Below are 221,513 nucleotides of genomic sequence, written 5' to 3' on the forward strand. Positions count from 1 at the left end.
ACCTGCCCATCGGCGCCGCCGTCCTCGCCCTGGCAGGACCCGCGCTGCCCGCGGACCGAGGTCTCGGATTGCGGGCCGGGGCCGACGCCTGGGGCGCGCTCCTGATCACCGCCGGCCTCATGGCGGCGCTGTACGGCATCGTCAACACCGCGGCCCACGGCTGGCTTTCAGCGCAGACACTGGTTCCCGCCTCCGCCGGTGCGGCGCTGATCGCGGCCTTCTTCCTGCGCCAGTCCCGGGCCCGCTCACCGCTGCTGCCCCTGCGCATGCTGCGCTCGCGCACCGTGGTCGCCGCCAATCTCGTCCAAATGCTCATGGTCGCCGCCCTCTTCGCCTTCCAAGTGCTGGTGGCGCTCTACCTGCAAGGCGTACTCCACTACGACGCCGCCCAGACCGGGCTGGCGATGCTCCCCGCCGCCCTGGCCATCGGCGCCGTCTCGCTGGGCGTCTCGGCCCGACTGATCGCCCGCCGCGGCGAGCGCGCCGTGCTGCGTGCGGCCCTCATCCCGCTGATCGGGGCCCTCGCCCTGCTCACCCGGCTGCCGGTGCACGCGAACTACGTCACCGATGTACTGCCCGTGATGCTGCTCGCGTCCGGCTTCGGTCTCGCCCTGCCCGCGCTCACCGCCCTGGGCATGTCGGGCATCGACTCCCGGGACGCCGGACTCGCGTCGGGCCTGTTCAACACCACCCAGCAGCTCGGTTCGGCGCTCGGCGTCGCGGTGCTGTCCACCGTGGCGGCCACCCGCACCGACTCCCTCATACAGCAGGGCAGGCCCCGTTCCGAAGCCCTCACCGCCGGGTACCACGTCGCCTTCGCCGCCGGCACGGGACTGCTCGTCCTGGCACTCCTGGCAGCCACCGTCCTGCTGCGGCGGCCGGCGGCGTCGAACGTAGCCACGGCGCCGGAGCCCGCGGCCGCGCAGGAGTCCGGTCAGCGGTCCGAACCGGCCGCGGTTCCGGCCGCCTGACCCGGCGCCGCCCGCACCACACCACCCCAACCCCGCGACAACCGAAAGGGAACACCATGCCCGGCCCAGGCCCTCGCGTCCTCACCGAGACCGAACTCGACACCATCCTTCGGGAGCAGCAGTTCGGAGTGCTCGCCAGCGTCCGCAAGACCGGCCACCCGCACCTCGCGACCATCCTGTACCGCTGGGACCCGGCGGAGCGGATGGTGCGGATCTCCACCACGCAGGACCGCCTCAAGCCCCGCCATCTGCGCGCCGATCCGCATGCCGCGCTGCACGTCAGCCGCGACGTGTGGGCCTACGCGGTTGCCGAGGGCGAGGTGGAGGTGTCGCCTCCGACCACCGTCCCCGGCGACGCGGTCGGCCGCGAACTGCTCGCCATGGCGGCCGCGGGCGGAGCACCGCTGGACGAGGACGCCTTTCTCGCGGAGGCCGTCGCCGAACGGCGCGTTGTCCTCCGTCTCAAGGTGTCCCGCCTCTACGGCACGGCACTGGACGTCGGCGAAGGCTCCTAGACGTTTCGCCCCTCAGGCGCCGGGGGCCTGGCCGTCCGCGCGGCAGACAGGTGTTCCGCGTCCCGCGGCAGCGGGGCCGCTGACCGTGACCACGGACCGACAGCGAAGTTGATCATGTCCGCGTCAGAGCTGCGGGTATGCTGCCCAGGTCCCCCCTACCTTGATCACCTGGACCGGAGTCCGACCATGGCCACACCCCGGCTGTCCGCAGCAGCTTCGATACTCGCAACCGCCGCTGCCGGCGCCTTGCTCGTGGGCTGCTCCTCGTCGAGCACACCGAAACTGTCCGCGGACAAGCTGGCCACCAAGGTCGCCGAGGCGCTGGCCGCCGAAAAGAACCTGCCGAAGCCGCAGATCACATGCCCCGAGGATCTCGTCGGCAAGGTCGGCACCACCACCCGGTGCACGCTCACGGCGGACGATGACAGCACCGTGGGAGTGACGGTCACCGTGAAGTCGGTCGATGGCTCCGAGGTCAACTTCACGGCCAAGGCCGATGACATCGTGACCCCGGCACCCTCATCGAGCTGACCATCCATTCGAGTCGAACCGCCGATGTGGCTCGGGCTGTCTGCGGCGGTGGCGACTCGGTGTGAGAGCAGGCCGGGGCCCGCGCCCCGGGCAAGCAGCTGGGGCGGCCGCGCCCGGGTCGTGGCCTACGCCTCCTGGCCGGCGTCGGCAGGCAGACCGGCGGCATGAGCTCAGCGTCGCGACGGGGCGAACGGTGCCTGTCGGGGGCTAGCGTGTGGCGAGCCGCTCCAGCAGGGCGGTGCTCCGTGCCAGCAACGACCGCTCCTCATCCGTGAGTTCGGCCTCGATGGCCTGCGCGAGCCAGCCGGCCCTGCGTCCGCGCTCCGCTTCGAGCGCGGCCCGGCCCGCGTCCGACAGCTCGACCAGCGACTTCCGCCCGTCCGTGGGGTGCGCCCGGCGCGTGACCAGGTTCTGTTCCATGAGCAGCCCCACCGCCCGGGCCATCGACTGGGGGCGTACGCGCTGATCGGCGGCGAGGTCGCTGGTGGTCATGGCGCCGTTGCGGTCGAGCGCACCGAGTACGGCGGCCTGGCCCAGCGGGATGCGGTCCTCGTGCTTGACGCGCCGGGTGAGCTTGCCCATCGCGGTGCGCAGTTCGGCGGCGATGGCGGCGGCTTCCGAGGTGGGCATAAGGCACTTTACCGCGTTGACCAGCAAAGCTGTGCACCTGACCTGCACAGCAATACTGCGCAGCAACACTGCACAGCAAGGCTGTACAGCAAAACTGAGCAGCATTGCTGTAGGGTTTGGTCTTGCCGGGCTCAGCGCCAGCGTTGTCGCAGCCGGGGCCACGGCACACCACAACGGGAAGGACCTCCCATGTCCGCAGCGGCAACCGGAACCGTCAACGCCGCCATCGAGACCGTCACCGCCCGCCGGATCATCGACAGCCGCGGCAACCCCACGGTCGAGGTCGACGTCGTCCTGGCGGACGGGTCCCTGGGGCGGGCGGCTGTCCCCTCCGGCGCCTCCACCGGCGCCCGGGAGGCCGTGGAACTGCGCGACAAAGACTCCGCGCGCTGGCACGGCAAGGGCGTCGACCGCGCGGTGGCCCACGTCAACGGGGAGATCGCGGCGTCCGTGCGCGGCCGGGACGCGGCGGACCAGGCGGGCCTCGACGCCGAGCTGGTCGCCCTCGACGGCACCCCCACGAAGTCTCGGCTCGGCGCAAACGCGATCCTCGGCGTCTCCCTCGCCACCGCCAAGGCCGCCGCGGCGGCCCACCGCCAGCCCCTCTACCGCTACCTCGGCGGCGCCGACGCCCACCTCCTGCCGCTGCCGATGATGAACATCGTCAACGGCGGGGCCCACGCCGACAATCCGCTGGACTTCCAGGAGTTCATGATCGCGCCCGTAGGCGCGGACACGTTCGCGGAAGCCGTCCGCATGGGCAGCGAGGTCTTCCACACCCTGCGCCGCGATCTGCTGGCCGCCGGGCACTCCACGGGCGTCGGCGACGAGGGCGGCTTCGCGCCGGCGCTGCGTACCGCCGAGGAGGCGCTCGACTTCGTGATGACCGCCATCGAGCGCACCGGCTACCGCCCCGGCACGGACATCGGCCTGGTCATGGACCCGGCGTCGTCGGAGTTCTTCCGCGACGGGGTGTACGACTACGCGGGCGAGGGGGTGCGCCGCACGCCCTCCGAGCACGCCGACTACCTGGCCAAGCTCATCGACGCCTACCCGGTCGTCTCCATCGAGGACCCGATGGCGGAGAACGACCTGGACGGCTGGCGCGAGCTGACCGCCCGCGTCGGCGACCGCTGCCAGCTCACCGGCGACGACGTGTTCTGCACCAACGAGACGCTGCTGCGCGAGGGCATCCGCACCGGCGTCGGCAACTCGGTCCTGGTCAAGGTCAATCAGATCGGCACCCTGACCGAGGCGCTGGCCGCGGTGGCCACGGCTCACCAGGCGGGCTGGACGGCTGTCATGTCGCACCGCTCGGGCGAGACGGAGGACACCACGATCGCGGATCTGGCGGTGGCGACCGGCTGCGGCCAGATCAAGACCGGCTCGCTCTCCCGCTCCGACCGCACGGCGAAGTACAACCAACTGATCCGGATCGAAGAGGAGTTGGGCGACTCGGCGCGCTTCGCGGGCCGCTCCGCACTGCGTCAGGCGTGAACAGCGGGCAGAGGTAGAGACGGCACGGGCCCCGGACCACTGGTGTGGGGCCCGTGTCTGCCTCACAGGGGTAGTCACCCACATGGGGGTGGGACTGCCGCGAGCGGCGTGGGTACCTGTGCTGCTGGGTAGAGGCACCGGCACGACGGAGGCGATCATCCCGGATCGCCGGCCAGCCCGGCCGTACCGCGTGACGAGCCACAGGAGACAACCGTGTTGACCGGTGACACCTTCAGCGACAGCATCTTCGCCATCGAACTCGGCAGGTTCCAGGTGGAGACCGTCCAGAGCGTCTCGGGCCTCCGGCTGGAGCAGGACGTGGTGGAGGTCCGCCAGGTCTCTCCGACCGGAGAATTCCTGGTCCGCAAACAGCCTGGTACCCGTACCTCGGGTGAGATCACCATCACCCGAGGCATGGACAGGAGCGCCGCCTTCAGCGACTGGATCAAAGCCACCCTCGTCAACGCCGACCTCGACGCGACACGCCAGAACCTCACGATCGCTCTGACGGACGCCAGGAAGCAGACCGTGCGCCGCATCCACCTCAGCAACGCCTGGGCATCGCGCTGGGAAGCAGCGTCGCTGGAGGTCTCGGACGCCGGGCCCGCGACAGAGAAGGTGACCATCACCTACGAGGACATCGCCGTCGAGTAGCCCCATCCCCCGGCGGGCGGATTGGCCCGGTGGTGGCTCCTGGGCCGTGCCGCCCACGGCCGGTTGGCTCATCCAGGAGACCACCGCCGACGGCGTGGCCGCTCAGCCGAACATCACGCTGTGCGGAGCGCCGCTCAAGTCCACCGATGTGTTCGGCTGCATTGTCAGTCGCGATCCCTCGCAACCGTGCTCGGCGAACACCGTCGCTTTGGTGTTCGTGTGGTTGGCAGCGCTCCTGGCCCCGCTGACCAACAAGAAGCACTCGCCGTTCTGGGGGTTGTGCAGCGTGAAGTCGTCCCCATTCACATTGACGTAGGCGAAGTCCCCGGTGGCCGCCTGGGCACGTGTGGACAACCCGGTGAACAGCACGAGAGCGGCGCTGATGGTCACGGCCGTCCGTACGACGTTCCTCAGTGAGTGCATGACAGTCCCCCCGGATGCCTGCGCGCGTGGTTCCTCTGGTCACTGCAAGAGTCGTATATGCCGACCATTTCTTGAAGAGCCGGGAAGTGCTGCCACCCAAACGGATTACCGCATGGTCGGGTCCGCGCTAAAGGTGAGGGCTGAGGCTGATCCTCGGGGCCCGGCGCCGCTGCTGGTCGGCCGGTCTGCCGAAAACGCGCGAGCGCCGTGACCTCACTCCAGGGTCAGCGCCAGCTCGTCGATCTCCTCGCCACGCGCCTGCGCGAAAATCCGGCCGCGACCGGTGATGGTGAAGCCGCACCTCTCCAGCACCCGAAGCGAGCCGGCGTTGTCCGCCGCCGCGTGGGCGTGCAGCGGCCGCGCCGGCTCCAGAGCGATGAGCTCCCTCAGCGCCGCACTGGCAACCCCGCGCCCCCAGTACGCGGAAGCGATCCAATAGGTGACCTCGCGCTCGCCGGACGGCCCGAACACCGCTGCGTGCCCGGCCACCGCCTCGTCCGCCAGCACGGTCCGCACCGTGACTCCGGAGTCGGAACGCACCTTCGCCCAATGCGCGTCGAACAGGCTCCGGTCGTAGTGGTACTTGCGCGTGACCGCGGCCATCCGCTGTGCCGTCTGTTCGCTCATGTGCGCCCAGAAGACGGCCACGTCGCTGTCCAGCACCTCGCGCAAAGTGATCTTCATGTCGCCGGTCCGCCCCTTGATCGTCGCCGCTTGCGCCGCCGAACCTACCGCTGCTCGGCGGCGCACCGCACGGCAACCGCGCGTGGACTCTCCCCGGCCCTGTCCGGGGGATCCCCATCCTCCGCCTCGCGATCTCCCCCAGCCACCGTGGTGGTCTACGCCCCGGTGGCGTAGGCGGCGGTTGGCGGGCGCCAGTCGGCGATGCCGTCCAGGGTGCGCAGTGCCAGCTCCGGCGCGAGACGGGCGTGGGCGGAGAGCACGGCGGCCCGCAGGGCGCAGGCGGGTCGGGAGCGCCAGGTGGTGAGTCGCCCGATCCGCTCGGAACGGCGCACCACCTCCCTGGTGCGCGGCAGCCGTTGCCGGGTGTATGCGGCGAGCCCAGCGGCCAGGTCGCCGCCCGAGGTGGCCTCGTGTGCCAGCACGATGGCGTCCTCGATGGCCTGGCAACCGCCCTGGCCGAGGTTGGGGGTCATGGGGTGGACGGCGTCGCCGAGCAGGGCGACGCGGCCGTGGTGGAAGGCGGGCGGGAGAGCGGCCGCGGTGTACACGTCGTTGTGGAGCACCGCAGCAGGGTCGGCGGTGGCGAGCAGCTCGGGGATCGGATCGTGCCAGCCGCCGAAGCGGCGGCGCATCTCGGCCAGTTCACCGTCGGCGGCCCGGCCGCCGGGCGGCACGGCCGCGGTGGCGTAGGCGTAGACCCGCCCGTCGTGCAGCGGCACGGTGCCCCACACTCCGCCGGGGCCCCAGGTCTCATGCGCCGCCAACCGGCCGCCGGGCGCCGGCACGACCATGCGCCAGGCGGTGAAGCCGGCGTAACGCGGTGCCGGCAGGCCGGGGAAGACCACACGGCGCACTGCCGAGTGAATGCCGTCGGCTGCGACGACCAGGTCCGCCGTCAGCTCCGCACCGTCGCCATCGTGGCTGCCCGCGTCAGCGCCGCTGCCCTCGCCGCCGGCCGCTTCCGCGATCCGTACACGCGCCAGGCGGGTCTCGGAGCGCGGGTCTCCGGCATCGACGAGCGCCGCCGTGGCTCCGGTCCGCACTGCGCCGTCGGGCAGCCGGGCGGCGAGCATGGCGACCAGCTCGGCACGGTGCGCGACGACGACCGGACCGCCGAAGCGCCGGACGGCCGCTCCATTGTCCGTACGGGCCAGCAGACGGCCGCCGGCGAGGCGGACCTCGCCACTCATCTGCCAGGCGGCCATGGCCCGTACGGCGTCACCGACATCGATGGTGTCCAGGGCCCGCTGGGCGTTGGGCGCGAGCCCGATCCCCGCGCCGACCGGCTCCAGCCCGGCGGCGCGCTCCACGACGGTCACCGACCAGCCGCGGCGATCGAGTGCCACCGCGGCGGTCAGCCCGCCGATACCGCCACCGACCACGATCGCAGTGCGCTGCCGCATGGCCCGCCTCCCGGCTCCGAGAACTGTTCCCGCACGGCTCCACTACAGATGTAGTGACGCCAGACGCCGACAGACTACACCCGTAGTGGAGCGAGTAGGCTCACCACCCATGAACGCCCGAGATCATCGAGATGATCACGCCCCGGCGGCCGCCTCCCGCCATCAACTCATCGCCGACACCGCGCTGCGCCTGCTCGCCGAGCGCGGCATGCGCGGCCTGACCCATCGGGCTGTTGACGAGGCGGCCGGACTGCCACAGGGCTCCACCTCCAATCTGGCGCGCACCCGCGCCGCCCTGCTGGAGGCGGCGGTGCGACGCCTGACCGAGCGAGAGAAGGCTGTACTGCTGCCGGACGAGCCGGCGGCACGGGCCGCGGGAGAGCTACCGGAGGCCAGGGCGGTTCGGGCAGCGGCAGAGTTGCCGGGGGCCAGGGCGGAGGCAATCGCCGACACGCTCTCCCTCTCCCTGCACCGCTACCTCACCCGGCACCGGCAGCTGCTCATCGCCCGTTACGAGCTGGCCCTGGAGGCCACCCGCAGACCCGGGCTACGGGAGATCTACGACCGGGCGGGCCGCGGATTCCGGGAACCGCTGATGGCGATGCTCACGGCGGCCGGGTCCCACGCGCCGGAACGCCACGTCCTCGACGTGGTCGCCTGGTGCGACGGTGTCCTTTTCTCCTGCACGGCCGGGCAATTCCATGCGGCCGCTCCCACTCGCGCCGAACTCCGCGCCTCCTGCGCGGAACTGCTGGCCGGGATACTCCGCGACCAGGGCAGTCAGGGGGCCTAGGTGTAGGTGTGCGGCAGGTGCGCGGGTGGCACAGCCGCTTCGCGGTGCTTGATGTTGACGACCGAAGCCCTGGCCACTGCCACCGGGTTCAAGAAGCGCAGCGGACCGATCAGGCGGGATGCGAAGAGATGCATGTGCCGCGCCACCGACTCATCGCGCGCTGCCGCCGAGAACATCAGCCGCTCCAGGGGGTTGAACGGACGGGCCTTGGCGAAGTCGGCGGCCAGGTACTGGTGACCGCGCAGCCGGCGCCGGTGTCTGCGTGCGTACACCATGAGCGACCTGTCGAGTTCCCCCCGACCGGTTGCGGCGGAAGCGACCGCCTCCGCCAACCATCGCGCGGACTGCAGAGCCCACCCGCACCCCACCCCCCAGAGGGGGTCGCCGGTCAGGGCGGCGTCTCCGATGAGCGCCAGGCCCGGCGCGGTCGGCTTGCGGCTGTGCAGCGGGTAGTTGACAGTGCCGATGATCTTCGTGACGCGCTCGGCGGAATCGATGGGCGGTGCCTCGGGCAGGGCGCGGACGAATTCGAGGAAGCTGCGCTCCAGGTCTTCCCGGAAGGCCGGCAGCCGCTTCTTGTCCGGGAGCACCGCGAGGACCGTCACCCCGTCGTCGTTCGGAAACGCGTACGCCATGTCGGGCTCGAGGAACCAGGTCTGGCCGATCCCGCCGTGCAGCGGAAGATTGCGGAAGTGCGCGAGGTAGCCGAACCGCGCGTTCTCGTACTGCCGGGCAGCCACCCCGGCGAACTTCGCCACGGCCGAGTCCTTGCCGTCGGCGCCGACCACCAGGCGAGCCCGGATCTCACGCTCGCCCTGTGGTGTCGACGCGCGCACCCCCACGGTTCGCCCGGCTTCCCGGACCAGCCCGGTCACCTGGTGGCCGAGGAGCAGATCGACGCCAGGGCTCTTTGCGGCATGCGACCTGATCAACGGGTCGAGGGTGCTGCGCCGAACGTTGTACGCGTGCGGTAGCTCGGGGCCCGCCGGCGCGGCCTTCGGCTCGATCCATCCCCAGCGGGTGTACCAGCGGGCGTCGTTGCGGACGGCCCCCGCCTTCTCGAGAGCGGGGACGAGGCCGAGTTCGTCGAGCACCGGGTAGGCGTTGGCCGTGATGGAATGGGTGCACAGCACCTTGTACGCCTCGGGGTCCGAGCGGCGTTCCAGGAGCGCGACACGAACACCGCGTCGAGCGAGCAAGATCGCCGCGGCGCTGCCGGCGAGGCCGGCTCCGCTGATGACGACGTCGTAGTCGTATCCAGCGCTCTCAGGCTTGGTCATGCGCTGATCGCCCCCTTCGAGGTGTGGTGCCGTTCGTGGGAGTGTGCAGTGCCCACTGGTGTCAGGAACATGATCAGTTGTCAAGAGTTGCGGCTCGGGTGATGTGTGATCAGCTCGCCAACAGGGCAGGGGGCGCCGCCGTGAAAAGCTGTGCGACGTGGAACACGGCGTCGCCGGGCGGTGCGGGGCCGGATCGGGTGTGAAAAAGCTGGGGCCCTGGACTCGTGGTGAGTCCAGGGCCCCAGCTGATGGAGCGCCCGGCAGGCCTTGCACCTACATTTCCCACCGGTTGGTGGGCGTCTTTCCTTGGACCACAGACGCGTGCCTCCAGCGCCGTGCGCCGGAGTTACATCCAAGATCATACAGGATCCTGCGCACCAGTGGAAGCGCAACGCCACGTCATACGGTCGGAAGAGCCGTACCCGCCTCTTGACGGCTCAACCGACGGGCGAGCACAGTGATCGGCACCCCCACACCCGACGTCTTGGGAAACAGGGGGCTGCTCAATGCTCTTCCGGCCGCGCCACGGCACCACCTCCCCCGCAGGATCACACGCCACGGTGATCGGCCTCGCCGAAGAACGCCTGCGTCGCCGGCGGGAGGCGGGCCGAGAGCTCACCGGCGCCGACTACCTTCCGCTGCTCCTGGCCCACGGCATCGACGACATGATCCTGGCCGAACAGCTGGCCCGGACCGCCAATGCCCTGCGGCGTCACCTGAATACCGGTGGCACCTGGACGCCATCCCCGCACCCGGCCCCCCGAGCACATGAGGACGGCAGCCGCCACTCCCCCCACTGACCCATCGGGTGGCCCCAACAGGTCACGGGGCTTCGGTAGGCGCACGTCAGGAGAACGAGGTGCCAGGTGCACCATGTGGGGCCGGGCGCCCTGCGCACCGAACCGGCAGGCCGAGATCAGCCGTCGACCTCCCGCGCCACACGCTCCAGTCGGCTTCGGTGGCCCTCCCACCACGCCTGATCCCCTGGTGGCAGGTTGTCCTTGCCTTGCACATGCCCGACGGATCCATCGATGAGCTCTCGCAGGATGTCGGCGTGGCCGGCATGGCGCTGGGTATCGGAGATCACTCGCACCAGGATGTGGTGCAGCGTGACCTCTCGACGTTCTTCCGGCCACCACGGGACGTGGCCGATCGCGTCAAGCGCCAGGGTCGCGATCGTGCTGTCGGAGTGCTTCCACGCCTGGCGATACAGCCCAACGATCTGTTCCTGTGATTCATCCGCAGTGGCCCACATGTCCGAGTTGGGTTCCGGCTCCTCGGTGTACCACCAGGGCGGCGGCTCCTCATCGAAGAACGGCCGTCCGAACGTGTCGCCGAAGTACGCCAGCTCCACGCCGGCGACATGCTTGACCAGCCCCAACAAGTTCGTGCCCGTGGGGGTCAGCGGACGGCGGATGTCGTACTCCGAAAGCCCATCGAGCTTCCACACCAGGGCATCGCGCGCTTCTTGCAGGTACCGGAGAAGGTCCGCTTTCAGGTTCGATTCGATCACGCCGGGCAGTTTTCCACCCGCCACTGACAGCCGGGAGGGAGCCGTCGCGAGCCGGATGCCTTGTCATGTTGTGCCGGGGGGGAGCCGTGCCGGCACGGCTCCCCCCGCAGCAGACTGGACCAGTTCCGGATCAGTGGATCAGGGTGCCGCAGCCGAGTCGGCGGACCCAGCGCCCAGCACCCCGCTCGCAGCCATCATCCGACAAGGCTGACTCCGGTGGCGGCAACGACCAGGACGCCGACGAGGGTGACCTGCGGGAAGAGATAGGCGAGGACCCCAAGGACCACACACGCCGCGGTGCCGATCCAGGCGCTGTCCCGAGGCTCCAGGCCCTGCGATTCGTGGAGTTTCCGGCGGGTTGCCAGCATGGTGGCGAAGACGTCCGCGCTGGGAACGGTGATGCATTCGCAGCGGAACTCGGCGTCCCTGGCCACGCTCATCGACATGGTCCAGTCGCCGGCTCGCGGGTCCTTGACGATCAGGCACCGGACCGAGTCGCCGGACATCTTGACGAATGTGCCGTCCTCGTCGATGTCCTTGTCATAGGCGTTCCCGTCGGGGTCCTTGAGGGTCATGACGACGCCCTCGGGGAAGTCGACCGAGTCGTCGTCCTTCGTGATCACCGAGTACAGGAAGGGCGCGTTCTCACCGACGGCCATCGTGTTCGTCAGGTTGAACCGTTCACGTTGTCCAGACCGTCCAGGGACGGAAGGGTGTGGACCAGGCAGTACATGCAGTCGTTGTCGCCCTTGGCCGCCGCGGTGAACGCGGGAACGGGGCTCGGCTCGTTGCTGACGTCGAAGATGCCCCAGAGCCCGCCGACTCCCTTGTCCTCGACTTTCGTCGGCTGGTCGAAGTACTGGCCCGCGACGAGCGCCGGGGTCCGCTTGGCGGCCTCCTTCCAGAAGACGGCGGCCGACACGATCTTGTCGGGCATGGCCTCCTTCAGCTTCCTGGCGAAGAGGGTCAGACCCCGCCCCGCGGGATGCGGCCCGTCACTCTTCGTCCGGCCGCCCTGGTCCTGCTCGCCGGGCCAGCCCCACCAGCACTCCAGGTCGAGATCGACGCCGTCCAGGCTGTTGTGGGTGACGTAGTCCACGACGTTGCGGACGGTCTGGTCGAGCTTCGGGGAGGCCGGGTCGTTCCCGATCGCCGTCATCAGGGCCAGGAACGCGTAGTCGTTCGCGCCGCCCAGCGCGATCATGGTTTTGGTCCCGTACAGGCGCGCGGCCATGAGCACGTCCGGGAGAATGGCATCCATCTCCCTGACCCACTCGGAGGCGAACGCGCCGGAATCCTTCTCGCTGAACGTCAAGAACGCGATGATGCCGTGCGTGATGTACCGATACATCTCGCCGTTGCCGTAGTCGAATCCCTCCTTCTTCCGCCAGGTAGGGATGTCGGCGATGATGTTCGCCCGCTCGGTCGGCTTGTGCGGGTTCTGGTCGTACAGCTCGTCGAATCATGAAGGGCCTTGTCGACCACAGGCTGGAATGAGCCCTTCCGGTCACGCCTGGTCCCGCCAAAAAAGGCCGATATCAAAGGCCTGGAATCGATGCCTTACGACGCTGGCACAATGAGTTGATCTCTCTGAGGGTGACATCGGTAGGTGTCCAGTCCGGTGCCGGGCCGAGTGCCGCACCAGGGCCTCGTAGCGCCCGGCGACGGCGCAAGGCGGCAGACCGGGGCGGTCACCCGACCCGGTCAGTGGCATCGTCGGATACGAAGACGGTGTCGCCCCGCATCGGGGACGGAAACCCAGGTCGTACGCCCTACCGCGGTGCTTGCGGTGCCTGGAAGCCGCCGATCTTCTGCTCGAGCAGTTCGGCCAGCCGCAGCGGGGTGCGGTCCTCGAACATCGGCCCGATGAGCTGCACTCCCACCGGCAGACCCTCGGGGGACCGGCCCGCGGGTATGGCGGTGGCGGGCAGACCGGGCATGGTGGCCAGACCGGCCCAGACAAGCTGGTCGAGGTACGGATACTCGACGCCGTCGATGTCGAGCCGGCGTTCCCTCAGATCGGGGATGTGATCGTGCGGGAACGCGGGAGTGGGGGTGATCGGACACAGCACGGCGTCGAACTCGGCGAAGAGCTGCCGCCAGCCGTGGCGGTGGAGCTCTCGACGGTTGTTCGCCTCGAGCCACTCGCGGTGGCTGAACACCATGGCGCGCAGCCGCGCCGCATCGAGACTCTGATCGTCCGCGCTCAGTCCGGCGGCCTGGGTCCGCAACTGCTCGTACGCCTCGACGGGAAAACGGACAACGGAGCCGGAAACCAGCAACTGCATGTAGAGCTTGGCGGCTTCGGCCATATCGGGCAGCAGCGGACTGTGCCGCTCGACGCGGGCACCGCCGTCGAGGAGCGCGTCGGCCACCCGGTTCACGCCCGCCAGCACAGCGGACCCGGTCGGAATGAGCGGATGCTCCTCGAGGACCAGGACCCGGAAGTCGCGGAGCCGCTCGTGGCGCGCGGGCGGCAGCTTCACGTCGTGCGCCATCCCGAACGTCAGCGGGTCGGGTCCGGCCATGACGTCGAGCAGGAGCGTGAGGTCGCGGGCAGTCCGCGCCATCGGGCCGACGACGGCGAGGTCAGCGTCGATTGGCAGGGCCGGCCCGGGCGGCGGGACCATTCCGCGGTTCGCCGCCAGCCCGAGCGTGGGCTTGTGTGCGTAGACACCGCAGAAATGTGCGGGGGTGCGCAATGAACCGGCGATATCGGATCCGATGGACAGCGCGCCGAATCCGGACGCCAGGGCCGCCGCTGATCCGCCGGAGGATCCACCCGCCGTGCGAGCGTGGTCCCACGGGTTGTTGGTGGTGCCGTAGATCTCGTTGAAGCTCTGCACATCTTGCAGCCCCAAGGGCACATTGGTCTTGCCGAGCACCACCGCGCCCGCGGCTTTCAACCGCGACACCTGCACCGCGTCCTCGGCCGGGATGTAGTTCCGGTGTTGCGGAATGCCCCAGGTCGTGGGCAGCCCGGCGATGTCGTAGGACTCTTTGACCGTCACCGGAATGCCGAGCAGCGGCCGGTCCTCACCACGGGCGCGCGCCTGGTCGGCGCCGCGCGCGGCGGCCCGCGCACGGTCGAAATCCGGCACACAGATCGCGTTGAGCGCCTTGTCGTCCCGCTCGATTCGGGCGATCGCCTCGTCGGTCACTTCCACCGATGTCACTTCACCGGCACGCAGGGCCGCCGCGAGCTCTTCGGCTGTCTGAAAATTCCACTCCATGAATCGGGACGGTATCGGCCTCTGGGATAAGCCATGAAATGCCGATTTACACAAGCGGGTTGGCGGTCCTCTCCGGAGCCCGCGGGGCACAGCCGGGTCAGTGATGAGTGGCGGCGATGGTGATGCCCAGCCCGATCAGGGCGGCCCCGCCCGCGCCGCCGATCATCGAGAGGCGGCGGTCCGAGCCGGCGAACCAGCTGCGGGCCGCGGAGGCGCCCAGGCCCCACAGGGTGTCGCAGACCAGGCCGATGGCGGCCGGGACCAGGCCGAGGATCGCCATCTGGAGCGGGATGTGGCCGGCGTCGTGGTCCACGAACTGGGGCAGGACGGCGGCGAAGAACGATGAGCGCGTTGAGCTTCTCCAACGAGGCGTAGTCGGGCTCGACGCCGAGGCCGGCGAAGCGCACGCCCCGCTCTGCCAGGCCCGGTACGGCCACCGCGCGGGTGGCGCTGACCAGGATCCCGCCAGGCCGCAGCTTCTGCACCGCACGGGCCGCGTCGTCGCCTGCGACCAGGCCGAAGAGCACGTCGACGTCTTGTACCGCCGCACCGACCCGGGTGGTGGCGTAGTCGATGATCTCGTCCGCGCCGAAGCCGCGCACGAACGCGTGCTTCGCCGCTCGCGCGGTGCCGATGACGTACGCGCCGAGCGCCGCCATCGGCAGCGCCGCGGCCTCGCAGTGCGTGAGGGGGGCCGCGGGCTTGTGGGCCAGGTGGCGGGGTGGGGCGGTGACGTACTCGGCGTAGCCGCCACCGCGCCCGCGGGCGGCAGCCGAGGTGGAGCCGGTGCGACCGGCCGGCGACCAGGAGTTGTCCGGGTGATCACGTGATCACGGCGCCAAGCCCTGGGTAATTGTCCGTGATCCGTAACGATCCGGCGTGGCTGGCGCGGAACGCTCGGCTCCGTAGGCAGACTTCCCGGGCACGTTTTCATTGACCATGCGCATCACCACGTGCGCACAACTACGGGGGATCTGTCGATGCGCGCGATGCGCAAGAGTGTGAAGCTGTACGCCCTGGGGGTGGCCGTCGCGGCGGCTCTGACCACCACGGCCTGCGAGTCCAGCGAGGGGGACGGAAAGGCCGACGGCACGACGAGCCCGTCCACGCGCGCGTCCCAGTCCACGGACGCGCCCTCGAAGCCCGCCCCGGACAAGACGGGCACGGCCACCCCGACCAAGGCCGGCGGCGGCGACTCCGGTGGCGGCAACGGCGGTTCGAGTGGCAGTGCCGAGGAGAGCGACTGGGACCACGCGGACCGCCAGACCCCGCCCGGGTCGGTCTGCGACAACGACGGTCAGGGCCCCTACGGGAAGATCGAGTCCGTCAACATGGGCGGCGAGAGCCCCTATCCGGTGATGGGCCTCGTCCTGGGCATGTACGAGTGCGGCGACATGGGCCCCAACTTCGTACCGACCAGCGCGACCGGGGCCGCGATGAACGTACTCGTCGACTCGGACCACCTCAAGGTGGTGGTGGGCGGCGAGCTCGCGAGCAAGCTGGGTACCAAGACGCCGGACGCCGATGCGTTCATCGACCAGCTCGTGCTGATGGAGGACCACGGCGAGCTCAAGGGCCCCAAGGCCCCCGAGTTCTACTTCCAGTCCGACGCCCAGAACCCGGATGCCCCGGACGGGGATGACACCAAGATCATCTACCTGCACCAGATCATCGACGGCGACTGACGCCGGGTAGGCGGACTCGGTGGGGTCGCGCAGCACCGCGGGGATCTCCGGCGCGGCGCTGCTGGCCGAGAGCCGGCAGGGCGGGCTGCTCTGCGGAGTGGTCCGCGCGGGCTGGCTCCCGGCACACCCGGTCGCAGTCAGATGGTGAAGGGCCGTTGGCCGGCGAAGCTGCCGCCGTTGGTGGTGCCCGTCCGGTACAGGTTGGGGGTCTGGTAGGGCGGCATCTGCTCGACGATGTGGCGGTAGAGGGTGTTGTACGTGCCCTGGAAGCCGCCGTTCTTCCAGGTCTTGAGCAGCGTCTCGGTGAACAGGCCATTGACGCCGCTGCCGTCGCTGGACGTCTGGTTGTCCTGGCAGCCGGAGATCAGCAGGACGTCGGCCCCGATCTCCTGCTGGTCGCCTGCGGGCAGGTCCCGCTGGATGCCGTCGTACAGCTCCTGGTCCCGTTGGTAGTTGAACAGCTGGGCTTCGCTCGGCAGGGCCCGCACTCGCAGCCGCACGTCGGCGGGCTCGCTGGTGTCGAACTCCCGTCGCAGCTCGGAGTCGTCCAGGACGAAAGGCATCTGGCGGGCAACCGTACCGCTGTGGCAGCTGTCGGACAGGACGAGGATGCGTACGCCGGCGTTGAACGACGAGTAGAGGTTGTACAGCTCGTCATCGACGAGCTGGCGGTCATACAGGACCCAGGTCTCGTCCCTGGCGTCCGGCTCGTCACCGTTCCCGTCCCGCACCTGCGAGCCGTGCCCGGCATAGGTCAGCAGCAGCATGTCCCCCGCCGTCAGGCCCCCGGCGGTCTGCCGCAGCAGACCCGTCACCTTCTCACTCGTCGCTTCCTTGCTCAGCAGGACGGACGCGACCGAGAACCCCGCTGCCTCGGCGAGCGACGCCATGGCTTTCGCGTCGTTCTCGCAGTTCTTCAGCTCGCCCTTGGTGCCGTACTTGCCCGGGTCGATCTCGTTCACACCGATATGGATGGACACGCCCTTCGGCATCCCGTGCTCCTTCAGCCGTACCACGCACCCATGGGCGCCTCGCCCCTTTCATAACTCCGAGCAGACGCCACCGCGCAGACCATCACAGCCGAGCCGGGCGCAATCACCCTCCTGAACCAGACACCTCACCGGAAAAGACGGGCAGAGCCGTCAGCGCTGCCGCGGTGGCGGGGGCTCGCCACCCGGCTGCGCCCACCAGTCCCCCGGGACGGCCGATGCCCGGGGGCACCGGAGCGCTGGTTTGGTCCGGCGCCGCGGGAGAACCCGTTCGGGTACGGAGAGCCCGAATCACGACCCGCGAGCACGCGCCCAGGAGCGTCCCATGACCGACCGCCGGCCCCCTCACCCTGGCGAGCAGTATCCACGGCCGAAGTTCCCGCAGCAGGATCAGCCGTATCCCGGGACCACCGAGCGGATGGAGCCCCGCCCCGACCACGGCGAGTCCTCCTATCGCGGCAGCGGAAGGCTGGAGGGCAGGCACACCGTGATCACGGGCGGGGACTCCGGCATCGGCCGCGCGGTGGCCCTGGCCTTCGCGCGCGAGGGGGCCGACGTCCTCTTCACCCACCTGCCGGAAGAGGACGCGGAGGCCGCGGAGACCTCACGGCTGGTCACCGACGCCGGACGGCGCGCGGTCCCGGTCGCCTGCGACATCCGCGAGGAGGACGCCTGCCGGGAGCTGATCGACCGCGCGGCCGAGGAGTTCGGCGGCATCGACGTCCTGGTCAACAACGCCGCGTACCAGATGTCTCAGCCCGCGGGTATCGAGGAGATCACCACCGAGCAGTTCGACCGGGTGATGCGCACCAACCTCTACGCCATGTTCTGGCTCTGCAAGATGGCGATCCCCCGTATACCGCCGGGCGGGTCGATCATCAACAGCACCTCCGTCCAGGCGTACCAGCCCAAGCCGCATCTGCTCGACTACGCCACCACCAAGGGTGCGATCGTCACCTTCACCAAGGGGCTCGCGGCGACGCTGCTGGACCGCGGCATCCGGGTGAACGCGGTGGCGCCGGGACCGGTGTGGACCCCGCTGATCCCGGCCACCTTGCCGGACACCGAGGAGTTCGGTGCCCAGGCGCCGGTGGGACGAGCGGCGCAGCCGGCCGAAATGGCTCCCGCCTACGTCTTCCTCGCCTCCGCCGAGGCGAGCTACATCACCGCCGAGATCCTCAACGCCACGGGTGGGTCGCCGCTGCCCTGACCAACGGCCCGGGCCCGCCGCCGGCCCCCGGCTGTCACCGCGCCGATCCGCCTGGTTCCCAGGGCGCTCCCTCGTCGGTCTCGCCGTCGGGCTCCTCTACGACATGGACCGCCGCCTCCTCGGCCGGGGCGGCGTCATCACCCGTGCCCGCTTCGGTCTCGGAGGCCTCCTGGGCGAGCCGTTCGTCCAGGCTCTCGCCCTCACGCTGCTCGGCCGGCGTGGTGCCGCGGCTGGCCACGGCGAGGGGCTGCTCCGGCGCGGAGTAGCCCTCGTCCAGCATCTGGTCGTATCCGCCGTCGTCCCCACGCTCGTCGATCATGTTCTCCGGATCGAGCGGGGCCGCGTCCTGCTGTTCCTCGTTGGTCCCCGTCGGCTGGTAGACGTCGTCACCCCTGCCGTCACCGTTCATGGCTACCTCCTCGACGCGGTGTCACCGCCGCCGACCGGGCCTTCCCCTCCCATGGTGCTCCCGGGTGCCATGGTTCGGCAGGTCGAGGCCGCCCGGGCACCACCGGGCAGTCCTAGTCGGCCTGAGGCCACTCCCAGCCGAGCTGGAAGAACAGACCCAGGCGGTCGCTGACCGCCCGGATCTCGGTGATCTTCCCGTCAGCCACGGTGAAGATCCAGATCGCCTCGTTCTCGAAGCTGCGCCCGGTCGGCTCGGGCATGCGCGGATGAGTGCCACGGTGGACACCGCGCTGGGTGACCCGGGCGACCACCCGGTCTCCCTCGCCGACCAGTTCGTCCACGTGGACGGTGAGCGGATCGAAGGCAGCCAGTTGCTGGCGCAGACCTTCGAACGCCGCTCCGGGCTCATCGGCCTCGCCATGGATGATCTTGTTGTGGTCCACGACATCCTGCGCCATGAACCGGGGCAGGTCTCCCAGTCGACGGTCGCTCACCGCCTCGAAGAAGCCCAGGACCGCCTTCTTGTTGTCGTCCACCATCGTGGCCGTCTCCCCCATCTGATCGTTCGACAGTCGGGGGGAGCCTATCCCGCACGTCATCGCCGGCCCGCGATGGTCCGGCCACGCCGGGGCGGACCTGCTCGCGTCAGGAAAGGTTCTTCTCGATGGCGGCGATGTAACGCTTGATCGAGTGGTCCCGGACCCCGTCCGAAGCGGGCGCGAAGGCGTCTGAGGTCAGCCCCTTGGCTCGGTCCGTCAGACTGCCCAGCAGGCCGATGGAGTCGTGCAGTCTGCCGCCCGAGTCGATGTACCTCACCGCCTCGACGTGGGTGTAGGCGGGCTCCGGCGGGAGCTGCGGGACGATGTCGTTGTTGTTGACGAAGCGGTACATCCGGTTTTTCAGCCCCTTGTTGCAGGCCAGTGCCAGGATGCGGTCGCAGGTCCGGGGCTGGCCGTAGGTGTAGATGCCGTCCGCCTGGAGCCGTGGCTCCTCCAGATACATCCGCGCGCCGGCGAGCATGGCGAGCGCACCGCCCAGGCTGTGGCCCGTGAACCACACGGTCTGGTTGTTGGTGCGCAGCTCGGCCAGGGTGTCCTTGATGTCCGGGAAGATCGACTGGAGTGCCTCGGCGAAGCCGTAGTGGATGTAGCCGGTCTCGGCCGGGCCCGGCCTCGGCGGAGTGGTGGCGTCGGACAGCCAGTCACGGATCTGCGCCGGCTCCGTGCCGCGGAAGGCGGTGATGATCATGTGGTCGCTGGCGACCGTGTACGCCTGGGTGTCCTCCAGCGGGAACGGCGGAGTGAACCGCGTCTGGTGGTGACGCACCTCGTCGAAGCCCCAGGAGCGGGCCTTGGACTCGATACCGGCCTCGTCCTTGTACGCCAGATCGGATGCCTGGGCCAGCCAGTAGGCCAAGGGCAGGCTGTATCCGGTGGTCGAGCGATGGTCGATCGAGGTGGGTGCGGACATGTGGCGCCTTTCCCTTGTTGCGGCGAGCGACGCCGTCCCCATGGGCACGGCCGCGTCTTCCGATACCCACGTCATACCGCGAGACCTGTCGCGGCTCCCGCATCGCCCGCCAGAGGAGCGGGGACAACCCCCCGAACGGCCGGACACCACGCCGTGGTAGCACGGCGCCGCCCGATTCCCGGCGCCTTCCGGCGAGGCGTCAGCCGTTGGCGGGAGGCGTCAGCCTCCGGCGAGGAGGCCGTCCACCAGGGCCCGGAGCCCGTCCGGGTAGGTGTCTTCGGCGGTCAGCGGCGCCCAGCGGTCCGCGATCTGGGCCAGGCGGGGCAGCTCACCCGGGTCGAGATCGGCGAAGACCTGATCCCGGTAGGTCGCACGGTCATCGTCCGAGCGCCGCCGGGCCGACGTCGTCCGGACCACGATCTCTCCGGCGGTGTAGTACCAGATCGCGCGGTAGCCGTGCACGGCCCGCTCGGGGGACAGGCCGCCTTCGACCAGGCCGTCGACGATCTGCTCGACGAACCACAGCGCGGAGGTGGACATCAGGTCGTCGGCGGTCAGTACCTCCACGATCCAGGGGCAGGCGGCGAGCGCCTCGTGGATCGCGGTGGCGGCGGCGACGACCCGCTCGCGAGGCCGGGCGGGCAGCTCCGATCGGCGCAGCGTCCGTGCGGCGTAGTCGTCCAGCAGCAGCAGAAGCAGTTCTTCCTTGTCGCGGACGTGGTGGTAGAGCGCCATCGGCGTACTGCCGACCTCGGTGGCCAGCCGCCGCATGGTCAGTCGGTCCACGCCTCCCTCGTCCACGATGCGACGGGCTGTCTCGATGATCTCCGCGCGGGAGATACGGGGAGGCCGGCCCAGGGTTTTGCGCGGTGCGGACGGTTGCGGCATGCCCCCATCATCCCCCACGCGTCGACAACGGCGTCCCTCTGAGCTACTTTTCTTACATGTATAGAAACTCTCGGGGGCGACCCGGAGTGGTGCTGGCGGCAGCCGCCGTCGCCCAGTTCGTCGTCGCGCTGGACATGTCCGTGGTCAACGTCGCTCTGCCCGCGATCCGCACCTCGCTGGGATTCGCGCCGCTCGACCTGTCCTGGGTCGTGCATGTGTACGCGCTCACGTTCGGCGGATTCCTGCTGCTGGGGGGCCGCGCCTGCGACCTCTACGGCCAACGCCGGCTGTTCGTGCTGGGACTGACCGTCTTCGGGGTGTGCTCGCTGGTGGGCGGGGTGGCCCAGGCGCCCTGGCAACTGATCGCCGCCCGCGCCGGGCAGGGCCTGGGCGCCGCCGCGGCCGCGCCTGCCGCGCTGGCCATGCTCACCACCACCTTCGCCGAGGGGCCTCAGCGCGTCCGCGCGCTCGGCGTGTGGAGCGCGGTGAACGCCGCGGGCGGGGCACTGGGGGTGCTGGCCGGTGGGCTGCTGACCGAGTACGCGGGCTGGCGCTGGGTCATGCTGATCAACCTGCCCATCGTCGCGGCGGCTCTCGCGCTGGTCCCCGCGGGGGTGCCCGCCGGAGCACCGCCCGCCCGGCGCGAGCGGCTGGACGCGCTGGGCGCCGTCCTGGCGACGGGCGGCGTCGGGCTGCTGGTGTTCGGTGTCGTCCGTACCGACGCCCTCGGCTGGGGCTCCCCCGTCACGCTGGCGACCCTCGCCTGCGCGGCCGGGCTGCTGGCCGCCTTCGTCTTCGCCGAGTCGAGGGTCACCGCGCCGCTGCTCCGCCTCGGCCTGCTGCGCAGCCGCTGGGTCGCCGGCGCGAACCTGCTCGTGTTCCTGGCCGCGGCCGGGCAGTTCACCGCGTTCTACTTCGTGTCCCTGTATATGCAGCAGGTGCTGCGCATGGGTGCCGCGGCGACCGGCCTCGCGTTCCTGCCCTTCTCCCTGGGCCTGGTCGCGGGAACGGTCGCCGCCATCCGCGTCACCGCCGCACGCACCCCCCGTGCGGCCCTGGTGCCCGGCGCCCTGCTGGCCACCGTGGGCCTGGCCTGGTTCGCCCTCATCAGCCCTGACGGCGGTTTCCTCACCGACGTGCTCGGCCCGTCCCTCGTCACCAGCGTCGGCGCGGGACTGGTCCTGGCCCCGGTCGCCGCCGCCGCGACCACCGGTGTCGCCCCGCGTGAGGCAGGCATGGCCGCCGGCCTCATGAACAGCTCCCGCCAACTCGGCGGCTGCGTCGGCCTGGCCGCCCTGGCCACCATCGCCGCGCACCGCACCGGCACGGCCTCCGACCCCGCCGCGCTCACCGACGGCTATGCCCTGGGCCTGGCCGTCACCGCCGCCCTCTTCCTGCTCGCGGCGGTCGTGGCGATCGGCGTGCTGCCGCGCCGCCGGGCCGTCACACCCGCCACACAACCCACCGCCCCCTGACACGGCGGTCGGGTCGCAGCGAGACGGCCGGGCGCAATGCGCGCCGCGCCCGGCCGTCGGGTCCGACGCCCCGTCAGGGGTGGGACGTCAGGGGCATGCGCCCGGGGGCATCAGCCCTGGCAGACGCCGCGGGCGTAGTCGTACGTGGCGGTCGCCTGCGAGTACTTCCACTGCGGGGTGAGCAGCTGCTCGTCGAGCTGCTTGGCCGCCTTCGGGCTCTCCACGATGTAGCCGAAGTCCTGCAGCCAGGAGGGGTAGAGGTTCTTGGAGCCGATGTAGAAGGCCGAGTCGTCCACGGAGACCAGCTTGTGGTGCTGCGCGTACGGCTTGCCGTCGGCCCAGGTGGCGCTGTCCGCGCTGCGGGCGGTGGCGAGCTGGAGGTTGCCGCACATCGCCGCCTTCGCCTCCCGCTGCCCCCCGGTGATCAGGTTGAGGCGGTTGCGCAGCACGTCGCTGATCTCGTTGAGCGACTTGATCTGCGAGTAGCCGCCGCTGCCGACCGCGCCGCGGTTGGCCGGGTCGCTGACCACGATGCGGACCTTCACCCCGGCGGCCAGCTTCGCCGCGAGGGCGTCGTACAGCCGGACGTCGTACCGCGGCAGCGGCGGGCAGGTGGCGTTGAGGTCCTGCTGGGAGATCTCGATGTGGCGCTCGGCGCTGGCGACCAGCGTGCGCAGCGCGCTCTCCTCGGGGTTGACCGTGTCGTAGTCGCGGTCGGCGTTGGTGTTGTCGTGCAGCCCGACCCCGCACTTGGTGTCGGACGCGGTCGGCAGCTTCGGCTGGAACGCCGAGGACGGGTCGGAGTCCTGGATGCCCACCCCGAGGCCGCCGACGGCGATCACCGGCACGTCCCCGGTCGCGGCCGCCGGGGCGTTCGCCTTCGTCAGCGACGAGACGCAGCCGGCGCCGGGGGAGGCGGCGAACCACACCTTGCTGAGACTCCCCTTGTTCTCGCAGGTCCAGCCCCACAGCCGGTCCAGGTAGCGGCTCGCGGAGCCCGCTGCCGGGCCGGTCAGCGCGAGGTCGACGTCGGCCACCGGGTGGGTGGTGTCGAGGTAGTCGTCCTTCCAGTCGTTGATGCCGCCGGTGATGACCGACCGGCCGTCGACCACCAGGAGCTTGGAGTGGTTCCAGGAGAAGGCGGTCTTGGAGGTCGTCATCGAGGCGACGTTCAGCGTGACGGAGTCGGCGGCGGGGCCGAGCTTGGCGCGCAGCTCGTCGCGGTACTTCGAGGGGAACACGGTCGAGTGGTAGACCGGCGCCGCGCCCACCATGACGCGCACCGTGAGCTTGTTGCCGGCGGCCGTCGACTTCTTCAGACCCGCCACGATCGCGTCCTGGAACGCCCCGTTGGGGAAGGGTGCCAGGGTCGATATGTCGACGGTGCTGGTGGCAGCGGCGATGTTCTCGGTCATCTTCGCCAGCAGCCGCTGAGTGCCGGGCCGTTCGGCGCAGTGCGCGTCGCCCCAGCAGCCGGGGGTCTGGAGCAGCCAGCCGGCGGGGTCGTCGGCGGAGGCGTCCAGGGCGTTGCCGGCGGTGCGCTCCCAGACCTGGCCCTGGAGGCCCGGGGAGACCTGGCGCAGGGTCCGCTCGACGGCGTCGAGGTGCGGGGTGGCGGAGGAGTCGGCAGTCGCCGGGGAGGCGGGCGAGTCGGCGGACGCCGGGGAGGCGGGCAGCAGGGCGACGGTGAGCGCGGAGACCGCAGCGGTTCCCAGGAGGCGGTGCGTGCGGCTGAGCCGGGTACGGGCCAAGGGGGTGTCCTTATCGAGATGTCATCATCGAGGTGGCATCACGCCATTGGTGCGGCATGATCACTTTGATGAAGTTACCAGCAGGTAAGTCGCCTTGGTGCACAACCCTGCCGCCCCGCCGGGCAGTTCAGCAGCCCCCCGGCCCCGGCGAGACGGAGAAGACGGGGTCGAACGGTCGGCGGGAGCAACGCGCACGCTCGTCAGGGAATCCGCAGGGTCGCCGCCGCCTTGTAGGTGCGCAGCACCGGGGCCGTCTCGATGCGCGCCACCGCCTCCCACGCCACACGCCGCGTCAGATAGGCGTGGAGCGCCTCCGCGTCCCGGCACAGCGCGTGCGCGACCAGATTCGTCGGCCCGGTCGTCGCCGCGACCACCGCCAGCTCCTCATGGCCGGCCAGCGCGGTCGCCACCGCCTCCAGGTGCGCCGGCGCGACCTGCATCCACAGCAGCGCCGACACCGTGACGCCCACCAGCGCCGGGTCCACGTCCACGTCGAAGAAGAACGCGTCACGCGCCCGCAGTTCGGCAATCCTGCGGGACACCGTCGACGCCGTCAGGCCGGTGGCCGCCGCCAGCTCCGCGTAACTGGCCCGCGCGTCCTCGCGCAACGCGCTCAGCAGCACCCGATCGGCGTCGGTCAACAGGTACGGCTCCTCCCCCGGGACCGCGGTGCCCCCTCCCCCGCCGGCCGCTTCCTGCCCGGCACGCAGCCGGGCCTGCTGGCCCTCGTCCAGGACGTTGACCCGCCCGCGCCACGCGGTCGGCCCGCCGAGGTAGGTGTGGAGCAGGTAGTGCGCGGAGACCGAGGTGATGCCGGCGGTGCGCGGGATGTCGCGCAGCAGCAGCGCGTGCGCGTCCGGACCGGACGGCGGGGTGTGGATGATCGCCACGATCTCCGTGCCGCCGGACGTCAGCCGCACCCACGAGGTGTCCGGCCGGCGCGCGAGCGCCACGGCGATGTCGTGCGCGCTTCGCGTCGCGACCGTCAGCCGCACGAACCACTGGTGCGTGCCGGAGCTGCGCGGCGTCGGAAGGGTGACCACCCGCAGCCCGGCCTGCGCGTACAGGCGTCGGTAGCGGCGGACGATGGTCTGCGTCGAGGAGCCGAGCACCTCGGCGATGAGCGTGAACGGCGCCCGCCCGTCCACCTGAAGAGCATGGATCAGGCCGCGGTCCACATCATCCAGCACGAGCATATCCATCAAACTAGCCGACCTTGATGGAAGCAATCACCCAACCACTGCGGAGAAATGGAAGCTGTCGGCGGCGGGCGGGCACGGTGGTCGCGAGCCCACCGACCCGTATCCCCGAGGGAGACCCCATGTCCCGCGCCACTGGCACACCATCCGCCACTGACACACCATCCGCCACCGGGACACCACCCGCCAGCACCACCGCGCCCGCCGTATCCGGAGCCTCCGCCGCCGGCGTGTCCGCGCCCTACCGATGGCGCTGGACCGCGCTCGCCGCGCTTCTCGCCGCCGAGGCCATGAACCTCCTCGACGCCACGATCGTGCAGGTCGCCGCCCCTGTCATCCACACCGACCTCGGCGGAGCGGACGCCACCATCCCGTGGTTCAGCGCCTCCTACACCCTCGCCTTCGCCCTCGGCCTGCTCACCGGCGCCCGCCTGGGCGACATCCACGGCCGCAAGCGCGTCTTCCGCGCCGGGGTCATCGCCTTCGCCGCGACCTCCCTGGCGTGCGCGCTCGCACCTACCGCGGCCGTCCTCATCATCGTGCGCGTCCTACAGGGCGCCGCCGCGGCCGCGATCATCCCGCAGACGTTCGGGCTGATCCGCGCCATGTTCACCGGCGCCGAACTGCCCAAAGCCCTCGGCATGATCGGGCCCGTCATGGGAGTGGCCGCGGTCGCCGGTCCCGCGCTCGGCGGCGTTCTCACCCATGCCGACCTGCTCGGCGCCTCCTGGCGTGCCGTCTTCCTCGTCAACCTCCCCCTCGCCGCCGCCGTCCTGGCCGCCACCCCCCGTCTGCGCGAGGACCGCGCCCCCCTCCGCCCGCGTCTGGACCCGGCCGGCACCGCGCTGGCCATGCTCGGCACCGCCCTGCTGGTCTGCCCGCTCGCCACCGGCCACCCCGGACCCGCCGCATGGGCGACCGCCGCGGCCGGCGCCGCCGTGCTGGCGGTGTTCGTCGTCCAGCAACGCCGCACCGCCCGCCGTGGCAAGGCCCCGTTGATCGAACCGGCCTTGCTGCGCGGCCGCTCCTTCCCCGCGGCACTGGCCACGTCCACACTGTTCTTCGCCGTCATGAACGGCGTCATGATCACCGTCGTGCTCCACCTCGAACTCGGCCTCCACGACGGGCCGCTCACCGCCGGCCTCACCCTGCTGCCCTGGTCCACGGGGATGGCACTCGCCTCCTGGGCCGCCGGAAGCCACCTCGTCCCCCGGTACGGCGCCCGTGTCATGCACGTCGGCGTCGCCGCCCTCGCCGCCGGGGTGGCCGCCGCCGCGCTCGCCTACCGCGCCGCCGCCCCCGACGCCTACCCGACGGCCCTCCCGCTCGCCCTCGCGCTGGCGGGGCTGGGCACCGGGCTGTTCACGCCGCCGTTCTTCACCACCGCGCTGGGGACCGTCGGCCCGCAGGAGACCGGTTCGGCGGCGGGACTGCTCAACGCCGTCCAGCAACTCGGCGGAACCCTCGGCGTCGCCCTCGTCGGTGGCGTCTACCTCGATGCGACCGGCGGCCCGCGCACCGCGGCCGAACACGCGCTCGGCGCGGCCACCGTGCTCCTGGCCGCCACCGCGGCGGCCGCCGCGGTGATGACGGCGCGCCGTACCCGACCGGCGGCTCCCGCCGGCGAAGCCGGGGAGGAGGCGGGCTGACCGCCGCACCGGCTGGACGGCCGCCGCATCCGCTGTGAGCTCGCCGGCGAACGCCGCCCGGCGCAGCCAGGTGACGGAAGTCTTACCTCCTCGCGTGTGGCGGACACACGGCCGTCCGGGGGCCGTAGCGTCGGCCCCATGCGAGTACTCGTCACCGGAGGCGCGGGCTTCATCGGCTCCCATATCGTCACGGCTCTCATCGAACGGGGCCATGAACCCGTGGTCCTGGACGCGCTGCTGCCCACGGCGCACCGCGGCGATCCGGCACCGGCGGTGGCAGGGATCCACGGCGATGTACGGGACGTGTCGGCCGTGCGGCGGGCGCTGCGCGGAGTTGACGCCGTCTGCCATCAGGCCGCGATGGTGGGGCTTGGCAAGGACTTCGCCGACGCCCCTGAGTACGTCAGCTGCAACGATCTGGGCACCGCGACACTGCTCGCCGCAACCGCGGAGGCGGGCGTGGCGGATGTGGTGCTGGCGGGGTCCATGGTGGTGTACGGGGAGGGGCGGTACGCGTGCCCGCTCCACGGCGAGGTGCGGCCGGGGCCGCGGGCCGTGGCCGATCTGGCGGCGGGGCGCTTCGACCCGCCGTGCCCGCGGTGCGGCTCTCCGCTGCGCCCCGGGCTGGTGGAGGAGGACGCTCCGGCTGATCCGCGCAACGTGTACGCCGCGACCAAGCTGGCCCAGGAGCACCTGACCGCCGCGTGGGCCCGTGCCACCGGCGGGCGGGCGGTGGCGCTGCGGTACCACAACGTCTACGGCCCGGGCATGCCCCGCGACACCCCCTACGCCGGTGTGGCGTCCTTCTTCCGCTCCGCGCTGGCCAGGGGCGAGGCGCCGCGTGTCTTCGAGGACGGGGCGCAGCGGCGCGACTTCGTCCATGTCCGGGACATCGCCGCGGCGAACGTCGCGGCGCTGGAGGCGATGGGTGACCGGCCGGCGGGCACGCTCACCGCCTACAACGCGGGCAGCGGCGAACCCCACACCGTGGGCGAGATGGCCATGGCTCTCGCCGAGGCGCACGGCGGGCCGCTGCCGGTGGTCACCGGGGAGTTCCGGCTCGGCGACGTACGGCACATCACCGCCGACTCGCGGCGGTTGCGCCAGGAGCTGGGGTGGCGGCCCCGGGTCGGTTTCCTCACCGGCATGGCGGAGTTCGCCCGTGCCGAACAGCGCCCACCGGGCAGGGGCATCGGGACGCCCGCCTCAGGCGTCGGGGTACCCGCCTCAGGCTCCGGGTCACGCTGAGCCCCGCGGCCCGTCACGCGGTCCCGGCGGTGGCGAGCGGAAGGGTGACCTCGAAGCGGCAGCCGCCTGCCACGTTGCACACGCCGGCCCGTCCGGCGTGTGCTTCGACGATGCCCCGGACGATGGCGAGGCCCAGACCCGCGCCGGCCGGCGGGGTACGGGCCTGGGTGCCACGCCATCCGGTGTCGAAGACCCGGTGCAGGTCGTCCTCCGGGATGCCGCCGCAGCCGTCGGTCACCGACAGCACGACGTGGTCGGCGCGGCGTTCGGCTTCGACGGCGACCGTGCCGTCGGCGGGGGTGTGGCGGATCGCGTTGACCAGGAGGTTGGCCAGGACGCGGGTGATCTCCTTGCCGTCCACCTCGACCGGGACGGGCTCGATCCGGCCGCCGACGAGCCGGACACCGTGCTCGCGGGCGAGCGGGTCGGCACCACAGAGGGCATCGTCCACCAGGTCGTACACCGAGATCCGGGCCGGGGAGAGGGCCAACGCCCCGGCATGGATGCGGGAGAGTTCGAAGAGGTCACCGACCATGGTGTTGAGCCGGTCCACCTCGGTGCGGATGCGGCGGTGATAGCGGGCGGGGTCGGCCGCCATGCCGTCCTCCAGGGCCTCGGCCATGGCGCGCAACCCGGCCAGCGGGGTGCGCAGGTCGTGCGAGATCCAGGCGACCAGTTCCCGACGTGAGGTCTCCAGGGCACGCTCACGCTCCCGGGAGGCGGCGAGTCTGGCGCTGGTGGCGGCCAGTTCGCGGGAGAGCGCGGCGAGTTCGGCGGTGGAGGCGCCGGGCGGCACGGCGAAGGCCCCCGCCTCACCGAAGTCCCGCGCCGCGAGGGTGAGGTCGCGGCTGCGGGCCACCACCCAGCGCCCCAGGAGCAGGGCGGTGGCCAGTGAGACGACGGCGGCCATGGCGGCGACCGTGGTCACCACGGTCAGGTCGTGCCGGGACAGGAACATGGCCTGCGCCACGGCCAGGGTCCCGGCGAGCATCGCCGTGACCGTGACGGCGGCGACCACCGCCAGCGAAACGGCGACCGAGCGGTGCCTGACCATCCGCAGCGCCAGCGCACCGAGCAGCCCCGCGCAGCCGGCCCCGGCGAACGCGAAGGCGGCGATCAGCAGCAGATCCCTCACGGCCGCTCCTCCTGGCCCGCGGCCACCTCGAACCGGTAGCCGACCCCCCAGACGGTCCGGATCAGCAAGGGGCGGGCAGGGTCGTCCTCGACCTTGCCGCGCAGCCGCCGCACGTGGACGGTGACGGTCGACAGGTCGCCGAACTCCCAGCCCCACACGTCCCGCATCAGCGCCTCCCTGCTGTGCGCCCGGCCGGGGTGGCGCAGGAAGTGGGCGAGCAGGTCGAACTCCCGGAGGGTGAGGGCCAGTTCCCGGCCGTCCTTGGTGACGCGCCGGGTCGCCGGGTCCAGCCGCACCCCCGCGGCCTGCACGGGCCGGTCGGCCGGGTCGGCAGCCGGGGCCGCCGCCCGACTGCGGCGCAGCACCGACTCGACGCGCAGCACGAGCTCGCGGGGGCTGAACGGCTTGGTGACGTAGTCGTCGGCGCCCACCTCCAGGCCCGTGATGCGGTCGTCCTCGTCACCGCGCGCGGTGAGCATGATCACCGGCACCGGGCCGGTCGCGCGCAACCGTCGGCACACCTCCAGCCCGTCGATACCCGGCAGCATCAGGTCCAGGACGACGAGATCGGGCCATGCCCGTCCGGCCGCGCGCATCGCGGCGGGGCCGTCGGCGGCGTGGTCGACCGTGAATCCGGACCGCTGGAGGTAGCCGGCGACGACCTCGGCGACCGTCGGGTCGTCGTCGACGACGAGGACGCGCCCCGGTACTGAGTTACCCATGGCGCCAGCGTCGCATCCGTCGTGCCCAGGCGTCCGGCCCAGGGTTCCGGCGGACGGCGACGTCCGCGTTTCGTAAGGACCTGATGCCCCATTTGTCCGCTGCTGGTTCGTACCGTGAAGCCCATGACCGTAGACGTCGTACTCCCCTGCCTGAACGAGGCCGAGGCGCTGCCCTGGGTCCTGGAACGCGTTCCCGCCGGCTGGCGCCCCATCGTCGTGGACAACGGCTCCACGGACGGGTCCGCCGACATCGCCCGGCGGCTGGGAGCCACCGTGGTGCACGAGTCGCGGCGGGGGTTCGGCGCCGCGTGCCATGCCGGGCTGTCGGCCGCCGCAGCGGACGTGGTCTGCTTCTGCGACTGCGACGCGTCCCTCGACCCCGGGCTGCTGGCCCCCTTCGCGAGCGCGGTGCTGGCCGGCGAGGCGGATCTGGTGCTGGGCCGCCGCCGTCCCCGGAGCCGGGGAGCGTGGCCCGCCCATGCCCGGGTGGGCAACATGGCGGTCGCCCGGATGCTGCGCAGCCGTACCGGGATGCGGTTGCACGACATCGGGCCGATGCGCGCCGCGCGCCGCGAGGACCTCCTGGCCCTCCGGCTGACCGACCGGCGCAGCGGCTATCCGCTGCAGATGGTGGTCCGGGCGGCCGACGCGGGCTGGCGGGTCCGCGAGGTGGACGTCCCCTATCTGCCGCGCGCGGGGAAGTCGAAGGTCACCGGGACCTGGCGGGGCACCTGGCACGCGGTGTGCGACATGCGCCGGGTGCTGGCCGAGCCGGGTGGCGGCCGGTGACCGCCTTGCTGGTGATCGCCAAGGAGCCCGTCCCCGGGCGGGTGAAGACCCGGCTCACCCCGGCGTTCAGCCCGATCGAGGCCGCGCGGCTGGCCGCGGCGGCCCTCGCCGACACCCTGGCCACCGCGCTGGCGGCCCCGGCGGACCGCCGGGTGCTGATACTCGACGGCTCCCCGGGGGACTGGCTGCCGCCCGGGTTCGAGGTGCTGCCCCAGTGCGCGGGAGGTCTCGACGAGCGGCTCGCCGCCGCGTTCGCCCTGTGCGACGGCCCCGCCCTGCTGATCGGGATGGACACGCCGCAACTCACCCCGGCGCTGCTGGCTCCCGCCCTGGCGCCGGACGCCTGGCGCGAGCGCGACGCCTGGTTCGGCCCGGCCATGGACGGCGGCTTCTGGGCGCTGGGCCTGGCCCGGCCCGAGCCGGCCCTGGTGCGCGGGGTGCCGATGTCCGTGCCCGAGACCGGCGCCGTGCAGCGCGGCCGGCTGACCGATGCGGGTCTGCGCGTCGGCGACCTGCCCCGGCTGCGCGATGTGGACACCGCCGACGACGCCCGGCTGGTGGCCGCCGAAGCGCCGACGTCCCGGTTCGCCGCTGTGCACACCCGGTTGGCCGGGGCGACCGCCCGGGCAGGCCGACCCGCCGGGGTGCCTGGCGCGGTCCGGACGGCGCGACGCGAAGGGGCGCAGGCCGACGCGGGCCACCCGGCCGCTGCGGAATGGCCCGTCGGCGAACCTCAGGCGGGAGACGGGTGACGACGACCGCCTGGCGAGCCGATCCCTACACCGAGGCGTTGCGCACCGGACACGGCCCGCTCTTCCTGCGCCGGGGCGACGGACAGCTGCTGCCCCTGGAGGTCGAGCGCTGGTGCGACGCCCCGGATGCCGCGGACGCGACCGTGCTGCGGCGGTGCCGGGGTCCGGTACTGGACATCGGCTGCGGCCCTGGACGCCTGGTCGCGGCCCTCGCCGCACAGCGCCGGCGCGTGCTGGGCATCGATGTCAGCCCGGAGGCGGTGACCCGGACGGAGCGGGCGGGAGGCACCGCGGTGTGCCAGTCGGTGTTCGACCCGCTGCCCGGTGAGGGCCGTTGGGTCACGGCTCTGCTCATCGACGGAAACATCGGCATCGGCGGCGATCCGGCCGCTCTGCTGCGGCGCGTCGCCGAGATCACCGCTTCCGGCGCCGTGCTGATAGCCGAGACCGCCGTGGAGGACGTCGACGAGCGGTACGAGGCGCGCGTCGACGACGGCAGCGGGCACCACGGGGCGCCCTTCCCCTGGGCGCGGGTGGGTGCCCGCGCACTCCGCGTCCACGCCGAGGCGGCGGGATGGTGCACGGTCCGTCAATGGACGGCCGCGGGCCGGGACTTTTCGGAGTTCACCCGAAGCACTCGGACGTGCCGAGGCTGACGCCCCGCCAGTCCCGTACCCTCAGCGGGCGCCGGCGCCGGTCGCCGGGCCCTGCCGGTCGACGGCGGCCTCGGTGCCCCGCTCCGGCGTGTCCCCTTCCATGCCGCGCCTGCGCGAGGTGCGCTCTCCCGCGGCGCCCACCACGGCCAGGACCAGGGTGAGGGCCACCCCGGCGAGCATGGCGACGGACGGCTCCGCGACGCTGAGCAGTGCTCCGGAGAGGCTCCCCGCCGCCGCGTAACCGGCGCCCACGGCCGCGTACATCACCGAGTAGCCGGCGGCGAGGGCCCCGGCCGGGAGTATCTGACGGAGCAGCAGGCTGCGGGCGAGCATCACGCCCGCCTCCAGTACTCCGGCGACCACCAGGAGCGCGGCGATCCACCACCGGGAGGGTGCGAACGCGATGCCGGCGACGCAGGCGGACACCGCCAGGAGCAGCACGAAGCTCTGTGTGGACAGCCGCCCCGGCCATGTGCCCCGCAGCCCGTAGAGGAAGGAGCCGACTCCGGAGCCGACCGAGAGCGCGACGAGCAACGGCCCGGCAACCGCCACGGCGATGCCCCGCTGCTCCAGGAGCGCGGGCAGGATCAGTTCGGCGAGCGCCAGCAGCGTCATGGACGCCGCTCCGGTGACGTACACGGGCCAGGCCCGCACCAGGACCGCCGGCATCGCGCCGCGGCTGTCGCCGTCTCCCCCGCCCGTGTCGGCGTCACCGTCCCCCTTGTCGGCGTCCCCGTCGCCGCCGGTCGACCAGCCGACGGGCAGCGCCCACAGCCCCGCGATCGCGGCCGCCATGAGGACGGCGGCGAGCAGCAGCGGCAGCGACGGGGCGACGCCGAGCGCCAGCCCGGTCGCCACGGCGGGGCTGACCGCCCAGATCGCGAAGGTGAGCATCGACTCGGTGCTGAGTGCCTGCGGCGCGGAGCGCGCCGGTACCAGCGCCGTGAGCAGCGCCCGCAGACCGCCGGGGGACGCGGCCGGTGCCCCGCCGGCCAGGAAGGCGAGGGTGCAGAGCACGGCCGGGTGGGCACCGGGCAGCGCCCCGAGCCCGGCGAAGGCGGCGGCTCCCACCGCGAGCCCGGCCGCCAGCTGCGGCCGTGCCCGCTCCGCCCGCAGCCGCATGCCGAGCACCGGTGCCCCGACGATCTCGCCGACGACGTACGTGGCCGCGAGCAGGGCGCCGAAGGTGTAGCCGCCGGGCCGCTCGCGCACCAGGAAGACCAGGGCCAGTGGTGCCAAGGCGACCGGCATGCGCGCGCCCACGGCGACGGCACCCCAGGTCAGGACAGGTCGGGTGAGGATCTCTCGGTAGCCGCGCAGTGACATGCGAGGACGGTAGCCGTGGCCCCGTGATCGACCGCAACCGAATATCTCTTCGCCCTTCGCCAGGGCCGGAGATGACGCGGGAGGCACCGCGCGAGGCGCCGGATCCGGCGGTGCGGCCTGGCTGTTCGGCCGCGCCACATCCGGATGAGGAACCACAGTGCCGAGGCGGCGAAGAACCCCGCGGTGGCCAGCAGCCAGCGCTCGAGGAAGACGCCCGCCGGCAGTCCGGTGTACGCCTCGTAGTGGTCGACCCGGTCCAGCACCAGCGGAAACCACACCAGCAGGAGCAGCCCGGAGAGAAAGACGGGCACTCGGATGAAGTTGATCCACGGGCGCCGCGACGGTGTCTCGGCCGGTTCGGCGGAACGCCCGACTCCCAGCAGCGCCTGCGCGCCGCGGTCGGCGAGGCTGTAGACCGGCAGCAGCACCAGGTCGTGCAGGACCGCGGCACCGGCGAACCACAGCACGATCCCGGCCGCGTCCCCTTCCAGCAGCCGGACCCCCGCGTACGCCGTGAGGGCGAAGGAGCTCGCCATCAGCAGCAGGTGCAGACCTGAGGCGCCGTAGCCTCGCCGGAACACGGCCGTGGCGCGCCTCCCGAAGCGCCTCGCAACGCGCCTTCCGACGCGCCCTCGTCCCGTCCTCATGCCGTCCTCACTCCGAGGCTCCGAAGGTCAGGCGGGAGACCCATTTGGTGTTGTAGACCCCCGGATTGTCGGGCACGATGATCCGCGCCGGATACCCGTGGTCGGGCGAGAGGTCCGCGCCGTTCACCCGCAGGGCCAGCAAGGACCTCGGGTCACGGACCTGGTTGTCCCGCAGCACCACCGCCCGGAAGGCGCCCCGGCGCTGCAACGACTCCACGAACACCGACGGCGGCCGGTCGCCCTCCCCCACCAGACCGGCCAGGTCGGCGAGGAGCACTCCGCTCCACTGCTGGTCGGAGGTGGACCACCCCTCCACACAGGCGATCGGCAGTGCCGCGGTGTGCTGCGGCAGCGCGAGGAGCTGGGCCCGGCTGAGGGTTACCCTTCCTCCCGCCCCCCGGACCGTCAGACGCCAGTCGGGCCCGGTGTCTCGCGCCCGGATGCCGCGGGAGGCCGCCGTCTTGTTGATCTGGAAGCCGTTGGGTCCGGGCCCCGGGTCCTGGCCGTGCGGGGCGAGGAACGCGGTGCGCCGCAGCGGTCCGCCGACGCTCTGCCCCACCGATGTCACCAGCACGGCGAGGGATCCCAGGCCCACCATGCCGAGGGCGCCGCGGCGGGAGAGGGTGGGCGCGGCCGGGCGGGGAGCGACCAGACCGGTGGCGTCGGGTGGTTCGGGGCGGGTGGCGGCTGTCGGGGTGCGCAGCTCGTCCCGCAGCCGGCGACTCCGCAGGGCGGACCTCATCCGGGGGAGCCGGACGGCCACATGGACGACGAAGGCCGCGAAGAACACCCAGGCTCCGTAGAAGTGCAGGGGGTAGAAGGAGCCGGGGAAGACGTAGTCGAGCTGGATGTTGAGTACCCCGGTGGCCGTTTCGAAGAGCACGCTGCCGACGAGCAGGAACAGCGACAGCCGGTCCAGCAGGTGGGCGACGGACCGTACCGGGGGCCACTGGAACAGTTTGGGGATGACCGACCACAGCTTGGCCAGCAGCACCGGGATGAGCACCAGGCCGAGCGTGACGTGGATGCCCTGGTTGACGCGGTAGAGCCAGTACGGGCTGGTCGGCCAGGAGAACAGGTAGAAGCCCAGCAGGCCCTTGTCGGGTGTCTTGTCGTTCCAGGGGGACAGATCCGGGTTGTAGGCGGCGTAGGACAGCAACCCGGTCACGAACACCAGCGGCAGGCCGACGAGCAGGACCGCGCCGAAGACGGAGGTCAGCCAGGGCCCGCGCAGTGGGCTGCGCCAGAAGTCCGGCCGCGCGGGCCCGGGAGGCGGACCACCGAGCGCGGACTTCAGGCGCGCCCGTGCCGGAGGGCGGTGCGCCGGCGCGGCCGGTTCCGCGTCGCCGTCCGCCCGATCGCCCTTGGGGCCGTTGCCGTGCTCGTCTTCCATGGCGGTCCTATCCACAGGCCGGGGCCGATTAGCTGCCGTGGGACGACGCTAAGGCCCGCGCCACCGGGAAGGACCGCCGACGCTGATGACGAAAGGCTGACGTCAGCCGCCTGCTGGACAGGATCTGACGGTCCGATGACGCCCTCGGCACGTTGCCTCGGATCACCGCCGGAGGCTCCTAACGTGGCGGGATGAGCCTTGGCAGTTCCTCCGCTCGGGGCAGACACCCCGCCGAGCGGCCCGGTCCGCGGCGTACCTCGGGTGACCGGGCAGGCCCCCGGCGCGACGTGCGGGCGGCGCTGCTCGGTGCGGCGTTCGTCCTCGCGGCAGCCGTGGCCGGGGCGGCCATCCAGCGTTCCGAGCACACCCTGTACGTCGACTGGCCTCCGCTGTACGCCGAATGGATGCCCCATCCGGGCCCGGGCACCCCGGCCGCGCTGGCGGTCGCCGCGGCGGTGGTGACCTGGGGGCGGCGGGTGGCGGCCGCGCTCGGGTGGCGGCGGCTGGTCCTCGCCGGCTGGCTCGCGGCCATGGCCTGGACCTGGTCGCTCGCCCTCGTCGACGGCTGGCACCGCGGGGTCGCCGAGCGGCTCACCACCGAGCACGAATACCTGCGGGCGGTGGACCGGTTCGACAACATCGGTCAAGCCCTCGGCGCGTACACCCAGCACATCCTGCTCACCCAGCCCGACCACTGGCCCGCCCACGTCTCCGGGCATCCGCCCGCTGCCGTGCTCACCTTCGTCGCGCTCGACCGCATCGGGCTGGGCGGCGGGGGCTGGGCGGGAGCCTGGTGCATCACGGTGGGAAGTTCCGCGGCCGCTGCCGTACTCATCGCGCTGCGCGCGCTCGCCGGTGAGGACCTCGCGCGCCGAGCGGCCCCGTTCCTCGTCCTGGCCCCGGCCGCGGTGTGGGCCGGCGCCTCCGCGGACGGCTACTTCGCCGCGGTCGCCGCCTGGTGCCTGACGTTCCTCATCCTGGCCGCCACCCATACGGCCCGCGCGCCCTCCCCCGGCGCGGCCGGGCCCCTGCCCACCGCTGGCGTCCACGTCGCCTGGCGCGCGGGGCTCGCGGGGCTGCTGCTGGGGCTGGCCTGCTATCTCTCCTACGGCCTGACGCTGATGGTCATCCCGGTCGGCGCGGTGCTGCTCTTCACCCGCACGGCCCGTCCGCTTCCGTACCTCCTGGCCGGCGCGGGCGTGGTGGTGGCCGCGTTCACCCTGGCGGGGTTCCGGTGGTGGGAGGGCTACGACCTGCTGGTGGAGCGTTACTACCAGGGGGTCGCCTCCACGCGCCCCTACAGCTACTGGGTCTGGGGCAACCTGGCCAACCTGGTCATCACGGCGGGCCTCGCCACACTCGCCGGCATCCGCCGGGTCCTGGCCCATGTGCCCACGGCGGTGCGCGACTGGCGGACCGGTACGCCAGGTGAGCCCGGCTCGGCCGGGCTGGTCGTCCTCGTCCTGGCCGCACTGACGATGGTCGCCGTCGCCGATCTGTCCGGCATGAGCAAAGCGGAGACCGAACGCATCTGGCTGCCCTTCACCACCTGGCTGCTGCCGGCCGCCGCGCTCCTTCCGCGCCGCTGCCACCGCGCCTGGCTGCTCGCCCAGGCCGCCCTCGCGCTGCTGGTCAACCACCTGCTCCTGACGGGGTGGTGAACCCGCTGCCTCCACAAGCCGGCGCGCGCCGGCCCTGACGGCCGTTTGCCCGGCCGGGGGCCGGGGCGTCAGCCGCTGAGGAAGGTGGCCTCGATGCCGGCCACGATCGCGCGCAGGCCCTCCTCGAAGCGCTCCTCGTAGTCGAGGAAGAGGTCCGCGCCCACGGCGGCGGTCAGCGGGTAGTCGGCGCCGATGCGCTCCGCCCGCTCGTCGACGTCGTATCCGGTGGCGCGCTCGCCGGGCATGGCCTGCACGGCCTGCTCCTCGGTGACGAAGCCGAGCGTGAAGGTGTAGGCGATGAAGGAGGCGCGGGCGGCGGCGCTGGGGGTGAAGCCCGCGTCGACCAGGACCCTCAGATGGGCCTCCATCGGGGCGGCGTGTCCGGTGTCGGTGAAGCGCGTGCCGCTGAACACCTTGGCGCCGTCGCGGTAGCCCAGCAGGGCCTGGCGCAGGGACCGCTGGGCATGGACGATCTGCTCCTGCCAGGTCTCGGCGGGAGCTGTGGGGGTGCGGCTCATGTCGCGGTGGATGGCGGTCGCCATCTCATCGAGCAGCTCGCCCTTGTTCTTGAAGTGCCAGTAGAGGGCGGGGGCCTGGACGCCCAGCTCCTTGGCGATCCGGCGCAGGGTGAGCCCTTCCAGGCCCACCTCGTTGAGCAGCCGCAGTGCGGTGTCCACCACCAGGGTTCGGTCGAGTCGGGTTCGGTCGAGTCGGGTCGTCGCCATGAGGTCATTCTCTCTGCTCAGTGGGGGCCACGCTTGACAATTTAACACCGTTAAGCGCATCCTCGGCGCATGGAATTTAACGATGTTAAGGAGCTGGGGGTCGCCGAGGTGCTGATCGTCGGCGCCGGACCGGCCGGACTCACCCTCGCCGTCGACCTGGCCAGGCGGGCCGTGCCGGCCCGGGTGGTGGAGCGCGGGGACGGGCTGTTCCCCGGGTCGCGGGGCAAGGGGCTCCAGCCGCGCACCCAGGAGGTCTTCGACGACCTCGGTGTCATTTCCGCGGTGCGGGCGGCCGGCGGCGGCTATCCGCCGATGATGGGCTGGGACGGCGACCGGCGGCTCGGCGCCTTCCAGATGATCGCCGAGGTCGAGCCCACGCCGGGCGCCCCGTACCACGAGGTGTGGATGCTGCCGCAGTGGCGCACCTCCGACATCCTCTACGCCCGCCTGCTGGAGCTGGGCGGCTCAGTGGAGTTCGGCACCACGCTGACCGGGCTCGAGCAGGACGCGGACGGGGTCCAGGCGCGGCTGACCGGGCCGGACGGCCGTGCGCACACGGTGCGGACCCGCTATCTGGTGGCGGCCGACGGCGGCCGCAGCACCGTCCGCGCCGCACTGGGCATCACCATGACCGGCGAGACCGTCGACCCGCACCCGATGCTGGTCGCCGACGTCCGGATCGAGGGACTCGACTTGGACCACTGGCACGTGTGGCAGCGCGCGGCCGGCGGCGGCGTGGCGTTCTGCCCGCTCGCCGGAACGGACCATTTCCAGATGGCGGCGCAGTACCAGGACGCCGACGCGGTGCCGGACACCTCGCCGGAGGGGGTGCGGCGGCTGATCACCCAGCGCACCGGGCTGGCCGCCTCCGCCGTCCGCGAGGTGACGTGGGCCTCCGGCTACCGGGCGCGGGCGGCGATGGCAGAACGGTTCCGCGAGGGGCGGGTGTTCCTCATCGGGGACGCGGCGCATGTGCACTCCCCGGCAGGCGGCCAGGGGCTGAACACCAGCGTGCAGGACGCCTACAACCTGGGCTGGAAGCTCGGACAGGTGCTGCGCCACGGGGCCGACCCGGCCCTGCTGCACTCCTACGAGGAGGAGCGGCTGCCGGTCGCCGCCGGGGTGCTGGGGATGAGTACCCGCCTCCACCGGGCGGCCATGGCGGGTGACGTCGAAGGGCAGCAACGCACTGCGGAGATCCATCAGCTGGGGCTCTCCTACCGCGGTGGGACCCTCGCCGCCGAGCTGCGGCAAGCGGTGCCGGACGGCGCCCCGCGCGCGGGTGACCGGGCCCCGGACGCCCCTTGCGCCCTCCCCGACGGCACCCCGTACCAGCTGTTCGACGCCTTCCGCGGGCCGCACTTCACCCTGCTGGTCCTGGAGGCGGACGAGGATTCCGCCCTGGCGCTCCCGGCGCTCGACACCTCCTCGGTCCGCGTCCGCCGCGTCGGCGGCGCCGCACCCGACCTGCTGGACGCCTTCGGCCATATCCGGGACGGGTACGGCGCCGACCGCGGAGTCTTCCTGGTACGCCCCGACGGCCACCTGGGTCTCGCGGCGGACGACGCCGACGGGCTGGCCGGCTACCTGGCCCGGCACCACGGCGTCATGGCGGGGTAGCCGAGGAGCTGACGCGGGTGGGCGAGCCGTCACACAGAGGCTCCGACGCGGGATGCCTCATACGCGCGGGACGCCTCAGGTACCCGGGACGCCTCACGTACGCGGGACGCCTCACGTACGCAGGTAGGAAGCCCCGTTGAGATCCAACACCGTGCCCGAGCTCCACTGCGCCTGCGGTGAGGCCAGCCACAGCACGGCCGCCGCCCCCTCCTCCGGCAGCGCGACCCGGCCGAAGGGGCTCTGGCCCCTGATGGCCGTGCCCTCCGCGCCGTCGAGCCGGTGCGCGACCCGGTCGGTGTCGATGAAGCCGGGCGCGACCGAGGTGACGGCGATGCCGTGCGGGGCGAGCGCCACCGCGAGTGACTGTCCCAGCGCGTGCACCGCCGCCTTGGTCGCCCCGTACGCCGGGTGGTCCGGCTCGCCCCGGAAGGCGCCGCGCGAGCCGACGTTGACGATGCGGCCGCCCGTACCCTGGTCGATCATGCGACGTGCGGCCAGCTGACTGAGGTTGGCCGTGGCGAGCAGGTTGACCGCCACCTGGCGCTGCCAGACGGCCGTCCACTCCTCGTACGGCGTGGTGGCGGGCGGATGCGCGGGCGCGGCCGCCGCGGCGTTGTTGACCAGGACGTCGACGCCGCCGAGCGCGTCCGCCGCCGCGTCCACCAGTCGTGCGGCCTCCGCCGCGTCCGACAGGTCGGCGGCCAGCAGCACATGGCCGGTACCCGTGAGCGCGGCGAGCGTGGCCTCGGCCTCTTCCCGGCGGCTGCCGTAGTGCACGGCCACCCGGTCGCCGTTGGCGGCGAACGCCTGGGCGACAGCTCGCCCCACCCCGCGGGAGGCGCCGCTGACCAGCACCCCGCGGCCCGTGGCCTGGAATCCGGCGCCGGCCTCGGCGGCCTGCGGAACCGGGGCTCCGGGGAAGGGTGTCATCGCGTTCTCCTGTCGGCGCGGCGGCGGTTGCTCGGCTCGCACATCAGTATCACTGGTGCCTCGCCGGGCTCGGCACGATGAGCCGTGCCGCGAGGTGACGGCCGCTCAGGTCCGCCGCTCGCCGCCGGCACCGGGCGGCATGCGGTAGTCGTCGGCGGGCCTGAGCGGCTCCAGCTTCCGCTTGTCCAGCGCGGCGGTCCGCGCGAAGTCCCTCCCCGCCTCCGCCGGCTTGCCCCAGGCTTCGGGGTGCAGATAGGTGCCTCGTTCCTCCTCGGGCTTCCGCTCGTCCGCCACCAACGGGTTCGCGCGGGCGAAGGCGTCCCGCCGGACGCCGCTCACCTGCCATGAGACCTTCACCTCGGGGCGGTCGGTGGCAATGGCGAAGCGGTTGTCCCGTACCTCCTCGACCACGGTCGCCTGGGCGAAGCCGCCGATGGTCGTGAGCTGGTAACGGAAGTCCTCGTTCAGGGCCTCGAAGTACTCCGGCAGTTCGATGACCGCGGCCCCGTCGGCGTCCGTCACCACCGTGCCGCTGTAGACGTTCAGCCGTTCGGCGGACTCGACGAACGAGTGCTGCAGGCAGCGGTTCTCCGGATCGAGCGGATGATCGATCAGAAACCCGCCGGCCCCCTTGGCCAGGGTGCCGGTGACCGTGACCTTGCCTTGGAAGTACCCGGCGTAGCCACTGGTGCTCCTGCCCCAGATGCCGTAGGCGATGGACCCGTTGTTCGCCTGGCCGATCACTCCGTTGCCGTCGCGCCCCCAGGCCTCTCCCAGCACGCCCGCGGCGACGGTGTTGTCCTGGAGGACGAGTCCCCTCACTCCACTGCCGGTGAAGGACTGGCCCACCACGCCCTCGTGTGTGTTGCTGACACCGGCCACCCCGGTTCCGTCGGCCGACGCCCCACGGACGCCTGTGTTGTCGCCGGAGGCGTCCGCTCCGGTGTGTCCCCCACGGGTCGAGATGCCCCAGAAATCCCCGGTGGCGGCGATGGCCAGTCCGAAGTTGCCGGTGCCGGTGACGCGCAGGGTCCCGCGTCCTTCAGCGCCATCGGAGCTCAGGTTGGTCGAGTCCGCACCGGCGTCGTTGGTCGTGCCGAATCGCATCTGTCCCACGGTCATGTGAAGCCCTCTTCTCGCGGAGTCACCGGAAGCCGATACAGGCCTGCGGCCATGGAACACCGTTCCGGCGGGCAGGGCCGGGAGGTGGCGAGAGCCTGCCGGGAAGATTCGTCGCAGACGGGTGACCGCCGGATGTCACACTCCGGCGGGCTACCGTGTCACACCTCCGGAAGCCGTTGGAAGAAGCACTCGGCCGAGGCCCGAGTCACCGCTCGACGATGGAGGAATCCGCCATGGCGCGCATCTCGCTCACCCCGCCTCATACCCTGCTCAACCGCATCAGCGCCTGGTACTCCCGGCGCAGCTACGGCAAGGTGCTCGAACCCCTGCTGGCCGTCGGCCACAACGCGCGGGTTCTGCTCACCTACGCCCGGCAGGAGCGCGGTGCCGCCAAGTGGAACAGCCTCGACCCGAGCCTGAAGCACCTCGCCGTGATGGTCTCGGCCGCCAGGATCAACTGCTCGTGGTGCATGGACTTCGGCCACTGGGAGGGCGACGCGCTCGGACTCCCGATGGACAAGGTTTCCAAGGTGCCGCAGTGGCGCGACCACCAGGAGATCTTCACCGAGCTGGAGCTGCTGGTCCTGGAGTACGCCGAGGCGATGACCGAGACCGAACCCCGCGTCACGGACGAGCTCGCCGCCGCCCTGATCGGCCGGCTCGGTGAGGCCGCTTTCGTGGAACTCACCCACATGGTCGCCCTGGAGAACTACCGCTCGCGTGTCAACAGCGCCTTCGGCCTGACCAGCCAGGGCTTCTCGGACGCCTGCGAGGTGCCGTCGGGGAGGTGAGGGCGCACCGGCCCGGCGCGGGTCACAGCGACACGCCAGGCTCCGCCTCATAGGCCCGGTGCAGCTGTTCCAGGAAGAGGGGGGCGTCCGGGAGGCGGACGGAGCCGATGCGGTGTACCGGGATGCCCGGTGTCCAGGAGTTCATGACGACCGCTCCGGCCAGCGCGGGCAGGTCATCGAGGGAGATGGCCTCGGTGCGCTGGGGGACACCGAGGCGTTCCAGCTGGCGACGGAGGATGCCCATCGTCGTGCCGGTCAGCATCTCGGCGGCAGGCCACACCACACTCTCGCCGTCCCAGAAGGCCAGGTTCCAGATCGTGGCCTCGCTCAGCCGGCCCCGACGGTCGACGAAGGCCGCGTCGTCGAATCCCCGTTCGACGGCGCGGCGGAGGAGATAGGTCTTGGCCACCTCGCCGACGTGTTTCACGGCCGGGAGGTCCCGTTCGTGCTCGACCACCGCCAGGGACAGCGGGCCCGCGGGGCCGGTCGCCGCCGGTCCCGTACGGACCAGCAGCTCGGGCTCCGCCTCGGGGCCGGCCACGGTGAACTCACCCGCCGGGGAGTACACCGTGGCGGTCAGCGAGAGGTCCGCGGGGCCGGCCCGCAACGCCGTCCGCAGGCAGGAACGGACCCGGTCCTCGGGCAGCGCCCGCCCGAACATCTCCAGGGAGGCGGATCGCAGCCGCTCCAGGTGGAGGTCGAGGCCCCGGATCCGGCCGCCCCGGACCTGGAGGGCGGTGAAGTGGGCGTAGCCCGCGAAGGCGAGGGGCGCCAGCTCCTCGGCGGTCGCGGCCAGGCCGTTGCGTTGGACAACGAAAGACATCGTGAGATCACCCCAGCGTCAGCCAGTCATCGGTCGGGCACCTGTGCGGAACGCCCGTTCGGTGGGACGACGCTAAGGCTTAGCATCGGTGTGAAGGTCAACACGCAAGCTCAGAGACGGCGGGCGGGGCACCATGCTGATCGGGGAGTTGTCCCGGCGTACCGGGGTCACGACACGGTTGTTGCGGTACTACGAGGCGCAGGGCCTGCTGGCCGCCAGGCGTGGGCCGAACGGCTACCGGGAGTACGACGGGGACGCGGTCGTCACCGTCCGGCAGGTGCGCGCCCTGCTGGACGCGGGCCTGTCCACCAAGGTGATCCGTTCGGTGCTGCCCTGCGTCCGGGGCGAGGCGCAGGAGGCGCCGGAGTTCGACTGGTGCGCCGACCTGCGGGCCGTCCTCCAGGGGGAGATGACGGCCATGGACGAGCAGATCGACAACCTCCGCCGCACCCGTGGCACTCTCGCCGACTACTTGGCGCAGTCACCGGCCGGCCCCACCGGTTGACGAGCGTGTCGCCCCGATGCCGGTGTCCGTGACCGCCCTCAGCCGACGGTGAGCACGATCTTGCCCTGGGTCCGGCCCAACTCCCCGTAGGCGTGTGCCTTGGCCGCCTCCTCCAGCGGCAGCACGGTGTCCACCTCGGCCCGCAGCTTCCCTTCCTCCACCAGCTGGGCGATCGCCCGCAGCCCCGCCGAGTCGGGCTCGACCACGGTCCAGCCGGAGTGCACGCCAGCGGCCTCGGCCGCGGCCGCCGCCGGCAGGTCCTCCGCTGCCGGCAGCGTCACCAGGTGACCGCCGCGGCGCAGTACCCCGAGGGAGCGGGTGCCGTAGTCGCCGCCGAACGCGTCCAGGACCACGTCCACGTCGCGCACCACCTCGGTGAAGTCCACGCGCGTGTAGTCGATGACGTCGTCGGCGCCGAGCCGGCGCAGGAAGTCGTGCTTCTCGGTGCGGGCGGTTCCGATGACGTACGCGCCTCGCGCCTTGGCGATCTGCACGGCGAGGTGGCCGACGCCGCCCGCGGCCGCGTGAACGAGCACCCGCTGACCGGCCCGCAGCCGGGCGGTGTCGACCAGGGACTGCCAGGCGGTGAGCGCGGCCAGCGGCAGCGCGGCGGCGTGGACGTGGTCGACACCGGCCGGCTTGCGGACGAAGCGCCGGGCGGGTGCGGCGACGAACTCGGCGTAGCCACCGGCCTGTTCCGGGAAGCGCGGCATGCCGAAGACCTCGTCGCCGGGCGCGAAGAGGGTCACGCCGGGGCCGACGGCCTCGACGGTGCCGGAGACGTCGTAGCCGAGGATCGGGGGGTCGCCGACGGGGCCGATGGGGCCGGCGGCGCGGACCTTCCAGTCGACCGGGTTCACGCCCGCGGCACGGACCCGCACGAGGATCTCGGTGAGGCCCGGCTCGGGGCGGGCCACCTCGATCGGGGTCAGGACCTCGGGGCCGCCGCCCCATGTGCGGGGGCTCACGGCTCGCATCGTCTCGCTCATGTGGGTGTCCTCTCTGGAGAGCGGGATCACCAGCGTGCGTCGGCGCAGTCGATCAAGGTATTGGCAGTTTGGCCAGGATGCGCCAGGATCTGGCCATGACGATCAGTGGCAACGACAACGGCGACAGGGGCGTGCATCGCGTGGCGGTCCTCGCGCAGGAGGGCGTGTACCCCTTCGAACTGAGCATTCCGTCACGGGTCATGGGCAGCGCGGAGGACGCCGAGGGGCGGTCGCTGTACGAGGTGGTCGTCTGCACCGCGGACGGCTCGCCGGTGAGCAGCGACGCCGGGTTCTCGGTGGCGGTCGCGCACGGGCCGGAGGCGCTGGCGGCCGCGGACACCGTGGTCATCCCGCCCACCAGCCGGCTCGGCCCCTCCGGGCAGGGCGATCCGCTGCCCGCCCGGACCGCGGCCGCGCTGGCACGCATCCGCCCGGGAACCCGCATGGTGTCCATCTGCACGGGCTCCTACGTACTGGCCGCCGCGGGCCTGCTCGACGGCCGGCCCGCGACCACACACTGGCAGGTAGCACAGGACTTCCAGCGCGCCTTTCCCCGCGTCAGGGTCGACGCGGACGTGCTCTTCGTGGACGACGGCGACATTCTGACCGCCGCCGGGGTCGCCGCGGGCGTCGACCTCTGTCTCCACCTGATACGCCGCGACCATGGTGCCGCCGTCGCCAACCAGGTGGCCCGCCGCTGTGTCGTACCGCCGTGGCGTGATGGCGGGCAGGCGCAGTTCATCGAACGGCCGGTTCCCGAGCCGACGGTGGCGACTACGGCGGCGACGCGCGCATGGGCGCTGGAAAGGCTTCAAGAACCACTGACACTCGGTCAACTGGCTGCCCATTCCCGGATGAGCCTGCGCACCTTCACCCGGCGCTTCCGCGAAGAGGTCGGCGAGACTCCCGGCCGCTGGCTCACGGCCCAACGCCTCGAACTGGCCCGGCAGCTCCTGGAGACCAGCGATCTCCCCGTCGATCTGGTCGCCCATCGCGCCGGGCTCGGCACGGCCAATTCGCTGCGCCAGCACATGCGGTCCGTACTGGGTGTCTCCCCTATCGCGTACCGGCGGACATTCCAGGCGGCCCCTTGAAAGCTATATACACCTAGGGGGTGTCCGACAGGTCCGCCGCGGCGGTCGGCCTGTCCCCTCGGACACCGGGCAGGGCACCGCAGGGGCCCAGCCGGGCCAGCGCGCCCGTCAGTGCGGGGGCGTCCGTCGCCGGGCAGCGAAGCATGATTTCCCCGAATTCCCTGTCGTGGTAGGCGAAGTTCCGCATACGCACCACCTCGGCAGAGTCCGGGACACCTGCGTCACCCAGCCACGTCGCGTCGAAATCCGGGGCAATAGGCATCTGCAGCGCGTAATGGGTCTGCCGCTCCAGCGAGCGGACGCGCTGCGCGGACCATTCACCTCTGAGGATGTCGAGCAGACAGCGGATGGTATTGCAACCGGAGGCAGCCGACGAAATCACCGTCGTGCCCGAGGTCCGGGGGTTCACTTCGACGATGCGGTAGATGCCGTCCGCGTAAATCATCTCCACTTCGATGGCGCCATGGATACCGGTTTCGGTACACAGCCGACGCAGCAGCCGGGCAACCGGCACAAAATCCGCTTCGGCCTCGGCAACAGACCCGCAGATTCTGACGCGCTCGCTCATCAGGGAAGGATCCGACTCTTCCGTGGCGCCCTTCCAGACCAGCGGCTGGAAGACATACTCGCCCGCGCAACCGATGATCTCCACCGAGCAGAGATCTCCTCTCACGCACTGCTCCAATACGGCGTTGCCGTCACACGGCCTGTCCAGGTAGCGGCGGAGCGCCGCCGCGTCCTCGATGAACCGGATGCCGTCGCAGCTGCAGCCCCACAGGGGCTTGACGAGGAGCGGCCAGCCGAGGCGGTCCGCCTTGGCCTCGATCAGTGCTCGGTAGGAGGGGCAGGCGGGGGCCCGGCCGTTGAGGATGTCGCCGTCCAGCAGCTCCCCCTCCGGCAGGTCGAGACCGAATGCCTGGATGAGCTGCCGGGTCTCCCACTTGTTCGAGAGCCGGGCGGTGACGTCAGCGCCGTGCGTGACCGCAGGGATCCCGGTCTTTCGCAGCTTCTCCCCGACAATGGCGTCCCGCAGCGCGTTCTCGTCCGGCCAGGAAAGAGAAATGACGCCCTCGGCGCCCCAGCTTCGTATTCGCTCGGCTATTTCCTCGCAGTCGGCTTCCGGGTCCAGCAATTCCGACTCCGGAAAATAGCCGGAGGGATCTCCGCAATCGCCGGTGTGAAAAATCTTCAAACGAGTGGAGGTGGATGCTTCGGCTGTCGCTTCCTCAAGGGCAGGGCTAAGCCAGCTGATGTCGAAGGATCTCAGAAAAGCAATCTTCTCCACTGGACCTCCCGGACCAGGTCGAAAGGCTCGCCCGACAAGTGTGAGCCACTCCAGCCGGTGACGCATCCGCACACGCACGATTCGGGACCATCACCCATAGCCCGGGTCGGCCCGTAACGAAGGCCCCCGCCGTTGAGCGGGGGCCTTCGACCGACTGGTTCACTGATCGGTCACGCACCGAAGAGACCGCGAGATCCGCGCTGCCTCCGGCCTACGCGATCGTGGTCAGGCGCGCACGAGGAACCACGCGCCGATGCCGTTGCATCCGCTCGAGTTGAAGCTGGTGGTGCGGTACCCGGCCGGGATGGGCGAGCCGGAGCAGGTCCACATGCCGTTGCGCGCGAGCCGGTGGTACCAGGCACCGATGCCGTTGCAGCCATTGCGGTCGTAGTTGGCGATGACGTACCCGGACACGATCGGCGAGCCCGAGCACGTCCAGATGCCGTCCCGGGCGACCCGGTGGTACCAGGCACCGATGCCGTTGCAGCCATTGCGGTCGTAGTTGGCGATGACGTACCCGGACACGATCGGCGAACCGGAGCACGTCCAGATGCCGTCACGCGCGGGCTGCTGGTACCAGGCGCCCATGCCGTTACAGCCGTTGCGGTCGTAGTTGGTGATCACGTACCCGTCCGGAACGGGCGAGCCGGAGCAGGACCACCCGCTCGCCGTGGTCTGCGCCCCCCGTTCCACAGCGCCGGCCGTGCCCGCCGCGCCGGCGAGCATCGCGCCCGCGATCAGCGCTATCGCTCCCACCATCGCCGCGATCCTGCTTCTCACGACCGCCACCGCCGGACGTCTTCTCCGCATCACGCGGAATTCGCTGACCGGTTCACGGCTCTCGGCCCGTCCTGACCACCCATCACGACGCCCTGACTGCCTCTCTTCGACGCTCATGCATGTCCCTCCCGGTAAGGACGGCGGCTCATACCTCCGTCATGACGGGCAGAACATAGCAACGGGATTGCGCGCAATTACGGGCAGTGGCCGATTTACCAGGAATAACGGCTCAAGGCCACTTCTTGACACGGTTCGCACATCGTCGAACACCCCTAATACCGCACCGCCCGCGCCACCTCCGCCTTCACCTCGCCCGACAGGTCGCGGTTGCTGCGGGCCTTCGCCGTGCCGGTCTTGCCGGCGGCCACGTCGGAGAGGGTGACGACGACCGCGTCGAGCCGGTTGCCACTGGCGTCGGTGAAGTCGACCTCGACGGCGAAGGACTTCTTGGAGTCCGCGGAGTTGGCCGCGGTCACCTCGACGGTCGCCCGCCCGTCGCTTTCCTTGTCCGGGGTACCGAGCTTCACGTCGGACTTCGCGTCCACGCCGCCCGTGATCTCGTCCAGCTCGCGGCCCGCTTCCGCCGTCGCCGAGGCGAAGGCCGACGAGGCCTTGCTGGCGACCGACGTCACGGACGAGGGGGTGTCGTCGTCCGAGCAGCCGGCGAGGACGGCGGCGCAGCAGACCACCGCCGCCGTCAGCAGCACGCCTTTGATACGCGGCATCTTGCCTCCCGATGGTTGCCGCAGGGCCGGTCCGATGCCTCCAGTGAAGGGGCGGTCGCACTCGTCCGCACGCCGGGTCACCCGGACGGTCAGGTTCTCGCGGTAGCCGCCTTCCCCCGAACGGACGGCCGGACGTCCTTCACCGACCGCCTCGTGGCGTGCTACTGTTCCCCGTGTTAGTCAGTCAACTAACTGAAACGGAGAGCCCCATGATTGCAGTGACCGGAGCCACCGGGAACGTCGGCCGCGAGCTGGTGCGCATCCTCGCCGAGGCAGGTCAGGAGGTGACCGCGATCTCGCGCGGTGAGGCGCGCGACCTGCCCGCCGGCACCCGCCATGTGCGCGCCGACCTCGCCGACCCCGCCGGTCTGCGTCCCGCGCTGGACGGCGCCGACGCCCTGTTCCTGCTGGCGGTCGGCGACGAGCCGCAGGGCATCCTCGACGCCGCGAAGGCAGGCGGCGTCCGCCGGGTCGTGCTGGTCTCCTCCGTCGGCGTGGCCACGCGCCCGGACGCCTACCGCCACCTCGCCTCGTTCGAGGCCGCGCTCCGCGGCTCCGACCTCGACTGGACCGTGCTGCGCTGCGGCGGGCTGAACTCCAACGCCTTCGCCTGGGCCGAGTCGATCCGCGCCGACCGGCTGGCCGCCGCTCCCTTCGGCGACGTCGGCCTGCCGATGGTCGACCCGGCGGACGTCGCCGAGGTCGCCGCCGCCGCGCTGCTGCGGCCCGGCCACGCCGGCGCCACATACGAGCTCACCGGCCCCGCCCCGACCACTCCGCGCGAGCGGGCCGCGGCGATCGGCACGGCGCTCGGCGAGCCGGTCCGCTTCATCGAGCAGACCCGCCAGGAGGCCCGGGAGCAGATGCTCACGTTGATGCCCGAGCCGGTGGTGGAAGGCACCCTCGCCATCCTCGGTGAGCCGCTCCCCGCCGAACTGCGGGTGAGCCCCGACATCGAGCGAGTCCTGGGTCGTGCGCCGCGGCCCTTCACGGACTGGGCCGCCCGCAACGCCGCCGCCTTCCGCTGAGACCGAGCCGCCCGCGACGCCGCCCCCTCCGCTCACCCGACTCGACGCCACAACCCTCAAAGCACTTCCAGGAGAACCCACATGCCCACCACCCCCGTCCTCGATTCGACGATCGCCCACCGCGAGCGCGGCTCGGGCACGCCGATCGTCTTCCTGCACGGCAACCCCACCTCCTCGTATCTGTGGCGGAACGTGCTGCCGGCCGTCGGCCGGGGCCGCCTGCTCGCCCCCGACCTCATCGGCATGGGCGACTCCGGAAAACCCGCCATCGACTACACCTTCGACGACCACGCCCGCTACCTCGACGCCTGGTTCGACGCCCTCGGTCTCGACGGAGTCGTCCTGGTCGGCCACGACTGGGGCGGGGCGCTCGCCTTCGACTTCGCCGCCCGCCACCCCGGCCGCGTCCGCGGCATCGCCTTCACCGAGACCATCGTCAAGCCGATGACCTGGGAAGAGTTCCCCGAGGGCGGCCGCGAGCTGTTCCAGGCCATCAAGACGGACGGAGTGGGCGAGGCCATGATCCTCGACGACAACCTGATGGTCGCCAAGGGCCTGCCCGACACCGTCGTCACCCCCCTCGACCCCGCCGACCTGGAGGCATACCTCCGCCCCTACCCCTCCCGGGAGAGCCGCCGACCGCTGCTGCAATGGCCGCGCGCCATGCCCCTGGGAGGCGAACCCGCCGATGTCGTGGCCCGCGTCGAGGCATACGACACGTGGCTCGCGAACAGCGTGGACGTTCCCAAGCTGCTGATCGACTTCGCACCCGGACCGGGTGCCATGATGGGCCCCGGCCTCGTCGCCTGGTGCGCGCAGCACATGGCCACACTGGAGATCGAGCATCATGACGTGCCGGCCGGGCACCACACCCCGGAGGACCGCCCCACCGAGATCGCCACGGCGATTTCCTCCTGGGCCGACCGGCACGGGCTGCGCTAGCCGTCCCCGGCCACCCGGGCGGAGGTTCGTTGCCGTGGCCGAGCAGGACACCGGTGGTGATGCGGAACCGCGCGGCGTGGTCACCGAAGCTTCTGCGCGCCCCGAGTTCTCGGCTGCACCTGCGTCCTGCGTTCCGCTGTCGTGTTTGTTGTCCGCGGACAACAAACGCTGAGCTTGCCGGGTTGGTGCCGCGTCTTGGGGCGAGGGACTGGGCTTGTTGTCCGCGGACAACAAAGTGTGCGGGAACCCCGCTGCGTCCTCGGCTTTGGCAGCCTGCAGTATGGCCTTCTCGTTCTCACGGGTCCTGGCCCCTTGTGCCTTGACGCCTTGCAGATGGTTCAGGAGATCCGCAGCCGTTAGATGTGGGTGCTCCTTGTGATGGCGAGCGAGTAGCCGACCATTCCGCTCAGAGAGGTCACCCCTGCTGAGCATGGCCTGAATCTCATCCGGGAGCTTGAGCAGGATCAGCTGGTTGCCGACCCAGGACCGGTCACGCCCCAGACGCACCGCTGCACGGCTCTTGGAGCCTCGGTCTGACTCCCCACCACAGACATCGACAAGCTGCTGTACGCCACGGGCGCGCTCGATGACGTCGAAGTCTTCGCGCTCGAGATTCTCCTTCAGGAGATGGTCAATGAAGTCTTCCCTGGAGGCAGCGAGATCGTCGCGGACGACGAAGTCGAGAGCGTCCAGCTGGACGTGTACGGCGCTTCGGAATCGCCGCTCGCCGTTGACCAGTACATAGTCGGCTGCACCGATCTGGTCTTCGTGCTCCGGCCATAGCTTGAGGTAGGCACCTCGGGTGACGACGACGCAGGCCGCGCGCAGTGTCGCGCTCGAACGCCTCGCCTACACCCTCGCCGCGCCTGTGCTGGCCGTGGCCCCGAACGTCTATCCCGACAGCCCCGTCAACTCCGTCGTGCAGCTGGCCGGCGCCGCCGGGCTCGGCGGCTGGTTCCTCGCCGCCAAGAGCGATGAGCCCGGCGCCGGCCGCAAGATCCTGCGCTGGTCGCCGCTGGTGCTGGCCGCTGCCGTCGACGTCGCCGCCAAGCACACCGTCGGCTTCGGCCCGTACTGGATGGACGGTCTGCTCGCCGCCGGATGGGCGGCGGCCGGCTACCTGGTGATGCCGTTCTCCCGGCACACCCGCCGCCGCCACCGCCCCGCTCTCGCCGCCCCGGTCCCACAGCCTGCGCCCGCCGAAGCCGCTGTGGAGCCGACCGTGGGGCAGCCGGACGACGGAGCCGACCTGCTCACCCGCGACGCGCGGATGCCGTGGGAGCAGGCCGGGATGCCCGGCCGCACGCACATCGTCAAGGCCACCCGGCACCCCGGGCAGCGGCACGACATGACGATCCTTCTGCGCGCCTCGGAGACCGGACGGCCGATCACCGGACTCACGGAGGCCGCGGTCGCCGCCCCGTTCGGCGTGCACTCCAGCGACGTCGTCCTGGCAGAGGTCGCCATCCAGCCCGGCCGCCAGGGCGGACCGGGCTGGATGGAGGCCCGCATCACTCCCGACGCCAACCAGCGCCGCCGCACCAAGCCGACCGCGCAGGAGCGCTGGACGGACCGGGTTGGCGGGACCAAGGGCGGCGCTCCCGGCTCCGAGCTGGTCCACAAGACTCGTGACGACGAACGTGGGGTGACCTTCTACCGGGCGAAGATGGTCGACTCCACCGAGACCCCGCGGATCGACCTGGCCAAGGTCTGCCGTGCGCTGAACCTGCCCGAGGACGACTCCTGCGTGTTCGTCCTCATCGACGGCAGCGAGTTTCTGATCAGCGCGTTCGACGAGCCGCCGCTGAGCGCGATCTTCCCCGCCACGCGTGAGCTGCTGACCCCGGACGCCAAGGGCATGTACGTGTGCGGGTTCACCATCACCGGCCAGCCGGTGAAGACGATGGTGTACCAGCACGACAAGAACGCCGCTGCCCACGGCCTCATCCTCGGTGTGTCCCGCTCCGGCAAGACACAGTTCTTCGCGATCCATATAGCCGCCCAGTCCCTGGACGGCGAGGTGGTGTGGCTGTCCACCGTCCGAAAGGACGAGAAGACCACCGTCCTGGGCCGGTACATCGACCGGCAGGGCTCGAACGCGCTGTGGATGGCCCGTTCGCTGCGGGCGGCGAAGGCGCTGTGCGAGATCCGGGCGGAGATGCCCTGGTCGCACGACGGCCAGCCGCACGACTACAAGCCCGGCGACCCGCGCTGCCCCTACCGGCAGCTGAACGTGTACGCGGACGAGTTCATGACCGCCGCCCAGGACGCGGACTTCGGCGAGTTCATCCAGAAAGACGGCGACGACCTCACGGTCACCGGCCTCAAGTACGGCATCGGCTTCAACCCGGCCGGCCAGTCGCCGTTCGCGCACAACGGGTTCTCCACGGAGATGAAAGACAACCTGCGGCAGAACAGCCGCCCGATCATCTTCAACATGGGCTCGCCCGGCGCCACCCGCAAAGCGGCGGAAGGCACCATGGAGAACGCCTACGACGTGCCGACCATCCCGGCCCGCTACTCCCGCAGCGAAGGCTCCGCGATCGAGCGGGCCATGCGCGGCGAAGCCGACCCGGAGAACGGCGTCTCCACGGGCGGCGTCGCGGTCATCGTCCTCGACAACGGCCGCGCCGTCCTCATGCGGTCGCTGTACGCGGACTTCGACACCGACCTGTCCAACCTGTTCCCCGACGAGGTCAACCGGCTCACCGACTACGAGATCAGCGAGCTGACCAAGCGCAGCCTGTGGTTCGACTGGAACGAGCCCGTGCGACCCGGCGAGTTCTGGCCCGAGCCCGACGAGGACGACGAGGGCCAGGGCCGCTCCCGCCGACGCGGCGGCGGAGGCGGGGGCGGGGGCGAGCGCGGCACCAAGAGCGGCGGCCGGCGCTCCGAGCAGGTCACCTCTCCCCGCCAGGCGCTGGAGGCCATCAAGAGCCTCACCGAAGCCTGATCACACTCACCCATCCCCGGGGGCCGGCCCGCCCGCGCGCGGCCGGCCCCCCGACCCCTGCGAAGGAGCACCACCCGCCGTGGCCCTCTCGATCTCCGCCATCGTGCGGCTGGCCGTCACCGTCTTCGTCCTACTCAAAGGGGGACACGTCCGCGTCGGCTTCACCCTCGCCGCAAGCAGCCTGGCCCCGACCGTCAACAGCGCCCTCGCCTCGCTCGCCGGACTGATCTCCAGCTTCTGACCTACGCCTCTGCCCAGGGCGGGTCCGGGGTGTAGTTGAGTCCCTCGCAGAAGCGGCAGTCCCACTCCGAGGGGACCTCCCACTTGTCGACCCACCAGCCGACCTGCTTGCCCACGAAGTAGTTGTCCCCACCGCACCAACCGCACTCGAAGACGAACTCCACCCGATCCCTTCCGCGTCCTTGTTGCCTCGAGGATGCCCGGGGCGCGGTTGCCGTGACTACCCGCCCGTTAACGCCACTCCTCCTGATGTCCGGCGGCGCCCTTCGGCGCTCCCCCTTGTCGTCGACACCGAACCCACCCCGCTGCCCAACCGGTACCCGACACCGGTCGCCGCGCTCCTGCAGCGCGCCCACCAGCGCCTGCTCACCGGCGGCTGGTGCGCAGGCGCCCTGGTCGACGAGGCTGGCGCCCGCTGCATGCTCGGAGCCATCCGGATCGAGGCCCGGGGCGACCGCGGCCTGGAAGCCGACGCGGTCGCCGTGCTCCTGGACGTGATCCGCCGAAGGTTCGGCGACGACGTCGGCTCCGTGCCGTCCTTCAACGACGCACACGGCGCGGGCCGCGTCCCGATCCGCATGGTCGACCAGGCCGCCGGCCTTGCCGACGCCCGCGGCCTGTAACCCACCTCCGGCCCGCCTGCCTCGCCTCCGATCCCTGCGTGCCCGGGGTCGGGCGCGGGACAGGCCGTTCGGCCTGCGCCCCCGCTCACACCATGAGAACCCGCAAGGAGTCGCCCACCATGCAGTTCAACGACCAGACCCGTGCCCGTCAGCACCCCGAAGAGCTCGGGGAGCCGCTCGACTCCCCTATCCCGAACCTTCCCCCGGCACCGCCGCTCGTGCAGGGGAAGGAGTCCCGCGACCCGCGCTTCGCGCCGCTGCGCACGTGGTGGCTCAACGCTTGGCACGAGGGTGGAGTGCTGTACCGCCGCTGGGAGGAAGTGCGGCAGGCACGGACCGCCGGCTGGCACAAGATGGCCAACTGGATCAAGGCGGTGCTCAGCCTGGCCGGAGTGTGCGTCGGCATCATCTTGCTGGACATCGCAGGCGACATCGTCTCCGCCGTGGCTCACGAGATCGCCAGCGCGTCCCCGGAGACCCAGGTCGCGTCCGAGACCTCCGACAGCTTCTGGGCCGTGATCGACAATCCGGTCCGCTCCTACATCGCCCAGCACACCAGCGCTCACCTCACCGTCAGCGGATCCGCCGTCTACACCTCCTGGCAGATGGCGGGTCTGTTCGGTCTGGTCGGTGGCTTCTTCTACAGCACCGGCGCCCGCCTCACCTGGGCTGTGTGGGGCGCAGCCAGCATCGGCATGGTGTGGGCCGCCACCCCCGCCGACAGCCGCACCATCGCCACCGGGATCGCCGTCCTCACCTGGACCATCGCCTCCACCCTCGCCCTGCGCGGCCTGAGCCTGCGCCCGTCGGTGTTCATCCACAACACCGCCCCCGACATCCGCCCGGAGATCCACATCCCGGCCCCGGCCACCCCGCCCGTCGGCGAGGAGTTGGACACCGTCCACCCGCTGCAGAAGCGCTGACGCCTGCCTGTCCGCCCCTGGCGCCCTGCTCACGGGTCTCGGGGGCGGGCAGGGAGCCGGAACAGCCGGCCCGCGCCCGCCGCCCGACTATCCGGGCGGCGGGCGTCCGCTTCCTCAAGGAGGCAATTTCATGCCCGTCACCATCAACGCCCACCAGCTCGGCCGCCTGATCGACCGGACGATCGGCCACATCGGCGATGAGTTCACCGAGCTGCTGCACGGCATCCGGCTGGAGGCCGACGAGACTTTCTTGTATGCGGTGGCAAGCGATCGGTACACCGTCGCCGCCGCTCGCTACGGCCACCACGACCTGGACACCGAGCCGTTCGCCCGCACGCTCCCGGCCAGCTGCCTGCCCTCCCTGCGCGAGTGGACCAGCACCCAGCCCGGCAGCGCCCCGATCACCCTGACCGCGGCCGAGGACCGTCTTCGGTTCACCGCCCCTGAAAGCGACCTGGGCATCGCCGTCAGTCCCGACGCGAAGTTCTTCGACTGGCGCGGCATTCTGCGCGGCATCATCGAGCAGACCACTGACTCCGACGACGCGTTCCCGGTGCTCGCCACCCGGCTCCTGGGCCGGTTCGGCGCCGCTGACGACAGGGTCCGCGTCCGTGTCACCGCTGACCAGCAGGCCGTGCTGATCGCCGCGGAGGACTTCCTCGGCGCCCAGATGCCCGCGCGCCGCTATGGCTTCGGCGCCGATGAGCTGACTGGCCTCGATCAGGTGGAGGCTGCCTGGCAGCCCAGCTTGTCGGCCGGCGCGGCCGCGGCGATGCCGGACGACATCCCCGCCCGCCCGGACCGCCCCCGCTACGAAGTCAGCCATGACATCGCCGAGACCGCTGGCGACCTGCTCAAGCAAACGCTGCGCAGCACAGGGACGATGCTCTCGGCGCACGCCACATCCAGCGAGGCGTTCGCTGCCCATGCCATCGCGGGGGTCACGGCTTGGACCGCCTACCGCTACCTGGACGCCCTGCTGACCGCTGACCCGCGCCTGGCCGCCACGGTGGTGGCCGAGACTGCCGATCAGCTCGACAGCGGAGAGATCGGCGAGTTCGCCTGGGACGCTGCTGAGGAGGCCGGCCACGACCCGAGCGCCTGGCGGGAGGAGTTCGAGGCGCAGCTGGCCTCGTTCCTCCAGCGGCACGGCACCGGCCAGCCGGGCCAGGAGCCGGCTCTCACGACCTGCGCGTGAACGGAAGAGCGCCATGGCACTTTCCGTTCCCGTCTGGGCCGTGTTGCTGCCGGCGGCCGCCGTTTGCGTCCCGCTCGCCGCGGCCGCCGCGCTCCGAGCCGGTCACTGGCGGCTCTACGCCGACCGTCACCGCATCGAGCTCCTCCCCCGGCCCCGCCGGTCCTGCCCCGACTGCCACGGCGACGGCGGCTGGTGGGTCGGCGGCGCGCATCCGGAGATGGAGGCGTGCGGCTGCTGGTCAGACCGGCGCGAGCTGCGCATCCGGCTCCTACCGGCCTGCCATCCCTGGCCGGACGAGCCGCCTTTCTGACCGGACAGACCATCGCCCCGGCCACACCGGCCGGGGCGACAGCACTTCCACGGGGCGGCCGCGCATCGGCAATGGGTCGGCCGCCCCACCTCCTTCACCCGCTTCGAGATCAGGAGAAACCCCATAGTGCAGCGTCCTGCCGTCTTCGCGGCCCTGCTGGGGCTGACCCGCGTCGCCAGCGCGGTCGGCGATTTCTGGATCTAGTCCGATTTCTGCGCCCGGGTCAAGGGCGCCTCCGACGAGGACCCGGTCACCTATGAGGACCCACACACCAAGGAGAAGACGACCCACGGCACGGCCGACGGCCGCAAGGCGTGCCTGCACCAATGCGAGGCAGGAACGCAAGAACTCCCCAGTCTTCATCGGCATCGACACCTTTGATCAGCTTGCTGTTCGCACAAGCGAGCGAAGGTGCCCTAACTCGCGAGCCGACGACCGACTCCTGGTGCCCACCCTCACTCACGAGGGCAATAGCTCTTTCGTCACCGCAGTAGGACGTCGATACCGCGGTCCATGAAGATCTCTAGAAGCACCTCGAAGAAGACGCCATCGCCCCCGTGGTCACTGTCGAGACGCGCCCGTGCGGAGTCTGAGTGCTGCCATTCCAAAGTGAACGGAGGAGCGGCACCGAACCCTCCGCCGAGACAGTCGTCCATAGCGGCCAGGTTCCAGCCGAAGTAGCCCCCGGGACCGTTGATGGCTTCACCCAGCGCGCAGTAGAAGCTGTCGGGATCGACGACCTGCAGACCGTCCAAGGTGAACACCTGCCCTGGCGCAGTGTCCTCGGGGTGGTCTCGGCGCTGGTACTGCCGCGACCACAGCGCTACGGACAGCCAGGCTTTCCGTTCTTCCGGAGAGAAGGAGTGCCACATGCCCTTCCGGTTCAGCTGTCCGGTTCGAAGCAATTCCCACACCCATTCCGAGCCGGGGAGGAGCTGGTCGCACCACAGACGCACAGTGATGTCGAGAAGCCCTTCCTTGTGGAGGGAAGGTTTGGCGGCGGTTGCGGTGAGGTTGCTGACGAAGTAGGAACCCATCTCACTGCCCTTGGCGTCGAGGAGAGCCAGATGGGCACTCCCCGCGCTTGCGCGGCGCCCGCCGAGGTGGTCGAGGCAGGTCAGCAGCGCGCCTCGAGGCGAGCACCCCAGAAGTTCGACCTGGCGATGTCCATCATCGCTCCCGATGAACAACCCTCTGGCTTCCTGCGCGAAGCCCCAGAAGTCGCTCTCATCTTCGTCGCTGGTCAGGGCGTACTTAAACCCTTCTCCAGCACGGCCCGGCATCTCCACAGCACCTCCTGAGGCGAAGAGCCTACAGAGAAGCCCTTGGGCGTAGTTCAGCCAGCCGACAGGTCGGCCTGACAAGCAGCGGCCCCCGTCTCACCCCTAGTTGAGAGAAGGCGCCTTCCACCTCGACAACTCCTGGCACCACGGCTGGGAGACCGTCGCCGCGCTCATCGCCACCAGCAAGGCCACCGCTCGGTGACCAGCCGACCCCGAACGCGTCTGGAGCGCGTGCACGCCTCGGTCGGCAGCGCCTCCCTGGCGCTTCAGCAGATCGAGCCCGATCGCGACGGCGACGCCTCCTGCCTTCTGGGCGAAGCCGCCGACCTGATCACCGACCACGCCGGGCAGCGCCTGATCTGGGCTGCCCGCGCCCTCGCCCCGCAAGGAGAATCCGCATGACCCCGCTGATCTACCCGGAACTGCCCGAGCACAGCCTGGTGGTCCTCATCGGCGCATCCGGCGCCGGGAAGTCCACGCTCGCCGCCACCTGGCCCGCCTCGCAGGTCCTGTCCCTGGACGCACTGCGTGAGGCGGTCAGTGACGACCCCGGCGACCAGGAAGCGACCGCCGACGCGGTCGACGTCCTCCACCTGCTCCTGGAGTGCAGGATGGCCCAGCGACGGTTCACCGTCGTCGACGCCACGAACGTCACCAGGGCCGCCCGCGAACCGTTGGTCGCCGCCGCCAAACGGCACGGCATGCCGGCGATCGCGGTCATGGTGTCCACGCCGGCCTCGGTGTGCGTGGAGCGCCAGGGCCCGCGGCCGGCCAACCGGACCGTGCCCCAGGACACGGTCCTCAAGCAGCACAAGGCGATGGTCCACTCCCACCCGAAGCTACTCAGCGAGGGCTTCAACGAGGTCGTCTTCGCCGACAGCCTCTACCGGCTGCTGCCGCACCTTCAGCGGCTGAGTGAGAAGCGGACCGCCGAACTCGGGCCGGACGGCGGCGGACTGGGCGACCTGCTCCTCCCCCGCCGCTGCTTCGGCCCGGAGATCCTGCCGCTGTGGCGGTGGAAGCCCGGCTCCGACGTCGCCGGCGGCGACCGCGTCGCGGAGATCCGCCTCGGTCAGCAGCACCTCACCCTCGCCCTGCGCACCGACATCGACGGCCAGGGCGACATCGGCTTCGACGTGATGCTGCCGTGTCCGCACGACGACGAATGCACCGGCTACGCCTGGGCGCCCGCTCACTCCATCACCTGCCTGTTCCGTGCAGTGAACGGCGACTTGGACGGCAGCGAGGGCATCGTCTGCACCGTCCACGGCCCGAACACCGGCGAGGACCAGAAGGACGACCCCGAGGGCCGCGCCGACCTGGAAGCGCAGTACGCGGACGCGGTCCGCGAGTGAGCCGTGCCGCCGACGCTTCGCTGAACAGTCAAAACCCGCCGCGACCCGGCCACGCCGGGCACCCGCTGCTTCCCCTGGAAGGACACCCACGCATGAGCATCGCGATCACGAACACGTAGGGCACCGCGCACAACCTCAGCCGCCCCGTCCGTGACGCGCGCCCGGCGAAGGTCGTCGTCCGGCCCCAGATTCACCTCCCCGTCCCTGTATGACGTGCTGTCCGGGCAGTCCGCCACCGACACCGGCTTCGAGGGCTGTGACGACCCGGGCCTGATCCAGATCCTGGACGCCCTCTCCGAGGGAGAGCAGGCGGTGACCATCGCACGCAGCCGCTCCGGGGTCAACAGCTGGCCCGAAGCCGCTCGGGTTGCCGGCCGTCCCTACTGGCACGTTGTGGCACGGATCGTGTCTGTCTTAGGTCGCCGGGAACCTCGGCCTGGCTTGTGAACGCGGCGCAGTGGCAACGATCGAGACGGAACATGGAGCCGGTCGTGCTCGCCAGGTGGTCCGGCCGTGCGGGTGGCCCAGTCAGCTCGCATGGAATTGGCCCCTGCGATGGGGCAATTGAGCAGTAGCGTAGGCGCAATGACAACACGATCTCCGTCGGCCGACCAGCCCGTCTCCATAGCCTTGGCCGAGGCGCCGATGCGTCAGGCCCGTAACTCCGCCGCCTTCTGGACCGCGACCGGCCGATCCCGGGGGCATGAGGTCATCCGGCGCCGCGGATTCGTCGCGGTCGACGGCGACGCGCGCGCCGGCATGCGGATCCTGATCCAAGAGCCGGTCCTCGACCCGCGCGAACTGACCGAGTTGAGCGAGCTGGTACGCCGAGCCGCAGGCCCGGTGAACGCCGAGGATCCGTTCGGCTCGACCGACCTGAGCCACCTGGGCATGCGCAGCTGGCAGATGCCGGTCATGCTGCGCCCGCCCGGGCCCGTCGGCGAACCGATGCTGGACGTGATCCGGGTACGGCGGCCCGAGGACCTCCAGGCGGCCGAGCGGATCGTGATCGACGGCTTCGAGCTGGCCGGATTCAAGCCCTACCGCCCCGGCGAGCTTTTCCCGGTGGCGCTGATCGAGCAGCCGGGCGTGGACGTGTTCCTCGCCACGCACGACGGCGTGCCCGCGGGAGCCGGCGTCTGTGTCGTGGACGACGGCGTCGGCAGCCATTACTGGGTCGGCACTTCGCCGGCTTTCCGGTCGCGTGGCGTGGGGCGAGCCGTCATGCTCGGCTCCCTCGCCCACCTGGCGGAGCTGCCGGTCACGCTCACCGCTTCGAAGCTGGGCAGGCCGCTGTACGAGTCGCTGGGTTACACCGCCGCGGCGCTCTCGACCTGGTGGGCCTCTCAGTGACGCCGCCGCGGTAAAGCCCGCGGGCTTCGAAACGACGGGCCAACGACGAAGCCCCAGCTCACTGACCTGGGGCTTCGTCATGGAGCGGGTAACGAGAACGGAACTCGCGCTCTGAGTTTGGGAATAACAGGGGCTTTGGGTGCGTCACCGCAGGTCAGCGTCCTGTTGCCCTGGCAGGTGCGGCCTGCCGGGGCCGTCGCCTGCACCCCTGCTTGCCCGTGGCTGACCTCCTCGACTGGTGCGGCTGTGTGGTGTGAGACGGACAAATGCCGCTGCGGCCGGTCGCCGGGAGCCGTGAGTGCCGCGGTTACGCAGCGACCGTCGCGACCTCGCGCCCCGGAGGCCGTCGCACCCTGAAGTCACCTGGCCGGAGCCCGCACGAGCATGCCCCGGCCGGTGAACGGGCTAGCCGACGGAGACCTTTGCGTACTGATAGTAGGTCTGGCCGTTCTCGTCACCGGAATGCGAGCGGCCGACCATGATCTCGCCCTCGCCTGCCTTCGAGTCGCTGGCGCTCTCGCGCTGACCCGCGGTCCACCGGTACGACGTCAGTTTCACGGTCTGTCCCGGCACGCTCAGCGACGCGCTCGCGTACTGCGTGGGTCCGTTCTCGTCGCCGGAGTGGTAGCGCCCGACCAGGGCCTGATCGGACGGAGCCGTGAAGAGCGAGTTGCTCTCGCGCTGGGCACCGCTCCAGCCCGGCGCCCCCACCTGGACGAGCTGCCCGTTGAGGATGATGATCCCGCAGTAGTACGTTGTGGACCCGTTCTCGTCCCCGGAGTGTGCCCGGCCCAGCAGGACCTGATTGGACGGGCAGGAGACCGGGATTCCGGCCGATTCCTTCACGGTCTGGGTGTAGCCATCGATGATGATGACCGAGGCTGACGTGGCAGCCGGCGCTGCTGTCGCCGCGGGGGCCGTGGCCAATACCGCCCCCGCACCCGCCACCAGCACGGCGGACAAGGCTCTCTTGCGCATGTGCGTTCCCTCCCTGATTCGCCCTCCGACTTCGTGTCGGGGCGCGTGAAGAGAGTCGCGTGTGCCCACGGCCCGAACCATCCCAGAAGGCTGGGATGTCCCGGAGGGGCGGTCTCCCGGAAGGGCGGGGCGACGGCGGATCGGCACCCGGCTTGCCCGTTTATCAAACGTCCACCACCGGAGCGCACCATTTGCGCGCACACGCCCCTGGCCGAGGGGCGTCGAGGGGGGACGCATGAGACAGGCGAGACAGAGACCGGCGGAGCCGAACTGGCAGGCGGTACATCGGCGTACGGTGCGCGCCGCGCAGAGGGCCGCGGACCCGGTGGCGGTTCTGGAGGAGGCCGTGCCGACGATGGCCCGCGCCTTGCCCTTCGACATATGGGCCGGGGTTCTGCTGGACCCGGTGACGTTGCTCAACACCGGCGGCAGCTTCCGGCACGGGGTGAGCGCCCAGTGGATGCCCCGGATGCTCGACATCGAGTACCGCGAAGGGGATGTCAACCAGATGCCGGCCCTGTCCCGGCTGGCCACTCCGGTGGGCAGCCTGATGTCCAGCCTCGGCGGCCGCCTGGAGCACAGCGTGCGCTACCGCGACATCTACCGGCCGCTGGGCCTGGCGGACGAGATGCGGGTGTTGCTGCGAGACGCCGACCGGGTCTGGGGCGCACTGGTGCTGGTCCGGGCCGCGGACCGGCCTCCGTTCTCCCCCTCCGAGATGGCACTCGCCGCCGGACTGTCCCAGCCGTTGGGCCGCCTGCTGCGCCGATCACTGGCGAGGTCGGCACACTCCAGGGACCCGGGGGAGCGCGCGCTAGTGCTGGTGGACGGCGACTACGCGGTCGTCTCCGCTTCCGCCACGGCAGCGGCCTGGTTCGCCGAACTGGCCGAAGCCCCCGCCCGCGGCGAGGGACTGCCGGCCTCGGCCTACAGCGTGGCTGCCGCCGTCCTGCGCAGCCAATCCGGTGGCAGCCGCACCTGCGTACCGACCCGCACCGGCGGACGAGCGGCCATCGAGGGCTGGCGGCTGCACACCGGGGACCGCGTCCAGGTGGCGCTGTCCATCGGCCCAGCGGCGCCGAACGACCAGGTCGCCGCGCTGATCCAGGCGTACGCCCTCACCCCCCGGGAATGCGAGGTGCTCACCCACGTGCTGCGCGGCGCCTCCACGACTCAGATCGCCGCCCGGCTGGCACTGACCGCATACACCGTCCAGGACCACCTCAAGGCCGTCTTCGACAAGACCGGGGTGCGGTCGCGCCGAGAACTGGTGGCGCAGGTGTTCTTCCGGCACTACCAGCCGGAGATCGGCCTGGCGCATGGCGATCCACCCTCTTGACGCCCGCTGGTGCCTGACGGCGTCTGCGAACCCACACTGCGCGCCGCCTACCAGGCCGCCGTCGCTCAGCCCCTTGGCGACCTCTACCAGCGCGGCCGCCGCCTGGGCCGCCCCCTGAGCATGATGCTGCGCGATGCCCTGCCGGACCTGGCCGAGTAGATCCTCGCCGAGCCGGGCTGGTACGCGCTCGCCGCCACCCTCCGCCGACGCCGGGACTGGCTCATCATCTCCACCCGTGACGAGATCTGGCTGCGCTGCCGCCAGGGGCACCAGCAGCACGAGTCGCGTCTCGACACCGCCTGGTACAACCGGCACGCCGGCCCCGCGGGCGCGATGCACGCCACGTTCGAGGACTGCCTGCGGCGCCTCGGCCACTGACCCCCACTCCTACGACCCCACAGGGCCCGTGGGCCCGCGCTGCTCAACCGTCACCACCGTCCTGGGCTGCCCCGCCCTGAAGGACCTCGGCAGCGCCGCGGCCACCGGAGGCTCGCTCGACTTCCCCCGTCAGGCGAAGGCCACCTTCACCTCCACCGATGGCAGCTTCTCGGAGTTCGCCGAGAAGCTGTACAGCGACACCGCCAGCAAGCTGTCCGAGGGCACCGGCCGAATCTTCGACGCGATGACGGGATGCCCGAAGTACCCGGCTGCGCGGGCAGTACGGCCATCGACATCACCACGCAGCACTCCGCCCCGCTGGATCTCATCTAGCGGGGCGGAGTGCTGCGAGGTGGGAGGTGCGGGTGCGGGCCAGTGGTCTGCCGGTCAGCCAGGCGTCGAGCCGGATGAGGTTCATGCCGGCAGCGGTCAGTTCCTGTTGCAGGCTTGTCTTGGCCAGCCCCGATAGCGAGAGCGCCGGGCCCGCAGGGGGCCAGTGGCCTGGGCGATGGTGCCCTCAACCCGGAGCGGTGCTGGCAGCGGCGTTGCCATTCGGGTGTGGCCTGCTCGGTGCGGGCCTGTCGGAGGGCTTCGTGTTCGTCGCGGGGCCGCAGTGTGATCCAGCACGGCTACATCCAGCACGCCACCGTCGTCCGCAAGGCCGGCGAGGAGTGGCCCAAGCCGGTCCAGGACGTCTCCGGTCCGGGCACCGCGCTGATGGAGCTGGACCTTCTCTGCACCAACCGCAGAGCCCACGGGATCGTGGGCTGCCGTGCAGTGATGCCGACGTGCGACGGCAAATCAGAAATGGGACGGGCTTTATCCGAGAATCGTCTTAATGATCTCCTTGAGCTGGTCGATCATCACCGAGACCTGGATGGTCTGGCTGATGACGGCCTGGTTCAGACCGTCTCGGCTCGGAGCAGTTGGAGTGTCGGCCGCTGCGGGGGTCGCGGCAGGCAGGACGACGGCCAGGGCCAGGGCAGTGGTGATGAGGACCTTGCGCATGGTGTGCCTCCATCGAATGGGTTTGATCTTCTCGTATCAACGGTCCGCTGTGCAGGTGGTCACGTTGTTGGGCCATCTGGTTTTTCTCTGATCGGACGTATTTGCCGAGGGGCACGGTGACGAGCATCGAGCAGGTCGCGATTCTCGCGACGTTCGGGGCGGTGTGGGCGGTGCTCTCCGTCGGTCACAACCTCGCGGATCACGTGATTGGTCAGACGGACCACCAGGCGGCGGGCAAGGCGGCGCCGTCGTCGGTCGAGGTCGCCGACGGCGTGAGCCCGAGGCGGGGCTGGGCTGCGTGCCTGGGACACGTTGCCCAGTACCACCTGGTGATGGCCGTGATGCTGGGTCTGGCCTGGTCCGTCCTCCCGCTCCGGATGTCCTGGACCGGCCTAGCGACCGGGGCCAGGTAGATGTGCTTCGTCGTCTCCTGCTGGGCATGGCCCAGCAGGTCCTGCACCATCCGCCACGGATCGCCGTAGAGCAGCCGGAAGTCCCGCCGCTCCTCCGGTGTCAGTCCCATGCGCCGGTCCATGACGTGGTTGAGGACTACGAGCATCACGATCCTCCCGTACGGCCAAGTCCTCCCACCCAGCCAGAACAGGCACCCGATCGCCCACCACCCGACGATCACGCCGAGGCCGGCACTTGGGCGAGGCTGACGAACCAGGCGAGATCAACGACGCGATCGACACCTTCGAGCGCGAGACGGCCGCTGGCGACAGCTGAGCGCCTCGCCGGGAACGCCCCAAGGCAGACGCCCTGCCGCGCCCGCCCTGCCCGTCTTCGCTGACTGAGCACGCTCACCACCAGGAACGGGAGAGCCAGACCATGCGCCTTCTCGTCCACTTGCCCCGAATGGTGAAGAGGGTCTCGGACTGATCGCAGGCGAGATCCACGCCAACTCGTGCTCCTCAACGTGCGTCACGGCCATGCGCAGGGCGTCCACGCCGGCAGTCCGCCATGTCTGATAGTCGCGCTCTAAATGAGCTTGGACGGCTCGGACTGCGGCTTCTCGCTCGATCACACGTTGCAGCGTCCCGTAGAGATGCCGACCGTGGCGAGCACCTTTTCCCCGTCGCCGGTCTCGATCGAGGGCCTGGTGTACAGGTACGCGTGAAGTAGCCGCCTCACAGGCCCTGTCTCTGGCGGTGCTGCGTGAGGCGGTCAGCGACGACTTCTCTGTCAGGGGCGGCGTGTTGAGGCTGCCTTCCGAGCTCTGACCTTCGGTCTTGCTAGGGCTCCCCCGCGATCGGACAGCCCCAGCAAGGTGTGAGCTGTCCGCAGGTCACAACGCCGCGACCTCGAGCACAAGCTTGCCCGTGGTCATGGCCGACTCGATGCGGCGGTGCGCCTCGACGGCCTGCTCCAGTGGCAGGGTCTCGACCTGCACCCGCAGATCCCCCGTCGCCGCGGCGGCCACCGCACGGCGCAGCGCCTGACCCGTCTCCTTGGGGAAAGCGGTGGAGAAGGCGGCCAGGTTGAAACCGGAGACGGTCTTGTTGGTGAACCACAGTTCGTTGGCCGGAATGCCGACGTCCTCGGCGCCTGAGGCGTTGCCCATCACCACCAGGCGTCCCATCGGGGCCAGCCGGTCCAGGCCGGTGCGGCGGGCCGGGCCGCCGACCATGTCGACCACGACGTCGAACTCACCGGCGCCGGAGATCTGGTCCCGCAGGATCACCTCGTCGTAGCCGAAACGCTTGGCGGTCTCGATCTTGGCTTCGCTGCCGACGGTGCCGACCACGCGGCCCGCGCCCAGCAGGCGGGCGGCCTGGCCGAGCTGGCTCCCCACGCCACCGGCCGCCGCATGGACCAGAACGCTCTCACCGGGCTCGATCCGGGTCACCCGGTCGAGCACGAGGAACGCGGTGGTGCTGTTGGACGGCAGCGCCGCGGCGATGCCCATCCCGATACCCAGGCCGTCCAGTGGCGCGACCAGGTCCGCGGAGGTGACCACCACCTCGGCGTAGCCACCACTGTCGACGATCGTGAGCGCGGCGACCGGCTGCCCGATGGTCAGGTCCGTGACGCCCTTGCCGACGGCTCGGATCCGCCCCGCCACCTCGATGCCGGGCACGAAGGGGAGCGGCACGTCGACCACGCCGCGCCGGTAGAGGACTTCGGCGAAGTTGGCGCCCGCGTACGCCACGTCGATGGCGACCTGGCCTGGTCCGGGCTCGGGGGCCGACATGGTGGCGACGCCGAGCACCTCGGCTTCGCCGAATTCGGGGATGGTCACTGCCTTCATCTGCGCGCTGTTGTTGCTCATGTCACCGATCCTGCGGGCACGGCAGCACAGCGGGCAGTGCCCCCTCATCCTGGGTGTGGCACCACCAGGCTGTGCTGTCGCATCAGCGTCTCCAGCTGCTGCTGGGTGTCGGTGCCGGGACGTGGGTTGTGCAGGACCAGGTGGTGCCCAGGGTGCTCGGGCAGCGGCAGCAGTGTGGCATCGAAGAGCATCGTCCCGGCCTCGGGGTGATCGACTGCCTTCACCGCACTGGTGTGCTCGGCCACATCGTGGCGTGCCCACAGCTCGGCGAATTCGGGGCTGACCGCGGACAGGTCAGCGGCGATGCGGCCGAACTCCGGATCGTCCGGGTAGCGCGCCGCATCGGCCCGGAAGGCAGCGGCCACATCGGGTGCGGTCTCGGCCCAGTACCGGTGCAGCACTCGGTAGCGGGCGTTGGTGAAGAAGGAGACCAGACAGTTGTGGTCGTTCTCGCGGTACCCGAACACCACGCGCGCCGCGTCGTTGACGGCGGTGAAATTCCAGTGGCGGTCGCGAATGTAGCCGGGCCGCGGCGACCAGGCATCGAGCAGCCGCTGCACCTCGGGCGAGGCAGCCACCGAAGGCGCGGAGGGGGCCTGCGGCGGATTGAGCCCGGACAGACGGTACAGATGGGCGCGCTCTACGGAGTCCAGCAGCAGCACCCGGGCGATCGCGTCGAGTACCTGCTCGGACACCTTGATGTCACGTCCCTGCTCCAGCCACGTGTACCAGGACACTCCGACGCCTGCCAGCACTGCGACCTCCTCGCGCCGCAGGCCCGGCGTGCGCCGTCGGCCGCCGTCCGGCATGCCGACATCGGCCGGCGATACCCGGGCTCGACGACTGCGCAAAAACTCCCGCAACTCATTACGGCGGTCGTCGCGGGACAGGGGCGCATGAGCACTAGCCATGGGAGCAACCTTAAGCAGCGCCCTCGCACGACGACGAAGGCCGATCCCCTTCAACACGCAGACGCAACAGGGAAGACGATCCCGGCGACCAGAACGCGACCGCCGACGCGGTCGACGCCCTCCACCTGCTCCTGGAGTGCAGGATGGCCCAGCGGCGCTTCACCGTCATCGACGCCACGAACGTCCACCAGGGCCGCCCGCGAGGAACGGCGATACCTCACTCGGGCGTACTGCCCCAGCGGCTGCCGAACCGGCGACATTCGGATCCATGGGGAGCTCCGGTTGCGACAGTTCGGTGATCGCGCTGCTGGACAGCGGCTGTCAGGGCGAGCGGGCTCGCCATGCGGCGCAGGGCGACGGTCTGTGTCCGGTGGTACGCCTGCTCGTAGCGGCTCCGGTGCTCGGGCGGTAGGTTGGGGTCGGCCAGTGCGGGGCCGCTCCACCACTACAGCGGCCCCATGTGGCGGTTGTTCAGCCGGCGGCGGGCCGGCCGACGCGGGTCCTCACCACCGCTGGCAGCGTAGAAGCCGTACAGCACGACGTGGTCAGTTGTGGGGGCGTTTGAACATCGGGGTGGCGTCCGCGTCGTACGGAAGGGTGGAGATTACATCGGCGTAAGCCCGGTCCCGTACCTGTTGTTGGCGAGCGGTGTCTGGGCTCGCGGGGAGCGACGCCAGGTGCGCGATCTGTTCTCCGTGCGCCTCGGTGATCTCCTCGGCGGTCGCCCGCCAGTTGGCGTCGTCCGGTACCCGGACCAGCTCCACGCAGGCCGGTTGCATGCCCTCCGCCAGAGCGGCAGCAGCCCGGTCGTGGCCGTCGAGGAGCAGCCAACCATCCAGGAAGGACACCCACCACAGCAGGACGGGGGCGAGGGTGCCTTCGCGGGCGTGCTTGCGGTACGCCTTCACGCGTGGGGCGTCGGGTTCCGGGAGCGGGCGCAGCGGCAGGACACCGTGCCAGCCACCGCCGCAGAGCAGTTCGAGGGTGGCGGCCGGCCAGTCCTGGACGAGGTCGCAGTCCCAGATGCCCGGAGTGAAGGTGGTGCGGGGGGTCAGCCGCCAGCGCCCGTGGTGCAGTGGGCCGACTTCCGTCTCCTCCAGCCACCGTCCGTACCGGTGTGGCCAGTTGGTAGTGGACCGCATCGTCGCGGCGGTCAGGGGCGGTAGCGGTGAGTGGTGGCCTGGCAGGCGGTGCAGGCGGAGGTTGTGGCAGCAGCCGTCGTCCTCCGACTGAGCCTGGATCAGTGGTCGTTCGCCCTGCCGGAGGACCCATCCGCGGCCCTTCCCCCGCTCGAAGCGGAGCGGGGGTCGGCTCGGCCGGCCGTCGGGTATGGCCAACACGAGTCCGCCTCCGGGCAGTGGTTCCCTCATCGCCCTGATCACGGACCAGTGTGGGCACGAGGTGGCCTTCCTCGGCAAGGGATTACTCCGACGACGGGCACCGGAGATCCAGGCGGACGACCTCGGCAGGGTGCTCCTTGGCCCTGGCCCGTCAGTCTGCCGAGATACGTTGTCAATGTGCTCGATGCCGTCCGCTGCAAGGGCCAGGGCTCGGTAGGCGGCGTGGACGCGGGGCGGCCAGTCGCCTGGTGGGCCGATGCGCAGTTGGGCGAGGGCGTAGGCGACGAGCGTGTGGTCATGGGCCTGTCCGACCAGGTCACCGCCGCTCCGGCGCGGTAGCGTGGCGATCATGGGGGACTGGAACATGCGGCCGGCGTCGATGTCGGATGTCGAGACGGTGGCCGACTTGCGCGCCGTGGTGCTGCGGGCGGATCTGGAGCGGCTCGGGCGCTATGACGAGCAACGGGTGCGGCAGCGACTGCGGGACGGGTTCGACCCGGCACACACCTGGGTGATCGAGGTGGACGGCGCGTTCGCCGGCTGCGTGGCGCTGCGGCCGGCCGAGGAAGCCCAGTGGCTGGAGCACTTCTACCTGGCCCCGTACCTACAGGGCAGCGGCATCGGGTCGGGCGTACTGCGCGGGCTGCTGGAGCGGTGCGACCGCGGCGGCGTCCTCGTCCGCCTGAACGTACTGCAGGGCAGTGCGGCCCGACGACTGTACGAGCGCCACGGGTTCATCGTCGAAGCCGAGGATCCCGTGGACGTGTTCATGGTGCGCAAGCCCACCTGCGGCACGGGGGCTTGACGGCGCGGCGCCATCGGGCTGCCCACAGATCACGATGCCGGGGTCTTAGCGGCGTCGCGGAGACCCACCTACACCCCCTAAGGACGAGGCGGGCTCCCCATCAGGCATTCGGCGATGGACGCGCAGGTGTACTTTCGCTTGTTCCTCGCCGCGGTCGGGGCCGTCAGGCCGAGGCCGCCGCACTCGTTGATGGGTCCGCTGGCGGGTGTCATCACCGAAAGGCCGCTGACGACCCCCGCTCCCCCGGTGGTCCGTCCTCCCGCGTGGGAAGAGCTCTGATTGCGGCAGCTGTTGAAGAACGTACCGTTGCCACCGCCGATGACGGTGAGGGCGGACGCGTCCTCCACGCCGGCGATGCTCGATGCCGCAAGGACGGCAGCGAGAACCGATACCCCCGCCACGCGATGACAGATCTCGGACATGTCAGTACGGCCTCTCATGCTGGACACCTACAGATCGCCGCCCTGACAACGCCGAGAAGCAGAATCGGTGACGCACGGCGCGGCGGCTCTGCGGGGGACGGGTGAGACCGCCCCCGGCAGAGCCGCCGGCCGCGTGCCTCCTGCTAGCCTGGCTTGGACGTTGAGCATGCGGTGAGGAGTGACAGACGTGGTGGGTGACGACGACATCTCCGGGTGATACCCGGATGTGATCGGCCACCAGCGGGTGCGTGTGAGCGCCGCCTTGGTGGTCTCTCGGTCGTTCCCTGCTCCATGTCTGCCCGGGCAGTGGTTTCTTCCTGCCCTCTCCCTCCACGAGGTCGTCCTCATGTCCAACGCTGCCGTCATTTGCTCGAACCTCTCCTTCGCCTGGCCCGATGACACCCCGGTCTTCGAGGATCTGTCCTTCACCGTGGGTGGGGGGCGCACGGGGCTGGTGGCTCCCAACGGCTCCGGCAAGAGCACCCTGCTCAAGGTGATCGCCGGCGAACTGCGGCCCCGGGCGGGTTCTGTGTCGGTGGCCGGCACCCTCGGCTATCTGCCGCAGAGCCTGCCGCTGACCGGTGACCTCACGGTGGCCGAGGTCCTGGGAGTCGCCGCGGTGATCAAAGCCATCGACGCGGTCGAATCGGGGGACGTGAGCGAAGCGCACTTCACGACCATCGGCGATGACTGGGACATCGAGGAACGCACCCGCGCCCAGCTCGACCGCCTGGGCCTCGGCGGTCTCGCCCTGGACCGCGCTCTCAGCACGCTCAGCGGCGGCCGGATCGTCTCCCTCGGCCTCGCCGCCCAGCTGCTGAAGCGGCCCGATGTGCTGCTGCTCGACGAGCCCACCAACAACCTCGACGTGGACGCCCGGCGCAGGCTCCATGACGTGCTGGAGGACTTCAACGGCTGCCTGATCGTGGTCAGCCACGATCGTGCGCTGCTTGACCGAATGGAGCGGATCGCCGCTCTCGAAGGCGGTGAAGTGCGCCTGTACGGGGGCAACTTCACCGAGTACGAGGCGGCCGTGCGCGCCGAGCGGGAAGTCGCCGAGAAGAACGTCCGCAGCGCCGAGCAGGAGCTGAAGCGCGAGAAGCGGGAGATGCAACAGGCCCGCGAACGCGCCGAACGTCGGCAGAGCAACGCCGCCCGCAATCTGAAGAGCGCCGGTCTTCCCCGGATCTTCGCCGGGAACATGAAGCGTGGAGCACAGGAGTCGGCGGGCCGGGCAGGGCAGATGCACGCCACCCGGGTCGGCGAGGCCAAGGCACGCCTGGACGAGGCGGAGCGGGCGCTGCGCGACGAACAGCGCCTCACCCTCGATCTGCCGGACACTCATGTCCCCGCCGGCCGCAACGTCTTCCTCTCTGAGCGGCTACAGGTCCGCCTGGGTGACCAGCCCGTGTTCGGGGGCCAGGGCGTCGACCTCACCATCCGGGGCCCCGAGAGGATCGCGCTGACGGGCCCCAACGGGGCGGGCAAGAGCACGCTGCTGCGTTTGATCAACGGCGACCTCGCCCCCGGCAGCGGAGAGGTCAAGCGCGCGGATGGGCGGATCGCCTACCTCTCCCAGCGTCTCGACCTGCTGGACATGGACCGTTCCGTCGCCGAGAACTTCGCCGCCTTCGCAGCGCACCGGACCGCGGCCGAGCGGATGAATCTGCTGGCCCGCTTCCTCTTCCGCGGTGCCCGGGCGCACCTGCCCGTGGGCCTGCTGTCCGGCGGTGAGCGGTTGAGGGCCACCCTGGCCTGCGTGCTGTACGCCGAGCCGGCTCCGCATCTGCTGCTCCTGGACGAACCGACGAACAACCTCGACCTCGTCAGTGCGGGACAGCTGCAGAGCGCCCTGAACTCCTACCAGGGAGCGTTCGTCGTGGTCAGCCACGACGAACGGTTCCTCGAGGAGATCGGCGTGAACCGGTGGCTGCGGCTGGCCGAGGGCGAACTGACGGAGGCCGGGACCCCGGCGGAGGCCGGGACCCCGGGAGCGGCGGCCGACACCGGCCATGCGGGGCTGCCTGGGCCGTCGGTCAGGGGCGGACGTAGGGCCGGGTCATGATCTCCATGTTGTGACCGTCGGGGTCGTCGAAGTACGCACCCCTGCCACCGAACAGGCGGTTGATCTGGCCGGGTTCGGTGTGGCGGGGGTCCGCGTAGTAGGTGACGCCGACCGCTTCCAGGCGAGCGATCATGCCGTCGAACTGCTCGTCGGGCACGAGGAACGCGTAGTGCTGCGGCTGGATCGGCTCGTCGCGCTTCTCGTAGTAGTCGAGCGTCACGCCGTTGCCGAGGTCGACGGGGAGGAACGGTCCGAACGGGGCGCCCGCTTTCAGGCCCAGTATCGCGGCCAGGAACTCGGCCGACAGCTGCCGGTCGCTGGCGTAGACGGCGGTGTGGTTCAACTGGACGGAGGCCGCCGGCAGCTCGGACGCGTACGGGTTCTGCTGTTCATTCGACATCTGTGGTGTGTCTCCGGGTCGTGGGATCCGCTGGGATGGGCGCCGCGTGCGGGCGCCAGGCAGAAGACTCGGAGGGGGGCGGGGCTCTTGCCCGCCTCGCGCTCACGCCGAGGCCGGGAACCTCACTCGTGTGTGGCCCATGGCCGACCCGGCAGTCACCCGGACGACTTTAGTGATCACCGCGGGCCGAAGCAAAGCGATTGTCGCGCGGACGGCACATCCCGGTGGCGTGGGGCGCGGCCGGGATGTGCCGTGGCGGGAGGGTCAGTCGACGAGGGCGAGAGCGGGTTCCTCCGCCGACTGCTCCCCCGGCTGGTCCCCACGCTGGTCCACCGGCTGCTTCCCCGGCTGGTCCACCGGCTCGGCGGTCTTGCGGCGTCCCACCACGCCCGTCAGGGCGATGAGCAGGCCAAGGGCGGACAAGGCGGTCACGGCGGACAGTGCCGGGGTGAAGCCGGCGAGCAGCGCGTCCGAGCCGGTCTTGCCCTCGCCTCCGGCGCTGAGGACGGCGGTGACGACGGCCAGGCCGATCGCGCCGCCGACCTGCGTGGAGGTGTTCAGCAGGCCGCCGGCCAGGCCCTGCTCGTGGTCCGGGATGCCGGCGGTGGCCTGGATGTTGAAGGACGCGAACGCCAGGGTGAAGCCGATACCGAGCAGGATCATGCTCGGCAGCACACCGACGACGTACGGGGCGTCCCGGTCGATGACCAGGAAGAGGACGTAGGCGACGAGGTGGGCGATCACGCCGCCGGCGATGGTGCGTGCGGTGCCGACCCGTGCGACCAGGCGGTCCATGCGCGGCGAGCCGAAGGCGACGATCATCGCGGCCGGAAGGAAGCCGAGTGCGGTGTGGAGCGCCGACCAGTGCAGGACCGACTGCAGGTAGAGCATGACGACGAACTGGAAGCCGATGTAGCCGCCGAAGAACACCGATATGCCCAGGTTGGCTCGTGCCAGCGAGCCGGAGCGGAGGATGCCGAGGCGGACCAGCGGGTGCTTGCTGCGGCGCTCGATCACGACGAAGGCGATCAGCAGTGCCGCGGCGAGGGCGAACTGGATCAGCGTGTTCGGCGCGGCCCAGCCGGCCTCCGGCGCTTCGACGACGGTGTAGACGAGGAGCAGCATTCCGGCGACGGAGGTGATCGCGCCCGGCAGGTCGTAGCCGCCGGCGGACCGGGGCCCGTCCTTGGGCAGCAGCCGACTGGCAGCGATCCACGCGACGAGTGCGATCGGCACCGGCAGGAAGAACGTCCACCGCCAGCCGACCTCGGTCAGCACACCGGAGAGCACCAGCCCGGCCGAGTAGCCGCTGGCCCCGAAGACGGAGAAGATGCCCAGCGCCTTGTTGCGCGCCGGTCCCTCGGCGAACGTGGTGGTGATGATCGACAGCGCCGCGGGGGCGGTGAACGCCGCCGCCATGCCCTTGAGGATGCGGGTGGCGATCAGCAGGGCTCCGGAGTCGACCAGGCCGCCGACCATGGAGGCAAGGGCGAACACGGCCACCGCCGTCAGGAAGACGCGTCGGCGTCCGAGCAGGTCGGCGGCGCGGCCGCCCAGCAGGAGCAGCCCGCCGTAGCTGAGGACATAGCCGCTGACGATCCACTGCAGCGCACTGGTGGACAGGCCCAGTTCGGCCTGGATGGAGGGGAGCGCGACGCCCACCATCGAGACATCGAGGGCGTCGAGCCCGACGACGAGGGAGGCGGTGAGCAGGACGCCCCACAACTTCGGGGACCACCCGGAGGCGGAGGTGGTGACGGGTGCGGAAGGACTCATGGCGTCACGATTGCATGCACGCGCATCGAATGCAACCGCATTTAATTCTCCTGCATCAAATGCGGGCGCATGCTACCCTGGACCGCATGATCGGTAGCTCGGAGCAACAGTTGGTCGAGGAGTGGCACGACCTTCGCGCTCGGCACGCCGCCGTGCACAGCGCCCTTGAGTCGGAGCTGCAGGCCAATCACCACATCGGCGTCAGCGAGTTCGAGGCGCTCGACCTCCTCGCCTGCTCCGAGCACGGCAAATGCCGGGGCCAGGACCTCGGCAGCGTCGTGCACCTGAGCCAGAGCGCCGCCTCCCGGCTGGTCGCCAGGCTGGAGCGCGACGGCCTGGTGGAGCGCACCATGTGCGACCTCGACCGCCGCGGCATCTTCGTCGTCCTCACCGACGAGGGCCGCAAGCGCTACACCGACGCACAGCGCACTTACTGTTCCGTGCTCACCCGGACACTCCACGCGGACCGCTGACGGCCGCGCCCGGCTCTCCCTCGGCTGACACACCCACCCGAAGCGAGGGGCCGGGACGGCGCGTTTTCCCGTCCGGCCGGTCGAGCAGGGGTACGAGTCCGGCCGCCGGACCGCCGGATCCGGCCGAGCGGGGACAAGCGGGCGCCTGACGCCCTGTCCCTTCGCATACTTGGCGCATCACACACCCCGGGAGTTCCGCGACCGAACCGAGAGGCGTCACCCGTGACCCAGCCGCACTCCTTCCGCTTGCGGGCGCGCGCCGCCCGCCCGTCGCCGTCCCTCGCGCCTTCCGGGCCGGCGCGGCGAGCGGCCGCAGCCCTGGCCGCGGTGGCCGCACTGCTGATCGGCGGCGCGAGCACGCCGGTGGCGGCGGCCGAGGCGCCGGGCTCCGGAGCCCCGGCGAGCGCCGCCCCGCGGCCCTGCGCGCAGCGCAGCAGCGTCGAGGTGTTCCGGGATGGCGGCGTTCCGATCCTGGACTGGCGGGAGAACCTGGAGTTCGACGGGCACGGCACCCTCTGGGTGGCGCACGTCGCCCAGCACCGGGTCGAGGGTTACGCCCCCGACGGCACGCTCAGGGCCTCCTTCCCGGTCAACGGCCCGGGCGGCATCCGGCGCGGTCCCGACGGCATGATGTACGTCAACTTCGGCGTGAACCCGCTCACTTCGGCCTCGGGCAGCGGCATCGTGCGCTTCGACCCCGCCGCCACCCGGCCGAAGCCCGAGAAGGTGGTCGAGGGGATATCCGGCATCAACGGCCTGGCCATCGACGACCACGGCAACTTCTACGTCAGCCGTGAGCTGGCCACCGGTGTCCTGAAGATCCGTCCGGACGGCACCACGGACGAGCGCTGGACGCGGGACGCGGACGTCTTCGGCACCAACGGCCTGGAGATCGTCGGCGACGACCTGTACGCCAGCGTCATCACCAGCACCGAGTCGCCGGTGGTCCGCATTCCGCTGGACGCCCCGGCGCGGCACACCACCGTCACCCGGCTCAGCCCGAACCCGCTGGACGCCAAGGTGCTCGACGACCTCACCCGGTTCGACGGGGACCTTGTGGTGGCGTCCTTCAGGGACGGCGAACTCATCCGGGTGGATCCGTCCACCGGCCGCTCGTGTGTCCTGGTGACCGGGCTGCACATGCCCTGCAGCGTTCGTGTGCCGCGCGGCTTCGGGGAGAGCGATCCCCGTCGGGAGCTGTTCGTGACCGAGGCGTCCGGCCGCATCGTGCGAGTGCGGGTGGCCTGACGCCCAGCGGCCGCCGGGGGCAGCGCCTGGGAGTCATCCGATTCAGGCCCGCGCGACTCCCGCGCAAGTCACCCTGTCCTACGACTGTCCTTGTGCTTCCCGCCGCGGCGGGAAGCACAAGGCGGAGCGATCTCTAAGCGCCGCTCATCGGGCGAAGGACATGTCGAAGTAGGTGTCGGCCGGTGCGCCGTACGCGGTGTAGCACCGCACCTGGATGCCGCTGCTCGGCGTCCAGTAGTCCACCTTGCAGTGCCGGGAGTCGGATCCGTAGGCCGTCACCTGCACATCGCCGTAGCCCAGGGGCATTCCCGGGGTCCAGACGCGGTACACGCCGACGCCGTGGCGAGTGATCCGGTTGGTGTATCCGGCGGAGTTGTACTGGTACGCCGTCGCCGGCGTGTACGAGGCCGCGGTCGGCTGGTTCGCCCAGGCGTACGCGGCGGGCGTGGTCCGCAGGATCCCGGTGCCGCGGGCGTAGGTCAGGGTGAACCGGGTGTCGCGCAGGGAGCCGCCGAGGGTGAAGCAGCGGACGTTGACGAGCTGGCTGCTTCCGGAGGGGTACCAGTTGACGACCTTGCAGCGTGCCTGCACGTCACCGTACGCGGTGACCTGCACATGACCCGCCGAGGAGCCGATGTTCGGGAATCGCACCGTGTACTGGCCCACGCCGCCGCGTGTGACGGTGTTGGTCGCCCCGGCCGAGTTGAACTGGTACGTCGACGAGGCCGTGTACGAGCCCTCGGTCGGCCTGTCCGCCCAGACGTAACCGAAGCGGCCGCCGAGGTAGGAGGTGTTGACGAAGCTCGCGGTGAACCGGGTGTCGGCGCGTTGTCCGGAGGCGGCGAAGCACCGCACGCGCACGTCGAGCCGGTCGCCGACGGGGGTCCAGTAGGCGACGGAGCAGGAGTGGGAGGTCGCGCCGTAGGCCGTGACGTGCACGGTACCGCCCAGCAGCCCGAGTCTGGGCATGCGCACGGTGTACTGGCCGACGCCGGTACGGACGACGGAGTTGACGGCGCCGGTCGAGTTGCGGCTGTAGTAGCCGGACGGCGTGTAGGGGGTGTTGAGCGGGGCGGACGGCTGGTTCGCCCACACATAGGCGTAGCCACGGCTCGGAGCGGCGTGGGCGGTGGCCGGCGCCAGGGAGACCATGCCGGCGGCGAGCGCGAGCGCTATCAGGGCGCGCACTAGACGGACCGGCCACCCGGTGAGATTTTCATAGGATTTCGCGAGCATCTCCTACCTTCTCTCTGCTGGGATCGGCAAACAGAAACGGTGCTGGATGCGGGGACGGCCGAACCGCCACAGCGAATACCGACGCGACGGTTCATTTCCGAAGTGTTCCGGGCACGCCAGGCACATGGCGCCGATGGAATGACATCACACTGGAATACCGGGCCAGCCTGAATGACCTGCGGAAACTCGACTGGAGACAGCGCGGCGCGGCTCGGAATTACCCCCCAATCCCTTTGCGCGGAATGCGCTACGGGAACGCCCGGTGGAATCTGATGACATCAGGCCACCGGAGCAATCAGAGAATTACACACCACTGGCCGGTAAGCCACTGTTTCCGGAAACGGGCAAGGGGTGAAGGAGCGCGAACGGAGCGCACCGGAGCCGCACCCCCACCCGCGCGCCCCCTCGCACCTCCGACGCCCTGGAGGGGGCAGGCTCACGCGAAGGCTGACCGCGCGGTGGCGTGGAACTGCACGTACTCGATGGTCGCGCCGCCCGGGTGCCGCACGGTCAGGTTGCGGCCGGTGGGCACCTCGTTGGGGCCGTCGAGGATCTCTCCGCCGCGCTGCTCGGTGATGCGCAGGACCTGGTCGATGGAGTCCACGATCGTGGTGGCGTGGGTGCCGCGGTAGGGGGCGAGGGCTTCCGGGGAACCCGCGAGAAGCAGATAGCCGCCGACGGCCGCGAGGTTCAGGTCGCGGTAGGCGAACCGCAGTCGCGGCTGCTCTCCGGTGAGCTCGACGAAGGTCGGCAGGGCCACGTCCAGGTCGTCGACGTAGACGCGGGCGAGGGTGGCAAGGACCGGCATGGTCATCTCCTAGATCATTTCGACTTTCCCGAAACGTCGAAGCGATCTGCATACTACGGGTGTCACACGGGCGAGGACGAGGAGGGGCCATGCGACAACCCGGCCAGGCGGACGCGGAGTTGGCTGCGGTACTCCATGCCCTGGGCGATCCGGTGCGGCTGTCGCTGGTCCGCCGGATGGCCGAGGAGGGTGAGAGCGAGTGCAGCCCGGAGGGTGTGGACGTGCCCAGGTCGACGCTGTCCAACCATTGGCGGATCCTGCGGGAGGCCGGAATCACCCGGACCCGCCGGGCGGGAAAGGCTCGCCTGATGACTCTGCGTCGCGCCGATCTCGATGCCCGGTTCCCGGGGCTCCTCGCCGCCGTGCTGGCCGAAGACGGGCGATGAGCCGCGCAGCCGCGATGGAGCCTCTGCCGGCTGGGCAGGGCGCCGTGCGGCGGTCGGCCTGCCCAGCCATGCGGCCCCGGGCGGCAGTCCTGCCCAGGGCGCGGGGGTGATCAGTAGGTGAGTGCGTCCTCGGCGGTGGCGAAGAAGGTGGTGACCCGGCTGTCGTTGAACGTCACCGGACCATCGTTGATCGGCACCGTCGCGGGGGCCTCGGCAGCGGTGAGCGCGACCTCCACCTTGTCGATGCTCTTGCCACCCGCGGCGTCGCCGCTCGAGAACATGATCCCGGCGTACGCGCTCTCGCCGGACTTCAGGATCCAGTCCGTGCCCTTGGGATCCCCGTGCTCGGCGGTGCCGTCGAGCCCCGGAACCGTGATCACCAGCTCGTTCGCCGGCAGCAGACAGGGGTCGGCGCCCTTGTTGGTCGCGGTCAGCAAGGCGTGGCCGTCGGGCTTGGACGCGACGGTGACGGTGTAGCTCAGGTCGCTCGTCTCGCACATGCCCACGCCTCCGTCCTGATCGTCGTCGGACGCGGGCTGCGACGCCGGCGGGGTGCTGCCACCGTTGCCGGAGGAGCCCCCGCCGGTTCTGCCCGCGCCACCCGGTCTGGCCGTCGAGGGCGCGTCGGAGCCCTTGTCCGTACCCGAGTCGGAACCCTTGTCCGTACCCCGAGTGGACGGGCTCGCCGCCGTGTTCGGAGCGGCCTTGTCCTTCTCGGCTTCGCTGTCGCATGCGGTAAGTGCCGCGATGCCGAGCGAGAGAGCGGCGAGAACGGTGGTGGTGCGGCGTGAGCGGGCTGTGTAAGCCATGGCAGGCCCCCCTGGGAGTCGGAATGTTCCGGTGATCATGCCTTATGGGGGTGATACTTTCGGCCACTCACATCGAGTGGGAGCCGTTTGCGAACAGCTCTGTGACACTGCGCGGGGCACCAGAGCCGGTGAGCCGCCCGGCCCGTGACGTACTCCGCAGGCCACCGGGCGCCGGAAAATAGGCATCCAGCATGCGCATTTGTTAGCGTCCGGAGTGTGCGGCTGACAAAGTTCACCGACCTGGCGCTTCGCTCCGTGATGCGCCTGGCGGTCTCCCAGGACGGCAGCGACCCGCTGACCACACGCGAGGTCGCGGAGGCCACGCAGGTGCCGTACACGCACGCGGCGAAGGCGATCACGCGCCTCCAGCACCTGGGGGTGGTGGAGGCCCGGCGCGGCCGCGGCGGCGGACTGGTCCTGACCGATCTCGGCCGGCGCGCCTCGGTGGGCTGGCTGGTGCGGGAACTCGAGGGCGAGGACGAGGTCGTGGCCTGCGAGGACGAGCCGCCGTGTCCGCTGCGGAGGGCCTGCCGCCTGCGGCGGGCGCTGCGGGACGCCCAGAACGCCTTCTACGCCACGCTCGACCCGCTGACCGTGGCTGATCTGGTGGCCCCACCCACCGGGCCGGTGCTCGTCGGACTGACGGACCGCTCACCGGAGTAGCTCTCGCGTGCCGGGGCGATTCGGTCACCCGCCCCCTTAAATGCGAAGATCATTAACCAATTAAGGAGTCGCTGTGCTCTCTGAGGAGTCCGCCCCTGTCATCCGGGCCACTCTCCCGGCCGTCGGCGCCGCCATCGGGGACATCACCGAGCTGTTCTATCGGAGGCTGTTCGATGCCCACCCCGAGCTGCTGCGCGACCTGTTCAACCGGGGCAACCAGGCCAGCGGGGAACAGCAGCGGGCACTGGCGGGTTCCATCACGGCGTTCGCAGGCATGCTGCTGGCGAACCCCGGCACCCGCCCGGACGCCATGCTCGCCCGGATCGCGCACAAGCACGCCTCCCTCGGCATCACGTCCGAGCAGTACAAGATCGTCCACCATCACCTGTTCGGGGCGATAGCCGAGGTGCTCGGCGACGCCGTCACCCCCGAGGTCGCGGCGGCCTGGGACGAGGTGTACTGGCTGATGGCCAACGCGCTGATCGCCATCGAGGCCCGGCTGTACCAGGAGGCCGGCACCGCCGAGGGCGGCAGCCGGCAGCGCATGGAGGTCATCGAGCGGCACCAGGAGACCCCCGACGCCGTCTCCTTCCTGCTGCGACGCACAGACGGCAGACCCGCGGGGACATACCGCCCGGGCCAGTACGTCAGCGTCCAGGCCGAACTGCCCGACGGTGCCCGGCAGATCCGCCAGTACAGCCTGTCCGGCGCACCCGGCGACCCGCATTGGCGCATCACCGTCAAACGCGTCCAGGAGACCGGGCGGCCGGACGGGGAGGTCTCGTCCTGGCTCCATGCGCACACCCGGCCGGGTGACGTGCTGACCGTGTCCGCCCCCTTCGGTGACCTGGTGCTGCCGGAAGGCGACGGTCCGCTGCTGCTGGCCTCGGCCGGGATCGGCAGCACGCCCATGCTGGCCATGCTGGCCCATCTCGCCTCCACCGGCGCGGCCCGCCCGGTGACCGTGGTCCACGCCGACCGCTCCCCCGTCGACCATGCGCACCGGGACGAGCAGCGCGGCCTCGTGGCGGCGCTGCCGGACGCCCGGCTGCACCTGTGGTACGAGGAGCCAGGGGACCAGGCACCGCAGGCATCGACCGGCCGGGCCGACATCCGCGGCCTGGAGCTCCCCCCGGGGCTCACCGCCTACTTGTGCGGCCCGCTGCCGTTCATGCGGGCCATCCGAGGTGACCTGCTGCGCCGGGGCGTGCCCGCGGAAGCGATCCACTACGAGGTCTTCGGCCCTGACCTCTGGCTCGGCCAGGAGTAGCGGGGCGGGTGGGCCACGCACGTCAAGCGCGAAGGGATGGCGGCCCTGACCGCCATCCCTTCGCTCGCGGGCCGGTTCGGCGGATCAGTGCGAAGGGCTCACCTGCACCGTGGTCAGCCGACCGTCCCGGGCCTCCTTCACCACCGCGATCCTGGTCCCGGTGTCCGGCACCTTCACCCCGACCTGCGGCAGTTCCTCGTTCCAGTACGCGCCGGTGTGGTCGTCGAAGACCGGCACGCCCGGCCGCTCGGGGACGACCACGGGCACCCCGGCGCGGTGCAGCAGGATCTCGTCGCTCGGCCGGAGCGAGAAGGGCGCGTCGAAGGTCTGCGCCCGCGCGTTGGCCGCGGTCCCGTCGGTGAACCGCAGCGCCTGCGGCCGCGCGTCGATCGGCAGGAGCATGCCGTTGCCCGGGTGCGCCTTGGTGGTGTTGTCGCTGTACGCGGTGTCCCAAAGCCAGATGAGCACGCCCTCCTGGTAGGGGTAGAACTCCACCGTGTCCTTCTTCTCCGGGTGGGCGGCGTCGCCGGTCCAGCCGAAGTTGTACGGCCCGGTCTTGAGGTACGCGCCGTAGCCGGTGTAGCGGCGGTTCTCCACGAGGTAGGCCCGCGGGTGCTCGGCGACGCCGGTACGCCCCTGGGTCCGCGACCACTTCACGGCGCTCCAGCCGTTCGCACCCTGCTCCGCTCCGTCGCGCAGCAGCTCGGTGCCGCCCGCGGTGATGCGGATGTCGTCGAAGGTGGCGCCCTTGCCGTGGGTGTTGCTGTCGGAGGTCACGCGCAGCCGGAGCTGTACGTTCCGGCCGGTGAACTGGTCCAGTGGCACGCTCAGCTGCGTCCAGCCGCCCGAGGAGCCGGAGATCCCGCCGGTGGGGAGGGGCCGGCCGGCGACGGTGCCGGGCAGGGGGTTCCAGCGCGCCCCGCCGTCCGTGGAGGCCTCCACCGTCAGGAAGTCGTAGCCCTCCTCGGTGTCGTACCAGACCCTGGCGTCGAGGCGGGCCGGGCCCGGCGCGGCGGTCAGGTCCACGGTACGGGTGAGCGTGTTGTCCATGTAGTCACCGGTGCCGCTCCACCACTGGCTGCTCCCCTCGTAGGGGTCGGTCAGATCGGTGGAGGTGGTGGACGGCGGCAGGTGCACCAGCAGCGCCTGCGGATCCTCGGTGTTGTAGCCGGACACGCCCAGCAGGGCCCGGGTCTTGCGGCCCGCGTCGGCCTCGGTGTACTCCAGCCAGCCCAGTTGCAGCTTGCTCCAGGCGTCGAGGTCGCCCGGGTACTCGCCGGTGGTGTTGCGGCCCTTGGCCAGGTAGGAGGCGGACGACATCAGCGACCAGAAGTTGACGCTGTTGTCGCCGTCGGAGCTGTACATGTCCGGCAGCCCCAGGTCGTGGCCGAACTCGTGGGCGAACAGGCCGACCCCGCTGTTCTCGCCGCCGGTGAGGTAGTCACCCGCCCAGATCCCGGACTCCCCGACCGGGGTGCCGCCGTTCCTGTTGCCCTCGGGGCCGGCGGTGCCGGCCTGGTTCCAGTAGGCGAACCAGCGGTGCGCCCACACGGCGCCGGTGCCCTGCTTGCCGCCGCCCCAGGTCTGGTCCTTGCCGGCGTGCACGATCATCAGGTGGTCGAGATAGCCGTCGGGCTCGTGGAAGTTCCCGTCGCGGTCGAAGTCGTACCGGTCCCACACGTCGTACTCGGCGAGCTGAGCCTTGATCTCGGCCGGCGTGCGGCCCTTGGCCCGCTCGGAGTGGTACCAGGCGTTGGTGGCGTCGCGCACCAGGTCCCAGTTGGTGCGGCACTGACCGGACTCGGAGCAGTTGTCGGTGCCGTAGCGGTTCTCGTTCCAGGGGAGCTTGACCCAGTCGGTGACATGGCCGTCCATGTCGTACCGGCCGGAGGACTGCAGCCGGTAGTAGTTGCGCAGGCTGCCGGCGCCGGGCTCGTCGCTGAAGAACCGCTGCTGGTAGTAGGCGCGGTCGAAGTCCTTGCGCCAGACCGTGTGGTTGTCGGCCTTGGCGGGCTTGCCGATGGTGTTGTGCAGGGGGCCGGGCTCGCCGCCGAAGCGGGGCTTGCCCTCGAACTCGGTGGTGTTGTCCACCTGCTCGCCGAACTCGGCAAGGATCACGAAGATCTTGTCCTTGCGTTCCTGGGCGAGTTCCACGTAGCGCTTTCCGACCTTGACCCGCTGCGGGAGCCGGCCGTCGGCGGCGGCGCCGATGCGTCCCGCGGCCACCCGCTCCAGGGCCTGCCGGCGTACCGCTTGCTGTTCCAGTTCCTGGCGGCTGGGCGGCGGCGCGGCCTCCGCGCCGTGTCCATGGCCGGCGTCTCGCGGATCGCTGACGGCCACCGGAGCGGCGGTGACCGGGGCGGGGGAGGCGAACGCCTGGGCACCGAGTGTGGGGGCGGCCAGGAGCGCGAGGGCTATCCCCGCTCCCGCCGCCCTGAGTCTGCGCGACATGACAGATCCCTTCGAATACGTCATCGGGCGCGCAGTAATATTTCACATGTGACAGGTGAAAGATAGGCACCTGTGCGGAGACGGCCCCGCCGCTCCGGTGCAGTCGGGGCGGCGGGGCCTGTGCCCCCCTCAGCCGCGCGGGAGCGGGATCGGAAGGCGACCTTTCCCGTCGAGTTGTTGCGCGGTGTCAGCGGCCTGGAGATCGCCGACCACCTCTTCACATCAGCGAGGCGACCGTCGGAGTCAGCAGGCCAGGATGTCAGCGGGTCAGGACGTCAGGCCGAGGGTCTTCTTGGCCAGCTCGAACGCCGGGAGCATCGCCTTGTGCTCGTCGGTGTTGATCCCTCCGAGATGGATGACCACGCCGCCCCGCTTGGTCATCACCGCCAGCGCGCGTTCCGGCCTGACCACGCCGGCGGCCAGGTCGGCGACGGTGTAGCTGGCCTCGGTGGCGGGCAGGCCACCGGCCTTGACCTCGCGGAACCTCACGTCGCTCGCGAAGTTCTCGTCGGCGACGAACTCCTTCATCAGGGCGCGGGACGTGCTGCCGGGCGCCGCGCTGCCCTTGGTGCCGGACCACACGTCGATGAAGCCGATGTGCCCGGCGGGCCTGGAGTCCAGCTCGCAGGCGGGCGTGAGCGGGCCCTGATGGCCGAGCGGGCCCATCCGGTCCACCATCGCCCGCGTGATGGCCTGTGCCGTCCAGGAGGTCGCGGGGGTGAAGTGCACCGGCAGTTCGCACGCCGTGCCCTTGTCGCCCAGCTTCTTCTCGGCGACCTTCTTCTCCTCCTTCGCGTCCTCGCCCCAGCCGAACGAGCAGCCGCTGAGCACGCTCATCGCGACCACCGCACCCACCATGGCCTGAACCATCTTGCGCATTCCGGAAAGTCCCCGCCCTTGACCATGAAGTCTCGAAAATTCGCCGAAGCCTATACGACGAATTCGGGCCGGCTCAGCTCCGGGGTTCGGCATGGCCCTCACCGAGGACCCTGGCCGTGGCGCGGTTCGTCGAGGCGTCCTCGATGCAGCCGCGCAGACGCATCAGGTCGTGCGGGGCGAGGGCGGGCCGGATCACCGCGGCGTACACCTCATGCTCCAGGCGTTGCACGAAGCCCCGGTCGTTCAGGACGGCGGTGGAGCGGCGGCAGGTCTGCCAGAGGTTGCCCGCGGCGAGTTCCTGGGCTTCCGGGGACTCCTTGCCGCGCATCTCGATCCGGAAGACCACCGTGGTGGCCGCCGCGTTCGGCGCGGGTTCCGGGCGGGTCTGGGTGGCGTCGGCCAGGCTCCCCCGCATCAGCATCAGCAGCGGCACGGCGGCGACGGCGGCGGCCAGGGCCGCCAGCTTCCGCCCGGCGCCGGAGGGCGGTACGGCCGGCCGGTCTTCCAGCCGTGCGGTGCGGGCCGCCCCGCCGCGCGCGGTGCCGGCGGGGGCGGCGAGCCCCGCCAGCCGTCCGGCCAGGCGGCGTTCCGCGCCCGGGCGGGCGGTGGCTCCGGCGATCTTCTGTACGACGAACGCGACCCCGGAGAGGGCGGCTCCGGCCACCATGAGGACGGGGATGAAGACGAAGGTCCGCTGGGTGCCGTTCAGGTCCTCGGCGCCGTTCCATCGGAAGTGGTGCGGCGCGGGCTCCCGGGACTGCTCCAGCCGTTGCCGTATCTCCTCGACGCGGGCGTCGTACTCGGTCAGCCGTCTCTCCAGCCGGGACAGCCGGTTGAGGAGGACCAGACAGGCCAGGAATCCTTCGATCACCAGCAGCAGGACGCCAGAGATCAGCGCGCGCTGCCACTCCCACCGGTACAGGTACAGCACCATGTAGTACCCGGCGTAGGCGGCGGAGAGACCGCCGAAGAGATAGCTCACGTACTTCATGCCGCCGCTCCCTTTCCGCTCGCCGGGGTCTGCGGCGGCGTGTGTCGGTCGGTGCTCTCCACCGCTCCGGTGCCGCCGTCCACCGACAGTCCGGTGCCGGGTGGGAAGCGGTCCAGGGCGCCGGGTACGCCGACGGCGGTGGGCACCCGGTACTCGCGGGCGAGTACCGCGAGGTGGGACAGGACACTGCCGGTCTCGGCGACCAGGCCCGCGAGTCCGGGGAGCAGAGGGGCCAGTGTGGGGTCGAGCGCACCGACGACCAGCACCGCGTGCTCGGGCCGGTCGCCGTGTCCGTCCCAGGCGGTGCCGGCGCCGAAGCCTCCGCCGGCGCCCTGCCCTTCGCCGGTGCGGCCGCGCCCCACCGCTATGTCGGCCACCGGGCGGCCGTCGGCCAGCCGGAAGGCGGTGGGCAGGGCAGGGGCGTCCGGCCGGGGAAGACGTTCGGCCAGGTCGGGTGGGAGGCCGCCGCCCTCCGCGGCGGCGGTCAGCTCGCTCCAGCGCAGCAGGAGGAGGCGGGAGAGCCCTATCGCGCCGTCACCGACGCGGAGTCTGGTGCCCAGTTCGCGGATCATCCCGGCCTGCATCTCCTGGACCCAGCGGATACGCAGCCGCAGTCCCTCGCGGACGGGAAGCGCTCCCACGCCGCGAGGGATACCCGTGCCGGTCGTACTCTCCGGGAGGGCGCCGCGTTCCCCGAGCGTGGGGGGCAGCAGGGAGAACAGAACGGGGTGATGGGCGAGCAGGTGCTCGTCGCTCAGGCCCTGTGCCCGGCCCTCGGCCAGCACGGCCAGCGCCTCGCCGGCGGCCGTCGCGCCGGAGCCCGTGCCGAGCAGCGCGCCGGCCAGCGATTCCTGCGCGTGCAGGGAGGACAGCGCGGCGCGCCCCCATGTGGCGGCGTCCAGGATCTGGCCGCTGAGCATCTCCCGCGGGGCGGGGAGGTCGGCGAGGTGCCGGTCGACGTCGGCCATGAGGTCCAGTGCGAGGAGCGGCAGCGCGGAGCGCAGCCGTCCGACCCGCCAGGCGGCCATCACGCGGCGGGCACCGGGGGCCGGGTTGATGAAGTCCCGTATGGGGTGGGCGGACGGGACGGCGCCGAGGAGGCGCAGGTCGGCAGCGGCGCGCCCGTCGACGGTGGTGACCACCGGAAGAGCGCGGAGTTTGCGCCGCGGGGCGGCTCCCGCGATGTCGAGGGCGAGGGTGAGGCCGTGGGACATGGGGGTCACCCACAGGTCCTCCTCCAGCGGCTGGAGCACGCCGGGAAGGGTCTCGGCGACCGGGCCGGGGCCGAGGAGTCGCGCGTCGCGCGGGGGCCGGACGGCCATCGCGGTGATCGGTCGGGACTGGAACAGCCACAGACGGCCGTCGGCGTCGAACCCGAACTCCATGTCCTGGGGGCGGCCGAAAACCCGCTGGGTCTTCTTGGCCAGCCGGGCCAGCGAGGTGGTCTCGCGTCGGCCGAGCAGCCGTGCGGAGTGGGGGTCGGACGGATCGGTCCCTAACCGTCTGCCTGATCGGGTGAGTTGGAAGCGCACCCCCTGGGTGCTGCCGTCCACCAGCCGGTCGGGGCCGCCGCTGACGGCGCTGACCAGGATGCGGTCCTCGCGGCCCTCCACCGGGTCCGCGCCGAACATCACCCCGCCGGTGACCGCCCGCAGCATGGGCTGCACCAGGACCGCCATGCCGTCCAGCGGGTCGGCGTCCCGCTTGGTGGGAGGATGGAGCACTTGCACGCGGCGCGCCGAGTCCAGGACCGTCCGCACCGCGACGGTGAACTCCTCCCAGCCGCTGACGTCGAGCACGGACTCGAAGCGGCCGGCCATCGAGGAGTCCTCGGTGTCCTCGTGCACCGAGGAGGACCGTACGACCAGCGGCCGGCCGTCCGCGCCGGCCAGCTCCCGCCAGGCGCGGCGCAGCGCCTCGTCGCCGGTGGGGGCACCCTCCGCCCGCCCGGCGGCCACGAGGGCGAAGCCGGGAAGCACCGGCAGCCCCGCTACGGCCGCGCGGGCCAGGTGTGCGGCCTTGGCACCGGTGACGGCGGGGTCTTGTCCACGTTCGCTGTCCAGCGGAACCACTGCCAGCCCATCCGCGTCTATTCCCACGTCCCCCTCCTTCTTGCATACGCGCGAGCCGGGGCCGACCCGCGGCGCATGCGATAGCCCCTACCAGGTACAGACGCATGATCGCCTACGGCAGGTTGAGAGCCCAGGGGTTCCAGGGGAACCGCCACCGGGATCGGGGCGTGAACATGCCCACACCCGCCGCCGGATCCGGTACGGCACCGGGCAGCGAAGGCGCCCGTGCCGCCTGCCGGAGCGCTCAAGCGTCCCCGGCATGGAAGCGCACCGCGGTCATGTCCCGCTCGACCCGGGACCGCCGGTCAGGTCGTGCCGCTCATGTGCCGGGTCAAGAGCTCCGCGATGGCGGCGTGCCCGGTCTCCCTCTCCCATTCGGCCGCGCCGTTCCCGGAGGTGGTGACGGTGAGCCGGACGCGTTCGGTGCCGTCGGGGCGCGGCCTGCGGGAGACCTTGGAGGTGGCGCCTGGGGCGGTGTGCGCCTGCCGGCGCAGATGTGTCTCGACGTCCTCGCCGGACCAGGCGCGGGCGATGTCGAGCGCGGTGCGGCCCTCTTGGTCGGTGCGGTGGGGATCCGCGCCGTGGTGGAGGAGGTCTCGGGTGATGGCCAGAGCGCCGAACTCGGCCGCGGCCATGAGAGGCGTGCGGCCGGCGCAGCCCGCGTCGGGGTCGGCGCCGGCTCGCAGCAGGAGCCGGACGGTGTCCGCGTGGCCCCCGGAAGCCGCCCAGAGCAGGGCGGTGAACCCCTTGCCGTCGTCCTCCCGGAGGTCGGGGTCCGCGCCGTGGGCGAGCAGTTCACCCACCGCCGAGTCGTGCCCCCAGCAGGCTGCCGCGCACAGCGGCGATCCTTCACTGCCCGGCGCGGTGCTCTCGGCATCGGCCGGGGCGCCCGCCGCCAGGAGCAGGCGCGCGATGTCGGCCGCCCCGGAGACGGCGGCCAGGTACAGGGGCGTCGCGCCGTCGGCCGCCGCCGTGGCGGGTGAGGCTCCCTCCCGCAGGAGAGCCGCCACCCGCGCCGTGTCCTGCTGGTAAACGGCGTCGATCAGCCTTCCGTCGCTGTGCGGCCCGGTCACCTCTCGGCCTTTCTCCTCGGTCATTCGCCACACGGGAGGCGGTGCACCCGCTGGCTGGCGAGTTCGTAGCGGGCCCCGACGACGGCCAGTTGCCCGGCGGTGATCCTGGCGGCCATATCGGGCTCCGCGGCCAGACGGGACCGTACCAGCCGCACGTTCGCGGTGATCGTCGCGTCGACGCGTGCCTCGCCGCGCAGCGTGCGGTCGATCGCGGGGCGGATCTGGTCCGCCAGATACCGCACGTGGGCGGGGAGCGCCACGCCGTCCTCGTCGGCTCGCACGGCGGCCGCGACGGCCCCGCATGCCTCATGGCCCAGGACCACGATCAGCGGGATGCCCAGCTCCACCACCCCGTACGCGATGCTGCCGAGAACCGCCTCGTCCAGCACCTCGCCCGCCGAGCGCACGGTCAGCAGGTCCCCGAGCCCCTGGTCGAAGACCAGCTCCGGAGGAACCCGGGAGTCGACACAGCCCAGGACGATGGCGAAGGGGTGCTGTCCGGCGACCAGGGCCTGCCGCACCGACCGCGTCTGATCCGGATGCCGCTCGCGGCACATCCGCCAGCGGCGGTTTCCCGCGGCCAGCGCCCGCGACGCGGCCTCGGGCGTCGTGGGGCGGGAGCTTCCCGCCTGCGCGTCGGCGTCAGCCGAGGCTGCCGGGGAACCCGATGCCACTCCGGCGCCCAGGGCGACGGCACCGGTCAGGACGGCACGGACGAGTCTTCGCCGCCCCGGGGCTTCGTCGGCCGGGGGGCGTTCAGCATGGGCAGTCATGCCCGGACAAACTAGGCAGTTCCCGGCCCTCGTTGCCGGCACTTGAGGAAGTCTTGGGGAAAGAGGTGAGGGGAGGCTCAGGCAGGCCCGGTGGCGAACGGTCCCCCGGAGCCGAAGGCCAAGGCGGCGAAGCGTTCACCGATGCGGCGGTGTGTCGCGGCGTCCGGATGAATCCCGTCGGGCAGCGGCAGCTCGGCGAAGTCCGCCTCGCCGTAGAGCTCGCGGCCGTCGAGGTAGTGCAGGTTCGCGTCGTCGACGGCCCGCTGCTTCACGATGCGGACCAGTTCGTCGCGGATGACGCGCAGCGTCAGCTTCCCCTGGGCCCGTTCCGCGGGATCGCCCGCGGCCCGGAACTGGAGCTTCCCTGCCTTGACGTTGCTGAAATCCGGGACGCTGGGGCCGGGCGTGTCCTCGTGGATCGGACACAGAATGGGCGAGACGACCAGCAGCGGCGTGGTGCGATGGCCCTCGCGGATGGTGTCGAGGAAGCCGTGTACCGCCGGGGTGAAGGCGCGCAGACGCATCAGGTCGGTGTCGACCAGGTTGAGGCCGATCTTGACACTGATCAGGTCAGCGGCCTGGTCCCGCAGGGCACGGGCGGTGAACGGGTCGAGCAGCGCGCTCCCGCCCAGGCCGAGGTTGAACAGCTCCACGCCGCCGAGGGAGGCGGCCAGCGCCGGCCACGTCGTGCTGGGGCTGGCTGCGTTCGAGCCGTGGCTGATCGAACTGCCGTGGTGCAGCCACACCCTGCGGCCGCCGGCCGGCACGGCCTCGACGGGTGCGTCGGTGCGCAGGGCGACCAGCTGGGTGATCTCGTTGTGCGGCAGCCATATCTCGACGGTCTTCACACCGCCGTGCAGGCCGGAGAAGCGCACGGTGCCGACCGGGCCGGGCAGGGTCTCGGCGGTCCGGGTGGCCATGTCCACCATCAGGACGTTGCCGCCGGTCACACTGGCCTGCCCGGCCAAGCGGCCGTCGACCAGCAGGTCGTACACGCCGTCCGGACGCGGCGGGGCGCCCTGGTAGGCCGTCTTGGTGCGGAGGGTGTCCAGCTCGACGCAGGTGGCCGCGGTACGGAACACCAGCCGCACGCCGGAAGGCTGAGCTTCCGCCATGGCCAACTGCCCGTCGGCGCACTGTGCGCGAGCCCAGGCAGGCAGCCGGTGTGGCAGCACGCCCTGCTCGGTGCTCTCCAGCTCGAACGCGCCGCGCAGGAGGTCCGCGACGATGGGCGTGGTGATCCACTTCCTTGCCTGGCGAGGGGTGGAGGAGTCGGGGACCGGGTCGCGATGAGCGCTCATGATCTCAGCCTGTCAGCCGGACGTCCGATTCGCTCATGCCTTTTCGGCCGGCGTCCGCGAGAAGCACGACGGCTCCCCGCTCGACGCCTTCGCGATCCGGCCAGCGGGGGTGGGGGGCGTGCTACCAGCCGAAGCGGCGGTCGACTTCCCGGGCGAACTCCTCGTAGGTCAGCACGCTGTCGCCGTTCAGGTCGGCGGCGTCGAAGAGGGCCGAGGAGTCGTCAGCGTCCCCCAGGCCCCAGAACGGCAGGTCGCCCTGGGCGGCAAGGGTGGGGCCCTTGGTTCGCAGGGCGATGATGACCTCGTCACGGGTCAGGGTGCCGTCGTCGTTGAGGTCCAGCGCTTTGAACAGCTTGCGGGCCTTTTCGCTCATCGCCTCACAGTACTGCGCCGGCCCGGCACCCGCCGCGCGACGGGGCCGGGAGCATCGCGCGGGCGTGCCGCTCGCGGGCCGGCCCGGCAGGCGGCAGAGCACCGCCGTGCCCACACGCACGCGCGGAAACGTACAAGGCTGCTCCATGTGCCCGACGGTGGCGCGCGCTCGTCGTGGACGATCGGCGGCGCCCGTGGCGCCCGCATGGGCGCGAGCGCAACCGCGTGGCGAAGGTTGTCGTGTCATCATCAGGGAATCACACTCAACTCCCGCAGCGGCGCCGCAAGTTGATCCAGCCACGGGTGCTGCGACAGCGGGAGCGAGGCGGGTGACGGGGGATGGCGATGACCGGTATCGGGATCAGGCCGCTGGGCGAGGACGATCCGAAGAGGCTCGGGTCCTACCGGCTTCTGTGGCGGCTCACCACCGGCGGCATGGGGCGGATCTACCTGGCGCGGTCCAGGGCGGACAGCCCGCTCGTCGCGGTCAAGACGCTGCTCGCCGAGGGCGTGGTCAGCGAGCCCGACCGCAAGCGGTTCGCCCGCGAGGTGGAGCTGGCCCAGCGGGTCGACAGCGCCTACACGGCCCGGGTGCTGGACGCCGACGCGCGGGCCCGACGCCCCTGGATGGCCATCGAGTACGTTCCGGCGCCCTCCCTCGGGGAGCTGGTCCGCGAGGCCGGCCCGCTGCCGCCGCCGGCGCTGTTCCGGGTGGCGGCGGGCGCCATCCAGGCCCTGCTCGCCCTGCACGGCAAGGGAGTCGTGCACCGTGACGTCAAACCCCAGAACATCCTGCTGCCCCTCACCGGCCCGCTGGTCATCGACTTCGGGATCTCGCACGCCATCGACAAGACGACCACCTCACTGACGCTCGGCACCATCGACTACACCTCGCCCGAGCAGGCGCTCGGCCGGCGCTCCACCAAGGCGTCCGACGTGTTCTCGCTGGGGGCGACGCTGTTCCACCTCGCCGTGGGCCGTGCCCCCTACCCCGAGACCGACGACGGCCCCCTCCAGCGGCTGGCCCGCGTGCAGGCCGGCAAGCTCGACCTGACCGGTCTGCCGGCCGCGCTGGCCCCGCTGATCCGGCCGTGCCTGGCCTTTGACCACGCCCGCCGCCCCACGCTCGAGGAGCTGTTGGTGAAGTGCCTGGACGGAGTCGACCAGGCGTCCGGGCCGGGAGGCGGAGAGCGCTGGCTGCCGGTGCGGTGGACCGCGCTGATCGACGCGTACGAGGCGCACGGCCGGGCACTGAGCAGCGACCGGGGAGCCGTCGCCGCGATGAGCGACGAGCACACCCGGCCGGTGCCACCGCCGGCGCCCACGCTGCTCGACACCGACGAGCGGGCGGCGCGCCGGGAGAGGAAGCAGCAGGCGCGCGAGGCCCGCGAGCGCAGGGAGCGGGAGCTGCGCGACCTGGCGGAGGCCGGCAGGCGCGCCAGGGCGCAGGAGGCGGGAAGACGGCGGCAGGCCGAGGAGGCCCGGTCAGCCGCGGCCGCGCGGAGCCCCGCGCGGCCGGCCGCCGGCCGAGGATCGTCCGCCGGCGGTTGGGCCCTGGGCGCCCTGCTCGCGCTCGCCCTCGGACTCGGCCTGGTGTTCTCGCAGCCCTGGAAGTCGGACGACACACCGCAGGCGAAGGGCGACGTGTCGAGTGGCGCGCCGCAGAGCCCGTCCCTGGCGGGCGGGAACGACAGCCCTCCGGCCACCGGCGCGGACACCGCGGACGTGTCCACCGACGCGCCGGATCCGGACCTCGACGCGGACGAGGACGCGGACGCGGACGGCGGATACGACGACGAACCCGCCCCGGAGACGTCGTCCCCCACTCCCGACCCCACCGACCCCACCGAAGAGGCGTTCCAGGCCGTCTCCGTCGGTGACTGCCTGCCCATCTACGACACCGGCCGCAGCGGGAACATCATCGACTGGAGTGCCGACGTGCCGCCGAAGCCCGTGTCCTGCGGCAGCCAGTGGGCGGGGCTCGTCCGCGTCACCAGCACCACGGACAGCGTCTGCCCCAACGGCACCGGGGAGGCCTCGTGGACGTACTCCTCCTCCGTCTCGGGCGAGACCACCAAGCTCTGCCTCAGGCGCATCTACATCAAGCACTACTGCCTGCTCGGCAAGCAGTCCGGCGACAGCATCTCGATCGGTTCGATGACGGCCGTGGACTGCCGGGCACAGCGGGTCCCCGCCGCGTACAACCAGGTCATGCACATCACCGGCGTCTACCAGGCCCCGCCGGGCGCCGGCGCCGGCAACTGTGTGCAGGGGCCGAACGACCGGACGCGGTACTGGGCCTGGTTGGTGGACAGCGGCGAGACGCTGGTGTGCACGACGATCTTCCAGGGCGGCTGACCGACAGGCGGCGGGGCGACGGTGCCGCACCACCATCCTTCAAGGGTCAGGCCCGTTCTTTCAAGGGTCAGGCCCGTCCGGCGGCCAGGTCCATCAGGCGGGCCAGCACGCGGTCGCCGGAGGCCCGGACGCCGTCGTGCTCCCACTCGTTGGTGACCCAGGTGCGGAGTGCTCCCACGGATCGCGCGGTGTCCAGGGACAGTTGGGCGTCCACGTACATGTCGTCGTGGTAGACCACGGCGGCCACCGGGACGCTGTTGGCGGCCAGTCGCTTCGGCTCGTAGAGCGCGGGCCAGTCGGAGCGGTCGGCGAGGAGGTGGACGGCCTCGGCGAACGGACGCAGGGTCGCTATCTCGTCGAACATCCAGGGGTAGAACATCTCGCCGGTGAAGAGCAGCGGGTCGGCGTCCGCGGCGAACTCGGGGAAGTCGGCCATGGCGCGGGAGGCCGCCCACGCGGTCGGCCCGCCGCCCTGGCCGTAACACGCCTCCTGCAACACGGCGAAGAGCGGGTTGTCCATGAACCCGGTCAGGTTCATCACCTGGTACCGGAAGGTCGCGGAGAGGCTGCCGTCCTGGTCGAACGCCTCGTCGAGGAGCCAGTGCACCCGCTCGGCGCCGTCCCCCATGCCCAGGGCGAGCCCCAGGGTGCGCAGCCGCCGGGCGGTGAGCCGGTCGCCGTCCGGCAGCAGCACCTTCTCCCGATCGAGTGTGTCGGCAATCCGCCGGACCAGCTCGCGGTCATGCGGATAGCGGGCGTAGTACGCGGACACCTTCTCCCTGACCCGGGGGTACGTCCGGGCGTAGACATCGTCGGCGGTGGCGCTGATGCCGGGCAGGCCTCCGGTGATGTAGCAGCTCCGCAGCGCCTCGGGCGCCTGGGAGAGGTAGGTGAGGGTGAGGAAGCCGCCGTAACTCTGGCCGAGGGTCTCCCAGGGCTCGTCGCCGCACAGCCGCTGCCGGATCAGCTCGGCGTCGGCGACGATGGAGTCGGCGCGGAAGCAGGCGAGGTACGCGGCCAGTTCGCCGGCGGACCGGAAGCGCGCGGCAGAGCGAGCCGTCACCGGGGTGCTGCGCCCGGTGCCCCGCTGGTCCAGCAGCAGCACCCGGTGCGTCTTGAGGGCGTGACCGAGCCAGCCCTCCGAAGCCGACAGCGGCCGCGGTGACTTACCGCCCGGTCCGCCTTGCAGGTAGAGCAGCCAGGGCAGTTTCTGCCCGGCCCGTGCCGGGTCGACCAGCTCGCGGGCGAACACCACGATGGAGCGTCCGGCGGGGTCGGCGTGGTCGAGCGGCACCGCGAACGAGTGGTCGGTCACCGCCATGCCGGGCAGCAGATAGGTGCGGCTCATGAGGTCCTTTCCCGGGACAGGAGCGCCTCATACGGCTCGTCTCGCGGCTCAGCGGGCCGTATGAGGTGTGACATTGCAATGATACTCAGGGCCGCTCCTGGAGGAAAGGCTCCGGTCTCACCGCAGCGTGATCTCCTCGCCGACCGACCGCTCGCGGGCGGCGGCGATGACCAGCGCCGCAGCCACGGCGTCCTGCACGGCCACGCCGACGGATTTGTAGAGGGTGATCTGGCCTGGCGAGGTGCGCCCCGGCTTGCCGCCGGTGAGGATCTCGCCGAGTTCGGCGTGGACGTGGTCGGCCGTGATGACGCCGTCACGGATCGGCGCCAGCAAGTCGTTGCTGCCGGCGGGGAACGGGGCCAGCGCGGCCTGCCGCGATTCGACGCATACCAGCGCCTCGGCCACCGTGGCGTCGTCGACCTCGCGGCCCGCCGGGTTGTACCCGACGGAGGTGACATGCGTCCCGGGCGCCAGCCAGGGGCGGCGGACCACGGGTTCGGCGGCGTGGGTGGCCGCGGCGACGATGGACGCGCCGTCGATCGCCTCGGCATACGTGGCAGCCGCGGCTACGTCCACCCCCAGCGAGGATGACAGTTCCCCGGCCAGGGCGGCCGCCTTCACGGGGTCCCGGCCGGCCACCCGGATCCGCTGGATCCCGCGGACCCGGCAGATCGCCCGGGCGTGCGACCGGGCCTGCACCCCGGTGCCGAGAACCGCCAGCACCGTCGCGTCCTCGCGGGCCAGCAGACGCGCCGACAGCGCCGAGCAGGCGGCGGTCCTGGCCGCGGTGATGGCCGTGCCGTCGAGCAGCGCCGCGGGTTCGCCGGTGTCCGGCTCGAACACGACGATGACCGCTTGGTGGGTGGGCAACGGCGTGCCGGTGTTGTGAGGGAAGAGGGAGACGAGCTTGCTCATGAGCACCCGCGCCGAGGGCACATAGCCCGGCATGGCCGCCAGGAATCCCTCGTGTCGCGGAACCAGAGCGGCGACGCGGTCCGGTGCCGAGGCGCGGCCGGCGCTGAGGTCCGCCATCGCCGGGGCCAGGGCGTCGATCAGCGTGTCGAGGTCGAGCAGCGCCTCGACCTGTGAGCGTCCGAGTACCAGCATCCGCCATACCTTTCGAAGGCGGCCGTGGGCCGGCGGCCGCTTGGTCGAAGCGTTGCCCGCGGCGCCGCTCCCCCGGCCGCGACACGCCGCCGCCTGGGGCAGGTTCATCCCCGCACCTACCCGGGCACGCGCACCCGCACGCCGGCGTCTCGGCCATGATCGGCCAGCCGGCCCGCACGCGGGGCGTCCGGCGTTCCGGGCGGGGAGAGTGGTCAGACCGTCCGCACCGTCACGCCTGCCGCGGCCAGTTGGCCGGTCTGGTCGTCCGTGGCGGAGTCGTCCGTGACCACGGCATGCAGGTCACCGGCCGGTGCGACGTGGGCGAGGGCGGTGCGGGAGAGCTTGGCGGCTTCCGTGACGGCGATGACGCGGCGGGCGGAGGCGATCGCGGCGCGTTTTACGGCGGCGTCGTCGAGGTCGTAGGCGGTCAGGCCGTCCGCCGCGTTCAGCCCGCAGCAGCCGATGACCGCGGTGTCGAAGCGCAGAGCGGCCAGCGATGCCTCGGTCAGGGGACCGGTCAGCGCCAGCTCGCCCGGCCGGGATCGGCCGCCGGGCACCAGCAGCGTCAGCCGCGGGGCCCCGGTCAGGGCGTTCACCGCGTGCAGGGACAGCGGCATCACGGTCAACCGGCGGTGCTCCAGCGCCCGGGCCACCTCCAGACAGGTGGTGCCGCTGTCGAGGACGACGGACTCGCCGTCGGCGATCAGCCGGGAGACCTCGGCGGCGATGCGCCGCTTGACCTCCAGCCCCTCCTGGACCCGCAGCGTGAAGGGTGGTTCCTCGCCGCGCAGCAGCAGGCTCCTGGCTCCGCCGCGGTAGCGCTCCAGCACGCCCTGGGCGGCCAGGACTTCCAGGTCGCGGCGGATGGTCATCTCCGAGGCACCGGTGAGCCCGGCCAGTTCCGTGACGCCGATGCGGCCCGCCTCCCGCACCGCCTCGGTGATCCGCCTCAGTCGATCCGTACTAGCCATACCCAGATTGAACATCTATCGCGGTCGCAACGCAAGCTTCCGCACATGAATTCTGTTCGCTATGTTCGAAGCGTGACGAGACTTCTGCGGGCCGGCCGGCTGGCCACCTTCGCCTACTTCGCCCTGAACGGCTTCCTGATGGGGATGTGGATCATCCACATCCCGGGTATCGAGCACCGCGCGGGGATCAGCCATGCCGTACTCGGCTGGCTCCTGCTGCTGTTGGGCGCGGGAGCCTTCGCGGGCATGCAGGCTGTCGGACCACTGACCGACCGCTTCGGGGCCCGCACCGTCGTGCCCCTCAGCGCGGCGCTGTGCAGCGCGACCGTGGTCCTTCCGGGCCTGGCCGCGAACGCCTGGACACTGGGAGCGGCACTGCTGGCGCTCGGCCTCGGCAACGGCTGCCTGGATGTGAGCATGAACGCCCACGCCGTCCAGGTGGAGCGCGGCTATCGGCGGCCCGTCATGTCCGCCTTCCACGCCACCTTCTCCATCGGCGGGGTCGTCGCCGCGGCGGTGGGCGCCCGCACACTCACCTGGGGCTGGAGCCCGGCGGCCACGCTCGGCGTGGTGGCGCTTGCGGGCCTGCTCGTCTCGGCGCTGGCGGCTCCCGCCCTGCTGCGCCCCGACCCCATCCGGGACCCGGACCCCGCGGCCCCTGCCGCGGGGGACCGCCGCAGGACGCCCCGGCACATCTGGGCGCTGGCCACGCTGGCCCTGATGATCATGCTCTGCGAAGGCGTGGCCAACGACTGGAGCACACTGCACCTGCGCAATGTCCTGGACGCGCCCGCCGCCACCGCCGCCCTCGCCTACGGAGCCTTCGCCACCGCCATGACCATCGGCCGCCTGCTGGCGGACCGGGTGGCCGCGCGCCTGGGTCCGGTGGCCATCCTCCGTTACGGTGCCGCCGCGGCCGGGCTCGGCCTGACCGCGGCGGCCCTCGCCCCCTGGATCCCGCTGGCCCTGGCCGGCTGGGCCGTGTTTGGGGCCGGACTGTCCGGCTGCGTGCCCCAGCTGTTCAGCGCGGCCGGCCACGCCGACCAGGCCGCCGCCGGCGCCAACGTCTCGCGCGTCGCCGGCCTCGGCTACCTCGGCATGCTCGCCGGTCCCGCGCTCATCGGACCGCTGACCCGCGTCGTGCCACTGAACCTCACGTTCTTCCTGCCGGTGGCGCTGTGCGTGATCGCCGCTGCCACGGCCGGCATCGTGCGGCCGGTCCCGGCATCCGCGACCTCCACCCCCGACCGGGGCACCCCCGCGCAGGTCCGGTGCCGGTGACATGCGGCCGCCGCCCCGAATCCTGGGCGGCGGCCTTTGTCAGTACACCGGGTGTCAGTACACCGTGTGTCAGCAGACTGTGTGTCAGTACACCGTGTCCTGCTGGTCCGGCACGATGGAGCCGTCCGCCCGGCGGAGCGGGGCGAGGCTTCCGTCGGGCCGGGTGTAGCCGCTGGTCGAGCAGGGGTAGGGCTCCGTCCGGCGCCCCTTCGGCTCGATGAACATCGGGTTGACCAGCCAGCGGTGGTCGGCGTTGTCGTAGGCGCGGCACATGAACTCGGTCTTGTTGCGGTTGACGGCCAGGTGCCCGGCCGTGGCGTCGCTCACGAAGGTCACATCGGTCTCGGCGTCACCCGCGGCGAAGGCGACGCGGTGCGCGCGGTCCTGCTGCTGCCAGGCCCGGGCCCCCTGCACCCCGTAGATCTCCTGGTTGATCCAGCAGCGCTTGCCGTCCATGTACGTCAGGACCTCGCCCTGGCCGTCCCGCACGCCGCCGCAGCCCTGCACACCGGTGGTGAGCCGACCGTCGCGCACGATGTTGCGGATGCCGATGGTGTGCGCGCGGTCGATGCCGACGCCCGGTGCCCAGGCCCGCACGATCGGTTCGGCGGACGCGGAGACGACCCAGACGTCGAAGCCCGCCTTGCGAAGCGTCCTTATGAGGTCCCGCTGCTGGTCGTAGTAGCGGATGTAGCCGGGCATGGTGTGCGTGCCGACCTTCTGCTCCGTGCCGATCGGCGCGGCGAGGTTCTCGGCGCGGGCGGCGCGGGCGAACCCGGTGAGCCGGGCCGGGCTGTGTCCGGCGAACAGCTGGGTGATCCAGACGTATTCGGGGACGGTGCGCCGGTGGTTCCACGTCCCGGTGAACGCGGCCTTGCCGTCGGAGGTCTTGGCGTCCTGGTAGACATCCAGGATCTCGTCGGTGCAGCCGGTGTCGGTGGAGGTCGGCAGCGGCTTGCCGACGGGGACGGCGGTGCCGCATGCCTGGGTGAGCGCGCGGTGGGCGTCGTCGGTCATCCACTTGTTGGTGGCCTTCCAACTGGCGGGCCGCAGCACCTTGTCGTGGTTGAGCATCCAGGCCAGCGTGGCGTCCGAGACGTCGTTCTTCACCACGGTGTTGTCCCAGTCGAAGGCCGCGACCGGGCGCGCGCCGCCGTTTCCGGAGCAGGACCCGAGCTCGTCGATCATCTTCTGGAGCCGGTCCCGGTTGTCGCCGTACCAGCCCTTGGCGACGGTCAGCTGGGGGCAGGCGCGGGGGGCGCTGTCGACGGGGCCCGCCGTGGCGTGCTGGGCGGCGACCGTCAGACCGGTCCCGGCGAGCGCGACCGCGGTGAGGGCCGCGGACCAGCGGCGCTTGTGACGCATGAACACTCCTGTTGTACGAGAAACCGTTCGGGAGGCTATACGCGACAGCTGGGGCGCCGACCGACGCCCGGGTGTCGTGCGGGTGACGGCGAGACCAACAAGCCCGCTCTCCCCTCACGCCGTCGCTTCTCAGCCGTAGCGATCATCACATCGGTGGGGATGACCATACTCACGCGTGCCGCTGCTAGCGTGTGCCCGTGCCGAAAACAGACAGGGTGCGCCGTCGCTGAGAGCGGCGGCGCACAACCCCGGTTCTCGCCGTCGCTCCTGAGCCCTGGCCAGGAGCGCCTTCACGGCGCTCGGATTCTTCATTCCGGAGCGCACCCTTGTTTGCCCTGTCTGTTCGTCAACGTCGGCGTGTCCTCGTCGCCGACCTCGTCTCCACAGCGGTGTTCCCGCTCGCCATCACCGGCGCGACGGCGGCCGTCCCCGATGCGACCGCGCGGCTGTCCGGTGCGGACGCCCTGGGTCCGTGGATCGTCCTCGCCTACAACGGGCTGTTCGCCGCGGCCCTGATGCTGGCGGGGGTGGCAGCGGACCGCCTCGCCCGCACCCGGTTCTTCGCCGTCGGCAACATCGTCGTCGCGGTCACCGGCGTCCTGTCCGCCCTCGCTCCGGACCTGCCGTCCCTGGTGGCCCTCCGTGCGGTCGCCGGCATCGGGGCGGCCATGTGCGCCGCCGGCGGGTCGTCGATGATCCTGGCTGTGTATCCGCCGCAGGAGCGGCATCGGGTGTACGGCTACGCGGGCGCCGTGCTGGGCGGCAGTCTGGCTCTGGGGCCGGTCGTCGCCCAGGCCCTCATGGCCGTGGGCGGCTGGCCCCTGGTCTTTCTCGTGCCGGGGGCCGTCGCCGCCGGCGCCGCCTTGGCCACCCGCGGGCTTCCGAGTCTGCGCGGCCCCGAGGTGTCCGGGCACCTCGACCTGCGCGGTGCCCTGCTCTTCGGGGCGACCGTCGCCGCCGTGGTGACGGCACTGGGGCTGGGCGTCGGGTCCGGCGTCCCGTGGTGGTGGCCGGCTGGGCTGATCCTCCTCGCGGCGGCCGGCGCGGCCGGTCTCGTCCGGGTGGAACGGCGCGCGCCCGATCCCGCGATACCCATGGACCTGCTGCGGCTCCCGGCCTATCGCGCGTACGGCGTGGCGACCGGTGCCTTCATGGGGATGCTCGTGGTGGGGCTGACCGTGCTCCCCCGGCTCGGCGCAGCCCGGAGCATGGGTTCGGCCGAGGCGGCGGTCATGCTCAGCCTGCTGACCGTGCCCTCGACGGTCCTGCCGCTCGCTGCCGCTCGGCTCGCGCGGCGCTGGGCACGGCAGTTGGTGACCACCGCCCTGTTCGCCTGCACCGTCACCGCCGTCATCCTCCAGGTGACCGACCGTCCCGCCGCCCTTCTCCTCGCGGCCGGGGTGGTCGGGCTGTGCCTCGGGCTGACCGAAGGCGTCCCGGACGGGCAAGCCCTCCGGCATGTGCCCTCCCATCGCGGAGGCGCGGGGGCGGCGCTGTTCGGCACGGTGCGGATGAGCCTGGAAACCCTCACGCTGGCCGCTGCCACCGGGGTGATGGCAGCCTTCGGCCCCTCATCCGGCATGGCGGTCGCGGGCGCGGTGTGCCTGACCGCCGCCCTGCTCGTCCACCGCGCCGTGCCCGCCCGCGCCGAGCGGGGGGACCCGCGCTCGGACCACCGTGGTGGGATGGGGGCATGATGGATCTTCGGATACGGACCGCCGCCCCCTCCGACGTCGAGGCCGTGCTCGCCTTCTGGAAGGTGGCGGCCGAGGGCACCAGCATCAGTGACGACTCCGCGGGCGTGGCCCGGCTGATCGTCCGGGACCCCGGCGCCCTGCTGCTGGCCGAGCACGGCGGCGAGCTGGTGGGAACGGTCATCGCCGGGTTCGACGGCTGGCGCTGCCACCTCTACCGGCTGGCCGTCCACCCCGAGCGGCGGCGGCAAGGGGTGGGCGGCGCGCTGCTGGCCGCGGCCGAGGAGCGGTTCGTGGCGCTGGGCGGGAGGCGCGGGGACGCGATGGTGCTGGACCGCAACGAGCGGGCCCACCACGCCTGGAGCGCGGCAGGGTACGCCCGCGAGGCGCAGTGGAGCCGCTGGGTCAAGCCGCTCGCCGGCTGAGCCGCTGGGTCAAGCCGCTCGCCGAGTGAGCCGAGGCGCCACCAGCCGGGGCAGACGCGTCACCAGCCGGGATAGCGGTGCCACCAGTGCGGGTCCCACGCCCGGACGTACTCGCTTCCGCTGGGTGAGTCCTCCAGCTCCATCAGCAGGTCGCGGGCGAGGGTGTCGAGGACCCACGCCAGTTCGTGACGGCTGACCAGGTCCACGGGGAGCGCCTCGGCTCCGTGGACGGCGCCGAGCAGCGCGCCGGCCACGCAGGCGACCGAGTCACCGGCCGGCGCGCGCGCCGCGAACTCCATCGCGGCGCGGAACCCGGCGCGGTCGGGGTGGGAGGCCGCGGCGTAGACGCCGCCGAGCAGCACCGAGGGCGCGGTGGCATCCGGCGCGAGCCGGGCGAGCCGTCCCGCGTCCGCCGGCTCGTCGAGGGCGTGCCGGAATGCCGCCACCAGCCGGCTGTGGTCGTCCTCGGTGATGTGCCGGTCCGCCGACGGAAGGGCGGTGATCCCCGTCCGCAGCGCTTCCCGCGCGGATCCGCCGGAGTGGGCGGAGGGGCCGCCTTCCGGAGCGGAGTACGTCAGGCAGTGGTGGGCCAGCACGGCCGCGTGGACGGTCGCGGCCCGCGCCGCCGGGTCGCCGTGGGTCAGGGCGGCGAGCGCGCCGGCCTGAGCGATCCCTCCGAGCCCGGTGACCGCGACCGGGAGGGTCCGGGTCAGTGCGTGACAGCCGCGGCTCATGGTGGCCATCGCCTCCTGGCCTTCCTCGATCCGGGAGAGGGCCGCCACCGTGGCCGGTGCGCTGCCGCGCCGCTCGGCCAGCGCGGGCACAGCCGCGAGCCAGCCGTCCGGCCACACCGCGTCAGGGCCGGGAGAGGCCCAGCGGCGCCGCATCTTCTCCGCTTCGATGCCCTGCCGGAAGGCCCACCGGCAGTAGGCGTGCAGGACCACCCCCGGCGGGTAGCAGATCCCCTTGTGCTGTCCGCGTACCTGCGCGCGGATGATGCCCTCGGCGGTGAAGCAGGCCAGTTGTGTGCTGACGCCGGCTCGCAGCGGGCCGTCGGCCGGCAGCCTGCCACGGGCTCCTCCCAGGGTGTCCCCGAGCGCCAGGCCGAGCATCATCCCGCGCACCCGGGATTCCCTTCTCAGGTGCTCCCTTCGGTGCTCTTTCGCGTGGGGCGGGGCGGCGGGCGGTGTCACGCGTCGTCGCCGGCGTCGAGGAGCGCGTAGGCGCGCACCGGGAAGGTGCCCATGCCTTCGACGGCGGGCGGTGCGGCGTGGAAGCGGAAGCCGTGCGGCGGGAGTTGCTCCAGGCCGCGCAGGTGCTCCACGACGGGGATGCCGGCGGCCAGCAGCGCGGTGTGGACGGGACGGGAGCCGTCCTCGGTGTCGTCGATGTTGAGGGAGTCGATGCCGACGAGCGCGGGCCGCTGCTCGCTGAGCCAGGCGGCGGCGTCGGCGGTGAGGTAGGGGTGGCCGCTGCCGTACTGGTCGGTGCCCCAGTGCCGGTCCCAGCCGGTGTGGATGAGTACGGCCCTGCCCGTGAGGTCGTACGGCAGCAGCAGCTCCCGGCCGATGGCTCGTCGCTCGGCGCCGACGGCGCGGATCACGACGCCGTCGAGGTCGGTGAGCCGGGACAGGGGCAGCCGGGACAGGTCGGGGCCGTCGCCGAACCGGTGGAAGGGCGAGTCGAGGTAGGTCCCGGTGTTGGACACCATCGAGATGCGGCCGATGGTGAACTCGGTGCCCGGGGCGTAGTGGTCCCGGGACGCCTCGCGGGAGATGTGGTCGCCGATCTCGGGGCCGGGCAGCCCCGGGTACGTCTCCATTCCGTGCCGGATGGAGTGGCTGAGCTCGACGGCCCGCCGCCCGGCCGGGCGGGAGCCGGGTGCGCTCCCGCGCGAGCCCTTGTGCCACTCGCGCACCAGCCGCTTGGCGCTGATCCGCACCTCGCCGACCATGAGCAGGCCGAGTTGGCGTACGAACAGCTCGCCCAGCTCCTCGTCGCTGATCTCGGGGCCGGGGACGTCCAGCCGGAAGCCCTGGGTCTGCAGGGCGCCGCCGTTGGCGAACGTCACATCGGCGTCGAACTCCGCACGCCACTGCGTGATCTCGTCGGTCATGATCCGATCCTCGGTGAAGTGGCACTTGCGGACAATCGAGATTTTCTGAAGTGCAACTACAGTGCCGCTTATGGAACTCGACCCCCGTCGGCTGCGCGTCCTGCGGGCCGTGGCGCTGCGGGGCGGCGTGGTGGACGCCGCCCGGCTGCTCCATCTGACCCCCTCGGCGGTCTCCCAGCACCTGGCCCAGCTGGAGCGGGAGGTGCGCCACCCCCTGGTGGACCGCTCCCGGCGCCGGGTGGCGCTCACCGCGGCCGGGCAGCTCCTGGCCGCGCGGGCCGAGCGCATCGAACACGAGCTCGCCGAGGCCCGCCGGGAGCTCGCCGAGCTGACCGGGCGGGCGAGCGGCCCGGTGATGATCGCCGCGTTCTCCTCGGCGGTCTGCCATCTGCTGGTGCCGGCGGTCGGCGAACTCGCCCGCACGCATCCCGGTCTGGAGCCCCGGGTGGTCGAGTCGGAGGGGCCCGAGGCGCTGCGTGAGCTGCGCACCGGCGGTCTTGATCTGGTCGTCGCCGAGTACGACGGCGACGGCCCCGATCCGGATCGGCAGGGGAAGGACCTGGCGTCCGCCGCCGTGGCCGACGACGAGTACCGCATCATCACGCCCGCCGACTGGTCGCCGGTGCCCCGGTCCGTGCGGGACCTGGCCGACCGGCCCTGGGTCTCGGGCCCGCCGGAGTCCGCCTGCGGCCGGGCGCTGGAACGGCTCTCCGCGGCGTACGGGTTCACCGCGCGGCGCGCCCACACCTGCCGGGAGTTCCCGACCGTGCTCGCTCTGGTCGCCGCGGGGCTCGGCGCGGCGGTCGTCCCCACCCTGGCGCTGGGCGGCTCGCCGTCGGCGGCGGTCGCGCTGCCCGCCGTGCCGGTGGCCGGTCACCGCCGGATCTCCGCGGTGTGGCGCGGCTCCCCCAGCGGTCCCCCGCCCCTGATCCACGCCCTGGTCACCGCGCTCCAGGAGACGGCCGTATCCCTCGGCCTCGCGTCGCCGCGCCGTAGCCCGCCCTGACCCGGTCTCTTGCGAGCCGTGCGTTCTGGCAGCGTGTTCCAGGGCAGTGCAGGCCCGACGAGTGCGATACCGCTACGGCGTCTGGGAGAACTCGTACTGCAACTCGTAGAGGTGACCGGCTTCGACCGTGTCGTGGACTTCCACGGGGCGGTCATGGTCGCTGTAGACCACCCGGAACGTACGCAGCACCGGCACATTGCCCGGCAGCCTCAGCAGGGCGTGCTGCTCCTGGGTGGGGATCCGGGCGGAGACGGAGTCCACGCACCGGCGCGGCGGATAGCCCAGCTGGGCCAGGAGGGTCGAGATGCCTCCGCGGATCCGGCGGTGCTCCATCATGGCAGTGCCGAGGACGATCTCCAGCGGAAAGTACGCCTTGACCAGTCCGGCCGGCTCGTCGTCGAAGGTCAGGACCTGGGACCGCAGCAGGACCGGGCTCCCCGCCGCCAGCCCGAGCGCCCGCGCCACATGGGCCGGTGCCTCGGGTACGACCGTGACCTCCAGCAGCGTGCTGCAGGCGCTGACCCCGCGCTTGCGCGCTTCGGTGATCCACCGGTAGGGCTGCCCCGGCTCGGACGGAGCCACGCTCCGCGAGGGGCGCATGGTGCGCTGCCGGTGCTCCAGGACGACGGTGCCCGGCGCCCCGGTCCCCTCGGCCCGCCTGGTGACCAGGCCTTCCTCGTCCAGCAGCCGCAGCGCCTGGTCCAGGGTCGCGCTCGACGTGGCGCACCGGCGCAGAAGTCCGGCGAACGACAGGACGGTGCCCGGGGGGACGACTCCGGAGAGGATCTCGTCCCGTAGATCCGCGGCGACGCGCTCGTGCGGGGGACGCCGGTCGGTGGTCTGCTCGCTTGTCGTCGACATGCCCCAGTTATGCGGGAGCCGGCCGCCGCGCTGCCAGAGGGCAGTTCCAGCCAGACACGCTGCCACCCGGCTGGGTCCGGTACTACGGCGCGGTGAGGGTGACCTCTCGCTGGTTGGCGTCGAGGATCTCCGGGAGCGGTAGGCCGCGGGTCGTGGTCAGCCGCATCAACGTGCTTTCGACGTAGGCCGGTCCGCGGGTGAAGTCGACCTCCTGTTGCGTGTCCACGTTGACCCACTGGTGGGTGGCGCCGTCGCAGACCGCCTTGGTGCCGCCGATGCCCGCGCCCTCGCCGTGCTGCCCGAGGGTGGCGCTGACGAAGACCGCGTCGCCCGAGCCCTCGGGCGCGCACCGGTAGGTGCCCGACAGCCGCACATTGCCGTTGGGGAGGATCTGGCCGACCGGGTCGATGGTCACCGAGTTTCCGGGGGCCGGCTCCGCCTGGGCCAGGGCCGGCAGGGCGGCGAGCGCCAGGCCGGCCAGTGCACCGCACAGGGCCATGACGCCTGTCCGGCCCGGCGCGCGACGGGCGATGGTACGCATCAGAGGTCTTCCCTTCCACCGGGCAACAGTGCTCCCGAGGGTATGCGGCACGACGGCGACCACGAGGAACACGCGTCCGCACTGTCCCTCGAACTGATGACGCCTTCCGGGGAGCATCTAGAGTTGGTCGGGTGACTGACTCAGGGAAGCCCCGGGCGCGGGCAGGCGACAAACGCAGACGGCTCACCACCGCGGCGGCCCAGGTCCTGCACGAGCGCGGCGTCGAACGCACCACCCTCGCCGACATCGCGGGCGCGGCCGGCGTCCCCGTCGGGAACGTCTACTACTACTTCAAGACCAAGGACGATCTCGTCCGGGCCGCGCTGTCGGAACACAGCGCGCATCTGGCCGACCTCACCAGCCGGCTGGACCAGCTGTCCGACCCGCGGGACCGCCTCAAGGCCCTGATCGAAGGCTGGGTCGACCGGCGTGACGTCGCCGCCCGATACGGCTGCCCCACCGGCACGCTGACCGTCGAACTCGACAAGCGGGCCGAGGGGACCCTCGACGCGGAGGCCGGCGCGGTGATCCGGCAGCTGCTGGAGTGGGCCGGGGACCAGTTCCGGGCGCTGGGCGTCCCTGACCCGGACGCCCACGCCGTCACCCTCGTCTCCGCCTACCAGGGCATGTCACTCCTGACCAACGCCCTGCGCGACCCGGAGATCATGGCCGGCGAAGGAGCCCGCCTGCTCCGCTGGATCGACTCTCTCGGCACCGCTCACCCCGCGCCCTGAGCCGGCCGCCCCACCCGTCACCGCGCGCGCTGTCCGGTCGAGTTCGTGCCACCCAAGGCCGAAGGGGCGGGACGGGTCACCCGTCCCGCCCCTTCGGGCAGCGCCTCTACTGGGCCTGGATCGACCGCAGCATGTTCAGCCGGGCGGCCCTGCGGGCCGGCCAGATCGCCGCGAGGACGCCGATCACCAGCGCCAGCGCCAGGAAGATCCCCAGCCGCCCCCACGGCAGCGCCATCTCGTACATCGTCATCGACGAGGCTGTCAGGCTGCCTCCGGCCCAGGCCAGGAAGATGCCGGTGCCGATCCCGAGTACCGCGCCGAAGAGCGAGATCACCACCGATTCGAGCCGCACCATCTGCTTGATCCCCGTCCGGTCGAGCCCGATGGCCCGCAGCATTCCGATCTCCCGGGTGCGCTCGAAGACCGACATGGCCAGGGTGTTGATGACGCCGAGCACCGCGATGACGACGGCCATGCCCAGCAGTCCGTACATCATGTTGAGGACCACGGTGATGGAACCGCTGTCGGCCTTGATGATCTGGTCCTGGTTCTGGACCTTCAGCAGCGGGCTGTCGCCGAGCGCCCGACGGATGTCCCGCTCCAGCCCCGCGGCCCTGCCGGGCTCGGCCTTCACCAGGATGTCGTCGAGCTTCTTCGAGCCGGAGTACGGCAGCACGTCGTCCAGGGTGCCCAGTGCCTGGTCCGCGGCGCGGGTCGGGGCGTAGACGCCGACGACCTTCAGCTTCTTGTGGCCCTTGCCGCTGCCCAGTTCGGCGTCGATGGTGTCGCCGACGCGGATCCCGGCCTCCTTGGCGAACTCGTCGGAGACCGCGATTCGCCCGGGGCCGATGCCGTGCAGCGAGCCGGCCCGGAAGTCGAGGTCCGCGGTCCTCGCGAAGGTCCGCGGGTCCGTCCCCGTGATCATGGCGAACCGGCCCTTGGCATCGAGACTCGCCGAGGCGACGGGGGAGGCCGCCGCGACGCCGGGCAGCGCCGCCACCTTGGCCGAAGTGTCGGTGCCGAGGCCGTGGTAGGAGGTGTTGGAGACCTTGTAGTCGGCGGTCAGCCCCTGGGTCGCCTCCTTGTCCATGGCCCGCTGGGTGGAGTACCCGGCCACGGTGAGACCGGTGATCAGGCTGAGTCCGATCATCAGCGCCGAGGCGGTGGCCGCGGTGCGCCGCGGGTTGCGCAGCGCGTTCTCCTTGGCCAGCTTGCCGCTGACGCCGAAGAACCGGGTGGTCACCTTCCCGGCCAGGCCGATCAGCGGCCGGGAGAGCAGCGGGGCCAGCACGATCATGCCGCTCAGGGTCAGCGCGGATCCGAGCATCGCGATCATCAGGTTGGACTCGGAGCCGGTCTTGAGCGTGGAGACGTGGAACATGACCAGCACGCCGAGCCCGGTGAGGAGCGCGCCGAGCGTGTTGCGGACCACCAGGCCGCGGGTGCGCGGGGCTTGGTCGACGCTGCTGAGAGCCTCGATGGGCGCGATCTTCGCTGCCTTGCGGGACGGCAGCCAGGCGGCCAGGACGGTCACCACGACGCCGACCGCCAGCGACCACAGCAGGGCCGCGGGCGAGATCACCAGCGGCCCGTCGGGCAGCCCGGCTCCGCCCGCGTTGAGCAGCGGGCGCATGGCGGTGGCGATGCCGAGACCGACGGCGAATCCGGCGGCGGAGGCGCCGAGTCCGAGGAGGGCGGCCTCGACGAGGACGGAGCGTACGACCTGGCGGCGCGAGGCGCCCACGGCCCGCATCAGCGCGATCTCGCGGCTGCGCTGGGCGATCAGCATGGTGAAGGTGTTGGCGATGATGAAGACGCCGACGAACAGCGCGATTCCGGCGAAGACCAGCAGCGTCTTGGTGAGCGACTTGGTGTCCTCGGTGATCTGGCGGGACTGCTCGGCGGCGAGGGTGGCGCCACTGGTGGCATGGGCGCCCTGCTCGGGGAGGAGCGCCCGCACCCTGGCGGTCAGCGCGCGGTCGTCGGTGCCGGGCTTGGAGGCGACGGCGATCTCGTCGAACCGTCCGGGCGTGAGGAACAGTTTCTGGGCGGTCTTGGTGTCGAACAGCACCAGCGTGCCGCCGGCGGTGACGCGCGGGTCGTCGGTGCCGACGACGCCGACGAGCTTCTTGGTCAGCGCGGGCCCGTCGGTGGCGAAGCGGACGGTGTCGCCGATCCGGTAGCCGGCCTTCTCGGCGGTCTTGGCATCCAGGGCCAGCTCGCCACTGGCGGCCGGGCCGCGGCCTTGCTTCAGCGGGAAGTGGCTGTCCTTGCCGTCCTTGCCGGGCTGGTAGTTGGTGGCGAGATTCTGCCAGCTGTTGTCGGCGTTGACCGGGCGGCCGTCCTTGCCGGCCAGGGTGGCCTCGCCGTTGACGCTGGGGCGTACCGAGTCGACGCCCGGCAGTGCGCCTATCCTGCCCGCCAGCGCGGTGTCGAGGACGGTGGTCCGCTTGCTGTCCGGGCCGGTGTCCGTGGCGCTGTCGGTCAGGTCCTCGGCCTGTACCGAGACGGCCACGTCCCCCAGGTTCTTGGCGGAGGCCTTGCGGAAGGCGTTCGCCGTGGTGTCGCCGAAGACGAGGGTGCCGGAGACGAAGGCGACGCCGAGCAGGACCGCGAGCGCGGTCATGATCAATCGGGCTTTGTGCGCGAGGACGTTGCGCAGGGCTGTACGCAGCATGGTGGTGTGTCAGTCCAGGGGATACGTGGTGGGGACAGGGAGGCCGTAGGTGAGGGCGGGCCCGCGCCGGGTGCCGGTGCGGGAGGGGTGCGTCAGCTGGTCCGTCCCTTGGCGTCGAACAGCCGCATGCGGTCCAGTACGTCCGCGGCGCTGGGGGCGGGCACCTCGTCGACGAGGCGTCCGTCGGCGAGGAAGACCACGCGGTCGGCGTAGGAGGCGGCCATCGGGTCGTGGGTGACCATCACGACGGTCTGCCCCAGTTCGCGTACGGACTCCCGCAGGAAGCCGAGGACCTCCCCGCCGGAGCGGGAGTCGAGGTTCCCGGTCGGCTCGTCCGCGAAGATGATCTCCGGCCGGCTCGCCAGCGCGCGGGCCACGGCGACCCGCTGCTGCTGGCCGCCGGAGAGCTGCGAGGGGCGGTGCCCGAGCCGCCCGGAGAGGCCGACGGTCTGTATCACCAGGTCCAGCCAGTGCGGGTCGGGCTTGGTGCCCGCGATGTCCATCGGCAGCGTGATGTTCTCGATGGCGGTCAGGGTGGGCAGCAGGTTGAACGCCTGGAAGATGAAGCCGATGTTGTCGCGGCGGAGCTTGGTGAGCTGCCGGTCGCCCAGGGAGGACAGCTCGGTGTCGCCGATCCGGGCGGATCCCGCGGAGATGGAGTCCAGGCCCGCCATGCAGTGCATCAGCGTCGACTTGCCGGAGCCCGACGGCCCCATGATCGCGGTGAACCGGCCGCGGCCGAATTCCACGGACACCGAGTCGAGGGCGACGACACGGGTCTCGCCCTCCCCGTAGACCTTGCTCAGCTCCGTCGCGCGGGCGGCGGCGCCGGCGGGGGACTTCACGGATGCGGGGGCGGCTGCTGGCTGCGGCATGGGGACTCCTGGGAACGGGGTTGCCTCCCGTAGCCCGAAGCTCCCCCGGCCGACGCCGGGAGGTGCCCTCGGAAGGGAGGTCGTCGAATCCCTTCCATCGTGGTCGCGCGAGTGGGCCCGATCCGTAGCCCTCAGGGCGGGAATCAGCGGCCTGCCGAAGGTCAGAGCCGCCGCGGGTGTGTCGTCCTGTCGGACTACGGGTCCTCTGCCTTCGGGTAGACCCCTTCCCCGGCTCCTTCTCAGGGTGGAGGCTCCCGGGCCGCCGGCCGCGGCAGGGGCCTCAGCCCATGAATCCCGCCTGATGGGCCAGGAGCGCCGCCTGGACCCGGCTGCCCGACCCGGTCTTCTCCAGGATCGAGCGGACGTGTGTCTTGACCGTGCCCACCCCGATGCCGAGCCGGTTGGCGATCTCCTGGTTGGACAGCCCCTCCCCCAGCATGGCCAGCACCTCGCGCTCGCGTTCCGTCAGCCCCGCCAGCCGCCGGTCGGCCGGGGCGGCTCCGGCCCCGGTGGCCGGTGTGCCGCCCCGCAGCATCCGCCGGATGACGGCTCCGGTGACCCCGGGCGAGAGGACCGCGTCGCCCGCGGCCGCGGCCCGTACCGCGCTGATCAGCTCCTGCGGGCCCTCGTCCTTGAGCAGGAAGCCGGAGGCACCGGTCTCCAGGGCCCGGATGACGTTCTCCTCCTCACCGAAGGTGGTGAGCATGACGACCTGCGGCTTGGGGTCGAGGACGACCAGCCGCTCGATGGCCGCCAGCCCATCCAGCACGGGCATGCGGATGTCGAGGAGCACCACGTCGGGCCGCTGCTCGGCGGCGAGCCGGGCGGCCTCGGCGCCGTTGGTCGCCTCGCCCACCACGTCGATGCCGTCGGCGTGCCGGAGGATCAGCCGCACGCCGTGCCGGATCATCTCCTCGTCGTCGGCGAGGAGTACGCGGATCGCGGACCTCGCCCCGGGACCCGCGGTGTCGGCCTGGTCAGTCATGTTTCCTGCTCCCATGGGGCGGTTCGGTCACCACAGGCACCGTGAAGCGGTCGATCGCGATCAGCGTGTCGGAGCGGAAACAGTAGCGGACGATCTCGATCCGCCCGCCCGTGGCCCCGTCCCCGACGTAGGGGTAGAGGCAGTCCGTGGCTTTTCCGGGGCGCCGCGGCTCACGGCCGAGCGCGGCCGCGCGCACCGTGTCGTCGTCCGCGGACACGGCCTCCTGCACCTGCTCCCTGTCCATCCCCACCCGCGGCTCCGCGGGGGGCCGGTAGTCGGGGCCGGGCTGGGCCTGGTCCACCATCACCAGCCCGAACAGCATCATCACACCCACCCCGGCCAGGCCCAGCAGCCCGGTGACGGCGCCGGCGAGACGCCGATGGACGCGGGAGAGCCTGCGGTCGGGCGCGGCGACGGTGGCCGCGGCCTCGTCGTACGGCGCCGTGCCCGCAGCCTCCACGTCCGTTCCGGCGTCCGCGGGGATGCCCGCCGTCACGGCGAAACCGCCGCCCGGCGTCCCGCCCGCCTCGAAGGTGCCGCCGAGCAGCGCCACCCGCTCGCGCAGGCCGGTCAGCCCGCGCCCGGAGCCCAGCCCGGTCACGGCGGACGGGGGCACGGGCGGCACGCCGTTGCGGACCTGGATCTCCACCCGCTCCCCGGTGTGGGTGACGGTGACGGTCACATGGGCCCCGGCGGCGTAACGGTGCACGTTGGTGAGCGACTCGCGCACCACCCGGTGCACCGCCCGCCGCACCCGGGCCGGCCGCGCGTCGAGGTCCGCCCCCCGCCAGGAGAACTCCACGGGAATGCCGCCGCTGCGTGACTCCTCCACCAGCGCCTCGACGTCCGCGCGGGTGCCGGTCGCGTCGGTCAGGGCGTCGGTGCCGGTGTCCCGCCCGAGCGGACCGAGGACGCCCAGCGCTTCGCGAAGCTCCTGCATCGCGTCGCGGGTGGCGCGGCGCACCAGCGCGGCCTCGTCCCGCAGCCCGGGCGCCTCCTTGAGCAAGGCCATCTCCAGGCCGCCGGCGTGCAGCGAGATCAGGCTGAGCCGGTGGCCCACCAGGTCGTGCATCTCCGCGGCGATGCGTGACCGCTCGTGCATCCGCGACTCGCTCTCGGCGAGCCGTCGCGCCTCCTCGGCGGCGGCCGTACGCTCCCGCAGCGCTTGCAGCAACCGGTCCTGCTGGCCCGAGGCCGTGCCGACCAGCCCTGGCACGATGACCGTGGTCGCGGCGAGCACCGCGCCGATCGCGAGTCCGTACGGTCTGCTGCCGAGCCCCACGTCGGGCGCGAAGGCGAAACAGGACAGCATCACCAGCACGACCCCGGCGACCAGCTGGGCGGCGCGCCGCCGGGGCGCCTCCGTCTGGCGCGTCGCGGTGTGCGCGGCCACCGCGGTGAGCAGCGCCACGCCGGGCATGACGCCCGTCAGCGCGGCCAGTCCCAGCACGCTTGCCGTGGGGAACCGCCGCCGCACCACCAGCAGCCCGATCCCGGCGAACCCGACGAGAGCCACCGATCCCTCGTCGAGCGTGGAGCCGAGCCCCGAGGTGCCGCTGTAGGTGAGCAGTACCAGCACCCCGGCGAGGACCGCCTCACCGACGGCTCGCCCGAGCCGCCGGCCCCGCTCTCCCGGCCCGGCGAAGAGGCTCCGGCGGGCCGGACTTTGTTCGAGATCGGGTGGGGCATCAGACGGCATACCGCCGATTATCGGGCACCTTCGCGGGCCTTCCCCTGCGCCCTGCGGCCGATCGCGCCTCTACCGAAAGGCAGAGGACCAGCCGCAGACCCCGGGCCAGGACACCAGGCGCGGGGCCGCGGTCGGGCGTTCGCAGTGGCCCCCTGGGACACCCCCTAGTGGCCCACCCGCAGCACCTGTCCGGTCGCCGCCCCCTCGATCGCCCGCACATAGGCCGTGGCCACCCGGGCCGCCGGCACCGGCTCCCTGCCGGGGAACGCCCGGCCGTACGCGTCCGCGCTCTCCGCGACGAGGCCGGGGCTCACCGCGTTCACCCGCTGCGGTGCCAGCTCGATCGCCGCCGCCCGCACGAACGCCTCCACCGCGCCGTTCGCCGCCGACGCGGCTGCTCCACCGAGCACGGGCTCGTCCGTGAGCACCCCGGTGACCAGCGTGAACGAGCCGCGTGGTGCGACGTGGCGGGCCCCTTGGCGGACGATTTCCAGCTGGCTCAGCGCCTTGCCGCGCAGCGTGGCGGCCAGGTCGTCGTAGCTGAGGGAGTCCAGCGGCGCGAAGACGGCGGCGCCCGCCGCGACCGCCACCGCGTCCAGGTTCCCGGTCCGCTGGTAGAGCCGGCCGACGGCCTCCGGGTCGGAGACGTCGAGGCGGAGGTCGCCGCTGCCGCGGCCGACGGTCACCACCTCGTGGCCGCGCTCGGTGAGGGTGGTGTGCACGGCGCTGCCTATGGTGCCGGAGGCGCCGATGAGGAGGATCTTCACAGGGGTTCTCTTTCGTCGTATCGCCGTAGCGGTGCGGTCCCGCCGCCCGCGTCCGGGAGCCGCGCGGCCCGTCGGGCCGCCGTCCCCGACGACCGTACGGGCCCCGTCAGGCGCCGGGAAATGCCTTCTGGTCAGGCACTATGCTTCCGGTGCATGGACGTGGAACTGCGGCACCTGCGGGCCTTGGTGGCCATCGCCGACGAGGGCACCGTCACCGCGGCGGCCGCCCGTCTGCACCTCACGCAACCGGCTCTCTCCCGCACCCTGGCGCAGTTGGAGCAGCGCGTCGGCGTCCGGCTGGTGGACCGCGGGGCCACCGGGGCGTCCCGGCAGACGACCCTCACCGCCGCCGGGCAGAAGCTGTACGGCCACGGGCGGGCCATCCTCGCCCATGTCGACGCCGCACTGGCCGACACCTCGGCCGTCTCCCGGCCGCTGCGTCTGGGCTACAACTGCGCCCTGCTGGGCCGGTTCACGGCTCCCCTGCTGCGGTCCTGGCAGCGCGACCACCCGCAGGTGCCGCTGGAGCTCCTTAGGCGGGGCGAGGGAACGGCGGGTCTGGCGACCGGGGAGGTGGATGTGGCAGTGGTCCGCGCGGACCCGGGCGACCCGCGGCTGCGGGCCGAGGCCCTCTACCGGGAGGACCGCTTCGCCGCGCTGCCGGACGACCATCGGCTGGCCGGGCGTCAGGAGATCGGTCTGGCCGAGCTGGCCGGCGAGACGCTGGTGACCTGGCGTGAGGTGAGCACCTCCGGTCCGGAGCTGTGGCGGTCCGAGGAGCGGCCGGCGACCGGCGCCGAGGTGGAGGACGTCGACGAGTGGCTCAACGCCGTGGCCGTCGGCGGGGCGATCGGCATCGCCGCCGAGGCCACCGTGGCGTGCCGCACCCACCCCGGTGTGGCGTACGTCCGGGTCGGCGACGCACCGGCGGCCACCGTCTACCTCCTCCATCCGGCACATCCCACACACCCCGGCACGCGGGAGTTCGTGGCGGCGGTGAAGGCCGTGGTGAGCGAGTGAGCCGGGGCGGGACGAGGGACTGAACGGGTCGGGCCCAGGGCCCTGTCCGGCCACCCACGCCTACGTGAGGGGTAATCGCCTCTCTCCCCACGGCGCGTCAGACTGTTCGTGCACAGCGGGCGCGGCGCTCACGCCGCCGCCCCGCATGACCAAGGAAGAACAGGGGACACCAGATGCCTGCCTACGCCCTCGGAAACCTCCGTCCGGCCGCTCACCTGCACGATGACGTCCTCACCTACATCGAGCGCGTCCAGGGGACCCTGAACCCCTTCGGCGGACGGTTCCTGGTCCATGGCGACCCGGAGCGGGAGGTGCGTGAGGGCGCGTGGCCGGAGGCGCTGGTCGTCATCGCCTTCCCCTCCCTCGCCCACGCCCGCGACTGGTACGACTCCCCCGCCTACCAGGAACTGCTGCCGCTGCGTACCCGGCACATGGACGGCGACGTGCTGCTCATCGACGGCGTCCCCTCGGACTACGACCCGGCCGCGACGGCGTCCGCCCTGCGCGCCGCGCAGAACTCCCCCGGCCGTTCCGACGGCTGATGATTGACATCACCGGTGTGTCATTCGACGTGATCTTGATGTTGGTCCTCGGGCCCCGTTTGCTGCGATGCTGGTGATCATGGCCGGCCCGCCGCCACACGGCGAGCCGGCAGTCTCATGTTCCAGCGAGGGGGACCCATGAACATCCGCACGACCGGTGACGGCTTGGTGCGGGGCTACCAGCCCGCGGCCGACGTCGTCGCGTTTCTCGGCATTCCTTACGCCGCCGCGCCGTTCGGCCCCCATCGGTTCCGGGAGCCGCGTCCACCGCAGCCGTGGACGGGCGTCCGGGACTGCCTGGACTTCGGCCCGATCGCACCGCAGTCGGCGCAGTTGCCGGGATCGCCCTCCTGGTCCCCCGGCGACGAGGACATCCTCACGCTCAACATATGGGCTCCGGCGTCCGGTGGCGACGCCCTCCCGGTGCTGGTCTGGATCCATGGCGGGGCCTACACCTTCGGATCGTCCGCGCAGCCCGACTTCGACGGCACCGCACTGGCCCGTGCCGGGCTCGTCGTCGTCACCTTCAACTACCGGCTCGGCTTCGAGGGCTTCGGGCACCTGCCGACCGGTGACGCGTCGGGCTACCCGGACAACCGGGGTCTGCTCGATCAGATCGCGGCCCTGCGGTGGGTTCAGGAGAACATCGCCCACTTCGGCGGAGATCCCGCCAACGTCACACTGGCCGGTCAGTCCTCCGGTGCCGCCTCGGCCACCTGCCTGATGACGATGGACCGCGCTCACGGGCTGTTCCGCCGGGTCATCGCCCACAGCATCGCCAGCCCCTGCTACTCCGTCGAACTCGCCGCGGAGACCACCGGGAAGGTCGCCGAGGCAGCCGGCGTCCCCGCCACGCCCGAGGGCCTGGCCTCCGCCTCCCCAGAGACTCTGGTCGCCGCCTCCGACAGGGTCGTCGACGGCTACCGGCAGGATCCCGCTTCCGGTGTGCGTCACTACAACCCCGTGATCTACGGTCCGGTCGCCGACGGAGGGATCCTTCCCACCGACCCGCTGACCGCGATCACCGCCGGAGCCGCGCACGACGTCGACCTGCTGGTCTGCCACGCGACCCAGGAGTCCTGGCTGCTGGACGCCGTCGGCGCCATCGCCAAGGTCACCACCGAGGAACAGCTGGCGACCTTCCTCGAAGACCACCGGCTTCCCCGGACCCTGGCTTCCGGCTACCGGGCGCTGATGCCGCAGGCCCCCGTCCTCGACATCTACCTGGCCATCCTCGGCGATGTGTTGTTCGGCGCGTACAGCGACCGGCTCGCCGACCGGTACGCCCGGGCAGGCGGCCGGACGTACCTGTCCCGCTTCGTCCGGCACCGCCGAGGACCTGAGGGAGTGGTGCGCCCCTGGCACTCCGCGGACATCCCCTTCGCCTTCGGTACCTTCGAGGCGAAGAGCGTCGAGTTCCTCATCGGCGGCATGCCCAGCGCCGCCGATCACCAGCTCTCCCGTCAGATGCTGAGCGCCTGGGCCGGCTTCGCGGCCACCGGCGATCCCGGGTGGCAACCGGTCGGCGCTGCCACCGACGCCGTCCGGCTCTGGGGGACGTCGGAGGTTCACTCCGAAGCGCGGATCTCGAAGGTCCACGCCCTGTGGAGCACCGACGGCGTTCCCCTAGGTGACGCGAGCCGGTACTCCGTCAATCCCACCGAACAACTTCCGGACCGCCCATGAGTGGGCGCGGACTGCCCGTCACGATCGTCCACGCATGCCTGCGCCAAGGCAGTGGCGGAAGCCCCACCGCGGTGCTGGACGAGGCGCCGTTGAGTGACGAGGACCGCCGTCGCGTGCCGATGCTGGTGGGAACGTCGCACGCCGTCTTCGTCTCCAGGGATGACAGCGTCTCGGTGGATGACAATGCGCCCGCCGGTCCGTCGGCTTCGCTGCGCTTCTTCACCGCCGAGGGTGAACTGCCCGCGTGCGGCCACGGGACGGTGGCCGCTCTGGCCTTCCTCGCCGCTCGCGCCGGGGGCGAGGGAGAGTACCGGGTCGGCCTCCACGCCTCGGGACGGGCCTTCGCCGGCTGGTTCGCCCCGGAGAAGAGTGGTGTCAAGGCATCATTCGACCCCGGCCCGGTCGGCCTGCGCGTACCCACCACGACCGAACGCGCCCTCATCCTGCCTGCGCTGGGCGTCGACCCGGACACGCCCGTCCCCGGTATCCGCGTCGCCACCCTGGGGCGGCCGCGGGTGCTGGTCCCCGTTCCCACACGGTCCGCTCTCTCCGCCCTCGCCCCGGACTCCGACCGGCTCCGCACCGCCTGTGACCGCCTGGGGCTCCTGGGCTGCTACGTCTACTCCGCGCCGACGGGCAGCGGGCACCTCGCGGCGCGTATGTTCGCCCCGTCGATCGGCGTTCCGGAAGACATCGCCAACGCCAACAGCACAGCCTGTCTCGCCGCTCACCTGGCCGGTCAGGGCGTCACCGACATCGCCGTCGACATGGGCGACTCCCTCGGCAGCCCGTCCACCATCACCGCCACCACACGGCAGTGCCCGTCCGGGCCGATGATCCGGCTGGGCGGCACCGCGGAGGTCGCGCGCACCATCCGCCTGCCGGGTGCTGGTCCGGGCAGGTGAGGGCGCGGGAGGGGCGCTCGCCGTCGCCGGACCCGGACCTCCGGCGACCCGTGCGAGCCCCCTCCTCCGGCGCCAGGCAGGGGACAAGCCCTCTCCTCCGGCTCCGGGGTTACTCGCCGGCCCCCGACGGGAACTGCAACGCCTCCTCGAAGGCCGCCATACACGGCGAGCAGCAGCGTTCCGTGGGCGCGCTCAGGTGACTCGGGCTCTGGGCCAGGTGGCGGCCGCACAGCGTGGTGCAGCCGTCGTCCCTGGCCATGACGTGCCACACAGGTCCCGGGCCACTGGTCGTGGCGGGGCCGGCGCGCATCTCGTACATCAGCCAGCCTCCTGCCGTGACGATCTCTATCTGGGGGATCGGCCGCGGCCAGCCTCACACGTCGAAGCGCACCGCGCATTTCGATCATGCTCAGTCGGCGAGGGCGAGGCGGACACCGAAGCCGGCGATGACCGTGCCGCTGATCCGGTCGAGGATCCGGCGCGCCGAGGGGCGGCGGAGGGTGCCGCGGAGCGCCCGGGCGAAGGCGAGCAGCACGCCCGACCAGAGGGAGGCGAGCAGGATGTGCACGCCGGCCAGCAGGACGCCGGTGGCCAGGTGCGGAGCCCCGGCCGGTACGAACTGCGGCAGCACGGCCATGTAGAAGGCGCCCACCTTGGGGTTGAGCAGGTTGGTCCAGGTGCCCTGGCGCCAGCCGCTGCGGAAGCTGTCGCCGGCGTCCGGCTCGGGCGCGGCGTCGGTCCGGGCGGGGTCGGTCGGAGACCGCCGGCGCAGCGTCGACGCCAGGATCCGGCCTCCCATCCACACCAGGTACGCCGCGCCCGCCCAGCGGAGTACCGCGTAGGCGAGGTGGGAGGCGGTCAGTACCGCGGTGATACCGAGCGAGCTGAGCACGCCCCAGACGAGGGTGCCGGTCTGTATGCCGAGGACGACGCCCCAGGCGCGTCTGCGGCGGCCCAGTGCGGCGGTGCGCAGTATCAGGGCGGTGTCGAGTCCGGGTGTGAGGGTCAGGAGTCCCACGATCAGCGCGAAGGACCCCAGTGCGGAGGCAGTGATCATGGCTGGGCACTGTAGTGTGCCGGGACCATCAATCGCCGCTTCCCTGCCCGGAATCGGGCAGGGAAATCATCGCGGAGTTCGCCCGGCGCCGGCCGGGCCGGCGGGCGGACATGCGGCAGGCCGCCTGGTCGGACCCGAGCGCCGGGCTCGCCGACGGGGACGCCGACGTCGCCCTGCTGGGCCGGCTCGCGCGCTCAGAGCGCTGCCGCGGCCTTGGCCCGCCGGGGTGTGGACCAGCGGCGGGTGACCGGCCGCTCGACGAGTGCGTAGAGCGCCCAGGACGCCAGGATGGTCACCGCGAGCAGCACGGCCACCAGGGCGATGGCCACGGGGGTGGAGTAGAGGTCGTGCCCCAGGAGCTTGCGGCCGTAGATGAGCACGATGGTGTGCAGGAGGTAGAAGGCGAAGGAGATCTCGCCGAGCCAGACCATGGTGCGGTTGCCAAGGACGGTGAACTCGCCCTTCATGTCCGCGATCGCGGCCGCCGCGATCAGCAGGGTGATCGGGATGATGGAGGTGGCGCGCTGGGCGTAGAGCATGTCCGAGTTCTGGGAGAGCCAGTAGCTGCCCGCCAGGAGCGCGCTCGACCACATGACGCCGATGTTGCGCCAGCGCCCGTTGAGCACCGCGTGCGCCACCAGCATGCCGAGCGCGAAGTCCAGCATGCGCACCGGCGGGAGGCAGTTGGAGAACCACATCTGCTTCACCGAGGCATCCGCCGACGCCGAGGTGTCGAGCTGGATGGCCGGCGAGTCGGGCAGCACGTTGTAGGTGAACAGCGGCGTGAGGATGATCGCCGTGAGCGTCCCGCCGATCCAGTACTTCAGCCGTGCGGGGTCGATGCGCGCGAAGACCCGGTGCAGCAGCGGGAAGGAGGCGTAGAAGACGAGCTCGCAGGCGAGCGACCAGCTCGACAGGTTGACGCTGAGGAGGTATTCGAAGTCCGGCACCCACACGTGGACCATGAAGAGGTTCGCTAGCGCCACTCGGGTCGGGGTGTAGGCGGAGGCGAAGAGGGTCATCGCCAGAACCCATGTGATCACGTAGTTCGGGTAGATCTTGACGAACCGGCGGCGCCAGAAGGCCCGGGCCGTGTCGTGCGGACGGGCGGACCAGGTCAGCACGAAGCCACTGAGGACGAAGAAGAAAGCGACGCCCAGCGAGCCGGCCTTCTCGGTGGCCTTGTTGATGTCGACGGCGAGCTGGTCGTCTTCGAAGAGGCGCACCTGAGGGAGGGGCATTCCGGCATGGCTGAAGAAGACCAGGAGCGCGGCGGGGAACCGCAGTCCGGTGAGCGAGGGCAGCCGGGAGAGACCGGGGGCGGGCACCCTGTCCCGCCCGGGCGCCTCACGGGGCGCCTGGAACACGCCGTGTGTCATGGACAACCTTCCTGAATGTGGGGGGAGTTGGCGAAGGCGCTCGTCATCGCCGGCAGGCCGAAGGCGTCGGTCTCGTCCGTGCGGCCCATGCGGTCAAGGAGGCCAGAGGCACGGTGGTGCCGCATGGGTTCAGCGGGCGCGCGACCCGATTCCCTTTTCGGCGCCGGTTTCAACCCGTTTTCCAGCCGGCCTCAATCGCCCCGAGCGACTCCCCGACAAAACCAGTCTCAAGATTTTCACGGGCGTGATCAGTCGTCCAGCCTCCGGCATATTTCCCCGCAGGGCTGGAATTGGTCCGTTTATCTACTACGAGCGATCGCCAAGACGCCTGGACAACTCCCGTAAGGACCAGCAAAAAGCAACATTCTCGTTTAGCAAAAACCGGGGAACCGGTTTCGTTTCAGCGGAATTGAGCATCCCGCAACCGGTTCTCGAACCGGATTGAAAAGCTTCGCGCCAGACGGATGCATTTCACACGAAAACAGCTGGCCGGAGATGACCGGAACTCTCCTCGCACTTGTGATCGGTGCCACCCGCATATCCCTCGGCAGGTGACTGCCGCACCCGGTTCACCCTGCTTCCCGGGTGACCGCGAGCAGCGCCATGTCATCGGTGATGCGGCCGCCGGTGTGGTGGCTGACCTCGGTGAGAAGGGCGTCGACCAGCGCGTCCGGGCCCGGGAAATCGCGCCCGGCCAGCCTGGCCTGCGGGTCGTAGAAGTCCCCCGCGCGGTTCCGCGCCTCGCTCAGCCCATCGGTGTACAGCAGGAGGGTCGCGCCCGCGGGAAAGGGCACCGTGTCGGTCCGGCCCTGGCCGGCGCCCAGCTCCGCCAGCCCGAAGGGGAGCGTCAGCTCGGAGGGTTCGGCAGAGCGCACCTGGCCGGCGTGGAGCAGCAAAGGCGCCGGGTGGCCGCGGTTGACCAGCCGCAGTTCGTCGCCGCGGTGCGGGATCTCGACGAGAACGCCGGTGACGAACCCCTCGATCCGCTCCGGTCCGGTCCGCCGCTCCTTCTCCCGCAGCAGCGCCCGCTCCAGCCTGGCCGCGATCCCCACGAGGGTGGGTTCCTCCTCGACCGCCTCCCGGAACGCCCCCATGGCCACGTCCACCACCTTGACCGCGTCCATGCCCTTGCCCCGGACGTCGCCGACCAGGCAGCGAACGCCGTAGGGGGTGTCCTGCGCGCTGTACAGGTCCCCGCCGATCTGTGCGTCCTTCACCGCCGCCTGGTAGCGCACGGCCATCCGCAGGGGCCCGACCGAGGCCGGCAGCTTCGGCAGTACGGCGCGCTGCACGGCGAGGGCGATTCTGCGTGCCGACTGCAACCGCAGGTTGCTGTAGTACATGAGCCGGTTGACGACGATGGCGAACGCCGAGACGGTCACGACCGCCGCCAGCTCGCTCTGCCCGCCCGGTTTCCCCATGAAGCCGAAGTGGGTGAGGAGCGCGATGTCCGCGGCACAGGCGCCAAGGGCCGCCAGGATCGTCGCGCGCAGCGACAGCAGTGCGGCGGCGGTCATCGGCGCGGCGGTGTAGAAGGCCTCTCCGCTGACATGCCCGGACGTGTTGTAGTCGAAGAGGACGCCTGCCACCAGCACGGCGAGCGGCAGCAGCTGAAGGCGGCGCAGGCACCAGCGTCCGAGGGTGGTGCGCCGCGCGCCCGGTGCCCTCACGTACCCGCTCCCGCTCTGTTGCGCTGGACCACACGCCCAGCATCCTCGGGCCGGATTCCGGCTGCCAGTCGTGGAGCGGCCGTACGGGTAGCGCCGGCCGCTGCCCCTCTTTGGTCCAGTTGGCGGCTGCCCGGATTGCGAGGTCCGGTGCCGGGTGATCCCTTGATTTCGAACACCCAGGTGGATGGCGCGCGGCAAACCGAGTGGTGAGGAGGCGCGGACCGATGCCGGAGTTCGACCGCGGGCCGACGGCCCAGTTCGCAGAGTTGCTCGCGAAGGTGCCCGACCCGCCCGTCGAGGAGGCGTTCTGGTTCGACTGGGGGCCGGTCTTCTACCGGGGCCGGCTGGACGGCTCGGCCCGCGTGCTGATCGTGGCCTCCGACCCCGGGCCGACCGAGCGGATCGCCGGGCGCAGCCTCGTCGGCAACGCCGGCCAGCGCGTGCAGGGCTTCCTCGCCAAGCTCGGGCTGACCCGCTCCTACGTCTGCCTCAACGCCTGGGCGTACGCGGTCCATCCGAGCCAGGCCCTGGCGATGAAGGACCGGCTCGACGAACCGGCGCAGAGCCAGTGGCGCAACCAGGTCTTCGACCGGGCGACGGACCAGGCGCTGGAGGCCGTCGTCGCGATGGGGTTCATGGCCCAGGAGGCGGTGCGGTTGTGGACCACGCGGCCGCAGGTCCCGCTCGTCGAGGTCCCCCATCCGTCCAGCCACGACGAGACGGCTCTGGTGGACGCCTGGCGGACCGCGGTCACACAACTGCGTTCGATCGTCACGCCGGACGATGACGGCGACAACACCGGTGCCAACTACGGCAGCGTCTTCCAGGAGTCCGACTACAGCGCGATCCCCCGCCGGGACCTGCCCTTCGGCGTGCCGGCGTTCCTGGGCGACGACGCCTGGGTGCGCGCCCAGCCCGGCGAGGGGCAGAACTCCGTCGGCCGCCCGTCGCCGGACGACGGGCACACGCTGATCTGGAAGGCGCCGGCCTGATGGCGCTCGTCCTGCTCGGCACGGTCGTCACCTTCGACAGCGACCACCGGATCCTCGACCCCGGCGCCGTGTACGTCGGCGATGACGGCCGCCTGGCCGCGGTGCGGTCGGCGGGGCAGGATCCGCCCGCGGGGTTCTCCGGCGCGCCGCGGATCGACACCGGCGCGCTGATCCTCCCCGGCCTGATCGACCTCCACAACCACATCGCCTACAACACGCTCCCCCTGTGGGAGGCGGTCGGTGTCCCCTACGCGCACCACGACCGCTGGGTGGACGAGGACCATCCGCCCGACTACTCCACCTCGGTGACCTGGCCCGCCAAGGTGCTCGCTCAGGCAGCGCCCGAGGCCCTGGTCAAGTACGTCGAGGTCAAGGCTTTGATCGGCGGGACCACCTCGATCCAGGGCGCCCCTCACTCGACGCGCCCCGTCGACGGCTGGCTGCTGCGGATCATCGACAACGAGAAGCTGCCGGCGGGCGCCGACATGGTGATGACCGCGGCGCTCCAGCTCGACGCCGAGGTGCTGCGCGAGGAGCGCGCGCCGCAGCTCGACGGCACGCGCGTGCTGATCTACCACGTCGCGGAGGGCAGGCCCGGGTCGATCGTCCACCGGGAGTTCGAGGAGCTCGAGCCGTGCCTGAAGCCCGGCCTGATCGGCGTGCACGGCACCGCGCTGACCGCCGCCGATTTCGCCAAGTGGCGACACGCGGTGGCGGCCGTGAACGCCGGGGAGAAGGGCACCGTCGTCTGGTCGCCGTTCTCCAACTACTGGCTCTACCACGACACGACGGACGTCCTCGAGGCGGACCGGAAGGGGCTGCGCATCGCGCTCGGCTCCGACTGGTCGCCCTCGGGTACCAAGCATGTGCTCGGCGAGCTCAAGGTCGCCGACGCGGTCAACCGGCACGAGCTCGACGGGCACTTCAGCGACCGCGACCTGTGCGACATGGTCACCGCGAACCCCGGCGACGCGCTGGCGACCGCCTGGGGGCCGCAGGTGGGACGCCTGCAGCGCGGCGGCGCCGCGGACCTGCTCGTCCTCGAACGCCACGACCCGGCCCAGGACCCGTACCGCAACCTGATCGAGGCGACCGAGCGCCACGTACGGCTGGTGATGGTGCGCGGCCGGCCGTTCTACGGGACGCCGTCGCTGATGACCGCCGCCGGGGCGGCGGACACCGACGCGATCACGGTGGCCGGGGTCAAGCGCCGGGTGGCGGTGCGTCAGCCGGACCGGGCCGACGCCCAGCTCGACTGGCCCGGGGTCAAGCGCGCGCTGGAACGGGTCCGCCAGGACCCGGTGGCGGCCTGGCGCGACTCGCAGGAGGCGGTCGCGGCCTGGGGCGGGCCGCTGGACGATCCCGACGCGCCGCTCGCACTCTTCGGCGACATGCCGGAAGGGGATGTGGGCGCGTTCGCCGCCGCCGGCGAGGTCCCGCCGGACCTGGTCATCCCGCCCCTGGACCCGCTGACCCACGACGCGGCCTACTTCGCCGCCGTGGCGCGCGGCGGTGTTCCCCAGCTCCAGCACCTGGCGGGCTACTACACATGAGGCCGAAGGTCGCGCGACCCGCCCGGTCCCTGCCGGACTCCATCGGGCTCGACGAGTTCATGGCACAGGTGGAGGCCGACCCTCTGCCGCTCGCGGCCCGCTACCAGCTCCTGTCCGCCGCCCGCGTCCTGGTCGAGGAGCTCTACGTCCACCTCCCCCTGAAGCGGGCCATGCACGCCATCGACCCGGTCCAGCGCCTGCGCCTGCTGGAGCGCCGCCTTCCGCCGCTCAGCGAAGCGCAGTTCCACACCGAGCTGGCGGACGTCTTCCGGGGGCTGCGCGATCTGCACACCGTCTACCAGCTGCCCGACCCCTACCGCGGCCAGGTGGCGACCCTGGGCTTCCTCGTCGAGCGCTACACGGACCCCGACGGGACACCGCACCACATCGTCTCCAAGGTCGACCGCTCGCTCGTGCACGCGGGCTTCGACGTCGGCGCCGAGCTGGAAGCCTGGAACGGGGTGCCGATCGAGCGCGCGGTCGAGCGCAACGCGGCCGCCCAAGGGGGGTCCAACCTCGACGCGCGCCTGGCGCGCGGGCTGGAGTCGCTGGCGCTGCGCCCGCTGCGGACCGGTCCCCCGCCGGACGAGCACTGGGTGCTGCTGTCCTACCGCACCCGCGCCGGGCGCCGCCGCGAGACGCGGATCCCCTGGCGCGTGCGCGCCGCCGAGCGGCACGCAGGGCGCGCGCAGGATCCCGTCCCCACGCTGGCGACGAACCTGGGCATCGACGCGGGCAACGAGGCCACCCGCCAGATCAAGCGCGAGCTGTTCGCGCCGGCCCCGGCGCGGCGTTCGGCGGCGCGTGCCCTCCGCAGCGTCCTCGACCACCGGACGCTGCGGCTTCGCGGCCGCGCCTACGGCTACCTGCGCATCTACTCCTTCAACGTCCCCGGCGCGCGGCGGTTCGCCGAGCAGGTGGCCCGGATCGCGGCGCGCGCCCCCGCGGGAGGGCTGATCGTGGACATCCGCGGCAACCCGGGAGGCCACGTCCCGGCCGCGGAGTCCGCCTTGCAGGTGCTGAGCACCAACCCCGTCGTCCCGGTGAGCTTCTCGCTGTCCACCACGCGCGCCGCGCTCACGCTGGCCCGGTCCAACCCGGGCTTCCGCTCCTGGACGAGCTCCATCCGCGCCGCCGTGGAGACCGGCGAGGTGTACTCACAAGGGTTCCCGCTCACCGATCCCGAGGCGATCACCGCAGGACTGCCGCGCTACTCCGGCCCGAAGGTCCTGATCACCGACGCGCTCTCCTACTCGGCCGCCGACATCTTCGCCGCCGGGTTCCAGGACAACGGCCTCGGTCCGGTCCTCGGGACCGCGCGGCGGACCGGGGCCGGAGGCGCCAACGTGTGGACGCACGAGCTGCTGCGCGTCTGGCTGCCCGAGCTGCTCGGCGAGCTGCCGCGCGGCGCCGGGTTCCGCGTCGCACTGCGCCGCGCCACGCGGGCCCGCGGCAACGTCGACGTCCCGCTCGAGGACCTCGGCGTGCAGGCGGACGAGCTGCACCAGTTGACCAGGCGCGATGTCACCGGGCGCAACGAGGACCTGCTGGCGGCGGCCGCCGCGCTGCTCGCCTGAAGCCGCGTCCGGGCCTGACGGATGAAGGCCGCGTCGCCGCGGGCGGTCACCGCGGCCCGGCACCGGCGGAGGCGGCGTTCGCGCCGCCTTCTTCGAGCCGGTCGACGACGATCATCGCCACATCGTCCGCCAGACGGCCTTGGGTGTGGCGGAGCAATGCCCGGTGCAGCTCGTCCAGGAAATCCGGCGGGGGCAGGGTGTGCGCCGCTTCCATGGCCTCGGGGAGCGGGAAGAAATCGTTGTCGGCATTCCGGGCCTCGATCACGCCGTCGGTGTACAGCAGGAGCCGGTCACCGGGGGCGAACGGATAGCTCTCGGGCTTCTCGGGAGGGCCGCCGGTGACGAGGTCTTCCAGGCCCAGCGGCGGCAGGGGCGTGGTGGGCATCAGGGCCTGGACCCGGCCGTCGCGCAGCACCAGCGGAGGCGGGTGGCCACGGTTGACCAGCTGCACCACGGGCTCGTCGGGCACCTGGGCCAGCAGCGCGGTGGTGAACCCCTCGGTGAGGACTTCCTGGTCGTAGGCACCCGGCACGGCGACCTCCCGTCGCAGCGCTGCCGCGCAGTGGTTGACGACGTCCACCAGGTCGTACTCATAGTGCACGGCCTCCCGGAAGGCGCCCAGCGCCACCGCGACCGCGCGGACCGCGGACAGCCCCTTGCCCCGGACGTCCCCCACGATCAGCCGGACGCCGAACGGACTCCGCACGGCCTCGTAGAGATCGCCGCCGACCTGTGCCCCGGTCCCCGCCGCGAGGCACAGGCTGGCCGCCCGCAACGGGCCCAGCCGCGCGGGGACGGGCCGCAGGATGACCTCCTGTGCCGCCACGGCGATGCGGCGCACCTGGTCGAGCTCGCTCTGTCTGCGCGCCCGCACCGCGTTACTCATCGTGACGCCGGCCACCGATACCAGGAGCAGCCCCAGGAGGTTGCCGAAGACCTGCGGGGTGCCCCAGGCGTGGTTGTAGGTGGCGGTGGTCGCGTTGACACCGAGGGCGACAGCGGCCGCGGCCAGAGTGCCTCTCGGGCCCATGGTCAGCGCGGCCAGCGCGGGCGTCGTGGTCAGGACCGGGCCGGTGACCAGGACGTGCGCGGGCGAGAGCTCGATGCCGACCACGACCAGCGCGATCGCGAAGGGCACACACTGCGCCAGTGTGAACAGGACCCTCCTGTGACCGCCGTCTCCCGGGCGAGGAGGTGAGCGGAACAGCGACCGCATGAGTCCAGCCTGCCTCGCTGACGTTGCGCGCTCCAATCGAACACACGTCGGACTCCGGGGCGTCGCGGCGACCCGTCGGACACCCCTAGCCTGTTCGCACCATCCGTCCGAGCAGAGGATCATCAGTGCGCACACGACAGGTACCGTTCGAAGCCGGCCTGCACGCGGTGGGCGACGGCGTGCACGCCTACCTTCAGCCCGACGGCGAGTGGGGGTTGAGCAACTGCGGTCTGGTCGCGTCACAGGGGGAAGCCCTGCTGTTCGACACCCAGTACACGCTGGAGATGACCCGGACCCTGCTCGGATCGATCAGCCGCGAGCTGCCGGGCGTCGCGGTGCGCACGGTGGTCAACAGCCACGCCAATGGCGATCACACCTTCGGGAACCAGCTGCTGCCCGGGGCCGAGATCATCGCCTCCGCGACGACGGCCGACCATCTGGCGCACGAGCTGACACCGCAGCAGATGACCGAGCTGCTCAAGGCACCGCCGGCCACTCCGGTGATGGCCTACCTCCACGAACACTTCAGCCGGTTCGACTTCTCCGGCATCGAGGTGGTGGGGCCGACACGGACCTTCTCCGATCGCCTGGAGCTGGTGGTGGGAGAGACCGCGGTGGAGCTGTGGGAGATCGGTCCGGCGCACACCCACGGAGACGTGATCATGCACGTGCCCGGGGAAGGGGTGGTCTTCGCCGGGGATGTGCTCTTCGTGGGCGGGCACCTGATCGTGTGGTCCGGCTCCGTGTCCGGTCACATCCGTGCGCTCGACCGGATCCTGGCGAGCGGGGCGACGATATTCGTGCCGGGGCACGGTCCCGTCGTGGGGCGCGCGGAGGTGGTGGCCATCCGCGACGTGCTGAGCGGGATCGCCGCCGCCGCGACGGAACACGCCCGGGCGGGCACCCCTCTTCTCCGGGCGGCCGAGCAGGTGATGGCGGAATTCCACTCGGGCTGGGCGTTCCCCGAGCGGGTCTACACCGCGGTCGCGGCAGCCTATGGAGAGGCCGGAGTGGAGGGCGTGCCCACTGATCCGTTCGGGCTCGTGGAGGGCATGGCGGCGCTGGCCGCGGCGGACGCCGACCGCTCGGGGTGATGATCATCTTCCGTCGACGGGGTGGCGGAGTACCCGCCCGTCCCCGACGCGAAGGAGCGTCGGGGACGGGCACCTGATGCGGACGCCGAACGCCGAACCTAGACTCGATCCAAGGCCCGAAGAAGGCATGGAACGTCCTGGTGAGGAAGGTGTGCGCCATGTCCACGCGAGGCAACAAACGACGCGCCCGCAAGAAGAAGAAGGCCAACCACGGCAAGCGTCCCAACGCCTGAACCGACTGCCGGCCAGGCAAGGAGATCAGTGACCCGCCGTGGTCGGCGATCCTCGCTGATCAGTGGTCGACGGTGACGACGATCTTGCCGACCTGGGCGCCCGCCTCCATGTAGCGGTGTGCTTCGGCTATCTCGTCCAGGCCGAAGGTACGGTCCACGACCGGCCGGAAGGCGCCGCTGCGCAGGCCGGATGAGACGAACGCCTCCGCCCGGCGCAGCCGCCGCGGGTCGGCGGTCGTCTCGAAGAGGGTGAAGGTACGCATGTTCAGTGCGGGCATGCCGAGTTCGAACCCCGGGTAAGGGGTCGCCTCGCCGCTGAGCGCCCCGTACAGGAACAGGGTGCCACCGGGGGCGACCGCCTTGGCCAGGCCCACGACGCCGGGACCGGCGATGGCGTCGAAGACGAATTCGGCGCCCCGCCCTCCCGTCAGGTCAAGCACGCGCCCGGTAACGTCCTCCTCGTCGGTGACGATCACCTCGGCCGCCCCGGCCTTGAGCAGCGCGTCCTTCTTGGCGCCGGTGCGGGTGGTGGCGATGGGCACCGCGCCGACACGGTGGGCGATCTGGATCGCGGCCAGGCCCACGCTGCTGGAGGCGGCGGTCAGCACCACCGTGTCCCCGGCGCGCATGCCGCCGACCTCCACCAGTGCCCCGTACGCCGTCAGGTACGGCATCCACACCGCCGCGCCCTCGATCGCGCCGAGCCCGTCGGGGCGGTGCACCACCGCGGCGGCGGGGACGATCGCGCGCTCGGCGTAGACGCCGTAGTCGTTCATCGAGAACGCGGGCACCACACTGACCGCCTGGCCGGTCTCGAAGCCGTCCACACCGGCGCCGATGGCCTCGACCACCCCCGCGGCCTCCGAGCCGAGCCGGGCGGGGAACTCCCTGACCGATTCGATGTAGTTGCCGCCGCGGAAGAGCACCTCGGCACGGTTGAGGCCGATCGCGTCCACCCGGATCAGCAGCTCGCCGGGGCCGGGCTCGCCCAGCTCCGCATGCTCCAGCCGCAGCACGTCCGGCCCGCCGAGTTCATGGAACCGCACCGTCCTGACCATCACGCCCATCCCTTCCGATCGCCGTCGGCGGCGCCGAGGATGCGCCGTCGTGCCTCAGCCAAGCGGAAAGTACGACAGGTGTCAAACTTCGACAGTCGTCGTACTTTGAAGCGCGCCGTACTTCGATGAGTGTCGTACCATACAGGGGGAGGTGAACGACCGATGGCGACAGCACGGCGAAGCAGGCAGGAACGCATCCCGCCCCACCCGGAGATGCGGACGGTCACCCTGCAGCGGGTCCTGGAGGCCCTGGTCGACCCGGTGCGCCGCCGGATCGTCCGCGAGCTGTACGCCGCCGATCAGGATCTGGCCTGCGGCACGATCGAGCTGCCGGTCAGCAAGTCCACCGCCACCCACCACTTCCACGTGCTGCGCGAGGCCGGTCTCATCCGACAGCACTACGCCGGCACCTCGCGCATGAACGCACTGCGCCGCGACGAGATCGAGGAAGCCTTCCCCGGGCTCCTGCGCGCGGTGATGGCCCGGGGCGACTGAATCCCCTACGGGATCACATGGGACCGAAAAGGACGTCGGGCGTCACGGGTCATTCGATGCAGGGGGATTTCTGGCGAATGTGCTCGACCGAGCCGGTGAGATCCACCAGCGCGTCGCCCACACTCTGGGACTCGTCGAAGAAGGTGACTTCGACGGCCGGGCTGCGCCCGTATGTCGTCACGGACCTCACGCCGTCTTCGTCGAGCCTGGCTTCGTCGATGACCCAGTCCACACCGTTCACACTGACGCACTGATCAGGCGTCGGCAGCGGCGGTTCCACCCCGCATCGCAGGACGATCGACCTGCTCCCCCAGGCCGCGGTGCCGGCCGGGTCCGTGTCCTCGCGGGAGCCTCCCAGAAGGTCCGAGGGGAGCTTGGACACCACCTTTTCGCAGGCGGGATTTCCCGCGTGAGGGGCGGCCTCGATTTTCCTCTTCCCGGATCCTTGCCAGTAGATGACCGCGGCGCCTGAGATTGCGACGACCGCCGCCACGGCCGACAGAATGAGCGCCCTGCGAGACTTCACCCGACTCGCCTTTCCCCAATTCCCCGTATGTGCAAGCGGATTCTATCGCCGCTGCGGTGCCCGCCGACCGACGGGGGGCGGGTCCGTGGCGGCACGGACCCCACCCGATCGGACCGTCCGACCAAGGCCGAGCCGTCGCCGGCGGAGACGGTTGTGACATACGTCCATATGTCCAGTGCATCACTGGTTCGGTGAATCGGGGCGAGTTGGGCGCTGATGACTGTGATGGTGGATCCGTCACGTCACCCGTTCTGGGAGAGAGCATGCGAATTCGAACCGCTTGTGTGGCCATCGCTCTGACCGTGGCCGGCGTCCTGGGCTGCGCCGGTCTCGCCTCCGCCGATCCCGCAGCCCGCGCCGGCGTCGCCGGCTCCCCCGGCGTGGTCAGCGGCAATGTCGTCCAAGTGCCGGTCGGTGTCCCGATCAACGTCTGCGGGAACAGCATCAACCCGCTCCTCGGCGCCTTCAATCCGGTTGCGGGCGGCAGCTGCTGACCGCGGTGAACTGAGCACGGCGCCCATCGGGGAGGCCGTCGGCACGGGCTGCCGACGGCCTCCCCGCTTCTCGCGCCGGCTTTCCCGGCTCATGCCCTCGGCTCAGGGCAGCAGCCGTTGCTCCTTCGCCACCGCCACCGCGCCGGCTCGGGTGTCGACGCCGAGCTTGTCGTAGATCCGGCCCAGGTGGGTCTTCACCGTGGCCTGGCTGATGAAGAGCGCGCGGGCGATCTCACGGTTGCCCAGGCCCTGGGCGAGCTGGCCGAGGATGTCGAGTTCTCGGGCGGTCAGCGCGGGTCGGGCGGCGCCGCGCATCTGGTTCATGACGCGGCTGGCGATGGGCGCAGACAGGGTGGTGCGGCCCTGGGCGGCGGAGCGGATCGCCGCGAAGAGCTCCTCGGGGCGTTCGGCCTTCAGCAGGTATCCGGTGGCTCCGGCCGCGATGGCGCGGGTGATGTCGGCGTCCGTGTCGTAGGTGGTGAGCACCAGCACATGGACGCCGGTGGCCGAGATCCGCCGGGTGGCCTCCACTCCGTCGATGCCGGGACCGAGCTGGAGATCCATCAGCACCACGTCCGGCCCGAGTTTCGCGGCCGCGGCCACCGCCTCCTCGCCGCTGCCGGCCTCTCCCACCACCTCGATGTCGGGTTCGCTGCCGAGCACGGCGAGCAGCCCGGCACGCACCACGGCGTGGTCGTCGCAGAGCAGGATGCGCACAGGGGCCTGGGTCATGGCTGGGGTTCCAGGGGGATCGCGGCGGACAGGACGGTGCCCTCGCCGGGGGCCGACTCGATGGTCAGGGTGCCGCCGAGCTGCCGTGCCCGGGCGTGCATCGCGGGCAGCCCGTGGCCTCGTACCCCGGCTGCCGGGGCGCCGGCGGCCGCGGTACCCGCGGCCGGGGTGCTCACGGCCGCGGGGCGGAAGCCACCGCCGTTGTCCGCCACGTCCAGGACCACCTGGTCACCGAGGTGGGTGAGGGTGAGCGTGGCCGTGGTGGCACCGGCGTGTTCGCGGACGTTCGCCAGCGCGCCCTGAGCGATGCGCAGCAGCGCGGAGGCGACCCGGTCGGGCAGCGGGAGCGCCGGCGTCCCCTCGAGATGGCAGCGGACCACCAGGCCCGCCGACTCCTGCGAGGCGCGGGCGGCCAGGGCGCGCAGAGCCTCCGCCAGGTTGCCGCCGTCGGCGAGGTCGGCGGGGGCCAGATCATGGACGAAGCGGCGGGCCTCGGCGAGGTTCCGCTCGGCGATCGAGGCGGCGGTGCGTACATGGCGGTGGGCGGCCCCGGGGTCCGCCGCCCACACCCGGTCGGCCGCCTGGAGCAGCATCTGCTGGCTGGACAGGCCCTGGGCGAGGGTGTCGTGGATCTCCATCGACAGGCGCTGGCGCTCGGCGAGGGTGCCCTCGCGGCGCTCGGTGGCGGCCAGTTCGCGCCGGGTGCGGAGGAGGTCCTCGATCAACTGCCGCTGGCGGTCGGCCTGGCGCCGCATGTGGACGAAGACGGCGGCCGCGATCGCCGCGACGGCGGGCGGCGCCAGGACCAGGTTCGGGTCGAAGCCGCCGGAGGACAGCTGGAGCTGCGCGGCCACCACGAAGGCGGTGAGCACCGTGACGAGGGCGAGCGCCGCGCGCGGGGGCAGCGTGCGCAGCCCGGTGAAGAACAGCGGCACCGCGCACCAGGCGAAGCTCGGCGCGAGCACCACCAGGACCATCCAGACCGACACCACCGCCGCCAGCCAGGCGAGGCGGCCGGGCGTGGGACGCGCGAGCGCGGCCGAGCCGAGCACGTACAGCAGCGCCAGCACGGCGGAAAGCGCGATGATCCACGGGGTGCCGGGATCGCCGGGGTGGCGGAGGAGGAACCGGGCCACCGAGGCGCCGAGCAGGAGGAAGAACGCGGCGTGCATGACGAGTCCGAGCCGGCGCTCCCCGGGGGTCGTGGTCTCCTCGCGGGCGGCGCCGAGGAGGGCGGATGCCGCCCGCGCGGGCCCTCCGGCCGCCCTCGCCGCCGTGGCTTCGTGGTGCATCCAACCCTCCTCACCTGCGCATACGCACCCATCCTGACCTGGTGGGACCATCCTCGCATCAACCGATCGGACGACAGCGGCATCGACCGTCATGGGAGGCGAAGAGCAACCGGTGGGGCGAGGCCCGGGGCCGTGTTCCGGCCGGAGGATCGCACCATGACCCACACCAAGAAGCTCCTGACCGCCACCGCGGTCGCCGCCGTCCTCGCCGCCGGAACCGTCGGCGCCATCTCCGCGCAGGCCGCCTCCCCGGCGGCCGGGACCGCGTCCTCGGGCGAGACCGCGTCCGCGGCGGGGACCCCCTCCAAGGCCGGGACCGACGCCGCCGAGCGGAACCTGACCCGGTCCACGCATCTGACGATCGCCGCCGCCACCGAGGCCGCGCAGGCCAGCCTCGACGCCGCCGCCGAGGAGGGCCAGAAGGTCTCCGTCGCCGTCGTCGACCGCAACGGCAACACCCTCGTCACCCTCCGCGGGGACGGCGCGGGCCCGCAGTCCCCCACGTCCGCCGAGCGGAAGGCCTTCACCGCCGTCTCCTGGAACGCACCGACCTCCGTGCTGGTCGGACGCCTCTCCCAGGCCCCGAACCTGAAGGACATCCCCGGCACGCTCTTCCTGCCGGGCGGTGTCCCGGTCCAGTCGAAGGGCGCCCCGATCGCGGGCATCGGCGTGGCCGGCGCGCCCACCGGCGACCTGGACGAGAAGTTCGCCCGGGCCGGCGTCGCCGCGCTGGAGCGGTAGGCGGCTCGCGGACGGCTTGGGGGCGGCTCCGCGGCGGTTCACCCGCGCGGAGTCGCCGGCCATGCCCGCTTGCCCGCCGCCTATCACGCTGGTAGGGAGGAGGCCCCGCGAGCACGCATGAGCCGGAGAGACGTGATGACCCAGCCGAGATCAGCGTCTGACGCCCGCCGCCCGGCCGTGGACGGCAAGGTCCCCGACGATCTGCTCCGGGTCAGTGACCTGGACCCGGGCACCCTGGCCGATCTGCTGGATCTGGCGGGAGCGATGAAGCAGGAGCCGCTGGGGTGGGAGCGCGATCTGCGCGGTGCCGCCATCGGCTGCGTCTTCGAGAAACCGTCCACCCGGACCCGCGTCTCGCTGGCCACGGCCGCGCACCGGCTGGGCATGACCGCCATCGTGCTGAACCGGGGCGAGTTGCAGCTGGGGCACGGGGAGACCGTCGCCGACACCGCCCGCGTGCTCTCCTCCTACCTGGACGCCATCACGGTGCGCACCTTCGAGCACGCCATCGTGGAGCAGATGGCCGACGCGGCGACCGTGCCGGTCGTCAACGCCCTCACCAACACTCACCACCCCTGTCAGTCCGTCGCCGACCTGCTGGCGCTGCGCGAGCACTTCGGCGGCCTGGCGGGGCTGACGGCGGCGTTCGTCGGAGACGGCAGGAGCAACACCTGCAACTCCTTCCTGGCGGCGTGCGCGGCCTCCGGCATGCATCTGACCATCGCCAGCCCGCTGGGCTACGAGACCGACGAGGACATCCTCGGCGAGGCCCGCGAGCTGATGACGCAGACGGGGGGCTCGGTGTCGCTCACCAGGGAGCCGGTCGAGGCCGTCCGGGCGGCGCAGGCCGTCTACGCCGAGGTGTGGGTGCCCATGGACAAGCCCGAGGAACACGATGACCGGGTCGCTCGCCTCGCCCGGTATCGGGTGGACGACGCCCTCCTCGCGCACGCCGCCGAGGACGTGGTCGCCCTGCACTGCCTGCCCGCCATGCGCGGCCGCGAGATCACCTCGGAGGTGCTCGACGGTCCCCGCTCGCTCGCCTGGCGCCAGGCCGCGAACCGGTTGCCCACCGCCCAGGCGGTGCTGCACACCCTCATCACCACGGCGCGCCGGCGGACGGCCTGAGCCCCGTCGAGGCAGGCGGGTCGAGGGCAGCCGGCAGGAAAAGTGTTTGACGGCCGCCGGGGTGCGGCGATCAGATGACGCCCCATGAGCGATACGGGGCAGATGCACGCCGGCCAGTTTCCCGTCGGCGAGGATCTCGTACGACGGCTGATCGCCGGGCAGTTCCCGCAGTGGGCGGGGTTGACGGTGGAGCGGTTTCCGTCCGGCGGCACGGTGAACGCCATGTACCGGCTGGGCGACGACATGGTGGTACGGCTGCCGCTGGTCAAGGGCGGGGCGGGCGACGTGTCGCTGGAGCGGGAGTGGCTGCCCCGCCTCGCGCCCCGACTGCCCACGGCCATCCCCGAGGTGCTCGGGGCCGGTGAGCCCGCCGAGGGGTATCCGTGGCCGTGGTCGGTGTACCGGTGGCGGGCGGGGCGGAACCCGGAGGCGGGGGCGCTGAGCGAGCCCGTGCTGCTGGCCGGGGATCTGGCCGGGTTCGTGGCGGCGATGTGGAGCGTCACCCTGCCGGGGGCGCCGGGTGCGCACCGCGGCGGGCCCCTCACCTCGCTGGACGCGGAGACCCGGGCGTCGATCGAGCGGTTGCGCGGGATCCCGGAGGAGGGCGTCGACTGCGACGCGGTCACCGCGGTGTGGGAGGACGCGCTGCGGGCCCCAGGGTGGGACGGGCCGCCGGTGTGGCTGCACGCGGATCTGATGCCGGGCAACCTGCTGGTGGACGGCTCCAGGCTCGCCTCGGTCATCGACTTCGGGTGCATGGGGGTGGGCGATCCGGCCTGCGATCTGTTCCCGGCGTGGAATCTGCTGCCGGCCGATGCCAGGGAGGTCTTCCGCAAGACGCTCGGCGTGGACGACGCGACCTGGCGGCGCGGCCGGGCCCGGACGCTCTCCCAGGCGCTGATCGCGCTGCCGTACTACCGCGGGACCAACCCGGCGATGGCGCACAACGCCCGGCATGTGCTCCGGGCGGTGCTGGACGAGGTCTGACCCGCGCGCCCCGGCCCGCCCCGCGTCGCGCCGGATCCCGCCTCAGTGACGGACCAGACCGGACGGCTGTCCCGCCGGGTCGGCACGTTCGGCGGCGGCGCGATGGGCGAACCGGGGCAGGAAGAACTGGGTGATCGGGCCGATCGAGACCGCGTACAGCACCGTGCCGAGGCCCGCGGTCCCGCCGAGCAGCCAGCCGGCCGCGAGCACGGTGACCTCGATCAGTGTGCGGATGAGCCGGATGGAGCGGCCGGTCGCGGCTGCGGCCCCGGTCATCAACCCGTCCCGGGGGCCGGGGCCGAAGCGCGCGCCGACGTAAATGGCGATGGACAGCCCGTTGAGAAGGACACCGCCGGCCAGCAGGCCCATCCGGGCCGGCAGGTCCGCACCGGCCGGGATGATCCGCAGGCCGAGGTCGGATGAGCAGGCCAGGACGACGATGTTGGCGACGGTGCCCAATCGCGGCGTCTGCCTGAGCGGTATCCAGAGCAGGAGCACCAGGGCGCCGACGACGGCGTTGACCATGCCGAAGCTCAGGGCGGTGCGCCCTTCCACCCCTTCGGCCAGGACGCTCCAGGGGCTGACGCCCAGTGCGCCCCGGACCATCGCCGAGAGGCTGAATCCGTAGAGCGCGAGGCCGATGAGGAGTTGGGGAAGGCGGCGCAGTGGCCGCTCGGAGAGGGGGAGGTAGCTGAGCGGAAGCGGTTTCGAGTGGGTCACGGCGGCGAGTCTGTACATTGATTGGCCTGCGTAACACGACCAATCCGGGGAGAGTGGTTGGAATGGATGCGCCCAATCCGCCGCATCGCGGCGACGGCGGGGGACAAGCAGTCCGATCCGGCGGGAGGCTGGGGAGCCGTCAGCTGGCCGCCATGCTCCCCGGCCTGACGGAGGCGAGGCCCGCCTTCCGCCACCTGGCCCAGGGGATCAGCGGACTGATCCTCGACGGACGGATCGCGCTGCACACCCGGCTGCCGGCCGAGCGGGAGCTGGCCACCGCGCTGGGCACCAGCAGGGCCACCATCACCGCCGTGTACGACCTGCTGCGCGAGAGTGGCTACGCGCACAGCCGCCAGGGCTCCGGTACCTGGACGGCCCTGCCGGAAGGCCGCGCGCCGCGGGGCGTCACACGGGCCCTCGAAGCTCCGGAGGCCGCCATCGACCTGGCCAGGGCCTCCCCCGGGCTGCCGCGGCAGGTGCTCGTCGACGCGCTGGTCCGTGTCGCCCCTCAGCTGGCCGAGCACGCGGACACCCCCGGCTACCACCCCTACGGCCTCCCGGAGCTGCGCGCCGCCGTCGCCGAGCGGTTCACCCGGCGGGGCCTGGCCACCGTGCCCGAACAGATCCTGGTGACCTCCGGTGCCCAGCACGCGCTCACGCTGATCGTGGGTCTGCTGTGCGGCCCCGGCGACCGGGTCATGGTCGAGAACCCCTCCTACCCCAACGCCCTGGAAGCCCTGCGCCGCGCCCGGTTGCGCACCGTGCCGGTCCCGGTGACGGACACCGGCTGGGACGTCGAGATCATCGAGTCGACGCTGCGGCAGGTGGTGCCGCGACTGGCCTACCTGATCCCCGACTTCCACAACCCGACCGGTTGCCTGATGCCGGACCGGCTACGCGCCCGGGTGCTGCGTGCCGCCGAGCGCTCGGGCACCTGGCTGGTCGTCGACGAGACGCTGACCGACCTCGCCCTCGACGTGCCCGCCCCGCCACCTTTCGCCTGCCACGCCCGGCCCGGCGGCGCCGGCCAGGTGCTCACCATCGGTTCGATGAGCAAGACCCACTGGGGCGGCCTGCGCATCGGCTGGCTGCGCGCCCCTTCGCCGCTGGTCACCGAACTCGCCGGGCAGCGGCTGGCCAACGACATGGGCGGCTCGGTGGTGGACCAGCTGCTGGCACTCGATCTGCTGGGCCGTGCCGAGGAGCTGCTGCCACCGCGTCTGGAACAACTGCGGACGCAACGCGCCGCGTTGAGCGAGGCCCTCACCGAGCACATGCCGCGGTGGACCTGGCGGCTGCCGCCCGGCGGTCTGTCGCTCTGGGTCGACCTGGGCGATCCGCTGGCCTCGGCGCTGGCCGAGCAGGCGTTGGAGTGCGGGGTGCGGATCGAGGGCGGCGGCTACTTCGCCGCCCACCCGGGCGTCTTCGAACAGCGCCTGCGCATCCCCTTCACCGCCCCCGCCGACACCCTGCGCGAGGCCGTGCAGCGCATGGCCTCCGCTCTCGCGGGCGGCCTGCCGCTCCCGTCCGCCGCCCGGCGACCGCACTGGGTCGCCTGACCGCGGCCGAACCGCCGGCCGGTCACGGGAGGGCGGTCCCGGGCGGGGTGGGGTCGGGCGGGGTGAGGTCGGGCGGGGTGAGGTCGGTGGTCGCGGCCGCCGGCGAGGTGCCGACGCCCAGCAGGGCGAGGAAGGCGGAGGCGGCGGGTGACGGGCTGAACCGGGTCCAGACCAGGCGCTCCGCCCGTACCGGCCCGTCCTTGACCGGCACACAGCGCAGGCCGGGCAGTTCGGCGGCGAACGGCGCGGGGAGCAGGGCGATACCCAGCCCGTGACGGACCATCCGGGCCATGAGCTCGACGCCGGACACCTCGAACGCGACCTCGCGCCGCAGTCCGGCGGCCGTGAACGCCTCATCCGACTGGGCACGGGCGGCGCTGCCGTCGGCGAAGTCCACGAACACCTCTTCCGCCAGGCGCCGGAGGTCCACCTCCCGCTCGTCCGCCAGCGGGTGGTCCGGGGCGACCACCGCCACGTGCCGCCCGTGGGCGAGCTCCCGGTCGCACACCCCCTGCGGCCGGAATCCGGACGGTACGCCGAGGAACGCCGCGTCCAGCCTGCCCTCGCGCACGTACTCCACCATGCGCTCACTGGCGCCGGCGCGCAGGCTGATGCGCACCTGGGGGTAGCGCAGGCGGTACTCCCGCAGCAGCGCCGGGAGGTCGACTGCCGCGAGGGTGGGGATCGCCCCGACGGCCAGGCGGCCGCGTATCTCGCCGGTGGCGGCGGCAACTTCGGCGCGGGCGCGCTCGGCCGCCTCCAGGGCCTGGCGGGCGGCGGGCAGGAACGCCTCCCCCGCGGTGGTCAGCCGCACCCGGCGGCTGGTGCGCTCGAACAGGCGGGCGCCCAGCTCCTTTTCCAGCCGGGCCACCTGGTGGCTGAGCGCGGACTGGACGACGTGGCATCGCTCGGCGGCGCGGGTGAAGCTCGCGGTCTCCGCCACCGCGAGGACGTAGCGCATCTGCTGAAGGTCCATTCGGCCATCGTGAAACACGATGGATGGGATGACAAACATGCGTTGGACCGATCGATGCCCGCTCGGCGATGCTGAGATCAACGGCGGAACGGCGCCTGAAGCGCCCCGAACCTGCGGAGATATCCATGCGCGTGATCGCTTTCGACCACCTCGTCCTGAACGTCGCCGACGTCGAGCGCTCGCTCGCCTTCTACACCGGCCCGCTGGGCCTGGAGCCGGTGCGTGTGGAGGAGTGGCGGGCCGGCAAGGTCTCCTTCCCGTCCGTGCGGGTGAGCCCCACCACCATCATCGACCTGGTGCGGCCGGCCGACGGGCAGCCGAAGGGGGCCAACGTCGACCACATCTGCCTGGTGGTCGAGCCGCTCGACTGGCAGGAGGTCATCGACTCCGGCGTCTTCACGGTGCTGGATGGTCCCGGCCAGCGGTTCGGCGCCCGGGGCTCCGCCATCTCGCTCTACGTCGAGGACCCGGACGGCAACACGGTCGAGCTGCGCTGGTACCCGCAGGACGCCTGACGGTCCGCCTGATGGTTCACGGGCGCCGATGCAAGCACCGACACGCCCGGGACACGATCAGGTGAATGCGGCGGCGACCAGCCGGGGATGCTCTCTTCGTAGCCGACCGGTCACTGTTCGCGTTCTGGAGTGTGGATGGCATCAGCAGCCCCTGCCCGGCACGTCGCCTGCATCATGGACGGCAACGGCCGCTGGGCCACGCATCGCGGTCTGGACCGCGTGCACGGCCATCTGGCCGCCCGAACCGCCGTGGAATCGATCGTGGACACCGCCATCGACGAAGGTGTCGAGTGGCTGACCCTCTTCGCCTTCTCGACCGAGAACTGGTCACGTCCGAAGGAGGAAGTGCACTTCCTGGTGCACTTCTTCACCCGGCACGTCATCGACAGCGCCGTGGAGTACCTGCACGACCGTGGAGTGCGGCTGCACATCCTCTCCTGCGGCACCTCGCAGGTGCCGCAGGACGTCATGGCCGCGCTGCGCGACGCCGAGGACCTCACCCGCGAGAACACCACCCTCCAGCTGACGGTGGCCTTCGACTACGGCGGCCGGCAGGCCCTCGTCGACGCCGCCCGCTCCCTGATCACCTGCGCCGTACCGGCCGACGAGGTCACCGAGGAGACGCTCGCCCGGCACATGCCGCAGCCGCAGCTGCCCGACGTCGACGTCCTCATCCGCACCGGAGGAGAGCAGCGGCTGTCGAACTTTCTGCTGTGGCACTGCAGTTACGCCGAGCTGGTCTTCCTGGACGTGCTGTGGCCGGATTTCTCCGCCGGTCACCTGCGGCAGGCCCTGGAGCTGTACGGGCTGCGGCAGCGCCGCTTCGGCGGCCTGACCGGGGATACCGCGCCCGACGGGGCGTCGGATCCGGCGGCAGCGCATACCGACCCGCGCGCCACCGCCCCCGCGTCCTCCCCCTTCGGACCGCTCGGCCTGCCCGGGCTGCCCGGACTGCCCGGCCCGGCGGCGCTGCTCGGCCTGCCCGGCTCGCTCGCCGCCCATCTGGGCTCCAGACTGCTGGAGGGGGTGCGGGACACCGTCCGCTTCGCCCAGGGGCAGGTCATCGGCGCGGCGGCCGGTTCCGGCCGGGCCGGGCGCTGGTCATGAGCGCGCCGCGCCCGGGCGCGGCGACGCCGGGCGCCGGTGGCCTCGCGTGGTGCGCCGCGCCCCTGGGCGCGGCGCTGGAGATACTGCCCACGCCCTGGCCGCGGGCGCTCAGCGCCGCCGGCGTCACCGATGACCGGCTGCGCGGCGACTACACCGCCGCGGCGCGGCGCGTGGCCCGCAGATACCCGGGCCTGTATCCGCTCACCCGCCTGGTGATCCCACCCGCCTGGCAGCCGTACTACTTCGCGGCGGCCGCCTTCGCCGTCCACGCCGACTGCCTGGTCGACCTGCCGTTGGGCCACCGCGACCGGGGACGGATACACGCCTGGGCGGGCCAGGTGCGCGGCGCACTGACCACCGGGCAGGCGGAGCAGGCCTTCCTCCGCGCCTTCCTGCACACCGTCCAGAGCCGCCACGTCCGGCACCGCGATGTGTTCGCCTACCTGGCCGGGCAGGCCGAGCGGCAGTCGATCACCGGCTACGCCACCGAGCAGGACCACGAGGACCACATCGACCGTGTCCTGATGCCCTTCGCCCGCATCGCGCATGCTCTCACCCACGCCGAGGCCGATCCCATGCCCGCGTCCGTGGTGCGGCCGGTGACCGACGCGGTGCAGCGTGTGGACGACCTCGCCGACCTCGCCGCCGACCTGCGCCGCGGCATCCTGACCATCCCGGAGACGGACCTGCTCCGGTTCGGCGTCACCCGGACCGACCTGGAGCAGGGCCGCGACCTGCCCGCGGTGCGCGCCCTCCTCGCCCACGCCTGCGGCAAGGCGCGCGCCGCCGCGCACAGAGCCCTGGACGCCCTGCCGGGGGCCGACGCCGCCACCCAGGTGCTCTACTGGATGTGGCTGATGGGCTGCCAGGTGACCTTGAGCGGCGCCGAACGCCAGGGTGCGGCGCTGACACACCGCGGAGTGCTCTGGCAGGTCCGGCCCTCCCCCGGCCAGCTGATCGACGGCATCGCGCACACCCTCCGCAACCGTCTGCTGATCGCCTCGCGCCACTGAGCCGGAACGCCTGTCGCGGTTCACCTTCAAGGCTCGGCAGGCCGAGCGCTACCGCGACGGGCGGATCCTGCTGGCTTTCTGATCGGATCGCTACGCCGCCTTCCTCCGCCGGCGCGCCTGGCGGCGCACGGAGGCTCGGGGCTACTGTCGCGCCATGTCCAAGATTGAACTAGACGCGCTGACCGCCGAGTTCTTCGGCGCCTTCGACAACCGGGGCGGCAAGGCCGCCGATGTGGCACGGATCCGCAGGCTGGTTCTCCCCGGAGGCGTGATCGTCGTGACCGGCCCGAAGTTCGCGGCCTACACCGTGGAGGAGTTCATCGAGCCCCGTCAGCGGCTGCTGTCCGAGGGCCGGCTGGTCGAGTTCTCCGAGTGGGAGACCTCCGAGCGCACCGAGATCGCGGGCGATATCGCGTCGCGGTTCGGCGAGTACCGCAAGTCCGGGATCCTGGACGGTGAGCCGTTCGAGGGCGGCGGGACCAAGACGTTCCAGTTCGTCCGGACCCCGGAAGGCTGGCGGATCGCGGCATTCTCCTGGTACGACCAGCCCTGACCGGATCACGACCTCAAGTCAGTGCGGCTATCGGCTTCCCCGCCGACCGCGGACGCGACCGGCAGCGCCGACGGTCAGAGTCATCATCAGACCTTCTCCGCGGCGCCGGTCTGCGCGGCGCGTTCGATGGCTGCGAGCACCCGGTGGTGGGCCGCGGCGGTGAGGAAGTCGGGGTGGGGCCGGCGTCCTTCGGCGATCGACCGGGCGATCTCCTGGTAGACGGCCGCGACGTCGGCGACCGCTCCGGCGGCAGGGTCGAAAGGGAACGGTCCGGTAGTGGTCGGGCACCTCCACCTGCTCGCCGTTGACCCGGATGTCCCAGTCGGTCCAGTGCATGTACAGCCCTGGCCGGGTGGGAGTCACTGTCAAAGTTCCCTCGGTGGACCAGGCCGGCTCCGGCGCGATGCGGGCGCCGCCCAACGGGTCGCCCGCGGCGACGAGCACGGCCGATTCGAACCGGCCGATCGCGCCTCCGGCGATCAGGTCGGCCACGTACCGGGTATCCGGGGATCGGTACCCCTGCAGGTGCAAGCCCCTATGCTGCCGGGATGATCAAGCCGATTGAACTCGTCATATTCGACTGCGATGGCGTACTGGTCGACAGCGAGCGCATCGCCGCCCGAGTCCAGGTCGCCCTCGGCGCGGAGTTGGGCTGGCCACTCACCGAAGACGAGGTCGTCGACCGGTTCATCGGCCGCTCGCACGGCGCCATCCGCGAGCAGGTTGCCGCCCGGCTCGGCGAGAAAACCGCCGCGATCTGGTCGGAGCGGTTCGAGCAGCTTCACCGCGAGGCCGTGGACACGGGTCTGGCTCCCGTCGAGGGGCTGCCGGAGGCACTCGACGCGATCGCTCTGCCGACGTGCGTGGCCTCCAGCGGCTCCCACGAGAAGATGCGCCACACCCTGGGCCGAACCGGCCTCTACGACCGCTTCGCGGGCCGCATCTACAGCGCCACCGAGGTCGCCCGCGGCAAGCCCGCCCCGGATCTGTTCCTGCACGCCGCCCGGCAGATGGGGGTCGATCCGGCCGCCTGCGTCGTGGTCGAGGACAGCGGGCCCGGCGTCCGCGCCGCCCGTGCGGCCGGCATGCGTGCCTTCGGCTACGCCGGCGGTCTGACCCCGGCCGAGCGGCTCGAAGGCCCCGGCACCACCGTCTTCCACGACATGCGTGAGCTCCCCGTCCTGATCACCGATCAGCAACCGTCCCCCGCCGCTTGAGAACGCCCAAGCCGCCCGGCCCACCGCACGCATGCCCGCGCGTCCCACCGCACAACCGCCCGCGCGTTCCATGAGTCTCCTCTTCCAGTCCGTGACACCCGCTCCGCGCGTTCTGGAGGAAACATGCGCATCCGTGCGCTCTGCATAGCCGCCGTCAGCCTCACCACGGCCTTCACCGGCGGTGTCGCGTGCGCGTCCGACGGCGCCCCGACGGCGTCCGGCGGGGCACGGCCCTCCGCGGCGGGGGCCGCCTCCGTGCGTGAGGACTTCAACGGCGACGGCTACCAGGACCTGGTCACCGCCGCTCCTCAGAGCCCGGTCGCCGGTCAGGACAAGGCCGGCTACGTCGTCGTCACCTACGGTTCGGCGACCGGGCTCGACACCGCCTCCGCCACCGTCATCAGCCAGAACACCGCGGGCGTGCCCGGCACCGCCGAGAGCGAGGACCGCTTCGGGGACGCGCTGGTCGCCCGGGATCTGGACGGGGACGGTTTCACCGACCTCGCGGTGGACGCTTCCGGCGAACACGTCGGTCCCAGCAACAGCTATGGCACGGTGACCGTGCTCTGGGGCCGCCCGGGCAGGCTGAGCGGCGAGGGCGCGGTGTCCGTCGAGGCGCCGGCCGGCTCCAGCGGGTGGCGGGTCGGGGACAACCTCACCGCCGGCGACTTCAACGGCGACGGCCACACCGACCTGTTCATGCGGCACGGTGACGACGGCGAGCTCCGCTCGGTGCTGGCCGGTCCCTTCACCCGTGCCGGTGTGCCGGCCGGTGAGCAGCGGCTCAGCGTCTTCTCCACCGACAACGGCCTCTGGTCGGTCACGGCGGGCGACATGACCGGTGACGGCATCGACGACCTCGCCACCTTCTACTCGTACGAGGAGCACTCCGAGGGCGGGAAGTTCTGGCGCGGCACGGCGTCGGGTCTGTCGACGACGTCCACCCCGCTGAACTCCGCGGCCACCGCCACGGTCGGCGACTTCGACCACGACGGCAAGGGCGACCTGGCCACCCGGGCGGTCCCCAACGCCATCGTGGAGAACCTCCCCTACGACGCCGGCACCATCAAGATCTACTACGGCACGTCGGACGGGCCGAGCAGGACCCGGACCACGACGATCACTCAGGACACCGCGGGTGTCCCGGGCGTCGGTGAGCAGGGCGACCAGTTCGGTGCCCGGCTCGACGCCGGTGACGTCAACGGCGACGGCTACGCGGATCTCGCCGCGGGCCTGCCCTTCGAGGGCATCGGGAACAAGGCGGCGGCCGGCTCGGTGGTACTGCTCAAGGGCGGCGCCCGCGGTCTCACCGGGACCGGCGCGCAGGCGTTCAGCCAGGACACCGCGGGGGTGCCGGGCGTCGCGGAGGCCGGTGACCGCTTCGGCGGCGCGGTACGCCTGCTCGACGTGACCAAGGACGGCAAGGCCGAGCTGGCCGCCTCCGCCCCGAAGGAGAACCGCACCGGAGCCCTCTGGTCGCTGCGCGGCACCCGGTCCGGCCTCACCGCGACCGGCTCACTGGCCGTCAACCCGGTGGACCTGCACGCCCCGTCCGCGAACGCCGGATTCGGCTGGCTCTTCGCCAACGAGGACGCCATCTTCCTCTACGCCGCGGACCTCTGATCCGCCGAGCGGATCCGTCGCACGGCCAGCAGGCCGCCGACTCCCGGCACCGCGGCGCGCCATCGCACGCCGCGGGCCGCGGCGGCCTGGGCGGGCCATGCGGTCGCCAGGACGACGAGGTAGGCGGTGCCGTGCAGCGGGCCGACCAGCGTGGCGACCGCGGACGTGTGGGTGGTCAGCAGGTTGGCCAGCAGGACGGCGAGGGAGCCGGCTTCGACGCCGGCGGCGATCCGCAGGGTGCGCATGCCGGTCACGCTCCGGTGGTGGAGCCGGGGCGGATGATCATGAGGACGACGACGGCCGCCCAGAGGAGGTTGAAGACGCCGGTGAGCATGGCCAGCCGCGCCGCCGCCGGGTGCCGCCCGTCGGGGCCGGCCGCGTCCTGGGGCGCCGTCAGCAGACGCTGCTGCCGCGGCAGGATGGCCATTGCCAGGACGGCCGCGGCGATCACGGTGAGGGCGATGGACGCCAGCAGCCAGGCGTCGGTGAGGACGCCGAGGCCGGCGCCGGTGGCGAGGCCGAAGACCGGGACGGCGACACCGGCGACGGCGTAGCCGCGGCAGAGCCGGTGCAGCAGCGCGGCGGTGCCGGTGGTTCGCTCGCCGGACTCCGGGCCGGCCGCCGATTGCCGCGCATAGCGGGGGAAGAGGGACGCGGCCACGGTGATCGGCCCGACCACCACGATCGCCGCGAGGACATGTATCGACAGCAGCAGCTTGGTCACTGCGGGGCCTCCGGGCAGATAGCTCTATAGGTTGGCTGCCAATAGATAGCACGTCTACGGTCTTCGTGAGTAGGCTGCCTACCTATGAGGGCAGACGCGGTAAGAGGACACCTGGACGGGCTGCTGCTGGCCGTGCTCGAACCGGGGCCGCTGCACGGCTACGCGATCATCGCCGCCGTCCAGCGGCGCAGCGGCGGCGTGCTGGACCTGCGGACGGGCACCATCTACCCGGCGCTGAACCGGCTGGAGCGGATCGGGCTGCTGTCCAGCACCTGGGAATCGGTCGGTGAGCGGCGGCGCCGTTGCTACCGGCTCACCGACGCCGGACGGAGCAGCCTGGCCGACGAGCGCACCGCGTGGCAGGAGTTCACCACGGCGATCGGCTCCGTGCTGAACCCGGCCGCACCGCCCCGGCCCGCCACGTGAGCGCCGACAGCCGGCACCCCGGCCCCGCCGACAGCCCCACCGGCAGTCCCGTCGAGAGCCGCCCCGGGAGCCACGCCGATGTGGGTGCCGAGGAGTATGTCGCGGGCTGCGTGCGGGACCATGCCGCGGCCTTGACGGCGGCCCTGCACGGCCCGGCGCGGGCCAAGGCCCGGATGGTGGAGGAGATCCGCGACGGCCTCGCCGACACGGTGGCGGCCTATCTCGACGCGGGGATGCCCTGCGAGCGCGCCGTCCGGCAAGCGGTGAGCGAGTTCGGCTCCCCTGATGAGCTCGCGCCCGGCTGCCAGCGGGAGCTGACGATCGCCCAGGCCCGGCACACCGCGCGGACCCTCACCCTGACCGCGCCCGCCCTCGCCGTCTGCTGGTACGCCGTCCGGGGCGCCGGCTCCGGCCAGGGCCGGTTGGCGTCGGGGGCGGCGCAGGTGCTGGCGATACCGGTGGGCGCGGTGGTGGGCACGGCGGCGCTGCTCGCGGTGGCGGTGCTGGCCGCCACGGGCAGGCTGGCCCGCCGGCTGCCCATGCCGCACCGCTTGCCCCTGGCGGTCGCCTGGGCCGGTACCACCGCGAGCGCGGCCATGGCCCTCGCCACGCTCCTGCCGGCCCTCGCCGGTCCGCCGGCCGGTGACTGGCCGTTGGCCGCGTTCGCGGGCTCGCTCGCGGCGGCGTCGCACGCCGTGGTGGCGTCCTCGGCCCGGGCCTGCCGCCGGTGCGCCCGCTTGGCGCGAGGCCGGCCCGCCCCCGCCGGCCGGTGAGCGGTCCGCCGTGTCCGCCTTGAGGGATCCGGCGCGTTCGCCTGACTCACTGCCACGCCGGGGGCGCGCCGAGGGCCGGCCCGGTCAGAGCCATTGCGTCAGGAAGTCGCGCATCACCGCGGCGGCCGGCTCGAAGGCCGGTCCGCCTTCGTAGGTGGCGAAATGGTGGCCGGGGAGCCGTTCCAGATGCTTGGGGCCCCTCACCCGGTCGTACGCCGCCAGGGTGGCCTGGGTCGCCATGGCCCGGTCATCGCCCGCGACGACCATCAGCAGCGGCGTTTCGCCGAGTTGTTCCACGTAGACGCCCGGGTCGAACACCGGCTCCACGCCGACGGGGCACAGGGTGTACTCGTTGAGCCAGCCGATCTCCGGCCGGTCCGCGTATGCCCGGTACCACGCGGTGGCCTCCGGCGTGGGGAGGAAGGGCTCGTCGCCGTCGGCGAGGGCCACCACCTTGGCGGGTCCGGCGACCGGGCCGTCGGCGTCGGCGGGGCTCCGCGCCTCCGGGCGCCCGTGGCGTTCGGGGGCGAGGGAGTCCCGCATGCCCGTGAAGCGCGTGGTGACCAGCGTCTCGTCGCTGTAGTCCACGTCCTTGCGCGCGGCGAAGGGCACATTGGCCACCACCGCCCGCACCCGTTCGTCGACCGCCGCGACCAGCAACGCCACTCCGGCGCTCAGGCTGCTGCCCCAGACGGCCAGCCGGTCGCCGTCGATCCCGGGCCGGCCGGCGAGCCAGTCGAGCGCGTACTGGTAGTCACGGGCCTGCGCGAACGGGTTGATCCGCTGCCGGGGTTCGCCCTCGCTGTCGCCGAAGCCGCGGTGGTCGTACAGCAGTACGGCGAATCCGGCGGCGCTGAGTCTCTCGGCGAAGCCTTGCAGGCCCATGCGGCGCGTGCAGGAGAAGCCGTGGGTCATCACGACCCCGGGATTCGGGGAGTGCCGGTCCGCGGGCTGGTACAGCCATCCGCGCAGCCGGGTGCCGTGTGCTCCGGCGAATTCGACATCCTGTCGCATGATCGATCCCTCACTCCTCCCCGGCGCTTCGTCACACCGGGCCGGAAGTTCCCCAGCGCCCGGATCGAGCCCGTCGGGCCAAAGGGGCTGCTGCCACCTCGTGCGGGTAGCACCGATCGCGGCAAGGGAAACGCGACCGGGCGGCTGCCGCGGGGGCGGCGGCCATAGTTCACCCGATCAGCCCATCCGGCCACGTGTGCGCTTGCGGGCCGCCGCGGCGTCCGGTCGCGGTCACCCGTCCCGACCGGGGCGGTCCTGCTGTCGCGCCAGGGGGGTGGCGGCCCAGCCGTGTTCCAGCAGGGCGAACAGGTCGCACATGGTTCGGGCCGGGTCTTCGCTCGCCCGGGCGATGCCGGGGGCCTCCAGGGCGAAGCGCGCCAGGCCGGTGACGGCGGGGTCTTCGGGGGCGAGGCCGGTGGCTTCGGCCAGGGCGGCGGCCAGCGCCTTCTCGTGACGCGACCACATGCGCCGGGCGTAGTCCCGCAGCGCTGGGGTGGATTCGACGAGGACGAACATGGGGTCGTCGGTCCGCACGGCGGTACGGGTGCGCACCATGTGGTCGCGCAGGGCGTGCAGCACGGACTGGCCGGGGGCCCGGTCGCGAACGGCGGCGATCAGAGCGCTCTCGATGTCGGCGTCCAGGTCGAAGACGAGCGCCTCCTTGCCGGGGAAGTGCTTGAAGAGCGTACTCAGTGAGACGTCGGCCGCCTCCGCCACTTCGCGTACGCCGACGTTGTCGAAGCCGCGCTCGGTGAACAGCCGCACCGCGGCATCCGCCAGGGCCTGCCTGGTCTGCGCCTTCTTGCGCTCGCGGCGCCCGGTCGTCGTCTCGGCCATACCCGCCACCCTACCGCTGGAGACGACTCGATCGCAAAGGCGATCGGATACAAAGTCGGAGCGGTTGTACTTTTGGAGCTGCTGTGGTTTTGTGAAAGGGCGTCAGCACAGCAACCAGCACGTGCCTCCACCGTCGAACGGAGCGTGACCCTCATGTCCACCACCCCTCGCATCGCCATCGTCGGCGCGGGCCTCGGCGGCCTCGTCTGCGCCCGCGTCCTGCACCGGCACGGCGTGCCGGTCACGGTCTTCGAGCGGGAGACCGACCCCCACTCCCGCCTCCAGGGCGGCACTCTCGACATCGACGAGGACACCGGCCAGGCAGCCCTGCGCGCGGCCGGAGTGTTCGACCGGTTCCTCGACCTGTCCCGGCCCGAAGGGCAGGAGTGGCGCCTGTACGACCGTCAGGCGACCCTGATACGGCACGACCAGGCCGGTGAGGGCGACCTGAGCAGGCCAGAGATCGACCGGGGCCAGCTGCGGACCCTGCTGCTGGACTCCCTCGCCCCCGGCACGGTCCGCTGGGGCCACTCCGTCAGGGCCGTCACCCCGCTCCCCCACGGCACCGCCCGCCTGCACCACCACGACCGCACCGTCGAGGACTTCGACCTGGTCATCGGCGCCGACGGCGCCTGGTCCCGGGTACGCCCCGCGCTCTCCGACGCCCAGCCCCTCTACGCCGGTGTCACGATGGTGGAAGCCCGCTTCGACGACGTCGACCGCCGTCATCCAGGCATCGCCCGCCTGGTCGGCCGCGGCAGCATGTCGGCCAAGGCGGGCGGCCGAAGCCTGGTGCTGCAGCGCAACAGCAACGGACACGTCCGCGCCTACATCACCTTCCGCGGCCCCCAGGACTGGCACACCGGCCTCGACCTCGCCGACACCGAAGCCGTGCGCGCCCACCTCCTCGCCCACTACCAGGGCTGGCACGAGAGTCTGCTCGCCATCCTGCGCGAGAACGAGGGCGGCTTCGTCAACCGTCCGATGTTCGTCCTTCCCGTTCCCCACACGTGGCAGCGCACGCCCGGCATCACCCTGCTCGGCGACGCCGCCCACCTGATGCCGCCGATCGGCGTCGGCGCCAACCTCGCCCTGCTCGACGGCGCAGAGCTCGCCCAGGCCGTCATCGGCCACTCCACCCTCGACGAGGCCATCGACGCCTACGAGAGCGTCATGCGCCCCCGCGCCACCGACCACGCGAAGACCGGCCAGCGGATGCTCGCCACCCTTATGCCCGACACCGACTCCGACGCCCCCGCCTTCCCCGACAGCCTCTGGCCGGCCGGCAGCCGGCCCGACTCGCACCCCGCGCACACCGGCTGAGCACACTCCCCCGCGAACCGGGCGCTCCGGCGAACGCGGCGCCTATGCTCGGCAGTTCATGCGACAGGCCCGGCGCAAGGACCGCCGTGCCGGCCGCGTCGCGAGTCGCCGAGGAGGGACATCTCTCATGCCCGCGTCATTACTTGCCGGTCGTACCGCCCTGGTCACCGGGGCCAGCCGGGGCATCGGCGCGGCCGTCGCCAGAAGCCTGGGGGCCCATGGTGCGGCCGTGGCGGTCAACTACCACCGCAGCGCCGAAGCCGCGGCCGGCGTGGTCGCCGCCATCGAGTCCTCCGGCGGGCGGGCAGTGGCCGTGCCCGGTGACGCGTGCGATGCCGCACAGGTCGCCCGGATGGTGGCGGCGACCCGGGAGGCGCTCGGGGAACCCGACATCCTGGTGTGCAACGTCATGGCGGGCACCGAGCGGCTCGGCGCGAAGGCCGCCGCAGGCGGCGGGAGCTTCATCGATTCCGGTGAACGCCTGGAGGACGTCAAGGGCGCCGTCACCGCCCAGCTGGACACCGTCCTGGCCTGCTGTCATGCCGTCGTACCGGGTATGCGGCGCCTCGGCGGCGGCTCGATCGTCCTCATCGGCGCCTCGGCGACGCACAACTCCCACGCACTGCTGCCCGAGATCGTGGTGGCCAAGAGCGCCCAGGACGCGGTGGCACGCTGCCTGGCCCGGGAGCTGGCGCCGGACAACATCCGCGTCAACACCGTCGCGCCGGGCTTCGTCCCCACCGACGCCAACGCAGGCCCGCGGCAGGCGGCCATCATCGACCAGGTCGCCGCCCACACCCCGCTGCGCGATCCGGTGCTCGCCGAGGACGTCGCCGACGCGGTCACCCTGCTCGTCAGCCCGCTCGCGCTCAAGGCCACCGGCCTCTTCCTGCCGCTCGACGGCGGCCAGACGACACTCTGACACCGCCGGGGTGGCGTGTTGACCCGCCCCGCCGGAGGTCGCGAGACTTGACGGCCGACGGCCTGACGTCTTCTCGCGCCGGGCGACCGCCACTCCACCAGGAGACGCTGTGCCAGGACAGGTCATTCCGCACGAGGTTCACGGCGACGGCCCGCGACGGGTCCTCCTGCTCCACAACTGGTTCGGCGACCGGTCGAGCTTCGCCCCGATGCACGAGCACCTGGATACCGAGGCGTTCAGCTACGCGTTCCTGGACTGCCGCGGATACGGCGAGGCGATGGACGTCGAGGGCGACTTCACCATGGAGGAGGTCGCCGAGGACGCGCTCGCCGTCGCCGACCACCTGGGCTGGGAGACCATCTCGGTCATCGGGCACTCCATGGGCGGCAAGGCCGCCCAGCTGATGCAGTTGGAGGCCCCGAAGCGGATCCACTCGATCGTCGGCGTCTCGCCGGTGCCCGCGTCCGGCTTCCCCCTCGACGAGGAGTCCTGGGAGCTGTTCGCCGGAGCGGCGGAGAACCCCGGGAACCGCAGAGCGATCATCGACAACACCACCGGCGGGCTCCACGACAAGGCGTGGCTGGACGCCATGGTGACCCGCTCGGTGGAGCGTTCCTCGGCGACGGCTTTCCGCACCTACCTGGACTCCTGGTCGCGCACCGACTTCCACGAGCGGGTCAAGGACAACCCGACCCCGGTGCTCCTGATCGTCGGTGAGCACGATCCGGCGCTGGGCGCCGAGGCCATGCACGCGACCTGGCTGCGCTGGTATCCGAACGCCGAGCTCCATGTGCTCCAGGACGCGGGCCACTACGCGCCCGAGGAGGCCCCCGAGGCCCTCGTCGCGGTGGTGGAGCGGTTTCTCCAGCACTGATCTCTACTGATCTCCACCGAATCTCTTCGCACGCGGGAGCGGGGCGAACGGACTTGACCTCAACCTTGGTTGAAGTTTGAGACTGGTGCCCTGATCGAGCGGCCGGCTTCCGGTCGCGAACGAGTCGAGGAGTGTGAACCGCATGCGTGCGATCCGGGTGGCCGAATACGGGGGTCCGGAGGTCCTGGTACCGGTGGAGGTGCCGGATCCGGAGGCCGGGGCCGGGGAGGTCGTCGTGCGGGCCGAGGCCGTCGACACCATCTACGTGGAGACGCAGATCCGCGGCGGCTGGGGTGAGGCGTTCGGCATCACCCCGCCCTATGTGCCCGGCGGCGCGGCCGCCGGTACCGTCGTCTCCGTCGGACCGGACGTCGATCCGTCCCTGGTGGGCCGCCGGGTTCTCGCCGGGGCCGGGACGCGGGGCACGTACGCCGAACTGGTCCGCACCGGCGCCGACCGGCTGGTGCCCGTACCGGACGGCCTGGGCCTGCGGGAGGCGGCCGCCCTCGCGCACGACGGCGTGACGGCCATGGGCATCCTGGAAGGCGTCGGCATCAAGCCGGGTGACAAGGTGCTGATCCTGGGCGCCGCGGGCGGCATGGGCACCCTGCTCGTCCAGCTCGCCTCCGCGGCCGGAGCGCGGGTGGTCGGGGCGGCGCGCGGCGAGCGGAAGCTGGCGCTGGTGCGGCGGCTGGGCGCCGACGCCGTCGTCGACTACACGGAGGAGGGCTGGACGCGGCGGGTGCGGGACGCCTTCGACGGCCTGCCGGTGGACGTGCTGCTGGACGGCGTCGGGGGCGAACTGGGCAGCACCGCCTTCGGGTTGGTGGCGGACGGCGGACGGGTTTCGGCCCACGGCGCCTCCAGCGGCGGCTTCGCCGAGCTGGACCGGGAGGACGCCCGGGCCCGCTCCATCGCCCTGCGGGGCATCGAGGATGTGCAGTTCGAGGCCCCGGAGATCGTCCGGCTGACGGGCAAGGCCCTCGGCGAGGCCGCCGCGGGGCGGCTGCGGCCGGTGATCGCCCGCGAATTCCCGCTCTCCCGGGCGGCCGACGCCCACCGGGCGATCGAGGCCCGGTCGGTCCCGGGCAAGGCGCTGCTCATCCCCTGACCGGGCGCGCCCCGGGCCACCGCCAGCAGGCACGGGGCGGCGCGGCCCGCCGGCGGGCTCAGCTGGGCAGGCCGTCGAGGAAGTCACGCATGATGGTCAGCCATTCCTCGGGCGCCTCCACGAAGGGCAGGTGCCCGGTGGCGATCTCGGTCAGGCGCGCGCCGGGAATGCCGTCGGCGAGCACGCGGTGGTGGTAGGGGGTGACCAGGCTGTCGTACACGGTCGAGACGACCAGGGTCGGCACCGCGATCCGGGCGAGGTCCTCGCGGACGTCGGTCCGCTCGATCAGGTCGAGATGGTCCGCCGTGCCCGGCGGAATGGTCGCCGCACCGATCCGCAGGCCGGCGTCCAGATCCTCCTGCCCGAATGCGTCGAGAGCGGGCGCCCCGAAGCCGATCAGGGCGGCGAAGGCGGCCAGCCGCTCGGTGTCGCCGGCGTCGAGGAGTTCGCGCCACAGCCGTGCGGCGAGGCGGAAGCGCGGGTTGGGGTGGGCGAAGCCGGCGGTGAGGACGAGGGCGGTGACGCGTTCGGGGTGGCGCGTGGCCGCCCGGACGGCCACCGCCGCGCCCAGGGAGTACCCGGCGATGGCGAACGACTCCTGGCCCTCCTGCACGGCGGTGGCGACCAGTTCGTCGGCCAGCCGGTCCAGCGACAGAGGGTCGCTCGCCCGCGGGGTGCGGCCGGTACCGGGGTAGTCCGGCCCGACGACGGTGTAGCGCTCGGCGAGGCCGTCGAGCACCGGACCGTAGTTGGGGTCGATGCCGCCGCCGGCGCCATGGGTGAGCAGCAGCCCGGGGCCGGAGCCGCGGACGACGCGGCCGAGGGAGGAGGCGGGAAGGACGGAGGCGGGCATGGGGATCTCTCTTCACTCAGGGTCGATGTGAGCCACGGCGGGCGAGGCGAGCGGATCTCGTCTGCGGCGACGGTAGAGCCTGACATCGATGTGAAGGTCAAGCGCGACAGCGCGCGGTACCGGGCGGATACTCGTAGAGCAGGGGGCGGGACGGCCTGGAGGCCGTCGTCCGGGGGGTGGATCCGCACACCATCGCTCGGGAGGTCCCATGCCCGGGAACGTCAAGCTGCCCATCGTCTACGTGCGGGGATTCGCCGGGGACACCTCGGGGATCAACCGGGCGGTCACCGATCCGTTCTACGGCTTCAACGAAGGGTCGACGCATGTGCGGATCGGGCAGGAGGCGACCCCCGTCTTCTACCAGTTCGAGAGTCCGCTGCTGCGGCTCCACCTGGACGAGGGCTACAAGATCTTCCTGGACGGCGGGCAGATGGCCTACCTGGAGAGCCACGACGACATCGCCCCGGACAGCATCTGGATCCACCGCTTCTACGACGTCTCCGCCAGCAGCTGGGGCGGGCGGCCGGAGGAGTTCCGCCTGGAGGCGGCCGCGGAGAACCTGCTGACGCTCATCGAGACCCTCCAGGCCAAGACCAAGGCGCCCGCAGTGCATCTGGTGGCGCATTCGATGGGCGGGCTGATCTGCCGCTGCCTGCTCCAGAAGATCATTCCGGACCTCAGACCGGACCGCAGACCCACCGACTTCGTCGACAAGCTGTTCACCTACGGGACGCCGCACGGCGGCATCTCCTTCGAGGTCGGCTTCGGTCTCTTCGAGAGGCTGCGGGACGCCTTCGGCGTCCAGGGCGCGGACATCTTCGGCCCCCGCCGGATGTACGAATACCTGACGCCGGACAGCACGCGGGACCTCGATGGGCCTCCGGACGGCTGGCGGCCCGAGGAGATGCCGGACGGGGACGGCGCCTTCCCCGCCGAGCGGGTCTTCTGCCTGGTCGGGACGGACGCGGGCGACTACGAGGTCGCCCACGGGCTGTCCTCGGCCGTCGTCGGGGAACGCAGCGACGGGCTGGTCCAGATCGAGAACGCCGCCGTCCCCGGCGCGCACCGCGCCTTCGTGCACCGCAGCCACAGCGGCCGCTACGGGCTGGTCAACTCCGAGGAGGGCTACCAGAATCTGCGGCGCTTCCTCTTCGGCGACGTGAAGGTCGAAGCCGCGCTGGTGGGCCACCGGCTGCCGGCGGAGAAGGGCGTCACCTGGCAGGCCGACGCCCTGCTGTCGGTGCGGGGCCTGCCGGTGGTCATCTCCGAGCGGGCCGCCGCGCACTGGTGCCCCATCCAGCTCTCGGCACCCGGCGCGGACGCCGCCTCCCAGGACGTGATCCCGCTCGCCACCGTCTTCCTCTCCAGCTACCTGCCCAGACCCCAGGAGAGCGGCACCCTGCGCCACGCGCTGCACCTGCGCCTGATCTCGCTCCGGGAGCGCAACGGGCTCTTCCGCTTCTTCGACCACCTCGAACAGGCCGCGGACTTCGATGACATCCTCGTCGTCGACATCGGGGACGGCCCCGACTCCATGGGCACCAGGGCGGCCTGGAACTCGGAGGTCGAAGGGGCGATCCGGGACTACCTCCCCAGCGGCCCGCCGCTGGGGGACGAGGACCCCGAGACCGGCTCCTGGGTCGCGCACATCGCGCTGCCCCGCACCGCGGCCCCCCTCCTCGGCGAGGGCGCGCGGATCCGCCTCAGCGTCACGCCGTGGGCCTAAGGGTGACCGAGGGGTCGCCGTAGGTCTGCAAGTCATGAGTCTGGCTCAACAAACCTCCTCCCGGTAGAAGTTCGACTGCACGCAAGGTCAAGCAGCGTCCAGCCGACTCCTACCGGAGGCACCATGCGACCACGCAGCGCCGCCACCGTCCTCGCCCTCGCCACGGCCCTGCTCTGCGCCACCCCCACCACCGCCCCCGCGCACCCCGCGGCCGGGGCCGGTCAGCGGTCCATCGCGGCCGGGACGGGGGCGTGGCCCGCGCCGACCGGCACCGTGACCACCCCCGACGGCCGCGTCCACCTCGCCGACCGGCAGGGGCGTGCCCTGCGGTTGCACGGCCTCAACCTCGGCAAGACCGACACGGTCACCGAGGAGCGGGTGGCGCGGCTGGCGCGGGACGGCTTCGGCCTGATGCGGCTCAACATCCAGTGGGAGAAGATCGAGCCGCGCCGCGGCCACTACGACCGGGCCTACCTGCGCGGGCTGGACAGGGTGCTGGACTGGGCCGACCGCTACCACGTGCTGGTCCTGGTCGACTGGCACCAGGACGTCTACGGCCCCGCCTTCGGCCACAACGGCATGCCCGAGTGGGCCACCCGCACCGATGGGCTGCCCTTCGAGCCGAACCCGGACGACTGGTTCGCCGACTACTTCCAGCCCGCCGTCCAGGCCGCCTTCACGCATCTGTACGACGACCCGGATCTGCGGGCCGCCCAGGCCGCCGTCTACGCGGAGGTCGCCCGCACGCTGCGCGGGCACCCCTCGCTGCTGGGCTACGACCTGTTCAACGAGCCGTTCGGACCGATCGCGGGAGATCCCGCGGACCCCGCGGACCGTCTCGCCGCGTCCGTCGCGCTGGAACGCGGCCGGCTCCCCGCGATGTACCGACGGCTGATCGGCGCCGTGCGGTCCGCCGACCGCGACGCCTGGCTGTTCGTGGAGCCCACCGTCCTCGTCGGCGAGGGCGTGCCGACCAGCCTGCCCGGGATCGGCGACCCGCGGCCGGGGGCGGACCGCCTCGGCTATGCCCCGCACTACTACGACACCGCCGTCGAGTCGGGCGCCGACTGGGATCCGTCCGGGCGGTTCATCGAGAAGTACGAGGCCGCCATCGGCGCCTACCCGACCGCGCACCGGCTCCCGGTGCTGGTCGGGGAGTGGGGCCCGCCCAAGGCCACCACGCCCGGCAACGCCGAGCTGATACGGCGTCAGGTCGCCTCGCTGCGCACCTTCGCCACCGGCTGGGCCATGTGGTACGACTGCTGGTCCGCCGACGGCGGGGGCTACTGCGTGCGCGACGAGGACGGCCGGCCGGCGCCCGGGAAGGAGCCCGCGTTCGCACCGTACGCGCGGGCCGTGGCGGGTGCGCCGGTGACCGGGTCCTATGACCCGGCCACCCGCACGTACACCCTCGGCCTGACCGCCGACCGCACCACCCGCCGCTCCTGGACGACCCTCACGCTGCCCGCCGCCCTCTTCCCGCGCGGCGCCCGGATCTCGGCCTCGGGCACGCACGGGGCGGTGGTGCGGGTGGGGCCGGGCATGGCTCAGGTGCTGCTCCCGGCCGCGCGTCCCGGCGCGCGGATCTCGCTGACGGCGACGGCCCGCTGAGCGCCGCCCCTAGCAGTTGCTCTCCGCCGGGGCGCCCTCGAAGCGGTCGGAGAGCCAGTCCATCGCCGGGACGGCGCCCGCGGTCACACCGGTCACATGGCCCAGCGGGTAGCTCTTCCACCGCACCGGGACGCCGCGGGCGCACCAGTCGGCACGCAACTGTTGGCCCACCTCGTACGGGATCAGCTCGTCGAAGATCCCGTGGTAGAGGTAGACGGGGTGGTCGGGCGCGTGGCGGCCGAGGTCGCTGTCGCGCAGCCGCCGCTGCCAGTCCGCCTCGTCCAGCGGGTTCTTGACGGTGACGTCGGAGATGCGCTGGAAGAGTCCGGCCGCGGTGTCGGCCGCGACGCAGTTCTCCTTCATGAACCGGACGTACTCGCGCCCCTTGTCGTTGAGGTACCGGTCGAGTTCGAGCTCGGGGTAGGCGGCGTTCTGCCCGGTGGCGGCCATCAGGACGAGCCCGGCTCCGATGTTGCCGTTGTTGAAGTCGGCGGCCTCCAGCAGGTCGGCGGGCACGCCGCCGGTGGCGGTGCCCTTCACCTTCAGCTCGGGGGCGTAGCTGTCGTGCAGCTCGGCCGCCCAGCTGGATGCCTGGCCGCCCTGGGAGTAGCCCATGATGCCGACCGGGGAGTCGGCGGAGAGCCCGGCTCCGGGCAGCCGCTGGGCGGCCCGGGCGGCGTCCAGGACCGCCTGGCCTTCGGCGCGGCCGACGGTGTAGGTGTGGTCGCCGGGGGTGCCGAGGCCCTCGTAGTCGGTGACGGCGACCGCCCAACCCCGCTGCACCGCCTGGTTGATGAGGGTGGCCTCGACGGTGGTGCCGTGCGGGAATCCGGCCGACGGCGCGCAGTGGTCGCCGAGGCCGACGGTCCCCACGGCGTAGGTCACCAGCGGGCGGGGGCCGCTCCTGCCGTCCTGCGGCACGATGACCGTGCCGGAGACGACGTTCGGCTCTCCCGTGGCGGTGGTGGAACGGTAGGCGATGTGCCACGCACGGGTGTTCGTCGGTTGCCCCGGAAGAGGGTGGAAGGACGTGGGCGTGGCGTTGACGATGTCGCCGGGCCTGCCGTGGGTTTCCGCCGGCGCGGCGTGGGCGGGCAGCGGCGCGGCGAGCATGAGGGTCGCCGTGGCGGCGGCTGCCTGGAGGCGGGTGCGCGGTGATCCGAGAGGCATGCGGCTCTCCCAATGGTCCGGTGGACGCCGAAAGACTCCGCTCCTCGCTCGCTGCCGGGTGCTGTAGGCCGGGGCCGACGCGACCCGGCGGCTCGCCAAGGGGGGATGAGGGGACGGTAATGATGCCGCAGTGCGTTCGTGGCTGACCAGACCGCTCAGTTCGGCTGACCCGATGGCACAGGCGTGCCCCGCCTCACCCGCTCAACCGGGGCGGCCGCCACTCGCCCAGTCCGTCTGTCCCCGCTGGGCCGCGGCGGGGCGCGCCGCGCTGCCGGCCGACGCCTGCTCCTGGCCGACGAGGCGATAAGCCCCGGGTGTGGTACCCGTCCACCGCCGGAAGGCCCGGTGGAAGGCGGTGTCCTCGGAGAACCCGAGCCGGGCCGCCAGTTCGGCGATCGGCTCCTGCCCCTGCGTCAGTCCGGCGATGGCCGCGTCCCGTCGCACGGCGTCCTTGAGCCGCTGGTACGAGGTGCCTTCGGCCTTCAGCCGCCGCCGCAGCGTGGCCGGGCTGACCGCGAGCCCGGCCGCCACCTCCGCGGCCTCCGGCAGCCGCGCGCCGCCGTCCGGGCGCAGCGCGCGGGCCAGGTGGCGGCGTACCTGCTCGGCGACGGTGGTGCCGTACTCGCGCCGGCTCAGCAGCCCCGCGGGCGCGCGGCGCAGCAGGGCCTCCAGCGCCGGTTCGTCGCGTACGACGGGGGCGGCGAGCCGGGCCGCGTCGAAGGCGGCTCGGGTGCGCTTGGCCCCGAAGCGCACCGGGCAGCCGAAGAGGGCGCCGTACTCGTCGTGGTTGGGCGGCGCCGGGTAGGCGAACTCGGCCCAGCTCAGCGGGATGCGGCGGCCGATGAGCCAGCTGGAGAGCCGGTGCCAGACGATGACGAGGCACTCGGTGAGGAAGTGGTCCTCGTCGTGGCCGAGTTCGCTGCGGACGGTGAAGAACGCCTGCCCCTCGTCGCCGGTGTCCACCGACAGCAGGGGGCCGCCGGGGAAGAGGGCGTAGAAGCGGATGCCGCGCCGCAGTGCCGCGCCCAGGTCGGGGCAGCCGAGGGAGGCGTAGCACATCATCGCGAAGGTGCCGTGCCGGCTGGGGGCGGATCCGAGCCCGAGGAACTCGTCGTCCGTGGCCTGGTGCAGCGCCTTGATCAGGCGGGTGAACTGCTCGGGTGTGACGCGGGCGCGTGCGTCGCCGAGCAGCAGCGGCGGGATGTGCGCGCGCTGGAGCAGCGGCACGGTGTCGAGGCCGAGGCGCTGCGCGCCGCGCAGTGCGGCGCGGACGTGGTGCACACCGACGGACCGGCTCCCCATGGCGCTTCACGGTAGCCGCGATGCGCGGGGAGGTCAGCAGGGGTGACGTCCCCGGTGCGCTCCGGCCTGGTGGTTGGCCCGGGCGCGGGTCAGGGCCGCCGGGTGGCGGTGCCCTTGTCGGTGGTCACCACCGGGGGTTCGGCGGCCGGGTTGCGCGGGTCGACCGTGAAGGCCGTCCCGGTGCTGGTCAGGCCCACGACGGCGCCCTGGACCAGCACCGCGGCCGGCGGTTCGTACCAGCCGGTGGAGACGCTGCGCGCGGGGCTCTGCCACAGTTCCTGGCCCGTCCGCAGGTCCAGGGCGAGCACCCGGCCGCTGGCGGTGCCCATGTAGACGGCCCGGGCGGGGCGGGAGACGGCGGGGCGCCCGAGCCGCTCCACCGACGTCGTGGTGGACCACAGCTCCTTGCCGGTGTCCGGGTCGACCCGGGTGACGCGGCCACTCTCCTGCACGAAGAACAGGTGGCCGCCGACGAGCGACCCGGTGCCGATGGTGTGTTCCGGCAGGGTGATCTCGCGCCGCCGGCCGGTGCGCGGGTCCAGGCGCACCAGGGTGGGGTGGCGCTCCAGCTCCGACTCGACGAACGGCACGAGCAGCAGCTCGCCGCCGTCCGTCCCCAGCGGTTCCTCGGCCTTGTTCGGGCGCCCCAGCTGGTGGGGTCGGCCGTCGCGTGTGCCGAGCCGCCAGATGACGGTGTCCGGTGTCCTGGTGTCGGTCTGCGCCGCGCAGGTGGCGTACGGCACCTCCCCGGCGGCCAGCGGCTGGCAGAGGTATCCCTTACGGAAGGGGAAGGTCCATCTGGTCCCGCCGGTGCTGGCGTCCCGGGCGACCAGGGCGGTGTCTCCCGGGTTGCTGGAGATCACCAGGTCGCCGGCGCGCACCGAGTCGGCCGACGCGCTCACCTTGTGGGACCACGCCTCGTCGCCGGAGTCCGCGTGCAGCGCCACCAGCCGGTTGTACGAGTCGGCGGGGGTGTCATGGGTGTAGACCAGGCCGTCGTGGACGGCGAACGGGGCGGTGTTGGTGAAGGCGCCGGCCCCGGCGCCGGCGTCCTGGTCGGCCGGCGCGGTCAGCACCATGCCTCTGGCCCGCCAGTCGACGTGCCCGGTCAGCCCGTTGACGCGCAGGGTGGGGAACTCCGAGCCGCCGCAGAAGAGGGTGGAGCCGTGCGCCACACAGCCCGGCGAGAGATCGGTGTCCGACGGCGTGACGCCCGCCGCCTTGGGCAGCGGCAGCTGCCAGGGCCGCCAGCCCTCGGGCAGCGGGACCCGGGGGGTGCGCACCGCCGGGTGGCCGGTGCGCACCCCGTCGCCGCCGGAGGCGATCAGGGCGATCGCGGTGCCGATGAGCCCGAGCGCGACGACCGCGGCGGCGGCGATCAGCAGCGAGCGGCGGCGGCGCTTCCCGGCGCTGGTGGGCTCGTACTCCACCGGTACGGTGGCCCGCGTGGCGCCACCCACGCGCGGCGTTCCCCGGTCGGGCAGGTCGCGCAGCCGCCGCATCAGATCGGGCAGCGGGGGCCGGTCGGCGGGGTCCTTGGCCAGGCAGTCCACCACGATCCGCCGCAGCGGCTCGGCCAGCCCCTCCAGGGCAGGCGGCTCGTGCACCACCTGGTACGCGGTCAGGTAGGGGCTGTCCGCGTCGAAGGGCCCGCGGCCGGTCGCCGCGAACACCAGCAGGGCGCCGAGCGAGAAGACGTCGGAGGCGGGCGTCACCTCTCGGGGGCGGCTGAGCTGTTCGGGTGACATGAACGGCGGGGTGCCCATCACCCGGCCGGTCATGGTCAGCGCCTGGTTGTCCCCGGCCCGGGAGATACCGAAGTCGATGACGCGCGGGCCGTCCTCGGCCATCAGCACGTTCGCGGGCTTCAGATCGCGGTGGACCACCCCGGCCCGGTGGATGTCGTGCAGCGCCTCGGCCAATCCCAGCGCCAGCTGCCGCAGCTCGGCCGCCTCCAGCGGCCCCTGCCGCGACAGCCGCTCGGCCAGGGTGGGCCCGGAGACGTACAGGGTCGCCATCCACGGCCGTGTCGCGTCCGGGTCGGCGTCCACCACCGGCGCGGTGAACGCCCCGCTGACCTGCCTCGCCGCGGCCACCTCCTGCCGGAAGCGGGTGCGGAACTCGACGTCCTGGACGAACTGGGCGTGGATCACCTTCACGGCGACCTGCCTGCCTGAGGACGAGCGCCCCAGGTACACCACGCCCATTCCGCCTGAACCCAGCCGGTCCAGCAGCCGGTAGTCACCGACGGACCGCGGATCGTCCGCACTCAGCGGCACGGCCACCCCTTCCTCGGGCCCCCTCCTTCACGACCGGTCGCAGGTCACCCGGTGCTCAGCCTAAGGCGCTCCGGCGCACTCCGGCTCGTCGTACGGGGCGAAGCCGCAGCCGCCGGACCCCGATCGGCCGCACGCCCGGCCGGCCGGAGCGAGGCCGGCGCGAGGGCTGCGCGCCGCCCGAGAAAATTCGCTCACATATTCGAACGAGGCGTATTCTGACCCCATGACCATCCACTTGCAGGCTTCACTCCTCGACGGGGACAGCGACATCGCGCTGCGCCCGCTCGACGGCCTGCGGCGCACCGTACTGGGCCTGGGCGCGTGGATCGATGTGCTGCCCGGCTGGCTGACCGGCGCGGACGAGCTGTTCGAGCAGCTGGTGGCGCAGGTGCCGTGGCACGAGGAGCGGCGGATGATGTACGACCGGGTGGTGGACGTGCCCCGGCTGCTGGCCTACTACCGGCAGGACGAGCCCCTCCCCCACCCGGCGCTGACCCGGGCGCGCGCCGCGCTCAGCGCGCACTACGCCGCCGAGCTGGGGGAACCGTTCCGTACCGCGGGCCTGTGCCTGTACCGGGACGGCAGGGACAGCGTGGCCTGGCACGGCGACCGGATCGGCCGGGGCGGCCGGGAGGACACCATGGTCGCCATCGTCTCCCTCGGCGAACCCCGGCTACTGGCCCTGCGGCCGCGGCAGGGCCACGGCGGAACACTCCGGCGGATGCTCGGCCACGGCGATCTGCTGGTGATGGGCGGTTCGTGCCAGCGCACCTGGGATCACGCGGTGCCCAAGACGGCCAAGCCGGTGGGGCCGCGGATCAGCGTCCAGTTCCGCCCGTCCGGAGTCGCCTGATCCGCGGCGGTCGCCCGATCCGCGACCTGGCGGGTGCGTGGTTCAGCGGGTGGCGCCCGGCTTTCCTCCCGGCCGCCGCCCGGCCGGGGCCTCGCCACCGCCCTTGGCCCACAGCGAGCGGACGTGGCCCAGGTGCCGGGCCATGCACCGCTCGGCACCCTCGGCGTCACCGGCCAGCATCAGGTCGAGGAGTTCGAGGTGTTCCTCGGCCGAGGGGATCAGCTCGCCGCGCTCGTCCAGCGCGGTGAGTCCGTACAGGCGGGAACGCTTGCGCAGATCGCCGACGGTCTCCACCAGGCGCTGGTTCCCGGAGAGGGCGAGCAGCGACAGGTGGAACTGGCGGTCGGCCTCCAGGTATCCGATCAGATCGTGCTCGCGGGCGGCGCGCACGATCTCCTCGGCGACCGGGCGGAGCACCTCCAGCTCCTCGCGGGAGGCGCTGCGGGTGATCCGGCCGACCACCGGGACCTCGATCAGGGTGCGGATCTCGGTGTACTGGTCGAGATCGCGCTCATTGACCTCGGTGACCCGGAAGCCCTTGTTCCGGACGGGCTCGACCAGGCCCTCGCGGGCCAGGTCGAGCATCGCCTCGCGCACCGGTGTCGCGGAGATTCCGAAGTCCTCCGCGAGACCGGGCGCCGAGTAGACCTCACCCGGGCGCAGTTCGCCGGAGATCAGGGCGGCTCGCAGGGCGTGGGCGACCTGGTCGCGCAACCGCTCCCTGGTGGTGACGAGGTTGCGCTGCTTCAGGTGGGCCATCGCCGTGGTGTTCCCTTCGTACCGAGCGGATCACCAGCGTACAATGTCACGTTGTTTTCGCAGGTGCCAGGGTGTAAGTGCGGGACGAGGTGTAGAACTCCAGTGCGGCACGGCCCTGTTCGCGCGGGCCGTGGCTGGACGCCTTGGAGCCGCCGAACGGCAGATGGAAGTCGACCCCGGTGGAGGGGGCGTTGACGCGGATCATGCCGGTGTCGAGGGCGTCGAGTCCGCGCAGCGCCGTGTCGAGGTCGGTGGTGTGGACCGAGGTCACCAGCCCGTAGGGGACGCTGTTGGTGATCGTTACGGCCTGGGCCAGGTCGGCGGCGGGCAGCAGGGCCGCGATGGGCCCGAAGACCTCCTCGCCCAGCAGCCGGTGGCCCTCCGGCACCTTCTCGACCAGGGTCGGGGCGGCGTACCAGCCGGGGCCGTCCGGGTGGCCGCCGCCGGTGAGCGCGCACAGCCCGGCGCTCGCCAGAATCGCCTCCTCGCGGGCGTGCTCGCTGATGAGCGGCCCGCACACGGTGGCCGGGTCGGCCGGGTCGCCCACCGGGAGCGCCTTGAGCGCCTCGGTCAGCGCCTCGCGCAGCGGGTCCAGGGCCGCGCCGACGGCGATCACCCGGCTGGTGGCGGTGCACTTCTGCCCCGCGTATCCGGCGATCGCCGCGGCGAGGTGCGCGGCGGCCTGGCCGATGTCGGCGTCGGGCAGCACGATGGCTGCGTTGAGGCCGCCCATCTCGGCCTGGACCGGGACGCCCCGGGCGGTGGCGGTACGCACGACCGCGTTGCCCACGGCCGTGGAGCCGGTGAAGGAGACGACGTCGGCGGCGGAGATCACGGCGTTGCCCTCGGTGGCACCGCCGGGGACGACGGTGAACACCCCCTCGGGCAGGGCCCCCTGAACGATCTCGGCCAGACGCTGGGCACAGGCGGTGGCCTCGGGCGCGGGCTTGAGCACGACCGCGTTACCCACCGCAAGCGCCGGGGCCGCCTTCCAGCTGGGGATGGCGAAGGGGAAGTTCCAGGGGGTGACGAGCCCGGCGACCCCGTGCGGGCGGCGGCGGGTCAGCAGCAGCCCCGGTCCGCCGGCCGGTTCGTGGACGGCGCCGACGGGGTCGAGCGGGGCCTGCGCGTAGTAGCGCCAGATCGCGGCGGTGCGGGCCACCTCGGCCCGCGCCTCGGCGATCGGCTTGCCCACCTCGCGCACGGCGAGGGCGGCCAGTTCGTCCGCCGCGGCCTCGACGGCGGCGGCGATCGCGGTGAGCGCCGCCGACCGGGCGGCCGCACCGCCGGCCAGCCAGCCGGTCTGGGCGGCGCGGGCCCGCTCGACGGCGTCCGCCGCGGCGAAGGCCCCGGGCGCCGCGATGGCCACCAGGACGTCGGAGGGGTCGGCCGGATTGTGTGATTCGAGGGTGGAGACAGCGGCGGTCACAGGAGGAAGCCTCCGGGGAAGGGGTCGTCCGGGTCGAGGAAGTACTGGGCGGTGCCGGTGATCCAGGCACGGCCGGTGATGGTGGGGACGACGGCCGGCAGGCCGCCGACCTCCGTCCGGCCGATCAGCCGTCCGGTGAACGCGGTGCCGATGAAGGACTCGTTGACGAAGTCCTGGCCGAGCGGCAGCTGGCGGCGGGCGTGCAGCTGCGCCATCCGCGCGGAGGTTCCGGTGCCGCACGGGGAGCGGTCGAACCAGCCCGGATGGATGGCCATGGCATGCCGGGAGCGACGCCCGTCGGAGCCGGGGGCCGCGAGATAGACGTGCTTGAGTCCGGCGATCTCCGGCTGCTCGGGGTGGACGGGCCGGTCCGGCGAGGCGTTGACGGCGTCCATGATCGCCAGTCCGGCGGCGAGGATGTCGTCCTTGCGGGCCCGGTCGAACGGCAGCCCCAGCGCGTCCAGCTCGGCGAAGGCGTAGAAGTTGCCGCCGAAGGCCAGGTCGTAGGTGACCGTCCCGTACCCCGGCACCTGGACCTTGCGGTCCAGGGCGACGCAGAAGGCGGGCACGTTGGTGAAGGTGACCGCCTTCGCCGCCCCGTTCTCGACGTGGACGTCGACCGAGACCAGGCCGGCCGGGGTGTCCAGGCGGACGGTGGTGACCGGCTCGCTGACCGGCACCATCCCGGTCTCGACGAGCACGGTGGCCACCCCGATGGTGCCGTGGCCGCACATCGGCAGCAGGCCGGAGACCTCTATGTAGAGCACGCCGTAGTCGGCGTCGGGGCGGGTCGGGGGCTGGAGGATCGCGCCGCTCATGGAGGCGTGGCCGCGCGGCTCGTACATCAGCAGGGTGCGCAGGTGGTCCAGGTGCTCGATGAAGTGGAGCCTGCGCTCCGCCATGGTGGCGCCGGGGATGACCCCGACGCCACCGGTGATCACGCGCGTGGGCATGCCCTCGGTGTGCGAGTCGACAGCGTGGAAGACATGGCGAGTATGCACAAGGGATCCTTGGCGTCGATAAGGTCAGTGGTGGCCGTCGGCGACGGCCTTCTCGGTGGCCGCGCGCACCCCGGCCTCGACCTCTCCGGTGAGCGGGAAGCGCGGCGGGCGGGTGGGTCCGCCGTGGCGGCCGGCGATGTCCATGGAGAGCTTGATGGACTGCACGAACTCCGTCTTGGAGTCCCAGCGCAGCAGCGAGTGCAGCGAGCGGTAGAGCGGCAGCGCCGTCTCCAGATCCCCGGCGACCGCGGAGTGGTAGAGCTCGGCGCAGGTGGCGGGGAAGGCGTTGGGGTATCCGGCGATCCAGCCGACGGCTCCGGCGATGGCCAGCTCCAGCAGCACGTCGTCCGCGCCGATCAGCAGGTCCAGCTCCGGGGCGAGCTCCGCCAGCTCGTAGGCGCGGCGCACGTCTCCGCTGAACTCCTTGACCGCGACGATGTTTCCCTCGCCGTGGATCTGGGCGAGCAGGGCCGGAGTCAGGTCGACCTTGGTGTCGATGGGGTTGTTGTACGCCACGACCGGCACCCCGGCCCGGGCGACCTCGGCGTAGTGGGCGCGGACGGCTGCTGCGTCGGCGCGGAAGCCGTTCGGCGGCAGCAGCAGGACGGAGCCGCAGCCCGCCTCGGCGGCCTGCTCGGCCCAGCGGCGGGACTCCGCGCTGCCGTACGCGGCGACTCCGGGCATCACCCGCGCGCCGTCGCCGGCCGCCTCGACGGCGGTGCGGACCACCTGCGCGCGCTCGGCGTCGGTGAGGGTCTGGTACTCGCCGAGCGAGCCGTTGGGCACCACGCCGTCGCAGCCATTGGCGATGAGCCAGCGGACGTGCTCGGCGTAGGCGTCGTAGTCGACGGAGAGGTCCTCGCGCAGCGGGAGCGCGGTGGCGACCATGATGCCTCGCCAGGGGCGGGCGGTGTTCCAGGTGGTGGCGGTCATGCCGGTCAACCCTTCTATGGTGTGTGACATTTTATTGAGAGTTGCGCGCAACCCGCAAGAGTGCGCGCCCTGTCGGCGTGGCTTGTTGGGTGTGGCTTGGTGGGGTGTGGCTTTTCGGCGTGGCTTGTCGGCGTGGCTCGTCAGGCCTCGGACCGGCCGGCCGCGTCCGGGTCGCCGGCGTCAGTGGGCCGGGTGGGCTCGGCGCCCTCGGCGGATCCGGGCTCGTCGAGCGAGGCGAGCGCCCCGAGCGGAACGGGCACGGCGAACGGCCGGCGCTCGGCGGACGGCGGCACCGCCCCGCCCTCACCCGCCGCGAGGCAGGCCACCGCCGCGCCGCAGACGCGGCCCTGGCACCAGCCCATGCCCGCCCGGGTGAGGAGTTTGACGGTCCGTGCGTCGCGGGCCCCCAGGTCGCACACCGCCTCTCGGATGCGGCCCGCGGTCACCTCCTCGCAGCGGCACACATCGGTGTCCTCCTCCAGCCACCTCGGCCAGCCGGGGCCGGGCGCGTGGGCGACGGCCATGGCGTCGGCGAAGGCGCGCATCCGGTCGCGGCCGCGGACCAGCCGTCGCACGCGCCCGTCGGCGGCGAGCCCGGGCCGGCCGGTCAGCCGGGCGGCCACCGCCAGGCCCGCCAGTTCGCCCTCGGTGCGGGCGAGTCGGGCGCCGCCGATGCCGCCGGTCTCGCCCGCGGCCCAGATACCCGGCACCGAGGTCGCCTGGAGGTCGTCCAGGACGAGGGCGTGGGTGCCGTCGGCGGTCGGCCGGGTGGCGCAGCCGAGCCCGGTGACCAGCTCGATCTGCGGGGCCAGCCCATGGCCCACCGCCAGCGCGTCGCAGTCGACGCGGCGCTCGGTACCGGGCACGGGCCGCCACTCCCGGTCGATCCGGGAGACGGTGACCGCCTCCACCCGATCGGTGCCGTGCACCGCGGTCACCGCGCTGCGGGTGCGCAGCGGCACCCGGTGGCGCAGCAGGGCCGAGCCGTGCACCACGGCCTCGATCATCTTGTGCGGGTTGGCGGCCAGCGCGCGCGGGTGGCGGGCGTAGCGGAGGTAGCCGGACGCTTCGACCACGGCCGGGACACGCGCCCCGGCGGCGGTGAGCGAGGAGGCGACGGCGAGCAGCAGCGGCCCGCTGCCCGCGACGACGACCCGCCTGCCGGGCAGCACCAGCCCGGACTTGAGCATCGCCTGCGCGCCCCCGGCGCCCACCACGCCGGGCAGGGTCCAGCCGGGGAAGGGCAGCTGGCGCTCATAGGCGCCGGTCGCGAGGAGGATGGCGCGGGCCCGTACGCGCACCGGCCGCTCCTCGTCGCCGTCGGCGCCGGTGAGGGCGTGCACCGTCCAGGTCCCGGCGTCCGGGTCCTGCCCGCCGCCGCTGCTCTCGCCGCTCCCGCCGCTCGCCGCGCTCTGGTCACCTTCCGCGCTGTCCCGGGTGACGGTCCAGACGTGGTGGCCGAGGAGATGGGTGATGTCGCTGGTGGCCAGGCGTTGCCGCAGGTCCGCGAAGGCGGACCACTCATGGTGCAGGGCCTGCGGGCGTGCCGCGCCGAGGCTTCGGGCGGGGTGGCGGTAGAACTGGCCGCCGGGCTGCGCGGAGGAGTCCAGCAGGGCGACGGACAGGCCGAGTTCGCCGGCGGTGACGGCACCGGCGAGCCCGGCGGCGCCCGCGCCGATCACCGCCAGGTCGTAACACTCAGACGCCGAGGTCGGCATGGCCGTGTCCTTCCTGGGTGGTGATCGCGTCGCCGGGCTGGGCGGGGACCAGGCAGGCTCGCCTGTTGGGCCGGCCGTTGACCGTGGCGAGGCAGTCGAAGCACTGTCCGATGCCGCAGAAGGCGCCGCGCGGACGGCCGCCGGTCCGGGTGGTGCGCCAGGCGAGGATGCCCGCGCCCCACAGCGCGGCGGCGATGGACTGCCCCGGCAGGGCGGTGACCGTGCGGCCGTCGACGGTGATCTCGAACGGCGGGTCGGGTTCTGCCCCGACCAGCTCGGCGGGGGTGCGGGCCACGGCGGGCCTCCTCTCACGGGATTTGGGCTGAGGTCAGGTCGTGTGTGTGGGGGATTGCCTACGCCGCGGGCGCGGCCGGGAAGCGGCCCGGGGTGAAGGGGGCCGCGTCCATGGGCTGCTCCTCGCCCGTCAGCTGCCGGGCGATGAGCAGCCCGGTGGCCGGGGCGAGTCCGATCCCGGCGCCTTCATGGCCGCAGGCGTGCAGCAGTCCGGGCACCCGCGGGTCGGGCCCGATGGCGGGCAGGTGGTCGGGCAGGTACGGACGGAAGCCGGCGTAGGTCCGCATCGCCCGCACCCCGGCGAGGACCGGGAAGAGGGCGGTGGCCTGCGCCGCCAGGCGGCGCACCACCTCGGTCGAGAAAGTGCGGTCGAAACCCACCCGCTCGCGGCTGGCGCCGATGAGGACCGGGCCCGCGGGGGTGCCTTCGACCACCGCCGAGGTCTGCAGGGCGGCCGAACCGCTCGCCACGTCGGCGACGTAGTCCGCGGCGTACACCTTGTGCCGCACCACGCGCGGCAGCGGTTCGGTGACCAGGACGAAGCCGCGGCGGGGCAGGACGGGGAGCTCGACGCCGGCGAGCCGGGCCAGCTCGCCGCCCCAGGTGCCGGCCGCGTTCACCACGTACGGGGCGTGCAGGGTGCCGGTGGTGGTCCGCACGCCCAGCACCTGGCCGAAGTCGCCGGTCAGGATCCCGGTGACCTCCTCGCCGAGGCGGAGCCGGGCTCCTGAGGCACGCAGCAGATGGGCCGCGGCGAGGGCGGGCTGTATCTGGGCGTCCTGCGGGTAGTGGAAGCCGCCGGCCAGGCCGGGGGCCAGGTGCGGCTCCAGGTCGTGCAGCCGGTCGGCGGGGACCTCGTCCGCCGTGACCCCCGCCGTGCGCTGGCGCGCCGCGAAGGCTCGCAGGGCGTCCATGCCGGCCGCCTGGGAGGCGACGACCAGGCCGCCCTTGCTCTCGTACTCGATCTCCGGCGGGAGGAGGTCGGCCAGCTCCCGCCACAGCCCGGCGGAGAGCAGGGCGAGCTCCAGCTCGGGGCCCGGCTCCTTGTCGGAGACGAGCAGGTTTCCCTCGCCGGCGCCGGTGGTCCCGCCCGCGACGGGGCCGCGGTCGAGCACGGTGACGGTCAGGCCGGAGCGGGCGGCGTAGTAGGCGCAGGCCGCGCCGACCACGCCGGCTCCGACGACGATGACGTCCGGATTTCTCGTGGGCACAGCAGTAACATTTCACATTGCACTGCTGCTTGCCAAGAGCGACGCGAATCAGTCTTCCGCGAGCGCGCCCATCCACTCCTCGATCGCGTCCGGCGTGCGCGGCAGCGCGGAGGACATCAGCCGTGCCCCGTCCGCGGTGATGACCAGATCATCCTCGATCCGCACACCCATGCCGCGCAGCTCGACCGGGAGCGTCTCGTCGTCGGGCTGGAGGTAGAGCCCCGGCTCTACGGTGAGCACCTGCCCCTCCTCCAGCACGCCGTCCAGGTAGGCGTCGGCGCGCGCCTGGGCGCAGTCGTGGACGTCCAGGCCGAGCATGTGCCCGCTGCTGCAGAGCGTGTAGCGGCGGTAGAAGTCGCCTTCGGCGCTGCCCAGCACGCCCCACTCGGCCAGCCCTTCCGCGATCACCCGCATCCCGGCGCGGTGGAAGTCGCGGAAGCTGGCCCCCGGCTTCAGCGCGGCGATGCCCGCCTCCTGGGCGGCGAGGACGAGTTCGTAGACCTGGCGCTGGGCGGAGGTGAAGCGCCCGGACAGCGGGAGGGTGCGGGTGATGTCGGCGGTGTAGAGGGTGTCGGTCTCCACGCCCGCGTCGAGCAGCAGCATCTCCCGCGCGTCCAGCGGCCCGTCGTTGCGTATCCAGTGCAGCACGCAGGCGTGGGCGCCGGACGCGGCGATCGTCTCGTACCCCAGGCCGTTGCCCTCGGCGCGGGCCCGCAGGCCGAAGACGCCCTCGATCCAGCGCTCACCGCGCGGATGGGCGAGGGCGCGGGGCAGCGCGCGGACGACGTCCTCGAAGCCGGCCGTGGTGTGGTCCACGGCCAGCTGGAGCTGCTCGACCTCCCAGGCGTCCTTGACCAGCCGCAGCTCGCTGAGGACGGTGGCGAGTTCGGCGTCCAGCGAGGCGTCGCGTCCGGGCACCGGCTGCCGGAGGGTCTCCAGGTGGGCACAGCGGATGCCGGTCATCCGCTCGGCCTCGCCGAGATCCGGGCGCCGGCCGACCCAGAACTCGCCGTAGCGGCGGTCCCGGTAGAACTCCGCCCCGGTGCGCGGGGAGCGCGGCCGGACGTAGAGCACGGCCTCGTGCCGGTGCGGGCCGTCCGGCTCCAGGACCAGCACATGGCCGGCCTGGTCCTCGCCGGTCAGCCCGGTGAGCCAGGCGTAGGCGCTGTGCGGCCGGAAGCGGTAGTCGCAGTCGTTGGACCGGACCCGCAGCTCACCGGCGGGGATGATCAGCCGCTCCCCCGGGAAGCGCGCGGACAGCTTGGCCCGGCGGCCGGCCGCGAGGTCCGCGACGGACAGCCGGATGTCGGCGGGCAGCGGGGTGGCCGCCCAGTCGCCCGCCATGAAGGCCTCGAACTCGGGCGAAGGGGGCAGATCGTGGCTTTGCGTCCGGAATGCCGGGACGGCGGGGTCGCTCATTGAGGGCTCCTCCTGGGACACAGGTGGGTAACGGAGTCGCTGGCACCTTGTCAGTGCAATTTCACATTACTATGTTACGGGTCACATTTCAGCCCTCCCCCCAGGCCGCATCCGGGGGTGCCCCCCGGGCTGCCCGAGCGTTCACGGAGTGACCACGAAGATGAACAAGCGCACGTGTACCGCCCTCGCCACCACCGTGGTGGCCGCTCTCGCCCTCGGCGCGGCCGGCTGTTCCAGCGGCGGGGGGAAGCACAGAGACGGCGGCAAGAACCCGGCCACCACCAACCTCGGTGCGGTGATCGGGGGCACCCCGCAGAAGGGCGGCACCCTCACCGTCCTGTCCAACCAGGACTTCGAGCACCTGGACCCGGCCCGCAACTGGGTCGTGAACGCCATGGAGTTCGGCACCCGGACGCTGTACCGCACCCTGGTGACGTACAAGGCGGCCCCCGGGACCGGCGGCGGGGAGCTGGTCCCGGACCTGGCGACCGACCTCGGCACCTCCTCCAACGGCGCGAAGACCTGGACCTTCCACCTCAAGAAGGGGATCAAGTACGAGGACGGGACGCCGGTCACCGCGCAGGACATCAAGTACAACGTCGAGCGGTCGTTCTCCCCGGACCTGCCCGGCGGCGCCGACTACGCGGCCCGCTACCTCAAGGGTGTCAAGGGGTACAAGGGGCCGGCGGAGGGCGAGCACCTGGACTCCATCAAGACGCCTAACGACCACACCATCGTCTTCGAACTGCGCAAGCCCTTCGCCGAGTTCGCCAACGCCACGGTCATGCCCACCTTCGCGCCGGTGCCCAAGGACAAGGACACCGGGCCCCGTTACGACAACCGGCCGTTCTCCTCGGGCCCGTACAAGATCGACTCCTACCAGCGCAACAAGAAGCTCGTGCTGGTCCGCAACACCCACTGGGACCCGGGGACCGACGAGGTGCGCAAGGCCTACCCGGACAAGCTGGTCATGGTGATGGGGCTCAAGCAGAACCAGATCGACGACCGGCTGATCGCCAGCCAGGGCACGGACGCCTCCGCCGTCTCCTGGGGCGCGCTGCGCCCGGAGAGCGCGGCCAAGGTGCTGCCCAAGGCGGAGGTGCGCAAGCGGCTGCTCGCCGAGTCGACCAACTGCACCGACATGATCCAGATGCACACCGGCCGGGCCCCGTTCGACAACGTCAAGGTCCGTCAGGCCGTGCAGTACGCCCTGGACAAGGAGGTCGTGATGACCTCCTCCGGCGGCCCCGCCTTCAACGACCCGTCCACCGCCTACATGCCGGCCACCCTCTTCGACGGCAAGCAGCCCGACACCCTGAAGATCCCCGCCACCGGGGATGTGGACAAGGCCAAGCAGCTGCTGAAGGAGGCCGGCAAGGAGGGCGGCTTCTCCACCAAGATGACCGTCTCCAACGGCGACAAGGGGCGGGCCGAGGCGATCCAGCAGGCGCTCGGCAAGGCCGGTATCAAGGTCACCATCGAGACGGTCGACCCGTCGGCCTTCTACGCCACCATCGGCGACACCACCAACCGCACCGACCTGGTGTACACCGGCTGGTGCCCGGACTACCCGTCCGGCTCCACCTTCCTGCCCTTCGTCTTCGACGGCCGCTACATCAAGGAGAAGGGCAACTCCGGCAACCACTCGCTCTTCCGCGACGAGGCGACCATGAAGCGGATGGACGAGATCGCCGCCATGACCGACGCCAAGAAGGCGGCCACCGCCTGGCAGCAGCTGGACGGTGAGATCCTCGCCAAGGCCCCGGCCGTCCCGGTCCTGGTCCGCCGCTGGCCGCTGGTGGTGGGCACCAACATCGCGGGCGCGTACGGGCAGACCTCCTTCGGCGGCCAGATCGACTACGCCTCGGTCGGCCTCAAGGACCCCGCCAAGAGCGAGGGCTGAGGGAGCGCCCCCACCATGGCCACCACCTCCACAAGCGCCCCGGCCGCCAAGGCGGCCCCGGCGGGCAGCGGCCCCTGGCAGCTCGCCCGCCGGGAGCTGGGCCGCCGCGCCTCCGTCAAGATCTCCCTCGTCGTGATCGCACTCTTCGCGATCATGGCGGTGGCCGCCCCGCTGCTCAGCCGGCTGGGCGGCTGGTCCCCCGAGGAGTTCGACAAGACCGCCGTCGACCCCTATCTGGGCGGGCAGCCGATCGGCCCGCTGGGCGGAGTCTCCGCCGACCACTGGCTCGGCGTCGAACCCGTCACCGGCCGCGACCTGTTCGCCCGTGTCGTGCACGGCGCCCAGGTCTCGCTGCTCATCGCCTTCGCCGCCACCGCGATCGTGGTGGTCGTCGGCACGGCGGCCGGGATCGCGGCCGGGTACTTCGGCGGCCGCACCGACACGGTGCTCTCCCGTCTGATGGACCTCACCATGTCCTTCCCCTCCCTCATCTTCATGATCGCCATGATGTCGGTGGCCCGGGACGTCAACCGGATCGTGCTGATGATCGCCGTGATCGGGCTCTTCGGCTGGCCCGGCATCGCCCGCGTGGTGCGCGGCCAGGCCCTCTCGCTGAAGCACCGCGAGTACGTGGACGCCGCGCGCGTCGGCGGATCGAGCCCCTGGCGCATCCTCACCCGCGACATCCTCCCGGGCGTCGCCGGGCCCGTCATCGCGTACACCACCCTGATCATCCCCGGCATGATCGCCACCGAGGCGGCGCTGAGTTATCTGGGCGTCGGCGTCCGGCCGCCCACCCCCTCCTGGGGCCAGATGATCGCCGAGAGCGTCGCCTTCTACGACACCGACCCCATGTACTTCGTCATCCCCAGCACCTGCCTCTTCCTCACCGTGCTCGCGTTCACGCTGCTCGGCGACGCGCTGCGGGACGTGCTGGACCCGAGGGGAAGCCGCACATGATCCTCTACATCGGGCGACGGCTGCTCGGTGTGATCGGCGTCCTGATCGCCATCGCCGCCGTCACCTTCACCATCTTCTACGTCCTGCCGTCCGATCCGGCGGCCGCGGCCTGCGGCAAGTCGTGCAGCACCGAGCGGCTGGCGGCGATCCGCGAGCACATGGGGCTGGACGAGCCGCTGTGGCGGCAGTTCATGGACTTCGTCACCGGCATCTTCACCGGCCGCACCATGGGCTCGGGCCAGTACGAGCTGCACTGCGACTTCCCGTGCCTGGGCTACTCCTACGAGAACAGCGAGTCGGTCTGGGACCTGCTGATGGACCGTCTCCCGGTCTCCGCCTCGCTCGCCTTCGGCGCCGCGGTGATCTGGCTGGCCCTCGGACTCACCGCGGGCGTCGTCGCGGCCCTGCGCAAGGACACGCTCACCGACAAGGTACTGATGGTCGGCGCGGTCGCCGCCGCGTCGCTGCCGGTCTACTTCACCTCGATGATGCTGATCTACGGGCTGATCCGCACCGCCGGCCTGCTGCCCTACCCCAGCTACGTGCCGCTCGCCGACAACCCCGTGGACTGGGCGTCCAACCTGCTGCTGCCCTGGCTGGCGCTGGCCATCCTGTACGCGGCCATGTACGCCCGGCAGAGCCGCAGTTCGATGATCGAGACGATGGCGGAGCCGTACATCCGAACCGCCCGGGCCAAGGGCCTGCCGCGCCGCACCGTCGTCGTCAAACACGGCCTGCGGGCGGGCATGACGCCCATCCTGACCATCTTCGGCATGGATCTGGGCGGACTGCTGGCCGGCGCGGTGATCACCGAGTCGATCTTCGGGCTCCCCGGCATCGGACGGCTCTTCTACGGCGCGCTGTCCAGCGGCGACCAGCCGGTCATCCTCGGCGTCACGCTGCTGGCCGCCACCTTCATCGTCGTCGCCAACCTGGCGGTCGACCTGCTCTACGCCGTCGTCGACCCGCGAGTGAGGTACTGATGGCCGACCCTGTGATGGCCGACTCGGTGACGGCCGACCCCGCGGTGGAGAAGTCCGCGCCCCTGCTGTCCGTACGCGACCTGACCGTCACGTTCCCGACGAAGGACGGCCCGGTCCGGGCCGTCGACTCCCTCGGTTTCGACGTCCACCAGGGGCGGACGCTCGGCATCGTCGGCGAGTCCGGATCCGGCAAGTCCGTCACCTCGATGGCGGTGATGGGCCTGCACACCCAGGCCCGGATCTCCGGCTCGGTCACCCTCGACGGGCAGGAGCTGGTCGGCCTCTCCGAGCGCGAGCTGAACCGGCTGCGCGGCCGGAAGATGGCCATGATCTTCCAGGACCCGCTCTCCAGCCTGCACCCGTACTACACGGTGGGCGAGCAGATCGCCGAACACCACCGGGTCCACTTCCGCTCCCGCCGCAAGGCCGCCCACGAGCGGGCCGTCGAGGCGCTCGCCGAGGTCGGCATCCCCGAGCCGCGCCGCCGGGCGGGCGAGTACCCGCACCAGTTCTCCGGCGGCATGCGGCAGCGCGTGATGATCGCCATGGCGCTGGCCTGCGAGCCGGAGCTGCTCATCGCCGACGAGCCGACCACGGCGCTGGACGTCACCGTCCAGGCCCAGATCCTGGAGCTGATCGCCCGGCTCCAGCAGGACCGGGGGCTCGCCGTCGTCATGATCACGCACGATCTGGGGGTGGTGGCCCGGGTCGCCCACGACGTCCTGGTGATGTACGGCGGCCGGGCCGCGGAACAGGCGCCGGTGGACTCGCTGTTCGCGACCCCGTCCCACCCCTACACCCGCGGCCTGCTCGACTCCCTCCCCCGCCTGGACGACCGGGACGACGAGCCGCTGCGGGCCATCCCCGGCACCCCGCCGTCCCTGCTGGTCCCTGCCCCCGGCTGCGCGTTCGCGCCCCGCTGTCCGAGGCTGGCGACCGCCTCGGACGACGAGCGGTCCCGCTGCGGACACGAGCGTCCCTTGTTCGGCGGCCCCATCGGTCACCCGGTCGCCTGCCATCTCCCCTTGCACGAAGGCGTCGCCTCATGACTCCCCTCACCGAACCCCTGCTCTCCCTGCGGAACGTGACCATGGCCTTCCCGGGCAAGCGGGCACGCTCGGCCCCCGTCCGCGCCGTCGACGGCATCAGCTTCCAGGTGGCGGCGGGTGAGACCCTGGGCCTGGTCGGCGAGTCCGGATGCGGCAAGTCCACCACCGGCCGCATGATCGTCCGGCTCCTGGAACCCACCGCCGGCTCCATCGCCTTCGACGGACACGACATCAGCCATCTGTCGCAGCGCGCGCTCAAGCCGCTCCGCAAGGACCTGCAGATGGTCTTCCAGGACCCGCACTCCTCCCTCAACCCGCGCCAGACCGTGGCCAGGATCATCGCCGACCCCCTGCTGGTGCGCGGGAGTTCGCAGACGGACGCGCGCAAGCGGGCCACCGAGCTGATGGAGCTGGTCGGGCTCATCCCCGAGCACATCGACCGCTACCCGCACGAGTTCTCCGGCGGACAGGCACAGCGCATCGGCATCGCCCGCGCCCTGGCCACCAGCCCCCGCCTGATCGTCGCCGACGAGCCGGTCTCGGCCCTGGACGTCTCGGTACAGGCCCAGATCGTCAACCTGATGGAACGGCTCCAGCGTGAGCTGGGGCTCGCCTATCTCTTCATCGCGCACGACCTGTCGGTGGTCAAGCGGGTGTGCGACCGGGTGGCCGTGATGTACCTGGGGCGGATCGTCGAGATCGGCGACAAGGAGCAGGTGTACACCGACCCCGCCCATCCCTACACCCGTGCGCTGCTCTCCGCCGTGCCGTTGCCCGATCCGGTCGCCGAGCGGACCCGGGAGCGGATCACGCTCCTCGGCGACCCGCCCAGCCCGGCCGCTCCCCCGCCCGGCTGCACCTTCCATCCGCGCTGCCCCAAGGCGCAGCAGATCTGCCGCACCGAGGCGCCGCTGCTCCGCATCGCCGGCGCCGGTGAGGCGCGACAGGTCGCCTGCCACTTCCCCGAGGCGGCCTGAGCGCGGTTGTGCCCTGGATCCACAGGGGGACCCAGGGCACAACCGTTTCCGCGTTTCCGGCAGGCCGTCAGGACTTGGTGATGCGGACGGTGTCGCCGGATCCGTCGGCGTCCAGCACCTTGATCTTCACCCCCGCGGCGGGGTCGGTGAACGTCTCACCTGCCCGGTAGGGGGCGTCGTCCAGCGGACGGCAGCCGCTCGCCGGGGTGGCGTCGGGGTGGGCGTCCATCACCCGGATCGGGCCGTAGCCGGTCTCGACGGAGGAGTCGACCTTGTAGACCAGGGCCCCGGTGGCGCACAGGCCGCTGTCGCCCTGGACCTTCCGCCGGGACTCGACGACATAGGCGGTGGTCGCTCCGGTGCGGATCACGGCCATCTTGGTGCCGCTGCCGTACTCCACCGCGGTGAGGCGGACGGTGTCCCTGCCGGCCGACGCCCGGCAGACCACCTGGTCGTCGGCGGTCCAGCCGAGCTTCCACGACTGCCAGGCGAAGTACTGCGGCCCGGCCCCGCCGATCAGGCCCATCACGTCCCAGCCGCCGACGAAGCGGTGGCCGTCGCTGCCCGGCTCGAAGGCGTAGAGGTCGGGCAGGCCGAAGGTGTGCGCGGTCTCGTGGGCGACCAGCTTGGGCCCCCAGTGCCACATGTCCTGACCGAAGGTCACCGCCCACTTCAGCCGGTGGCCGTCGGCGACCACGCCCTCGGTGCCCGGGTCGTAGATGTAGGTGGGGGTGAAGGGGATGGCCGACGCGTTCCTCGTCGGCACGACGTAGACCATGTCGTACTGGGAGAAGTCCACGTCCGGGTCGGCGGCGGCCACCGCGTCCTTGATGTACGCCTCGTGCGTCTCGTGGCTCAGCCCGCGTGCGAAGCCGTAGTCGGTGGAGTTGTGCGGCATCCGAACCCACTGCTGGTGCTGGGTGATGGACAGCCGCGTCTTGCCGTACGAGGCGTGCCGCAGCCAGTCGGCGCCGGGGGTGATCTGCGCCGCGTCCTGGGCGGGGGTCTCGGTGGCGGGGGCGTCGGGGAAGTCCACGAAGATCATCCCGACCTTCTTGGTCCCGGTGGATCGCTGGAAGACCGAGCGGTCCACGTCATGGCCCTCGTCCGTCCAGCCGGTCTTGCCGGGCAGGGCGCAGGCGGACGGGCTGCCGGCGGACGAAGGCGCGGCCGACGGAACGGGGGCGGGCGCGGCCTCGGCGGCGGGGACGCACAGCAGCGCCCCGAAGAGGGCCGTCGCCACCCCGGCCGACCAGGCCCGTCGCCCGGAATGGGCCGTTCCCGGGGCGGTGCCCGCCGTTGTGGGCGGGGTGCTCTCCTGGTGGTGTTCGACTCTCGTACTCCGGAAATGGGGCATTCTAGGACTCCAGAAATGTGGCATGTGACATTTCACATGAGACTAGAGTCTCCCCGCCCCTGTCCGGAACCCGTCGGACGTGACCGAATCTCGCGGTCTGATTCCATGGCCACCCGGAAGCCGTCGCGCGCCCTCGGCGCGGATGCTCACCCGCCTCCGGCGGGCGCGCGGCGGTGGTGGTGACCGGGCGGGTCAGGCGCCGCGCACCAGGGCGGCGTAGATGGTCAGCCCGGGGCCGAAGGCCATGGCGACGCCGTACTTGCCCACCTCCAGCGGCGCGGCGTTCTGCAGGGCTTCCATCACCATGAGCACGCCCGCCGAGGCGCAGTTGCCGTAGTCGTTGAGCACCTGCCGGGAGACGGCGACGTCGACCGGGGTGAGGTGCAGGCCGTTCACGGCGGTGTCGATGATGGCGGGCCCTCCCGGGTGCACCGCCCACCAGGACACATCGGAGACGTCCAGCCCGTGCTGGGCCAGCATCTCGCGCACCATGGCGGGTAGATGGTCGGCCAGCACGGTGGGCACCTTCGGGGAGAGGGTCATCCGGAACCCCTGGTCGGTGACCATCCACGTCATGTAGTCCTCGTGCTCGGCGTCGGTGCGGGCGGTGACGTCGAGGACGTCCAGCCCCCAGCCGACGTGGTGCCGGCCGGGCTGGACGACGGTCGCCACGGCCGCGTCGGCGAACAGCGAGCTCACCACGACCTGCTGGTTGTCGTACGGCGGCGGTTGGAGGTGCAGGGACGAGAGTTCGACGTTGAGCATCAGCGCGGGCCGCCCGTTGCACCGCACGAAGTGCGAGCATGTCTCCAGGGCGGGGAGCGCGGCGAAGCAGCCCATGTGCCCCACCGCCAGGCGCTTGGTGTCCGGACCCATGCCGAAGTCCCGGGCGATGCCGGTGTCGATGCCCGGCGTCGCGTAGCCGGTTGACGACACCAGGCACAGCAGCCCGATGTCGGAGGCGTCCAGGGAGGTGCGGCCGAGAGCGGTGGCGATGGCGTCCTTGCTCAGCGGCAGGGCCTCGACGAGATGGCGGCGCATCCGCACGCCGGTGGACCAGTTCCGCACGTCTTCCGCGATCGGGTCGACCGCCAGGTAGCGACGTTCGATGCCGGAGTGGGCGATGACCTTCTCCAGAAAGGGCTTCTTGGGGTGGTCGTCCGGCAGGAAGCCAGGGATCTCCGCCTGGGACTGGGATATCGATGGAAGAGCCACGCCGAAGCCGGTGATGCAAGCAATCGATATATCGTCCATAGCGGCAATTATCAGGTCACGCACGCGTATGCGGCAATCGGGCGGAATCGGATGGGTCTTGGCCTGTGATTACCGGGCTCCGTGTACCCCAGGGCGGTACCGCGGCCCGAGGCGCCCTAGCCACGGCTGAGCGGCACACCGCACCATCGTGGATGTGGGGGACACCGGCGACCGCCCCGATGCGGCGGCATGCGATGAATGCGGCCATGCCGACCTGACCGTCCGTGACCTCGGGCTCCGCATCCGTTACGCGCTGTGCGACCCGTGCTTCGACGATCTGCGGGCCACCCGCGACCTGGCCGGGCCCCTGCCACTCTCCCGCGTCCTGAACGCTCTGGGCGATCTGGGCGATCTGGCCGCCCCGCCGGGCGGTTGGTCCGCGCCCGAGCCTGGGTGAGGGGCCGCCGCCGACCGGTCAGGGCGGGGGTTCCAGGCCCCAGGCGGCGGCGCGGCCGGCGGCCGCCGCGCGGTTGGGGACGCCGAGCTTGGCCAGGATGTGCTCGATGTGGGTCGCGACGGTGCGGACGCTGACGAAGAGTCGGCCGGCGATCTCGCGGTTGGTGCGCCCATGGGTGAGTTCGGCCAGCACATCGAGTTCGCGCGGGGAGAGCCCGGCGGGGCGGGCGACCGGGCGGCAGACGACGACGGCCGAGCCGTCCTGACGGGTCATCCGGAGTTCGAGCAGATCCTTGCCGCAGGGGACGACGACCGTGGCGGGCAGCACCCGCCGCGCCAGGACGTGCCGCACCAGACGGGCCGGCGGCGAGTCCGGATCGGCGAACTCGGGCGGCACCGGCCCGCTGACCGGCACCGGGGCACCGTCCTCGGCGTCCGGGATCGCGACCACACACGCCTGGCCCGCGGTCCGGCCGGCCCCGGGCGGCACGGGCTGCCGCACCGGGTCCGCGACCGCCGCCATGCACTCGGTGAGCAGGGCCATCACGGCCCGGGCCGGATCGTCCGCGCCGCGCGGTCGGGTCACGCTCACGTTGAGCACGCCGACGTACCGGCCGTCCGGGGCGAACAGGCACTGCGTGACGCCGTCCTCGATGCCCCGGGGCTCCAGCACCTCGCGGAAGCCCGGCGAGGTCAGCCGTAGCCGCGCGGGCACGTCCCGCAGCCACCAAGTGCCGTCCCCACTCCCCCGCATCAGCGCGAAGACCGGATCGTCGTGCAGCCGCCGCTCGATGTAGCCCGTGACCTCGCCGGGGTAGCAGCCGGCCAGCGTGCGGTGGCGGCGGAGCAGCGGATCCCACTGGGAGAGCGAGGCATGGGCGTAGTCGATCACTTCCCGGAGCGCGGCCAGGACGCCGTCGGGGCCGGTGGCCCCCTGGACGGCGTGGAGCGCGGCCCGGCGCACCTGGAGGGCTCCGTCCAGGACGTCCGCCGTGCTCCGCCTGCTCGTCATCCGCCCAGCATGATCATCTGGGCCGGCGGGGTCAATTCCCGCCGTTTTCACCGGCGCCAGGCGGGGCACTCGAAGGCTTCGCGTGCGCCCGGCGGAGAGCAGCGGGAGGCGAGCAGGATGCCGAAAAGGAAAGGCTCGGGCGGCGGCGCTCCTCGCCGGCTGCCCCGGTCGGTGTACGACGACGAGCTGTTCCGCCTCCAGATCGAGCTGGTCAAGCTCCAGGAGTGGGTGCGGGCCGAGGGCGAACGGCTGGTGGTGGTCTTCGAGGGGCGTGACGCCGCGGGGAAGGGCGGCACGATCAAGCGGGTCACCGCGCGCCTGAACCCGCGCGTCGCCCGCGTCGTCGCCCTGCCGGTGCCCACCGAGCGCGAGCGCACCCAGTGGTACTTCCAGCGGTACGTCGAGCAGCTTCCGGCCGCGGGAGAGATCGTGCTGTTCGACCGCAGCTGGTACAACCGGGCCGGCGTCGAGCGCGTCATGGGCTTCTGCACCTCCGAGGAGCACCAGCGCTTCCTGCGTCAGTGCCCCGTCGTGGAGCGGATGCTCGTGGAGGACGGGATCCACTTGCGCAAGTACTGGTTCTCGGTGAGCGACGCCGAACAGGAGCGGCGCTTCCGCAAACGGCTGGACGATCCGACGCGGCGCTGGAAGCTCTCCGCGATGGATCTGGAGTCCTTCACCCGTTGGGAGGCGTACTCGCGAGCGAAGGACGAGATGTTCGCGCGCACCGACATCCCCCAGGCGCCCTGGTACGTGGTGGAAAGCGACGACAAGCGCTCGGCGCGGATCAACATGATCGCCCATCTGCTGTCGACCGTGCCCTACGGCGATCTCGAGCCACCGCGGCCGCGGCTGCCGCCCCGGCCCGCCTCCACCGGATATCAGCGGCCGCCCAGAGACCTGCAGACGTACGTGCCCGACCACGCGGCCACGCTGCTTCAGCCCTCCGAGCAGGAGGGCTGAGCGCACACCTGAGCGATCAGGGCAGCCAAAGCGGGCCCTGCCGCTGATGGCGGTTCCGCTACCTCCCGGGCGGCGGCACGCCGCGCCGCCCGGTGGCGGATGTCCTGACCGTCGGGGACTGACGTCGCGTCGGCGGTCGGGTTCAGGCGGGGCTCACACGTCGTCCCGCCGGACCACGCACAACGCCCAGATGATGAAGGCGTACAGGGCTATCAGTATGATCGACCAGAGCGGGTAGTACGGCAGGGAGAGGAAGCTGGAGATCAGCAGCAGCCCGGCCAGGGCCACTCCCACGATGCGGGCCCACAGCGTGGCCTTGAAAAGGCTCATGCCCACGAGCACGGCCAGCACGCCGAGGATCAGATGGACCCAGCCCCAGCCGGTCAGATCGAACTCGAAGACGTATTTGGGCGTAGTGACGAAAACGTCGTCCTCGGCGATCGCCATGATGCCCCGGAAGATGTCCAGGGTTCCTGCGATGACGAGCATGACGGCGGCGAACACCACAAGTCCGCCGGCCGCCGGATGGCTTTCGGATTCGCGACGCGCGGCGCGTCCCGTCGTTGAAGCCATGGCACTACCTCGTTTCGTGGAGTCCTGAGCGGATTCCCAGCCGTTTGGGGAGGCGGGCTCAGCTCAGAAGCTTCTGCTTCGCCTGCTCGTATTCGACCTCGGTGATATCGCCTCTGGCTCTGAGCTCGGAGAGTTTGCCCAGCTCGTCCGCGCTCCCCTGGCCGCCGGCGGTCTCCCGGATGTAGGCGTTGAGCTCCTCCCGCTGGTGTCTGGCGAACTCGGCCTCGCGCCTGCCCATGCCCTGGCCGCGCGCGATCAGATACACGAAGACACCGAGGAAGGGCAGGAAGATGACGAATATCAGCCACCCCGCCTTTCCGCCCCCGCTCATTTCGTGGTCGCGGAAGATGTCGGAGATGATCCGGAACAGCAACATCAGCCACAGGACCCATAGGAAGATCCACATAATGGTCCAGAAGGCGCCCAGCACCGGGTAGTCGTAGGCGATGTAGACAGAGTCCATGATTCTCCTCCCGTCCTTTCGCCTTTCAGGATCCGCTCGTCATGGCGCCGGCGCCTCACCCGGCGAGGATGAGAATGATGAAGATCGCGCACGCGATGATGTTGACCAGCCAGCTGTTGCCGTTGATCCAGTCCCTCATCCGGGGCATGGCTGTCTCCGCCCGTTTGCGGAACAGGGTCCGCAACAGCAGCGGCAGCGCCGCGATCAGGACGGTGAGTGCGATGAAGGGCAGCGCCTCGGCGAAGTTCGCGCCGCTCTGTTCGAGGTTCACGCCGACGGTCAGCATGATGGCGATGTCGGACGGCATCAGGAGGATGACGAGCAGGCCGACCTTGAATCCCCGGGACGGGGGTGCCGTCATCAGCGTTCCCAGCCACTTCGGCGGCTCGATCGTCTCTCGGCCCCGCCAGTTCTTCACGATCACGGCTGCCAGCAGGCCCACCAGCACGTACTGGATGATCTGACCGGCCGACCCGTTGTCGGAGGAACTGCCCAGATCGGCCGCGCCGCCCAGCAGTGCGGCGAGCCCCCGGGTGATGGCCACACCGACCGTGGTCGCCACGGCCACACCTGCCAGGAACGCCAGGGACACCCGGACCGCTCTCGGCACCGTCACGAAGATGATCGCCGACATGATCTGGGGCCCGACCATCATGGTGAAGGCCAGGGGAAGGATCTGGAGACCGTCCATCGCGTTCGTCACCCGCCGCTCCCGCGCGTGCTCGGCGCGGGAGCTCCCTCTCGCTCGGTGTTTCCAGCCTGGTGCGTTTCCAGCCTCTGCCCGGCTCGGCCGGGTGCCCTCACCCGGAGCGGGTGAAATCGGGCACCGCGGGTGGCTGACGCCAGGTGCCGGCGACCGGAGTCACCGGCCCGTCCACGGCGGTGACGGCGGCTACCCCCGTTGTACGGAATCCGCAAGCGCGGGCAGGAGTTGAGGGGTGGCATGCCCGGCCTTACGTTGGCGGTATGGGTGAGCGACGAGGCCCGCCCTCCGCAGGGGATCCCGTCCCGCCGGAGAAGGTCGCGGTGCCCGAGCTGCCGACCTGCCTGGTCGCGAGGGAGCGGCTCCACTCCTCACTCGATGTGGGCGCCGGCCACCCGGTGACACTGGTGTGTGCGCCCGCGGGCTACGGCAAGACCACACTGCTCACCTCGTGGGCCCGGGGGGCCGACCCCCCGGTGGCGTGGGTTCGCCTTGGGCGGGAGGACAACCAGCCATCGCGCCTGTGGGTGGCGGCGCTGACCGCGCTGCGGGGAACCGGGGCGGTTCCGGACGCGGCGCTGTCCTCCCTGGCCCGGCTGGACCCCGGGCTCCGGCGGACACCGCACGCCGACCGGGCCGGAGGGGAGCCGGCACCGCGCGTTCCGGTCACGCTCGTGCTCGACAACGTGGAGGAGCTGCACGGCAGGGCTGTCCTGAGCAGCGTCGAACACCTGCTGCGCTACCAACCCGCCTGGCTGCGGTTGGTCCTGACCTCCCGCTCCGATCCGGCGCTGCCGCTGTACCGGATGCGGCTGGCAGGCCATCTGCACGAGGTGCGGTCGGACGCGCTGCGGTTCACCGCCAAGGAGACCTCGGCGCTGCTAAGCTGTCACGGGGTGGCTCTCGCCCGGCGGGATCTGGCGACGCTCATGGACCGGACCGAGGGGTGGCCGGCGGGGCTTCGGCTGGCGGCCCTGTCGCTGGAGTCGGCGCCGGATCCCAGCCGGTCAGTGGCCGAATTCCGCGGCGACGACCAGGATGTGGCGGACTACCTGGCCGGCGAGGTCCTCTCCCGCCGCACGCTCGCCGAGCGCGAGTTCATGCTGGCCACCAGCGTCTGCGACAGCGTGTGCGCCGGCCTCGCCGACGCCCTGACCGGGGGCGACGATGCCGCCTCGACGCTCCATGCGCTCCATCGCGCCAACGCGCTGACCGTGCGGCTCGGCCCCTGCTCCCCCTGGTACCGCTACCACCCCCTCCTGCGGGACTGCCTCCGCGCCGAGCTGCTCCGCCGTCACCCCGGTGACGTCCAGGCGCTGCACCGGATGGCGATCGACTGGTTCGACGCCCACCAGTTGCCGGAGGAAGCCGTCCGGCAAGCGCTCGCCGCCCCCGATCTGCCCCGCGCAGCGGCACTGCTGGTCCGGCACGGCCCCCATCTGGTGACGTCCGGCCAGGGCCGGGTGCTGCGCCGGCTCCTGCACCGGTTGCCCGCTCAGGTCCTGGAGACCGATCCGGCGCTGCTGTCGCTCGCGGCCCTCGCGGGGCTCGACGCGGGCGACGTCGCAGGCGGCAGTCGCTGTCTGGACCTCAGCGCCCAGGCGGAGCCCCGGCCCCGCGACGCCCACCTGCGGGTCATGCGTGCCGTCGCGCGGAGCGAGCGAGCGCGCATGACCGGCCGACTGTCCGAGGCGCTGGACTCCGCCGAGCGGATCCCCGCGCGGGACCTGGACGGCGCGGACCTGTCGGCTCTCGCCCTGGCCGACCGGGGCGTGGTCCACGTCGAGCTGGGTCAGCTCGCCCGGGCGGAGTCGGAGCTGCGGAGCGCCCTGGGCATCGCCAGGGAGCGCGGCCTCGACCGGCTGACCCTGCAGTGCATGAGCTGGCTCACCGCGGCGGCCGGCGCGGGGTGCCACTTCACCGAGGCGGTTCGGCTCGGCGAGGCGGCCGCCCGGTTCGCCGCGCGACACGGCTGGGAGGACGCTCTGCTCTGCGCTCCCGCCTACGAGGCCGTCGCCTGGGCCAGACTCCAGCGGTTGGAGTGCGACGCCGCGCTCCGCTACTGCCGATTGGCGGGCCAGGCGGTGCGCGGGCAGGCGGATCCGTCGCTGCGTTTTGGTGCCGACCTGCTCGATGCGGTGACGACGTACGAACGCGGCGAACGCCTGGGCGGCCTGCGGCGGCTGCGTCAGGCGTGGGAGGAGCGGGGAGACGGCCAGATCATGCCCAGCGTGGTGGCGTTCGCCTCGCAGGCGGAGGTGGAGATGGCGCTGGAGACGGGCCGGCCCTGGTGGGCGGCCGAAGCACTCGACCGTGTCCGCGGGCACCTGGACGGAAACGCGGAGACCGCTGTGCTGGGGGCCGCCGTCTCGGCGGCGAGGGGACACGCTGACGCGGCGCGCGAGGCATTGCGGCCCGCCCTGGACGGACAGGCGATCCCCGTCGTGACCAGCACCCTGGTCAAGGGATGGCTGCTTGAGGCACGGCTGTGCGCCGCACGCCAGGAGCACGCCGGTGCCGTACACGCGCTCCACGAGGCGCTCGCCCAGGCCCAGCCCGAGCGGGCCCTGCGGCCCTTCCGCACCGCCGGAGCGGAGCTGCGGAAGCTGCTCACCCACACCCTGCCGAACCTCGGCCCGCTGGAGCCTTTCGCGACCGATGTGCTGTCCCACCTGCCCGACGGCCACCAAGCCGCTCCCGTCGAAGCCCTCACGCCCAGGGAGGCGGCCATCCTTCAGCACCTGCCGTCGCTGAAGACCACGGAGGAGATCGCGGCGGACCTCTTCATCTCCGTGAACACCCTCAAGACACATCTGCGGAGCATCTACCGCAAGCTGCAGGCGGGCAGCCGGCGCGAAGCCGTCGCCGCCGCCCGGGAGAGCGGTCTGCTGTGAGCCCCGGCCCGGGCCCGGGCCGCTGAGCAGTGCTCCGATCGGGGGGCATGCCCCGCGCGCCGTCGGCCGGTGGCGTCCGCCATCACCCATGGTGGTACCGGCTGGGCCGGTCGGCTTTGCCGCCGTCACCAGCGGCGTGGGCCCGCCCCGCCCGGGGCCCGGCTGCTGCCCCGGCCCGAGAGCCGGTTCCCTGATCCTGGAGGACCGATGACCAGCCCGCCGGAACGATCGGGGGAACCGGAACCATCGCGGAAACCCGCTGACGGGGGCTCCCCGGCAGGTGGCCGATCGCGCGGGGCCGGTGCGCGGCGGATCGTGCGGAGCACCGTTTCGGCGGTGCTGATCGTCCTCGCGTGCGTTCTGACGCCGGTGGCCGTGCTGACGGTGTGGGTGCACGACATCGCCCTCGACACCGACCGGTACGTCAAGACGGTGTCCCCGCTGGCGACCGATCCGGCGATCGAGGACGCCGCGCGGAACCGGATCGTCCGCGCGGTCGACGTCCGGGCCGACGGCAAACGGGCGACCGACGAGATGGCCACCTGGCTGCGGTCGCAAGGCCTGCCGCCACACGCCGCCGACGCGGTCAGGGCCCTGGCCCCGCAAGTCGACGCGGCCGTCGACGCGGCCGCGGAGCGAGCGGCGAAGCGGTTCGTGGAGAGCGACCGGTTCGAAAGGGTGTGGACAGGCGCCAACCGGACCGCCCACGCGGCCGTCGTGCACGCCCTGACCGGAAAGGGCCGCGGCCCCGTCGGCGTCGAAGAGGGCACCGTCACCCTCGACGTCGGCACCGCCGTGGAAAACGTCAAGGAGGATCTCCAGGACGCCGGTGTGAAGCCAGCCGAGAAGATCCCGGACGTCGACAAGCAGATGGTCCTGTTCCAGTCCGACAAGCTCGATCAGATGCAGGACGCCGCGGACGCCCTGGACAAGGCCGGCACCTGGCTGCCCGCGCTGACCGCGCTGATCGGCGCGGCCGGGGTGCTCCTCGCCCACCACCGCAGACGCGCACTGGCGAAAGCCGCCCTGGGCGCCGCCGCGGGCTGTCTGATCGTCGCCATCGCCCTCGTCGTCGCCCGCCGCTACTACCTGGACCACCTGCCCGCGCAGGTGCAGTCCGAGGCCGCCGCCGCGGCGGTCTTCGACACGCTCCTGCACTTCCTGCGGGTCACGCTGCGCACCGTGATCGTGCTGGGCGTGGTCATCGCCCTCGGCGCGTACTTCGCCGGCCCGGGCAGGTTGCCGCGCGCGGTCCGGAGCGAGGCCGAGAGCACCGCCGACTCCGTCGCCGGGTGGGCCTACGTGCACGGTCTGCACACCGGCCGGGTCGGCACCTGGACGGCGGACCACCGACGGTGGCTCGTGCTCGGCGCCCTGCTGGTGGCGGCGGCGCTGTTCGCGCTGTGGAACCACCCCACCGCCTGGGCGGTGGTGCTGCTGGTGCTCGTCCTCCTCGCCGTACTGGCGTTGCTCACGCTGCTGGCGGCCACCGGCCGCCGGACCCGGGCCGCCAGGGCGTCCACCGCCACCGGCCCTCGGCCCGGCGGCTGACCGCAGGCGGCTTCACCCGTTCCGGCCGACCGGTCCTTTCAGGAGCCGCTACGGGCGGCGCGCGGGCGGATGTTGCGGTTGAAACGGAAGAGGTTCCGCGGGTCGTGGGCTGCCTTGAGGGCGGCCAGCCGGTCGTAGGTGGCGGCCCGGTAGCCGGTGCGGGTCTGCTCCTCGTCGGCCAGTCCGCCTTCGCCGTAGAGGAAGTTGAGGTGGTGACCGAGGCTGAAGGGCGCGAGCGCCTGGCGCACCAGGGTGTGGCGGTCGCGGATCTCCTCGGAGCCGCTGCCGCCGGCGCCGTGCATCGAGATGACGCGGACGACGAACTCCGCCTCCCGGTGGTCCACCGCGATTCCGCCCGGACCGGCGGTGCGCAGCGCGCCGCCGAGGTGCCGGATGTCGATGACGCAGGGGACGGGCGAGTCGGGCCCGGCGGTGGCGAGCAGCGAGCGCAGCGCCTCGGGGGTGAGCTCGCGCAGCATCGTGTTGGTGGCCGCGTAGGGGTGCGGGTCGTCGGGGTCGCTGTGGATGGTGTGGCACTCGGCGTACGGCAGGGTGCGCAGGTCGTCCTTGAGGCGCGCGCCGATCGCGCGGAGCGGGGCGACGAGGCGCTCCCCCTCTTCCGCCGGGCCGTTGTAGGCGAGGCGGATGGAGGCGATGTAGCGGCCGCGCATGGGGGCGGGGACCTGCGGGATGTCGGGGAGGCCGAGCAGGGTGACGGAGGAGGTCAGCTCGTCCGGGACCTCGGTGCTCCAGCGCCGCCAGGTCTCCAGTGCCTGCTCGACCAGCGGCGCGTCGAAGACCAGTTGGCCGCCGTAGAGCGTGCGGATGGGGAAGAGCGCGACCTCCAGGGCGGTGACGACGCCGAGGTTTCCGCCGCTGCCCAGCACCGCGCCGAACAGCTCGTCGCCCGGCTCCAGGCGGTGCGGCTGCCCGTCGGCGGTGACGATCTCGATGGCGCGCACATGGTCGGCGGCATAGCCGAACTGCCGGCCCAGCAGCCCGACTCCGCCGCCGAGGGTGTAGCCGACGACGCCGACGGAGGGCGAGGATCCGTTGAGCGGGGCCAGTCCGTGCGCGGCGGCGGCCTCGATCAGCGCGCCCGCCCGGACCCCGGCCGCGAGCCGGGCGCCGCGGGTCGTGGGGTCGATCCGCAGCTCGGTCATCCGCCGGGTGCTGATGAGCACTCCGCCCTCGGCCGCCACCGACAGTCCGTGCCCGGTCGCCTGCACGGCCACCGGCAGCCCGTGCCGCGCCGCGTAGCCGACCGCGCGCCGGACGTCCTCCGCGTCGGCCGCGCCGACGACGAGTGCGGGGCGGTGGGTGTAGGCGGTCTGGAAGCCGGAGACCTCCGTGTCGTAACCGGCGTCGCCGGGGCGGAAGACCGGGCCGGTGAAGGTCGGCAGGTCCGGCAGGGTCGGGCGGGCCTGGCGGGTCTGGTGCGTCGTGGTGTTCCCCATGTCTCCAGGGTGGTGCCGGCGCTGCCATAAGTCCAAGAGTTTGATCGTCTCGGCACTAGAATCATCAGTTATGGAGCTGAGGCAGTTGCGGTACTTCGTCGCCGTGGTCGAGGAGGCCAACTTCACCCGCGCCGCCGCCCGTCTGCATCTGGCGCAGCCCGGGGTGAGTGCCCAGATCCGGCAGTTGGAGCGGGAGCTCGGGCAGCCGCTGCTGGACCGCTCCGGCCGGTCGGTGACCCCGACCGAAGTGGGCGAGGCCGTGCTGCCGTACGCGCGGGCCGCGCTCGCCGCGGTGGCCGGGGTGCGGCAGACGGTGGAGGAGTTCACCGGGCTGATGCGCGGTCAGGTGACGATCGGGCTGGTCTCCGGGGCGGCCACCCACGACTTCGACGTCGTCTCGGTCCTGGCCGACTTCCACGACGACCACCCGGAGGTCGACATCGCGCTCACCGAGGACACCTCGGAGCGGATGCTCGGCGCGCTGCACCGCGGCGAACTCGACATCGCCATGGTGGGGCTCGGCGGCGGGGATCCGCTGCCGGGCGTCTCCCTCCAGATCGTCGTCGACCAGCCGCTGGTCGCCGCCGTGGCGCCGGGCGACCCCCTCCTGGGCCGCTTTGGCCGCGGCCGCGTGCCGCTCGCCGAGCTCCGCGACCGTCCGCTGATCAGCCTGCCCCGGGGCACCGGCCTGCGCGGGGTGCTCGACCGCGCCTGTGCCGAGGCGGGTTTCCGGCCGCGTATCGCCTTCGAGGCGGCAGCCCCGCCCGTCCTGGCCCAGTTGGCCGCCCGTGGCCTGGGCGTGGCCGTGCTCCCGGGGCTCGACGACGAGGAGGCGTCGGCCTTGGGGCTGCGGGCGCTGACGATCACCGACCCGCGGCCGCGCGGGCGGATCGCCCTGGCCTGGCGCACGGAGGGACCCGCCGGGCCCGCGGCCCGGGCCCTCCTGGACCGGCTGCGGAAGGCCTTCCCCGCTCACCCCGGCAGCTGATCGGAGCCGCCGCACGCACCCCGGACCGCGCCGCTGCCGGCAGATGTCGACCGGATGTCGGCTCGGGCAATCGCGTGCGGTCATCAGATCCGATGTGATACTCCCCCGGCTATGGACGATCTCCTGACAGCACGGCTCATACTGCATCCGATGAACGTCGCCGAGGCGACCCGAGTGGTGGCCGGCACGCCGGACGCCGGTGACCGATGGGCGCCCGGATATCCCGCCGAGGGTGATGTCAAAGGGGCCCAGGACTTCCTCGGCCACTGCGTCAGCACCGGAAATCCGCAGCCTTTCGGCAATTACGAGATCCGCCGCCGGGCAGACGGGATGGCGATCGGCGGACTCGGCTTCCACCGGCCCCCGGACGAGCACGGGGACGTCACCATCGGATACGCCCTGATACCGCAGGCCCGGGGCAAGGGATATGCCACCGAGGCGCTCCGCGCACTCCTGGCCCTCGCACGGTCACATGGCGTCAGGCGCGTCAAGGGTGACGCCGATCACGACAACATCGCCTCCCAGCGCGTCATGGCGGCGGCCGGAATGCGGCTGGTCGCCGAGGAGGAGGGCGGCGAAATGGGCGTCCCCGCTGCCGGAGGCTTGGGGAAGGTGGTGTACTACGAGATCGCCTGGACCGGCGCCACGCCGGCCGCGGACACCCCGGCGAGCCCGGCGACTGGGGCCGACGCGAGGTCCGCCGGCGAGTGAGACGCCATTGACCTGCGCAGCTGAGGCAACCCCGGACCGCACTTCTGCCATCCCCTCACACGTCAGGGCGGCGACTGCACGCCACTCACCCGGTCCTGCGAAGGGGGACGACTGATGCGACTCGCCGGCCGAGGCGACCGCGACCAAGGGGCGCACCTCCGGCGATCGGAGTCCAGACTCTACGTTCTGGACGGACTCCGTCTTCTCGCGGCCCTCATGGTCGTGGGGTTCCACTATGTCGCCTTGTACGGCGGCTGGGGCCACAATCCCCGGACGATATTCCCCACCCTGCACGAATTCCTGCAATACGGCTGGCTGGGTGTCGAGGTCTTCTTCCTCATCAGCGGATTCGTCATCTGCATGAGCGCCTGGGGACGGACGCTTGGCGATTTCGTGGTGTCCCGGATCTCCCGGATCTATCCCGCCTACTGGGTCGCGGTGCTGCTGACCGCCGGGGTCGTGGCGCTGTGGCCGCAAGTGCGCACCGTGGCGGGCTGGGACGAGGTGTTCACCAATCTCACCATGCTCCAGCAGGGCCTTGGCGTCTCGGATGTCGACGGTGTCTACTGGACGCTTTTCGCCGAGCTGAAGTTCTATGCGCTGTTCGCGATCGTGGTGGCCACCGGGGTCACCTACCGTAAATGCGTGGTGTTCTGCGGGATCTGGACGGCGGCCTCGGCCATCGCGCCCACCGCGGACAACAGCCTGCTCTCCATGGCGGCGATGCCGCTGTTCTCTCCGTATTTCGTCGCCGGAATCGCCTTCTATCTGATGCGCCGCTACCGGCCGACCGCGCTGCTGTGGGGCCTGGTGCTGGTCTCGCTGCTGCTGGCCGAGCACCATCTCGGCAAGCGGATCGCCGACAACCTCACCAACGCCAACGAGCCGGTTCCGCAGTGGCCGGCCCATGTACTGGTGGTCGTGGCCTTCGCCGTCATGGCCCTGATCGCCCTGGGCAGCTTCGACTCGGTGCGCTGGCGCTGGCTCGCCACGGCCGGTGCCCTGACGTATCCGCTCTACCTGGTGCACCAGTACGTCGGGCTGACGCTCATCCACGGGCTGCGGGACCGGCTCCCGGCGCCGCTGCTCGTGGTGGGCACCATCGCGGTGATGATGGTGGCCGCCTGGCTTCTGCACCGCTGTGTGGAGCGCCCGCTGGGCGCCTGGCTGCGGCAGGCGCTGCGGCGGGGCGTGGAGGACATGCGGCGGTTCTCGGTGCCGGACGAGCCGGGCCCGGACGCGTCGCGGCGTCCGGGACCGGGAACGGGAGCGGGCCCGGGGAAGGGCGCCACCGCGGCGGGTCCGGACGCCGCCGGGGAGCCGGATGCCGCGCGGGAGGCTGTCGCGGCCGGCGCCGCCCTCCCCCGGTCTCCGGCCGGGGGCGCCTGACCGGGCGGCCCGTGCGGCGGTGAGCGGGCGTCAGGTCGCCTGTGCCTGCTGGTAGAGGTTCTTGGCCTCGTCCCCGAAGTACGGGCCGAACATCCGGTTCGGCAGGAAGTTGTAGCCGAAGCTGTTCACGGAGCTCTGCAGTCCGGTGCCGGTGGCTTCGTCGAAGGAGGCGAACCAGGGGCCGCCGCTGGAGCCGCCGGTCATGTTGCAGGCCATGCCGTGGTCCTTGGAGAGCAGGAAGTCCTTCGAGGTGTTGCCACTGCAGTAGATGAGCTTGCTGCCGTCGTACGGGGAGGCGGCGGGGAAGCCGAAGGCGTACATGGGCTTGTTGTAGCCGCCGTTGAACTGCAGGCCCTGCGCCCCGACGACCTCGGTGAGCTTCTGCCCGCCCTGCGGGTTGACCACCGCGGCGCCGACGTCGTAGTTGATGTCCTCGCTCGCCACCCACTGCGGGGTGGAGAGGGTCTTGGACGCCGTCCAGGTGCCGTACGGGGTCTGCCCGTCGTGGTAGCCGGGGACGAAGACCCAGTTGGTGTGCCAGTTGCCCTGGTACTTGACGCAGTGCCCGGCGGTGATCACCGTGCTGGCGTTCTGGCTGGTGACGGCGTTGCCCGAGCAGGAGGCGGTGCGGCCGTCGAAGGTGAAGAAGACCCGGCCGGAGGTCTTGACGACGGCGCCGCCACCCGTCCAGGCTCCCCCGGCCTGCGGGAAGGAGGCGATGCCCAGCGAGGGGCTGGTGGGCGCGACGGTGGTCGGCCGGGCACCGGGTCTAGGGGGTGTCCGATGGGTCGCCGTGGGAGAAGGAGCGGCGTCTGGTGCCTGCGATCGCAAGGCGGAGGAGGGAGTCCATGCGGAGCATCGGCGACTGACGACAACGCCGCGAGCGTGGGTGCCAGGCGTCGCGACGCCGCGGAGACCCGTCGGACACCCCCTAGGGGCCGGCGCGGTGGTGGGCACCGGAACGCGCAGGTCGAGCGGTGTCGCCGAGCGCATCCGTTCGGGCGTCCAGAAGTCGATGACCTGCCGTTGCTCGGCGGCCGACACGGCGGCGGTGCGGGAGACCGCCGCGGCTGCCGGCGGTGCCGGGTCGGCCTGGGCGGTCGCGGCCTGCATGCCCGCGGTGAGCAGGGTGCCGGCGGCCAGCAGGGTGCCGACGACGGTACGGCGGATTCGTCTCACGCGTACTCCTTCTGCCAAGGCCGCGCGCGGTGGTGCGCGGGCCGCGTGGGGGCCGGGCCGCGCTGCCGGGGCCCGGGCAGATGAGTGGTGCGGATGCCAGGTGCGTCAGGCAGGGTGCCACGAGAAGCCCTGCTTTGACAGGGGCGTGTCACAACCGATCGGAGGCACGCCGCCCCTCGCGCACGCCCCGGGCCGGCACCTGGGCACAGCGCCCTCACCCCCCGGCCCGGGCGGCGACGGACGGAACATTCCGCCCATATATCCCGGATGCTCTTGTGCGCATGGAGGGACCGTGCTGTCCTCGTACGCGATATCTGCCTACGAGGAGGAAAAATCCGTCCATGACCAGCGCAATCCCCCTCAGGCAGCAGCCGGACGCCGGGCCGTTCGACACCCGGGTTGATTTCGGCACCCTGGCCGATCTGGAGCAGCGCGTGCTGTGGCTGTCCAGCGCGATCGTCCACCACGCCAACCGGGTGCGTCCCAACCCCTCGGGCCTGAAGGTCGGCGGGCATCAGGCGTCGTCCGCCTCGATGGTGTCGATCATGTCCACGCTGTGGTTCCGGCATCTGCGCCCGGAGGACCGGGTCTCGGTCAAGCCGCACGCCTCACCGGTGCTGCATGCGATCAACTACCTGCTCGGCACGTTGGACGAGTCGTATCTGACGACGCTGCGCGCGTTCGGTGGGCTGCAGAGCTACCCGAGCCGGTCGAAGGACCCTGATCCGGTCGACTACTCCACCGGGTCGGTGGGGATCGGGGCCACCGCCACCATCTGGGGCGCGCTGGCCCGCCGCTATGTGGAGAACACCACCGGCACCGGGACCGGGGGCCGCGGACGGCAGTACGCGCTGGTGGGGGACGCCGAGCTCGACGAGGGTGCGGTGTGGGAGGCGGTCCTGGACCCGGCCGTGACCGACCTCGGCGAGATCGTGTGGATCGTCGACCTGAACCGCCAGTCGCTGGACCGGGTGGTGCCGCACATGGCCGCCGACCGGTTGCAGGGGATGTTCGGCGCGGCGGGCTGGCAGGTGCTCACCCTCAAGTACGGCCGGCTGCTGGAGGAGTTGTTCGCCCGGCCCGGCGGCGAGGAGTTGCGGGCCCGCATCGACGCCATGCCGAACCCGGAGTACCAGCGTCTGCTGCGCTGCCCGGCGGACGAGCTGCGGCGGCGGCTGCCCGGTGCGGGACCGGGGGCCGAGCCGATCGCCCGCCTGGTCGCGGAGGTGGACGACGCGGCACTGGTGGCCGCGATCCGCAATCTGGGCGGTCATGACCTGGCCGCGCTCGATAGCGCCTTCGCCGCCATCGACGACAGCCGCCCGACGGTGATCTTCGCGTACACCGTCAAGGGGTACCGCCTGCCGACCCAAGGCCACCCGCAGAACCACTCCTCTCTTCTGACGGCGGATCAGATGGAGGAGCTGGCCGACCACCTCGGGGCCGACCCGGCGGATCCCTGGGCCCGCTTCCCCGAGGGCTCGGCGGCCGGTGTGATGTGCGCGAAGACCGCGGCGCGGCTGCGCCGGCCGGATCAGCCGGCCACCGCGCCGCCCGCCCTGCCGGTCGACATCGGCCGGACCCCGACCGGAGTGGCCACCACCCAGGCCGCCCTGGGCCGCGCCCTGCTCGACCTGACGCGCGAGGCGCCGGCCGCCGCCCGCCGGGTGGTGACGGTCTCCCCGGACGTCAGCTCCTCGACGAACCTCGGCGGCTGGGTGAACAAGGTCGGGGTCTGGTCGACCGCCGAGCGGGTCGACTGGTTCGCCGACGACGCCGAGACCATCCTGCACTGGCGGGAGAAGCCCTCCGGCCAGCACGTCGAACTGGGCATCGCGGAGACCAACCTGGTCGGGCTGCTGGGCGAACTCGGCGCGACCTGGAGCCGCTGGGGCGAGCCGCTGCTGCCGATCGGCGTGCTGTACGACCCGTTCGTCCAGCGGGCGCTGGAGCCGTGGTCCTTCGGCATCTACGCCGGCGGCCAGTCGATCCTGGTGGGCACGCCCTCCGGGGTGACGCTGGCCCCGGAGGGCGGCGCGCACCAGTCGATCACCACCCCCTCGCTCGGCATCGAACAACCGGGGTGCGTCACCTACGAGCCGGCGTTCGCCATCGACGTCGAATGGACGCTGCTGGCCGCCCTGGCCCGGCTCGGCAGGCCCGGTGGCAGCTCCGCCTATCTGCGGCTGTCCACCCGGCCCGTCGACCAGGCCCTGGCCGCCGTCCCGGTCGATCCGGCGGCCCGGGAGCGCCGACGCCGCCAGGTCGTCGCGGGCGCGTACTTCCTGCGGCGCAGCGCGCGGCCGCAGGTCACCATCGCGGCGATGGGCGCCATGGTGACCGAGGCGCTGGCCGCCGCCGACCAGCTGGCGGACACCGGCATCGCGGCCGATGTGGTCTGCGTGACCAGCCCCGGCCTGCTCTACCAGGCACTCCGGGCACGGCACGGGCAGGCGGAGGGCGGCAGCTGGATCCTCGACCAGGTCTTCCCGGCGTCCCGGGCCACCCCGCTGGTCACCGTCCTGGACGGACACCCGCACACCCTGGCGTTCCTCGCCACCATCCACCAGGTGCCCAGCCGGGCGCTGGGGGTGACCCGGTTCGGCCAGTCCGGCTCGCTGGAGGAGGTCTACCGCCACCACGAGATCGACACCGGCAGCATCGTCCGCGCCGCACTCGACCTGACGGAGTGCTGACCGGCCGCGGAAGTGGCCGCCGCGCGGCTGCCGGTCGCGTGTGACCGTGGCACCCGGCCGGAGGCGTAAGGCCACGCCTCCGGCCGGGTGAGGGGCTGTCAGGCGCAGTGGAAGCGGGCCGCGGCCCAGTCGCCGTGGTCGCCGTTCCTGGTGCCGTTGGTGTCCTTGATCCTCAGGCGGACGTGGCGTGCCCCGTCGAGCGGGACGTCGACCGGCACGGTGTCCGAGGCACCGGTCAGCTTGGGCGAGGTCCACAGGGTCCTGCCGTCGGCCTCGACCGAGAACGCCGCCTCGCCGCGGCCGGCGACCTCGTCGTCGATCCCGGCGTCGGCGGTGAAGGCGGTGCACCGGCCACCGAGGTAGACCTCGATGTCCGATTCGGCGTGGGCCCCGATGCCCTTGTCGTAGGTCTTCCCGGCCAGGGTGAGTCGGTGACCGTCAGCGGCCGCCGACTCGCCGTTGCTGCGGTCGCGTTCGGCCGGGCCCCAGCCGTTGGCCTCGTTCAGCCAGGTCAGATCGCTCGCCCAGGTGTCGGCCGTGGGGGCCGGGGGGACGGTCGGCACGCCCAGCCGCAGGGCCGTGGTGCGCCGGGCGCCCGCGGCCCGGTAGTCGGCGGTGGCGGTCAGCACGGTCTCCCCGGCCTTCGCGCCGGTGGGCGGGGTGACCTGGAAGGTGAGCCGTTCGGTGGCGCCCGGGGCGAGCGGGCCGGTCTGCCGCGGCGGGGAGACCCGCCAGCCGTCGGGGGCGGCCAGGGTCACCGTGGCTCCGGCGGCTCCGGTGCTCCCGGCGGTCAGGTCCACCGACACCTGGCCCGTCTCGCCGGCGCTCAGCTCGCCGGGTTCCGGTCCGCTCAAGGAGGCGGCCGCGCCCGGTGTCCTGCCGCCGACGGCGGCGGCGCCGTTCAGCACGAGCTGGAATCCCCGCGCGGTGGACTGCGCGGAGGTCTTGACCCGGATCACGCCGCCGCGGTCACCGGCGTCGTACCACCAGCCCTCCTCGGCGGCGGCGAACGCCTTCCGGCCCTCGAGCCGCGGCAGCTTCCGGCCGTCGAGTTCGACCGAGCGCGCCGGGTCGCCGGTGTGCACGGTGAACTCGTACGGTCGGGCGGCCGGTTTGCCGCGGTAGGCGCCCTGGCTCGCGCCGACGTCCAGGGTCACCCGGCCCGCCCCGGCGTCGGGAGCGGAGACCGAGACCCGCTGCCGGCCGTACGCCCCGGCGCGGTGTTCGCGGGTGACGCCGTCGTCCTCGTAGAGGGTGAAGGACGACCGGCCCTGCGGGTAGACGTCCCAGGCGATCGGGGAGTCCGCGGTGCGGTCGGTGTACGACCTGATGCCGGGCCACATCGGTATGGTCGCGCCCGCCTTGACGAAGAGCGGCAGGGTGTCCAGCGGGGCCTGGTAGCCGTCGATCGTCGTGGGGCCCCGGTACACGCGCCCGGACCAGTAGTCGATCCAGGTGCCCTTCGGCAGGTAGATGCCGTCCCGGACGCTGGTGTCCGCGTAGACCGGGGCGACCAGGAAGTCCTCGCCGGAGAGGAACTCGTACTTCGCCGCGTCCGTGGCCGCCTTGGGGTCCGAGGGGTATTCCAGGGCGAGCGGGCGGACCGGGCCGACGCCGGTGCGGTGCGCCTCGGCCGCGTAGGAGTACGTGTACGGCAGCAGCGACTCCTTGAGCTTCAGGTACTTGCGGTTGATCGAGGTGTAGGGCTCCCCGCGCCGCCAGGGCTGCTTGTCGCTGGGCGCCCAGCCGTCCATGGTCATGATGGTGGGCAGGAAGGACTTCCACTGCAGGTCGCGGGTGTACGTCTTGGCGCTGCCGCCGAAGATGCCGTCGATGTCACCGGAGGTGTAGGCCAGGCCCGACATGGTGGCGCCCGCGTAGGTGGGGATCTGCCAGCGGATGTAGTCCCAGGTGCCGGCCTGGTCGCCGCTCCACTGCACCCCGCAGCGCTGCGCGCCGGACCAGCTCTCCGGGGCCCAGGTGAACCCGCGGGCGTCGCTGTTGTCCTCGATGCCCTGGTAGGCGGCCTTGCATCCGTCGAGGGCGAACTTGTATCCCTCGCCGACCCAGGCGACGTCCAGCTTCGCCACCCGCTGTCCGGCCTTGACCTGGTCGGCGAGCTTGTCCAGGCCGTCCTCGGTCCACAGGCCCAGCTGGGTACCGCGCTCGCGCAGTCCGGTCCCGGCCTCGGCGAGGTTCTCATAACCGCAGCCGTAGCCGTCGTTCACCAGCATCCAGCCGAGCGGCAGATCGTGCTCGACATAGCCGTCGGCGATCTTCAGGGCGTCCAGGGTGTGGCGCTCGCCGCGGTTGGCGTTGTGCAGGTAGCAGTCGGCGTCGCCGGGCTCCAGTCCGTAGATCGGGGGCAGGAACGGCCGTCCGGTCAGCTCGGTGTACCGGCCGATGACGTCCTTGGGTCCGGCGCCCGCGACGTAGTAGGCGTCGAAGCGGTTCTCCTCCTGGGTGGTGGTCACCGGGTCGGCGAAGGCATAGGTGCCGGGTGTGTAGGTGTTGCGGTAGACGCCGTATCCGGCGCTGGAGAGGTAGAAGGGGACGGAGTTGGGGTGGCCGCCCTCGTCCCAGTTGTAGTCCACGCCGACCTCGACGGTGCGGCCCCGGTGGGAGAAGGAGCCGTTCTGCATCCCGGCGCCGAAGAACTGCTCCTCGGCGCCGCGGGCCAGGGTCTGGGTGGTCTTCTTTCCCGTCCAGGAGATGCCCTGGGTCTCCTCCCACAGCCGGGTGCCGTCGGCCCGGTGGAGGGCGAAGCGCAGCGGCTTCTTGTAGGCGCGGAGCACGACGCCCGAGGTCGACATCTCGAAGCGGTCGCCGGCGTCGCGCCAGGAGGTGGCCGGTGGCCGGCCCTGAGGCAGGACGATGTCGTGGCCGACCGGGTCGGTGAACTCCCCGTCCGGGGCGAGTTCCAGCCGGAAGGTCTCGGCGGAGACGAAGCTCACCCGCGCCTTCGTCCTGCCGGCGGTGAGCGTGTAGACCGCGCCCTCGGCGCGGAAGTCGGTGATGTCGCCGACGGTCTGGGCGGGCGCCGCGCGCTCCTCGGTGCCGTGTCGCGGCTCGTCGGCGCCGGCGGAGGAGGCCGCCGGGCCGAGGAGCGCCGCCAACAGGGCCACGGCGGCCAGGACCGCGACCGCCACCGGTGAGCGGGGTGTGAAACGTCTCGAGACAAGGTCTTGCCGTAATCCGTGCACATCGACCTCCCAGCTCCACTGCGGGGCGGGCCACGGGGACGGCGCGTCCCGCGGACGCGGGCGGCGCGGCCCACCCTCCTCAAGGGTCGGGCCCAAGCATCCTCAGCGGCGCGCGTTTGTGCAATAAAGCGGCAGACTTCAGTCAACATCTTGCACGGGATGCGGCCTTCGACCGTCGGCGCGTCGGAGGCCCGACAGATCGCCACTGGTCCGGACCTGTGAAAGGCGCTGGTCTCAATATACGGTCGGGTAGGTCGCGGTTTGCTCAAGACTGGAGCGGAACGGCCACATGATCTCCACACGACGCGATCTGGCTCCTACGCTCCCGCCATGCCGCTCTTTGGAAGTCGCCGGAGCGCCGCCCCGCGCCTGGCACCAGAACTCGACGACACCGGACTCACCAGAGTCCTCAGCCAGCTGCAGGCCCCGCCCACCCCGGGGCTGCTGGACCTGCACATCGGGCAGCTGGAGCAGGTGATCAAGGGGGCGGGTGCCGACTGGGACCGGAAGGCCCACCGGATGTCGGTGCTGACCGGCACCGCGTCCGCGGCGAACCTGGGGCACGCCTGGGTGCAGCGCCGCCCGGACAGCGCCGACGCTCTGACATTCCGGGCCTGGGCGGTCCTGGAGCGGGGCCGCCGGTCCGGAACCGTGCCGGACGAGCGGGAAGCCGTCGACCACTGCTACCGCGCGGCGGAGCTGCGCCCGGAGGACCCCACGCCGTGGGTGGTTCTGCTGGGCCTGCTGCGACTGCTGCGCTCCCCCTCCCGCGAGGTGTTCCCGGTCTTCCGCGAGGCGACCGCGCGGGACGCCTGGAACCGCGAGGCGTACCTGCAGATGCTGGGGTACCTCTCGCCCGAGGAGTGCGGCTCGCGGGTGCAGGTGCTCGACTTCGTCGACACCGTGCGCTCCCGGATGCCCGCCTCGGCCCCGGCCGTGGGCCTGGAGCTGACGGCGACGGTCCACGCGCACCACCGGACCATCCGGGACGGCGGCATCAACGCGCTGCTGGCGGGCCAGCAGTGGGCCCATCCGCCCGCGTCGACCGCCCTGGACAACGCCTTCCGGAACTGGACGCAGCCGGGGTTCCTGCACCACGCGGCCGCCCTGGCCGATCTCAACGTGCTGGCGTACGTCCTGGTCCACGCCAACCGGACGCCGGACGCCGGGCAGGTCTTCCGGATGATCGAGGGCAAGGTGACGGCGTGGCCGTGGCGGCTGGACGGCGATCCGATAGAGCAGTACAAGCACTGGCGGTCGCGCGCGCTGCGCTAGGCGGTGTCCGATGGGTCGCCGTGGACGCCGCGTAGAGCCATCGGACACCCCCCAGGGCTGTCCGGTGGGGCGCCGCGGCGGTGTCGCGGCGCCCCACCGGCCACCCACCGGACATCGCCTGAGTGCCTTGACACGGCCGAGAGGTGGTGGGTTGACTGCGCCTGAACGTTAACCGAATGTTCGGTCGGCAGGAGGCGCGTCATGAGCAGCGGTCCCGACCCGTCGGCGCGGCCCGGCCCCCGGCTGGGCGGCGCTCCCCCGGCCGGTCTGCTGGACGCCGCGGAGCGGCTGAGCCGCGAGGAGCTGCGGGACCTCCAGCTCACCCGGGTGCGGGCGACGCTGCGGCACGCCTATGACCATGTCGAGCTCTACCGGCGGAAGTTCGACGCGGCCGGGCTGACCCCGGGAGACTGCCGGACACTGGCCGACCTGGCCCGCTTCCCCTTCACCACCAAGGCCGACCTGCGCGACACCTATCCGTACGGCATGTTCGCCGTCCCCATGGAGCAGGTGCGCCGGGTGCACGCCTCCAGCGGCACCACCGGCCGCCCGACGGTGGTCGGCTACACCGAGAACGACCTGTCCATGTGGGCCGACGTGGTCGCGCGCTCCATCCGGGCGGCCGGGGGCCGGCCGGGCCACAAGGTGCACGTCTCCTACGGCTACGGCCTGTTCACCGGGGGGCTGGGCGCGCACTACGGCGCGGAGCGGGCGGGCTGCACCGTGATCCCCGCCTCCGGCGGGATGACGGCCCGCCAGGTCCAGCTCATCCAGGACTTCCGGCCCGAGATCATCATGGTCACCCCGTCCTACATGCTGACGCTGCTGGACGAGTTCGAACGCCAGGGCATCGACCCGCGGGGCACCTCCCTGCGGATCGGCATCTTCGGCGCCGAGCCGTGGACCGAGGGGATGCGGCGCGAGATCGAGGAACGCCTCGACATCCACGCGGTGGACATATACGGCCTGTCGGAGGTCATCGGCCCCGGAGTGGCCCAGGAGTGCGTGGAGACGAAGGACGGTCCGCACATCTGGGAGGACCACTTCTACCCGGAGATCGTGGACCCGGTCACCGACGAGGTGCTGGACCAGGGGCGAAGCGGCGAGCTGGTCTTCACCTCGCTCACCAAGGAGGCGCTGCCCGTCATCCGCTACCGCACGCGCGATCTGACCCGGCTGCTGCCCGGCACCGCCCGGCCCGCCTTCCGCCGGATGGAGAAGGTCACCGGGCGCTGCGACGACATGATCATCCTTCGCGGGGTCAACCTCTTCCCCAGCCAGGTGGAGGAGATCGTGCTGCGCACCCCGGGCGTGGCCCCGCACTTCCAGCTGGTGCTCACCCGGCAGGGCCGGATGGACCGGATGACGGTGCGGGCCGAGGCGCGGCCCGGGGCCGGTCCGCAGACGCGCCAGGCAGCGGCCGCGGCCATCGCCAAGGGGCTCAAGGACGGTGTCGGGCTGACCGTCGGGGTCGAGGTCGTCGACCCCGAGACGCTGGAGCGTTCGGTGGGGAAGATCCGGCGGATCGTCGACCTGCGCTCGCGGTGAGGCAGCGTTCGCGTTGCGGGGCCGGGCGGCCGGCGGCAAGGTCGGATATCGAAGGACGTGAGCCGGGTCCGGCAGTAGCTGCGAGGAAGGCAGGAGGCGGTATGCCCATCGCCACGGTGAACCCCGCGACCGGTGAGACGCTCCAGACGTTCGACCCGCTGGGTCCCGAGGGGATCGAGGTGCGGCTGGCCGCGGCCGAGGAGGCCTTCCGGCGGTATCGCGAAACAGGGTTCGCGGAGCGGGCACGGCTGCTGGAGCGGGCCGCCGAGCTGCTCGATGCGGACCAGGAGAGCGTCGCCCGCACGATGACCACGGAGATGGGCAAGCCGCTGGCGGCGGCGCGCGCGGAGGCGGCCAAGTGCGCGAAGGCGATGCGCTGGTACGCCGGCCGGGCCGAGGAGCTGCTCTTCGACGAGCGGCCCGCGGAGGGCGATGTGCGGGACTCCGGTGCGAGCGCGGCCCGGGTCGTCTACCGCCCGCTGGGCGTGGTGCTGGCCGTGATGCCGTGGAACTTCCCGCTCTGGCAGGTGGTCCGGTTCGCGGCACCGGCCCTGATGGCGGGCAATGTGGGGCTGCTCAAGCACGCGTCGAACGTGCCGCGTACCGCGCTCTACCTGGAGGAGCTGTTCCGCCGGGCGGGCTACCCGCGGGGCTGCTTCCAGACGCTGCTGGTGGGATCGGACGCGGTCGAGGGCATTCTGCGCGACCCCCGGGTGGCCGCCGCGACGCTCACCGGCAGCGAGCCGGCCGGCCGGTCGGTGGCCTCCATCGCCGGTGACGAGGTCAAGAAGACCGTGCTGGAGCTGGGCGGCAGCGATCCGTTCGTGGTGATGCCGTCGGCCGACGTCGAGCGGGCGGCGCGGGTCGCGGTGACCGCGCGGACGCAGAACAACGGCCAGTCGTGCATCGCGGCCAAGCGCTTCATCGCGCACCGCGACGTCTACGAGGAGTTCGCCGCCCGCTTCACCGAGGGGATGGCCGCTCTCACGGTCGGTGATCCGATGGCGGAGTCCACCGATGTCGGGCCGCTCTCCACCGAGCGGGGGCGGGCCGATCTGGAGGAGCTGGTCCAGGACGCGGTGCGGCAGGGGGCCCGGACGCTGTGCGGCGGGCGGCGGCCCGAGGGGCAGCCGCGCGGCTGGTACTACGAGCCGACGGTCCTCGCCGAGGTGACGCCGCGGATGCGCATCCATCGCGAGGAGGCGTTCGGCCCGGTGGCCACGGTCTACCGGGTGGAGGGGCTGGACGAGGCGGTCGCGCTGGCCAATGACACCCCGTTCGGTCTGAGCGCCAACGTGTGGACGCGGGACGGGGCGGAGCAGGACCGGTTCGTTAAGGACGTGCAGTCCGGCGGGGTCTTCTTCAACGGGATGACCGCCTCGCATCCGGCGTTCCCGTTCGGCGGGGTGAAGCGCTCCGGGTACGGGCGCGAGCTGTCCGGCCACGGGATCCGGGAGTTCTGCAACGCCACCACCGTCTGGTACGGCGCGGAGCCGGGCGAGGAGTAGCGGCGCTGCCCGGCCGTGGAGCCAACGCAGCGTTCGCACGCCGCAACTAGCTGTGCAAACATACGCGTATGGGTCGGTTGCGACCTGAAGTGAACGCGGCATCGTCCCCGCGGCACCCTCGCGCGCGGGGTCGGCGGCGCTTTTCCATGTTCGGCGTCCACACCGTCGCCGGCCAGGCACTGGTGCTCCAGGTGATCGTGGCCCTGCTGATCGTCGCCGCCGGCGTGGTGGCGCTGGTGCTGCAGGCGGAGCGCGACAGCAAGAGCGATGCCCGGCACCGGTCGCTGGCCGTCGCCGAGGCGTTCGCCAGCTCTCCGGGGATCGTGGCGGCCCTGGACTCCTCTGATCCGACCGCGGTGCTCCAGCCGCGGGCCGAGGAGACCCGGAAGCGCACCGGGGTCGACTTCGTCGTGGTGACCGACACCGAGGGAATCCGCTACACCCACCCCAAGCCGGACCGGATCGGGAAGAAGTTCGTCGGCGACATCGACGACCCGCTGGCGGGAAAGCCGGTCACCGAGACGGTCGAGGGCACCATAGGGGAACTGGTGCAGGCCACGGTGCCGGTGCGCAACCCCGACGGCCAGGTGGTCGGGCTGGTCTCGGCCGGGGTGCTCACCAGCTCCGTCGGCGATGTGGTCGGCCGTCAGCTGCCGGTCCTCCTCGGTGGCGCGGCCGGCGCCCTGCTGCTGGCGACCGGCGGGATCGCCATGGCGAGCCGCCGCCTCAGCCGCCAGACCCACGGCCTCGGCCCGGCCGAGATGGCCCGGATGTACGAGCACTACGACGCCGTGCTGCACTCCGTCCGGGAGGGCGTGCTCATCGTCAGCGGCGGGCGGCGGCTGCTCCTCGCCAACGACGAGGCCCGCCGGCTGCTCGCCCTGCCCGCGGACGCCGAGGGGCAGGCCGTCGCCGAGCTCGGGCTCAACGCCCACATGACCGAGCTGCTGGACTCCGGCCGCGTCGCCACCGACGAGGTGGTCGCCTCCGGAGACCGGCTGCTCGCGGTGAACAACCGGCCCGCGGACCGGCGCGGCGGGTCCGCGGAGGCCGGCGGCCGGCACGGCCCCGCCGGTACCGTCGCCACCCTGCGCGACACCACCGAGCTGCACACCCTCTCGGGCAAGGCGGCCATGGCGCGGGACCGGCTGCGGCTGCTCTACGACAGCAGCGTGACCATCGGCACCACCCTGGACGTGACCCGCACGGCGCACGAGCTGGCCGACGCGACCGTTCCCGAACTCGCCGACTTCACCACCGTCGACCTGGTCGAGGGCGTGCTCACCGGTGAGGAGCCGGCGGCCGGGGAGCCGGCCCAGCTGCGCCGTACGGCCATCAGCGGCATCGGCCGCGACCACCCGCTCTACCCGGTCGGCCGGACCATCCGGTTCGTGGAGTCCTCGCCGCAGGCCCGAAGCTTCGCCGCCGGCCGCGCGCTCGTCGCGCCCGACCTGCGCTTCGCCCACGGCTGGCAGGCGCAGGACCCCGAGCGCGCCCAGGCGATCATCGACTACGGGATCCACTCCCTGATCGCGGTGCCGCTGCGCTCGCGGAACGTCATCCTCGGCATCGTCAGCTTCTGGCGCTCCGAGCGGCCGGAGCCGTTCGAGGAGGACGACATCTCCCTGGCAGAAGAGGTCGTCGCCCATGCCGCGGTGTGCATCGACAACGCCCGCCGCTACACCCGTGAGCACGCGATGGCGGTGACCTTGCAGCAGAGCCTGCTGCCCAGCGCGCTGCCCGGCCAGAACGCCCTCGACGTGGCCTTCCGCTACCTGCCCGCGCAGGCCGGGGTGGGCGGCGACTGGTTCGACGTGATCCCGCTGCCCGGCGCCCGCACCGCGGTCGTGGTCGGCGACGTGGTCGGCCACGGACTGCACGCCGCGGCGACCATGGGCCGGCTGCGGACCGCGGTGCACAACTTCTCCGCGCTCGACATGGCACCCGACGAGCTGCTGGGCAGGCTCAACGAACTGGCCCTCCAGGTCGACCCGGACACCGCGGGCGGCGGGAGCGACGCGCTGACCGGCGCGACCTGCCTGTACGGGATCTACGACCCGGTCGGCCGCCGGTTCACCGCCGCCCGGGCCGGCCACCCGCCGCCGGCGCTGGTCACCCCGGACGGCACGGTGGACTTCCCCGAGCTGCCGGCCGGGCCGCCACTGGGCCTGTCCGGTCTGCCCTTCGAAGCCGCCGAGGTGCCGGTGGAGCCCGGCAGCCGTCTGGTGCTGTACACCGACGGGCTGGTGGAGCAACGGGACCGGGACATCGACACCGGGCTGGCGATGCTCCGCGACGTACTGGCCGGGCCGGGGCGGCGCGGCCCCGAGGAGACCTGCCAGGCGGTGCTCGACGCGATGCTCCCGGCGCACCAGCGCGACGACATCGCCCTGCTGGTCGCGGTGACCAACGCGCTGCCCGACGACCGGATCGCACAGTGGGACGTGCCGGAGGACCCGGCCGCGGTGGCCCGGGTACGGGCCGCGGTCTCCGGCCGGCTGGAGGAGTGGGGGCTGGGCGAGGAGGCGTTCACCACCGAGCTGATCCTCAGTGAGCTGATCACCAACGCGCTCCGGCACGGCTCGCCCCCGGTCCGCGTCCGGCTGCTGCTGGACCGCTTCCTGATCTGCGAGGTCGCCGACGGCAGCAGCACCTCCCCGCATCTGCGCCACGCCGCCACGATGGACGAGGGCGGCCGCGGGCTGTTCCTGGTCGCGCAGTTCGCCGAGCGGTGGGGCACCCGCTACACGGCCACCGGCAAGGTCATCTGGGCCGAGCAGACCCTGCCCCGGGGGTGACGGCGACGCGGTGCCGTGGCGCCTTCAGGCCCGGCTGCCGCTCATCCCGCCGCTCAGGTCATCCCGCCGCTCACTCCGCGCGCTTGGCCCGGCTGGGCTGGACCCGCCGGGGCTCGCCGGGCATCTTCGGATGGTCCGGCGGATAGGGCATGTCGCCCAGCCCGTGGTCCCGTTCGTCGCGCTCCGCCATCTCCAGCAGCCCCTCCAGCGGGTACGCGTGGTCCACCATGTCCGCGTGCACGTCGCCTTGTTCGGCGAACCGGTCCGCCATGGTGAGCAGGTCGAAGTCGGCGGGCTCTACTTCGCCCACCTCCTCCCAGCGCAGCGGGGCCGAGACCGGGGCGTGCGGGCGGGGGCGCACCGAGTACGCCGAGGCGATGGTCCGGTCGCGGGCGGTCTGGTTGTAGTCGACGAAGATCCGCTCGCCGCGCTCCTCCTTCCACCAGGCCGTGGTCACCCGGCCGGGCATCCGCCGCTCCAGCTCCCGGCCGACCGCGATCGCCGCCCGTCGCACCTCGGTGAAGGTCCAGCGGGGCTCCAGAGGCACGAACACGTGCAGGCCGCGGCCGCCGGAGGTCTTGGGCCAGCCGCGCAGACCGTGTTCGTCGAGGAGGGCGCGGAGTTCGTGGGCGACGGGCACCGCCTCGGCGTACCCGGTGCCCGGCTGCGGGTCCAGGTCGATGCGCAGCTCGTCCGGGTGGTCCAGCCGGCCGCTCCGCACCGGCCAGGGGTGGAAGGTGAGGCAGCCCAGGTTGGCGGCCCAGATCACCGCCTCCACACCGGTCGGGCAGATCTCGTCCGCGTGCCGGCCGCTGGGGAAGGAGATGGTCGCGGTGCGCAGCCAGCCGGGGTGGTTCTTCGGAGCGCGCTTCTGGAAGAACGACTCCCCCTCGATGCCGTCGGGGAAGCGCTCCAAGGTGGTGGGCCGGTCGTGGAGGGCGCGGGTGATGCCGGGGCCGACGGCGAGGAAGTAGCGGGCGATGTCGAGCTTGGTGAATCCGCGCTCCGGGAAGTACACCTTCTCCGGATTGGACAGCCGGACGGTGTGCTCCCCCGCCTCCAGCTCCACCGCTTCGCCCATGCCCGCTACCGTAGGCGGCCGCCGCGGACCTCGCATATCGGGCGCGGTGCCGTGCGGCGCGGGACAATCACGTCATGGACCTTCCGGTCATGCCCCCGGTGAAGCCGATGCTGGCCCGGTCGGTGGCGAGGATCCCCGACGGCATGCACTACGAGGCCAAGTGGGACGGCTTCCGGGCCATCGTCCACCGGGACGGGGACGAGGTGGTGATCGGCAGCAGGACCGGCAAGCCGCTGACCCGCTACTTCCCCGAACTCATTCCCGCGCTGCGCGGGGCGCTGCCCGCCCGGTGCGTGGTGGACGGCGAGATCGTGATCGTGCACCAGGGCCGGCTCGACTTCGACCTGCTCACCGAGCGCATCCATCCCGCCGACTCCCGGGTGCGGATGCTGGCCGAGCGCACCCCGGCGAGCTTCGTGGCCTTCGACCTGCTGGCGCTGGGCGAGGAGTCACTGCTGGACGCCCCGCTGACCCGGCGGCGGGCCGCCCTGGTCGAAGCGCTGCGCGGCGCGGGCCCGCCGGTGCATCTGGCGCCCGCCACCACGGACATCGCGCTGGCCCGCGAGTGGTTCGAGCGCTTCGAGGGCGCCGGTCTGGACGGGGTGGTCGCCAAGCCCCTCGGTCTTCCCTACCGGCCGGACGCCCGGGTGATGTACAAGATCAAGCACGAGCGGACCGCGGACTGCGTCGTCGCCGGCTACCGCCATCACAAGACCGGTCCGGTGCTGGGCTCCATGCTGCTGGGCCTCTACGACGACACGGGCCGGCTCCAGCACGTCGGGGTCTGCGCGGCCTTCCCGATGCGGCGGCGGCGTGAGCTGATCGCCGAACTGGAGCCGCTGCGCATGGAGTCGGCCGAGGGGCACCCGTGGGCGGCGTGGACGGACGAGACCGCCCATGAGGACGCGCGGCTGCCCGGCGCGCCCAGCCGCTGGTCCGGGTCGAAGGACCTGGCGTGGGTGCCGCTGCGGACCGAGCGCGTGTGCGAGGTGGGCTACGACCACATGCAGGGCGACCGCTTCCGGCACACCACGCAGTTCCGCCGCTGGCGGCCCGACCGGGACCCGCGCTCCTGCACCTACGAGCAGTTGGAGGAGCCGGTCGGCTACGACCTGGCCGACGTGCTGGGCGGTTAGGGCGTGTCCGGTGGGCCGGTGCGACGCCGCGGATACCCTCCCCCAGACTCCGTCCGGGGGGACCCCCAGACACCCCTAGGGGGCGTAGAGCCGGCACAGGGCCATCTGCTCGGGGCTGAGGTGCCGGCCGGCCATGTCGCACACGGACCCCGTGCCCGGGTGCGGCATCACGGCGCTCGGCACGCCCCGGGGCGCCGGGATCGGCGCGGGCGGCGGAGCCACCGGCCGGGCGGGGGCGGCCGGGGCGGCGGGTGCCGCCACGGCGGCCGGGCGGTCCTGCCGCGGCGTGGGGTGTGCCGGCGGGCGACTGTGCCGGGGGGCGGGACGGGCCGGGTGGCCGGGGTGGCCGGGAGCGCGGGGTGCCCGGGCCCGCTCGGGCTGCTCGGCGCGGCGGCCCGCCTCGGCGGTGTGTCGCGGCCGGGGGCTGCCGCTCTTGCCGACGGTCGGATCGTCGGCGGAGACGGAGACGCATCCGGCGATTCCGGGCAGCAGACCGAGCACGGTGAGGGAGAGCAATCGGCGACGCATCCCGTTACCGTGCCGCACCCGGCGGGCCGGAGGCGGCCACGGCACCCCGGCACCACCTGAACGACGGACCCGCGGGCCCGCGAAGCTGACCGGGTGTGCGCCGTGGGCGCCGTCCGGCGATGCGATGAACTCCCCGCGCACGCGGCGGGTGCGGGGTGGCGGTGGTGTGCGGGGCGGGTGCGGTGGCGTGCGGGGTGGGTGCCGGGCCGTCGGCGGGGTGCGGCAGGATCGGATCATGAACGACACCACCACCCTTGCCCGGAGCCTGCACTTCCGGCGCGCCGGGGAGAGCGACATAGCCGAGTTGGTGCGCCTGCGCGACGACGCCGCGCGCTGGCAGGCAGATATTGGCATAGACCAATGGAAGCCGGGTGAGCTGAGGCCTGACCACTTCCGGGCCCGGCTGCGGGACGGCGAGATCTGGATCGCGACACTGGGGCCCGAGGGGCCCAGCGCGGGGGCCTGGGAGCTGTGGTGGGAGGACCTGGCCGCCTGGGGGCGGCAGCCGGTGGAGGCGGGCTATGTGCACCGGCTGATGACGGACCGGCGGACCGCGCCCCCCGGCGCGGGCCGGATCATGCTCGCCGAGGCCGAGCGGCGGATCGCCGCGGCGGGCCGGGAGGTGTGCCGGCTGGACTGCCGGGCGAACAACGCGCGACTGCGCCGCTACTACCAGGACGCGGGGTACACGGTCGTGGGAGAGACGCCCGCGAAGCACGGCGACGGCGGCAAGCGGTACGGGGTGACGCTGCTGGAGAAGCGGCTGGCGCCGGTCTCGGACGGGGCTCTCAGCTCCGCGGCGGGGTGAAGCGGGCGGTGGCCAGGACCTGGCCGTCCTCGGCCACCAGTCGTGCCCCGGTGAGGGTGTCCGGGTCCACCGGGGCCGGGGCACCCCAGTAGCCGTCGCCCTCGCGGAGGTCGAAGGAGCCGATGGGGACCGTGCCGCCGGTGCCGCGGGCGCCGTGCTCCAGTTGGCAGGAGACCTCCTCGGGGTGCGGGCCGGGGCCGAGGTCGACGGACATGTAGACCCAGCCCGGGGTGCCCGGGTAGGCGAAGATCCGGCCGACGGTGTCGCCGCCGGCGGTCAGGTCGGCGGAGAGCAGGGTGCGGCCCGGTCCGGCGGACTGCGAGGCCGGCGCGGGCCGCCCATGGTCGGTGCCGATGCCGATCGCCCAGCCGCCGAAGCCGAAGGCGAGGGCGAGGGCCGCCCCGGCCGCCACCAGGCGCGGCCGCAGCCGCCGGCGGCGCGCCGGGCGGGCCGGGATCAGCCGGTCGGTGACCCGGGTCTCGAAGCCGACCGGCGGTTCGCTGCCCGGGAGGAGTCCGAGCAGCCCGTCGCCGACCAGGGTCAGCTGTTCGACGTGGGCGCGGCAGCCGGGGCAGCGGTCCAGGTGGGCGACGGCCCGGGCCCGTTCCTGGCCCGGCAGGACGCCCAGCGCCAACTCGGCGGCGCACGCCCTCAGCTGGTCGCAGGTGAGGTCATTCATGGTCGGCTCGCTCAGGTCCGAGGGCGGTGCGGAGCTTGCCCATCGCCGCCCTGATCCGGGTCTTGGCGGTGCCCAGCGGGATCTGTTCGAACTCGGCGATCTGCGCTCCGGTCATCCCGTAGATCCCGGCCATCACCACGGCCCTGGCCTGGTCCCGGGGCAACTGGGCCAGGGCGGTCCGCATCCGCAGCGCGGCGTCGTCGGCGATCGCCCGCTGCTCGGGGGTCTCGGTGACGATGTCCAGCAGCGCATCCAGGTCCTCGGGGGCCACCGGGGCGGGCCTGCGGGCGCGCACCGCGTCGATGGCCAGGTTGTGGGCGATGGTCCGCAGCCAGGTGCGCACCGAGCCGCGCCGGGAGTCGTAGACCTGGGCGTGCCGCCAGGCCCGTTCGAAGGTCTGCTGGGCGATGTCCTCGGCGAGCTGCGGATCGCCGACCACCGCGATGGCGACGCCGAAGACCGTGCGCTGGAAGCGGCGCACGAAGGCCACGGCGATCTCCGGGTCGCCGGTGGCCAGACCGGCCAGCAGCGTCTCGTCGGGGACGCGCCCGAGCGGCAGACCCATTCTCTGCATATCCGTACATACGGCATGCCGGGGCGCGGAGATTGCTCCCGCCCGGCGCGGATCACCCGTCCGCCGTACGGCCGCCAATCCGCCGGGCGGCGCGGCCCGTATCCCGTGCGGGACCGGGATGGGCACGTCCGCCGACGGGCCCGGGACCGGCACGGATCATCATGTCGAGGGCACGGAGGGCCGAGTCATGGCAAGGACACTCGTCCGGCGGAACGTGGGGCTGTCGATGGCCGCCGGTGGGCTGGCGGCGCTGCTGGCGGCCTGCGGAGGCGGCGGGGACGGCGACGGGGGCGGCTCGCCCTCGCCCTCACCGTCGGCCCCCGGGCGGAGCACCGAACCGGGCGTCACCCAGGTGGACGTCCGGATGACCGACTACAAGCTGGATCTGTCGCGGCACACCTTCTCCGCCGGTGACTACACCTTCGTCGCGAAGAACGACGGCAGCCATGTGCACGCGCTGGAGATCGAGGGCTCCGGTATCGAGAAGAAGACCTCGACCGTCTCCCCCGGCGATTCGGCGAAGTTCGACGTGACCTTGAAGTCCGGCACGACGTACGAGCTGTACTGCCCGGTCGACGGCCACAAGGATCTGGGCATGCGGACCACCCTGACCGTCGGTGACGGCGCCTCTCCGAAGGAACACTCGAGCACCGGCGGCTACTGAGCCGCGCGGGCCCGCCCGCCCGTGGTGCCGCCGTGCGTGACGCAGACGCCCTGAGATCATGGTGATCGTGAGATCGCGGTGATCTGCGGAGAACGGGAAGTGTGTCCGTATGAGCAGTGCACCAGGTGGTGAGCCCTACCCCTTCGCCCTCTACAACACCGCCGCGGCCATCGTGGACGAGGCGGGCACCCTGGTGGCCTGGACCCCGGCGGCCGAGGAGATCCTGGGGCACCGCTCCGAGGACGTGTGCGGGCGGCCCATCACCGACCTGCTCGCCGACCCCGGGAGCCGGGCCGAGGTGCTGGCGCGGCTCGACTCGCGGGCGTGGGAGGGGCGGGCGACCATGCGGCACGGCGCGGGCGGCCGGCTCGACGTCGGCTTCCGGGTGCTGCCGCTGGGCGGCGGAAACTCCCGGTTCCCCTCCGGATACCTGGTGCTGGGCGCTCCGTACGAGCTGCTCACCCGGTGGCGACAGGACCATGCCCTGGCCGGTGAGCTGTTCGGCCAGGACCGGATCGGGCTGGCCGTCTTCGACGAGGAGCTGCGGCTGCTGCGCACCAACACCCCCCTGCTGCCGTACACCGGGGTGCCGGAGGATCTGCGGGGCCACCGGCTGGCGGACTTCCTGTGGCCGGAGGACGCCAGGGCCGTGGAGGACCGGCTCCGTCAGGTGCTGCGCACCGGGGAGCCCCTGGTCGGCTTCACCGCTCTGGCGCGGACCCTGGAGGACCCCCGCAGCGGGGTGGTCATGATGGTCTCGGCCTACCGGCTGCAGGAGCCCAGCGGGCGCCTGCTGGGGGTGGCCGCGACCTATGTGGACGTCACCGCCGAGCACCGGGGCCGGCAGCGGCTGGCCCTGCTGCACCGGGCCACCGCGGCGCTGGGCGGCTCGCTGTCCGCGCTGGCGACGAGCGAGGACCTGGCCGGCGCGCTGGCGCCCGGGCTCGCCGACATCGTGGCGGTGGACGTGGCCGAGCCGGTGTTCACCGGCGGGGAGCCGGTCCCCGACCACCATGAGCGGATCGCCATGCGCCGCACCGCGGCGGCCGGCGAGGGCGCGGCCTCGCTGCGGTCCGGCGGGCCCGGGGAGATCTCCGCCACCCGCGCGGTGCCCGCCGCGCCGCAGCGGCACGGGCGGGGGGTGCTGGTCACCGGCCTGAACGGGGACACCGGGCCGGGCCCGGCCCCGCCCGCGTGGGCCACCGACGCGCCCGGCGCCCGGTCGGCGATCAGCGTCCCGGTGTGCAGCCGGAAGACCCTGCTGGGCAATCTCACCCTGTGGCGCACCGCGACGTCCCGGCCGGATTTCGAGGAGGACGATCTGGCGCTGGTGGAGGAGATCGCCTCGCGGGCGGCGCTGGCGCTGGACAACGTGCGCCGCTACACCCGCGAGCACCTGGCCGCGGTCAGCCTCCAGCGTTCGCTGCTGCCCCCGGCCACGGCGGACACCGCGGCCGTCCGCACCGCGAGTGTCTACCTGCCGGCCGACCCCATCGGCGGGGTGAGCGGCGACTGGTACGACGTCATTCCGCTGTCCTCCGCGCGCGTGGCCCTGGTGGTGGGCGATGTGGTCGGACACGGGCTGCGGGCCACCACCGCGATGGCCCGGTTGCGGACGGCGGTCCGCACCCTGGCCGATCTGGACCCCGATCCGGACGAGTTGCTCACCCACCTGGACGACCTCGTCCTGCAACTGCCGCTGGACACCGGGCTGGACGCCGGTTCCGGCGACCGCGGCGGCTGGCCGGAGCTGGAGCTGGAGGGCGGCACCGCCCTCCAGCCGACCCGGCCGAGCCCCCAGGGCGCCGCCGTCCCGGGCGGTACCTACTCCTTCGCCGCCACCTGCCTGTACGCCGTGTACGACCCGGTGAGCGGGCGCTGCGCACTGGCCAGCGCGGGCCATCCGCCCCCGGCGCTGGTGGGCGCGGACGGCTCGGCGGAGTTCGTCGAGATGAGCCCGGGGCCGCCGCTGGGCGTGGGCGGGCTGCCGTTCGAGAAGACGGTGGTCGACGTCGCCCCCGGCAGCGTCCTGGCGCTCTACACCGACGGGCTGATCGAGCGCGGAGAGGGCGACATCGACGAGGGCATGGCGCAGTTGCGGGAGCGGCTGGTCCGGTCGGGGGCGGCGCGGGACCGGCCGCTGCAGGACGTGGCCCGGGAGATCGTCGCCGGTCTGCCGCCGACCCGGCTGCCGGACGATGTGACGCTGCTGGTCGCCCGGACCCGGCGGGTGCCGCCGGGCGACACGGTGACGTGGGCGCTGGCGGCCGATCCGGCGGTGGTGTCGCGGGCGCGGGAGCTGGTGGCCGGCCAGCTGGCCGTCTGGGAGCTGGATTTGCTGGCGTTCACCACCGAGCTGGTGGTGAGCGAGCTGGTGACCAACGCCATCCGGCACGCGGGCGGTCCGGTGGAACTCCGGCTGATCCGCACCGATGTGCTGACCTGCGAGGTGTCCGACCCCAGCAGCACGCAGCCGCGGATGCGCCGGGCACGGGCCACCGACGAGGGTGGCCGCGGCCTGTATCTGGTCGCCCAGCTGACCACCCGCTGGGGCAGCCGTTACACCCGGCGGGGCAAGACCATCTGGGCCGAGCAGACCATGCCGCCGGCGGTGTGAGCCCCGGCAACCTCCTGGCGCCCCCTTTGCGAAAGTTGTCGTGACCAGGGTGGGAGCACTAAAGTCGCAGCGCCTTGGTGACGGGAAACCGGTGGAGAAACCGGTGCGGCCCTCGCCACTGTGATCGGGAAGTCCGGCTCCTGCCCCTCGGGGCGGCCACTGGGACGGCGCGGGGAACCGCGGCGCCCGGGAAGGCGGAGCCGAGACGGCACGACCCGTCAGCCAGGAGACCGGCCAAGGCGTGTCGTCCATCCACGAGGTGTTGGAGAGGTCTCCCTTCCCATGCACATAGCTGAGGGGTATCTGCCCCCGTTGCACGCGGCTGCCTGGGGTGCCGCGTCCGCGCCGTTCCTCATCCACGGCGTGCGGTCCCTGACCCGGGAGGTGAAGTCGAACCCGGAGAGCACCCTGCTGCTCGGCGCCTCCGGCGCCTTCACCTTCGTCCTCTCCGCGCTGAAGATCCCCTCGGTGACGGGCAGTTGCTCGCATCCCACCGGCACCGGACTGGGCGCGATCCTCTTCCGGCCCCCCATCATGGCCGTGCTGGGCACCATCACCCTGCTGTTCCAGGCTCTGCTGCTGGCCCACGGCGGGCTGACGACGCTGGGCGCCAACGCCTTCTCGATGGCGATCGTCGGGCCGTGGGCCGGATACGGCGTCTACTGGCTGCTGCGCCGCTTCCGACTGCCGCTGATGGTCAGCGTGTTCCTCGGGGCGTTCGTCGCCGACCTGAGCACCTACTGCGTGACCAGTGTGCAGCTGGCGCTCGCCTTCCCGGACCCCAGCAGCGGGTTCGCCGGTGCGCTGGCGAAGTTCGGCGGCATCTTCGCGGTCACGCAGATCCCGCTGGCGGTCAGCGAGGGACTGCTGACCGTGCTGGTGGTGCGGCTGCTGACGCAGTCCAGCAAGAGCGAGCTGACCCGGCTGGGCGTCCTGGCCCGGGACGAGCGGCCGGCCGACGCGAAGGAGGCGGTGGCCCGATGAACCGCAACACCAGGATCAACGCGCTGCTGCTGGCCGCGGTGGCGGCGCTCGCCGTCCTGCCGCTGGCCCTCGGGCTCGGTGACGACAAGGAGGAGCCGTTCACCGGGTCCGACGCCCAGGCGGAGACGGCCATCACCGAGAACAAGCCGGACTACGAGCCGTGGTTCTCGCCGCTGTACGAACCGCCCTCCGGAGAGATCGAGTCGGCGCTGTTCGCTCTCCAGGCGGCACTCGGCGGGGGCGTGCTGGCCTACTACTTCGGGCTGCGCAAGGGGCGGCGCCAGGGCGAGGCCAGGGCGGCGGAGGCGGCCAAGGCCGCCGAGATGGCCGGCGCGGCTGAGGCCCAGGCCGCCAAGGTGCCCCAGGCCGGTACCGGCGGCGCGGCCGCGGAGCAGGCTCCAGCCGGGATGGCGACCGAGCGGCAGGTGACCGGCGCCGAGTCGGCGACCGCGGCCACCGTGACGGCGGGCGCCGGGACCGCCGGCACCGAAACGGCCTGCACCGGGACGGCGGGCGACGAAACAGCGGGCGCCGGGACCGTCGGCACCGAAACGGCCGGCGGCTCCGGCCGCCGGACGGCGTAGCCGCGTGCTGCCCATCGACGCGGCGGCGCACAGCAGCCGCTGGCGCCGCCGCCATCCGCTGGAGAAGGCCGCGCTGGGCCTGGGGCTGACCGTCACGGCGGTCTGTCTGCCGCCCTGGCCCGGTGCCCCGCTGGTCGCCGCCGCCACCCTGGCCGTGCTGCTCGGCCCGGCCGGGGTGGCGGGGCGTCAGCTGTGGCGCGCCTTCCGCGTCCCGCTCGGCTTCTGCGTCACCGGTGCCGTCCCGCTGCTGTTCCAGGTGGGCGGCTCCGCGGGGCTGGTGTCCCTCGCCCCGCACGGCCCGGAGCACGCCGGGCAGCTCCTGCTGCGCACCGCCGCGGCCTCCCTGGGTGTGCTGCTGTTCGCGTTCACCACGCCGGTGTCCGATGTGCTCCCCCGGCTGGTGCGCGCCGGGGTTCCGGCGGCCGTCGTGGACGTCGCCCTGGTGATGTACCGGATCAGCTTCCTGCTGCTGGACGCCATCAGCCGGATCCGGCAGGCGCAGGCCGCCCGGCTCGGCCACACCGGCCGGGCCGCCGCCTGGCGGTCGCTGGCGGGCCTGGGCGCCACCGCGTTCGTCCGCGCCTTCGACCGGGCCGGGCGCCTCCAGGCCGGGCTCGCCGGCCGGGGGTACGACGGGACGCTGCGGGTGCTGGTGCCCCCGGCGGCCGTCTCGGCGCGGTTCCTGGGCGCGACCGCGGCCCTGCTGGCGGGCCTGGTCGCCCTCACTCTCGTCATCGAAAGGTTCGCGCTATGACCCCGCTGCCCGTCGTGGAGCTGATCGACGCCGGCTACGCCTACGAGGACGGCCCCACGGTGCTCGACGGGGTGAGCTTCACCATCGTCGAGGGGCGCTCGGTGGCCCTGCTCGGCCGGAACGGCAGCGGCAAGACCACCCTGCTCCGGCTGCTCAGCGGCGGGCTGCGCTGCGCCACCGGGGAACTCCGCCTGGACGGCACGCCGGTCGGTTACGACCGCAAGGGGCTGACCCGGCTGCGCACCACCGTCCAGCTGGTCGTCCAGGACCCGGACGACCAGCTGTTCGCCGCCTCGGTCGAGCAGGACGTGTCGTTCGGGCCGATGAACCTCGGCCTGCCCGAGGAGGAGGTCCGCGACCGGGTCGAGCGGGCGCTGGAGGCCCTGGACATCACCGCGCTGCGGGACCGGCCCACCCATCTGCTGTCGTACGGGCAGCGGAAGCGCGCCGCGATCGCCGGGGCCGTCGCCATGCGCCCGCGGGTGCTGATCATGGACGAGCCGACCGCGGGCCTGGACCCGCACGGACAGGAGCGGCTCCTGGAGGTGCTCGGGCAGCTCCGGGACCAGGGGACCACGGTGGTGATGGCCACGCACGACGTGGACCTCGCGCTGCGCTGGGCGGACGACGCGGCCGTGCTCGCACCGGACGGCCTGCGCACCGGGGAGGTGGGCGGGCTGCTGGCCGAGCAGCCGCTGCTGGACGCCGCGCGGCTGCGCCGGCCCTGGGGCATGGCGGCCGCCGAGGTGCTGCGGGCGCACGGACTGCTCGCGGCCGGGGAGCCCGGGCCGCGCACCCCCGAGGAGCTCGGCCGCTGGGCCGCGCCTGCCCTCCGGAGCTGACGACCCCCGGCGCGCGGAAGCGGGCTCGGTACCTCGCGCCCGGTCAGCCCTTGGGGCCCGGATGCGGGGCGCGCGGGGTGGAGGGCTCGCCACGGCGGACCGCACCGGGCGCGCGGGCGGCGGGGCGGTCGGCGCGGGCCGAGGAGCGCAGCTGCCAGGGGACGCTGGTGACCATGACGCCCGGGGTGAACAGCAGCCGGCTCTTCAGCCAGAGCGCGGACTGGTTGTGCAGGAAGTTCTCCCACCAGCGGCCCACCACGTACTCCGGAATGAAGACGCTGACCACGTCCCGCGGCCCGGCGCGCCGGATGGAGCGCACGTACTCCACCACCGGCCGGGTGATCTCGCGGTAGGGGGAGTCGATCACCTTCAGCGGCACGTCGACGTCGAGCTGTTCCCACTGGCGTTCCAGCTCGGCCGCGCCGGCCCGGTCCACGGCCACCGTCAGGGCCTCCAGCCGGTCCGGCTTGAGGGCGCGGGCGTAGGCCAGCGCGCGCAGGGTCGGCTTGTGGATGGTGGAGACCAGCACGATCACCAGCACCCGGGAGGGCGGGGCGAGTTCGTCGCGCGGGTCGCTGACCGCCAGCTCGGCCGCGGTGCCGTCGTAGTGCCGGCGGATGTTCCGCATCATCAGCCACAGCAGGACGGCGGCGAGCACCGCCAGCCACGCCCCGGCGAGGAACTTGGTGGCCAGCACGATCACCAGCACCAGGCCGGTGACGACCGCGCCGGTGGCGTTGACGACCCGGGCCAGCTGGTGACGGCGGCGCACGGCGGACTGGGGCTCGCCGCGCAGTTCGCGGTTCCAGTGCCGCACCATGCCGGCCTGGGAGAGCGTGAAGGAGGTGAAGACGCCGAGGATGTAGAGGTGGATGAGGTCGGTGACGTTGGCCTTGAACGCCCACAGCAGCAGCCCGGCGACCAGGGCCAGCGCCACGATGCCGTTGGAGAAGGCGAGCCGGTCGCCGCGGTTGTGCAGCTGGCGCGGCAGGTAGCGGTGCTGGGCGAGGATCGAGCCGAGCAGCGGGAAGCCGTTGAAGGCGGTGTTGGCCGCCAGGATGAGCACCAGCGCGGTGGTGACCTGGATGGCGTAGAAGCCCACGCTGTTGTCGCCGCCGAAGACGGCGGCGGCCAGTTGGGCGATGACGGTGCGCTGTGTGTGGTCCGAGCACCCGTCCAGCCCGGTCAGCCGGCAGGCGTCCTCGGTGATGTGCACCTTGGCGATGATGGCGAGTGTGGTGACCCCGCTGAACATCGCCACCGCGATGAGTCCCATGGCGGCCATGGTGGTCGCCGCGTTCCGCGACTTGGGCTTGCGGAAGGCGGGGACGCCGTTGGAGATCGCCTCCACGCCGGTGAGCGCGGTACAGCCGCTGGAGAACGCGCGCAGCACCAGCATCAGCAGCGCCAGGCCGGCCAGGTCCGCGTCCCCGTGCTCCGCCTCGATGCCGTACTTCGCGCTCTCCGCGACCGGCGCGTCCCCCAGGAGATAGCGGACCAGACCCGTCCCGACCATGATCAGCACGCCGGTGATGAAGAGGTAGGTGGGCGCGGCGAAGGCCCGGCCCGACTCGCGCATGCCGCGCAGGTTGGCCGCGGTCAGCAGGATGACGAAGGCCAGGGCCAGCAGTACGCGTACCTCGGCCAGTTCGGGCACGGCGGAGATGATGTTGTCCACACCCGAGGCGACGGAGACGGCCACCGTCATCACGTAGTCGACCAGCAGCGAGGCGGCGACCACCAGGCCGGCGGCCGGTCCGAGGTTGGTCGAGGCAACCTCGTAGGAGCCGCCGCCGCTCGGATAGGCGTGCACCACCTGCCGGTAGGAGAGCACCACCACGGTCATCAGACAGACGACCGCGAGCGCGATCCACGGGGTGAAGTGCAGATACGCCAGGCCGCCGAGAGTGAGGACGAGCAGGATCTCCTGAGTCGCGTACGCCACCGAGGACAGCGGGTCGGAGGCGAAGATCGGCAGCGCCAGCCGCTTGGGCAGCAGGGTCTCGTGCAACTCCTCGCTGCGCATGGCCCGGCCGATCACCAGCCGTTTGAGCACGTCGGTCAGGTTGAACACGAGGGTCAGCGTCGCAGGCCGGGCGGCTGATCCCCGGGCGCAGCGGGGCCGAGTGCGCGGATGGGCTCGGGGGGTACAGGCATTTGGCGTACCGGGGGC

At 72.1% G+C, this 221,513-nt stretch carries 209 protein-coding genes, 5 pseudogenes and 1 riboswitch (1 of these 215 only partly in view); of the genes and pseudogenes, 106 read left to right on the top strand and 108 right to left on the bottom strand.

All coding sequences use genetic code 11. The features are described 5' to 3' along the window. The 3 genes from AC4BDD_RS00905 to AC4BDD_RS00915 all read left to right on the top strand — a co-directional run. Positions 1-971: the 3' portion of an MFS transporter gene (locus AC4BDD_RS00905; protein ID WP_490689010.1), read on the top strand. It extends 511 nt beyond the left edge of the window; 971 of the gene's 1,482 nt are visible here — the last part of the coding sequence; its start codon lies off the left edge, out of view; its stop codon occupies positions 969-971. Positions 972-1,027: 56 nt separating this feature from the next. Further along, positions 1,028-1,486 carry a TIGR03618 family F420-dependent PPOX class oxidoreductase gene (locus AC4BDD_RS00910; RefSeq protein ID WP_490689011.1) on the top strand — a complete coding sequence of 153 codons (459 nt, stop codon included), beginning with the start codon at positions 1,028-1,030 and terminating at the stop codon, positions 1,484-1,486. A gap of 186 nt (positions 1,487-1,672) precedes the next feature. After that, the gene (locus AC4BDD_RS00915) at positions 1,673-2,017 is read left to right on the top strand and encodes a DUF4333 domain-containing protein (protein WP_490689012.1); all 345 of its coding nucleotides are present in this window, start codon (positions 1,673-1,675) and stop codon (positions 2,015-2,017) included. 207 nt (positions 2,018-2,224) lie between these two features. Here AC4BDD_RS00915 and AC4BDD_RS00920 read toward each other — a convergent pair whose 3' ends face one another. After that, the gene (locus AC4BDD_RS00920; protein ID WP_490689013.1) at positions 2,225-2,647 is read right to left on the bottom strand and encodes a MarR family winged helix-turn-helix transcriptional regulator; all 423 of its coding nucleotides are present in this window, start codon (positions 2,645-2,647) and stop codon (positions 2,225-2,227) included. Between the two features lie 189 nt (positions 2,648-2,836). On the opposite strand from AC4BDD_RS00920, the gene eno reads away from it, so the two are divergent. Both eno and AC4BDD_RS00930 read left to right on the top strand, forming a co-directional pair. Then, positions 2,837-4,144, top strand: coding sequence for a phosphopyruvate hydratase (eno, locus tag AC4BDD_RS00925; RefSeq protein ID WP_490689014.1), 1,308 nt, complete (start codon positions 2,837-2,839; stop codon positions 4,142-4,144). 213 nt (positions 4,145-4,357) lie between these two features. Continuing rightward, the gene (locus AC4BDD_RS00930; RefSeq protein WP_490689015.1) at positions 4,358-4,798 is read left to right on the top strand and encodes a phage tail protein; all 441 of its coding nucleotides are present in this window, start codon (positions 4,358-4,360) and stop codon (positions 4,796-4,798) included. A gap of 102 nt (positions 4,799-4,900) precedes the next feature. Here AC4BDD_RS00930 and AC4BDD_RS00935 read toward each other — a convergent pair whose 3' ends face one another. The 3 genes from AC4BDD_RS00935 to AC4BDD_RS00945 form a co-directional block, all read right to left on the bottom strand. Continuing rightward, positions 4,901-5,188 (bottom strand): hypothetical protein, encoded by a 288-nt coding sequence (locus AC4BDD_RS00935; RefSeq protein WP_490689016.1) that lies wholly within the window; start codon positions 5,186-5,188, stop codon positions 4,901-4,903. Between the two features lie 246 nt (positions 5,189-5,434). Beyond that, complete coding sequence (locus AC4BDD_RS00940; protein ID WP_490691997.1) at positions 5,435-5,905, bottom strand: GNAT family N-acetyltransferase; 471 nt, start codon at positions 5,903-5,905, stop codon at positions 5,435-5,437. A 155-nt stretch (positions 5,906-6,060) separates the two neighbouring features. Beyond that, the gene (locus tag AC4BDD_RS00945; RefSeq protein ID WP_490689017.1) at positions 6,061-7,308 is read right to left on the bottom strand and encodes an FAD-dependent monooxygenase; all 1,248 of its coding nucleotides are present in this window, start codon (positions 7,306-7,308) and stop codon (positions 6,061-6,063) included. Between the two features lie 109 nt (positions 7,309-7,417). Here AC4BDD_RS00945 and AC4BDD_RS00950 point away from each other — a divergent pair, with 109 nt between their 5' ends. Further along, entirely contained in the window at positions 7,418-8,101 is a 684-nt protein-coding gene (locus AC4BDD_RS00950; protein ID WP_490689018.1) for a TetR/AcrR family transcriptional regulator, read from the top strand. Here AC4BDD_RS00950 and AC4BDD_RS00955 read toward each other — a convergent pair. Next, positions 8,098-9,381, bottom strand: coding sequence for an NAD(P)/FAD-dependent oxidoreductase (locus AC4BDD_RS00955; protein WP_490689019.1), 1,284 nt, complete (start codon positions 9,379-9,381; stop codon positions 8,098-8,100). The two genes, AC4BDD_RS00950 and AC4BDD_RS00955, sit on opposite strands and share 4 nt — an antisense overlap. Positions 9,382-9,887: 506 nt before the next feature. Between AC4BDD_RS00955 and AC4BDD_RS00960 the strand changes: the two genes are divergently transcribed. Next, positions 9,888-10,181 (top strand): hypothetical protein, encoded by a 294-nt coding sequence (locus AC4BDD_RS00960; RefSeq protein WP_490689020.1) that lies wholly within the window; start codon positions 9,888-9,890, stop codon positions 10,179-10,181. 116 nt (positions 10,182-10,297) lie between these two features. Here the strand turns inward: AC4BDD_RS00960 and AC4BDD_RS00965 are convergent, their stop codons facing one another. The 6 genes and pseudogenes from AC4BDD_RS00965 to AC4BDD_RS00990 all read right to left on the bottom strand — a co-directional run. Further along, positions 10,298-10,894, bottom strand: coding sequence for a DinB family protein (locus AC4BDD_RS00965; RefSeq protein WP_490689021.1), 597 nt, complete (start codon positions 10,892-10,894; stop codon positions 10,298-10,300). A gap of 194 nt (positions 10,895-11,088) precedes the next feature. Then, positions 11,089-11,553, bottom strand: a complete 465-nt coding sequence (locus AC4BDD_RS00970; RefSeq protein WP_490689022.1) for a hypothetical protein — start codon at positions 11,551-11,553, stop codon at positions 11,089-11,091. Positions 11,554-11,561: 8 nt separating this feature from the next. Beyond that, positions 11,562-12,209, bottom strand: coding sequence for a glycoside hydrolase family 18 protein (locus AC4BDD_RS00975; RefSeq protein ID WP_490689023.1), 648 nt, complete (start codon positions 12,207-12,209; stop codon positions 11,562-11,564). A gap of 457 nt (positions 12,210-12,666) precedes the next feature. Beyond that, positions 12,667-14,127, bottom strand: a complete 1,461-nt coding sequence (locus AC4BDD_RS00980; protein WP_490689024.1) for an amidase — start codon at positions 14,125-14,127, stop codon at positions 12,667-12,669. A 97-nt stretch (positions 14,128-14,224) separates the two neighbouring features. Beyond that, positions 14,225-14,467 (bottom strand): annotated as a pseudogene (locus AC4BDD_RS00985) (LysE family translocator); the annotation flags it as partial. A 64-nt stretch (positions 14,468-14,531) separates the two neighbouring features. Continuing rightward, positions 14,532-14,786: pseudogene (locus AC4BDD_RS00990) on the bottom strand (zinc-binding dehydrogenase); the annotation flags it as partial. A 330-nt stretch (positions 14,787-15,116) separates the two neighbouring features. On the opposite strand from AC4BDD_RS00990, the gene AC4BDD_RS00995 reads away from it, so the two are divergent. Then, positions 15,117-15,812: a hypothetical protein gene (locus AC4BDD_RS00995; RefSeq protein WP_490689025.1), complete on the top strand. Its 696-nt coding sequence runs from the start codon at positions 15,117-15,119 to the stop codon at positions 15,810-15,812. 137 nt (positions 15,813-15,949) lie between these two features. Here AC4BDD_RS00995 and AC4BDD_RS01000 read toward each other — a convergent pair whose 3' ends face one another. Continuing rightward, positions 15,950-16,804: a caspase family protein gene (locus AC4BDD_RS01000; protein ID WP_490689026.1), complete on the bottom strand. Its 855-nt coding sequence runs from the start codon at positions 16,802-16,804 to the stop codon at positions 15,950-15,952. A 322-nt stretch (positions 16,805-17,126) separates the two neighbouring features. Between AC4BDD_RS01000 and AC4BDD_RS01005 the strand changes: the two genes are divergently transcribed. Beyond that, positions 17,127-18,011 (top strand): SDR family oxidoreductase, encoded by an 885-nt coding sequence (locus AC4BDD_RS01005; RefSeq protein ID WP_490689027.1) that lies wholly within the window; start codon positions 17,127-17,129, stop codon positions 18,009-18,011. A gap of 34 nt (positions 18,012-18,045) precedes the next feature. Here AC4BDD_RS01005 and AC4BDD_RS01010 read toward each other — a convergent pair whose 3' ends face one another. From AC4BDD_RS01010 to AC4BDD_RS01025, 4 genes are all read right to left on the bottom strand, one after another. Continuing rightward, the gene (locus tag AC4BDD_RS01010) at positions 18,046-18,420 is read right to left on the bottom strand and encodes a DUF5709 domain-containing protein (protein ID WP_490689028.1); all 375 of its coding nucleotides are present in this window, start codon (positions 18,418-18,420) and stop codon (positions 18,046-18,048) included. 112 nt (positions 18,421-18,532) lie between these two features. Beyond that, complete coding sequence (locus AC4BDD_RS01015; protein ID WP_490689029.1) at positions 18,533-18,958, bottom strand: ester cyclase; 426 nt, start codon at positions 18,956-18,958, stop codon at positions 18,533-18,535. A gap of 106 nt (positions 18,959-19,064) precedes the next feature. Continuing rightward, complete coding sequence (locus AC4BDD_RS01020) at positions 19,065-19,889, bottom strand: lipase family protein (protein ID WP_490689030.1); 825 nt, start codon at positions 19,887-19,889, stop codon at positions 19,065-19,067. A 219-nt stretch (positions 19,890-20,108) separates the two neighbouring features. Further along, positions 20,109-20,777, bottom strand: a complete 669-nt coding sequence (locus AC4BDD_RS01025; RefSeq protein WP_490689031.1) for a TetR/AcrR family transcriptional regulator — start codon at positions 20,775-20,777, stop codon at positions 20,109-20,111. Positions 20,778-20,833: 56 nt separating this feature from the next. On the opposite strand from AC4BDD_RS01025, the gene AC4BDD_RS01030 reads away from it, so the two are divergent. Further along, positions 20,834-22,252 (top strand): MFS transporter, encoded by a 1,419-nt coding sequence (locus tag AC4BDD_RS01030; protein ID WP_490689032.1) that lies wholly within the window; start codon positions 20,834-20,836, stop codon positions 22,250-22,252. 110 nt (positions 22,253-22,362) lie between these two features. Here AC4BDD_RS01030 and AC4BDD_RS01035 read toward each other — a convergent pair whose 3' ends face one another. Both AC4BDD_RS01035 and AC4BDD_RS01040 read right to left on the bottom strand, forming a co-directional pair. After that, positions 22,363-24,003 carry a phospholipase D-like domain-containing protein gene (locus tag AC4BDD_RS01035; protein ID WP_490689033.1) on the bottom strand — a complete coding sequence of 547 codons (1,641 nt, stop codon included), beginning with the start codon at positions 24,001-24,003 and terminating at the stop codon, positions 22,363-22,365. A 200-nt stretch (positions 24,004-24,203) separates the two neighbouring features. Further along, a complete protein-coding gene (locus AC4BDD_RS01040; RefSeq protein ID WP_490689034.1) occupies positions 24,204-25,199 on the bottom strand; it encodes an Lrp/AsnC family transcriptional regulator in 996 nt (331 codons plus the stop codon). Positions 25,200-25,324: 125 nt separating this feature from the next. On the opposite strand from AC4BDD_RS01040, the gene AC4BDD_RS01045 reads away from it, so the two are divergent. Further along, positions 25,325-26,851 carry an MFS transporter gene (locus AC4BDD_RS01045; RefSeq protein WP_490689035.1) on the top strand — a complete coding sequence of 509 codons (1,527 nt, stop codon included), beginning with the start codon at positions 25,325-25,327 and terminating at the stop codon, positions 26,849-26,851. Between the two features lie 138 nt (positions 26,852-26,989). After that, positions 26,990-28,099 carry an NAD-dependent epimerase/dehydratase family protein gene (locus tag AC4BDD_RS01050; RefSeq protein ID WP_490689036.1) on the top strand — a complete coding sequence of 370 codons (1,110 nt, stop codon included), beginning with the start codon at positions 26,990-26,992 and terminating at the stop codon, positions 28,097-28,099. A gap of 13 nt (positions 28,100-28,112) precedes the next feature. On the opposite strand, the gene AC4BDD_RS01055 is transcribed toward AC4BDD_RS01050, so the two are convergent. Further along, entirely contained in the window at positions 28,113-29,234 is a 1,122-nt protein-coding gene (locus AC4BDD_RS01055) for a sensor histidine kinase (RefSeq protein WP_490689037.1), read from the bottom strand. Beyond that, on the bottom strand, positions 29,231-29,956 hold the full coding sequence (locus tag AC4BDD_RS01060) for a response regulator transcription factor (protein WP_490689038.1): 726 nt from the start codon (positions 29,954-29,956) through the stop codon (positions 29,231-29,233). The genes AC4BDD_RS01055 and AC4BDD_RS01060 overlap by 4 nt, the downstream gene beginning before the upstream one ends. Before the next feature lie 123 nt (positions 29,957-30,079). On the opposite strand from AC4BDD_RS01060, the gene AC4BDD_RS01065 reads away from it, so the two are divergent. The 3 genes from AC4BDD_RS01065 to AC4BDD_RS01075 are packed head-to-tail and all read left to right on the top strand — an operon-like array spanning position 30,080 to position 32,153. After that, positions 30,080-30,745, top strand: a complete 666-nt coding sequence (locus AC4BDD_RS01065) for a glycosyltransferase family 2 protein (protein WP_490689039.1) — start codon at positions 30,080-30,082, stop codon at positions 30,743-30,745. Beyond that, complete coding sequence (locus AC4BDD_RS01070) at positions 30,742-31,497, top strand: TIGR04282 family arsenosugar biosynthesis glycosyltransferase (protein ID WP_490689040.1); 756 nt, start codon at positions 30,742-30,744, stop codon at positions 31,495-31,497. The genes AC4BDD_RS01065 and AC4BDD_RS01070 overlap by 4 nt, the downstream gene beginning before the upstream one ends. Beyond that, a complete protein-coding gene (locus AC4BDD_RS01075; RefSeq protein ID WP_490689041.1) occupies positions 31,494-32,153 on the top strand; it encodes a methyltransferase domain-containing protein in 660 nt (219 codons plus the stop codon). Before AC4BDD_RS01070 ends, AC4BDD_RS01075 begins: the two co-directional genes overlap by 4 nt. A 21-nt stretch (positions 32,154-32,174) precedes the next feature. Here the strand turns inward: AC4BDD_RS01075 and AC4BDD_RS01080 are convergent, their stop codons facing one another. From AC4BDD_RS01080 to AC4BDD_RS01090, 3 genes are all read right to left on the bottom strand, one after another. Beyond that, positions 32,175-33,479 (bottom strand): MFS transporter, encoded by a 1,305-nt coding sequence (locus AC4BDD_RS01080; RefSeq protein WP_490689042.1) that lies wholly within the window; start codon positions 33,477-33,479, stop codon positions 32,175-32,177. Further along, positions 33,434-34,060, bottom strand: coding sequence for a hypothetical protein (locus tag AC4BDD_RS01085; protein ID WP_490689043.1), 627 nt, complete (start codon positions 34,058-34,060; stop codon positions 33,434-33,436). Before AC4BDD_RS01085 ends, AC4BDD_RS01080 begins: the two co-directional genes overlap by 46 nt. Positions 34,061-34,133: 73 nt before the next feature. Next, positions 34,134-35,519, bottom strand: coding sequence for a molybdopterin-dependent oxidoreductase (locus AC4BDD_RS01090; protein ID WP_490689044.1), 1,386 nt, complete (start codon positions 35,517-35,519; stop codon positions 34,134-34,136). A 191-nt stretch (positions 35,520-35,710) separates the two neighbouring features. Between AC4BDD_RS01090 and AC4BDD_RS01095 the strand changes: the two genes are divergently transcribed. Further along, a complete protein-coding gene (locus AC4BDD_RS01095) occupies positions 35,711-37,180 on the top strand; it encodes a hypothetical protein (protein ID WP_490689045.1) in 1,470 nt (489 codons plus the stop codon). 68 nt (positions 37,181-37,248) lie between these two features. Here the strand turns inward: AC4BDD_RS01095 and AC4BDD_RS01100 are convergent, their stop codons facing one another. After that, entirely contained in the window at positions 37,249-37,905 is a 657-nt protein-coding gene (locus AC4BDD_RS01100; protein ID WP_490689046.1) for a TetR/AcrR family transcriptional regulator C-terminal domain-containing protein, read from the bottom strand. A gap of 69 nt (positions 37,906-37,974) precedes the next feature. Here AC4BDD_RS01100 and AC4BDD_RS01105 point away from each other — a divergent pair, with 69 nt between their 5' ends. Beyond that, positions 37,975-39,525, top strand: coding sequence for an FAD-dependent monooxygenase (locus AC4BDD_RS01105; protein ID WP_490689047.1), 1,551 nt, complete (start codon positions 37,975-37,977; stop codon positions 39,523-39,525). A 111-nt stretch (positions 39,526-39,636) separates the two neighbouring features. Here AC4BDD_RS01105 and AC4BDD_RS01110 read toward each other — a convergent pair whose 3' ends face one another. Continuing rightward, the gene (locus tag AC4BDD_RS01110; protein ID WP_490689048.1) at positions 39,637-40,455 is read right to left on the bottom strand and encodes an SDR family NAD(P)-dependent oxidoreductase; all 819 of its coding nucleotides are present in this window, start codon (positions 40,453-40,455) and stop codon (positions 39,637-39,639) included. Positions 40,456-40,560: 105 nt separating this feature from the next. Beyond that, positions 40,561-41,562: a hypothetical protein gene (locus AC4BDD_RS01115; protein WP_490689049.1), complete on the bottom strand. Its 1,002-nt coding sequence runs from the start codon at positions 41,560-41,562 to the stop codon at positions 40,561-40,563. A gap of 248 nt (positions 41,563-41,810) precedes the next feature. Between AC4BDD_RS01115 and AC4BDD_RS01120 the strand changes: the two genes are divergently transcribed. After that, positions 41,811-42,368: a carboxymuconolactone decarboxylase family protein gene (locus AC4BDD_RS01120; RefSeq protein WP_490689050.1), complete on the top strand. Its 558-nt coding sequence runs from the start codon at positions 41,811-41,813 to the stop codon at positions 42,366-42,368. Between the two features lie 22 nt (positions 42,369-42,390). On the opposite strand, the gene AC4BDD_RS01125 is transcribed toward AC4BDD_RS01120, so the two are convergent. Beyond that, positions 42,391-43,191: an aminotransferase class IV family protein gene (locus AC4BDD_RS01125; RefSeq protein ID WP_490689051.1), complete on the bottom strand. Its 801-nt coding sequence runs from the start codon at positions 43,189-43,191 to the stop codon at positions 42,391-42,393. A 133-nt stretch (positions 43,192-43,324) separates the two neighbouring features. On the opposite strand from AC4BDD_RS01125, the gene AC4BDD_RS01130 reads away from it, so the two are divergent. Then, positions 43,325-43,696, top strand: a complete 372-nt coding sequence (locus AC4BDD_RS01130; protein WP_490689052.1) for a MerR family transcriptional regulator — start codon at positions 43,325-43,327, stop codon at positions 43,694-43,696. Positions 43,697-43,734: 38 nt separating this feature from the next. Here AC4BDD_RS01130 and AC4BDD_RS01135 read toward each other — a convergent pair whose 3' ends face one another. After that, positions 43,735-44,673, bottom strand: coding sequence for an NADP-dependent oxidoreductase (locus AC4BDD_RS01135; RefSeq protein WP_490691998.1), 939 nt, complete (start codon positions 44,671-44,673; stop codon positions 43,735-43,737). 107 nt (positions 44,674-44,780) lie between these two features. On the opposite strand from AC4BDD_RS01135, the gene AC4BDD_RS01140 reads away from it, so the two are divergent. Next, the gene (locus AC4BDD_RS01140; protein WP_490689053.1) at positions 44,781-45,779 is read left to right on the top strand and encodes a GlxA family transcriptional regulator; all 999 of its coding nucleotides are present in this window, start codon (positions 44,781-44,783) and stop codon (positions 45,777-45,779) included. A 13-nt stretch (positions 45,780-45,792) separates the two neighbouring features. On the opposite strand, the gene AC4BDD_RS01145 is transcribed toward AC4BDD_RS01140, so the two are convergent. The 3 genes from AC4BDD_RS01145 to AC4BDD_RS01155 all read right to left on the bottom strand — a co-directional run bounded on the left by AC4BDD_RS01145 (position 45,793) and on the right by AC4BDD_RS01155 (position 48,569). Then, complete coding sequence (locus tag AC4BDD_RS01145; protein ID WP_490689054.1) at positions 45,793-47,064, bottom strand: ATP-grasp domain-containing protein; 1,272 nt, start codon at positions 47,062-47,064, stop codon at positions 45,793-45,795. Between the two features lie 225 nt (positions 47,065-47,289). Further along, positions 47,290-47,823, bottom strand: coding sequence for a hypothetical protein (locus AC4BDD_RS01150; protein WP_490689055.1), 534 nt, complete (start codon positions 47,821-47,823; stop codon positions 47,290-47,292). A 293-nt stretch (positions 47,824-48,116) separates the two neighbouring features. After that, complete coding sequence (locus AC4BDD_RS01155) at positions 48,117-48,569, bottom strand: hypothetical protein (protein WP_490689056.1); 453 nt, start codon at positions 48,567-48,569, stop codon at positions 48,117-48,119. 209 nt (positions 48,570-48,778) lie between these two features. Between AC4BDD_RS01155 and AC4BDD_RS01160 the strand changes: the two genes are divergently transcribed. The 3 genes from AC4BDD_RS01160 (at position 48,779) to AC4BDD_RS01170 (ending at position 50,711) form a co-directional block, all read left to right on the top strand. Continuing rightward, positions 48,779-49,597 carry an NAD(P)H-binding protein gene (locus AC4BDD_RS01160; protein ID WP_490689057.1) on the top strand — a complete coding sequence of 273 codons (819 nt, stop codon included), beginning with the start codon at positions 48,779-48,781 and terminating at the stop codon, positions 49,595-49,597. 81 nt (positions 49,598-49,678) lie between these two features. After that, positions 49,679-50,539, top strand: a complete 861-nt coding sequence (locus AC4BDD_RS01165) for a haloalkane dehalogenase (RefSeq protein ID WP_490689058.1) — start codon at positions 49,679-49,681, stop codon at positions 50,537-50,539. A 34-nt stretch (positions 50,540-50,573) separates the two neighbouring features. Continuing rightward, positions 50,574-50,711 (top strand): hypothetical protein, encoded by a 138-nt coding sequence (locus AC4BDD_RS01170; RefSeq protein WP_490689059.1) that lies wholly within the window; start codon positions 50,574-50,576, stop codon positions 50,709-50,711. A 233-nt stretch (positions 50,712-50,944) separates the two neighbouring features. Here AC4BDD_RS01170 and AC4BDD_RS01175 read toward each other — a convergent pair. Beyond that, a pseudogene (locus tag AC4BDD_RS01175) lies at positions 50,945-51,232 on the bottom strand (ParB/RepB/Spo0J family partition protein); the annotation flags it as partial. Between AC4BDD_RS01175 and AC4BDD_RS01180 the strand changes: the two are divergent. The 3 genes from AC4BDD_RS01180 (at position 51,167) to AC4BDD_RS01190 (ending at position 53,733) form a co-directional block, all read left to right on the top strand. Beyond that, positions 51,167-51,322 (top strand): hypothetical protein, encoded by a 156-nt coding sequence (locus tag AC4BDD_RS01180; protein ID WP_490689060.1) that lies wholly within the window; start codon positions 51,167-51,169, stop codon positions 51,320-51,322. The pseudogene AC4BDD_RS01175 and the gene AC4BDD_RS01180 overlap by 66 nt on opposite strands. Before the next feature lie 19 nt (positions 51,323-51,341). After that, positions 51,342-53,492: a chromosome segregation protein ParM gene (locus AC4BDD_RS01185; protein ID WP_490689061.1), complete on the top strand. Its 2,151-nt coding sequence runs from the start codon at positions 51,342-51,344 to the stop codon at positions 53,490-53,492. A gap of 79 nt (positions 53,493-53,571) precedes the next feature. Next, the gene (locus AC4BDD_RS01190; RefSeq protein ID WP_490689062.1) at positions 53,572-53,733 is read left to right on the top strand and encodes a hypothetical protein; all 162 of its coding nucleotides are present in this window, start codon (positions 53,572-53,574) and stop codon (positions 53,731-53,733) included. 1 nt (position 53,734) lies between these two features. Here the strand turns inward: AC4BDD_RS01190 and AC4BDD_RS01195 are convergent, their stop codons facing one another. Next, positions 53,735-53,896, bottom strand: a complete 162-nt coding sequence (locus tag AC4BDD_RS01195; RefSeq protein WP_490689063.1) for a hypothetical protein — start codon at positions 53,894-53,896, stop codon at positions 53,735-53,737. Positions 53,897-53,917: 21 nt separating this feature from the next. Here AC4BDD_RS01195 and AC4BDD_RS01200 point away from each other — a divergent pair, with 21 nt between their 5' ends. From AC4BDD_RS01200 to AC4BDD_RS01215, 4 genes are all read left to right on the top strand, one after another. Continuing rightward, positions 53,918-54,355 carry a DUF6197 family protein gene (locus AC4BDD_RS01200; RefSeq protein WP_490691999.1) on the top strand — a complete coding sequence of 146 codons (438 nt, stop codon included), beginning with the start codon at positions 53,918-53,920 and terminating at the stop codon, positions 54,353-54,355. Positions 54,356-54,447: 92 nt separating this feature from the next. Next, positions 54,448-55,278 carry a hypothetical protein gene (locus tag AC4BDD_RS01205; protein WP_490689064.1) on the top strand — a complete coding sequence of 277 codons (831 nt, stop codon included), beginning with the start codon at positions 54,448-54,450 and terminating at the stop codon, positions 55,276-55,278. A 130-nt stretch (positions 55,279-55,408) separates the two neighbouring features. Continuing rightward, a complete protein-coding gene (locus tag AC4BDD_RS01210; protein WP_490689065.1) occupies positions 55,409-56,476 on the top strand; it encodes a hypothetical protein in 1,068 nt (355 codons plus the stop codon). A gap of 13 nt (positions 56,477-56,489) precedes the next feature. Then, complete coding sequence (locus tag AC4BDD_RS01215) at positions 56,490-56,786, top strand: hypothetical protein (RefSeq protein WP_490689066.1); 297 nt, start codon at positions 56,490-56,492, stop codon at positions 56,784-56,786. 482 nt (positions 56,787-57,268) lie between these two features. Here the strand turns inward: AC4BDD_RS01215 and AC4BDD_RS01220 are convergent, their stop codons facing one another. Next, positions 57,269-58,069: a barstar family protein gene (locus AC4BDD_RS01220; protein WP_490692000.1), complete on the bottom strand. Its 801-nt coding sequence runs from the start codon at positions 58,067-58,069 to the stop codon at positions 57,269-57,271. Between the two features lie 198 nt (positions 58,070-58,267). Between AC4BDD_RS01220 and AC4BDD_RS01225 the strand changes: the two genes are divergently transcribed. The 3 genes from AC4BDD_RS01225 to AC4BDD_RS01235 all read left to right on the top strand — a co-directional run bounded on the left by AC4BDD_RS01225 (position 58,268) and on the right by AC4BDD_RS01235 (position 60,777). Continuing rightward, complete coding sequence (locus tag AC4BDD_RS01225; RefSeq protein WP_490689067.1) at positions 58,268-58,471, top strand: hypothetical protein; 204 nt, start codon at positions 58,268-58,270, stop codon at positions 58,469-58,471. Continuing rightward, positions 58,468-59,424, top strand: a complete 957-nt coding sequence (locus AC4BDD_RS01230) for an AAA family ATPase (RefSeq protein ID WP_490689068.1) — start codon at positions 58,468-58,470, stop codon at positions 59,422-59,424. The genes AC4BDD_RS01225 and AC4BDD_RS01230 overlap by 4 nt, the downstream gene beginning before the upstream one ends. Before the next feature lie 585 nt (positions 59,425-60,009). Continuing rightward, the gene (locus AC4BDD_RS01235) at positions 60,010-60,777 is read left to right on the top strand and encodes a GNAT family N-acetyltransferase (protein ID WP_490689069.1); all 768 of its coding nucleotides are present in this window, start codon (positions 60,010-60,012) and stop codon (positions 60,775-60,777) included. A gap of 405 nt (positions 60,778-61,182) precedes the next feature. Here the strand turns inward: AC4BDD_RS01235 and AC4BDD_RS01240 are convergent, their stop codons facing one another. Then, positions 61,183-61,755, bottom strand: coding sequence for a hypothetical protein (locus AC4BDD_RS01240; protein WP_490689070.1), 573 nt, complete (start codon positions 61,753-61,755; stop codon positions 61,183-61,185). A gap of 295 nt (positions 61,756-62,050) precedes the next feature. Here AC4BDD_RS01240 and AC4BDD_RS01245 point away from each other — a divergent pair, with 295 nt between their 5' ends. Beyond that, positions 62,051-63,094, top strand: a complete 1,044-nt coding sequence (locus AC4BDD_RS01245; protein ID WP_490689071.1) for a helix-turn-helix transcriptional regulator — start codon at positions 62,051-62,053, stop codon at positions 63,092-63,094. Positions 63,095-63,103: 9 nt separating this feature from the next. After that, entirely contained in the window at positions 63,104-63,253 is a 150-nt protein-coding gene (locus AC4BDD_RS01250; protein WP_490689072.1) for a hypothetical protein, read from the top strand. A 1,038-nt stretch (positions 63,254-64,291) separates the two neighbouring features. Here the strand turns inward: AC4BDD_RS01250 and AC4BDD_RS01255 are convergent. The 4 genes from AC4BDD_RS01255 to AC4BDD_RS01270 form a co-directional block, all read right to left on the bottom strand. Continuing rightward, positions 64,292-64,480: a hypothetical protein gene (locus tag AC4BDD_RS01255; RefSeq protein ID WP_490689073.1), complete on the bottom strand. Its 189-nt coding sequence runs from the start codon at positions 64,478-64,480 to the stop codon at positions 64,292-64,294. 211 nt (positions 64,481-64,691) lie between these two features. Next, a complete protein-coding gene (locus AC4BDD_RS01260) occupies positions 64,692-65,042 on the bottom strand; it encodes a hypothetical protein (protein WP_490689074.1) in 351 nt (116 codons plus the stop codon). Between the two features lie 726 nt (positions 65,043-65,768). After that, positions 65,769-66,752: a quinone oxidoreductase family protein gene (locus AC4BDD_RS01265; protein ID WP_490689075.1), complete on the bottom strand. Its 984-nt coding sequence runs from the start codon at positions 66,750-66,752 to the stop codon at positions 65,769-65,771. A 44-nt stretch (positions 66,753-66,796) separates the two neighbouring features. Further along, positions 66,797-67,663: a helix-turn-helix transcriptional regulator gene (locus AC4BDD_RS01270; protein WP_490689076.1), complete on the bottom strand. Its 867-nt coding sequence runs from the start codon at positions 67,661-67,663 to the stop codon at positions 66,797-66,799. A gap of 268 nt (positions 67,664-67,931) precedes the next feature. Here AC4BDD_RS01270 and AC4BDD_RS01275 point away from each other — a divergent pair, with 268 nt between their 5' ends. Then, on the top strand, positions 67,932-68,075 hold the full coding sequence (locus AC4BDD_RS01275) for a hypothetical protein (protein ID WP_490689077.1): 144 nt from the start codon (positions 67,932-67,934) through the stop codon (positions 68,073-68,075). Between the two features lie 133 nt (positions 68,076-68,208). Here AC4BDD_RS01275 and AC4BDD_RS01280 read toward each other — a convergent pair whose 3' ends face one another. Next, positions 68,209-68,805 carry a hypothetical protein gene (locus AC4BDD_RS01280; protein WP_490689078.1) on the bottom strand — a complete coding sequence of 199 codons (597 nt, stop codon included), beginning with the start codon at positions 68,803-68,805 and terminating at the stop codon, positions 68,209-68,211. A 375-nt stretch (positions 68,806-69,180) separates the two neighbouring features. Between AC4BDD_RS01280 and AC4BDD_RS01285 the strand changes: the two genes are divergently transcribed. Continuing rightward, positions 69,181-69,342: a hypothetical protein gene (locus AC4BDD_RS01285; protein ID WP_490689079.1), complete on the top strand. Its 162-nt coding sequence runs from the start codon at positions 69,181-69,183 to the stop codon at positions 69,340-69,342. 10 nt (positions 69,343-69,352) lie between these two features. Next, on the top strand, positions 69,353-69,808 hold the full coding sequence (locus tag AC4BDD_RS01290) for a GNAT family N-acetyltransferase (RefSeq protein ID WP_490689080.1): 456 nt from the start codon (positions 69,353-69,355) through the stop codon (positions 69,806-69,808). 77 nt (positions 69,809-69,885) lie between these two features. On the opposite strand, the gene AC4BDD_RS01295 is transcribed toward AC4BDD_RS01290, so the two are convergent. After that, positions 69,886-70,248: a chaplin family protein gene (locus AC4BDD_RS01295; protein WP_490689081.1), complete on the bottom strand. Its 363-nt coding sequence runs from the start codon at positions 70,246-70,248 to the stop codon at positions 69,886-69,888. A 328-nt stretch (positions 70,249-70,576) separates the two neighbouring features. Here AC4BDD_RS01295 and abc-f point away from each other — a divergent pair. After that, a pseudogene (gene abc-f / locus AC4BDD_RS01300) lies at positions 70,577-72,202 on the top strand (ribosomal protection-like ABC-F family protein); the annotation flags it as partial. Between the two features lie 64 nt (positions 72,203-72,266). Here the strand turns inward: abc-f and AC4BDD_RS01305 are convergent. Together AC4BDD_RS01305 and AC4BDD_RS01310 are read right to left on the bottom strand one after the other, a co-directional pair. Continuing rightward, positions 72,267-72,695 carry a VOC family protein gene (locus AC4BDD_RS01305; protein WP_490689082.1) on the bottom strand — a complete coding sequence of 143 codons (429 nt, stop codon included), beginning with the start codon at positions 72,693-72,695 and terminating at the stop codon, positions 72,267-72,269. A gap of 264 nt (positions 72,696-72,959) precedes the next feature. Continuing rightward, positions 72,960-74,471, bottom strand: a complete 1,512-nt coding sequence (locus tag AC4BDD_RS01310) for an MFS transporter (protein WP_490689083.1) — start codon at positions 74,469-74,471, stop codon at positions 72,960-72,962. Positions 74,472-74,557: 86 nt separating this feature from the next. Between AC4BDD_RS01310 and AC4BDD_RS01315 the strand changes: the two genes are divergently transcribed. Together AC4BDD_RS01315 and AC4BDD_RS01320 are read left to right on the top strand one after the other, a co-directional pair. Next, positions 74,558-74,944 carry a MarR family winged helix-turn-helix transcriptional regulator gene (locus tag AC4BDD_RS01315; protein ID WP_490689084.1) on the top strand — a complete coding sequence of 129 codons (387 nt, stop codon included), beginning with the start codon at positions 74,558-74,560 and terminating at the stop codon, positions 74,942-74,944. Between the two features lie 222 nt (positions 74,945-75,166). Beyond that, positions 75,167-76,192 (top strand): SMP-30/gluconolactonase/LRE family protein, encoded by a 1,026-nt coding sequence (locus AC4BDD_RS01320; protein ID WP_490689085.1) that lies wholly within the window; start codon positions 75,167-75,169, stop codon positions 76,190-76,192. Between the two features lie 144 nt (positions 76,193-76,336). Here AC4BDD_RS01320 and AC4BDD_RS01325 read toward each other — a convergent pair whose 3' ends face one another. Both AC4BDD_RS01325 and AC4BDD_RS01330 read right to left on the bottom strand, forming a co-directional pair. Further along, complete coding sequence (locus tag AC4BDD_RS01325) at positions 76,337-77,380, bottom strand: hypothetical protein (protein ID WP_490689086.1); 1,044 nt, start codon at positions 77,378-77,380, stop codon at positions 76,337-76,339. Positions 77,381-77,864: 484 nt separating this feature from the next. Continuing rightward, positions 77,865-78,242, bottom strand: a complete 378-nt coding sequence (locus tag AC4BDD_RS01330) for a VOC family protein (protein ID WP_490689087.1) — start codon at positions 78,240-78,242, stop codon at positions 77,865-77,867. Between the two features lie 83 nt (positions 78,243-78,325). Between AC4BDD_RS01330 and AC4BDD_RS01335 the strand changes: the two genes are divergently transcribed. Then, complete coding sequence (locus AC4BDD_RS01335; RefSeq protein WP_490689088.1) at positions 78,326-78,622, top strand: ArsR/SmtB family transcription factor; 297 nt, start codon at positions 78,326-78,328, stop codon at positions 78,620-78,622. Positions 78,623-78,732: 110 nt separating this feature from the next. Here AC4BDD_RS01335 and AC4BDD_RS01340 read toward each other — a convergent pair whose 3' ends face one another. Continuing rightward, complete coding sequence (locus AC4BDD_RS01340) at positions 78,733-79,431, bottom strand: DUF4232 domain-containing protein (RefSeq protein ID WP_490689089.1); 699 nt, start codon at positions 79,429-79,431, stop codon at positions 78,733-78,735. 216 nt (positions 79,432-79,647) lie between these two features. On the opposite strand from AC4BDD_RS01340, the gene nsrR reads away from it, so the two are divergent. Both nsrR and AC4BDD_RS01350 read left to right on the top strand, forming a co-directional pair. Continuing rightward, on the top strand, positions 79,648-80,094 hold the full coding sequence (nsrR, locus tag AC4BDD_RS01345) for a nitric oxide-sensing transcriptional repressor NsrR (RefSeq protein WP_490689090.1): 447 nt from the start codon (positions 79,648-79,650) through the stop codon (positions 80,092-80,094). Between the two features lie 73 nt (positions 80,095-80,167). Further along, positions 80,168-81,364: a globin domain-containing protein gene (locus AC4BDD_RS01350; protein WP_490689091.1), complete on the top strand. Its 1,197-nt coding sequence runs from the start codon at positions 80,168-80,170 to the stop codon at positions 81,362-81,364. An 84-nt stretch (positions 81,365-81,448) separates the two neighbouring features. Here AC4BDD_RS01350 and AC4BDD_RS01355 read toward each other — a convergent pair whose 3' ends face one another. The 8 genes from AC4BDD_RS01355 to AC4BDD_RS01390 form a co-directional block, all read right to left on the bottom strand. Beyond that, positions 81,449-83,815 (bottom strand): immune inhibitor A domain-containing protein, encoded by a 2,367-nt coding sequence (locus AC4BDD_RS01355; RefSeq protein ID WP_490689092.1) that lies wholly within the window; start codon positions 83,813-83,815, stop codon positions 81,449-81,451. Positions 83,816-84,082: 267 nt separating this feature from the next. After that, positions 84,083-84,694, bottom strand: a complete 612-nt coding sequence (locus AC4BDD_RS01360) for a lipoprotein (RefSeq protein WP_490689093.1) — start codon at positions 84,692-84,694, stop codon at positions 84,083-84,085. A 73-nt stretch (positions 84,695-84,767) separates the two neighbouring features. Further along, positions 84,768-85,685 carry a hypothetical protein gene (locus tag AC4BDD_RS01365; RefSeq protein WP_490689094.1) on the bottom strand — a complete coding sequence of 306 codons (918 nt, stop codon included), beginning with the start codon at positions 85,683-85,685 and terminating at the stop codon, positions 84,768-84,770. After that, positions 85,682-87,784 (bottom strand): PEP/pyruvate-binding domain-containing protein, encoded by a 2,103-nt coding sequence (locus tag AC4BDD_RS01370; protein WP_490689095.1) that lies wholly within the window; start codon positions 87,782-87,784, stop codon positions 85,682-85,684. Before AC4BDD_RS01370 ends, AC4BDD_RS01365 begins: the two co-directional genes overlap by 4 nt. Before the next feature lie 278 nt (positions 87,785-88,062). Next, positions 88,063-88,854: an ankyrin repeat domain-containing protein gene (locus AC4BDD_RS01375; RefSeq protein WP_490689096.1), complete on the bottom strand. Its 792-nt coding sequence runs from the start codon at positions 88,852-88,854 to the stop codon at positions 88,063-88,065. Next, positions 88,851-89,603 carry a carbonic anhydrase gene (locus AC4BDD_RS01380; protein WP_490689097.1) on the bottom strand — a complete coding sequence of 251 codons (753 nt, stop codon included), beginning with the start codon at positions 89,601-89,603 and terminating at the stop codon, positions 88,851-88,853. The genes AC4BDD_RS01375 and AC4BDD_RS01380 overlap by 4 nt, the downstream gene beginning before the upstream one ends. A gap of 77 nt (positions 89,604-89,680) precedes the next feature. Further along, complete coding sequence (locus AC4BDD_RS01385; RefSeq protein ID WP_490689098.1) at positions 89,681-90,904, bottom strand: GDSL-type esterase/lipase family protein; 1,224 nt, start codon at positions 90,902-90,904, stop codon at positions 89,681-89,683. Positions 90,905-91,025: 121 nt separating this feature from the next. After that, positions 91,026-91,277: an EF-hand domain-containing protein gene (locus AC4BDD_RS01390; protein ID WP_490689099.1), complete on the bottom strand. Its 252-nt coding sequence runs from the start codon at positions 91,275-91,277 to the stop codon at positions 91,026-91,028. Between the two features lie 344 nt (positions 91,278-91,621). On the opposite strand from AC4BDD_RS01390, the gene AC4BDD_RS01395 reads away from it, so the two are divergent. Further along, positions 91,622-93,634 (top strand): serine/threonine-protein kinase, encoded by a 2,013-nt coding sequence (locus AC4BDD_RS01395; protein WP_490689100.1) that lies wholly within the window; start codon positions 91,622-91,624, stop codon positions 93,632-93,634. A 67-nt stretch (positions 93,635-93,701) separates the two neighbouring features. On the opposite strand, the gene AC4BDD_RS01400 is transcribed toward AC4BDD_RS01395, so the two are convergent. The 3 genes from AC4BDD_RS01400 to AC4BDD_RS01410 all read right to left on the bottom strand — a co-directional run bounded on the left by AC4BDD_RS01400 (position 93,702) and on the right by AC4BDD_RS01410 (position 97,060). Continuing rightward, complete coding sequence (locus AC4BDD_RS01400; RefSeq protein ID WP_490689101.1) at positions 93,702-94,982, bottom strand: alpha/beta fold hydrolase; 1,281 nt, start codon at positions 94,980-94,982, stop codon at positions 93,702-93,704. Positions 94,983-95,099: 117 nt separating this feature from the next. Then, on the bottom strand, positions 95,100-96,089 hold the full coding sequence (locus tag AC4BDD_RS01405; protein WP_490689102.1) for an ornithine cyclodeaminase family protein: 990 nt from the start codon (positions 96,087-96,089) through the stop codon (positions 95,100-95,102). A gap of 212 nt (positions 96,090-96,301) precedes the next feature. After that, complete coding sequence (locus AC4BDD_RS01410; RefSeq protein ID WP_490689103.1) at positions 96,302-97,060, bottom strand: DeoR/GlpR family DNA-binding transcription regulator; 759 nt, start codon at positions 97,058-97,060, stop codon at positions 96,302-96,304. A gap of 72 nt (positions 97,061-97,132) precedes the next feature. Between AC4BDD_RS01410 and AC4BDD_RS01415 the strand changes: the two genes are divergently transcribed. Next, positions 97,133-98,341, top strand: a complete 1,209-nt coding sequence (locus AC4BDD_RS01415) for an MFS transporter (protein WP_490689104.1) — start codon at positions 97,133-97,135, stop codon at positions 98,339-98,341. 84 nt (positions 98,342-98,425) lie between these two features. On the opposite strand, the gene AC4BDD_RS01420 is transcribed toward AC4BDD_RS01415, so the two are convergent. Continuing rightward, positions 98,426-99,706, bottom strand: a complete 1,281-nt coding sequence (locus tag AC4BDD_RS01420; protein ID WP_490689105.1) for a haloacid dehalogenase-like hydrolase — start codon at positions 99,704-99,706, stop codon at positions 98,426-98,428. A 326-nt stretch (positions 99,707-100,032) separates the two neighbouring features. Between AC4BDD_RS01420 and AC4BDD_RS01425 the strand changes: the two genes are divergently transcribed. Beyond that, complete coding sequence (locus tag AC4BDD_RS01425) at positions 100,033-101,403, top strand: MFS transporter (protein WP_490689106.1); 1,371 nt, start codon at positions 100,033-100,035, stop codon at positions 101,401-101,403. Then, a complete protein-coding gene (locus tag AC4BDD_RS01430) occupies positions 101,400-101,825 on the top strand; it encodes a GNAT family N-acetyltransferase (RefSeq protein WP_490689107.1) in 426 nt (141 codons plus the stop codon). Before AC4BDD_RS01425 ends, AC4BDD_RS01430 begins: the two co-directional genes overlap by 4 nt. 59 nt (positions 101,826-101,884) lie before the next feature. Here the strand turns inward: AC4BDD_RS01430 and AC4BDD_RS01435 are convergent, their stop codons facing one another. After that, on the bottom strand, positions 101,885-102,940 hold the full coding sequence (locus AC4BDD_RS01435; protein WP_490692001.1) for an ADP-ribosylglycohydrolase family protein: 1,056 nt from the start codon (positions 102,938-102,940) through the stop codon (positions 101,885-101,887). A 74-nt stretch (positions 102,941-103,014) separates the two neighbouring features. Further along, positions 103,015-103,941, bottom strand: coding sequence for a cyclase family protein (locus AC4BDD_RS01440; RefSeq protein WP_490689108.1), 927 nt, complete (start codon positions 103,939-103,941; stop codon positions 103,015-103,017). Positions 103,942-104,011: 70 nt separating this feature from the next. On the opposite strand from AC4BDD_RS01440, the gene AC4BDD_RS01445 reads away from it, so the two are divergent. Next, the gene (locus AC4BDD_RS01445; protein WP_490689109.1) at positions 104,012-104,947 is read left to right on the top strand and encodes a LysR family transcriptional regulator; all 936 of its coding nucleotides are present in this window, start codon (positions 104,012-104,014) and stop codon (positions 104,945-104,947) included. A gap of 72 nt (positions 104,948-105,019) precedes the next feature. Here AC4BDD_RS01445 and AC4BDD_RS01450 read toward each other — a convergent pair whose 3' ends face one another. Then, positions 105,020-105,808, bottom strand: coding sequence for a GntR family transcriptional regulator (locus AC4BDD_RS01450; protein WP_490689110.1), 789 nt, complete (start codon positions 105,806-105,808; stop codon positions 105,020-105,022). Between the two features lie 82 nt (positions 105,809-105,890). Next, the gene (locus tag AC4BDD_RS01455; RefSeq protein WP_490689111.1) at positions 105,891-106,349 is read right to left on the bottom strand and encodes a DUF6299 family protein; all 459 of its coding nucleotides are present in this window, start codon (positions 106,347-106,349) and stop codon (positions 105,891-105,893) included. Between the two features lie 131 nt (positions 106,350-106,480). Here AC4BDD_RS01455 and AC4BDD_RS01460 point away from each other — a divergent pair, with 131 nt between their 5' ends. After that, complete coding sequence (locus AC4BDD_RS01460) at positions 106,481-107,083, top strand: TetR/AcrR family transcriptional regulator (protein WP_490689112.1); 603 nt, start codon at positions 106,481-106,483, stop codon at positions 107,081-107,083. A gap of 106 nt (positions 107,084-107,189) precedes the next feature. On the opposite strand, the gene AC4BDD_RS01465 is transcribed toward AC4BDD_RS01460, so the two are convergent. The 5 genes from AC4BDD_RS01465 to AC4BDD_RS01485 all read right to left on the bottom strand — a co-directional run bounded on the left by AC4BDD_RS01465 (position 107,190) and on the right by AC4BDD_RS01485 (position 114,077). Continuing rightward, positions 107,190-109,760: an ABC transporter permease gene (locus AC4BDD_RS01465; RefSeq protein WP_490689113.1), complete on the bottom strand. Its 2,571-nt coding sequence runs from the start codon at positions 109,758-109,760 to the stop codon at positions 107,190-107,192. 92 nt (positions 109,761-109,852) lie between these two features. Beyond that, positions 109,853-110,635, bottom strand: a complete 783-nt coding sequence (locus tag AC4BDD_RS01470) for an ABC transporter ATP-binding protein (RefSeq protein ID WP_490689114.1) — start codon at positions 110,633-110,635, stop codon at positions 109,853-109,855. A 280-nt stretch (positions 110,636-110,915) separates the two neighbouring features. After that, a complete protein-coding gene (locus AC4BDD_RS01475; RefSeq protein ID WP_490689115.1) occupies positions 110,916-111,620 on the bottom strand; it encodes a response regulator in 705 nt (234 codons plus the stop codon). Further along, complete coding sequence (locus AC4BDD_RS01480) at positions 111,613-113,319, bottom strand: sensor histidine kinase (RefSeq protein ID WP_490689116.1); 1,707 nt, start codon at positions 113,317-113,319, stop codon at positions 111,613-111,615. Before AC4BDD_RS01480 ends, AC4BDD_RS01475 begins: the two co-directional genes overlap by 8 nt. 155 nt (positions 113,320-113,474) lie before the next feature. Continuing rightward, positions 113,475-114,077: a short chain dehydrogenase gene (locus AC4BDD_RS01485; RefSeq protein WP_490689117.1), complete on the bottom strand. Its 603-nt coding sequence runs from the start codon at positions 114,075-114,077 to the stop codon at positions 113,475-113,477. Positions 114,078-114,230: 153 nt separating this feature from the next. Here AC4BDD_RS01485 and AC4BDD_RS01490 point away from each other — a divergent pair, with 153 nt between their 5' ends. The 4 genes from AC4BDD_RS01490 to AC4BDD_RS01505 all read left to right on the top strand — a co-directional run bounded on the left by AC4BDD_RS01490 (position 114,231) and on the right by AC4BDD_RS01505 (position 118,230). Next, a complete protein-coding gene (locus tag AC4BDD_RS01490) occupies positions 114,231-115,097 on the top strand; it encodes a LysR family transcriptional regulator (protein ID WP_490689118.1) in 867 nt (288 codons plus the stop codon). A 173-nt stretch (positions 115,098-115,270) separates the two neighbouring features. Next, positions 115,271-115,639, top strand: a complete 369-nt coding sequence (locus AC4BDD_RS01495) for a DUF1330 domain-containing protein (protein WP_490689119.1) — start codon at positions 115,271-115,273, stop codon at positions 115,637-115,639. A gap of 138 nt (positions 115,640-115,777) precedes the next feature. Next, entirely contained in the window at positions 115,778-117,325 is a 1,548-nt protein-coding gene (locus AC4BDD_RS01500; RefSeq protein ID WP_490689120.1) for a carboxylesterase/lipase family protein, read from the top strand. Then, positions 117,322-118,230, top strand: a complete 909-nt coding sequence (locus AC4BDD_RS01505) for a PhzF family phenazine biosynthesis protein (RefSeq protein WP_490689121.1) — start codon at positions 117,322-117,324, stop codon at positions 118,228-118,230. The genes AC4BDD_RS01500 and AC4BDD_RS01505 overlap by 4 nt, the downstream gene beginning before the upstream one ends. 109 nt (positions 118,231-118,339) lie before the next feature. Here the strand turns inward: AC4BDD_RS01505 and AC4BDD_RS01510 are convergent, their stop codons facing one another. Beyond that, positions 118,340-118,549 carry a hypothetical protein gene (locus AC4BDD_RS01510; protein ID WP_490689122.1) on the bottom strand — a complete coding sequence of 70 codons (210 nt, stop codon included), beginning with the start codon at positions 118,547-118,549 and terminating at the stop codon, positions 118,340-118,342. 90 nt (positions 118,550-118,639) lie between these two features. Then, positions 118,640-119,287: a LysE family translocator gene (locus tag AC4BDD_RS01515; protein WP_490689123.1), complete on the bottom strand. Its 648-nt coding sequence runs from the start codon at positions 119,285-119,287 to the stop codon at positions 118,640-118,642. 50 nt (positions 119,288-119,337) lie between these two features. Here AC4BDD_RS01515 and AC4BDD_RS01520 point away from each other — a divergent pair. Further along, positions 119,338-119,466, top strand: a pseudogene (locus AC4BDD_RS01520) (LysR family transcriptional regulator); the annotation flags it as partial. Positions 119,467-119,481: 15 nt separating this feature from the next. On the opposite strand, the gene AC4BDD_RS01525 reads toward AC4BDD_RS01520, so the two are convergent. Then, complete coding sequence (locus AC4BDD_RS01525) at positions 119,482-120,666, bottom strand: acyltransferase family protein (RefSeq protein ID WP_490689124.1); 1,185 nt, start codon at positions 120,664-120,666, stop codon at positions 119,482-119,484. A 569-nt stretch (positions 120,667-121,235) separates the two neighbouring features. Beyond that, positions 121,236-122,336, bottom strand: coding sequence for a PP2C family protein-serine/threonine phosphatase (locus AC4BDD_RS01530; protein ID WP_490689125.1), 1,101 nt, complete (start codon positions 122,334-122,336; stop codon positions 121,236-121,238). 224 nt (positions 122,337-122,560) lie between these two features. On the opposite strand from AC4BDD_RS01530, the gene AC4BDD_RS01535 reads away from it, so the two are divergent. The 3 genes from AC4BDD_RS01535 to AC4BDD_RS01545 are packed head-to-tail and all read left to right on the top strand — an operon-like array spanning position 122,561 to position 126,458. After that, positions 122,561-123,328: a uracil-DNA glycosylase family protein gene (locus AC4BDD_RS01535; RefSeq protein WP_490689126.1), complete on the top strand. Its 768-nt coding sequence runs from the start codon at positions 122,561-122,563 to the stop codon at positions 123,326-123,328. After that, a complete protein-coding gene (locus AC4BDD_RS01540) occupies positions 123,328-124,881 on the top strand; it encodes an amidohydrolase family protein (RefSeq protein ID WP_490689127.1) in 1,554 nt (517 codons plus the stop codon). The genes AC4BDD_RS01535 and AC4BDD_RS01540 overlap by 1 nt, the downstream gene beginning before the upstream one ends. Further along, a complete protein-coding gene (locus AC4BDD_RS01545) occupies positions 124,878-126,458 on the top strand; it encodes a S41 family peptidase (protein ID WP_490689128.1) in 1,581 nt (526 codons plus the stop codon). The genes AC4BDD_RS01540 and AC4BDD_RS01545 overlap by 4 nt, the downstream gene beginning before the upstream one ends. A gap of 46 nt (positions 126,459-126,504) precedes the next feature. Here the strand turns inward: AC4BDD_RS01545 and AC4BDD_RS01550 are convergent, their stop codons facing one another. After that, positions 126,505-127,596, bottom strand: coding sequence for a PP2C family protein-serine/threonine phosphatase (locus AC4BDD_RS01550; protein ID WP_490689129.1), 1,092 nt, complete (start codon positions 127,594-127,596; stop codon positions 126,505-126,507). A 203-nt stretch (positions 127,597-127,799) separates the two neighbouring features. On the opposite strand from AC4BDD_RS01550, the gene AC4BDD_RS01555 reads away from it, so the two are divergent. Both AC4BDD_RS01555 and AC4BDD_RS01560 read left to right on the top strand, forming a co-directional pair. Further along, on the top strand, positions 127,800-128,768 hold the full coding sequence (locus tag AC4BDD_RS01555; RefSeq protein WP_490689130.1) for an MBL fold metallo-hydrolase: 969 nt from the start codon (positions 127,800-127,802) through the stop codon (positions 128,766-128,768). A 158-nt stretch (positions 128,769-128,926) separates the two neighbouring features. Further along, on the top strand, positions 128,927-129,001 hold the full coding sequence (locus AC4BDD_RS01560) for a 50S ribosomal protein bL37 (protein ID WP_411977145.1): 75 nt from the start codon (positions 128,927-128,929) through the stop codon (positions 128,999-129,001). A 59-nt stretch (positions 129,002-129,060) separates the two neighbouring features. Here AC4BDD_RS01560 and AC4BDD_RS01565 read toward each other — a convergent pair whose 3' ends face one another. Next, complete coding sequence (locus AC4BDD_RS01565) at positions 129,061-130,059, bottom strand: zinc-dependent alcohol dehydrogenase family protein (protein ID WP_490689131.1); 999 nt, start codon at positions 130,057-130,059, stop codon at positions 129,061-129,063. A gap of 162 nt (positions 130,060-130,221) precedes the next feature. Between AC4BDD_RS01565 and AC4BDD_RS01570 the strand changes: the two genes are divergently transcribed. After that, positions 130,222-130,554: an ArsR/SmtB family transcription factor gene (locus AC4BDD_RS01570; RefSeq protein WP_490689132.1), complete on the top strand. Its 333-nt coding sequence runs from the start codon at positions 130,222-130,224 to the stop codon at positions 130,552-130,554. A gap of 49 nt (positions 130,555-130,603) precedes the next feature. Here AC4BDD_RS01570 and AC4BDD_RS01575 read toward each other — a convergent pair whose 3' ends face one another. Further along, on the bottom strand, positions 130,604-131,047 hold the full coding sequence (locus tag AC4BDD_RS01575; RefSeq protein ID WP_490689133.1) for a DUF3515 domain-containing protein: 444 nt from the start codon (positions 131,045-131,047) through the stop codon (positions 130,604-130,606). A gap of 296 nt (positions 131,048-131,343) precedes the next feature. Here AC4BDD_RS01575 and AC4BDD_RS01580 point away from each other — a divergent pair, with 296 nt between their 5' ends. Continuing rightward, positions 131,344-131,574 (top strand): chaplin, encoded by a 231-nt coding sequence (locus AC4BDD_RS01580; protein WP_490689134.1) that lies wholly within the window; start codon positions 131,344-131,346, stop codon positions 131,572-131,574. A gap of 102 nt (positions 131,575-131,676) precedes the next feature. On the opposite strand, the gene AC4BDD_RS01585 is transcribed toward AC4BDD_RS01580, so the two are convergent. Continuing rightward, entirely contained in the window at positions 131,677-132,306 is a 630-nt protein-coding gene (locus tag AC4BDD_RS01585; RefSeq protein WP_490689135.1) for a response regulator, read from the bottom strand. Beyond that, positions 132,303-133,598, bottom strand: a complete 1,296-nt coding sequence (locus tag AC4BDD_RS01590; RefSeq protein WP_490689136.1) for a sensor histidine kinase — start codon at positions 133,596-133,598, stop codon at positions 132,303-132,305. The genes AC4BDD_RS01585 and AC4BDD_RS01590 overlap by 4 nt, the downstream gene beginning before the upstream one ends. Before the next feature lie 156 nt (positions 133,599-133,754). Here AC4BDD_RS01590 and AC4BDD_RS01595 point away from each other — a divergent pair, with 156 nt between their 5' ends. The 3 genes from AC4BDD_RS01595 to AC4BDD_RS01605 all read left to right on the top strand — a co-directional run bounded on the left by AC4BDD_RS01595 (position 133,755) and on the right by AC4BDD_RS01605 (position 136,454). After that, on the top strand, positions 133,755-134,339 hold the full coding sequence (locus tag AC4BDD_RS01595; RefSeq protein ID WP_490689137.1) for a GlcG/HbpS family heme-binding protein: 585 nt from the start codon (positions 133,755-133,757) through the stop codon (positions 134,337-134,339). A gap of 135 nt (positions 134,340-134,474) precedes the next feature. Next, positions 134,475-135,467 carry an ornithine carbamoyltransferase gene (gene argF, locus AC4BDD_RS01600; protein WP_490689138.1) on the top strand — a complete coding sequence of 331 codons (993 nt, stop codon included), beginning with the start codon at positions 134,475-134,477 and terminating at the stop codon, positions 135,465-135,467. Between the two features lie 102 nt (positions 135,468-135,569). Next, a complete protein-coding gene (locus AC4BDD_RS01605) occupies positions 135,570-136,454 on the top strand; it encodes an aminoglycoside phosphotransferase family protein (RefSeq protein WP_490692002.1) in 885 nt (294 codons plus the stop codon). A gap of 42 nt (positions 136,455-136,496) precedes the next feature. Here AC4BDD_RS01605 and yczE read toward each other — a convergent pair whose 3' ends face one another. Beyond that, entirely contained in the window at positions 136,497-137,174 is a 678-nt protein-coding gene (gene yczE, locus AC4BDD_RS01610; RefSeq protein WP_490689139.1) for a membrane protein YczE, read from the bottom strand. A gap of 152 nt (positions 137,175-137,326) precedes the next feature. Between yczE and yczR the strand changes: the two genes are divergently transcribed. Further along, positions 137,327-138,733 carry a MocR-like transcription factor YczR gene (gene yczR, locus AC4BDD_RS01615; RefSeq protein ID WP_490689140.1) on the top strand — a complete coding sequence of 469 codons (1,407 nt, stop codon included), beginning with the start codon at positions 137,327-137,329 and terminating at the stop codon, positions 138,731-138,733. 22 nt (positions 138,734-138,755) lie between these two features. Here yczR and AC4BDD_RS01620 read toward each other — a convergent pair whose 3' ends face one another. Continuing rightward, the gene (locus tag AC4BDD_RS01620; RefSeq protein WP_490689141.1) at positions 138,756-139,709 is read right to left on the bottom strand and encodes a LysR family transcriptional regulator; all 954 of its coding nucleotides are present in this window, start codon (positions 139,707-139,709) and stop codon (positions 138,756-138,758) included. 125 nt (positions 139,710-139,834) lie between these two features. Between AC4BDD_RS01620 and AC4BDD_RS01625 the strand changes: the two genes are divergently transcribed. The 6 genes from AC4BDD_RS01625 to AC4BDD_RS01650 all read left to right on the top strand — a co-directional run bounded on the left by AC4BDD_RS01625 (position 139,835) and on the right by AC4BDD_RS01650 (position 145,737). After that, positions 139,835-140,224: a VOC family protein gene (locus tag AC4BDD_RS01625; RefSeq protein ID WP_490689142.1), complete on the top strand. Its 390-nt coding sequence runs from the start codon at positions 139,835-139,837 to the stop codon at positions 140,222-140,224. Positions 140,225-140,359: 135 nt separating this feature from the next. Then, on the top strand, positions 140,360-141,331 hold the full coding sequence (uppS, locus tag AC4BDD_RS01630; RefSeq protein WP_490689143.1) for a polyprenyl diphosphate synthase: 972 nt from the start codon (positions 140,360-140,362) through the stop codon (positions 141,329-141,331). Next, positions 141,328-142,344 carry a squalene/phytoene synthase family protein gene (locus AC4BDD_RS01635; protein WP_490689144.1) on the top strand — a complete coding sequence of 339 codons (1,017 nt, stop codon included), beginning with the start codon at positions 141,328-141,330 and terminating at the stop codon, positions 142,342-142,344. Before uppS ends, AC4BDD_RS01635 begins: the two co-directional genes overlap by 4 nt. A gap of 154 nt (positions 142,345-142,498) precedes the next feature. After that, a complete protein-coding gene (locus tag AC4BDD_RS01640) occupies positions 142,499-142,897 on the top strand; it encodes a nuclear transport factor 2 family protein (RefSeq protein WP_490689145.1) in 399 nt (132 codons plus the stop codon). A 548-nt stretch (positions 142,898-143,445) separates the two neighbouring features. Next, positions 143,446-144,114, top strand: coding sequence for an HAD family hydrolase (locus AC4BDD_RS01645; RefSeq protein ID WP_490689146.1), 669 nt, complete (start codon positions 143,446-143,448; stop codon positions 144,112-144,114). Positions 144,115-144,237: 123 nt separating this feature from the next. Next, positions 144,238-145,737: an FG-GAP and VCBS repeat-containing protein gene (locus tag AC4BDD_RS01650; protein WP_490689147.1), complete on the top strand. Its 1,500-nt coding sequence runs from the start codon at positions 144,238-144,240 to the stop codon at positions 145,735-145,737. On the opposite strand, the gene AC4BDD_RS01655 is transcribed toward AC4BDD_RS01650, so the two are convergent. Then, entirely contained in the window at positions 145,719-145,982 is a 264-nt protein-coding gene (locus AC4BDD_RS01655) for a hypothetical protein (protein ID WP_490689148.1), read from the bottom strand. The genes AC4BDD_RS01650 and AC4BDD_RS01655 overlap by 19 nt on opposite strands. 5 nt (positions 145,983-145,987) lie before the next feature. After that, a complete protein-coding gene (locus AC4BDD_RS01660; protein ID WP_490689149.1) occupies positions 145,988-146,461 on the bottom strand; it encodes a DUF2269 family protein in 474 nt (157 codons plus the stop codon). An 84-nt stretch (positions 146,462-146,545) separates the two neighbouring features. Here AC4BDD_RS01660 and AC4BDD_RS01665 point away from each other — a divergent pair, with 84 nt between their 5' ends. Together AC4BDD_RS01665 and AC4BDD_RS01670 are read left to right on the top strand one after the other, a co-directional pair. Then, a complete protein-coding gene (locus AC4BDD_RS01665) occupies positions 146,546-146,887 on the top strand; it encodes a PadR family transcriptional regulator (RefSeq protein WP_490689150.1) in 342 nt (113 codons plus the stop codon). After that, positions 146,884-147,660, top strand: coding sequence for a permease prefix domain 1-containing protein (locus tag AC4BDD_RS01670; RefSeq protein ID WP_490689151.1), 777 nt, complete (start codon positions 146,884-146,886; stop codon positions 147,658-147,660). The genes AC4BDD_RS01665 and AC4BDD_RS01670 overlap by 4 nt, the downstream gene beginning before the upstream one ends. Before the next feature lie 84 nt (positions 147,661-147,744). On the opposite strand, the gene AC4BDD_RS01675 is transcribed toward AC4BDD_RS01670, so the two are convergent. Further along, positions 147,745-148,674, bottom strand: a complete 930-nt coding sequence (locus tag AC4BDD_RS01675; RefSeq protein WP_490689152.1) for an alpha/beta hydrolase — start codon at positions 148,672-148,674, stop codon at positions 147,745-147,747. Between the two features lie 231 nt (positions 148,675-148,905). Beyond that, entirely contained in the window at positions 148,906-149,511 is a 606-nt protein-coding gene (locus tag AC4BDD_RS01680) for a TetR/AcrR family transcriptional regulator (RefSeq protein WP_490689153.1), read from the bottom strand. A 153-nt stretch (positions 149,512-149,664) separates the two neighbouring features. Here AC4BDD_RS01680 and AC4BDD_RS01685 point away from each other — a divergent pair, with 153 nt between their 5' ends. The 4 genes from AC4BDD_RS01685 to AC4BDD_RS01700 all read left to right on the top strand — a co-directional run bounded on the left by AC4BDD_RS01685 (position 149,665) and on the right by AC4BDD_RS01700 (position 153,741). After that, a complete protein-coding gene (locus AC4BDD_RS01685) occupies positions 149,665-150,834 on the top strand; it encodes an FAD-dependent oxidoreductase (RefSeq protein ID WP_490689154.1) in 1,170 nt (389 codons plus the stop codon). 127 nt (positions 150,835-150,961) lie between these two features. Next, positions 150,962-151,756 (top strand): SDR family NAD(P)-dependent oxidoreductase, encoded by a 795-nt coding sequence (locus AC4BDD_RS01690; protein WP_490689155.1) that lies wholly within the window; start codon positions 150,962-150,964, stop codon positions 151,754-151,756. A 109-nt stretch (positions 151,757-151,865) separates the two neighbouring features. Further along, on the top strand, positions 151,866-152,630 hold the full coding sequence (locus tag AC4BDD_RS01695; protein ID WP_490689156.1) for an alpha/beta fold hydrolase: 765 nt from the start codon (positions 151,866-151,868) through the stop codon (positions 152,628-152,630). A 142-nt stretch (positions 152,631-152,772) separates the two neighbouring features. After that, complete coding sequence (locus tag AC4BDD_RS01700; RefSeq protein ID WP_490689157.1) at positions 152,773-153,741, top strand: zinc-binding dehydrogenase; 969 nt, start codon at positions 152,773-152,775, stop codon at positions 153,739-153,741. 58 nt (positions 153,742-153,799) lie between these two features. On the opposite strand, the gene AC4BDD_RS01705 is transcribed toward AC4BDD_RS01700, so the two are convergent. Next, positions 153,800-154,594 carry an alpha/beta fold hydrolase gene (locus AC4BDD_RS01705; protein WP_490689158.1) on the bottom strand — a complete coding sequence of 265 codons (795 nt, stop codon included), beginning with the start codon at positions 154,592-154,594 and terminating at the stop codon, positions 153,800-153,802. Between the two features lie 208 nt (positions 154,595-154,802). On the opposite strand from AC4BDD_RS01705, the gene AC4BDD_RS01710 reads away from it, so the two are divergent. Then, complete coding sequence (locus tag AC4BDD_RS01710) at positions 154,803-156,320, top strand: esterase/lipase family protein (protein WP_490689159.1); 1,518 nt, start codon at positions 154,803-154,805, stop codon at positions 156,318-156,320. Between the two features lie 123 nt (positions 156,321-156,443). Beyond that, on the top strand, positions 156,444-157,931 hold the full coding sequence (locus tag AC4BDD_RS01715; protein WP_490689160.1) for a cellulase family glycosylhydrolase: 1,488 nt from the start codon (positions 156,444-156,446) through the stop codon (positions 157,929-157,931). Between the two features lie 9 nt (positions 157,932-157,940). Here the strand turns inward: AC4BDD_RS01715 and AC4BDD_RS01720 are convergent, their stop codons facing one another. The 3 genes from AC4BDD_RS01720 to AC4BDD_RS01730 form a co-directional block, all read right to left on the bottom strand. Beyond that, positions 157,941-159,101 carry a lipase family protein gene (locus AC4BDD_RS01720; RefSeq protein WP_490689161.1) on the bottom strand — a complete coding sequence of 387 codons (1,161 nt, stop codon included), beginning with the start codon at positions 159,099-159,101 and terminating at the stop codon, positions 157,941-157,943. Positions 159,102-159,302: 201 nt separating this feature from the next. Then, the gene (locus AC4BDD_RS01725; protein WP_490689162.1) at positions 159,303-160,403 is read right to left on the bottom strand and encodes an AraC family transcriptional regulator; all 1,101 of its coding nucleotides are present in this window, start codon (positions 160,401-160,403) and stop codon (positions 159,303-159,305) included. A gap of 89 nt (positions 160,404-160,492) precedes the next feature. After that, complete coding sequence (locus AC4BDD_RS01730; RefSeq protein ID WP_490689163.1) at positions 160,493-162,682, bottom strand: serine/threonine-protein kinase; 2,190 nt, start codon at positions 162,680-162,682, stop codon at positions 160,493-160,495. A gap of 223 nt (positions 162,683-162,905) precedes the next feature. Here AC4BDD_RS01730 and AC4BDD_RS01735 point away from each other — a divergent pair, with 223 nt between their 5' ends. Further along, on the top strand, positions 162,906-163,535 hold the full coding sequence (locus AC4BDD_RS01735; RefSeq protein ID WP_490689164.1) for an alpha-ketoglutarate-dependent dioxygenase AlkB: 630 nt from the start codon (positions 162,906-162,908) through the stop codon (positions 163,533-163,535). A 42-nt stretch (positions 163,536-163,577) separates the two neighbouring features. On the opposite strand, the gene AC4BDD_RS01740 is transcribed toward AC4BDD_RS01735, so the two are convergent. From AC4BDD_RS01740 to AC4BDD_RS01775, 8 genes are all read right to left on the bottom strand, one after another. Continuing rightward, positions 163,578-164,294: a GntR family transcriptional regulator gene (locus AC4BDD_RS01740; RefSeq protein ID WP_490689165.1), complete on the bottom strand. Its 717-nt coding sequence runs from the start codon at positions 164,292-164,294 to the stop codon at positions 163,578-163,580. Positions 164,295-164,340: 46 nt separating this feature from the next. Further along, positions 164,341-165,723 (bottom strand): aldehyde dehydrogenase family protein, encoded by a 1,383-nt coding sequence (locus AC4BDD_RS01745; RefSeq protein ID WP_490689166.1) that lies wholly within the window; start codon positions 165,721-165,723, stop codon positions 164,341-164,343. After that, the gene (locus AC4BDD_RS01750; RefSeq protein ID WP_490689167.1) at positions 165,720-166,724 is read right to left on the bottom strand and encodes a proline racemase family protein; all 1,005 of its coding nucleotides are present in this window, start codon (positions 166,722-166,724) and stop codon (positions 165,720-165,722) included. The genes AC4BDD_RS01745 and AC4BDD_RS01750 overlap by 4 nt, the downstream gene beginning before the upstream one ends. Positions 166,725-166,748: 24 nt before the next feature. Continuing rightward, entirely contained in the window at positions 166,749-167,657 is a 909-nt protein-coding gene (locus AC4BDD_RS01755) for a dihydrodipicolinate synthase family protein (RefSeq protein WP_490692003.1), read from the bottom strand. Between the two features lie 140 nt (positions 167,658-167,797). Beyond that, positions 167,798-169,375: an FAD-dependent oxidoreductase gene (locus AC4BDD_RS01760; RefSeq protein WP_490689168.1), complete on the bottom strand. Its 1,578-nt coding sequence runs from the start codon at positions 169,373-169,375 to the stop codon at positions 167,798-167,800. Then, a complete protein-coding gene (locus tag AC4BDD_RS01765; protein WP_490689169.1) occupies positions 169,356-169,670 on the bottom strand; it encodes a (2Fe-2S)-binding protein in 315 nt (104 codons plus the stop codon). Before AC4BDD_RS01765 ends, AC4BDD_RS01760 begins: the two co-directional genes overlap by 20 nt. Before the next feature lie 58 nt (positions 169,671-169,728). Further along, positions 169,729-170,880 (bottom strand): NAD(P)/FAD-dependent oxidoreductase, encoded by a 1,152-nt coding sequence (locus AC4BDD_RS01770; protein ID WP_490689170.1) that lies wholly within the window; start codon positions 170,878-170,880, stop codon positions 169,729-169,731. 48 nt (positions 170,881-170,928) lie between these two features. Further along, positions 170,929-172,299: an aminopeptidase P family protein gene (locus AC4BDD_RS01775; protein WP_490689171.1), complete on the bottom strand. Its 1,371-nt coding sequence runs from the start codon at positions 172,297-172,299 to the stop codon at positions 170,929-170,931. Between the two features lie 160 nt (positions 172,300-172,459). Between AC4BDD_RS01775 and AC4BDD_RS01780 the strand changes: the two genes are divergently transcribed. Genes AC4BDD_RS01780 through AC4BDD_RS01800 form a run of 5 tightly spaced genes read left to right on the top strand, consistent with a single transcriptional unit; the run spans position 172,460 to position 178,171 of the window. Beyond that, positions 172,460-174,202, top strand: coding sequence for an ABC transporter substrate-binding protein (locus AC4BDD_RS01780; protein WP_490689172.1), 1,743 nt, complete (start codon positions 172,460-172,462; stop codon positions 174,200-174,202). A 15-nt stretch (positions 174,203-174,217) separates the two neighbouring features. After that, a complete protein-coding gene (locus AC4BDD_RS01785; protein WP_490689173.1) occupies positions 174,218-175,162 on the top strand; it encodes an ABC transporter permease in 945 nt (314 codons plus the stop codon). Further along, positions 175,159-176,145 (top strand): ABC transporter permease, encoded by a 987-nt coding sequence (locus AC4BDD_RS01790; RefSeq protein ID WP_490689174.1) that lies wholly within the window; start codon positions 175,159-175,161, stop codon positions 176,143-176,145. The genes AC4BDD_RS01785 and AC4BDD_RS01790 overlap by 4 nt, the downstream gene beginning before the upstream one ends. Then, positions 176,145-177,194, top strand: a complete 1,050-nt coding sequence (locus AC4BDD_RS01795) for an ABC transporter ATP-binding protein (protein ID WP_490689175.1) — start codon at positions 176,145-176,147, stop codon at positions 177,192-177,194. Before AC4BDD_RS01790 ends, AC4BDD_RS01795 begins: the two co-directional genes overlap by 1 nt. Next, entirely contained in the window at positions 177,191-178,171 is a 981-nt protein-coding gene (locus AC4BDD_RS01800) for an ABC transporter ATP-binding protein (RefSeq protein WP_490689176.1), read from the top strand. The genes AC4BDD_RS01795 and AC4BDD_RS01800 overlap by 4 nt, the downstream gene beginning before the upstream one ends. A gap of 67 nt (positions 178,172-178,238) precedes the next feature. Here AC4BDD_RS01800 and AC4BDD_RS01805 read toward each other — a convergent pair whose 3' ends face one another. Both AC4BDD_RS01805 and AC4BDD_RS01810 read right to left on the bottom strand, forming a co-directional pair. Further along, positions 178,239-179,528: a M6 family metalloprotease domain-containing protein gene (locus tag AC4BDD_RS01805; protein ID WP_490689177.1), complete on the bottom strand. Its 1,290-nt coding sequence runs from the start codon at positions 179,526-179,528 to the stop codon at positions 178,239-178,241. A gap of 192 nt (positions 179,529-179,720) precedes the next feature. Beyond that, the gene (locus AC4BDD_RS01810; protein WP_490689178.1) at positions 179,721-180,782 is read right to left on the bottom strand and encodes a type III polyketide synthase; all 1,062 of its coding nucleotides are present in this window, start codon (positions 180,780-180,782) and stop codon (positions 179,721-179,723) included. 154 nt (positions 180,783-180,936) lie between these two features. Here AC4BDD_RS01810 and AC4BDD_RS01815 point away from each other — a divergent pair, with 154 nt between their 5' ends. Next, on the top strand, positions 180,937-181,179 hold the full coding sequence (locus tag AC4BDD_RS01815; protein WP_490689179.1) for a hypothetical protein: 243 nt from the start codon (positions 180,937-180,939) through the stop codon (positions 181,177-181,179). Positions 181,180-181,197: 18 nt separating this feature from the next. On the opposite strand, the gene AC4BDD_RS01820 is transcribed toward AC4BDD_RS01815, so the two are convergent. Further along, positions 181,198-182,190 carry a helix-turn-helix transcriptional regulator gene (locus AC4BDD_RS01820; RefSeq protein ID WP_490689180.1) on the bottom strand — a complete coding sequence of 331 codons (993 nt, stop codon included), beginning with the start codon at positions 182,188-182,190 and terminating at the stop codon, positions 181,198-181,200. A 117-nt stretch (positions 182,191-182,307) separates the two neighbouring features. Between AC4BDD_RS01820 and ppk2 the strand changes: the two genes are divergently transcribed. Further along, positions 182,308-183,153, top strand: a complete 846-nt coding sequence (gene ppk2, locus AC4BDD_RS01825) for a polyphosphate kinase 2 (RefSeq protein WP_490689181.1) — start codon at positions 182,308-182,310, stop codon at positions 183,151-183,153. Positions 183,154-183,306: 153 nt separating this feature from the next. Here the strand turns inward: ppk2 and AC4BDD_RS01830 are convergent, their stop codons facing one another. The 3 genes from AC4BDD_RS01830 to AC4BDD_RS01840 are packed head-to-tail and all read right to left on the bottom strand — an operon-like array spanning position 183,307 to position 184,892. Next, positions 183,307-183,726 carry a DUF7144 family membrane protein gene (locus tag AC4BDD_RS01830; protein WP_490689182.1) on the bottom strand — a complete coding sequence of 140 codons (420 nt, stop codon included), beginning with the start codon at positions 183,724-183,726 and terminating at the stop codon, positions 183,307-183,309. Positions 183,727-183,784: 58 nt separating this feature from the next. Further along, positions 183,785-184,192, bottom strand: coding sequence for an SHOCT domain-containing protein (locus tag AC4BDD_RS01835; RefSeq protein WP_490692004.1), 408 nt, complete (start codon positions 184,190-184,192; stop codon positions 183,785-183,787). 52 nt (positions 184,193-184,244) lie between these two features. Continuing rightward, positions 184,245-184,892: a GAP family protein gene (locus AC4BDD_RS01840; RefSeq protein ID WP_490689183.1), complete on the bottom strand. Its 648-nt coding sequence runs from the start codon at positions 184,890-184,892 to the stop codon at positions 184,245-184,247. Between the two features lie 263 nt (positions 184,893-185,155). Between AC4BDD_RS01840 and AC4BDD_RS01845 the strand changes: the two genes are divergently transcribed. Beyond that, positions 185,156-187,786, top strand: a complete 2,631-nt coding sequence (locus AC4BDD_RS01845; RefSeq protein WP_490689184.1) for a winged helix-turn-helix domain-containing protein — start codon at positions 185,156-185,158, stop codon at positions 187,784-187,786. Positions 187,787-188,101: 315 nt separating this feature from the next. Next, on the top strand, positions 188,102-189,337 hold the full coding sequence (locus tag AC4BDD_RS01850; RefSeq protein ID WP_490689185.1) for a hypothetical protein: 1,236 nt from the start codon (positions 188,102-188,104) through the stop codon (positions 189,335-189,337). A 38-nt stretch (positions 189,338-189,375) separates the two neighbouring features. On the opposite strand, the gene AC4BDD_RS01855 is transcribed toward AC4BDD_RS01850, so the two are convergent. Then, entirely contained in the window at positions 189,376-190,794 is a 1,419-nt protein-coding gene (locus AC4BDD_RS01855; protein WP_490689186.1) for an FAD-binding oxidoreductase, read from the bottom strand. A gap of 70 nt (positions 190,795-190,864) precedes the next feature. On the opposite strand from AC4BDD_RS01855, the gene AC4BDD_RS01860 reads away from it, so the two are divergent. From AC4BDD_RS01860 to AC4BDD_RS01870, 3 genes are all read left to right on the top strand, one after another. Then, a complete protein-coding gene (locus tag AC4BDD_RS01860; RefSeq protein WP_490689187.1) occupies positions 190,865-191,782 on the top strand; it encodes a LysR family transcriptional regulator in 918 nt (305 codons plus the stop codon). 111 nt (positions 191,783-191,893) lie between these two features. Beyond that, positions 191,894-192,493, top strand: coding sequence for a GNAT family N-acetyltransferase (locus AC4BDD_RS01865; protein ID WP_490689188.1), 600 nt, complete (start codon positions 191,894-191,896; stop codon positions 192,491-192,493). A gap of 216 nt (positions 192,494-192,709) precedes the next feature. Further along, positions 192,710-193,882, top strand: coding sequence for an acyltransferase family protein (locus tag AC4BDD_RS01870; RefSeq protein ID WP_490689189.1), 1,173 nt, complete (start codon positions 192,710-192,712; stop codon positions 193,880-193,882). A 30-nt stretch (positions 193,883-193,912) separates the two neighbouring features. Here AC4BDD_RS01870 and AC4BDD_RS01875 read toward each other — a convergent pair whose 3' ends face one another. Next, on the bottom strand, positions 193,913-195,061 hold the full coding sequence (locus tag AC4BDD_RS01875) for a trypsin-like serine peptidase (RefSeq protein ID WP_490689190.1): 1,149 nt from the start codon (positions 195,059-195,061) through the stop codon (positions 193,913-193,915). A 341-nt stretch (positions 195,062-195,402) separates the two neighbouring features. Between AC4BDD_RS01875 and AC4BDD_RS01880 the strand changes: the two genes are divergently transcribed. Continuing rightward, complete coding sequence (locus AC4BDD_RS01880) at positions 195,403-197,757, top strand: thiamine pyrophosphate-binding protein (protein WP_490689191.1); 2,355 nt, start codon at positions 195,403-195,405, stop codon at positions 197,755-197,757. 98 nt (positions 197,758-197,855) lie between these two features. Here the strand turns inward: AC4BDD_RS01880 and AC4BDD_RS01885 are convergent, their stop codons facing one another. Further along, positions 197,856-200,906: an NPCBM/NEW2 domain-containing protein gene (locus tag AC4BDD_RS01885; RefSeq protein ID WP_490689192.1), complete on the bottom strand. Its 3,051-nt coding sequence runs from the start codon at positions 200,904-200,906 to the stop codon at positions 197,856-197,858. A 384-nt stretch (positions 200,907-201,290) separates the two neighbouring features. Between AC4BDD_RS01885 and AC4BDD_RS01890 the strand changes: the two genes are divergently transcribed. The 4 genes from AC4BDD_RS01890 to AC4BDD_RS01905 all read left to right on the top strand — a co-directional run bounded on the left by AC4BDD_RS01890 (position 201,291) and on the right by AC4BDD_RS01905 (position 208,089). Next, positions 201,291-202,235 carry a hypothetical protein gene (locus tag AC4BDD_RS01890; protein ID WP_490689193.1) on the top strand — a complete coding sequence of 315 codons (945 nt, stop codon included), beginning with the start codon at positions 201,291-201,293 and terminating at the stop codon, positions 202,233-202,235. A 201-nt stretch (positions 202,236-202,436) separates the two neighbouring features. Further along, complete coding sequence (paaK, locus tag AC4BDD_RS01895) at positions 202,437-203,783, top strand: phenylacetate--CoA ligase PaaK (protein ID WP_490689194.1); 1,347 nt, start codon at positions 202,437-202,439, stop codon at positions 203,781-203,783. A gap of 101 nt (positions 203,784-203,884) precedes the next feature. After that, positions 203,885-205,291: an NADP-dependent succinic semialdehyde dehydrogenase gene (locus tag AC4BDD_RS01900; RefSeq protein ID WP_490689195.1), complete on the top strand. Its 1,407-nt coding sequence runs from the start codon at positions 203,885-203,887 to the stop codon at positions 205,289-205,291. Positions 205,292-205,437: 146 nt separating this feature from the next. Then, positions 205,438-208,089 carry a SpoIIE family protein phosphatase gene (locus AC4BDD_RS01905; RefSeq protein ID WP_490689196.1) on the top strand — a complete coding sequence of 884 codons (2,652 nt, stop codon included), beginning with the start codon at positions 205,438-205,440 and terminating at the stop codon, positions 208,087-208,089. 70 nt (positions 208,090-208,159) lie between these two features. On the opposite strand, the gene ligD is transcribed toward AC4BDD_RS01905, so the two are convergent. Next, positions 208,160-209,170, bottom strand: a complete 1,011-nt coding sequence (ligD, locus tag AC4BDD_RS01910; protein WP_490689197.1) for a non-homologous end-joining DNA ligase — start codon at positions 209,168-209,170, stop codon at positions 208,160-208,162. A gap of 74 nt (positions 209,171-209,244) precedes the next feature. On the opposite strand from ligD, the gene AC4BDD_RS01915 reads away from it, so the two are divergent. Then, positions 209,245-210,306 carry an ATP-dependent DNA ligase gene (locus AC4BDD_RS01915; protein WP_490689198.1) on the top strand — a complete coding sequence of 354 codons (1,062 nt, stop codon included), beginning with the start codon at positions 209,245-209,247 and terminating at the stop codon, positions 210,304-210,306. Positions 210,307-210,381: 75 nt separating this feature from the next. Here the strand turns inward: AC4BDD_RS01915 and AC4BDD_RS01920 are convergent, their stop codons facing one another. Continuing rightward, entirely contained in the window at positions 210,382-210,834 is a 453-nt protein-coding gene (locus AC4BDD_RS01920; protein ID WP_490689199.1) for a hypothetical protein, read from the bottom strand. A 235-nt stretch (positions 210,835-211,069) separates the two neighbouring features. Here AC4BDD_RS01920 and AC4BDD_RS01925 point away from each other — a divergent pair, with 235 nt between their 5' ends. Beyond that, a complete protein-coding gene (locus AC4BDD_RS01925) occupies positions 211,070-211,642 on the top strand; it encodes a GNAT family N-acetyltransferase (RefSeq protein ID WP_490689200.1) in 573 nt (190 codons plus the stop codon). Here AC4BDD_RS01925 and AC4BDD_RS01930 read toward each other — a convergent pair. Both AC4BDD_RS01930 and AC4BDD_RS01935 read right to left on the bottom strand, forming a co-directional pair. Further along, positions 211,623-212,321: a hypothetical protein gene (locus AC4BDD_RS01930; RefSeq protein WP_490689201.1), complete on the bottom strand. Its 699-nt coding sequence runs from the start codon at positions 212,319-212,321 to the stop codon at positions 211,623-211,625. The two genes, AC4BDD_RS01925 and AC4BDD_RS01930, sit on opposite strands and share 20 nt — an antisense overlap. Then, positions 212,314-212,895: an RNA polymerase sigma factor gene (locus AC4BDD_RS01935; RefSeq protein ID WP_490689202.1), complete on the bottom strand. Its 582-nt coding sequence runs from the start codon at positions 212,893-212,895 to the stop codon at positions 212,314-212,316. Before AC4BDD_RS01935 ends, AC4BDD_RS01930 begins: the two co-directional genes overlap by 8 nt. A gap of 187 nt (positions 212,896-213,082) precedes the next feature. Here AC4BDD_RS01935 and AC4BDD_RS01940 point away from each other — a divergent pair, with 187 nt between their 5' ends. From AC4BDD_RS01940 to AC4BDD_RS01965, 6 genes are all read left to right on the top strand, one after another. Then, positions 213,083-213,559, top strand: coding sequence for a cupredoxin domain-containing protein (locus AC4BDD_RS01940; protein WP_490689203.1), 477 nt, complete (start codon positions 213,083-213,085; stop codon positions 213,557-213,559). A 109-nt stretch (positions 213,560-213,668) separates the two neighbouring features. Further along, entirely contained in the window at positions 213,669-216,176 is a 2,508-nt protein-coding gene (locus tag AC4BDD_RS01945; protein WP_490689204.1) for an ATP-binding SpoIIE family protein phosphatase, read from the top strand. 58 nt (positions 216,177-216,234) lie between these two features. Continuing rightward, a riboswitch (cobalamin riboswitch) is annotated at positions 216,235-216,429 on the top strand. Positions 216,430-216,458: 29 nt separating this feature from the next. Continuing rightward, a complete protein-coding gene (locus AC4BDD_RS01950) occupies positions 216,459-217,160 on the top strand; it encodes an energy-coupling factor ABC transporter permease (protein WP_490689205.1) in 702 nt (233 codons plus the stop codon). After that, entirely contained in the window at positions 217,157-217,744 is a 588-nt protein-coding gene (locus AC4BDD_RS01955; RefSeq protein ID WP_490689206.1) for an energy-coupling factor ABC transporter substrate-binding protein, read from the top strand. The genes AC4BDD_RS01950 and AC4BDD_RS01955 overlap by 4 nt, the downstream gene beginning before the upstream one ends. 4 nt (positions 217,745-217,748) lie before the next feature. Beyond that, a complete protein-coding gene (cbiQ, locus tag AC4BDD_RS01960; RefSeq protein WP_490689207.1) occupies positions 217,749-218,498 on the top strand; it encodes a cobalt ECF transporter T component CbiQ in 750 nt (249 codons plus the stop codon). After that, a complete protein-coding gene (locus tag AC4BDD_RS01965) occupies positions 218,495-219,340 on the top strand; it encodes an energy-coupling factor ABC transporter ATP-binding protein (protein WP_490689208.1) in 846 nt (281 codons plus the stop codon). The genes cbiQ and AC4BDD_RS01965 overlap by 4 nt, the downstream gene beginning before the upstream one ends. A 43-nt stretch (positions 219,341-219,383) precedes the next feature. Here the strand turns inward: AC4BDD_RS01965 and AC4BDD_RS01970 are convergent, their stop codons facing one another. Beyond that, positions 219,384-221,366, bottom strand: a complete 1,983-nt coding sequence (locus AC4BDD_RS01970; protein ID WP_490691618.1) for an APC family permease — start codon at positions 221,364-221,366, stop codon at positions 219,384-219,386. Positions 221,367-221,513: the final 147 nt, after the last annotated feature.

It is taken from the genome of Streptomyces sp. JLBT605 (assembly GCF_058215555.1).

What these genes read in the sequence shown, in the direction of transcription:
- AC4BDD_RS01125 (WP_490689051.1), bottom strand. Translation starts at nt 43,191, where the DNA reads ATGTCTTTCGTTGTCCAACGCAACGGCCTGGCCGCGACCGCCGAGGAG.
- AC4BDD_RS01720 (WP_490689161.1), bottom strand. Translation starts at nt 159,101, where the DNA reads ATGCCTCTCGGATCACCGCGCACCCGCCTCCAGGCAGCCGCCGCCACG.
- AC4BDD_RS01205 (WP_490689064.1), top strand. Translation starts at nt 54,448, where the DNA reads ATGAGAACCCGCAAGGAGTCGCCCACCATGCAGTTCAACGACCAGACC.
- AC4BDD_RS01860 (WP_490689187.1), top strand. Translation starts at nt 190,865, where the DNA reads ATGGAGCTGAGGCAGTTGCGGTACTTCGTCGCCGTGGTCGAGGAGGCC.
- AC4BDD_RS01455 (WP_490689111.1), bottom strand. Translation starts at nt 106,349, where the DNA reads ATGCGTACCATCGCCCGTCGCGCGCCGGGCCGGACAGGCGTCATGGCC.
- AC4BDD_RS01800 (WP_490689176.1), top strand. Translation starts at nt 177,191, where the DNA reads ATGACTCCCCTCACCGAACCCCTGCTCTCCCTGCGGAACGTGACCATG.
- AC4BDD_RS00980 (WP_490689024.1), bottom strand. Translation starts at nt 14,127, where the DNA reads ATGGAGTGGAATTTTCAGACAGCCGAAGAGCTCGCGGCGGCCCTGCGT.
- AC4BDD_RS00945 (WP_490689017.1), bottom strand. Translation starts at nt 7,308, where the DNA reads ATGCGGCAGCGCACTGCGATCGTGGTCGGTGGCGGTATCGGCGGGCTG.
- AC4BDD_RS01955 (WP_490689206.1), top strand. Translation starts at nt 217,157, where the DNA reads ATGAACCGCAACACCAGGATCAACGCGCTGCTGCTGGCCGCGGTGGCG.
- AC4BDD_RS01500 (WP_490689120.1), top strand. Translation starts at nt 115,778, where the DNA reads ATGAACATCCGCACGACCGGTGACGGCTTGGTGCGGGGCTACCAGCCC.
- AC4BDD_RS01590 (WP_490689136.1), bottom strand. Translation starts at nt 133,598, where the DNA reads ATGCACCACGAAGCCACGGCGGCGAGGGCGGCCGGAGGGCCCGCGCGG.
- AC4BDD_RS01940 (WP_490689203.1), top strand. Translation starts at nt 213,083, where the DNA reads ATGGCAAGGACACTCGTCCGGCGGAACGTGGGGCTGTCGATGGCCGCC.
- AC4BDD_RS01950 (WP_490689205.1), top strand. Translation starts at nt 216,459, where the DNA reads ATGCACATAGCTGAGGGGTATCTGCCCCCGTTGCACGCGGCTGCCTGG.
- AC4BDD_RS01380 (WP_490689097.1), bottom strand. Translation starts at nt 89,603, where the DNA reads ATGACTGCCCATGCTGAACGCCCCCCGGCCGACGAAGCCCCGGGGCGG.
- AC4BDD_RS01315 (WP_490689084.1), top strand. Translation starts at nt 74,558, where the DNA reads ATGATCGGTAGCTCGGAGCAACAGTTGGTCGAGGAGTGGCACGACCTT.
- AC4BDD_RS01400 (WP_490689101.1), bottom strand. Translation starts at nt 94,982, where the DNA reads ATGAGCCGCACCTATCTGCTGCCCGGCATGGCGGTGACCGACCACTCG.
- AC4BDD_RS01160 (WP_490689057.1), top strand. Translation starts at nt 48,779, where the DNA reads ATGATTGCAGTGACCGGAGCCACCGGGAACGTCGGCCGCGAGCTGGTG.
- ppk2 (WP_490689181.1), top strand. Translation starts at nt 182,308, where the DNA reads ATGCCGAAAAGGAAAGGCTCGGGCGGCGGCGCTCCTCGCCGGCTGCCC.
- eno (WP_490689014.1), top strand. Translation starts at nt 2,837, where the DNA reads ATGTCCGCAGCGGCAACCGGAACCGTCAACGCCGCCATCGAGACCGTC.
- AC4BDD_RS01585 (WP_490689135.1), bottom strand. Translation starts at nt 132,306, where the DNA reads ATGACCCAGGCCCCTGTGCGCATCCTGCTCTGCGACGACCACGCCGTG.
- AC4BDD_RS01700 (WP_490689157.1), top strand. Translation starts at nt 152,773, where the DNA reads ATGCGTGCGATCCGGGTGGCCGAATACGGGGGTCCGGAGGTCCTGGTA.
- AC4BDD_RS01620 (WP_490689141.1), bottom strand. Translation starts at nt 139,709, where the DNA reads ATGGACCTTCAGCAGATGCGCTACGTCCTCGCGGTGGCGGAGACCGCG.
- AC4BDD_RS01470 (WP_490689114.1), bottom strand. Translation starts at nt 110,635, where the DNA reads ATGCCGCAGCCAGCAGCCGCCCCCGCATCCGTGAAGTCCCCCGCCGGC.
- AC4BDD_RS01820 (WP_490689180.1), bottom strand. Translation starts at nt 182,190, where the DNA reads ATGACGAGCAGGCGGAGCACGGCGGACGTCCTGGACGGAGCCCTCCAG.
- AC4BDD_RS01540 (WP_490689127.1), top strand. Translation starts at nt 123,328, where the DNA reads ATGGCGCTCGTCCTGCTCGGCACGGTCGTCACCTTCGACAGCGACCAC.
- AC4BDD_RS01655 (WP_490689148.1), bottom strand. Translation starts at nt 145,982, where the DNA reads ATGCGCACCCTGCGGATCGCCGCCGGCGTCGAAGCCGGCTCCCTCGCC.
- AC4BDD_RS01255 (WP_490689073.1), bottom strand. Translation starts at nt 64,480, where the DNA reads ATGCGCAAGGTCCTCATCACCACTGCCCTGGCCCTGGCCGTCGTCCTG.
- AC4BDD_RS00955 (WP_490689019.1), bottom strand. Translation starts at nt 9,381, where the DNA reads ATGACCAAGCCTGAGAGCGCTGGATACGACTACGACGTCGTCATCAGC.
- AC4BDD_RS01010 (WP_490689028.1), bottom strand. Translation starts at nt 18,420, where the DNA reads ATGAACGGTGACGGCAGGGGTGACGACGTCTACCAGCCGACGGGGACC.
- AC4BDD_RS01605 (WP_490692002.1), top strand. Translation starts at nt 135,570, where the DNA reads ATGCACGCCGGCCAGTTTCCCGTCGGCGAGGATCTCGTACGACGGCTG.
- AC4BDD_RS00995 (WP_490689025.1), top strand. Translation starts at nt 15,117, where the DNA reads ATGCGCAAGAGTGTGAAGCTGTACGCCCTGGGGGTGGCCGTCGCGGCG.
- AC4BDD_RS01930 (WP_490689201.1), bottom strand. Translation starts at nt 212,321, where the DNA reads ATGAATGACCTCACCTGCGACCAGCTGAGGGCGTGCGCCGCCGAGTTG.
- AC4BDD_RS01050 (WP_490689036.1), top strand. Translation starts at nt 26,990, where the DNA reads ATGCGAGTACTCGTCACCGGAGGCGCGGGCTTCATCGGCTCCCATATC.
- AC4BDD_RS01505 (WP_490689121.1), top strand. Translation starts at nt 117,322, where the DNA reads ATGAGTGGGCGCGGACTGCCCGTCACGATCGTCCACGCATGCCTGCGC.
- AC4BDD_RS01445 (WP_490689109.1), top strand. Translation starts at nt 104,012, where the DNA reads ATGGAACTCGACCCCCGTCGGCTGCGCGTCCTGCGGGCCGTGGCGCTG.
- AC4BDD_RS01705 (WP_490689158.1), bottom strand. Translation starts at nt 154,594, where the DNA reads ATGCCCGCCTCCGTCCTTCCCGCCTCCTCCCTCGGCCGCGTCGTCCGC.
- AC4BDD_RS01140 (WP_490689053.1), top strand. Translation starts at nt 44,781, where the DNA reads ATGACGATCAGTGGCAACGACAACGGCGACAGGGGCGTGCATCGCGTG.
- AC4BDD_RS01740 (WP_490689165.1), bottom strand. Translation starts at nt 164,294, where the DNA reads ATGGCCCACCTGAAGCAGCGCAACCTCGTCACCACCAGGGAGCGGTTG.
- AC4BDD_RS01410 (WP_490689103.1), bottom strand. Translation starts at nt 97,060, where the DNA reads ATGGCTAGTACGGATCGACTGAGGCGGATCACCGAGGCGGTGCGGGAG.
- AC4BDD_RS01580 (WP_490689134.1), top strand. Translation starts at nt 131,344, where the DNA reads ATGCGAATTCGAACCGCTTGTGTGGCCATCGCTCTGACCGTGGCCGGC.
- AC4BDD_RS01435 (WP_490692001.1), bottom strand. Translation starts at nt 102,940, where the DNA reads ATGATGCTCGGCCTGGCGCTCGGGGACACCCTGGGAGGAGCCCGTGGC.
- AC4BDD_RS01360 (WP_490689093.1), bottom strand. Translation starts at nt 84,694, where the DNA reads ATGCGCAAGATGGTTCAGGCCATGGTGGGTGCGGTGGTCGCGATGAGC.
- AC4BDD_RS01280 (WP_490689078.1), bottom strand. Translation starts at nt 68,805, where the DNA reads ATGCGGTCCACTACCAACTGGCCACACCGGTACGGACGGTGGCTGGAG.
- AC4BDD_RS01830 (WP_490689182.1), bottom strand. Translation starts at nt 183,726, where the DNA reads ATGGCTTCAACGACGGGACGCGCCGCGCGTCGCGAATCCGAAAGCCAT.
- AC4BDD_RS01040 (WP_490689034.1), bottom strand. Translation starts at nt 25,199, where the DNA reads ATGCTCGTGCTGGATGATGTGGACCGCGGCCTGATCCATGCTCTTCAG.
- AC4BDD_RS01490 (WP_490689118.1), top strand. Translation starts at nt 114,231, where the DNA reads ATGGACGTGGAACTGCGGCACCTGCGGGCCTTGGTGGCCATCGCCGAC.
- AC4BDD_RS01100 (WP_490689046.1), bottom strand. Translation starts at nt 37,905, where the DNA reads ATGGCGACGACCCGACTCGACCGAACCCGACTCGACCGAACCCTGGTG.
- AC4BDD_RS01510 (WP_490689122.1), bottom strand. Translation starts at nt 118,549, where the DNA reads ATGTACGAGATGCGCGCCGGCCCCGCCACGACCAGTGGCCCGGGACCT.
- AC4BDD_RS01310 (WP_490689083.1), bottom strand. Translation starts at nt 74,471, where the DNA reads ATGAGTCCTTCCGCACCCGTCACCACCTCCGCCTCCGGGTGGTCCCCG.
- AC4BDD_RS01890 (WP_490689193.1), top strand. Translation starts at nt 201,291, where the DNA reads ATGCCGCTCTTTGGAAGTCGCCGGAGCGCCGCCCCGCGCCTGGCACCA.
- AC4BDD_RS01395 (WP_490689100.1), top strand. Translation starts at nt 91,622, where the DNA reads ATGACCGGTATCGGGATCAGGCCGCTGGGCGAGGACGATCCGAAGAGG.
- AC4BDD_RS01080 (WP_490689042.1), bottom strand. Translation starts at nt 33,479, where the DNA reads ATGTCACTGCGCGGCTACCGAGAGATCCTCACCCGACCTGTCCTGACC.
- uppS (WP_490689143.1), top strand. Translation starts at nt 140,360, where the DNA reads ATGGCATCAGCAGCCCCTGCCCGGCACGTCGCCTGCATCATGGACGGC.
- AC4BDD_RS01565 (WP_490689131.1), bottom strand. Translation starts at nt 130,059, where the DNA reads ATGGTCAGGACGGTGCGGTTCCATGAACTCGGCGGGCCGGACGTGCTG.
- AC4BDD_RS01405 (WP_490689102.1), bottom strand. Translation starts at nt 96,089, where the DNA reads ATGCTGGTACTCGGACGCTCACAGGTCGAGGCGCTGCTCGACCTCGAC.
- AC4BDD_RS01230 (WP_490689068.1), top strand. Translation starts at nt 58,468, where the DNA reads ATGACCCCGCTGATCTACCCGGAACTGCCCGAGCACAGCCTGGTGGTC.
- AC4BDD_RS01240 (WP_490689070.1), bottom strand. Translation starts at nt 61,755, where the DNA reads ATGCGCAAGAGAGCCTTGTCCGCCGTGCTGGTGGCGGGTGCGGGGGCG.
- AC4BDD_RS01755 (WP_490692003.1), bottom strand. Translation starts at nt 167,657, where the DNA reads ATGACCGCCACCACCTGGAACACCGCCCGCCCCTGGCGAGGCATCATG.
- AC4BDD_RS01235 (WP_490689069.1), top strand. Translation starts at nt 60,010, where the DNA reads ATGACAACACGATCTCCGTCGGCCGACCAGCCCGTCTCCATAGCCTTG.
- AC4BDD_RS01135 (WP_490691998.1), bottom strand. Translation starts at nt 44,673, where the DNA reads ATGCGAGCCGTGAGCCCCCGCACATGGGGCGGCGGCCCCGAGGTCCTG.
- AC4BDD_RS01515 (WP_490689123.1), bottom strand. Translation starts at nt 119,287, where the DNA reads ATGATCACTGCCTCCGCACTGGGGTCCTTCGCGCTGATCGTGGGACTC.
- AC4BDD_RS00950 (WP_490689018.1), top strand. Translation starts at nt 7,418, where the DNA reads ATGAACGCCCGAGATCATCGAGATGATCACGCCCCGGCGGCCGCCTCC.
- AC4BDD_RS01495 (WP_490689119.1), top strand. Translation starts at nt 115,271, where the DNA reads ATGCCTGCCTACGCCCTCGGAAACCTCCGTCCGGCCGCTCACCTGCAC.
- AC4BDD_RS01475 (WP_490689115.1), bottom strand. Translation starts at nt 111,620, where the DNA reads ATGACTGACCAGGCCGACACCGCGGGTCCCGGGGCGAGGTCCGCGATC.
- AC4BDD_RS01855 (WP_490689186.1), bottom strand. Translation starts at nt 190,794, where the DNA reads ATGGGGAACACCACGACGCACCAGACCCGCCAGGCCCGCCCGACCCTG.
- AC4BDD_RS01970 (WP_490691618.1), bottom strand. Translation starts at nt 221,366, where the DNA reads ATGCGCAGCGAGGAGTTGCACGAGACCCTGCTGCCCAAGCGGCTGGCG.
- AC4BDD_RS01880 (WP_490689191.1), top strand. Translation starts at nt 195,403, where the DNA reads ATGACCAGCGCAATCCCCCTCAGGCAGCAGCCGGACGCCGGGCCGTTC.
- AC4BDD_RS01290 (WP_490689080.1), top strand. Translation starts at nt 69,353, where the DNA reads ATGGGGGACTGGAACATGCGGCCGGCGTCGATGTCGGATGTCGAGACG.
- argF (WP_490689138.1), top strand. Translation starts at nt 134,475, where the DNA reads ATGACCCAGCCGAGATCAGCGTCTGACGCCCGCCGCCCGGCCGTGGAC.
- AC4BDD_RS01480 (WP_490689116.1), bottom strand. Translation starts at nt 113,319, where the DNA reads ATGCCGTCTGATGCCCCACCCGATCTCGAACAAAGTCCGGCCCGCCGG.
- AC4BDD_RS01650 (WP_490689147.1), top strand. Translation starts at nt 144,238, where the DNA reads ATGCGCATCCGTGCGCTCTGCATAGCCGCCGTCAGCCTCACCACGGCC.
- AC4BDD_RS01015 (WP_490689029.1), bottom strand. Translation starts at nt 18,958, where the DNA reads ATGGTGGACGACAACAAGAAGGCGGTCCTGGGCTTCTTCGAGGCGGTG.
- AC4BDD_RS01925 (WP_490689200.1), top strand. Translation starts at nt 211,070, where the DNA reads ATGAACGACACCACCACCCTTGCCCGGAGCCTGCACTTCCGGCGCGCC.
- ligD (WP_490689197.1), bottom strand. Translation starts at nt 209,170, where the DNA reads ATGGGCGAAGCGGTGGAGCTGGAGGCGGGGGAGCACACCGTCCGGCTG.
- AC4BDD_RS01725 (WP_490689162.1), bottom strand. Translation starts at nt 160,403, where the DNA reads ATGGGGAGCCGGTCCGTCGGTGTGCACCACGTCCGCGCCGCACTGCGC.
- AC4BDD_RS01920 (WP_490689199.1), bottom strand. Translation starts at nt 210,834, where the DNA reads ATGCGTCGCCGATTGCTCTCCCTCACCGTGCTCGGTCTGCTGCCCGGA.
- AC4BDD_RS01095 (WP_490689045.1), top strand. Translation starts at nt 35,711, where the DNA reads ATGAGCCTTGGCAGTTCCTCCGCTCGGGGCAGACACCCCGCCGAGCGG.
- AC4BDD_RS00960 (WP_490689020.1), top strand. Translation starts at nt 9,888, where the DNA reads ATGCTCTTCCGGCCGCGCCACGGCACCACCTCCCCCGCAGGATCACAC.
- AC4BDD_RS01965 (WP_490689208.1), top strand. Translation starts at nt 218,495, where the DNA reads ATGACCCCGCTGCCCGTCGTGGAGCTGATCGACGCCGGCTACGCCTAC.
- AC4BDD_RS01155 (WP_490689056.1), bottom strand. Translation starts at nt 48,569, where the DNA reads ATGCCGCGTATCAAAGGCGTGCTGCTGACGGCGGCGGTGGTCTGCTGC.
- AC4BDD_RS01020 (WP_490689030.1), bottom strand. Translation starts at nt 19,889, where the DNA reads ATGTCCGCACCCACCTCGATCGACCATCGCTCGACCACCGGATACAGC.
- AC4BDD_RS01025 (WP_490689031.1), bottom strand. Translation starts at nt 20,777, where the DNA reads ATGCCGCAACCGTCCGCACCGCGCAAAACCCTGGGCCGGCCTCCCCGT.
- AC4BDD_RS01270 (WP_490689076.1), bottom strand. Translation starts at nt 67,663, where the DNA reads ATGGCTAGTGCTCATGCGCCCCTGTCCCGCGACGACCGCCGTAATGAG.
- AC4BDD_RS01180 (WP_490689060.1), top strand. Translation starts at nt 51,167, where the DNA reads ATGGTCAATGAAGTCTTCCCTGGAGGCAGCGAGATCGTCGCGGACGAC.
- AC4BDD_RS01000 (WP_490689026.1), bottom strand. Translation starts at nt 16,804, where the DNA reads ATGCCGAAGGGCGTGTCCATCCATATCGGTGTGAACGAGATCGACCCG.
- AC4BDD_RS01130 (WP_490689052.1), top strand. Translation starts at nt 43,325, where the DNA reads ATGCTGATCGGGGAGTTGTCCCGGCGTACCGGGGTCACGACACGGTTG.
- paaK (WP_490689194.1), top strand. Translation starts at nt 202,437, where the DNA reads ATGAGCAGCGGTCCCGACCCGTCGGCGCGGCCCGGCCCCCGGCTGGGC.
- AC4BDD_RS01525 (WP_490689124.1), bottom strand. Translation starts at nt 120,666, where the DNA reads ATGACACACGGCGTGTTCCAGGCGCCCCGTGAGGCGCCCGGGCGGGAC.
- AC4BDD_RS01535 (WP_490689126.1), top strand. Translation starts at nt 122,561, where the DNA reads ATGCCGGAGTTCGACCGCGGGCCGACGGCCCAGTTCGCAGAGTTGCTC.
- AC4BDD_RS01680 (WP_490689153.1), bottom strand. Translation starts at nt 149,511, where the DNA reads ATGGCCGAGACGACGACCGGGCGCCGCGAGCGCAAGAAGGCGCAGACC.
- AC4BDD_RS01030 (WP_490689032.1), top strand. Translation starts at nt 20,834, where the DNA reads ATGTATAGAAACTCTCGGGGGCGACCCGGAGTGGTGCTGGCGGCAGCC.
- AC4BDD_RS01210 (WP_490689065.1), top strand. Translation starts at nt 55,409, where the DNA reads ATGCCCGTCACCATCAACGCCCACCAGCTCGGCCGCCTGATCGACCGG.
- AC4BDD_RS01595 (WP_490689137.1), top strand. Translation starts at nt 133,755, where the DNA reads ATGACCCACACCAAGAAGCTCCTGACCGCCACCGCGGTCGCCGCCGTC.
- AC4BDD_RS01045 (WP_490689035.1), top strand. Translation starts at nt 25,325, where the DNA reads ATGTCCCGCGCCACTGGCACACCATCCGCCACTGACACACCATCCGCC.
- AC4BDD_RS01915 (WP_490689198.1), top strand. Translation starts at nt 209,245, where the DNA reads ATGGACCTTCCGGTCATGCCCCCGGTGAAGCCGATGCTGGCCCGGTCG.
- AC4BDD_RS01465 (WP_490689113.1), bottom strand. Translation starts at nt 109,760, where the DNA reads ATGCTGCGTACAGCCCTGCGCAACGTCCTCGCGCACAAAGCCCGATTG.
- AC4BDD_RS01110 (WP_490689048.1), bottom strand. Translation starts at nt 40,455, where the DNA reads ATGACACCCTTCCCCGGAGCCCCGGTTCCGCAGGCCGCCGAGGCCGGC.
- AC4BDD_RS01645 (WP_490689146.1), top strand. Translation starts at nt 143,446, where the DNA reads ATGATCAAGCCGATTGAACTCGTCATATTCGACTGCGATGGCGTACTG.
- AC4BDD_RS01265 (WP_490689075.1), bottom strand. Translation starts at nt 66,752, where the DNA reads ATGAGCAACAACAGCGCGCAGATGAAGGCAGTGACCATCCCCGAATTC.
- AC4BDD_RS01870 (WP_490689189.1), top strand. Translation starts at nt 192,710, where the DNA reads ATGGTCGTGGGGTTCCACTATGTCGCCTTGTACGGCGGCTGGGGCCAC.
- AC4BDD_RS01865 (WP_490689188.1), top strand. Translation starts at nt 191,894, where the DNA reads ATGGACGATCTCCTGACAGCACGGCTCATACTGCATCCGATGAACGTC.
- AC4BDD_RS01665 (WP_490689150.1), top strand. Translation starts at nt 146,546, where the DNA reads ATGAGGGCAGACGCGGTAAGAGGACACCTGGACGGGCTGCTGCTGGCC.
- AC4BDD_RS01390 (WP_490689099.1), bottom strand. Translation starts at nt 91,277, where the DNA reads ATGAGCGAAAAGGCCCGCAAGCTGTTCAAAGCGCTGGACCTCAACGAC.
- AC4BDD_RS01675 (WP_490689152.1), bottom strand. Translation starts at nt 148,674, where the DNA reads ATGCGACAGGATGTCGAATTCGCCGGAGCACACGGCACCCGGCTGCGC.
- AC4BDD_RS01275 (WP_490689077.1), top strand. Translation starts at nt 67,932, where the DNA reads ATGGGGAGCTCCGGTTGCGACAGTTCGGTGATCGCGCTGCTGGACAGC.
- AC4BDD_RS01735 (WP_490689164.1), top strand. Translation starts at nt 162,906, where the DNA reads ATGACCATCCACTTGCAGGCTTCACTCCTCGACGGGGACAGCGACATC.
- AC4BDD_RS01690 (WP_490689155.1), top strand. Translation starts at nt 150,962, where the DNA reads ATGCCCGCGTCATTACTTGCCGGTCGTACCGCCCTGGTCACCGGGGCC.
- AC4BDD_RS01760 (WP_490689168.1), bottom strand. Translation starts at nt 169,375, where the DNA reads ATGCCGACCTCGGCGTCTGAGTGTTACGACCTGGCGGTGATCGGCGCG.
- AC4BDD_RS01355 (WP_490689092.1), bottom strand. Translation starts at nt 83,815, where the DNA reads ATGTCGCGCAGACTCAGGGCGGCGGGAGCGGGGATAGCCCTCGCGCTC.
- AC4BDD_RS01150 (WP_490689055.1), bottom strand. Translation starts at nt 47,823, where the DNA reads ATGGTGGGAGCGATAGCGCTGATCGCGGGCGCGATGCTCGCCGGCGCG.
- AC4BDD_RS01105 (WP_490689047.1), top strand. Translation starts at nt 37,975, where the DNA reads ATGGAATTTAACGATGTTAAGGAGCTGGGGGTCGCCGAGGTGCTGATC.
- AC4BDD_RS01215 (WP_490689066.1), top strand. Translation starts at nt 56,490, where the DNA reads ATGGCACTTTCCGTTCCCGTCTGGGCCGTGTTGCTGCCGGCGGCCGCC.
- AC4BDD_RS01805 (WP_490689177.1), bottom strand. Translation starts at nt 179,528, where the DNA reads ATGCCCCATTTCCGGAGTACGAGAGTCGAACACCACCAGGAGAGCACC.
- AC4BDD_RS01295 (WP_490689081.1), bottom strand. Translation starts at nt 70,248, where the DNA reads ATGAGAGGCCGTACTGACATGTCCGAGATCTGTCATCGCGTGGCGGGG.
- AC4BDD_RS00940 (WP_490691997.1), bottom strand. Translation starts at nt 5,905, where the DNA reads ATGAAGATCACTTTGCGCGAGGTGCTGGACAGCGACGTGGCCGTCTTC.
- AC4BDD_RS00920 (WP_490689013.1), bottom strand. Translation starts at nt 2,647, where the DNA reads ATGCCCACCTCGGAAGCCGCCGCCATCGCCGCCGAACTGCGCACCGCG.
- AC4BDD_RS01065 (WP_490689039.1), top strand. Translation starts at nt 30,080, where the DNA reads ATGACCGTAGACGTCGTACTCCCCTGCCTGAACGAGGCCGAGGCGCTG.
- AC4BDD_RS01715 (WP_490689160.1), top strand. Translation starts at nt 156,444, where the DNA reads ATGCGACCACGCAGCGCCGCCACCGTCCTCGCCCTCGCCACGGCCCTG.
- AC4BDD_RS01625 (WP_490689142.1), top strand. Translation starts at nt 139,835, where the DNA reads ATGCGCGTGATCGCTTTCGACCACCTCGTCCTGAACGTCGCCGACGTC.
- AC4BDD_RS01450 (WP_490689110.1), bottom strand. Translation starts at nt 105,808, where the DNA reads ATGTCGACGACAAGCGAGCAGACCACCGACCGGCGTCCCCCGCACGAG.
- AC4BDD_RS01545 (WP_490689128.1), top strand. Translation starts at nt 124,878, where the DNA reads ATGAGGCCGAAGGTCGCGCGACCCGCCCGGTCCCTGCCGGACTCCATC.
- AC4BDD_RS01780 (WP_490689172.1), top strand. Translation starts at nt 172,460, where the DNA reads ATGAACAAGCGCACGTGTACCGCCCTCGCCACCACCGTGGTGGCCGCT.
- AC4BDD_RS01330 (WP_490689087.1), bottom strand. Translation starts at nt 78,242, where the DNA reads ATGACCATGCCGGTCCTTGCCACCCTCGCCCGCGTCTACGTCGACGAC.
- AC4BDD_RS01640 (WP_490689145.1), top strand. Translation starts at nt 142,499, where the DNA reads ATGTCCAAGATTGAACTAGACGCGCTGACCGCCGAGTTCTTCGGCGCC.
- AC4BDD_RS01635 (WP_490689144.1), top strand. Translation starts at nt 141,328, where the DNA reads ATGAGCGCGCCGCGCCCGGGCGCGGCGACGCCGGGCGCCGGTGGCCTC.
- AC4BDD_RS01795 (WP_490689175.1), top strand. Translation starts at nt 176,145, where the DNA reads ATGGCCGACCCTGTGATGGCCGACTCGGTGACGGCCGACCCCGCGGTG.
- AC4BDD_RS01710 (WP_490689159.1), top strand. Translation starts at nt 154,803, where the DNA reads ATGCCCGGGAACGTCAAGCTGCCCATCGTCTACGTGCGGGGATTCGCC.
- AC4BDD_RS01945 (WP_490689204.1), top strand. Translation starts at nt 213,669, where the DNA reads ATGAGCAGTGCACCAGGTGGTGAGCCCTACCCCTTCGCCCTCTACAAC.
- AC4BDD_RS01220 (WP_490692000.1), bottom strand. Translation starts at nt 58,069, where the DNA reads ATGCCGGGCCGTGCTGGAGAAGGGTTTAAGTACGCCCTGACCAGCGAC.
- AC4BDD_RS01385 (WP_490689098.1), bottom strand. Translation starts at nt 90,904, where the DNA reads ATGAGCGCTCATCGCGACCCGGTCCCCGACTCCTCCACCCCTCGCCAG.
- AC4BDD_RS01165 (WP_490689058.1), top strand. Translation starts at nt 49,679, where the DNA reads ATGCCCACCACCCCCGTCCTCGATTCGACGATCGCCCACCGCGAGCGC.
- AC4BDD_RS01845 (WP_490689184.1), top strand. Translation starts at nt 185,156, where the DNA reads ATGGGTGAGCGACGAGGCCCGCCCTCCGCAGGGGATCCCGTCCCGCCG.
- yczR (WP_490689140.1), top strand. Translation starts at nt 137,327, where the DNA reads ATGCTCCCCGGCCTGACGGAGGCGAGGCCCGCCTTCCGCCACCTGGCC.
- AC4BDD_RS01785 (WP_490689173.1), top strand. Translation starts at nt 174,218, where the DNA reads ATGGCCACCACCTCCACAAGCGCCCCGGCCGCCAAGGCGGCCCCGGCG.
- AC4BDD_RS01005 (WP_490689027.1), top strand. Translation starts at nt 17,127, where the DNA reads ATGACCGACCGCCGGCCCCCTCACCCTGGCGAGCAGTATCCACGGCCG.
- AC4BDD_RS01090 (WP_490689044.1), bottom strand. Translation starts at nt 35,519, where the DNA reads ATGGAAGACGAGCACGGCAACGGCCCCAAGGGCGATCGGGCGGACGGC.
- AC4BDD_RS01060 (WP_490689038.1), bottom strand. Translation starts at nt 29,956, where the DNA reads ATGGGTAACTCAGTACCGGGGCGCGTCCTCGTCGTCGACGACGACCCG.
- AC4BDD_RS00915 (WP_490689012.1), top strand. Translation starts at nt 1,673, where the DNA reads ATGGCCACACCCCGGCTGTCCGCAGCAGCTTCGATACTCGCAACCGCC.
- AC4BDD_RS01335 (WP_490689088.1), top strand. Translation starts at nt 78,326, where the DNA reads ATGCGACAACCCGGCCAGGCGGACGCGGAGTTGGCTGCGGTACTCCAT.
- AC4BDD_RS01340 (WP_490689089.1), bottom strand. Translation starts at nt 79,431, where the DNA reads ATGGCTTACACAGCCCGCTCACGCCGCACCACCACCGTTCTCGCCGCT.
- AC4BDD_RS01810 (WP_490689178.1), bottom strand. Translation starts at nt 180,782, where the DNA reads ATGGACGATATATCGATTGCTTGCATCACCGGCTTCGGCGTGGCTCTT.
- AC4BDD_RS01120 (WP_490689050.1), top strand. Translation starts at nt 41,811, where the DNA reads ATGGCGCGCATCTCGCTCACCCCGCCTCATACCCTGCTCAACCGCATC.
- AC4BDD_RS01570 (WP_490689132.1), top strand. Translation starts at nt 130,222, where the DNA reads ATGGCGACAGCACGGCGAAGCAGGCAGGAACGCATCCCGCCCCACCCG.
- AC4BDD_RS01430 (WP_490689107.1), top strand. Translation starts at nt 101,400, where the DNA reads ATGATGGATCTTCGGATACGGACCGCCGCCCCCTCCGACGTCGAGGCC.
- AC4BDD_RS01905 (WP_490689196.1), top strand. Translation starts at nt 205,438, where the DNA reads ATGTTCGGCGTCCACACCGTCGCCGGCCAGGCACTGGTGCTCCAGGTG.
- AC4BDD_RS01775 (WP_490689171.1), bottom strand. Translation starts at nt 172,299, where the DNA reads ATGAGCGACCCCGCCGTCCCGGCATTCCGGACGCAAAGCCACGATCTG.
- AC4BDD_RS01420 (WP_490689105.1), bottom strand. Translation starts at nt 99,706, where the DNA reads ATGCGTCACAAGCGCCGCTGGTCCGCGGCCCTCACCGCGGTCGCGCTC.
- AC4BDD_RS01685 (WP_490689154.1), top strand. Translation starts at nt 149,665, where the DNA reads ATGTCCACCACCCCTCGCATCGCCATCGTCGGCGCGGGCCTCGGCGGC.
- AC4BDD_RS00970 (WP_490689022.1), bottom strand. Translation starts at nt 11,553, where the DNA reads ATGGCCGTCGGTGAGAACGCGCCCTTCCTGTACTCGGTGATCACGAAG.
- AC4BDD_RS01900 (WP_490689195.1), top strand. Translation starts at nt 203,885, where the DNA reads ATGCCCATCGCCACGGTGAACCCCGCGACCGGTGAGACGCTCCAGACG.
- AC4BDD_RS01365 (WP_490689094.1), bottom strand. Translation starts at nt 85,685, where the DNA reads ATGAAGTACGTGAGCTATCTCTTCGGCGGTCTCTCCGCCGCCTACGCC.
- AC4BDD_RS01305 (WP_490689082.1), bottom strand. Translation starts at nt 72,695, where the DNA reads ATGTCGAATGAACAGCAGAACCCGTACGCGTCCGAGCTGCCGGCGGCC.
- AC4BDD_RS01115 (WP_490689049.1), bottom strand. Translation starts at nt 41,562, where the DNA reads ATGCGATTCGGCACGACCAACGACGCCGGTGCGGACTCGACCAACCTG.
- AC4BDD_RS01375 (WP_490689096.1), bottom strand. Translation starts at nt 88,854, where the DNA reads ATGACCGAGGAGAAAGGCCGAGAGGTGACCGGGCCGCACAGCGACGGA.
- AC4BDD_RS01440 (WP_490689108.1), bottom strand. Translation starts at nt 103,941, where the DNA reads ATGACCGACGAGATCACGCAGTGGCGTGCGGAGTTCGACGCCGATGTG.
- AC4BDD_RS01790 (WP_490689174.1), top strand. Translation starts at nt 175,159, where the DNA reads ATGATCCTCTACATCGGGCGACGGCTGCTCGGTGTGATCGGCGTCCTG.
- AC4BDD_RS01935 (WP_490689202.1), bottom strand. Translation starts at nt 212,895, where the DNA reads ATGCAGAGAATGGGTCTGCCGCTCGGGCGCGTCCCCGACGAGACGCTG.
- AC4BDD_RS00910 (WP_490689011.1), top strand. Translation starts at nt 1,028, where the DNA reads ATGCCCGGCCCAGGCCCTCGCGTCCTCACCGAGACCGAACTCGACACC.